A 230,686-nucleotide genomic window follows, 5' to 3' on the forward strand; every position below is an offset into this window, starting at 1 on the left:
AGTGGGGAATGTTGAGAATAAAAAGAGTAGAAAAAACAAAACTGTTAACAAAACAAAGGGAACAATTTCTGAAAAAAAACAGCTCTACAAAAAGAAGTGTCTTACATGATTTAAATGTTTCCTCTTATACATACTTTCAATTAACAGGTAAAGGCAGGCTCATTAATTTAAAAATATAAAAAAACGCCCAAAACGGGCATTTTTATAATGTTTTTTCCATGGTCTTATGCGGAATTCCAGCATCCAGAAATTCACCAGAAATAATTTCGTAGTTTAATTTTTCATAAAATGGAATGGCATGAGTTTGCGCATTTAATTTCAATTTTTTAAGGTTATTTTCAGAAGCGTACTGCTCGATCGCTTCCATGATGACTTTACCTGCACCTTTTCCTCTGTAGGAAGAGAGCACGCAAATTCTCTCGACCTTCCCTTTTTCATCCACGATTCGAAAACGACCAGCACCAATTGGTTTTCCTTCGTCATATAAAACAAAATGTGCAGCATCCTTTTCATACTGGTCAATTTCTTCCTCTTCAGGTACCTTTTGTTCTTCTACAAAAACAATTTTGCGAATTTGAAAAGCATCTTGTAGTTCATCCTCTGATGTAACTTTAACTATGTTCACTTGTGTTATTCCTTTCCTAAATGATATGTCTCATAAACAGTCCATGCCCCATTATCAAGCTGATATAATAGATGAAAACGATCAATAATCTCTTCATGGTTAATACCAAGCATTCTTAGTTGGCCAAACACATCAGAATGCTCATCATTAGATAGCTTTTGTCCAATCGTAATATGCGGGACAAATGCATACTCCTCGTTACCAGGCAGTTCTTCCTGTAAATTTTTATGCAGATTCATAAGTTCTGGTGAAGAATCCACTTTGAAATAGATGGTGTTGTTTACTGGTTGGAAGGAGCTAACCTTAGAAATCTGTACATGTAAGGGCTGGTGGTTTTTTGCAATCTGATTAAGCTTTTCAGAAACCTTGTCAATTTCTCCATCAGATAATTCAAATGAAGCTTTTAGAGTTAAGTGTGGAGGAATAAGTGCATAATGGGGGTCATATCGCATTCTGTATGAATTTGCAAGATCTTGAAGTTTTTTAGATGGGAACATTGCTATTCCATATTTCATAAATGTACCTCCTTGTCTAATTTTTTACCATATGACTATTATAACAAATATTCTAATAACTTCATATAGCCCAATAGAATGATTAAGTAATACTTTATTCATTGGGCTATATCAAAAAATAGGTATTAAAACATATATTTTAGAGCTCTTTTAAGATCAGGCTGCCAATATTTCCATGTATGATCGCCTTCAAATTCTTCATAAAAGGATGAGAACCCTTTTTGATCAAACAAGTCATGTAGCTTTCGATTTGGAGTAAGAAAATCTTGAACCTCGCCATTTGTCGTTTTTACTTCTGTTTCACCTTTTCCGATAATATGGTAAACCGAAAGAAGCGATGGATTTGGATGGTTTTCAACTGCGTTCAGCACTTTATCATCCACCATCGGAGATTGCAAAATGACCTTACCGAAGATATTCGGGTATTTTGCAGCAGTCATTAATGAAACAGTTGCTCCTAATGAGTCACCAATCAATGTTCTCCCCATTCCCATATGGAAAGTTGGATAATTTTGATCTAAATATGGTACCAGCTCATGTGCAAGAAACCGTATGTAGGCATTATTCTGCTCCCCATCCGGATGATATTTTATCCGCCGATCGTGTACATTTTTATATGGAATTCCCACGATAATTAGATTTTCTACCTCATTATTTTCTAAAAGCTCATCTGCAACCCTTGCAATTCTGCCAAGCTGAAAATAATCCTTTCCATCCTGAGCAATTAATAAATGATATTTATACAAAGGTGTAAAGATTGCAGGCAAATAGACTAGGATTGTTAATGTTTCCCCTAATTCCTGACTATCAAACGTAATTTCTGTAATGGTTCCTTTTGTTGCAGCCATTAGTGAAATCCTCCAATTTAAGGTTGTAAACTTAATGGCTATATTTTACCATAGTTCGATTGTAAATGTTTACAAAGTATATTTAGTTTCTTACCATTACCCATATGGGACTATATACTAAACCATTTGTCTGTAGTCATTACATTTGAAAAATTGGATTGTAGAATGTATGGCACAATTCTCATTTATAAAGTATAAATAAGGTTGCAACTATACCCATAATCTAGAATTTCATTGACATCTCAGCATTCCCATTATATATTATTAATACCAGTTAATATCGTGATTCTGTAGCTCAGCTGGGAGAGCACCACCTTGACAGGGTGGGGGTCGCTGGTTCGAGCCCAGTCAGAATCATACATGAAACCCTAGAGCCGCAATGGTTCTAGGGTTTTTCATTTTCGTAGATATTCGCCAAAAAGAGCATTTGTTGACGAATTGTTGACGAAATCTTTAAATGCTCTTGTTTTGAGGTGAAAAAAAATTATCCAATTTATTCGCTGCTTCCTTATCTGCAGTTTGTAGAGCATGCCCATAAGTGTCCATTGTAATGCGAATATCAGCATGACCAAGACGTTCCGAAATGATTTTTGCATGTACGCCCTGATTGATTAAAAGTGTTGCTGATGTATGGCGCAAATCATGTAATCGAATATACCTAACCTCCGAACGCTTAATAAAACGTCTCCACCACGTTGTAGGTGTGGAAGGAAAAAAATGTGTTCCATCTTCATTACAAAAAACCCATTCATGTTCTTTTTCTATCCGACGATCACCAGATCTTAGTTTTTCTTTTTTCCAATAGGTATAGAACTTTTTTAATTCTTCCACGATAGATGGAGGGATAGATACAAAACGTTTTGACTTTTTCGATTTCGGACCTTTGATTAAAGGTCTCCCATTTTCTCCTTTGACTATTACCTGTTTAATATTTATTGTTCCTTTTTCAAGATCAATATTAGGCCATTCAAGTCCTAGAAGCTCACCGCGTCTTAAACCAGCTGCCAAAGCTAATGTAACAAAGATTCTCCAATGGAAAAGTTCATATTGTACTAGAGTGAAAAGTTGCTGTACTTCTTTTTCACTATATACATTTGCTTCATGATCCTTATTATCTCTTGGTTTTTTCACTTCAGCTACTGGATTAGATTTAATAATTTTCCAGTCTACCGCGCGCTGAAAAACATTTCTTAAAGCACGATAAATATATTGCTTAGTACCTACAGAAATATCCCCATTTTTACCGTCTTTTCTTTCTATTTGGTTGAGGAAATTTATAACGTGTATTGGTTTCACTTGATCTAATCGTTTTTCCTCAAAAACCGGTAGTATGTGATTTTGCAGATTTAATTTATAATTATCCAACGTTCCTGGTGATAGTTCATTTTTTGCATATTTCACTTCCCATTCTTTTACGAATTCCCCAAATTTCATCTTTTCTGGGGCAATGTATTCACCTGCTTCTACTTCCATTTTAAATTTTAAAAGTTCTTCATTTAAAAAATCCTTTAGCTTTTTAGTAGTTTTCAAAAGTGCTGGATCTTCAACCCGTATAGTTTTGGTTCTCTTATTCCGTTTACCTTTTATATATCCAGCCTCAACAACTAATAGAAAAGAGTTTGGTCCACGTTTTTGAATACTAGCCACAATGTACACCTCATTTCATTAAACTTGTCCATTTATAACATAATTAGTAATTTTGTATTTTGATAGGTTGCCTTAGATACAATTTTAATAGTACATACGTTCGTTGCAATGGTAAAAAAATATAATCATGTTAGTTAGCTATTAAAAATTCCATTTTTCTCTCATTAGGTAAGAAGCTTAATACCTCGTTGAGATCCACCACTGGCAAAACAAATTGTTGAATCACACATGGATCTACGCCATGCTTCAAAATTCTATTTTTTACAGAGTTCAAGTGGACTCCAAGTTTATTCTGGTAGGATGGATTAATTAATAACTCTGATTGATAAATCGAAATACTTATCACCGAATCATCCATGTGATCCAATCCTATAAATTCAATTGGCTTTATTAAATCAAAATAGAAAACAGGCTTATCCCAGTTTAATTCAGACGAATTAAATGTAAGTACATACAAGTATGGAACTAATTTCTCATTAATGTATTCATGATAGAGTCTTTGTTGTGGCATTGACTGTGTAACCTCTTTTCTTTTCAAGTATGATGCTTAATTGTTTTAACACTTCATTTGTTTCATCGGAATAGGGTGGGGCTTTAGGATATAAAGCATCCATGTATCTACGATGTTCCTCGTCCATTTTCGCTTGTTGGATTCGCCTTTTGAATTGTCTGAGTCGCTCGATGGCGAATTCCTCTGTAACATTAAATGTCTTCATAACAAAAGGAACTCCATCCTTAATATTTACATAACTTGAAATTTCATAGTTTAATAGTATGAATGATGGAATGTAGAAATGATAACCAAAATTATCAGCTTCATTTTCCTGGAGCTGGCGGAATTGATTTGACATAGATGACTGACAGCCATCATGTCTAAATACATGTCCTAGTTCATGAGCAAAATCTTGCCACTGCTCTTGTGGTGATAATTCTTCATTTATGCAAATTAGGAATTTTCCTTTGTAGTAAGTAACCTGGCTTGTTTCATCCCAATATTCCAATTTAATATTTAATTTTCGAGCAATTTCCATTATGTTTATTTCATGTGGATAAACTATGGATAATTGTGAATAGAGATTTTTAATAAAATCTTCAAGGTGTGTAAACGTGTACAAGAAAATCTCCCTTTCAATAGAATGTATGTTCTGTTTTAGTTTGAAATAAAATGCCCCGATAAAAAAATCAAGAGCACTTTAGTATTACGATTTTTTAATCTTCCAACCGCCAAACATTTTTGGTGTAGCTACATCTTTATTGAAACTATCCACAAAATACACCATTACTGGATCTTTAGCTTTTCCAGAATTGATTACGATTTTTTGAACAGTTTCACCTACTTGTTCTGCAAATCGTTCTTTTTCATACTCCGCAGAGTAGTACCATGAGTCACTTACAACAACATTTACCATATCCCATTTGTTATCATATCTTGGCTGAATGCTAAGTATTACACCTGAACCTGTTTTAATTAATGCATCAATAGTTTTATTGAAATTCTTATTTTGTTGGTCTGCTACCGCAGTTTTATTTGGATAAGCTACAGTTTTTGTTTTTAAGATAGCAGAATTACCGGTTTTATTTTTATTTACTAATTTACCTGTAAGTTTTTCACCTTTATTACCATATATCTTTTTAATGGATTCAGGCTGTGGTTTTTTATCATAATTAAAACGGAACATTGCCGAAGTAGCTATATAGCCGACACCCCATTTTTTAGGTATGGTAAATTCTTTTCTGATCTTTCCATCTTTAGTTTTAATAAACTCATCAATAATATCAATCTTACCATTCATTAAAGTAACTTCAAATATTCCACCGTCAGGCACGTTTGAATCTATTGAAACTAGTACTTTACCATTTTTCACTTCGGCATTTAAGTTACCTTTAAAGTTTAATAGTTCCTGTTGTTTTTTACGGTCTTTTTTTTGTTCTTCCAATTTTTTTGCAGCCGCATTTACAGCATTAATTTTTTTATTAGAAGCATTTACTGAATCGTTAGCTTTTGGAGAAATGAAAACACCTAAAATAAAGAGAACGATACTAGCGGAAATAACAATTAGTGGTATCTTCTTTTTCCTTCTTCTAATTAGATTAATTAATAGGTAAACAATTCCACCCAAAAATGCTAGAAAACCTACAGAAATAAATACAATGACAAGAAATAAAAACCCCAATAAAATATCCCCCTTATTATTTATTGATATATGTATTTATTCGCTAAATCCCATGCAGTAAAGTAAAAAATAATACATACAAATAACTGTATGCATTTATTCATCCTTGTCGTTTTTAATAATTTCCCACATCTTACGTAGTTTCCGAAGATCCTCTTCATCGGATTGAGGGAGTTCTTTAAACCATCGTTTAAGTTCTGGATCCTTAATGAAAGTTTGAAATTTTTCATCATCATTACTATATGCAGGATCATCTGTTCTTCCTAATAAGTAATCACTAGATACTTCATAAAGATCAGATAATTTTCTTAATGTATCAGTATCGGGATCCCTATAATCTCTTTCATAATTAGAAAGGACAGTATTTGTTATCCCAACTTTATCAGCAACATATTTTTGGGACCAATTTCTCTTTTCTCTTTCATATTTTAAACGTTTACCTAAACTCATAAATGATCCCTACCAATCAGATATCTTATGAATATAATATAGCAATATTTCACGTTACGTTAAATAAAATCCACAAAAAGTTAAAAAATAGTTGACTTCCACTTTACGTGGAGTTAATATAATTACAAGAAGTTCACTTTACGTGGAAAAAGGGTGGTGAATAAATGGAAATTAATGAAATTGTTAAGTTTTTAAGAAATTCTAAAGGAATTTCTCAAACGTTCTTAGCCAAAAAGTTAAAGTTATCAGTATCTGGTTACAACATGAAAGAGCGCGGGAAACGTCCAATAACTATTAAGGAATTAGAAAAAATAGCAATCATCTTAGAAGTACCAGTATCAATTTTTTTTGATGAAAAGTTCCACGTAAAGTGTAAATCAATTAAATCAAAGGTGGTTAGCTAATGAACGAGCTACAGCACATTTTTAATTTCAAAGGTATAGATCTTCGCACAGTAATTTTTAATGATGAACCATGGTTTGTCGCAAAAGACGTTTGTGAAATTCTAGAGCTTACAAATCCTACAATGACTCTCCAAAGATTAGATGAAGATGAACGTGCTAAGTTCAACTTAGGGCGTCAAGGTGAAACAAATATCGTAAATGAATCTGGTTTGTACGAATTAATTTTTGCTAGTAGGAAGCCTGAAGCAAAGATGTTTAAAAAATGGCTTAAGCAAGAAGTTCTTCCTTCTATTAGAAATACTGGTTCTTATTCGACGGGAAAAGTCGTTCCCATGTCAAAGGATAAAGCGCTTGTAACAGTTTTAAGAACCACTGCTGATCTAGTAGAAAGCCACGAAGAAATAGTTAAAGAACAACATGAAATACGTAAGTTAGTTACTCAAATTGATTACAAAGTGGAAGAGCAAATCACACTAACCAGCGGTGAACAGCGTAGGCTCCAAAAAGGAATCGCTTCTAAGGTTTATGAAATTTGTAATGATCCACTTCAACGGTCATCACTATTCCGTGAGATACATCGTGAAATCAAAGAACGCTTCGGTGTTGCTTCATATAAAGATGTAAAGCGTAAGGAACTGCAATCAGCCATTCGTTATGTAGAGAATTGGATTCCAAAACGGGTTTCATAAACTTCTCAATAGGAGGCCAGCACCATGGATTTCGCCGAGAAAGCATTGTGGGCCGAATTAAAATATAAAGTCTATCTGGCAGCTTTAATGGTTAATGACGGATACACAAATGAAGATGTCATTGATCAACTTATGGAGATTGTTCAAATCCTTGAAAACTCAACACCTTGAAAGGCGGTGGTCATATGCAAAGAAACACTATGACAGTTAGAGAAGTTGCTGATTACTTAGGTGTTCATTCCGACACCGTGTACACAATGGTTCGTCTTAAACAAATACCTCACTTCCGTGTAAGAAGACGGATATTGTTTTCGTTAGAATCCATAAATGCCTGGATTAAAAACCAAGAAACAAATCTAGTAAAGGCTATCTGATTATAGATTAATAGACTTCAATGTATAGGAAAATATACCAAATCATACAAAAGGGAGATGTAATATGAAGGATTCATTTATCAAAAATTCAATTAATGCAGGTGAAGCTATTCAAACGCTTCTGCAAGAGGAGGAGATTGACGGAGTACAATTAGCGCTTGATTTAAATGTTTCTCCACAGCTGGTTAGTCACATGAAAACAGGCAGAAGGAATATGCAGCAAGATATTGCAAAACGTTCCTTGGAAGTTTACGACGATCCAGAATATGCGATGGAGTTAATTTATGAATTTAGTGGAGGATATACATCACCTGTCTTAACAGGAAAGGCAATAGAACATCACCGCTTGGCATTTGAAGAATTTGCTGTTAGAGAAATGGAGGACACTATCAAAATACTTCACGATGTTAGCTTAGTTAAACCTCCAAAGGAAACGAGTGAAGATGAGAAGGCTCGTATTTATCAGGTGATTGATGAAATTACCGATGCGGAAGTTGCTCTTTCTAATTTAAAAGCAATTCTTGCAAAGGAATATGGAATTTCTTTAAAAGATCAAATGAGAAAAAGAATTCCATATTGGAAAGCGAAGGGGTGGATTTAATGAAAACAACTAATGTGAAGTATTGCGGTGAGTGTTATAGAGACTTTTTACATCTTGAACTAGTATTTTATGCACCAATTGAAAACAACTGTTTTTGCAATAGATGTAAAAGAAAATTAGATATCAAAGATTGGGAATTACGAAAATTTAAGATGGAGGATGAAAACAATGAAGTTCATGTTCTCAGCTAGTAAATTGATGAAAGCCAGCGAAGTGAAAGTGCTTTGTAAGGTAATGAGAGAAAATAAACAGGTTTTAGCACAGCAAGAATTAATAGCAAAAACATCATTGTTTAATAGAAAAGAAAAAGCAGCAAGCTAAGCGGCAACTTAACTTACTGCAGAATCAACAACGATTGCTATACACGTTAAATTCATTATATCATTCACATTTTTATATGGCAACGATGGGCACTTAGTGCCTGTCATCATGGCTGGGAGCTGGACAACCCCCATCCCCCATAATCCCCTCCGGTTCCTGGTCATGATGATGGACATTAATCCATTAATAAATATGAAAGAGGGAGGTGAATAAATTGATAGAAACAAAATTTGGACCTATCTATGAGCCTGAAAATAGTGAAGTAAGACCACTATTTGAATGGCTAAAAAAGTACCAACCAACTTTGGATGGATCAAGAGCTTACTCGGATGTTGCTGACATTTATCTTTCTCTAGAATTTGACTTATCCAAACAAAACAAAAGACACGCCGGGTAAACGTGTCAGTAGTTCAAAAAACATATTATATGCCGATTATATCTTATTTTATGGTCGGCTTCAAGTGGAGGTTAATCATGAGAACAATACGATTATTAGAATTAAATCTGAAAAATTTCAAGGGTGTAAAAAATTTTTCTCTACAAGCTAATGGAGAAAATGTTAGTGCATATGGAGATAACGCTACTGGGAAAACAACATTATTCGATGCATTTATTTGGATTTTGTTCGATAAGGACAGCCAAAACAAAAAAGATTTTTCTATTAAAACGGTAGATTCACTTGGTAATGAACTTCATGGTTTAGAGCACGAAGTGGAGGCAAAATTTCTTATCGACGGTAAACCTTTATCATTACGAAAGGTTTATTCAGAAAAATGGACTAAAAAGCGCGGAGCTGCTCAATCTGAATTTACAGGACACACTACAGATTATTTTGTAGATGGAGTGCCATCGAATAAGACGGGTTATACAGAACGTGTTTCTTCCTTAATCGATGAAGATATTTTTAAACTTCTTACAAGTCCATCTTATTTTAATGAGCAATTAAAATGGCAGGATCGCCGAAAGACCTTACTTCAAATTGCTGGAGATGTAACGGATAAAGAAGTGATTAATTCCAATCAAATTTTAGCAGAATTAACGTCTATCCTAAACGGTCGTAGCATTGAAGATCATCGAAAAGTGATTGCTGCCAAACGTAGGGAAATAAATGAACAGTTAGAAAAAATTCCTGTTCGTATTGATGAAATAAATCATGGGCTTCCAGATATTAATGGCTTAAATAAGCAGGTATTAGAAGGTGCAATCAATCAATTAAATAAGGATATCGATGAAAAAACAGATTTAATCAGTAACATTCGAAACGGTAATGCCATTTCTCAAAAACAAAAGGAAATTCAGGAAATTGAGATTGAGCTCCTTCAGATTAAACAAGAGCATGAATCTGGGTCCAAGGATGAAATTTATAAATTAAAAGCGCGGATACAAGAGGAACAATCTAATATTTCCATTTTAAACTCTAAATTGGAAAGCCTGAAAAATCAAAAACGATATAACGCTGATAATATCAATCGAATTGATGAAAGTTTGATTCAACTACGAAATGAATGGCATGAAGTGAATGAAGAAGTATTTTCTCATACAGATGCATGCGAATGTCCTGCTTGTGGACAAGCTTTGCCAGAAGAAGAGGTAATGGCAGCAAGGGAAAAAGCTTTGTCTCAATTTAATCTATCAAAAGCCAAAAGGCTTGAAGATATTAGTGAAAAAGGCAAGCAAGGGAATGAACAGAAGCAGAAATTCATTGGTGAAAATGAAAACCTTGCTAAGGAATACGAAAAAGTAAACGTTCAAATTGCTGAGAAGCAACATTTCCTTTCTACATTAAGTGAACAACTTAAGACACTCGAGACCAGCATTATTGATATTACGGAAAATCCTCAGTATGTTGCGAAACTGCAAGAAAAAACCAATCTTGAAAGTGAAATAAAGGGTTTGAGTATTTCTTCTCAAGAGGCTATCACAGAAATCCAGCAAGATATAGCAAAACTTAAGTCAGAACGTGAAGAGTATCAACGGGAGCTAAACAAGTTTTCCATCGTCGAACTATCACAAAAACGAATTGATGAACTTACTCAACAAGAACGTGATCTAGCTGCCGAATATGAAAAGTTGGAAAAAGAGCTTTTCCTGACAGAAGAATTTATTCGTACAAAAGTGAATTTACTCGAGGAGAAAATCAATTCGAAATTCCAATATGCGCGCTTTAAATTGTTTGATACACAAATCAATGGTGGATTACAAGAAACATGTGTCACTACTCTTAACGGTGTTCCTTACGATAAAGGCCTTAACAATGCAGCACGTATTAATGTTGGATTAGATATCATTAATACACTTTCTGAGCACTATAAAATGCTAGCACCAATCTTTATCGATAACCGTGAGGCTGTAACTAAGCTGATTGATACTAAGTCGCAAACTATTAGCTTGGTAGTTTCGGAAAAAGATAAGGCTTTACGTGTAGAAAATAACAATTCATTAATGAAGGAGGCAATTTAATGCCGAAGTTCATCATTAATGAAGTTAAAGAAATCACTATTGAGGCAGAAATAATTGCGAAAAGTGCTCAAGAGGCAATGGGTTTATATAAAGGTACAAAAGGAAAGATTGGTTCAAAGGCTTCAGAAGAAACACATATTATTGTCAAAGAAATAGAGGAGGTAGATTCAGTTGAGTAATCAAAATCAATTAGCCATGGTTAAGAAAGATACAGTGGATGTCGTAGCTGCAAAAGTAGAGAATTTCAGGAGCGCGGAGAACTTCATTTCCCTGCGAACTATAGTCCAGACAATGCAATGAAAAGTGCTTGGTTGCTACTACAAAATGTTCAAGACCGGAATAAACAACCAGCTTTAAAGGTATGTACGAAAGATAGTATTGCAAATTCCCTTCTGGATATGGTTGTACAAGGTCTTAACCCAGCTAAGAAACAAGGCTATTTCATCGTATATGGGAACCAATTGATTTTCCAAAGATCCTATTTTGGTACTATGGCTGTAACCAAAAGGGTAACTGGAGCAAAAAGTATTGATGCAGCTGTCATCTACGACGGTGATGATGTTGAATATGAAATGGAAAATGGTCGTATTACCAACCTGAAACACAAACAAAAATTCGGAAATATAGATAAAGAAAAAATCATTGGCGCTTATTGCACGCTTGTTTTATCTGATGGAAGTGTTTATCACGAATTGATGACAATGGATGAAATCCGTAAAGCATGGAGTAAATCTCAAATGTGGGGTAAGGACCAGAGCGAAGAACGAAAAGGAAGCACTCACGATGAATTCAAGCAAGAAATGGCTAAGAAAACAGTAATAAATCGTGCGTGTAAAAAGTTTCTAAATTCATCAGATGACAGTAGTTTGATTATGAAACACATTAATCGAGCTGATGAAATTGCAGCAGAGGCGGAGGTAGAGGAAGAAATCCGGAACAATGCCAACGGTGAAATAATTGATGTTGAATATGAAGTGGCTCCAGAGGAATCAAATCAAATTGAAGATGTTGCTTTTCAACAAGAGGAAACACAATCTGAATACACTGGAACGAATGGACCAGGATTCTAATGATTGAAATCAAATCTTTTGGAAGCTCTAGTGCGGGGAATTGCTACTACATAACAGATGGTAGCACTCCCTTACTGTTAGAAGCAGGAATCAAGTTTAAAGAGATACAGAGGAAATTGAACTTTCAAACTTCCAATATTGCCGGGTGCCTTATCACTCATGAACATGGAGATCACTGCAAGGCAATAAAAGATGTTTTGAAGGCAGGGATTGATTGTTATATGTCTTCCGGAACAGCAGGAGCAATAAAAGTAAATCACCACAGAATTAAGCAAATTAAGACTAAAGAACAGTTTCAAATAGGAACGTGGACCATTTTACCTTTTGATGTTCAGCACGATGTCAGCGAACCATTTGGATATCTACTTGTTAATCAGGCAGGAGAGAAACTTTTATTTGCTATTGATACCTATTACATCAAATATCGATTCCAGGGCATTACACACATTATGGTTGAGTGTAATTACTCTATGAAAATTCTAAACGAAAATATTGCAAGCGGCCGTACTCCAAAGTTAATGAAAAAAAGGCTTATGCGGTCCCATATGAGCCTAGACAACTTCAAAGAATTTTTAAAAGCAAATGATTTAAAGAATGTACAAGAAATCTGGATGTTGCATTTAAGCGATTCTAACAGTAATGCTGATTTATTCAAACAAGAGATCATGGAGCTCACAGGAAAGATGGTGATTATTCCATGAATATTCTTTATCATGTTGGCGAAATTTGAGGAACGATTTTAGGAATATTGGAGGGATGATCATGGATGGCTAATGTACAAGTCGAAAATGGCTACATAAGGATTGCAACGGAACTGATGGATGAAATCATTAGGAGAGATTTTTCAAAGCGTCAATTAGCCATCCTTCACTTTATTATCCGGCTTTCCTATGGTTGCCAGAAAAAAGACTGTGTAATAGGAAAATTTAATGCTTTTGAACTAGCAGGGCTAAATAAATCGGATATCAAGAAAGAGTTAAAGTTTTTAAGGGAGTGCCGGGTAATTAATTGGGATGAAAACACCATGATTTTTTCCATAAATAAGGATTATGAAAAATGGCAAATAAATCCGAATAAAGGTTTTGAAAAAGAAAAGTTAGATCAATTAATCCATGAAAATATAAAAAAATTTGTTGGTAAAACACCAACTAATGAAGGTGAAAAGGTTGGTAAAATACCAACCATATCGAAAAGTGAAGTTGGTAAAATACCAACAAATTTAGATGAAAAAGTTGGTAAAACACCAACCAATGAGTTGGTAAAACACCAACTTCAAGAGACCGAAATCCCTTGGGAGGGTAATGTAGAAGAGGTGCCTAAAGATAGTATTAAAGATAGTTATTTAAAGATAAATACTACTACTACGGCAGCCGTGGAAAATCCCATTCAACTATTTGAAAAATTACTTTGCCGATTGTCGCCTATGCAAATGGAAAGCTTAATTAAATGGGAAAAAGCTTTTAAAGGGAAATCGGAAATCGTTAACGAGGCAATCACAATAGCGGATAACAAAAATAAACGTTATTTCGGCTTTGTCGAGTTCCTCTTAAAAGAATGGGCAAATAACAATTTGGATTCTCTTGATAGAGTAAGAGCTTTTGAACAAGAAAAGTTTAATAAAACAAAACCTAGATCCGGATATGGAAGAAAACCAATTAGAACAGAAAAGGTTCCAGATTGGTATGAGAAACAAAAACAGCAACAGACTGCTTCTAAACCGCCAAATCAAGAGCAAGAGGAATCGCCAGAAGAAAAACGCGCTCGTTTACTAGAAATACAGAAAAAATATCAAAATTCCGGATTCTGAAAGGAGTAAAAAGATGGGCATCCTTTTCAATGCAGTCCAGCAGGATATGAAGCGCAATTTCATAATCCAACAACTTCAAGATGCCAACATCACAGAATATCAAAATCAAAATATCTTAGATTTAGACTATCAAACTCTTAAGTATGTTTTAAGCATGCACAAAATACAAAATTCGTGAGGTGAACCAAATGAATTTAGAAAAAATGTTATCTGCTCAAGCCGAATTAGATAAACATATCATTGAGAAAAAAGGATTACATGGTTTTGATTTAGTACCGAATACATTCCTTGCCCTGCAAGTTGAATTAGCTGAATTTGCAAATGAGGGGCGCTGGTTTAAGCATTGGAGCGATGATCAGGAACCAAGGACAATTAAATGCATCAAAGAATCGAAACTAGAGACTGTTGACGGAATTAGGAAGGTTGTTGATGAAGGCGCTTATATAAATCCACTCCTTGAGAAATTCGCAGATGCCATCCATTTCTACCTTTCCATCGCTAATCAAAAGAGTTGGCAAGATTCTCTGTATATTTATGAGGAGCAACTTGATCCAGATGATTTTGACGGTGATTTAACAGCTTGGTATTTAGAAATGACTTATTTCATTAACAAATCTCATTTCGAAAAACCTAGCGAAGAAAAAAGCAAACAGTGGAAAGAGAAATTTGGTTTCCCGGAAAAACAGTATTGGTTCCGAATGGCATGGATTTTGTTCTTAAATATTGGGATAAATGGTTTTGGATTTACTCCAGAACAGATTGAGGAAGCTTACTTTGCTAAAAATACAGTAAATCATCAACGTCAGGAGAGTGGATATTGATGAATTGCCCAATTTGCAATCGACCATTAAAAAGCAAACGTAGCATCGAGCGCGGTATTGGTCCTGTATACGAGACCAAGATTGCTAAGTTGAAAGATAAAGAGAACGAAAATCAGATTTCTTTTGAAAAGGAATTAAGCGAGGAATAAAAATGCAACGTATGTCAGCATCAGATTTTCGCAAAATGAACACTAAGAAGCGACCGAAATACGGTAACCATAAAACCGTCATCGATGGTATTAATTTTGATTCAAAAGCAGAGGCGATTTACTACAACCAGCTCAAATGGCTTAAGCAGGCAAAACAAATCAAAAATTTTAAGCTACAGCCTAAATACATACTTCAAGAAGCTTTCACCAAGAATGGTAAGAGATTTCGCAAAATTGAATATGTTGCAGATTTTGAGGTTCATAAGCTAGATGGATCCGTGGAAGTAGTGGACATTAAGGGAGTCGAGACAAAGGAATTTGTTATTAAGCGTAAGTTGTTTGAACGGAAATATTTAAATACACTTTCAGTCTTAGTTTATGATCCTTCCTTCGGATTCGTCGAATTGGACAAGCTTAAAAAATTGAAAGGGAAGGTGAAACGTTGAAATTTCTAGCATTGCTATTTTATGTGAATCAATATTTATTACGGTTTGTTAAAGGGAGATATGGTTTAAACCGAGCAATGTCTGAAATTCATACTGAGCTTTTAGTCTATAGAAATAGCAAAAGTAGGTGTAAAAATGGTTGAAATAAAGATTTCTCCTAGAAAAATGGGGGCACCAAGATTTGTTTCATCTGCAGACGGTTGGAAGCCAAAACTAACTGAATTTAAACTCACACCCGAGCAGTTAGAAGGGTATAAAAAAGGTGAAAAAATTGAAAATATCTTGAAAGGAGATAAGCCTGTGGAATTAACAAGGGAACGGTATTTGAAACTTAAAAGCCAAGGTACTTCGGATATGAAGATTGTGAAGGAATTTGGATTTAAACATATAGGCGAGATTACCCAATGGAAAAAGGATAACTTTTCTCCGGAAGAGATTGAGCAATTGAGGATAAACACTTTACATGTAAAACGTACAGGTACTGTTAATAAATCGATTTTAAGCCCTTCGAATGTTTCTGAGACTAAAACTACAAAAAAATGAAGTTCCTCTTGAAATGGAGGAAATGAGCAAGGAAATAGACCTACTTAAACGGGAAGTAATCGATGCACACAAACTCGTCGCTGAAATGGATGAAAGATTAAGTGATTCATTACTAGAACATCTTAGAAAAGATGAGCTTATCGAAAAGCTTCAAAAACAGCTAGGTTCATCCGTAGAGCTTTATGAAACGGCCATGGTTGATAAAGAAGCGATTCAAAAGGAAAATGTAACTCTTGAAAATAATATACAGGATTTAATTAATCAGAGAGACCTTTTGAACAAACGATGTGATCGATATCAAACTGAATTATTGGATTTAGAAGAAGAGGTAAATGGGCTAAGACGTTTTGCCATGGTTAAACTTAAAAAGGATGTTTTCCCTGCATGACACGACGAGTGGTAGAGCATAAGTATCATGGTACGGATAATGAGCTGCTTTTAGTCGTTACAGTTTTCGAGGAAGGCATAAACAAGCAATCTATTAAAAAGATGAATCCATATACCAAGAAAATCAACACACTTATTTCTTCCGGTAATAGATACGATTGGAAACGGAGTGGTTGATGTGGGCAAGGCGGCAAGATTAAAAAAAGAGCGGGCAAAATTGCCTGCTCACCCTAAACCAATGGAACCGGTTTTGATTGAAGCATATAACCGCGGTAGGGCAATGGGATGCAAAGCTCAACGTGAAGCCGATATAGAGCAGCTGATGAAGATACTGGAAGGTATTGAGGATATAGTGGGTATTGGAGACAAAACTGCGTGGAAAGTCCGGGAGTTCTTCTTGCTGCAGTTTGGTCAAACAAAATCATAATTGTGTTTCCAAAAAACAAATCGAAATGGGGAAATATAATGAATTTAAATCAAATGGTAATGGATAGCTTAGCGAAAATGGATACTGAGGGGAAAGTACAGGAAATCGTTGAAAAACACGTTTCTTCAACAATCGAATCCATTGTAAAGGATGTCTTTGGTAGCTGGAGCGATTTTTCAAAAAATTTAAAAGATCAAGTACAGGACCAACTTCAAATTAATTTTAAAGAGCTTGATTTAGCATCATACAACACTTTGATTATGAAGGCTATCAATGAGAAGTTAAATGATACCATTGCTACAGAAGGTTTGGCCCGTATTAACGGTCAAATTGATGAACTTCTGAGTGACACAAAAGATGAATACAAACTTTCCGAATTAGTGAAAGAGTTAGTCAGTGAAATTGATGATTTAGATGACCTTGGATATGAAGATTACCATGAGATGTCAATGCACATTAGAACTCCTTACGGATTAACTTATATTCACCTGGATGCCGAAAATGGAAAAGATGAATATGAGTGCAAATATAAAATTTGTATTGATCCCCGAAAAAATAATGAGATTGTATCAATTGATATCCAAGAGGATCGTTACGGTAGAACGAAAGAATTAAAATCATTTGATGTTCGTGCAATTATGAGAGGTTTTAGGGGATTGGAAGAAACATTATTTAAGCTTTATGCACGCAAAGGAAGAATCATTCTTGATGAGGACCAAGTTGAGCTTGAAATATCTAATCCTGAATATGACTGAACCTAAATAAGCATTGTGTTGCTTAGATAAGGAATAACCCTACCTAAGCATTGACCATAACCAAACTATCACATAAAGAACAATGAGTACACAGAAAACCAATGTTAATCCGGCAGCGAATAAAAAACCACCAACAAACAGAATACCAGCGCCAATAAGAACAGGGAGATGTTTATAGAAATAATGTTCTTTTCTTAATTCCCACCATAAATAACTAGTTGGGATAGTCATAATTAAACATAGCAATCCAGCGACCGAATCAATTAGAAAATAACTTGGGTGTTCCCCGTAATTTAGGAATAATTTTAAGTCTTGGGATGCAGGGAATCCATGGTTATAAAAGAGGGAAAGACCTGAAAAAAGTAAACAAGGAATCAGAATAAAAAAATAATTTTTCCCTTGAAGATTAATAGCGATACTTCTTATAACATTTAATATTCTTGTTAGTCGTGACTCGTAGTACATTCTGGCACCTCCATAAATTTATTTATTTTTCATATTTTACCATGGAAGTGCTGACAGTTTAATAGTTTTTTCTACAAAGTTTTTACTTATGCAGATATTTCAGCAAATAAGTTTACTAGATAAGGAGGAAAGCCAGTGCAATTAGATTTGTTCAGAGAAATAATAGTAGATAATTTCGCAGGAGGCGGTGGTGCCTCCACTGGAATAGAAATGGCTACTGGTCTTTCTGTAGATATAGCAATTAATCATGATCCTGCTGCCATCGAAATGCACAAACTAAATCATCCAGACACAGAACATTATTGTGAGAATGTATGGGATGTGGATCCAAAAGAGGCTGTTAAAGGAAGAAAAGTTGGACTAGCATGGTTTTCTCCAGATTGTACTCACCATTCCAAAGCTAAAGGGGGAAAACCTGTAAAACAAGAAATTCGTGGACTTGCATGGATAGCAGTTAAATGGGCGATAGCAGTTAAACCGAGAGTGATAATGCTTGAAAATGTAGAGGAATTTCAAGATTGGTGTCCATTAGATGAAAATGGGAAACCAAGAAAAGATTTAAAAGGAATCACTTTTAAAAGTTTTGTTAGGGCCCTCGAATCTTTAGGTTATAATGTACAATTTCGTGAATTACAGGCTTGTGACTATGGAGCACCGACAATTCGCAGACGTTTTTTTATGGTTGCACGATGTGACGGAAATCCAATTGTTTGGCCAAAACCAACCCATGGCGATCCTCAAAGTCCTGCAGTTCAAAGAGGTAAATTAAAGCCTTGGAGAACATCAGCAGAAATTATTGATTGGACAATTGGAGCACCTTCCATATTTGACCGAAAAAAACCTCTTGTCGTTAATACATTGAAACGAATTCAAAAGGGTCTAGAGAGATTTGTAATCAATAATGAAAAACCATTTATGGTGCCGGATGAACATAAAGCAGCATTTTTAATAAGTTACTACACTGAACAATCCGAAAAAGAGGTGAGAGGTCTTTCACTTGATACTCCACTACACACCATAACTGCAGGGGGAAATCGATTTGGATTAGTTACTGCATTTCTAACTAAGTATTATGGACAAGGTGTTGGGCATGGATTGTTTGAACCACTTCATACCATTACTACAAAAGATAGATTTGCTTTAACTGCAGTAAAAACAAACGGATACCAAATTACAGATATCGGATTACGAATGCTCCAACCACATGAACTTTTTGCAGGACAAGGATTTCCTAGTAATTATATTCGTACTGGTACTAAATCTGATCAGATAAGGCGTGTTGGAAATAGTGTTCCTCCACCATTTGCAAATGCACTTGTTAGAGCCAATTTACCGGAAATGTGCGTGGAGCATAGCCGATACAATACAGCGATCGCAAATTAAGGAGACAAAATGATAGGAGAGTTCGATATGGGAAGAAAATTAAAAAAAATTAAATTTGAGATAATCGAACCTATTCATTGGGACAACTGGGGGAGAATAGTTGTCGCTTTCAGAAAAGGAGATATATGTACAGGCGAGGGAGAATTTGATGAGGAAGGAAATCTTATCTATGCTTCCGCAGAAAGTTCAATATATGACGGGATCTCTGATTCAATTCCGATTGAATCAATTCATGTAATTAATAGAACAGTTGATTAGGAGGAATAGAGGATGAAAGTAACTGCACAGGATATTAAATATGTCCTCAGTGTAAAACATAGAGAAGATTTCTTTCTCACTGAGGTTAAGAACGGATCTACATGGAGCAGTAGAGAATTAGCAATCATGGACGGATTAGCCATTAAGAAAAGCTGGGCTAAGCCTTGCTTAACTGGATACGAAATCAAGGTCTCCCGTTCTGATTTTATGAATGATGAAAAGTGGCCGGTTTATAAGGAATTATGTCATCGATTTTACTTTGCTTGTCCTACAGGTCTTATCCAAGCCGAAGAACTGCCGGATGATGTTGGACTCGTTTGGTTCAATCCTGAAAAGAAAACATTATATACCAGGAAGAAAGCTAAATTTCGCGATATTGAAATGTCTGCAGATCTTTTTTATTACATCATTTTAAGCCGGTTAGAGAATGAAAAACATCCTTTTTTCAGCAGTCAAAGAGAATTGTTGGAGCAGTATGTGATTGATAAAGCAAGTAGGTATGAACTAGGTCGCCGTGTCGGATCAAAGCTTATGAAAGACCTAGTTGATTTAGAAAAGCAAAACCAAGAGATGAAACGGAAATTAGAGAGGCTTGAACAAAATGAGATTGATTTTAAACGATTTCAAGGAGTAATGAGAAAGAATGGGCTGAACTCTTATAGATGGAATGCAGCCGAGGAATTGGATGAGGCATTATCAACTTCTGTTCCACCTAAGTTTATCGAAACTGTTCAATCCATACAGAATTCATGTAATAGATTATCAGAAATGGTTCAGAAATAGTTCTTATTAAGATTAAACAAGGATGGTGTTCATATGAACTTCGCTGAACAGTTAAATGCTAAGAAAAATTGGAAAGTAATCGATTTTGCTAATGAGCTTTTAGAAACAATTAAACCAAAATTAATCAATTCTGCCGAAAAAGGTTATACAGGTTATAAGTATACGATTGATACGAATAATCCTTATGAAAAAGAAAAGCTGCAATTGTACTCAGATCCATTGTTTGTCGAACACCTCAATAAAAATCTTGACGGTGTAAAGGTTCGTTATGAAAAAGAATTTGTAGAAAATTTGTTTTTTAAAGGTTATGGATGGTATAAACATTATTTAATTTTCAATTGGTGAAAAGTAGATTGAAGATTATCCTTCATGAAAAATATTAATGTTTAATCATCCATGAAAATATTGTGTTTCCATATTTTGCAACCAACCAAATAAATAAAAAGGCAACTAAAAGAGCAACTAGTGATCCAAGCAATTTCTTAAGTTCTTTGATTAACATACAAATCCCCTTTGAAAAAATCATATTAAAAAAAGCCAGGATTCCTCCTGACAACCTATTATTATTATATCATGGGAGGCTTCCTAATGAGACTAAAAGATATAGAAATTAATCCTAGTACTATGAAACTAGAAATTGATATAATGGAACAAAAGGGAAGTTTTGCCATAGTCGTTTGTGATGGAAAAGCTAGGATTGCTCCTCTTCCGGAACATGGTGAAACAAAGATTGTTACGCACCAGGGCAAGATTAAGCGTGTGAAGTGGGATGAGGGGGAAGAGTTTTGAGCAAAATCGATTTCATAACCAATTTAATTAGTGGAGCATTAGGTTCCTTTATCGGGGTATTAGGTGCTTTATGTATACAGTTGTTTGTATTTAAACATGAGAAATCGAAGGAAAGTAAAAACTTTAAAAAGTATATAAAATTATTAGAGAATGTCTATTTACAATTAAAGAAAGGATTCTATAGATCGGATCTAATTGAAAATTACTACAACGAAGCACATATAACAGGTAGAGTAATGGTGTTAGAAAAATTCATAATTAGGTTAAGAGAAGTACCTATGGAGTACATCCCAGATAAAAAAATAGAAACTTTTATTTTGCTTATCGAAGAAGTAGAAATTTCTAAAATTTATTATAGTAATTTATTGAAAGAAAATTATCATAAAGAATCTCTAATTAAACATATTCGGGAAAATTATGATACTATTTTTGATTTATATGAAAAATTAATAAAATAGTTCTACCAGCCATCTGGAGGACACTGAATGACAGCTTTTTATTGCTGTTGTTTGGTGTCCTTTTTTAATTGTGAAAAGGGGATGAGAGAATGAGGAAGCCATTAAAAGACCAGCTAAAACAATGGGAGAAAAAGCATAAAGAAATTATCAGGAATAACCGTGAGATGAATAAAAAACGTAAATCAGAGCATTTGTCTGAAGAAGATATTAAAGAACTTATGGGGATAAACAGAACGATATATAGGCGTTGCAAAGGTGGAGCTTGGAGGAATAGATGATGAACGATAAAGAAATGGACATGTTCACTAGCGAAATAGATGATAGAAATCGAAAAGTCCTGGAACTTGCCGAGAAATTAGCAAATGTATATCCAGTTTCAGTAGAAGAAGCAATGTACTATATTGAGAAAGCAATTATTGGGAATGGGAATTTGTATGAAGGAATAAAAAAGGTTTGGAATGAAATAGCACAAGCTTTTAAAGAGATTGCTAGATTTTTGTTAGACGATTGCAAATATGAAGATAAGAAAAAATGGTCGATTAATTGGGATACACGAAAGAAAAGCCAAGTGATTCTGAATAAACCTAAATTTTTTATGCGGAAGGTGATTCGATGAATAGGAAAGAGATCGAGAATATCCTAAAGGACTACCATTGGATGATAAACTCTATTCAAGAATTACGAAAATCGATGATGTCAGCCGGAGAAGGCTTAACTGCACAATACGGTATTGAAGCATCATTGCCAAAGCCAAAAGGTACTACAGGGGATCCTATTTATCGTGAAATTATTAGGCGTGAAAAAAGGCATGCTGTTATCAATAAATATAAAGCAAAAATATCTGTTATCCAGGATCGTTTACATTTGATAAAGGATGATCGTGAGCTTGAGGTATTACATTGGCTACTCGAGGGAAAGAGTTATCGCTGGATTGCTCTTCATATGGGGTTATCCCATTCACATATTAAAAGGCTAAGGGATAGTATCATAGGACAAATGTGTGAAACAGATGTTCCAAATGTTCCAAAAGAACCAGTTTTGTTATAACACCACCACCACTGTTATAATGGGAGGCAGGACGGTGCGGAAAAATATTCCTGGCCGGTAAATAGACTTTTGATGAAAAGCTCCACCTTTCGGTGGGGTTTTTAAATATCATTGATAAAAGTAAAAAATAATGATTTATCAATTATAAATTAAATTAATATAGATATAATAATATTGTAAGGTATTACAAAATGAAATGCCCCAGTAAACGCCAATAAACTAGAGCATTTCATAAATGTTAGGTCAACTCAAAAAAAGAATAATGATAAAAATCAATACTTCTTTATCGATTTTTATTATCATGATAGCTCCTCCTTTCTAAGGATATTATCCTTCTGAAGGTTAGGAGTTATTCATGATTGTTTTTATGTAAAGGTATTTTGCCTCCTTTTGTCGTATTCTGTAGATAGAGGGGGGGATTAAAAGTGGATATGAATAACGGAGAACTTATAGTTGATTATAGTGATTTGTTAGATGTTCAAGAAATGTTACACAGAGGGACTGATTTAAAAGGATGTATTGAGACCATTTTTATCATAAATGGGCAGGAACCAAAATACGTTCAAAATGTAAAAATTTCATCTGAACCAAATGAACATCAAAGACCTTTTGTTGAAATGGTTTTAAAGGAAATAAATGAATATATTAATAACAAACGAATACTTGCTGGAGGTGGGTGAGATGTAGATGCCTAATTGGGATGAGATAAGAAAAGAATTCGAATCAACAAAAATTACGCTGGCTACATTGGCAGAAAAATATGATGTGAAATTAGGCACATTAAAAAGTAGGAAAAGTCGTGAAGGTTGGTCTAGGGGATCTCCAAAAAAAGATGCAACCAAAAGCAAAAAGGTTGCAACCATTAACAAGAAGGATGCAACCGTGAAAAGAGAAATAAAACAAGAAAAAGAGCCTTTTGTTGAATCAGGTGAATTAACTGATAAACAGAGGCTTTTTTGTATTTACTACGTTAAATCTTTCAATGCCACACAGTCCGCAATTAAGGCTGGCTATGCGGTAGATAGTGCCCATGTTACTGGAAGCCAGTTACTAAGAAATCCTAAGGTTGCTGCAGAAATAAAGCGTATTAAAGGAAATATGATGAATGAGCTTTATATTGATGCAATGGATGTCCTTCAAAAGTGGGTTAAAATAGCCTTTGCTGACATTACCGATTTTGCTACTTTCGGGAAAAAGGAAGTTGAAGCAATGGGGCCGTTTGGTCCAATCCAAGATGAAGATGGCAACCCGGTAATGGTTGAAGTGAACTATGTTGATTTTAAAGAATCATCTGAGGTAGATGGAAGTATCATTACAGAAGTTAAAAAGGGCAAAGATGGTGTATCCATTAAACTTGCAGACAAAATGAAAGCACTGGATAAGCTCTCACTTTACTTCGACTTGTTCCCGGATAAATTTAAACGGCAGATCGAGGAGGAAAAACTCAAAATTGCTCATCACAAAGTATTTAGTGACGATGACAATGATGAGTATGAGGATGATGGTTTTGAAGAGGCATTAGATGCAACAACTTCGGAGGTGTGGGGAAATGTTGACGACACAACCGAAGAAGCCAGTTAAGCAGTTTTCCTTTTTAACCAGTGCACCAAAAAAGAAGAAACCAGCTCCTTTTAAATTTCAGCCTTTTTCCATAAAGCAAAAGCAAGTATTAACTTGGTGGAGAAAAGGATCGCCTGTCAAAGATAAAGATGGCATAATCTGTGATGGTTCTGTTCGTGCTGGCAAAACAGTAGTAATGTCCCTTTCCTATGTCATGTGGGGAATGGACACTTTCAATGAAGTGAATCTCGGTATGGCAGGTAAGACGATTGGTTCTTTTCGTCGTAACGTAATCACTCCATTAAAAAGGATGCTAAAGTCACGAGGATATAAGGTCAAGGATCACCGAGCTGATAACTTTCTAATCGTTACTTATAAAGGCAAAACAAACTATTTTTATATTTTCGGTGGTAAGGATGAAGGCTCACAGGATCTTATCCAAGGTATCACATTAGCTGGAATGTTTTTTGATGAAGTGGCATTAATGCCTCAGTCATTTGTTAACCAAGCAACAGCTCGTTGTTCTGTAGATGGTGCAAAGTTCTGGTTTAACTGCAACCCGGCTGGACCATATCATTGGTTCAAACTTGAATATTTGGACCAATTAAAAGAAAAGAATATGCTGCACATCCATTTTACGATGGATGATAATCTTTCTCTTTCCCATCAGACAAAAGAACGTTACAAGAGAATGTATAAAGGCATTTTCTTTAAACGTTATATCCTCGGGTTATGGGTACTTGCGGAAGGTGTAATCTATGACATGTTTGACAAAGATAAGCATGTCGTTACTACTGTGGAAAGGAAATATTCCAAGTACTATGTATCTATCGATTACGGAACTCAAAACCCAACGACATTTGGTCTTTGGGGTCTTAGTGATGGAGTCTGGTATAAAACCAAAGAATATCACTATGATGGTAGGCAGAAGAGCAAGCAAAAAACGGATCAGGAATATCTAGAGGATTTACAGGAGTTTGTTAATGGTGCTGATAATTTAAAAGGCATCATCGTGGATCCGTCAGCTGCATCTTTTATTGCACTTCTTAAGAAAAATAGATTCAAAGTTTTAAAGGCTAAAAACGATGTGCTGGACGGTATTCGGAATCTTGCCAGTGCATTAATCGATGGATTAATCAAATACAATGATTGTTGCAAGGAAACATTTCGTGAATTTTCCTCTTATATTTGGGATGAGAAGGCAGCTGAGCGCGGAGAGGATAAGCCGGTTAAGCAGAATGATCACCAAATGGATGGCGATAGGTATTTCGTTAATACAGTTATTTTCAATAAAAATAAACTAATGTCGATGGATAAAAAGGTACTTGGCTTGTAGGGGGTGACTATTATAGAAAAAATCAAAATAGCCAAAAATACAGAAATCACAGGTAAACTTATTTCTAACATAATTCAAAAATGGGGTAAAAATCCGATCGATCGTTTTGAAAAGCTCGAAGGATATTATCAAGGAGAACACGATATTCTCAATCGTACTGTGCCTGATGGTAAGCCAAACAATAAATTAGTTATCAATTATGCAAAACTGATAACAATTAATGCTACAAGTTATTTTTTGGGAATTCCTGTCACATACGAAAGTGATAAAAACGATTTTCTTCAAAAAGTTTTTGAAATATTGGATGACAATGTAGAAGAAGATGTTAATTTTGAGCATGGGAAATATATGAGTATCAGTGGAGTATCATATGAATTGATTTACGCGGACGAGAATGCAAATGTTCGCTTTAAAAAATTAGACTGTAAAACTATAATTCCTGTTTATTCAGATGATATAAATGAAGAGCTAATCCTTGTCATTCGACACTATGAAACTGAAGATATTGTTAATAATAAAAAAATTGATAAGGCTGATGTTTATACAGATACTGAAATTATTGAATTTGAATCATCAAATGGAGCTTATACTGAAACGTTTAGATCAGACCATTATTTTGGTGATGTTCCAGTAGTAGAGTATCTAAATAACGAAGAAAGACTAGGCGATTTTGAAATAGTGTTGTCTCTGATTGATGCTTATAATAAAGCGCAATCAGATACTGCTAACGATTTTGAGGAATTCACAGATGCATATCTTGCTTTGACTGGAATGGAAGGTACAGAGCCGGAAGACATTGATGAACTAAAAGAAAAGCGTGTTTTGTTGGTTCCTGAAAATGGGAAAGCCGATTGGTTAATTAAAACTATCAATGATACAGCAACTGAAAATTATAAAAGTAGGTTGCAGGACGATACGCACCGTATCAGCCAAGTTCCTGATTTAACAGATGAGAAATTTGCCGGGAATGTTTCCGGTGAGGCTATGAAGTATAAATTGTGGGGTCTCGAACAAATAACAGCTACTAAAGAAAGGAAGTTTAAAACAGCACTTATCAAGCGCATCCGTCTTATTACTAACTTTCTTAATATTAAAGGTTCTCAATATGACTATAACGATATCAATCTAAAATTCCATAGAAATATTCCGAAGAACCTTCTGGAGCTTGTTAGTACTGTAAAAGACTTAAGTGGAATTGTTAGTGAAAAAACACAACTAAGCCTACTTCCATTCATTGATGATGTTGATGCCGAAATGAAACGTAAAGAAAATGAAAAGAAAGAATTCCTATCAAAAGACCCTTATCAACAATTAGGCTCTAATAGCGGTGGTAATGAATGAAACCGGAAAAGTATTGGCAGAAGAGAGCAGAACAGGTTGCTGCAGCTCAACATGATAAAGCAGATAAATATGTCGAAGATTTATTTCGGGAATATAATAACGCCATAAATAGTATTCAAAGAGATATCGAGGTTTTTTATCATCGATTTGCTGTTAATAATGAAATCTCCTTTTCGGAAGCTCGTAAAATACTAACAAATAGTGAACTAGATGAATTTCGAATATCCTTAGAAGATTTCATTTCAAAAGCGAAGGATAATGTTGATGGACAGTGGACGAAAACCTTAAATAATGCCTATTACAAAAGCCGAATAAGTAGATTTGAAGCATTGCAAATTCAGATTAGACAGCAGATTGAAATGTTAACTTACAACCAGAATAGTAACATGGAGGATCTGTTATCGGATGTTTATTCCAATACTTATTATCAAACAATATTTGAAGTTCAAAACGGATTGGAATTTGCTATTACCTTCGCAAAAGTTGATGAAAAGGCTGTAAAAAGAATAATCAATAAGCCATGGATTGATTCGAATTTCAGCAGTCGCATTTGGAATAACAAGGAGAAGCTGCTGCGGGAATTAGAAACCAACTTGTCACAAGCTTTTATACGTGGTGATAGCATTGATAGAACAGCTCAAACAATATCTAATCGAATGTATGTTAGTTATAGCAATGCTGCACGACTTGTCAGGACGGAAACAGCCCATATTGTTGGAGAAGCTACATTTGATGGCTATCGTGGCAGTGGTGTTGTTAAGTCTTATCAGTTTCTAGCAACATTAGACAGTAGGACAAGTCATATTTGCCAGTCCATGGATGGCAAAGTTTTTAAACTAAGTGAAAAAGAAGAAGGTGTAAATTATCCACCTCTTCATGTTAATTGCCGATCTACTACAGTTGCATATTTTGGAGATGAGGAAATTTCGGCTAGGATTGCTAGAGATGATAAAGGAACATATGAAGTTCCATCCAACATGACTTATCAACAATGGAAAAGAAAGTATGTGGACAGTCGCTAATGCGGCTTTTTATTTTTGATAAAATCTGCAACTTTCAGGCTCGTACTGTAAGGGGCAAAAGGAGGAAATTAAATGTATAGAATGATTGCAGGCAGGCTTGTAGGGGTTCCGTTGATGAGCCCAGATGGAGGAACAGGTGGCGGTGCAACAGGGAGTACAGGCGAAGGAGCAGGAGCTAGCACTGGACAAAGTGGAGCAGCAGATGGTAGCGAATCTGGTTCCGGAACAGGTGGTACTGATTCTGAGATTCCAAAAACAAAAGAGGAATTACAGAAACTCTTACAGAGCGAAGCCGATAAACGTGTTACTAGTGCTTTAAAAACAGCTCAAGAAAAATGGGAACTCGAGTACAAGCAAAAGCTTGAAGCTGAAAAAGCCGAGGCAGAAAAGCTTGCTAAAATGTCAGCTGCAGAAAAGGAGCAGGCACTTCTTGAAAAACAAAAAAAGGATATTGCTGATAGAGAAAGGGCTATTCAACAGAAAGAACTTAAACTTGAAACAATTAAAATCCTAAATGACAAGAAATTGCCAATTGATTTTGCTGATTTATTACTGGCCGACGATGCTGATAAAACAAAAGGCAATGTCGATACGTTTGAAAAGGCATTTCGTGATGCAGTTGAAAAAGCTGTTGTAGAACGGCTAAAAGGTTCGACTCCAGGTTCAGGAGGAGCTACTGCTAAAGCAGGAGAGTATGGAAAGAAAGTCGCAGAAGCTTTTTCTCAAAAAAATGATGAGCTTGAGAAAGCAAGAAAATCCTATTTTGGATAAGGAGGAAGATGAAATATGAGTAAATTTGTTCAAACAAGCTACGGAAATAAAAAAGATATTTTAAAATTTCCAGATCACTATGTAAATGTAGCGGTCACAGTGGACGATACCGGCATTACAGCTAATGCAGAAGGTAAAAAGATTGTGCCTGCAGGTACGATACTTGGCGGTGGAGTTCTAGCTGATCCAACCAAAAAAGCTAAGAAAGATAATACCGCAACGGCAGAAGGTGTGCTATTTAATGATGTTGAAGTAACATATGGTCCAGCGCCGGGAGCTATGTTAATTCATGGTTTTGTGGACTTAAACAAGCTTCCGACTGCACCATCTACGGATGCAATTGCAGCATTAAAACAAATTACATTTTTAAAATAATTTCTTAAAGTAGAAAGGATTGATTATATGCCAACAATTTTTGAATTAGTAAATGCAGAGAATATTGCAACGTATTATCAGAATAACCCATCCAATTCTGCACCATATCTGGGTGCTACTCTTTTCCCAGCTAAAAAGCAACTTGGTTTAGACTTAAGCTGGATTAAAGGTTCAAAAGGGCTGCCAGTCGCTTTAATGCCTTCAGAATTTGATGCAAAAGCGACTGTCCGTGATCGTATTGGATTCGATAAAATTCAAACAGAAATGCCGTTTTTCAGAGAATCAATGCGAATTGGGGAAAAGGATCGTCAGGAATTAAATCGTCTCCTTGCCTCTAATCTCGACAGTATGGTTATGCCATTGATAAATAACATCTATGATGATGTTGCGAATCTAGTAAATGGGGCACAGGTGCAACCTGAAAGAATGATTATGCAGCTCTTATCAACAGGTAAAATTAGTATCACAGCCAATCGTTTAAATTACGATTACGATTACAAAATGTCTGATGAGCACAAAGAAACATTAACAGGAACCGCAGCTTGGGCTGATACGGATAACTCTGATCCAATAGGGGATATTTTGAAATGGCAGGATAAAGTAGAAGAAGATACTGGTGTTCGTCCAACAAATGCAATCTTAACTCGGAAAACCTTCAGTTATTTACTCAAAAATAAAAGCATTCGTTTGGATATGAATCCACTTGGCGGTCAAAACATTATTATGACAGATTCTATGCTAAAACAGTATTTACAAACAAAATTAGGTTTATCTGTCGCAGTGTATACTAAGAAATTTGCATTGCAGGATGGTTCTACAAGTTTATTTTATCCGGATGACTATTTTACCTTAATTCCAGATGGGACACTCGGTAATACTTATTATGGTACTACACCTGAAGAAAGTGATTTGATGACAGGTAACACATCAGCTGATGTCCGTATTGTGAATACAGGTGTCGCGATCACAACAGTTAAAGAGCCGCATCCAGTAAATGTTGAAACAATTGTTTCTGCAATTACTCTTCCAAGCTTCGAAACTATCGATAACATATTTATTGCAAAAGTAAACTAATGAGGGGAAATTCGCCCCTCTATTTTTATGAAAGGTGGATGAACTAATGTCCAAGAGTAAAGAAAAACAACTAAAAAATGAGAATGAAAGTACTCTTGAATTCGAAGAAATCACTGAAACCTCAAAACTATCTGAGACAAAGCAAGAGAATGAGGAAATCGAAAATGATGATGAAGAATTAGACGCTGAAAATGAAACATTTGAAATTGTATTTAAATCAAATGTTAATCATAACGGTACACGATATAGAAAAGGCGAATCATTAGAGGTATCGGAAGTAGAATACGCTGTTCTTTTAAAAGCCGGTGTAATTGATGCTGAATAAAGTTCTTGAAATCGTTAAGCGCCGTCTCAAAATAATTGATACATCTCTTGACGATTTGATCAATGACTACATTGAGCAAATTGAGTGGAAAATTAGGCTCTACTGTAATATAAGCGAAGTTCCAGAAGCATTAAAGTTTGTCTGGGCTTCCATGACCATTGATATCCTTCGTATTGAACACCCAAATGAGGAAGCCATTGCAAATACAGTTGCTGAATCGGTTAATAGCGTTAAATTAGGTGATACAAGTATTGCTTACGGAAATAAAGGAACTGATATTACCAATACTTCTAAGGCAAGTTTAGATGATATTGTCCTTAATTATAGTCATGAGCTTAATCGTTTCCGGAGGTTAAGGTGCATATGAACTATGTCCGTCAACGAAAAGCGATTGAAAAACTATATGAAGATAAGGCAACAATCAGTAGATTTCAAGATTTTGAAACTGATTGGGGCGAGACTCGGAATAATATAGTACCAATTTATACAGATCAAACTTGCAGATTATCGCAAAGAACACTCCCATCAAATGGACAAAGCGACACCATAAATAGCATTCTATATGAAACTAAAGTTTTCATAGCACCTGAACTTGAAATTAAGCAGGGTGATACTATTGAAGTTTTACACAACGGCTTAATAAAAACGTACACAGCTGGAGAACCATTTACTTATCCAACTCATCAAGAAATTAGCCTGCAAAGGAATGAAAAGGCATAATGGCTTCTGGTGGATTTGAATTTGAAGAGGTTGTAAGATTAGCCAAACGATTTCAAAAGGCAATTGATGAAAGAATTGTAGAACGATTCATAAGGGGATTTTTATTAGAAATGGCATACCGAGCTGAAGCGAAAATGAAACGTCGCACACCGGTGAATACAGGTGATCTAAGACGTAAATGGACAGTAGGTAATATAGAGAGACAAGGAAGTTCATATGTTGTTGAAATCTTTAACAATCTTGATTATGCAAGTTTTGTTGAATATGGTTTTCGTAGTCATTTTGTGCCAGGTAAGTGGGAAGGAAAACAGTTCCGTTATATTCAAGGATATAATCCTCCTAGCGGAGAGCCAGGCGGAATGTACGTTGGTCCTAAGAATGGATGGGTGGAAGGTAAGTTTATGATGACAATATCGATGAAGGAAATAGAACGAGAGCTACCCAGGTACCTCGAACAGAAACAAGCTCAATTAATCAATGAAATCATGAATGGCCGCCCTACAGGAGGTGGAAACAACACTTGATTACTATAAATGATATTAGTAAATCATTAATTTCCACTTTAAAAAAGAATTTTCCTCAAACAAGAGTATATGGTGAAGAAATTAAACAGGGATTTCAAGATCCTTGTTTTTTTGTGAAGTTTTTTCCTGTTTCTCAAGAAAGGGAATTTAGAGATAGATATAAAAGGTATCACTCTTTTGATATTCATTATTTTTCAGATTCGAAATTTCCGAATGATGATATGGGACAGGTTGCAGAAACTTTATACCAAGCAATGGAATATTTACCGGTTAAAAACGGAATTTGTAGAGGAACCAAAATGAAAAACGAAACAATTGATGGTGTACTCCATTTTTATGTTGATTATGATTTTCATGTTATTAAGGAAAGGGCACCAGGAATTATGATGAAATCAATAGAACAAGGAGGTTTTCTCCGTGAGTAATCAAAAAGCTGCAACTTATACAAAAGATCAATTTTTACTTTCTATCAAATTTGCAAAGCATAAAGATTTAATTAATGCGCTTTTAAATAAGGACGAAAAATATACGACTTCTCAAGTTGAAAAGCTTATCAATGATTTTCTAAAAAAGGTGGTTAAATAAATGGCTGGAGGTACATGGTTATATCAAAATAAGGTAAGACCAGGTGTGTATATTAATTTCGAAAGTGAGCCTCAAACTATTGGCGCATTAGGAGAACGTGGAATTGCCACTATGGCGCTTTTAATGAGTTGGGGCCCATCTAAAGAAGTAATTGAGATTGAAGCCGGAGAAAATGTGAAAGAAAAACTTGGCTTTAATTTAGCGGATAATGAATTATTACTTATTCGTGAATGTTTGAAAAGAGCTAAAAAGCTTTTGTTATACAGATTAAATATAGGAACAAAAGCAACAGCATCATTAGATACGATGATAGTCACAGCAAAGTACGGAGGTCAGAGAGGAAATAACCTTTCTGTTGTTGTACAAGCAAATATTGATGATCAAACCAAATATGATGTACGAACTTTTCTTGATGGAACAGAGGTAAGCTTGCAAACTGTTTCGGAAATAAGTGAATTAGAGAGTGATTGGGTTATTTTTTCTGGAACAGCATTAAAGGAAACAGCAGGATTAACTTTAACAGGTGGGACTGATGGGGTTGTAACGAATCAAGATCATACGGATTATCTAAATGCAATAGAAGTATATGAATTTAATGCTATTGGTCTTACTTCAACAGATGAAACATTAAAATCATTATATACTTCATTTACAAAGCGTCTTCGTGAGGAAGAAGGATACAAAATCCAATTAATCGTTACTAATTTTCCAACTGCTGATTCCGAAGCTGTAATTTCAGTGAAAAATGGTGTTGTCTTATCAGATGGGACAAAGTTATCTCCATCAGAAGCTGTTGCTTGGGTAACCGGTGCTACTGCAGGTGCAAATGTGAATGAATCATTAACATATCAAGCATATGATGATGCAGTTGATGTTGTACCGCGGTATACAAATTCTCAAATTATTGCTGCTCTAAAGAATGGTGAATTTGTTTTCACATTAAATAATGGGAAGGTAATAGTTGAACAAGATATCAATACATTGAAAAGCTTTACTCCAAAAAAGAGTAAACAGTTCTCAAAAAATCGTGTTGTTCGTGTATTAGATGAAATCGGAAATGGATTGAAACGGATTTTTGATGATTTTTATATAGGCAAAGTAGATAACAATGCTGACGGTCGAAATCTATTAAAAAATGAATGTAATTCTTTCATGGGAACTCTCCAGGGGATAAATGCTATTCAAAATTTTGATTCTCAGAATGATGTTTCCGTTATTAAGGGTAGCGATTCTGATAGTGTTTATGCTGAAGTCTATGCCCAACCTGTTGATTCTATTGAAAAAATATATATGAAAGTAATATCTGCCTAATTTAATGTAAGGGAGTGAAAACGATGGGCTTTTTAAAAGCTGGCGATACAATCAGCGGTCAAGAAGGTCGTGCCTATGCCACCATTAACGGACAAGTAGAAGAAATGTTTTACGTTAAAAAGCTGGAAGCAAAAGTTGAAAAAAATAAGACCGAGGTTAAAACACTTGGTAAACGAGGCATTCAGAATAAAACAAGTGGATGGAAAGGCTCCGGGAACATGACCATTTACTATGTTACATCTCGATTTAGAGAAATTATGCTTGAATATATTAAGAACGGAAAGGATACGTATTTCGATATTCAAATCGTGAATGAGGATCCTACTTCAACTATTGGAAAACAAACAGTAGTATTGAAAAATGTAAACTTGGATAGTGTCATCATTGCCAAAATTGATACAGATTCTGAGAGCATGGATGAAGATACAGATTTTACATTCGACGATGTAGATCTATTAGATAGCTTTACTCAACCGACTCTTGGCTAAACTATGAGCATCTTTTATGGTGCTCTTTTTATATTTTATATATTGGAGGTTTTTTAAGGATGAATGAATTACAAGCTTTTTTTGCTGAGAACGTAAGTGTAGGTGTAACAGAGGATTTCGTTATTTCGGAACGATTTAAGGACAAAGATGGAAATCCAATCAAGTGGAAACTGCGTGCACTTAATGAATCGGAAAACGAGGAAATACGAAAATCTGCAACCAAACGAACAAAAATGAAAAAGAACCTCTATTTGCCTGAGGTTGATAATAATGAATATATGGCTAAGTTAGCAGCAGCAAGCGTTGTTTTTCCCGATTTAAAAAATGCGGATCTACAAAAATCATATGGTGTTTTAGGGGCAGAAAATTTACTTAAGAAAATGCTTCTATCCGGGGAATATGGAGTACTTATCGAAAAAGTTCAAGAAATTAACGGTTTTGATAATGATATCAATGATCTTAAGGAAGACATAAAAAACTAATTGAGGAAGGTGATGGTGAATGGAACTATGCTTACTTCGCCTTCCATAAACGAAATATTTTGCCGCAAGATTTAGCAAAGATGAGTCTTAAAGAACGAGCAGCCATCTACGCTTTAATCGATGTGTATATCAAGAATATGCCTAAAGTGAAAAAGTAACAAGCAAAGACAGGAAAATATTTAATTTTAAACTATGATTCAAATGAAGAAATTAAAGTAATTGGATCTAATTTATTCGATTTTAAACAAGCAAGTTCAATTGCTAACCAGGTTAATAAAGTAAGTATTGCTCTATCTAAATCAGTTGATGGAACGATAGAAATATAACTCTTGTAGATTACTAAAACACTCAAATTACTTGGGTGTTTTTTTGGTGGTGAAATAATGGCGACAGTTACGTCCACATTAAAAATGTTTGATGCATTTTCTGGACCTTTAAAACAGGTAACTCAAGCAATGAATTTAACGATTTCAGCTATGAATCAACTAAACAATGCTACTACTTCCAATGAGCAAGTCACAAGAACTTTAGCAAACGCACAGAGGCAATTAGCAAGTGCAGAAGCAAGTTTAAGTCGAGCGACAAATGATATTTCTAATCAACAAACTCAATTAAACAATAGAGTTCGTGATGGAACAAGAAGCATGGGAGAATATGCAACATCCATCCTTTCTGCTGTAGGTGCGTATAAATTATTTAGTTCAGCGAAGAGTTTCCTTTCCGACATTTTTTCTAGAGGTATAGATTTTAATGCTTTTAGACAAAGTTCCACTGTGGCATTTACAACATTTTTAGGTGATGCAAAAAAGGCGAAAAAATATATGGATGATGTCCTTGCCTTTGCCAAAACAACACCTTTTGCCTATCCTGATTTATTAACAGCTGGAAGAAATATGATTGCATTTGGTATGGATGCTGAGAACACACTTCCTGTATTGAAAGCATTGGGTGATGCTACAGCAGGTATTGGAGGTAGCAATCAAGAGTTAATGCAAATTGCGGATGCTTTTGGTTCAATTCAGGTGGCAGGTTTTTTGTCGATGGAAGAAATTAATCGATTAAACGCTCACGGTATACCGGCATTAAAAATATTAGCAAATCAATTTGGAATTACTGCTGCCGAAATGAAAAAGAAAATAAGTTCTGGTACCATCGGTGCAGAAACAGCTATTTTCGGATTAGTAAAGGGTATTGAAAATGGAACTAACGGACTAGCAGGACAAACCGCAAAATTCGGTGGATTAATGGAGCAAAATAAAAAAACATGGAACGGTGCTATAGATTCTCTGAATTCGGCTCGACGGAATGCTGGTGCCGAATTAATGGCTGGTTTTATGAAACCACTAACTAATTCCATAGCTAATGTAACAAACTTTTTCAAGAAATTACCTACCTATATTGGCCCAGCTGTCCAAGCCTTTACTCCATTAATTAATAAAATTAATAAGGCATTTGAAGAAGGAAAATTTAAGTCATTCTTTCAAACATTAAGTATTGGATTCACAATCGTATCCAATGTAATAGCCGGTGTTTTAAGTAGTTTAGTAGATCTAGCTGCTTGGGTTTCTCAAAATAAACCGATATTAATTGCAAGTATGACAGCTATTAGTGGAGTTGCATTAACTGCTTTTGCAATGATGACAAGAGCACTTTGGGGAATGATTGCACCAATCTTAGCTCAAGCAGCTGCATGGGCAATAGCATATTGGCCAGTTACTCTTATCATCGGAATAATTTTTGCTTTGATTGGTGTGATGAAATATTTTGGTTTTTCAAATAAAGAAATTTTAGGATATGTTGGTGGCGCATTCTATTCCCTTTTTGCTCTTGTATATGATGGTATCGCAATCTTGTGGAATAATTTTGCAACATTTGCTGAATTTTTAATGAATGTTCTAAGAGATCCAGTCTATGCAGTAAAAAAATTATTTTATGACCTAGCGAAAAACTCTATAGATCAAATATCTGCCCTTGCAGGTTCTTTTCAAAATGCTGCGAATTTTCTTGGAGATGTATTTGTTAAAGGAGCAAATATTGCAATAGGAGCTATAAATAAAGTTATTTCTGCAATGAATCATATCCCTGGAGTCAAGCTTGGTACGGTTGGAAAACTGGATGGAAATGCTGGCCAAGGTATAACAGATGCTTTTAATGCTTTAGCACATAAATTAAAAAAACCAACCACTGATAAAGAAGTAGTTCAAATTAAAAGAATGCAACTGAAGAGTATTCCGGATGCATTTCAGACAGGTTATAGTGCCGGGAAAAAACTTACTTCGATCTTCGATGATTTTTCCAAAAAAGAAAAAAAGAAAGATAAAATTACAATCGAATTTGATGATAAATCCAAAAAGGATATACCTAATATCGGTAAAGTTGGTAAGGTTGGCAAAATTGAAGATACTGTTGATATTTCAAGTGAGGATATCAAGAGAATGCGCGAATTAGCTGAAATGAAATCAATTCAAAATTTTGTTACATTAAAACCTACTGTAAGTGTTCAAACAGGTGATGTTCGTCATGAAGCAGATATCAACACTATCATTCGCAAAATTGAGGAATCATTAGAACAAGAAATCGCTTCCTCTGCTAAGGGGGTGTATAGCAATTGAGCGAATATGGGATATGGCTAAGTTACAATAATGAAAAAGAAGGGTTTCAGTTTCCTGAGAACCCTCCTGAAATTGAATTTAAGGACAGTAGTAATAATACAATCCATAATATATCGAATATTGGAGAAATAAATGTAATAAAGGACCCGAAATTAACTGATATTACATTCAGTGGGAACTTTCCTGCATCCAACCATCCTTATGTTGTAACGGATAAGTTATTGTCTCCTAAAAAATATAAAGATTATATTAATAAATGGAAAGCTTCAAAAAAGCCAATTCGCTTTATTTATACCGGTTCTACTTTTGATATTAATATTTTAGTAAGTATTGAGGAATTCACATATAAGGAATCTGGTGGGTCTGTAGGTGATATAGAATATACTATTTCCTTGAAAAAATATGTATCCTATGCCGCCCAAAAGGTCAAAATTGCAAAGTCTTCATCCAAAAAATCATCATCCAAAAAAAATGTCGCAATTAAAAGTAGCAAAACAAGGTCAAATAATAAGCAGCAACCAAAAGTATATAAGCTAGTAAAAGGTGATTCACTTTGGAAAGTTGCACAAAAATTTCTCGGTTCTGGATCTAGATGGCCAGAAATTCAGAAGTTAAATAATATACCAACATCAAAGTTAAAAAAATTACCTATCGGAATGTCTATTAAAATTCCACCGAAATAGAGTGATGATCATGGAATTTGAAATATTAATCGACAATAAGAATGGGAATGTATGGAACATTCCATCTAAAGATATTGAATGGAAAACTAGTAGGATTGGACAAGCCGGCAAACTTACATTGACCATCATTAAGAATGCTCCTGATCAAGAAAAAGCATTTCAATATAATAATGGTGATGTTATTCGATTTCGTTATAAAGGAATAAATGTATTTTATGGGTATGTCTTTAGTATTAGTACCGGTAAAGATGAGTCTGTAAAAATAACTGCATATGATCAGTTGCGTTACCTAATGTCTAATGATACCTATGTTGGTAAAAATGTTACTGCCACACAAGTAATTAAAAAATTTGCTGATGATTACAAATTAAAAGTTGGGAGTTTAACTGATACTAGCTATAAGATTCCTAAATTGATAGAGGATAATCAAATGACAATGGATATCGTTTGTAAATCATTGGATTTAACGTTGATTGCAACCATTAAAAACTTTGTTCTTTATGATGACTTCGGTTCATTAGCTCTAAAAAATATCAATGATATGGCTGTTGATATTATAATAGGCGATAGTAGTTTAATGACTGATTTTACTTATGATCGATCTATTGATGATGACACATTTAATCGTGTTAAAGTTTATCAAGATAATAAAAAGACTGGAAAACGTGAAGTATATATTGCACAAGATAGTAGTAATATTGCTAAATGGGGACGACTTCAACTACTTCAAAAGGCAGATGACAAAATGAATTCTGCGCAGATAAATGAACTTCTGAATCAGTTAATTAAATTGAAAAATCGAGAGCGAAAAAAGTTAAAACTTACGGCAATAGGCGATTTGAAAATACGAGCAGGCTCCTTTATCCCTGTAGTTATTAAAGAATTGGGAATAAAGAAATATTATCTTGTGGATGAATGTACTCATAAATGGGATGGAGTTGATCATACTATGAGTCTTGATTTAAAGGTGATATAAAATATGAGTTTACTACATTTAATAAAACAAGCTGGAGCAGATGCTGTTGACGCTCAAAATCCTGTAGGCATTATGTTCGGTATAGTATCAAAAATAAATCCTCTGGAAGTATTCGTGGAACAACGATTTACTTTGACGGAGGATTTTTTGGTACTTACAGAAACCGTTACAAAATCAGGATTAAAAGATGGAGATAAGTTAATTTTAATCAGGGTTCAGGGTGGCCAAGAGTATATTGTTTTAGACAAGGTGGGTGGATAATGGTATTACCAGAAGGAGCGATAATAGACGAGGAACTAGAAGTTCAATTACTTCCAAGTTATACCTATCGAATCGACTTTAATCAAAAAAAGATTATTGGAATGGTTGATGAATTGGATGCGATAAAACAGGCTATTTTTAAATTATTGGAGACTGAGAGATTTGAGCATCTTATTTATTCAGACGATTATGCTTTTGAGAGCCAAGGAATAGGAAATTATCCACGTATTTTTATTAAATCGGAGATTACCAGAAGAATTACTGAGGCATTGACGCAAGATGATCGGATAATTGATGTACAAGATTTTGATTTTATTTTCGGCTCAGATGATGTATTTGTAAAATTCACTGCCATCACTGAATATGGCAATATCGATACATTGGAGGTGCCAATTAGTGTATGAACACATGACATTTGATTATATATTAGACAACCTTTTATCACGTGTATCAGATAAAGTAGACAAACGTGAAGGTTCCATAATATATGATGCGTTAGCACCTGCTGCAGCGGAACTTGCACAGCTATATATGGAACTAGATATTAATATTAATTTGTCATATGCCGATACTGCCGATGGTGAATTTTTGGATAGACGAGTGAATGAACATGGAATTTATAGATCACCAGCTACAAAGGCACAGCGAAAAGGCTTGTTCTATGGTGAAAACGGAACTTTTATCGATATCCCAATTGGAAGTAGATTTTCTATTAATGACCTTACGTATACAGTACTATCAAAATTAACAGCTGGCCAATATATCTTAGAGCCTGATGATTCTGGTGTAATTGGCAATCAACATTTCGGCACTCTTTTACCGATTGATTACATTGAAGGATTGGTAAGTGCTGAACTTTCTGATGTCCTTATTCCTGGAGAGGATGAAGAAGATGATGAAAGCCTAAGAGTTCGCTTTTTAACAGAAAAAAGAGAACCACCATTTGGTGGTAATATCGCTGATTATAAACGGAAAATAAATAACATAAATGGTATTGGTGGAGTAAAAGTATTCCCAACATGGCAAGGTGGAGGAACCGTAAAATGTACAATCATTTCAAGTGATTTTAGTAAACCTTCAGCAGAATTAATTAATGATGTACAAACAATTATGGATCCTGAGATAAATAAAGGACAAGGTCTAGGTATGGCACCGATAGGACATACGGTGACAATTGCTGGTGTGGAAAATAAAGTTGTTGATGTAGTAACAAAAATTACTTTAAGCGCAGATTATACTATCGGACAAATTGAACCACAAATTATTGAAATTCTAAAAGAATATTTTTTATCTCTGCGAAAATCATGGGCCAATGAAGATCAGCTAGTGGTTAGAATAGCTCAAATTGATGCCAAAATATTAACTATTCCTGGGATTATTGATGTCGAGAATACACAACTAAATGGCGTAAATTCTAACGTCATCATCCAATCAGAAGAAATACCAATAATGGGGCAGGTGTTAATTAATGGCTGATTCATTAATGAGCTATTTACCGGAATTTTATAATGAAATTATCGACTTCATTGAACTTACAAAGACCGAAGATATAGAAATTAAAAATTTAAATGATGCATTAGATTTATTTTTTAACAATCAATTTATCATTTCTGCTGATGAGGAAAGCATTAAAAGAAGGGAAGACATTCTTCTCATTCAAGCGGATCCAACAACAGAATCATTAGATTTTCGAAGAAAGAGAATCATTAATCGTTACTCTACAAGTCCACCATTTTCAATTCGCTATTTGCAAGAAAGGCTTGATTTTTTGATCGGTAAGGGAAGAGCAATAACAGCGGTTGATTTTGAAAATTACATTTTAACGGTTACTTTATCTATTGAAGACGCTCTTATTTTTAAGGAAGTACAGTACACCATTCAAAAAATAAAGCCAGCAAATATCGTATATATTCAAAGGACTAGTATTAAAGATGCCATTGAATTTAATGAAAACATTAAAACAAGACCAATGCTTCGTAATACTAGACTATCGACAACCTGGAAACTAGGTAAAACTCCTTTTGTTACTCTTGGCGAGGAGGTAGTAATTAAATGATTTCAACAAATTTTATTAACGATGTATCAACATATACAAGTGGGAAAATAGCCAAAGTCGTTATTAATGACACTTATGAAATTAATAATTTTAAGGTAAAAGAGGCATTCAATAACACTGTATCTCTTCAATATATTATTGAAAGTAAGTTTGTAGAGACGGTTACAAAAATTGATTTGAAGGATAATCAAAACAAACTAATCAGTACCAATGCTGTAAATATTCCTATCGCTTCAGACACCCTACTATTGCAAAACGTCAGTGTAAGGGAGGCTAAATGATGTCTTATAATGCAAAAACTGATTGGAAATATGATGATACTCCGACAGAAGATGATTTTAATAGAATTGAAAAAGGCATTAAAGATACCACGGATACAGTTGTGTCGCATTTGGCGGATGATGTTGTACACATTTCTCCTGATGAACGTACTAAGTGGAACGCAACAGAAATGAATCTTAATACATTAAGAAAAAGAAAAAGCGATAAAGACATATATGGGACCTATACCACCGTTGAATATATAAGACCAGATGGAACTTTATATGCCAAAAGTGTTTTAAGTGGTGGAACAAGTCCTCAATATACAACTAACACCATCACATATTATAAACTCGATGGAAAAACTGTACTATCCACAGACACCATACCATTAACCTATGATTCTGATGGGGACTTGCAAAGTGAGGTGTAGAACATGATAGATATTAGAGACCACGGAGGATCATTTGGTGGGAGCGGTTTAAAGCCAAAAGGCCTCGAAAAATTACTTATGGCAAAAAACGATATTAGTAAAGGCGATTTTATTGGTTTAGTAATGAGCGATGATGTACCAATGATTCAACCATCATTTACAACAGTACAGGCTCCATATAGTTTCACCGGTTCTGATAATACGTCTCAGGATTATTCAACTAAATACAGCTTAACGTCAGACAAGGGTAATATGATAATGATAAGAGGTTCTGGTCGTACCTATGTTGTTCTTAAACCATATCTTGATGATACTGGTAAACTTTCGGCTATAAAATCCGCATTTCCATTGTATGGTTATATTTATTCTGTTACAAAACTAAATGGAAACACATTCGCTATATTTCATGCTAATACAGCACTCGATTCAACTGGTGTGACATTGAAATTAATTAGAATTGATGACGTAACGGGGGAACCTGTATTAATTTCTAATACAGTCCTTGGGTCTGAGAAGTACTATAAGGCATTTTATTATATTCCAATGTCTGATGACAATTTAAAAGGAGTGATTCTCCACGGCCGAGGAAAGTACGACATTGGCTACTCAGATAACGCCAGTGTTTATTTTGGAACATTGGAATTAAATAACGATTTCTCTGTAAAATCGGTCAGTATGCCTACTGATGCTGCTCACACAATAAAGACGGGAACAAATCAAGCTTATGTTAGTTTTCAGGGTTTACGCTACAATGCGACGAACGATAGAATCTATGCAAGTTATCCATCAGTCATTGATTTTTATGTGGACTGGAATAACGGTAATCCAACTTTTACTATTGTAAGAGCAACTGGGTTAGCATCGAATTTAACACCTAATAATAAAGAAGTTGTTTTCCGTATTGATAAACAGAAATTAATAACTATTAATAACTATTTAGCCATTATCCAATGGGTATATGATGAGAATAACGCAGTTACAAGTACAGTCCTACAGTCTGGTAATTCATCAACCACCAATAGTACATTCAATCAGAGGATAGACACTATAGATAGACTTTATTTATCAGGTAGGGGTGGAATGATTGATAGTCAGGTCAAAAATATAATAAGACCTGCTGGAGGAAACGCATTTATATTAATAACTGGCGATGGTGGTAACTCCTCACCATCAATTGCAGCTTATGTAAATGCTATTTTCTTTAATGAAGATTTCTCTAAAGTCATTAACGTAGCTAGAACACCAACGAGAATAGCATCATTTAGTCAATATTTGGATAGTGGCTCCATGTATGTTGATATTGATGACAAGCTAAGGGCAAAAGTAATTTGGGCAACGTATACCTATTACGAGGGCTCAGGTTCTTATAGATATAAATACTCTGCTATATTTGACTTAATTCTGGCCATGAACGATAAAGTAAAAGTAACAAACAAAATGTCTGTTATTCATGGTGTTTCTACAGTCTATGCGAAAGAAGGACAAATGGTTAAATGTATAATTGGTGATACAGCTATAATAGATTTCCTATAAGGAGTTGGAGATATTGTTTAAAATTATTTTAACTGAAGACAGGATGGTAATTGGTTGTTCTGATAATCTACAGTTTCTAAGTGATGGCATTGTTGCAACATCACCAACACAACGATATGCGAAAAGTGCATATTCTAATATTGTGGAAGTTGATACTCTACCAGCAGACTACGAAGATTATAAATACAATTATGTAGAGGGTGTTGGTTTTGTTAAGAATGAGGAATGGGTAGACACTGATGCACCGATTATAGATATAAAAGCTTTAAAAAGAGAAAATGAGCTACTTAAGAACTCATTGCTTGAACTTACTTCTTACATTGCTCAACAAGATGTAAGATTGGAAACTCAGGAACAAGCGATATTAGAATTATCAACTTTAATCTCAGGAGGTATTGCTTAATGTTTAATGAAAACAGTGGATTAGTGGTTATTTGGGCGAGAAATGTGAGAGAAGGAAATTACAAAAGGGAGCAAGTTCCAAAACTATCAAACTTGCAAGAAATGGTTTATAAAGTGTTAGATTCTGAAACACCTGCAGCGTAAGGTGTATTTTTTATGTCGTGTGCTGGTTAAGGATGATTAAGTATTTTATATGTGTTAAAAGTCAACATTTATTCACATTTATTCACACATATATAGTTGTTATATATATAGATTAACAATATTATTAATGTGTAATTAATGCATTTTATATTTTGGAATTGTGAAAAAATGTGAAAGGGAGATGAAATGATTATGAAAAAATTATTTAGAGTAGCTTTACCTTTAATTGCAAGTTTATTTTTGTTTTCTGGTATTGCAAGTGCTCACGTAACTGTAAAACCAAATGTATCTGCTCCAGGAGCATGGGAAACTTATACAATTAAAATACCAGTTGAAAAAGAAATACCAACAACTAAAGTAACATTAAAAATTCCTAACGGTGTGGAATTAGAACAATATCAACCAGCAGTTGGATGGAAAGTAACAGCTAAAAAAGATTCTGCAGGGAAAGTCACAGATATTACATGGGAAGCAACAAGTGAGGGAATTTTGCCTGGCCAATTTCAACAGTTTAACTTCGTGGCTAAAAACCCAGATAAAGAAGGAAGCGCTGCATGGGATGCATACCAATACTATAAGGATGGATCTATTGTAGAGTGGACTGGAAATGAAAAATCACAAACCCCTCACTCCATTACACAAATAGCAAGTGTTCAAGGCAATATGCCAGCAGCTACAGATAACCATAGTCATGACCAAGCTACTACTGATAAAGCAACATCCGAGTCAGATGAAACAAATAACACACCATTGATTTTATCAATAGTTGCTGCTGTGTTATCAATCACTGCATTGATTATTGCAATAACAAAAAAGAAAAAATAAGAGTAAATAAAGTCAGCTTTTAAGAGCTGGCTTTTTGTTTTACAGTTGGAAGATTATGCGGCTCAAACACCACTAAAAAATAGGTGTATTTTTTATGTTTTAATTTATATTGTTTAAATATTTTTGGTTAATTTGGAGAATAATATCAATTAGATTACACGGAGGAAATCGTTCATGTGGATTTTAATTTATATTATTTTTATTATAGCCGATATAGCTGTTTTCTTAGTTCCGAAAAAATTAAGTAAAAGTGAATTTTATACTACATCAATTTTTGCAGTATTATTTGGAATTTCTGTTGATGAGGTTCTGGATTTACATTTGAATTTGTATGGATATTTTAAACACGGATTCCAATGGCAAGGGTTTATTGGATCTTTTTTATATTTTATACCTACTAGTTTTTTCTTTCTTAATTTCTTCCCTGAAAAAAAGAGTTGGAAATACAAAGTACTTTATTTTTTAGTATGGGTTATTTTTTCTTTATGTTTTGAATGGTGTTGTTTACAAACATCTTTTCTATATTACAATGGATGGAAATTATTATATTCCGCATTAGTGTATCCAATAATATTTCTATGTTTAATTGGTAATCTAAAATTATTTAGGAAATTAAATAAGAAGTAATACACCTTTTGTATAGTAAGCAAGGTGTATTTTTTATGTCTTCATGACTTAAGTTGCCACGTTCCGAGCGTGGCTATTTTTATGCAAAATGGGGTGTTGGGTTGAATGCTCAAGTTGTGACAATAGTGGGGCTTATATGCACAGTTATAGGCTTAATTATTGGTCTTTTTACGTTTAATAGAAACAGAGATAAAGATGTAAGAAGCGATGCATCAGAATCGGCAGTGATTCGTACGAAATTAGACAATATCAGTTCCGGGATAGATTCTATCAGGATTGATATTAAAGCAAATGAAAGGCGCGTATCTGAACTATCAGAACGGGTTATTCGTGTGGAAGAATCAGCAAAGTCTGCTCACAAAAGAATTGATTTTATTGAAAATAAGGGAGAGATGTAGAATGTTTGAAATTTATGATGTAGCTATTATTCCTTTGATTTTGGCAATTGTGGAGTTATTTAAAAGAGCAGGAATTCCAGACAGATTTTCACCGTTTATTGCAGTTATTTTCGGGATTACTATAGGTGTACTTTACCTGGATACAAACCTAAAACAATGCATTATTGTTGGTCTGATGATGGGGCTTTCAGCTACTGGACTTTATAGTGGAACAAAGAATGTTGCGCAAATCGTTATTAATAAGCCGCAGGCAATTCAAACAAGTCAAAATAATAAAGGAGATGAATAATCATGTCTTTCATATCTGAAATTGCTCCACATGCTCAACGTATTCATAAAGAATATGGTGTCTTAGCATCCTTGGTTATTGCTCAAGCAATATTAGAAAGCAACTGGGGGAAAAGTGGACTAGCTCAAAAAGGCAAGAATCTTTTCGGCATTAAAGGTTCTTATAATGGTCAATCAGTTACCATGCAAACCACTGAATATAAAAACGGCCAACCTTATAAAGTGAATGCAGCATTCCGTAAATATCCTTCCTGGTATGAATCATTATGTGATCTTGCTAATTTATTTAAAAACGGAGTTAGTTGGGACCGAAATAAATATAAAAATATAATTGGTGAGACTGATTACAAGAAAGCAGCTAAATACGTTCAATCCGATGGATATGCTACGGATCCCAAGTATGCTGAAAAACTTATATCAGCCATTGAATCAAATGATTTAACACAGTACGACAATGGATTCATAGTAGCTGCTTCAAAACCTTCAAGTCAGCAAAAAGGTAAAACGATTAATGGTATTAAAGTATTAGGGCAAATACAAATTGTAAATGTGAAAAACGCAGCCTATATTTGCGATAAACCATCAAGTACAAATTCCAAAAATCTTGATACAGCAAAGAAGGGTAGCATCTGGCCGATAGCTGGTAGTATTCCTGGATGGTATGAAATTATCTACAATGGCCGTCGTGCATATGTGAATCAAAAATATGCTAAGCGAGTATAATACAATTACACCTTAATAATCACATCAAAAGCCCTTCTCAATTGAGAAGGGCTTAAAATTAATCCAGTTTCAGTGTATCAGCATAATCATATATGATAATTTCTCTGTCTTCTGTATTTTTCCATCCATCTTCTTCATGAGAAAACTCGCTAATTGCAACAGAGCCATAATGTTTAAATTTCTCACTCACTAAATTAAGTATTTCAATCTCGTTATCATTAAATAAAGAATCATCAAACTCATGAAGTGCCTGAATATTTATCAATGTGTAATCATTAATAAATTCGTATTCAATATCTATTAGATCATTTTTTTCGATACTCGATAATAATAAATCATGATCCATAGGAACAGGTCCGTAAGGAAGTCTTGTATAAGGTATCCCACTTATTGAAAGTAAGTTCCTTTTATAGTTAAGAAAATCTGAATAGAAGAGCAGCTTCATTAGTTTTGTTTTTTGAACCCCATTTTTAGCGAAAAATAATATCATGTTTATTAATTTGTTAAGATTAAAGGAACTGAAACCCGATTCTAAAGACTTCTCATACAGTTTGTAGTTTATTTGTAGCGCCTCAAAAAGTCCTTTTTCTACTTTTGCTTGATCATTATTCTTAAGCTTTTCATTTATTTTTGTTTGTTCTTTATCAGTGAATTTATGCTTGTTTAAATTATAAAATTCATCTATTGATTCAGGATGTTCTTTAAGACGCTTAAGAACAAGCATATGAGAAGAATCAGGTATGTATTTTCCAGTTTCATACCTCGCTATAGTAGATTTACTCCACCCCAAGATACGAGAGAATAAGTCCATAGAAAGTCCATATTGATTACGAACTGATTTAATATCCTCTAGCGAGAGACCAGTCCGTTCTTGATATAATAAAGAGAGCGTTTTCATTGTCTCTGCATCCAACAATTCATCATAAAGATCTTCTCCACAGTCACACTGAAGAACACGTTCAACTATTTCAAACGTCTCACCTTTAAAAGTATAAGTTGCTTTTCGCTCGATAACATGGGCCTCAACATCTTTTTGGCATTGGTTACAATATTTTAGTTTTTGTTCTGCCATGATAATGCCCTCCATTGTTTATTTTCCCCCATTTTATTATTGATAATATATTTTTAATAAATATAAATTGATGAATCTTTTACCAATCACTGTGAAAGGATAAACATACACAACCGCGGTGATCGATTTTCAATTTTATATAAGTCAAAATATCATTAACTTCTTTTTTGAAAATCCAAATAACTTTTCCATCGCCTGGTCGATCAACATCAATACACGGTCCATCAACATAATGATGTGGAGTTAATGTTAGAGTTTCTTCCCACATTTGTTCAGGATTGATTAAACCGAGTTCTAACAATGCTTCAATCCATCTTACTTTCCTACCAGATGGATGATCGTATGTCCTTTTGATGAAATCCCTCTTCCCAGTAGAGATGAGTTGTTTAGCTTCACGGAGAAAGGCTTTAGCATGTATATTTGTCAAAAGTAAACTCCATTAAATGCAAATTTATCATCCCCGGTAAACATAGTATATACAAAAACAGTACCAATTGATACCGAAAAGTGTTCGATTCGACAAAACATGTTATATTTCGACAATTATTGACAAACCATTTATTAAGGGGTAACAAAGGAGGACATACTAAAATTATAAATATAAAATCGATTTTTTGTAACATATTTTTACAATATAAGCATTATTTTATATACTTCTCTTGTCTCCAATTAAACAAATCAAAAGTATCTTCAATTTCCTTCACTAACTCCGTTATATTGCAGTCTCCATTATAAATCACTTTTTCAATCTCTAGAGCGAGGCAGAGCATTTCCATACTCGCCTCATAGATACGTGCGTAAGCCCACTTAGCAGCTTCTCTGTCCGGGTCAATCCCTAAAATACTTCACATGTGGATTGGCAAACATCAATATGTCAGCTCCACTTTTCTCTTACATGAATTTCAGTATGAATTTGCATCATCTTTACTCCGTTCGTACTGTTCTTTACGATTATTAATCCTTGTATTGTATACATTCAAAATTAATACATATAAAATAATACTTCCAATTGATGTAATCCAAAGTCCATTGTCTTCTAAAGATAAATATCCATCATTAACTAAACCATGGATGAAAATCATAAAAAATGTTGGTACTAATGCCATAATACATAGAGCCCATACAAGAACTAATGCCTTAAACCAAAATGGATTTACCTTTTTATAATAACTTATTTCTGCTTCTTTTGTTGGTATGTAATAAATACCGAATATAAAGAAAATTAATCCTATGATGATCCATATCATTTATTCTCACTCTTTCTTCTTTTTAGTCGCATTCTATAAATTTCCAATATATATCCGTAACACTTTTGGATAGATTCGTCATAACGTGGTCCTTTAATTATTGTTATTTTCATCATTGCCACCTCTAGCATAAAGATTATCGACTTTTACACCTAATAATTCAGCTAAAGCAAATAGTTGAGGTCCATTTGGGTGTGACCTACCTGTACACCAATTAGAAACCGTTTGATAACTAATAGATAATTCTTTTGCTATAAATTTCAATTTTACATCCTTTTTTTTTACCCAATAACCTATTCTACTTTCATACATATTAAGCCTCCAGCCAAAACTTTATAAATGAATTTAATAAAAATATTAAAAATTTTTATAGGACAATTTCTAATATAGTGTTCCAGTTCGTATGCTTTATCAAATACCAAAAGGGAATTTCAAAAGTAATATTCTCATTTGCTTTATAACAATTGTTCGACTTTGTCCTGGAATATTCCTTTTTGGAGAAACTATTTACTTCGTAAATAACAAGGAGGTGGGAAATTGATATTCACGATATTAAGTACAGCAGCACTTGGAGGAATAGCAGGATACGGGTATCTGAAATCAAATTCTTCAACCAATAATGAGTCTGAAAAAATCATCAAAATTTTAAACAATTCCGGATTGCGAATAAAGGACGCTGCCACGAAAAGGACAGAGACTATTAGAATTTTAAAGAAATGTGATATTAAGGATGGAACTGAATATGTTTTTCAACTCCCTTTAGGAATAGGGCAAAAGGATGTTCTAGAACGAAAACATTTATTAGAAGATGGGCTGAATACCAAATCAAAAACAATGGATTTTCATTTAAAAGATGTTTTAGATATTAAATGGAATAGAAAACCATGGAAACAAATTATGGAGTTGTTTAAGAAGAAAAAGGCTCACAAGAAAGAAATCGAAATAAGTTATGACGGCACATTGAAAATCAGAGTTTATAATGAGCAGTTAACCAAAGAACTAATTTGGGATGAATCTATGCTCACATCAGGCACATGGAAAATCTGTTTGGGTGGTGATCGCCATGAAAGAATTTATCATGATTTTGATGAAAGAAAGCATTTAATCATTGCTGGTGTGCCAGGCTCTGGTAAGAGTGTGATTATGAAATTAATCATCACCAGCCTAATGCTTCAGAATCCTAATGACGTTTCCTTTTCACTGATTGATTTAAAAGGTGGTCCTGCTTTTGCAAGATTCAAAGATTGCATGCAAGTCAGAGTGGGGCATCTAGGTATTAACATGGAAGAATCATTGAGAATTTTAAAAGAAGTTCAAGAAGACATGGAAAATGTGTATCAAAAGATTTTAGTACCTAACGATTATGAGGATGTAACCGAAGCAGGGATTAAGAAGAGACACTTCATTGTCATTGATGAAGCTGCAGATATTGTGGATTTTCCGGAAGCAGTTGATATTTTAACAGATATTGTTCGAAAGGGAAGAGGTAGTGGACACTATGTCATCTACAGTACCCAATATCCTTCTGCCCAGGCCATACCAATGCAAATCAAGAGAAATATTCCATCACGAATTTCTTACGTATTAGATAGTGCAACGGCTTCAACAACAGTCTTGGATCAAAGTGGAGCAGAGAATTTGCCAGAAATACCAGGGAGAGGGATCTATAAAGGAAGTGTTAAACAAAGTATTTTTCAAACTGCTTTTATAGATAACCAAACCATTAAAGAGAAAATAACGCCTTTCGTGATTATTCAACCAAGGAAGGATGATCAAAGTGATAAAGTCAGCAGTGAAACAACAGAGAATCGAAGATATTCTCTTATCGTTGAAGAAAATGGATTATCTGACCAGGGCACAGATTCAAGCTATCCACAATCTAAAAGGAGACAGAAACGCAAATAGAATATTAGCAGATATGAGTGAATATCTAGGAAGCTTTAGGCATGAAATTCAAAAGGTTTATCACCTAAACAAAGCCGGAAGAGAAAGAGTAAAATGTGAGGTTGAAAGAACAAAAACCCAAAATATACAGCATTATCTTATTAGAAATCAACTATGGATTTATTTGAGAAAACCACATAGCTGGAAAAATGAAATGAAAATAAAAGTTAAGGAAGTATGCGTGGTGGCTGATGCAATGTTTTATGTTACGAAGGAAGTGATGGCGTTTGTGGAAGTTGATGTGAGTCAATCGATGAAAGTTAATAGGGTAAAAATGGATAAATATCGCAAGATTAAAGAAATGACTGGTAATGAATTCCATGTCGTTTGGATTACAGAGATAGAAAGCAGAAGATTAAAGTTAAAGGAATTAATGCAAGGGATGCCAGGAAGAGTGTATACATTTAATGAAATTAAATGAGGTGAGTACCATGAAAAGACAAAAAGTCATTAAATTTTATGATTTTATGGATGGATCCTATAAGCATAAAGAAAAAACAAGCAAAAGAAAAATCGTAAAGGATACTTTAAGCATTGCAGGTTCCGCAGCAATTCCACTTTTGCTAACAGGGGGAGTGGGTGCTGTTAGCATAGCAATGGCAGGTGCAAGAACATTTGCTGCTACCACTAATATTCAATTAGATATAGCTATACCAGCTGTAGCTCAAGCGGTGCCAACTGGTGCAAAAGAATGGATGAGTGAACAAACACTCTCTGCATTAGCACATGTTTTAGATCCACTGGTCGATATTATGGTGTCACTAAGTTTTCCTATTGCCTCAGTTATAATAGTTGGATCATGTTTCTTCTTTATGTTTAATAAATCGGAAAAAGCATGGGAAATGATGATGAAAGCCGGATTAGGATACGTATTAATTCAAGTATCTCCACTTATTTTAAATGTATTGAAGCAAGTAGGTAACGCGGTTTAATTTAAATCGTTGACGAGTTGTTGACGTAATTAGTCAACAACGTTCATTTTTGTTCCGAATTAATCATATAAGGAAAAATAAAAAGCCTATATAATAATGATTAGAACTAGTTCTTCATAAACAAACCAAAAACGTTTATCACCTTGACAGGGTGGGGGTCGCTGGTTCGAGCCCAGTCAGAATCATACTGCGCTAGGAACGTTGTTATAACGGATTTCCTGGCGTTTTTTATTTCGTTCACATGACTGTGAAAAATAGGGGATATTTGTATAAATGAAAACTAATAGATTCTTATTATTTTCTTTTATAATTGCATTTTTAGGCGTTTTTTTAATATATGAATATTTTAAGTATGATTTCCAACAAACAGTTTTGCAGCATCTTCAACACGAAGGGTTGAAAGAAAAAGATATTAAGAGTATTAAAACAAGGTTTAATAAATTTGGATACTGGACTGGGTTGTATTCAATGATGAAAGGGATGTAGTTTATATTTATGAAATAAATAAGAAAAACAAAAAAATAGTGCAAACAACTTATGATTCAGGAAAAAGAGAAAGTGAACTTTTACATCTTGAAAATAAATAACATTTAAATTAGCTTTTCCTATTTGAGAGGGGCTAATTTAATTTTTATACATAGATTACCACTTATAAAATCAGGCACATAATTTATTACAGTACTATTTTGATTTCGATCTTATTATTTTATAAATAAGGAGTGCCTTATGAAACTTCGGTTGGAAATATTATTTTAAAATAACCGAATTTTGTGTTCAGAAAAATAACCGAGTTAATAACTCGGTTAATGAATCGATTAGTATGCCGAAAAAATGACTTACTAACCAAAATCTTATCGTTCTTTTAGTATAGCGAAGTATTTTAATATAGTATATCGGTTCAAATTCTCAATTAATTGGAGAAGTGTGGTAAGCCCTAATAAATATGTGGGTGTACATATTTATTAGGAATAAGACAAAAATTGTAATCGGAATACAGAGATAATCTTATTAGAGTTGCCTAGTCCTTTTTTTTTTAAAGTACTCAGGTCTTAGTGACACTCCAAAGAATCACATGAAGAAAACTAAAGCCCCCCGTGATTTTTCCCCTCATATGCACTTGAAATTATCTGCAAGTAAACCTTCTTTATTTTTGTTGCTTACCTGTTCGAGCTACTTCCGTATTTGGAACAGACTGTGGAGAATGGTGGTTTGCGCTCCCTCCATTCGGCGGCCCATACGTATGGGCATCATCAGTGACTTTGGCCCCTTTTAAAAAATCATCCTTTGTTTTCAATTCCTTCACCTCCATTTTTATTATGTGAATTTCTTTTAATAGTATTAATGGGACTTATATTCTGCATGATAGGAATTCGATCCTGCATGAACAGATAAGAGGGTATCAGCATAGCCAACCAGTCTATTTACTATTTCATCTGCTATTGCATATACAAGCTGGTGAAGTTCATGGTTAAAGAGTCTTTCGTCGTCGAAGATAATCGTGGTATTAATGAATATCTCCTTATTTCCATATAAGTTATAATGAATGATCGCTTTCCCCGCTGCCCCGCCGGTTTTAGGATCAACATAATTTTTTAAAAAAATGTACCATTCTTCAGCAGTTGCGGAACGGAAATTTTTTGTGAACTTCAGGGCTTTAATTTCATCCTCAATTTCCTTTTTTACCTGTAAATCGACAATTGTTTTTTCCTCTTTCATTTGTTATCACCTTTGCACTAAGGATATAGCCTTTTTCCACAAATCCACTAAAATGGCGCGTACTTCTGCAGTTATTTTTTCCTATTTCGTTATGCAAAATCCACAAATCTTCTTACTTCATTAAAAAACCTCAATTTTATCATCCCATCCTCGAAAAGTATTTGAAATCTAAAGGATCCAAAGCTTGGAAATTACTTTTAAGGATAAACCGAGTGGAGTTGCCTAAAATATAAGAGGTAAACCAACGTATTCTAATAAAGAAAAATGGAGGAAATAGGATGTCAGATAATAAACAAGACTACCAAAATCTAGATGGCGGAAAAATTGCGGATAAAACATATGATCCAAGCGACTATAAGGGTAACTCAGAACTCTCAAAAGGATTAGCGACGACTCATGAACAGGTAAGTGATGTGTATGTAGAGGGTACTGTTGATGGTGTTATGGAAGACGTAGCTGGAGATGATATTCCTCTAAAGCGATAGTAATGTGAATAGGTTCAGTACAAATGACTCCTTGTTTGGGGTCATTTTCATTTGGTTCGCTTAATAATGCTTTCCATGAAGATTTGGAGTATGTAGGCATTTTGCCCACTTTTATTAAGAGAATATAAGGCACTTAGTAATCATTATATTTAATAATCAACATGTAGGGAATACGAGGATAAATACATTAAACATATGAACAAATTCCCAAGTTTATGCTATTGATGAGCTGAGTTATTCATATTAAAACTATCAAAAGAAAAAAAGGTTTTAACCTCAAGGGCCTGCACATAAAATGTACAAGTTCCCTGTAACGAGGAGTGGTTTTGTGAGTATCAGTTTACTATTTAGCTACATATTTTTAGGTCTAACTTTGGCGGCACCAATAGGCCCAGTTAATTCTGCACGTATCGATAAGGGGATAAAAAATGGTTTTTGGCACGCGTGGATAGTTGGGATAGGGGCTATGCTTGCTGATACAATTTTTATGATTTTAGTTTATGTAGGCTTTGTTGAATTTTTAGAAATACCGATTATACAAGTTTTTCTCTGGTTATTTGGAGCATTTGTCCTTATTTATACAGGGGTTGAAAGTATAGTCAGCAGTAAAAAGATACCATTGGATTTCGAACGCAAAAAGGACTCCTTATATAAATGTTTTCTTACAGGATTTATTATGTCCATTTCAAGCCCGCTTTCGATTTTATTTTGGATCGGTATATATGGGTCTGTCCTTGCAAAAACAGTAGCTAACAATGGGAAGCAATCACTAATTATTTATAGTAGTATGATTTTTATTGGTTTAGCTATTTGGGATATTTGGATCGCTGGCCTTACAAGTGGATTTAGAAGATTTTTAAATAACCATACATTGTTGGTTATTTCTATGGTTTCTGGGGTATCATTAATAGCTTTTGGTCTTTATTTTGGAATACATGGAATTATGGTTTTATCGTCATGGACTAAAAATTAATTCCCCCTAATAAAGGGGGATAAATTTACATTTCAATTAACAATCATGTTTACCCTTAAGGTGTAATGGCGGTGGAATAAGCCATCCTTTTTCTTTATTCATGCGAAGTACTTTTGCTCCTAATGCAGCTTTCTGAGTATGGAATTGCCCAAACAACATTATAACATCTTCTCTGATAGATTTTCCCATAGCTGCACTGCAAGCTACTAATCCCCCAGCAATGTCGACAGAAAGAGTGGCTGCAATACCAGGATCCGGAATTCTGGCACCAACTGGAATGTCCTCAAGACACGCATCTGGCGGGGCAGGAGGTGCTGGTGGCAAAGCAATCCCATTTTCCTTCAAAAGCTCTTCGAGTTGTGTTTTTTGCTGCTGACAAGTGTCAATTGCCTCATCCAATAGCTTTTTTAAATCTTCATCTCCTGCGTGATGTACCATCGTTTGATAATACGCAATCATACTATTTCCGGCCATTAGAGTCGACCAAAGATCAAAAACTTCACCGTAGTGTAAAGGCTCGTCCTTAGGGTTACCGCTAAGAATTCCCATTGCTAACCTCCTTAAATGATAAGAAATATTCATTTAATGTGCATCTCCTTTTTATTGCACAAAGGTAGTTTATCCTTCTTTTTTATTTTAAGATTTATAAATTTTTACCTATTTAAGTTAACTTAGAGCCTGATTAAGATCTGCGATTAGTGCGGAAGCAGGTTCCATCCCTATTGAGAGTCTAATCAATCCCGGACTAATATGTTTCCTTTTTAATTCATCAACGTTATTTCCATAGTTGGGAGATATGACAAGACTCTCGAATGAACCCCAGGATACACCGATTTTAAAGATTCTCAAACGGTTTATTACTCTCTTTATTGCCTCATAATTTGCGTTTTTTATTTCAAATGTCAGTAGTCCGGAGAAACCGGAAAAATGTTTTTTCGATAATTGGGACTCCTCTGCTTGTAGACCTGGGTAATTTACCTTAGCAACGGCAGGATGTGAAGCGAGAAAAGAAGCCACTTGTTTTGCGTTTTCTTGATGACATTTCATGCGTAAGGGCAGCGTTTGAAGACCTTTCAACAATAGGGATGCTTCACGTGGCCCCATTATGCCGCCAAACAATAAATACTCGTTATTAAAAAGCTGATTCATGATGTCAATACTTGTAATAACTGCCCCCCCCACTAAATCACTATGTCCACCTAAATATTTGGACAAGGAATGCACAACAATATCAATTCCAAAAGTTATAGGTTTTTGAAATAGCGGAGTTGCCCACGTATTATCAATAATAGTGCGAATTCCTCGTGGTTTAGCTATACGAGAGATCAGTTGCAAATCGATTAGCTGGAGATTCATATCAGTTGGGTTTTCTAAAAAAAATAAAGTGGTATTTGCTTGAATTGCCTTTTCAATGGATTTTTTATCAGTAGAATAAACAACGGTGTGGCTAACCTCGAATTTATCTAAATATTTCAAAAGCTCAAGAGTTGATTTATAAATGTTACTAATACATAGAACATGATCTCCAGCACGAACGCTATTGAATACTGCAGCCGTAATGGCAGCCATACCAGATGCAAAACACTTACATATTTCTCCCCGCTCGAATGCCGCAAGTTTTCTTTCCACAATTTCTACAGTTGGATTTTGCCCTCTCCAATAAACATAATGATGAAGCTGATCGTTTTCTGCGTGGACAAGTTCTTCAAATGTAGGGAACACGAATAGAGAATTTCCAAACTCTGGCGGGATGATTGCACCATAAAAAGGGTCGGAATCAGTATTGAAATGCATACAAACTTCTTGATCGAAATGGTCAAAATTCTCCATTGTCTCCTCCTTGTTTGTCCCCAAAATTTCACGATGTAAAATTTCAACTTAATATGAATAAAGTATAGGAGAATTTATCAAATATATGCGAAGAATTTCCTTTGATAAATTTTTTTTGAGACGAGCAGAAGAAAATCTTAAGTAGGAGCGGTGATGTAAAGTTGTAATTAAGAATGGAATAGCGTTGTTTTTGTTGATAATACTATTATTGTTAAAAATGAAAAAAGAAAGGAGGTTTAATATGTATTTTTATAAAGAGGATTTAATTAATATGATTGTTCCTGACAAACCTGATCCCTCCGCCGCAAAGGTACTTCAAGAAACTTTAGGCGGTCGTTTTGGAGAAATGAGAACGATGATGCAATTCTTTTTTCAAAGTTCAAACTTTCGTGGTACTCAGAAAAAATATAGGGATTTGATTAGAGGAGTGTTTCTGGAAGAAATTAGTCATGTAGAGTTAGTTCAGACAACCATCAACCAATTATTAAATGGTTCTGGGGAAGAGGCTGTTGGTTCTGGTGGCCAAAAAGATGCACCTTTAGAAGAAGCAATAAAACACGCTAATCCTCACCATTATATAATGGGGGCACAAAGTTCACTTCCAGTTGATGCAGCCGGAAACCCTTGGAATGGGAACTATGTATATAGTCACGGTAACTTAATAAGTGATTTATTAGATAATGTGGTTTTAGAATCAACAGGAGTCCTTCAAAAAACTAGAATATATGAAATGAGTTCAAATAAGACTTTTAGAGAAACACTAGCTTTCTTAATTGTCCGTGATAATGCACATCAAAATGCATTTGCAAAAGCATTAGAATCATTAGGAGTAGAATGGGCTAAGATTTTTCCAGTACCAAATTATGATATAAACAAATATCCTGAATGTCGTAAGTATGTTGAGAAGGGTTTCCATAATGCTCAATTTAATTTCAGATTAGATAACACATTGATAGGGGAGATATTTAACGGAGAATCTCCTAGTAGAAATAGTGGCGAATTAAGTGTCACTCCTCCTCCTGATGGTTATCCAATCCCGGAACTCCCAGATATGCCGAACGAACATAGCCCTGGCTTATCGGATTTAAATTCATAATAGGGGTTTTATGTGCTCTTATTAGATTCGCTATGGGTTTACTTTACGTAAGTAAGCCTAGACTAATTATTCTGATTAGGAGGGCATTAAATTGCCATTAAACATTACTCAAAAACTAATTAAAAGTCACCTTCTATCAGGTGAAATGAGTGCCGGAGAAGAAATTGGCCTTAAAATTGATCAAACTCTTACACAAGATGCAACAGGTACAATGGTCATGCTAGAACTGGAAGCAATGGGATTGGAAAGGGCAAAAACGGAAGCCTCTGCACAGTATGTTGATCACAATCTTATCCAGGTGGACAACAAAAATCCAGATGACCATCTTTTTCTACAGAGCGCAACACGCAGATTTGGTATTTACTATAGTCGTCCTGGAAATGGTGTCAGCCACCCTGTACATATGCAGCGATTAGCCAAGCCGGGAAAAACATTGCTTGGCTCTGACAGCCATACTTGTGCAAATGGGTGTATGGGAATGCTCGCCATGGGTGCAGGTGGCATTGATGTAGCTATGGCTATTGCTGGGGAACCCTTTTATGTGAAAATGCCAAAGGTTTGGGGAGTTAAGTTAATAGGAAAACTTCCTGAATGGGTAAGTGCGAAAGATGTCATTTTGGAAATGCTTCGCAGACATGGTGTAAAAGGTGGAGTTGGCAAGGTGATTGAATACTATGGACCAGGTGTTCAAACACTTAGTGCTATGGATCGTCATGTTATAGCTAATATGGGGGCAGAACTAGGTGCCACTGGTACGGTTTTTCCTTCTGATGATGAAATAAAACGTTTTTTAATAGAACAAGGAAGGGAAGAGGATTGGATCGAACTCAAAGCGGATGACGAGGCAACTTATGATATAGATGAAGAATTAAATTTATCGGAGATTGTCCCCCTTATTGCAAAGCCATCCAGTCCCGGGAATGTCGTACCTGTTTCAGAGATTGCAGGTACTCCTATTTATCAATCTTATATTGGTTCATCTGCCAACCCTGGTTTTCGTGATTTTGCCATTGCAGCTGAAATCGTAAAAGGAAAACATGTAGCACAAGGGATATCTTTTGATATTAATCCAACGTCAAGGCAGATGTTGACTGACTTGGTGAAAGAGAGCCATATTGCTAGCCTGCTTCAAGCTGGGGCTCGATTGCACCAAGCGGGGTGTAATGGATGTATTGGAATGGGACAAGCACCTGCAACTGGAAGAAATAGTTTACGAACAACACCGCGTAATTTCCCAGGTCGTTCCGGGACAAGGGAAGATAGCGTGTACTTATGTAGCCCGGAAACGGCTGCAGCCTCCGCGCTAATGGGTGAAATTACGGATCCTAGAACGCTTGGAATGAAGTACCCTAAGGTGGAAGAACCAAGAAACCCAGTGATTGATCAACATCTATTAGATGAACCATTACCATATGAAGAAGCGAAGAAAGTCCAACTTCATAAAGGTCCTAATATAGCCTCCATTCCTAAAATGGATGAACTGCCTGATGAATTGGAGCTTCCAATTTTATTGAAAATGGGTGACAATATTTCAACCGATGAAATTCTTGCAGGTGGGGCAAGAGTGCTTCCATATCGAAGCAATTTACCTGAAATCAGTAAGTTTACATTTGAAATCATAGACCGATCCTATTACACGCGCGCAAAGGAAACAGGTGAGCATGCGATTATAGGTGGATCGAACTACGGTCAAGGTTCTAGCCGTGAACATGCTGCTTTGGCACCAAGATATTTAGGCTTACGAGTGGCGTTAGTAAAGGATTTTGCTCGGATTCATTGGCAGAATCTTGTTAACTTTGGAGTATTGCCAATTACATTCGTCCATGAAGAAGATTACAACCTTCTACAGCAAGGTGACGTGCTCCAATTAAAAGATATTAAAAATAAAATTAAATCAGGAAATGAGTTTGAAATTACATTGAAAGAAAAGAATAAGCAAATAGCAGTGAGACATTTACTTTCAGGGCGCCAGATTGAAATGATGCTGGCAGGTGGATTAATCAATTGGGTAAAAAACCGTCAAAAACAACAAAGTCATATATGATGTTTTGTGATTGTAGGAGGGATAATGATGATTGACAGAGAGATTACATGTAAGGCATGTGAAGGTACTGGAATGCTTTCTGATGATGAAGGATGGCAATATACCTGTAATGTTTGTCATGGGGTTGGCGAATTAAATTCAGATGGAAGCAGAAAACCTGCTAAAGTTATGTCTGTAGATGAAAATAACCGTTTGCTTGATTAAAATTGTGTCCTAATAACTAACAAAAAACGAGGGAAGCCTCGTTTTTTGTTAGATAATCGGGATAATTACGTCTTAATAACAACAAGAAATTTTATGAGTTCCATCAATAGCGTGTTATATTTTGGAGTATCTTCGTTATATTTTCCTTAAGTTTTCATATCTTTAATGGCTTTTGTAGGAAACACCATCTTACCAATGCAAATATAATGTTAAGGAATTGTCACTTTGGAACTGATTTAGAGAGACTCCTAGTAATAAGCGAATCATCCACTTGCTATCCAATTTATTCTCGCTACTTCACTTTAATGTTTTTTATGCTCAAAAGGCCGAACCAACTGAATTATTTCCATACTTCCCTTAAGTGCCATAAGTACAGTCATTATCTTCAGCCAGAAGATAACGTCCGGCTGATAAATGGTTGCAATATGCCATACCGGTATAACTTGAGTCATACTTAACAGCAGGACAATAAACAGACCTGCAAAATTCAGGACAATTCTTGTTAAAACTTTTATAGATATTTCAGATGGGCCAGTATCAGGGCTCCACGGTAGAAGGCATTGCTTTATTGTTCGAACGGTCGTATATAATAACCATGCGCTAAGAATGAATATTAAAACATTAACAAGCAAGTATCTCTGCGAAATGCTTAGTCCTGATTTTCCAATTGGTTGTTTATTCAGCAAGTTTATGACTCCGGAAGCGATGTGGGTAGTCGTGATAATATGTGTGTTGGGCCAATCGGCATCGATCGCGTCAAGCGCGTTAGCGAACACGATAACTCCCAGTTGTTGTTCCGGAACAATATAGGATTGGGTTTGGAAGCCTATCGAGCCACCCGGTTGGCTAATAACAGGTAAATCGTTAATTTGATCTGTCATCCAACCCATGGCGTACGTTCCCGGAACAGGTTCGGTCTGCATAAGACGAATGCCTTCCGAAGACAGCACGGAATGATCTTTAAATCGGCCGCCGTTCATTTGGGCTATTAAGTAATGACTCATGTCCTTCGCACTGGTATAAAGATAGCCCGCCGGAGCATCGCCTGGAATATAAACATATGGGCCATCGTAGGCAACGTTGAACCCGAATATCCGACGGTAGGGCGTAGCCAAACCATGTTCACTTGCTTCATCGAGCGTAACGAAACTGTTATGCATAGACAGAGGGATGAAAATATGTTCTTTCACATAGTCGCCATAAGACTGGCCGGATACTTGTTGCACAATATAGCCGAGCAATACATAATTTGCGTTCGAATACCTATAGGGATGTTCAATTTGCTTAGTGTCCTTTAAAAACTTTTTGGCATAAGTCATGGCGTTTTTCTCCAGAGCATCTTGATTCGGTGTATTGATACTTGAAAGCGAGTTGCTAAAAGTGGAGATTTGTGAGAACCCGCTTGTTTGGTTAAGTAATTGACGTATAGTAATGAACTCTGCACCCTTATACTTGGGAAAATAGCTCTTTATAGGCGCATCTAAGTCAATTTTTCCCTTTTCGGCAAGTTGCAGAACTGCCATTGCGGTAATCGACTTGCCTATTGAGCCTAATCCGAAAGGTGTTTCAGGTGTTACAGGACGACCCAAGGAATCGGCTTGACCATATCCCTTAAGGTAAAGAATGCGATCACCCTGTATAATCGCAAGAGCTAGCCCCGGAAGAAGTTGTCGTTTCATTTCATGAGCAATGTAGGTATCCACTTCCGAGAAGACTGCAGTTTCAAATCGCTTTTCTTGCATGCCTTCATCACTCCGGGCTGAGCCGAATAAGGGGAAGATGAACAGACAGCATAGGATTATTGCTATATTTCTTACACTCATTTTCTTTCCAACCTGTCACTAATTATTTTGCTGAAAAACTTTCCAAAGAATGTTCCTACCTAACTACCAAACTCATACCTACATAGTTATTTCTCTATTCAACTATCAGCCGATTGCCATCATCCATGTGTGGTACTCATCCTTAGAACCTGCAATTTAGCAATCCAGACTGATGCCACCTGGTAACACACTCCCCTCATCCTTTCTCCAGCTCTTATGTGTTCAATTAAACTTATTACTTAAAGATTTTCTAGAAGATGTGTAGTAATAATGAGTTTAGGAAATGGTTTAAGTTCAAACCACTTAGGATTTTCATAACTTGTTAGGTTGATCAGAAGAGAGAAGACAAATGATTCGCGTTAATGGAAACGATAATGATGTTCAAAGCGGCGAATACAAGTGCCGGTGCTATTTTGCTGAAAGAATCTCGAACTTTAAGATGTATGAGGATAGCGACCAGCATCGTGACGCCAAGCCATACCCCTGCCCAAGCGGTTGCCCCGTTATACCAGTAGCCAGCGCTAAGCGCGACAGCCCCGATTAATTGGATAATGCCTGTAACGACACGAAGCCTCTGGGAGAGCCCAAGATGAGCAAAGATATCGGCCCAGTACTTTGCTCCGATGACTTTGGCCGTGCCGGAAAAGAGATAGTAAGCCAAGAGTAAGCTCTGAATTATGATAGAAAATATGAACATTTTAATTCCTCCTCTTAAATAAAGATGTTATCAAGCTTGCTTTTCATTCAACATTACCAAGTTCAGCTTTTTTATACGTGCTGGATCGGAAATTACGTCAACCCTTACGATCTTTCCGTCCGCATAAGAAAAAGATAAGACGAGAAGCAATTTTCCCCCAGGTGAAACGACAACCCCAACTTCTCCATTGATTAGTGCTGGTCGTGCGGCTTTGGCGCGTCCCCACATCAGTTGTTCAGCCACGTCATGGGTACCATGGACTTCGTTCGGAGTGTTCTTGCGATCGCTTTGCAGCACTACTCCCGGGTCGAGCAATTTAAGTAATGCGTCGAGGTCACCGCTCCGTGCAGCAGCAAGGAAAGAATCTACCAATTTCTTTTGCATGAAGAGATCAGTCTGGGAAGTTATCTTTGCTCCTTGTATACGTCGTCGTGCACGGCTTGCCATCTGCCTCGCCGCAGCCTCGGAACGACCTACTATAGGAGCAATCTCCGAATATGGTACGGCGAAAATGTCATGTAGCACGAAAGCGACCCGCTCATATGGACTCAAGTTATCGAGCACCACTAGTAATGCCAAACCAATGGAATCAGCTAGTAATACCTCATACTCAGGATCCCCTTTTGCTTCACGATGTATGACCCTCTCGATTTCAGTAGTTTCAAGCGATTCTTCCCGTCGCATCTTTCGAGAACGTAGCATATCGAGACACACCCGTGAAACAACCGTCGTGAGCCAGCCACCAATATTTTCAATTTCGTCCATTTCAGAGCGGTTTAATCTAAACCATGATTCCTGGACGGCATCTTCCGCCTCGCTCCAGTTTCCGAGCATACGATAAGCTACCGACCGTAAATGGGTCCGATGGGCTTCGAATTGTTCTGTATGCCAGTTTGAGTTGATCATCGAGATACTCCTTTCTGATAAGCCTTCATTAGATTGACGTATGGAAACGTACCGATGTGACAGTTTGCAAAAAAAATTTCATTATACCTACTTATTAAATCAAATACTTTCTTAATCCATCGGCCATTCTGGCAAATTTTGGGCTGCTATTTCCTTTCATTAAAAATACTGCAATCGTTCAAAGTGCAATGCTCCTTTTTTAACAGCATTAAAGCCATTTTGCTAACTATGAGGTAAACGTCCAGTATATGTTATTACTAAAACTTAGTTATGGAGATTTACGGGGGTTTTCCTTAGTTCTCTTGTAGCATGATCCAATTCTTTGTTCGCTTTCATTAAAACCGGGACACGACAGGAGGACACCACGGTTGGTCAGCCATCCCGACGGTAGCGGACTAGAGTTAGGCCAGCTAGTACCATGCCGGTCAGACCTATTACTATCGCAACGATGGCCCCGGCACGCCCATTACCCGTGCCGAAACCACCAGTGGAGTTGACTAAATGCAGTCCAGCAAGGACAATACCGATCAGTCCCACGATCAAGGCAACAATGGCCCCGGCACGCCTGTTGCACGAGTTGAAACGATTGGCGAATCGGGTAAGAGACAACCCGCCGATGACCACGCTGATCAACCCGACTACCGCGGCGACGATAGTTTTGATGCGCCCCGGTGTTAACCCGTATTCAATATTACCGTCGGCCACTTCAGCAAAGGCAATAGTTGGTACTAGCAGAAATGTATAAAATATTAAGAATGAAACAAACTTCATTTTCATTTGTTTATTACTCCTTTTTTATTTTGCAAATCCACAGATATTAGAATGGTTGTTTTGCATTCTTATAGAAGGGATCAATGCAGCCTTTTCTTTGTTAATTTGCTATTTTGGCGTACACGTTTTAAATATTCGAACACAGGTCCGTGATGTGTCCATTTCGGCTAATTTAAAGGTTCTTTGCTGTCTATAATTATTGCCTTGGAATAAAAATAAATATAACAAGGATACCGGACATTCCGTATAGAACCATAACAACCAATCGAAACCAATGAAATCTAATCGCATAATCATGCGTAACCAGATTCAGCGATATCCCAGACGTGATAAGAAATAGAAAGAGTAATAGATAATAGGATAGATTAGGGTAGCATCTTATCCTCTCCATCCATTTTGAGATTGTGATCAAGCTTCAATTCAGACGCCTTGCTCCTTAGATTCTTGCTTTTTTGCTTTAAGGATCGCATCTGTCTTCCGTGAGAGGGATACAGTTCCAAAAAACAACATCAGAGCTAGTACCGGATGAAGAGCAGATATATATCTAATCCCAGACGGTAATTTGGCGATGACCGCCATTAAAATGATGATACCGATTAACGCCGCACTACGTAGACGTAGTGAATGCGGTAGTCGAGCGATGAAAGATATCACGAATATCAGGATTGAAACAATGATTAGTAATTTGGCAAAGCCTGTATGGCTGACCCATTGGCTCGAATCCCAAAACAGTGCGAGACCGGCAAGAAACACCTGGATCAAAATGCAAATTGCAAATATCCTTACCATTGCTTTAAAAACGATACGTGCTCCAATCACGAGCCGTGAAAGCTTGTTTTTTTCCTCTGAGCGATCCCCAACTTCAGGTTCACTGCCGTTTACTGAGAAGTTACTCATCTTAATTCCTCGCTTTCGTAAAAATAAGATTAGTCAGATTTCCATATGAGATCGTCCATTTGCCTGCACTACTTCAGAATCTTGGTTGTTAATTAGCCTCTGAAACTCCTTAAGTCGTTTTGCATTACAAAACGATCTCTCCGTTACACAATCAGTTTAAACAATAAATGTCGAGAACTTATGCAAATCTTCTTCTTTTTCTGTGAATTCATTCAAGAACATGTTAAATTACGTTATAATTTTCGGTAAGTGTTGTAATCCCGCACTGGGAGTAGACTAAACTTGTAAGAGGTGATTGGAATGGAACCAAAATTGTTGCTTGTGGAGGACGAACCGGGCATGCTTGAGGAAATGTACACCTATCTGCATCGTGAAGGGTTTAATGTTTTGACTGCCTGTACTGGCAAGGAAGCCCTTACGATTGCCCAGTCTGAAAGGCCTGATCTCGTCGTGCTTGATTGGATGCTCCCCGAGAAAAGTGGCATTGACGTATGCCGGGAATTACGGCAAACCTCGCATTGCGGTATTATTATGGTCACTGCCCGATCGGATGAATCGGATAAAATCGTTGGTCTGGAAATCGGTGCGGACGATTATTTGACGAAGCCGTTCAGCTTACGCGAGCTCGCTTCGCGCATCCGAGCTTTATTACGCCGCATATACGGACCTGAAGACAGGACGATGTTTTTGCAAAGAGATAACCTGACCATTTCCGAGGCGAAATGTCAGGTATTCAAGGATGGCCAAGAGGTCCAACTGACACCGACTGAATTCAAAATTTTATACACGTTAGCTTCGCGTCCCGGAATGGTTTTCAGCCGACTTCAACTAATAAAAGCCGCTCTTGAGGACGAATATATGGGATATGAAAGAACGATGGATTCCCATATTCGGAATCTTCGCCGCAAGCTGGGAGACGATCCGGTTAACCCTCGTTATATTCAGACGGTATACGGTTTCGGTTACCGATTTGGTGAACAATCATGACGTTGACGGTACGCAAAAAAATATTTATCTCCATGGGACTGCTCGTACTTATTATCGGTGGCGCTCATGCTGTAACCAAACAGGCTTACATGGATTCTTTGTTCGATCAATTTCGTAAGGAAGAAATCGATGCATCTTATTTAAATGCACTGCCCAGGGAACAAATCGAAATCTTGAAGACTTACGTTTCAAGTAAGATGAAGAATTTTTTGCTTGGAAATTGGGTGTTTTTCATAGCAACCGGGTTGTTGTTTAGTTTATGGATTTCGGGGTTGCTAACGATCCCTCTTAGAAAGCTCGTTACCGCTATCGAACGCGTTGCACAGGGGGATCTGGAAGTTAACGTTCCTGTCCAATCAAAAGACGAATACGGTAAAGTAATCCAGACATTCAACGATATGACGCTTCGCCTAAGGGAAGCGGAAGAAGCTCGCAGGCGGCTAGTAGCTGATGTCGCACATGAGCTCCGAACTCCACTTTCAATTATGTAGCTGAAATTAGAAAATGCTCAACAGACAGGTCAATACGTCCCTCCAGAAATGCTGCTTAGACTCCATGACGAAGTGATACGCTTAGGACTGCTTGTGGAAGATCTTCATGTCTTGTCGTTGGCGGAAGCGGGCCGGTTGGCATTGGACTGCAAACCGCTCGATTTGTCGGCAAGACTTGAACAAATCGTTGATGATGTAAAAATGGAGGCTGAGGAAAATGAGCTAGAATTGTGCTTCTTTGTGATCAAGCAGCCGGTAACTGTGATGGCCGATGCGAGACGGATTACGCAAGTGTTTATCAATTTGTTGACTAATGCAATCCGTTACACTCCTGCAGGAGGAAAGATTTCGGTTGTAATGGAAGACAAGGTCAAGGATCAAAATACAGTCTATACATGTGTCTCAGTGAAAGACACCGGCATCGGTATTCCCGCCGAAGAACTGGACCACCTATTCGATCGTTTTTATCGCGTGGAAAAGGCCCGTTCGCGGCATACAGGCGGAACGGGACTAGGATTATCGATCGCTCATCATTTTGTTAGAGCCCACGGTGGTTTTATTCGTGTAGTGAGTGAACATGATCACGGTACGACATTTACAGTTTATTTGCCTTTGGGTAATGATACTTAACAAAGGCTCTTTTCTAAGGGATTTTTACTTTTAATATTATTGAAAACGATGAGTGTAGTTGGAGCGGAAGGTACGGAGAATGTTCAGCCCCAAAACAACAACCCTTACAAAAAGAGCCTATTTTTTTATAATAGAAAAAAGGTGACCAGTCAGTTAATTTATGATATATAGAAGAGGGAATTTTCTTTTAATTCAATATCAAAAGGGGGATACGGATGAACGGAAGAAAAATCAATGTAGATGGAGTAGAGATACAAGTTTATGAAACTGGTAATAAGAAAGATGAGGCTATTCTTTTTTTACACCCGCAAGGAAGTTCATCGCAAATTTGGATGAAATCAGTCCCATTATTTGAAAAAGATTATTACATCATATTAATGGATCTGAGGGGGCATGGTGAATCGGACAAAAGTACATACGGTTATGACATTCAAACCCAATGTTACGATATCAAGTTTGTGTTGGAGAGTTTAGATATTGAAAAGGCACATTTAATTGGAAATTCATTAGGTGGAGATATTGCGACCGCTTTTGCAGCTATTTATTCGGAATATGTCCTTTCCCTCACAAATATAGACTCTGGCATGATCAATTATATAGGTCCTGAGGGAGAAAGGGACTTAACTATAGAAGAAATATTAGAGGAATTTACAAATAGACAAATAAATAGCTTCACTTCTAAATCGGAACTTTTAGAATATGTGGAAGGTGTTTTCCCAAAATCAATTTGGGATCATTATTTCGAAGAATGGTTTAAGTTTGTTTCTATCTATGAAGTCGAAGAAGGACGTATATCCTACCAAATTCCGACTTCCATTAACGTGCAGATTATGGAAATGGTATGTAAGCTAAATTACAAAGAGCTATACGAAGATATAACCTGTCCAATTCTATTTTTGCCTGCCGAAAAGGAAGACAATTTAGCGATAAAATTAAAATATATTGATGTTGCTAAAAAACATACCAAAGCTATGTGTTGCATTATTCCAGAGTCTAAACATTTGATGGCTCTTGATAAGTATATGGAAATCGGTCGTGAAATATTGCAATTTTATTCAGAAATAAGAGAGTAGCCTAGTGAATTTTCTAAAAAGTTTGCATTTACAAAACCGACCGTTTGGTTTATATTAGAGATAACTTTCAAATCCGCTTACTTAAACAACTTTATTTCACTTTTACCTGATATGGATGGAAACCGAAATTTGATGGAGGGATGGATAATTATGACGAAGAACGTGCAAACCTTTTTACAAGAGTTTAATGATCAAATGCAATTATTGATGCGAGATGTAACAGAAGCAAGTTGGATGGCGCAAACTACCGGTGACCCTGAGTGGGCAGATAAGCTAAGTGAAGCAGAAACTAAATTGAATTTATTATTTTCTCGTAAAGATATTTACGAAGAAATAAAGCACTATTTAGAAAATGAAAATGTAACTGAAATCGAGAAACGCCAACTACTTCTTTTCCTAAATGGGATGAAAGAAAGCCTATTACCGGAAGAAGTTCTTTCGGACTTGTCTAAGCGTTCTTCTGACTTAAATCTTTTGTTCAATACCTTTACACCGGAAGTAGATGGAAAAAAATATTCTGCAAACGAAATTAGAGATGTCTTAATTAACAGTACTGATCAAGAACTTCGTCAAAAGGTCTGGTATGCAAGTAAAGAGGTTGGAAAGGTTGTCGAAAAGGATCTTCTTGAACTTGTTAAAAAGCGAAATGAGGCTGCTAGATTACTGGGATACGATAATCATTACCAAATGAGTTTTGCTCTTCAGGAATTAAATCAACAAGAAGTCTTCTCTATGTTTAGGGATTTAATCAGTCAATCCGATAATGCTTATCGATCCATGAAAAAAGAGTTAGATGAAAGATTAGCAATGAAATTTGGAATCCAGACTTCTGATATTCGACCATGGCATTATGTAGACCCATTCTTTCAAGAAGCTCCGACTTCAGAGAAAACAAACTTGGATCCCTTCTTTACTGGGAAAGATATCCTACAGATTACAACGGATACATTCAAAGCAATGGGAATCGAAGTTTCAGATCTGTATGAAAAGAGTGATTTATTTCCACGAGATAAGAAAAACCCAACTGCTTTCTGTTTAGATATGGATCGTGAAGGGGATGTTAGAGTTCTATGTAATCTTGAGGAAGATTCCTATTGGATGGAAACCAATTTACATGAATTTGGTCATGCTGCGTATTTTAAATACGTTGATTCCGAGCTTCCGTTTATCCTACGAACCAGCAGTCATACCTTAACAACAGAAGCCATTGCTATGTTGTTTGGTAAAATGGGGAAAGATCCAAGATGGTTACGTCAATTTCTAAAAATGGATGAAGAGATGCTTCAAGAGCTTACACCTGAACTAGCAAAATTGCAACAGCTTTCTATGTTAATTGCTGCCAGATGGATCATTACCTTTGTCTTTTTTGAAAAGGAATTATATGAGAATCCTGATCAAGATTTAAATTCTTTATGGTGGAATATTGTGAGAGAGGTTCAATTAGTAACCCCTCCTGACCGGACTGACCAACCTGACTGGGCTGCAAAGATCCATTTTACATTAGCACCGGTTTATTACCAAAATTACTTACTTGGCGAACTAATGGCTGCCCAATTAATACGTTATATAGAAAATTTCATCTCACCTGAAATTTTCACAAAGGCAACTGGGGATATGCTTTTAAATCAATATTTTAAACCAGGGGCCCTATATAATTGGAACGAAAAGATTCACAGAATTACTGGTGAAAAGTTAAATCCTACTCATTTTTGTAAACTGTATTGCCAGACAGATATTAAAGTTAAACAAAAATAAGAAGAATAATTTAGGATACTTTAATGGTTTTGAACTAGTCTATGCTAATAACGGTTGACGGGGGATGTAATGATGAAAAATATTGAAATTAAGCCAATTACACAAAAAAACATAAGGGAATGCGCAAAATTAGAAGTTTCAGAGGATCAAAAACAATTTGTCGCCAGAAATTTGGCTACGATTGCGTGGGCTTATGTCGATCCACAATTTACTCCATACGCTATTTGTGATGGGGAAACGGTAGTAGGTGTTGCGGCAGTTGAATATATCCCGGATAATGAGGACTATGATCGACATTGGGTCCCAAGATTTATGATAGGGGAGCAATTCCAGGGAAAAGGATATGGAAAGCAAGGAATGTTAAAAGTTATTGAAATGATTACTAAACAACATTCAAGTTGTCAAAGAGTTCGACTTTCCGTTGTCCCGGAAAATCAAGGGGCCATTAACTTCTATAAAAATATCGGTTTTATGGAAACGGATGAAACACTGGAAGATGAAAATGTGATGGATTTCTTTATTAAAAATGACATTGTCAACGTTTAAAAAAAGTAAGGGTTCAAAACATTATGGAGGGATATAGTTGGCTCCAATCGTATCAGAAAATCACAAAGAAAAGAAAAAGAAAGAAATATTAGAAAGTGCTCTTGCATGTTTTGCGAAAAAAGGATTTCAGGCAGCTACTATGAATGATATCGTTGAACATTCCGGAAAAAGCAAAGGAGCAATTTATCATTATTTCAGCAGTAAGGATGAAATTTACTTAGAATTAATGGAAGAAAGTACAGAACATACTTATGAGTACTTAAAAAAGTCGATATTAAATTATAAAACAGCTTTAGAAAAAATCAATTTCTTGTTTGACTTGTACTTTAAAAGTGAGAAAGAAGTTATAGAGGATAGGGACAGAATCCTTGTTCATTATGATTTTAAATCTTATTCCTCTCGACATGCAGATTTAAATGACAAGTTGAATCAACGAAGACAAAAATACTTTGTACAATTTCTTGCAGACATAATTAAAGTGGGACAAAATTCAGGGGAATTTAAAGATAATCTAATTCCTGAACTAATGTCGGATCTATTTTGGACAATGATTGATGGGGTTATTTCTCAAATTGTAAATAAAGATGATTTTCCGCATAATGATATCTTGAATGAAATGAAGGTAATGTTTATTAATCGAATTAAGGTGTAGTTGATAGGTGAGCTAAAGGGCTTGCCTTTTTGTTTAATTTTCAGCATTTTATATTGTAAGAAAGACAATGCTTTGTTAAAATAAAAATAACCGTCTGGTCGGTTTTTATTTAATCTATAAGTCTTATTATTCATTATAAAATCTAAAAATTAATAAAGGAGCTATGAAATGAAAAGTATGCTAAGAAAACTAACAAAAGAGGACATGCCTTTATATGTTGATATTGTTATAAATGCTTATCCTGGAGTAATGGAAAATACTTTAGAAGCTAAAAATGGATTAATAAATAAGTTGACAGAAATACAGGAAAAGGATGATTCCATTAACTTCTATGGTCTATTTAGAGATAATACCCTATTAGGTGGGATGAGGATACATTATTATAGGATGAATTTCTATTCATCCTTTATAGAAGTAGGTGGTCTGGGATTAGTTGCAGTTGATCTATTGCATAAAAAAGAGAAGGTAGCAAAGGAACTAGTTGAATTCTATATACAGCATATAAAACAACGCGGTTCCTCCCTAGCTTTACTTTACCCTTTTCGGCCACAATTTTATAAAAAAATGGGTTTTGGATACGGAACAAAAATGAATGAATATATAATAAAGCCACATAGCTTTCCGGCTGGTACTGATAAAAAAGGTCTATTTTTTGCCGATTTGTCTCATAAAAGACTAATTAAGGATTGTTATGAAAGAAAAGTAAGATCTCAACACGGTATGATTTCTAAAACCGAGAGTGAATTAGATTTAATGTTTAGAAACCCTAATCATAGGCTAATTGGATTTATGCATAACAAAAAGGTTGAAGGATATTTATTGTTCACAGTAAAAAGAGACCCTTCCAACTTTTTGAAAAATGATTTAGTTGTGAAAGAGCTTGTTTATGAAAATCCATTGGCACTATCTAAACTAAGCTCCTTTATAAACAGTCAAGCTGATCAATTTAATAATGTCATATTACAAACACAGGATAATTACCTGGAGTATTTTGTTTGTGATCCAACAAATGGAACTGGTAATCTTATTCCAAGTGTTTATCACGAAACCAATAAATCAGGAACAGGCTTAATGTATAGAATAATAGATATTGAAAATGTTATAAAACATTACTTTATGAATAACACTCAAAAATTAAGCATCACAGTTAAAATAAATATCGTTGATACCTTCCTAATGGAGCAGAATCGCTCCATTATCTTGACTCTGAATGAAGGTGAATTAGTAACATGCGTTGATAATGAAAGAATAGATGTAGAAATAGAATTAGATATTTCCGATTTTTCATCTTTATTGGTAGGAGCTTGTCAATTTAAAAAGCTTTACGAATTCGGGAAGTTAAAAATCAGTAACATTGAATATATGGATACTTTAGAATCGTTGTTTTTCCAACAGGGGGCCCCTATTTGTATAACAGCTTTTTAAATTACTGAGTCAGAATGATCCAATGGAGAAGATGAAGTTAGATTTTTGAATCGATTGTTAGAATAAATAAATAAATAAATAAATAAAACCTACTATTTTTGGAGGAAGAAAATGAAACAGATAAAATACTTGGAAGGTAATCGTATTTATTTAAGAAGGGTTGAAAATGAGGATATAGATCATTATTTAGCGGCTGTTTCGAATCCTACTATAAGAAAGTTAACAGGAACAACAGACTTTTTGACAAGACAAACCTTTGAAAATGTTTTTAACAAATGGAGTACAGATGATAGTAGAATGGATCTTATGATTTGTTTACAAGAAAATGATCAAGTTATTGGCGACTTAGCGATCTTAGATATTGAGCATCAAGGAAGAAAGGGAAGCTTCCGAATTGCTATTACCGATGAAGAATACACTAGTAAAGGTTATGGTACGGAAGCTTTACGATTAATTATTGAATACATGTTTAATACATTAAATTTAAGAAGAATCAGTATTAATGTATATGCCTATAACCAAAGAGCTATAGCTACATATGAGAAATTAGGATTCAAAATGGAGGGAACGTTGAGAGAGGACCTTTATTTTGATGGGAAATATTATGATAATTACCTGATGGGACTAATGAAAAATGAATATGTGAAATAACATTCAGCAAAGGATTGTTATATAATAATTTTTACATGATATTACGAGAATAAGAATAAAACAAGACTGCCAATTTGTTGGCAGTCTTAATTAAACATTAAGTATAAAATCTCAATCTATTTAACCTAATAACAAGTGTAGACAATATATTTTATTAGTGATTCGTTTCATATTTCAACGGTCATAAACATCAGTGAATTATAGCTTATGTTCTCAATGTGTCCCAAAAAATTTTTGTGTAATATCAATGAATACCTCCGGCTTTTCTACAACTGTCCAATGTCCACATTGTTCAATGACTACCAACTCTGCATGAGGAATATGATCTAAAAGTAGGTTTTGAATTAAACCAGGATGAAGAATATCATGACTACCCTGTGCAACTAAAATAGGAATATCTTTTAATTTGGTAACATGGTTAGATAGATTATAATTTGCTTGGATATCTTTTCCCATTTCAGCATTCACAGTGGAATTTGATTGTGTTTTTGATTTGCGTTTCAGTGTTTCCTCTGAATATACATAATACTTATCAATGATTTTAAATATTTCTACTAAGGCGGATTCATCATTTTCTAGTATTTGTGCCCAATAACTAAGTTGAGCCTTATCCTTTTCTGTCAATTTTTTGTCTAATTCCTTTGCGAATATGTTAAATCCTTCGGCCGTTATTCCGATTGCTGCAGTTAATAGAATTTTATTTACTCTGTCTGGATAGGTCGCAGCATAAAGTAGAGCTAGCATAGATCCCCATGATTCGCCTACCAAATTGATTTTTTCCAATTGTAATTCTACACGTAGCATTTCTAAAGCCTTAACTTCCTCTTGTATGGTGTATTGGTTATTTTCAGAAGGCTTAGATTTGCCACAGCCCCTTTGATCATAAAAGACCAATTTGAATTGTTTCGCGAGGGGCAGTAGATGGGGAAGAAAGAAGCGATGCTCACCGCCCGGTCCCCCGTGCAAGAAAATAATCGGCTCACCTTCACCAATAATGGATACATGTAATCCATGAAAATAATAGGTACTAAAATAATCTTTTTCATTGTTTATCATTGACATGATTATTCCCCCAAACCCATTTCACATTCATAATAAAAACCGACTGTACAGTTTGTATTTTATAGGAATGTCCTTTAATTTGTCAATTATTTTTTCTGAAAATTCCTTGTTTTATATTATGGTACTGGGAAGGCAAGCTTTAAATTGTTATTCTAAATTTAAGGAATATGATAACGAAAGGTTATCAATTGAATATGACGTCAAAATATTGGAGAGAGAGCAAATGACTACTAACTTTAAGAAACTGTCAAATCCTGATTCAAGACTTATAGAAGTATGGAATCGATGGGAAAATGATTCGAATTTAATTCCGTTGATTCGGCCAAACAAAAACAAAGCAGCATTGGAACACCGTGAAAATGTCACCTTGGATGGAATATCGAAACGATTGGAGAACGAACATATTTTCCTTATATATTTAGATGATCAATTAATTGGGAAAATGAGCTATATGGTCGATCCTGGCCATCTTTACAAGAAGGAGCATGGAACCGCTTGGATAGCCATTACAATTGGGGAATCCATAGGACGTGGAAAAGGTGTTGGATACGAAGCCATTCAATATTTGGAGGAACAGATAAAAAAGGAGGGAATTAATCGTATTGAATTAGGTGTATTTGAATTTAATCATCATGCACAAAAGCTTTATCAGAAGATTGGATATAAGGAAATCGGTCGTATTGAAAATTTTACATTTTGGCAAGGAAAAATGTGGGCAGATATAAGGATGGAAAAGTATTTGTGAAATGGTCCTTAGAAAAACATAGAAGTTTCGCTAAGGTGGACACCAGATCCCTTATGTGTGACAAAATAAGTGAATTCTTAATATTAGCGGACTTACGTTCCACTATTCTATGAAATAGCAACGATTTCCTTTGGTTTTTTCGTGAATAACGGAACAGGGGTCCGCAATACCTTTAATTTAGGGACATTTAATTACAACAGCAGATTCACTGTCCGAGAAAAATATTTCAAATAAGTTGATCTTTCTTATTTTTTAATAATAACAGGGTGATAGTAGATAATACACATAGAAAGTACACTCATGAGAACATGAATGTACTCCTAAATTAAGCCTTTAAGTCAATGGTGTTACCTAAATTCGGATGTGGTGCTTCAAGCATTTTAATCATTTGAACACTGTTTTGTTGGGCTGTATCCATTGCTTTTTTTGTTAAGGCAATTTCAACACTTTGACCTAATGATGCTTGACTCAATCCGATTGATAAGGCTGCAATATCCATATTCTCACCTCAATTATTATATCGGATAAGCGTTTGAATTTTATAGGTTGAATGTATAGAAGTAATATAATGTAACTCCAATTTCCCCAGCAAAATACTACTTCTATATTTGAGAAACAATTTGTATTCTCAAGCACAATGCATCATTATCTCTACTCTATTAAAATAGACCATTCCTGCTTGATAGGAAAACTGAAAAAATATCAAGTATTACTATTTTTTTATCAGAACAGTATAATCAGGGATGGGAGATGAGATAAATGAATAAAAAAGACATCGCAAATATCCGGAATCAATTTAAATTAAACAGTCGATATATGAAAATCCGAGAAATATTCAACGTATATGTAAAGAAAGAGTCAGGCGAGATTTATCATCAAGTTAGCCAACCGTTTGAAATGTTAGAGCAGGAAGCGCAAGAATTGTTTTTAACCAACTTTAAGAAGGTATTGACAGGAGGTCTTGACGCAAAGCTGTTTGAATTGAAATTTCGACGTGATGTAGATCAGAGTACACAGATGATACTATTCAATGGATTACATGCAGAATTAACGGAAGATTGGAAAGAACACATGTTGCATATCGTTTCAAAAATGTTTGCACATGCAAAATATGAATTTGATACGGTAGTAACTTTTATCCGCGGAGAATATCAAAAGGCAACAAGAAAAAGGGATTTGGAATCCGAAGAAGGCGGAGATGATGAGGTATACTCTAGCCAGTTTGTCCTTTGCAGTCTTAATAAAACGGATCAGCCGAAAAAAGCCTTACTGTTTGATTATATTGAGAAAGAATTTAAATCCAATAATGCTGTGGACCCTATTATAAATTTAGCAGCTCCATTAACCGGTTTTCTGTTTCCGGCCTTTAATGATAATGCAGCAGATGTGAATCATATTCTTTATAATGGCGGGAAAGCAAATCAACCAAGTGAAACTTTTATAGTGGATGTACTCCAATGTGAAGAGATCATTACAGCAGTAGAAGAAAAGGACAGCTTTGAACAAATTGTAAAAATGGTAGTCGGCGACGAAGTGGATTCCAAGGTCATTTCGAATGTATATGAGGAAATTGATAAGATTGTTCAGGAGAATGCAGAAAATGAAGAAAGTGAAACTCCAAAGTTGGATTCTAAGGATATCGAACGGATCTTAGAGGCAAGCGGAGTTGAAAATGTAAACTCAGACAAAGTGGAACATGCCTTCAAAAGTGTTGTCTATGATGAAAAACATGAAATCAAAGCAAGCAGTGTCATTCCGAAAACGATTAAAATCGAAACAAAGATTGCCAATGTAACCATTAGCCCGAAAGAACTCAAAAATATAAAGTATATTACTTTTAATGGAAAGAGATGCTTATTATTAGAGGTAGATGAAGAAGTGGTAGTCGAAGGGTTTCGATTAGAGACGGAATCGCTATAGATGGATTATAAACACCCGAAAATGTTGAACGCCAATATTTTTGGGTGTTTTTAAATATATCCAGTAACTCTTTTCATAAAGGATGTTGGAAAGTTACATCTGTAAAAGATAAAAGGAACAATGAACCAAGGGATTTGCCCCTTGGTTCATCTATTTTTTACAGGTAAAGAGAGATGGACACTTTTTAGCTAAAATGATATGCCTGAATTAATCCGAGTTATGATTGAAAAAAGAAGAGAAATGCCTGAATTATTTTAAAAAGTGCCTGAATGATCCAATTTACTAAGTGTTCATTATCCCTTAAATTATGATAATTTATTAAATATAAATGTTTTTACTGGGTTTACGATTTCTTTACTGTTTTGCTATCCATTAGAGGGGAGCGAAGTATATAAAAATGGAATTAAAAGAAACACTTGCAAAAAAGATCCTTACCGAAGCCAAAGGATATTTAGATGTAGGCTTTACACATTCATTGAATCCCTACAGTGGTTGTGCATTTTCATGTAAGTACTGTTATGTAAGAGAAATGCCGATTCAGAGATTTAAAGAAATCCCTTGGGGAGAATGGTTGGACATAAAAACAAATGCTGCGGAAAATTACCGGATGGAAATAAAAAAGCTTCGTGAAAAGAATAAGACGGTAAATATATTTATGTCCTCTGCAACAGATCCTTACCAACCAATAGAACGTAAGGCAGCCATAACACGTGGAATATTAGAAGAAATGATCAATAATCCTCCTGATTTTCTTCAATTACAAACAAGAAGTCCCCTCATCACAAGGGATATTGATTTATTACTAGAATTAAAAGATAAATGTGAAGTTTTGGTTTCCATGACAGTTGAAACAGATAGAGAAGATATGAAGCAATTATTTGCTCCATATGCACCAGGGATTAAAATCCGGCTAAAAGCCTTAAAAGAAATTCATGATGCTGGTATATCAACACAGGCATCGATATCCCCGGTTTTGCCATTTACTCCTGAATTCCCGAAAGTATTAAAAGGCATCGTAAACCATATTTGGATCGATACCTTAAGTATTGGAGATGGCCAGAATGGGAAACGTTCGGAGAGATTAGGGATGCCAAAACTATTTGCAGAACATGGTTTATCGGATTGGTATCGGAAAGATATTCATGTAGCAGTGGAAAAATATTTTCAAAAACATTTTCCAAGTGAGATGATTAGAGTTTCTAAACAAGAAGCTTTTCCCAATTGAGTAAGATCTAGTGTTCTAACTCCATTTATCTTGGTGGAGAGGGAAAGGGGAAAAAATAAAGGGGGAATAAATAGTGATGAAAAAAATAGATGAGTATCAAATATATGAAAACCACTATGAGCAAATTTTTCAGCAAGTAAGGAACGATCCTTATGCCCAATCGTTAGGCATTCAGTTAACAAAATTTGAGGCGGGATATGCAGAAGCTATCTTAGAAGTACAAGAATATATGGTAAATACATTTGGAACTGTTCATGGAGCAGTAATTTATGCTTTAGCTGATCATGTATTTTCGGTAGCCTGTAATGCATATGGAAAGACTTCTGTTGGACTCTCGACAACTATTCAGTTTATCGAAGCAGCTAAACCAGGTGACAAAATAATAGCCCGTGCAACAGAATTGAAACGAAATTTTCGCACAGGATTTTATCGAATCGACATTTATCATGGGGGAAATATGATAGCAACAATGGACGCAGTTTCTTATCGAAAGGATCAATACTTTATTGAACTTGATGATTAAGTTTAAGGGTACTTACCTTCATTGAAAGGGTTAATTTTGATTTTCATCAAAATCACCAATAATGATCTAATCATACTTCACTTCAGAAAGTGCCAGTTGTGCGAATCAAGAAAAGGAGCTTCTAATATTATTATTGAATTCTTTTACCATGAACAGGGGGAAAAAAGTGAAAATAGAAGAACTCAATCAACAGTCATTAGGAAAGGCACTTATCCAAGCATCCATGACTGCACTTCATCAAAAAAAGCAAACACTTCAAGAAACAATGGTAAGTTTAAATTCTTATCCTGAAAATGAGTTGGAATGGAATTTTATAAAAGATTTATGTACATTGACTTCTGAGGAAATAGCTGAAAAATGGTATGGTGCCAATAGAGAGGATATTGGGTTTTATTTTAAAGAATAATCTGATTGAACTCGTAGATCAACAAAAATAATTGTTAATATAAACAGCATATCTTTAAGGAGCAAGGCTTCTTTTTTTGAACATAAATTTGTGACAGGGGTGTTAGTTCCTTTAACATCCTTTTTTGTATTTAATTGGTATTTTCCTTTTATTATTCAAAAATAAATAAAAATGATATATTGTTCTTTAGACCGTGATTAATCAAAGAAGGTTTAGTAAAACCATTTTGTCGTTTTACTTTACTATGATGAAAATATAAAAATGAAATTCTAGAAATGGGAGATTAATAATGATTCAAGCTATTTTTTTTGACATTGATGGTACTATCATTTCAAGCACGAAAAAGATATGTCCTGATTCTACTAAGTTAGCATTGGAAAAACTCCGTGAAAAGGGTATATACCTTTTTATCGCAACTGGAAGACACGTGTTAGAAATTGAGAAAGAGCATTTGTTGGAAGGTCTTGATCATTATTTTGATGGGTATATTACGTTAAATGGACAGTATTGTTTTAACAAAAGAGAAGTAATCTACCAAAACGAAATTAACAAGGAAGATGTAAAAAATATTATCCATCAAATTGAATCCAATCCTTATCCATGTATGTTTGTAGAAAAGGATAGGATGTATATTAATATGATCAACCAGGAAGTAATAGAGGCACAAAATGCGATTCATTCATCCTTACCTACTGTTACGGACATTCAACGTGCTCTGGAAAATTCAATTTATCAAATAATTCCTTATGTTGATAGCGAAAAAGCGAAAACTTATCCTCTTAGTGTCCTTAAACATTCAAAGGCAACACGTTGGAACGACTATGCAATTGATATTATTCCTGAAACGGGAAGTAAAATGGAAGGAATAAAAAGAGTTTTGGACTATTATCAAATTCCCCTGGAGCATACAATGGCATTTGGAGATGGGGAAAACGATATAGAAATGCTGGAATTTGTGAGTCTTGGAGTTGCCATGGGCAACGCGGAGGAGATGGTGAAAAAAGCTGCGGACTACATCACAGATGATGTAGATAATGATGGAATACTACATGCGTTAGAACATTATAACTTGATTTAGTCTGAACGGGTTAGTGTAATAGTGCCAAGAGATCGTTTTCATCGTAAAGTAGTATCGGCCTTGAAAAAAATTACTCATTCTTAAGGTGATAGTTTTTATTTATTATTATTTTATCATGCCTCCTTTACGGTAATGGAATTTTCTATAGAGTAAGAGTGTAAAAAACTCTTATCTCTATTTTTTTTGTATAAAAAGTATCAACTTGAGGTTATTACTCTGCTGTGCAGGAGTATTAAAGAGAGAAACGAACTCTATTAAATAAGATTTTACTTTCTGATGAAAAGGAGTATTGTGATGGAAGTTAGTATACGGGCTGTACAGATAAAGGATGCTGAGGTAATTCATCGCATTTGTACACAGGAAGCAGTTCTAGAGTATATGGTTTTTCTCCCCAGCATGAGACTGGAGGCTATGGAAAATAGAATACGTAGCTTGAACCATAACCAATATGAATATGTTGCGGAACTTGATGGAAACGTCGTTGGATTTGTTGGGTTAACTCAGGGACAAGGCAGAAGGTCTCATTCAGGGGATATATTTATTGGTGTCGACAGTCAATATCATAAAAAAGGCATTGGGAAGGCATTACTAACTAAAATACTAGATCTAGCAGATAATTGGCTAATGCTTGAAAGGGTAGAACTTGGAGTTTTAGTAACAAATCCTGGAGCACAGGCACTGTATGAAAAGTTTGGGTTTTCAGTCGAAGGAAAAAAGAAAGGCAGTTTAAAAGCTCACGGTACATTTGTCGATGAGATAATAATGAGTCGAATAAGTCCTAACGGTCTTCTGTCTAATTCTGATTATAATGGAACTGTAAGAATAGAATAGCTCGATAGGTATATTATTTACAAACGATTCTAATGATGAAGTTGATTTGGTTATTCAAAAAATTGTTCATATTGCTGAAAATTATTAAACTAATAGATTGATGGCTGTTTAGTCATAGATTAATTGTATTTTTGTAGAGACCGCAGGTTAGTAAAGAATTTATTATTAAAATGATAATCCATTTAACTCATTTATAAAAAAAGAGGAAATTCTCTCTCCAAGTGAAATATCTTGAAGAAAGAAACTCCTCTTCTACTAATTAATTACAGATAAATTTATAATAACAATCATGACTTGTTATTTTGTTATTTGTTTCTTTATCCTTCCTGCAAGAGGTACTACAATGATACCTGCAAGCACGACCTGCATAACATTTCCTGGGATAGAGCCGAATGGCTGTATCCAGTTACCATATAGGATCACTTCTGTAAAATAGTAGCCAACAATTTTTATTATAAGCGCAATTGCAACGGCAAGCGTGTTAACAAGATATCTATTTCCGGGAACTTTTTCGGATATTAGTCCAACTACGAAGCCCATTGTACCAACGATGATAAATGTAAATGGTGACCATATTGCCCAGCCTGAAATGATATCGAAGAGACCCATTCCGAAGGCACCGGCGATTGCTCCTGTTTTTTTACCATAAACTAAGGCAGCTATAAAAAGAGGCACGTTCCCCAAATGGATTAGCCCTCCGTTACCCATTATAGGTAGCCTTATGTCGATGAACATTGTGGCAACTAAGGTTAATGCTATGAAAAGTGCATTGATAACTATAGTTTTTGTTTTAGTTGGTAGTGCTGTTGATTTCATATGATGACCTCTTCTTTTTTTAAAAATAATATCATATTATCGGAAACTGATAAATAGATCGCATAGAACCATAGATATAAACAAGATCTACAGTATAAGCTCTTGTGTTTTTAGGATTTGATTTCTTTATAAATTTAAGATGTACAGGGATTATAAAATAAAAATAATATTTGTGATATATTTATATCGTTATGGTAGGATGTGAAACGAGCAAAGTGGTATCGGGAGGATAAATAATTTGAAAGTAATTGATTTTACTGATTTGGAAAAGAAGCTTAAAAGTGTCAAAATTGAGGGCTTTATTATAAATAAGGGGAATGAACGGCTTTTTGAATACCTTAAGAATAAGAAAATTAAAGAAAAGCCAACTAAGATTTACTCCGTTACTAAGAGTATTGTATCTTTATTAATCGGGATATCGGTGGATAAAGGTTTAATTCAAGATATTCATCAGCCAATTCATTGCTTTTTCCCAGAATTAAAAAATTCCAATGAAACATCGAAACGTGAAATTACTATATTTCATTTGCTTACTATGACGTCAGGCTTCCAAGCGACTTCATTTCAAGGAGCAAAAAATTGGGTTAAGGTTATTCTGGAACAACCGATATTACATAAACCTGGTTCAACCTTTCAATATAATTCAGGGGATTCTCATTTACTGAGTGCTATTATTCATAAAGTTTCTGGAGAGCCAGCAGCAACATTTGCAGAAAAATATTTATTTGGACCATTGGGTATAAAGAAATATTTGTGGGTGAAGGACCCCCAAGGAATTTATGGTGGTGGATTTAGTATCTCACTTAGTATAGAAGATATGATGAAGGTTGGACAGATGCTTTTAAATGATGGGAAATTTTCTTCCAAACAAATAATTTCATCGAAATGGTTGGAGCAGTCACAGCGACCGTATAAACAAGTTGAAATATCTGAGTTTGGTACATATGGGTATGGCTTTCAACTATGGACATATGAAAGTAATGATTCAAAAAATTACACTGATTATTATTATGCTAATGGATTGTTTGGACAATATATTTTTATTGTTCCAAAGCTAGAAATAGTAGCCGTCGTAAAAAGTCAACTTCAGAATAATGACCAATCATTACCTAAGCAATTTTTCCAAAAGTTTTTAAGAAGCCTGTAATAGTCTACTGATTTAAAATTGAAGCGAGGTGTTCCTATTGACAAGTCAACTGAATCCTAAGGTGGATGAATTTATAAGTAAATCGAAAAAGTGGAAGAAAGAGTATGAAAAGTTGAGAAGTATTGTTCTGGACTGTGAGTTGGCAGAAGAATTTAAGTGGATGCATCCTTGTTACACTTTTGAGAATAAAAACATCGTTTTAATTCATGGATTTAAAGAATATTGTGCACTTTTATTTAACAAAGGTGTCTTACTGAAGGATCCCCGCGGTATTCTAATCCAACAAACGGAGAATGTACAGGCGGCTCGCCAAATTCGATTTACCAGTGTGCATGAAATAATCGAATTAGAAACTATTTTGAAAGAATATATTTATGAAGCCATTGAAGTGGAAAAATCCGGTTTGGAAGTGAATTTTAAGAAGACGGAAGAATACATAATTCCCGAAGAATTTCAAATTAAGCTAAATGAAATCCCAGCCTTAAAAGCTGCTTTTGAAGCATTGACACCAGGACGGCAAAGGGCATATCTTCATTATTTTACTCAGGCTAAACAATCTAAGACTCGAGAGTCAAGGGTAGAAAAATACATGCAGCATATCCTAGAGGGAAAGGGATTAAATGATTAGGACATTATATGAAGTTTAAGATGCTTTTTTAATTTGCAATCATTTGAACTCCTTTTTTGATGGCAGGATACTCAAGAATAATTTTGAAGTGGAATCAAACAATAAACAATCTCTAAAGTATAAAAACAGTTTCTAAAATTTATTATCAGTAGCCATAAATAAAAAACGGCCATATAAGTGTATCCTTTAATTTTATGTTAAAGGGTACATTTTTTTGTCTTTAAAAGTGAGAGTGATAAAGCTTACTTGCACGTTTATGGTAGAACATTAATGATAAAGTTCAGGCTTGTTGATAAAGGATATCCGTATTTTTTATCGAATAATTTAATTACTATATGAAAAGGGTGATAGTAATAGATAAAAAGATACGTTTCTTTTTGGATAACCATACGGAAAATACAATAGTCAACAAGCTTCGCAATGCCGGTTGTGTTTTCGCAGAGGATGAAGCTCAATTACTAATTTCAGAGGCATATTCTTTAGAGGACCTTATAAGAAAAGTCGAGAAGCGGGTAGGTGGTCTGCCGCTGGAATATGTAATTGGATGGGCACATTTTTGTGGACTTCGAATTGCAGTAGAACGAGGGGTTTTTGTTCCTAGACAGCGCACCGAATTTCTTGTTCGCCATGCAAAAGAGCTAGCTGGTTCAGGTGATGTCGTCGTTGACCTTTGTTGTGGTTCAGGGGCTATAGGGGCAGCACTTGCAGCAGCTCTAGATGATCTTTCTCTGTATTGTTCTGACATTGACCCAATTGCAATACGATGTGCAAGACGAAACATGGCGAGATTTGGGGGACAGGTTTTTGAAGGTGACTTATATAAGGCTTTGCCACAACCGATTAAAGGCTATATAAATATTTTAGTTGCAAATGTACCCTATGTTCCTACTAAAGCAATAGACCTGCTTCCAACAGAGGCACGTCTTTATGAACCGAATTTAGCCTTGGACGGCGGGGATGATGGGCTGAATATACTAAGTAAGGTAGTAGAAGAAGCACCATTTTGGCTCGCACCGGGAGGACACTTATTGATTGAGACGAGTGAAATGCAGGCAACACAAACTTTTGAAATCTTTGTTCATGCTGGCTTTGCCACTGAAGTAGTTAGAGACGCTGAACTGGATGCTACTGTAGTTATTGGAACTAATCCGCATTTTTATAGTATGATTCGAGGGCAAAGCTGAGTATTAGAGAGCAGAGGCTCTTTTTTTATCCAAATCGATTAAGTCCTAAAAAAAGGTGTATTTTTAAAAATAGCGGCTCCTCTGTCCTCCATAATTTCTCCGGCTAAAAAATGATTTAGTACCATCAAAAGGTGTAAAGAAAAAACCACTCAATGTGGTTTTTTAATCGCGCATTGCCCCTGCCTCACGGGAAGTCATCGCACCTTGTCCTTCATTTACATCCTTTTGAATCTCTTGTTTTACCTTCTGTGCATCAGTTCCTGAAAGTTCTGGCTTCATCATAGACCCTACATTCTGATTAGCTTGATTTTCCTGTTGCATCCAAGTTCTCCTCCAGTTTTTGTTTTACTCAGTTTTCTGGCATTTCTGAAGGAAAGAACTTAATATCTCGCCTTCTAAGAGTTATTATTTCACAAACATCGTCAAGGTATTTATAGTAAACCTAATTCTTTTTTTATTACTTCTATATTTTTCTTGTGATATCCGCGGATACCATCAACAAATTCATATCGATGAATATATTGATCTAGTTTAATGTTTTCTTCAATGCCCAAAACTACATTTCGAATTGTCCGTATATATTCCAAATCTCCCTTTTGTCTTCTAATGATTTCATCCATCTTTTTAGTCGGAGAACCATGACCAGGAATCAATAATTGAACAGGGTGATGCTGTAAAATCCATTCTGCTTTTTCTAATGTCCTTTCATATTCCTTACTATCCTCAATAAAAGGAAATTCCACATCTGATAGATGATCCCCAGCAATAAATACGCCTAAGCTATCGATTAAAGTAAAAAATCCGTCTGATGAATGTCCTTGTGCTTGATAGAAGGTAAGTTTTGTTTTGCCAATAGAAAGTGTTTGCCCATCCTCTTCTATCGCATAATCAATATTGGGATAATGGATACCATAATTTCGATGAAGATATAACTCATCATCAAACATTTTGATTTTGTTCAAAATGTTCGCCTTTTCAGGATGCTTTTTTGTTCCGACACTTCCAATTGTTTTAGCTTCAGGAAAAGCTCCATAGCCAAGCACATGATCGAAATGAGAATGAGTAAATAGCAAATATACAGGTCTGCCTTTTTGTCTTCTATCTACTTCTTGCTTTATCTGTTCTACCTCATTTGGAAGCCAAGCAGGATCTATCACTAGCACTAAATCATCTGTTTCTATTACAGTGGAGTTCGTTAAAACCAGGGCACTCTGAAATACGGTAGTATGGGAATCTTCATAAATAATCAAGGTTCTTCTCCTTTTGTATTACATATTTTTTTATTGTCCCTTTTCATTTTCTCTAGACTTAAATGATAATGCAAAATCAAGGATTGGAGAAGCTGGAGCTATCAATGAACTACTTCCAATGGTAATAGATCTTAACGAAACAGCTTTAGCAAGAAACAGGAAAACAGTAACCATATTCATGATGATGAAATTGCATTTTTAACTAAACAAGAATTCACCAGCTGAAGATGTAAGGAAACGGTTCTTTAGAAAATTTTCATCCTCAATAAAAAGGTTAAGAAATGAGATGAATTTGTAATTTTAATCATTTCTAATCTGGGGGCAATTTAAGACATAGAAGCACAGCCAAGATACCAAGTGGCTGTGCAGCTTTTGCGAAAACCTTTTTAATTAGCATTGAGCAGATTTAGTTATCCTTTATTCTTGCCAGTTTCTTTCTTGTTTTCGTATATATACAATCTGACCAATATGGTAGGCGTTATGTGTGCATAAATTTGAAACAGCCCCCCACCATGGACATTCTCCAGGGTAATTTGCAATTACCTCATCTAATTTACTTTCGGGTGATTCCTTTAGTGCCTTTAGCCAATCCGTGTAAACTGAATCCAGTTTACTTACGACATTATTCCATTGTTTTTCAGTAATTGTTTGATTGGGACCCTCAAATGTTAAAGAATTATTTGCAGTACTTTCGAATGATTCTTTATCCATAAATCGTTTTAACCATTTTTCGTTCCAAAATGTGAGATGTGTAACTATTTTCCATATTGAATGACTTGATTCATGCTTTTGCCAGGTTGCTTCGTACGCTGTAAGTCCTTCAATTGAATCTTGAAATGTTGGAAACCAGCTTAAGTCATTTTTGCATGCGGCTAATTGATCCATTAACAAATCTTTCTTAGTAGCGCCCATTAAATTCCTCCATTTTTAACAAGATTTATGACGGTTTTGGAATGTCCCGCTTTGAAAAACTTCTTCTTGTATTATTTTTTATCATAGTTATCATCCCCCTTTAGTTTATTGAGAAGAGAATAGATTCCCACTTTTATTTTACTATAAAATTCTGATAAATGAATAAAATTACAGAATAGGAACTTATGTTTATGTAATGGAAAAAACACTTACATGTTTAAACTCATAAGTGTTTTATTGTTTATTATCATTATTTTTCATTTTATTACCTACATAGAAGCCATATTTATTTTTAAAGGTTATTTAAATCATTCACTAATTCTAATGCTGCCTCATTTCTATATTTGTATATAAAACTGTCTAGATCTTTTTTAAAAGAGATTTCAAGCAGCCCTGCTGAACGAAGTATAAGTAGATGATGGTGAATATTCCCTTTCGTCATATTCATGTAATCAACGATTTGCGGAAACGACTTGCTCGTATCTTTAAGATAGTCGAGTATTCTTAGTCTCGTTTCATCGGATAAGGCTTTTGTTTTAATGATAATATCCTCATATTTATTGTCCGGTGAACAAGGAAATGTAATAACAATGCGTTTGTTAAATATATCTATTAAAGATATTGGTCTCATATGCCATGAAGGAAATAACAGAACCTCTTCCCTTATAATTTCTTCTATCTGAAAGCCTCGGCTTATTTTACATATTTCACGAATAGGGTTGGTCTGCAAACTGTGCTGATTCAGCTTCTCTACATTTTGTTTTAAAATGGGGTCAATTTCTCTTTCCAAATTCTTATAATATTCCTCATACCACATACTCAATAATTCGGTATATTCTTCCTTCCTCGCATTTAAATCATGTGGTAGGTCATGGTTATTTTTAGCGTATGGGATTAACATTTCATATAGCTCGCCAGCTGATAAATTGGACACCCACTGAATATAATCCGAGAAAGCTCCTTTATTTGAAAATTTATCAATTAAATGAACCGAAAAATCCTCGAATGATAAATCATTTAAAGACATGATTCTGGAATGCAGTTTTTCAGATATAGTGTATCTTGTTTCTTTATACCAATTTTTTGTTATTCCAAGATATTTAAGATGAGTTTGCCGTTTATAGAGTGAAAAACTCAATAGTATTTCGTATATAGGTGAAGCAATAGTTCGAATTTTTGTCATATTTAATGAACTCCTTTCAAATTTTATTATAACAAATATTGAATTCGATTCTTTGTTCAACTACTATTGAACTAAATAAAATATTGGAAAATTTCTTTACATAATAGGTTTTAAAAAGAGGGGAGCGGCAAAAATGGAAATGAAAATGGAGATGAAGTATGCTAGGCCAAATATGGAAGATTTTAAACAAAAGTTTGATCGATTATTAAAGCGATTCCATCAAGCGAGCACATTTGAAGAGCAAAATAATCTGTTTTTAATGCTAAATCAACTGCGAAATGAGTTTGAAGCGATGGAGCAGTTAGCGTATTTGCGACATATGATTAATTTAAATGATGAAGAATATAAAGAAGAACAAGCCTTTTTTGACCAAATAACCCCTATCTACCAAGCTTTTGTGACCAAGTATTATCATGCTATCCTTAACGCCTCTTTTAGAGAACAATTAGAAAATCGCTGGGGTACACAAATCTTTAAGCTGGCAGAATTAAAGGTTAAAATTTACACTGACGAAGTATCGAAAGAACTTCAACTAGAAAAACAACTTATTGGCAGCTATTTTTCTTTGTTAGCAAAAGCAGAAGCGGAATTTAACAGTGAGAAAATGACTCCTGTTCAATTAAGTCGCTTTACTATTTCAGAAGATAGAGGCGTGCGAAAAAAAGCTTATGAATCTATTTTTTCGTATTATGCTGATCATGAAGAGGAATTTGATGACATTCTTGACGAGCTTATTAAAGTCAGAACAAAGATTGCAAGAAAACTAGGGTATAAGTCGTTTACTCAACTTGGTTATGACAGATTGGGACGTTCTAATTATTCTCCTGAAGATGTCAAGGTCTACCGAAACCAAGTGAAACAATACGGGGTTCCTTTCATTTCGAAGCTTCGTGAAAAACAAAGGGTAAGAATCGGAGTGGAAAAACTGAAGTTTTATGATGAACGAGTGTATTTCAAAACAGGTGCTCCTAAGCTATTAGGGGATACGGATCAAGTGATAAAGAAGGCATTACAAATGTTTTCGGAGCTATCTTCGGAAACAAAGGAATTCTTTGACTACATGGTTTCCAGCGGGAATATGGATCTTATCAGCAAAAAGGGTAAAAGGGGTGGTGCATTTGCCACTTTTATAGGGACGGAAAAAGCACCATTTATTTTTGCAAACTTAGTTGGAACAGCAAATGATGCGAGAGTTCTAGCACATGAAGCTGGTCATGCATTTCAATTTTACATGAGTAGGAATACACCAATTCCTGAATACATTTCTCCAACCTATGATGCAGCAGAAATTCATTCATTTACGATGGAGCGCCTGGTTTGGCCATGGATGGAATTGTTTTTTGGTGAGGACGCAGAAAAGTATAGATTTAGTCATTTAATAGAAGCATTTATCCTTATGCCTTGGGCGAATGCGATTGATGAATTTCAGCATTATCTTTACGATAATCCTTCTGCAACGAAAGAGGAAAGGAAAGTAAAATGGAGAGAAATGGAACGAATCTATATGCCTGAAAAGGATTACGATGGAAATGAATTTTTAGAGGGTGGAGGAAGCTTCTATCAAATTAGCCATTTGTTCGAAACACCGTTTTATTTCATTGATTATGATTTGGCACATAATTGTGCGGTACAGTTATGGATTCGATACAATGAAAACCGTGTAGAAGGTTGGAATGATTTTTTAAAGATTTGTCAGGTGGGAGGCAGTGAATCACTTGTCGAGATTGTTAACCGAGCTCGGCTGCTGTCTCCATTTGAAGAAGGAAGCTTACATTATATTATCGATTATGTGGATCGATGGGTAACACAGTTTGATGACCAAAAGTTTTAATTGATTTGTTAAACTACCAGGTTAGAAGGTATTGAGATAAGTTTGGTTGGTAAAGTTACATTTGATTCATTTAGAAAAGCTTGATTCATTCAGGCTTTTTTTCTTTTGGGTGAAAAAGAGGAATTTAATCGCTAGGAAACTAATATTAGTATAGGATTCTAAAAAAATTGGGAGACTTTATCATGAGAGAATTCTTTGAGTATAATTGGCAGATAAGAGACGAATGGTTTGACTGGTGCAAGCAGCTAACAGCAGAGGAGTTAAATAAAAAACGAATTGGCGGTGTAGAAAGTATTTTATACACCCTTTTTCACATTACCGAAGTAGAATATAGCTGGGTTCGAGGGATACAAGGAAAAGAAGATATAGTATTTCATTTCTGTGATTATGATACTCTCGAGAGGGTAAAAATGCTATCAGATGAACTAAGAAAGGAAACTATTGATTTTTTTAAAACAAGCTTCAATCTTTTAAACGATGAATTGGTGAGTGTGGCTTGGGATAAAGAAAAGTACACTGCGGATGAGATTTTGCATCATATCATTGCACATGAAATCCATCATATTGGACAACTTTCTATTTGGTCAAGGGAATTAAAATTGGAGCCTGTTCCATCCAATTTTATTGGAAGAAGGCTTCAATAGCTTGAAAGTATGTGAGTAGAATGTAAATAATAAAATAGGTATTTTGTCATAAATGCTTGATAGAAGACAGGCATTCAATATATTATTATGTTATTGAAAGAATTTTTTGCTAATTTTGAGATTAATAGGTTTGATTTACACAAGTTGTATTTGCAGCCCCTAACTTGATTGAAAGGATGATTCCAATGAGAAAAAGTATATTAGTTTTCCTCTCTATATTTATTATTCTGAGTATGATAGGTTGTTCTAAACATGAGAGTGTCGAAAAGAAAACCTCAAGTTCTGAAAAAGTAGAAAATGATACTGCTCAAAATAAACCAAAGAAAAAGAGCAAGTACCCTTTTCCTGCGGATATTAAACAAAAAGGTACTGTAGATTTAGAAGTTATTAATACTGTTGATGGGGCTGTAATTGGAAAGGTTCCAATCTTTAATATTTTAAAAACTACTAAGGAAAAGCCAATTACCTTAGATTACTACGATTTCGACGCTACGAATCTAACCTTTATTTATGTGGATGGAGTGTTTGTTTCAACAGAGTCTTTTGGAAAAGAGGGAAAAACCCCGATTACTATTAAAGATGATGATTTAACACCGGGAACTCATACGGTTACTGCCGTCCAGTTTGCAGGCTTGGATCCGAATGGCGAAGTAGAGGCTTTGGCACAAGCAAAGTATAAAATAAAGGTAGGCAACTAAACAATATTTCTCTATTTTTCAGTCATGTAATTTTCTTCGATTATTGAAGAATACATATTCTGAACCAGGCTTGAAAATAAAATATTGCCAAAATTCATATCTCAATGGTATTCTTATAACGAATGAAATGTGGAGGAGGGTATCGTTATGAAAAAAAGATCAATGAAATCTTTATCTAAAGGCGTAGGATACTCAACTTCTGTTTTTTTTGCAAATGCTAATCACGGGAGAGGTCTGTCTAATTTAAGATAAAAATGACTGAACACCTTTGATTAGAAATTCTAATTAGGTAGTGGGATAAACAAAACCACAGGTCGTTTCCTGTGGGGCGTTATAATATTGAATTACTTAAGCCACAGGAATGAGTTCCTGTGGCTTTTTACATTTTTAAAGGAGGATGACAAATGGAGAAAAAACGAGGTATTTATATTAAGTTATTAGAGGTTTCAGATGCAGAGGAAATGGTTAAATTAGAAAATCAAAATCGAGATTTCTTTCAGCTGTATACTCCCTTAAGGGATGAACGTTTCTACACAATTGAAGGGCAGGTGGAGAGAATACAAAAATACATTTCACAGGCAAATCAGGATAGTTGTTTTTCCTTTGGAATCTTCTTATCGGAAAATAATCATTTAATTGGAAATGTGACGCTTTCTGAAATAGCAAGAGGGAACTACCAGAGCTGTTGGATTGGTTACTATTTGGACAAAAAGCATAACGGTAAAGGATATATGACAGAGTCTGTTAAGCTCGCCGTACAATTTGGATTTAATGAATTGAAGTTACATAGAATTGAAGCAGGGGTGATGCCACATAATAAAGGATCTATTAAGGTTTTGGAAAAGGCAGGCTTCCATAGGGAGGGAATTGCAAAGGAAAATGTTAAAATTAACGGCAAATGGGAGGACCACCTAACCCTTGCCATTGTAAATAATAGAAATTAAATACCAATCATCTTTGTATGGAGAATTAGACTGTAGAAAAAAGTGGGAATGCTATCTCCATTTTAATCAAGAAGTAAATGGTTAAAAGGTTTAGATGTATGTACAAAAATGAAGCATCATTTGGTTATATCCCAAACGATGCTTTATTTGTATTACATTTCACATAAACATCGAAGTATTCTTTTGATGAAGGTCCAAGGGCAATTAATGGATCCTCAAAATGAATAATAGGATCCATCCTTTCATCCTTTCTTTTTGAATAAAAGCTTAATAACGTCATTATACATATCCGCTAAGGAGGGAAAAGGTTGTAGTCCAAAACTTAGAGGCAGTTTTTTCTTCTTTGTTTAGTAGTAATTTAGAGAATAATATTGTCTTTTTTGAATTAATAGAGTAGTTTTATATTACTCTATAGTGTGAATATTGGAAAGGTGATAGAGGAATATGAACAAGACTTCATTAAAAAGACAATATGATTTAGATTGGATTCGTGTACTTGCAACAATAGGGGTATTTTTTTACCATTGCTCGATGTTTTTTAATCCGTTTCCTTGGCATGTGAAAAATAATGTGTTGGATTCCAATAGCATATTAGTATTCTCTTTATTCGTTGGCGCATGGATGATGCCCATTTTTTTTGCCGTGTCAGGAATAGGTGTAGCTTATGCTTTGAGGAAAAGAAAAAACACTGAATTTCTTAAAGAACGAATGATTCGATTATTTGTGCCGCTTGTATTCGGCGTATTTATTTTAACACCACCACAGGTTTATATGGAACGTGTATCCCATCATCAATTCCAGGGGTCATTTTTAGCATTTATTCCACACTACTTTGACGGAGTGTACTTAGATATTGGTGGGACGGGGAATTTTGCCTTTTTTGGATTACATCTATGGTACCTACTAGTACTAATTGTATTTTCTTTGTTTACATTGCCTATATTTAGAAGGGTTACTGTGAGGAGTAAATTTGGAAATCTGCACCTGTTTTTACTTCCTTGTATTCTTATTTTATCAGGGATAATCAAAACGCAAAGTTTAGGTGGATGGGATATTGTATTTTATCTCTTAATCTTTATTTATGGTTATTACTTTTTTTACAGCGAAGCATTTCAAATAACTATTAAATCTACCATTAAAGCACACCTTATAATGGCGATTTTAACATCTATTGTCTTCATTGTTTGGGCTTTACACGGGATGCCACAGCAAGGCACTGTTCAAGATTATTTATTTTTTGCTCTTCGTGTCTTTAATTGCTGGAGCTGGGTACTTTGTATCTTCTTTTTGGCGAATAAGTATTTATCGATGAAAAATCGTTTTTTGAAATATGGTAGTGAAGCATCCATGCCATTTTACGTCTTGCATCAACCTATTATTGTAGTACTAGGTTTTTTTATTCGAGATGTTTCTTGGTCCATACCGGTAAAGATAATGTTCCTTGCTTTCGTTTCTTTTATTATCATCATGGTTTGTTATCATTTCATCATCAGGAGAGTTAATCTATTAAGAATTTTATTTGGAATGAAAAAGATAGATATTTCCAAAATGCAAACAGCAAATAAAGGAGAATCTTATAATTGAAGAAATTTGATAGATTAATAGATTGGTTAGAGGATATTAGAGTGAAAAATCATAGCAGCGCATCTTCATTATATATTTTAAAAGATAATGAAGTCGTTTTAGAATATTATAATGGCTATCATTCGAATGCAGCTGGGGCCATGCCGATTAGTGAATCATCTCAATTTAACGTGGCATCTGCCAGAAAGAGCTACTTAGGTCTTGTCGTGGCGTATGCACTATTCGAAGGTAAAATTAATAGCTTGGATGATTACGCAGCTCGCTATTTTGATGATATGGATCAGCATTTACTTGGAAAAACGACCATAAGGCATTTAGTAACGCATTCACATGGATTACATGAATCAGAGGATGGTACTATATTCAGAGAGTTTGAACCTGGTCAAGGATGGGCATACCGAGGAGTAAATGTTTTAATGATGACGCAATTGGTAAATAGACTTTTTAATAAAACCTTTCCCGAGCTATTAAAGGAAAAGGTATTTGTACCAATGGGATTCACAGAAACATCATGGCAAACGGAGGAAAATAGAAATTTAGTAACTGAAATTGTTGACCCCAATTCTTATGGCAGCTACAAGTTGGGAAAAACCAATGATGGAAAAGAATCCAATCTATATACATCAACTCGTGAGTTCGCACAATGGGGAAATCTTCATTTGTATAAAGGTAAGATAAATGGAAAGCAAATTGTTCCAAGAGAAGTAATTAATATGGCGACCCAAATGCAAAGTCCGATTTACCATAATCACAATCTTCCGCAAAACGGTTTGTTTTGGTACGTTCAAGGCACTCCCGCTGCCAATAGCGAGATTGGTGAAAGAGTTCCGCGCGGTTCCTATCAAATTTTAGGAATCACTGGCCCCACTCTTCTTGTCATTCCGGAATACAATGTCGTTGTCGCCAAAATGTATAATAAACGATATAACTATGGGGGGGATAACTACCTCTATTATTTAAGGGAATTTAGTAATTTAGTTGCAGATACTTTCAAGCAGTAAATCTAATATGGCCAGGAATTTTTTTATGATCCCAAAAATACATATAGTTTCATCGCAGCCTCGCATATAAATGTATGGGGAAAGTATATTAGGGGCTGCCTCCCTTCAGAAAATCCTAAGTTATTATTTATATTCAACATGAAATTCAAAAAAAGTATTGACAAAATATTATTTTTGTGTTATTATTAAATATTTTGTTGTTGACTATATATAATGGACATGATAATAATAAAAAGTAGATTTCAAGATTTAATCTGGAAGGAGAGGAAGTATGGAACAATTACCATGTGCTGGATGCAGAGGATTATGCTGTGGGCCAGTTGCAATAACCGAGCAGGAATTTAGGAGAATTAAAAAAAAGATAAAAAGTATGCCTCGAAAAACACGTGATGAGTTACAAAATCAAATGAGATTTCATGGAACATGCATTTTTTATGATTTAGATCATGATCGCTGTGGAATTTATTCCGTACGACCTAAAGCCTGCAATATGTTTGGGTATTATAAAGGAATGGCTTGCTTTCGAAAACCCGAATTAGCTACAAAAGTTCCTGTTTTTAACGAAAAAACAATAGGAATTCTCTCCATAGATTTTACATGGTCCGATTTTATAAAATAAAAACTCCTTAGATTTTTTACCTACCTACATTTTTTTCGTCTGATTGTTATGAAAGTGATGTCCTATTTTATATAGTTTAATACTAGAATGCATGATTGCTAGATTGGTAATCCTTCCATGGTTCATGGGCGGAAAAGCAAAATTCCTTTTAATATGGAAAAGATAGTTTTTTTAAGATTGGACTTAAAGGAGGAATAGAAATAACTCTTTATGCAAAAAATGTAAAAAAAAGTAATAAGGGGTTATGATGATACTTCTCTATACATCAGCATTCATTTTCAATTTAGTTGCATTTAAAGCCTCTCATAAAATGTCGGCTAACAAAGTTGTTCATATATGGTGCTTTACAACTGCATTTCAATTAATTTGGGATGTATTTGTTTCTTTAAAATACCATGGGTATTGGTATTTTACTCAAGGCATTGATTTTTCTGCACTTCCGGCCTATTTCTTATTAGTTCAACCGGTAAATGTTATATTTTTAGCATGGTATCCTTTTAAAAAGCCTATAAAAAAAAGGCTTTATTATATCTTTATTTGGCTAATTTTTTTGCTATTATATGAAGAACTAACTACATTACCGAAGCCATGGGGGTTCTTCCGATACGGATGGTGGAATATTTGGTATTCAGGCTTACTTGATATAATATTGCTGAGCATATTAATACAGTTCTATAAGTGGATAAGTAAATTAGAGGATAAAATACGTAATTAGGCATTAAGAAACGATTTTTTATTCAACGCAGTAAATAGCCCTTTCTATCTTAATAAGGGCTATTGTTTTGTTATAATTTGTTTTGATAAGTAATTTTTTGAGTTTGGACCACAATTCAGTAGTAAATCAATGATCGATAAATTCGGTATGAACTTTCCCCATCGTTGTGGATAGACAGGATGCTCAAATTCTTGATAAACAATTGTAATATTATTATTTTGAAAATCATTCTCATCTATATATGATTTGGCGCCATTACCTGATAAATACATATCCGCACCGAGCGATTTGCATATATTAATGAGTTTCGTATTCTTTTTACCTTTAATACCGCTTAATTCAGAAGAACGTACTATTGGTGTTTTCATTCCTAGATAATCGCGAATAAAGTGGATGATTTCTAAATTGATATCGATTAGTTTTGAACCTGAATGTTGATAAATTTTAAGTAAGGATGGTGAGATTTGTTCCCAATACTCCGTTTTAGCATAGCATCCTTGCAAGGAATTAAAGTGTCTGTGCTTCCAATTTAATTCATTCTTTATTTGAATATCTTTAATTAAAGCTTTCTTATTTATAACGGGCACAGATAAAGATACGATCCCGTTCGATCCTTTAATCACGTTTCTTCGCTCGGCTTTATTAGAACACAGAACATCGTCTAAAAGCACAAATACATCACAAGAAAGCATTTTATGAAAATATCCAATCCAAGGTAAATAATTTGGTTGATGAATCCCAACAATCATGAAAAATGAACACACCAATCTATAGTATTTTAAAAATCCCAGTCCTTATTTTTACTCAATAATCGAACCATCTCAATATTCATTTTATGTCCACTCCTAAATCCAATAAATTGCCCCTGTACTTGTTGTCCTAGTAACATTAAATCACCTGTTAGATCCAGCAGCTTATGTCTAGCAATTTCATTACTCCAACGAAGCTTTGCATTACCGCTTGGAATTTTTAAGCAATTCTCTATGTTTTCGCCAAAAAGTGCTACCATTGCATTATATTCATGGTCCAAAATAAATGAACGCGCCTTTACCAGTTCTGATAAAAAGTTAGAATCGTTCATAGTGGAAATATGGGCAATTTGGGTAGGGATTATATGATCGGGATAGTCTAGAAGATATGTGATAGAAAAATGCCTAGCTGGGAGTCCTAAAAGGAGGGAATCATGACGAGTCCCATCTGGTGATTCGAAATAGTCCATTACCCAAAGTGGTTCCTTCACAATCTTGTATTTCTTTGGATTTGATTGAGTAATTGGAACGGCTTTTGAAAGTGCTTGAACAAATTCCAAACTACTGAAATCTGAAACAACAGGTACATATGGACCGTTCAAATGTATACGGAGATTGGTAATATCTAAGCCTCGTATAGCGGCAAGTATATGTTCAGTATGCTCAATAGTAACTCCATGTTTTGTGAGGGAAGACCATCGTTTGTTAAAATATGCATATTCAGGTTTGCATTCAATTTCAGGCTTTTCTGGTAAGTCGTTACGAATGAAAATAATACCAGTATTTGGTTCGGCAGGTTCAAATATAACCTGCGAAGAATATTGCCCATTTATAGCAATTCCTGAAACCTCAGTTGTATATGTAATTGTCTTTTGCACCTCAGAATCACCTCATATACATGTTTAGACTTTTAATGAAATAGAGGAGGAGTCATTACTTCATCAATATTATTCATTGTTTATATTATATGTTTCATCTTCTTATATTAGGATTGCCGGTATTGTACTTTAGATTAAGACAGTTAATCGAAATTGATTGATTAACACATGAACAAGCATTTTCCTTTCTTCATAAAATATGTACAAGAGTAAAAAGCAATAGGAAAGGATGAAACACCTTGGACATGAAGAAGCCAATTATGAATACATCGGATCGGCCCCAATACACAAAAACGTTAAATAAAACTCCTAAGGGAAAATTAGTAAAAAAGAGTGGCTGCGGCTGTGGAAAGCGAAAAGTAAAGTAAACAGGCAAATGGTAAAATGCCTGTTTTTTTTTTTTTGCCAAGTAAGAAGAAAAACGTACTGCATTGCAAAGTGACAGCAGCAAATTTGCTTAACTATTTGTGGATAAATAAAGTCCTATACTTTCCGTTTTATCGATTGCATAAAAAACAAGTGTATTCATTAATAAAAGTATTGCCTTCAAGATATTATTCTTGTTCTATATGAAAATTGAACATCTGTCCGTATCAAAAGCATAACTCATTGAATTATATAAAGAAGGAATAAAGATAAGAAAAAGGAGTTTATTATATGACATTAATAGGAATGCTTCATCATCGTAAAGACCCGAAAACTGTCATTAAATCATATGCGTATGCGGCGGTGGCTAAGGCGGAAGGGGCACGTTTTTTTTATTTTTCACCAAAAACCGTGAACTTTACCAATAATTCTATAAGAGGACAAGTATATGAGAATGGAAAATGGGTGGAACGCATAATGCCATTTCCAGATGTCATCTATAATGCTGGAAGTCCCGAGAAATTAGCGCAGTACAAGGGCATTATCCAAAAATTAAAAGAAAAGATTCCTTTTACTACCCACTCTATAGGGAATAAATGGAATATTAGCGAAAGGTTAAGAGAGGCTGGAGAATTCTCCAATTATTTAATCCCCTCAGAGATTGTAAAGAATACCGAAGAATTTTTTAAATTTATGGATGCATTTAATACTGTCGTATTTAAACCAATCGATGGCAGAAAGGGAAAAGGAATATATTTTATATCTAAAGAGAACGATTATTACCTTGTAAAAAAAGATACAAATACTGATCGTTATTCTAGGCAAAAATTGAATGAATTTATTCAATCGAAGCTTTCAGCGGGTACCTTTATTATTCAACCATATATTCGTTCCATTACTAAATCAGGGCAAGTATACGATTTTAGGCTCCATGTCCAAAAAAACGGTGAAGGAAAATGGGTTATTACTACGATTTATCCACGTGTTGCACCTATGGGATCTATTATTCCAAATATTAATAACGGTGGATTTACCAATTACTTAGATCCGTTTTTACAACAAGAATTTAAAGATGACGCCTATAATATTAGAAGAACACTGGAGCATTTTTCGTTATCCTTAGCCAATCATTTAGATGAGCTTCAAATGATAAAATATGGGGAAGTCATTGATGAAATTGGAGTGGATGTAGGCTTAGATGAGAATTTAAAATTATGGATATATGAAGTTAATTGGAGACCGGGTTGTCCTCCTGCCTTTTATTTAGAGATGGATGTTGTCATTAATGGAATCAGATATGCAATGTATTTAGCAAAAAATAATAAGCAAATAAAGGAAAGAATTAAAGAATTGAAGTTACAAAGTATTAGAGACAAAAACAAGAAAAGAGATCTACCGATTATCGCTGTTACCGGTAGTGCTGGAAAGACGACAACAAAAGCCTTTCTTTCCTCCATCCTTTCAAAAAAGTGGAACACATTCTCATCCAAAGACTATTGGAATACAACGGAGCATACCAAAAAACATGCTTTAGAAATTAATGACTCACATGAAGCGGTTGTTTTAGAATATGGAATGGCATATCCTGGGGTTATTACAGAACATTGCAGTATAATAAAGCCAAATATAAGTATTGTGACAAATGTTGGCCTTGCCCATGTTGGGAATTTCGATGGTGACGTAAGGAAAGTGGCTAAGGCAAAATCTGAATTAATTCATGGCATGGATCAAAAAGGAGTTCTATTTATTAACTTGGACGATCCAAACTCCAAATATTTAGAAACGGATCGTTTTAAAGGCAGAATCATTACAACTGGTATAAAGTCGTCTCCTGCAGATTATCGTGCTTACGATGTTAAATATACCGATAATGGTATGGAATTTAAGATGAAGTTACAAGGTCAAGAAATTGATTTGTTTATCCCTATATTTGGAGAACATCATGTCTATAATGCAATTAATGCCATTGCAGTTGCTGATTATTTAGGGCTTTCACCAATGGAAATAAAATTAGGTTTACTCTTTAGAAAACCGCCGAGAAGATTAACAATTTATCGTTGTAAAGATAATATTACCGTCATAGATGATACTGTTCACTCCCATCCCCAAGGAGTAAAAGCGGCTATTGATGTTCTATGCAATATTGGAAACAAACGTAAAGTAGCCATTATCGGACAGATGAGGGAGTTGGGAGACCTTAGAGATGATGAATATCGTAAACTAGGAAATTACATTTGTGAAAAGGATATTGATATATTAATCACCTATGGGTATAAGACGGAGGAAATCGGTAAGCAGGCGGAGAGAAAAGGGTTTCCAAAGCAAAATATCTATCATTTTACCGACAAAGAAGCGCTTCATGAACTTTTATTAAAGATTATTAAAAGGGGAGACACCATTTTAGTCAAAGGAGCAAGTAAAACCAATATGTTTGATACTGTAAAATTTTTAGATCAGACATTTGGCTAATTCAATAAGATTTTTGATTCAAAAATAATACAGAAAATAAAAAAACAACGTCAGCATATTAATCTGGCGTTGTTTTAGTTTTCGAAGAATTTAAATGAAAGGTTATTTTATTCGCAGCACTTTTGGCAAGCTTTTTTGCTTCCGCCATGCTTTCCGCGGCTGCAATCACATAAGCATAACGGTGTCCCATCGATAAAGGCGGGGTTAATACAGTTCCTTTTTTCGGTTTTACATACACTTCTACAACACCGGGAGATTTTAGTGCTTTATTTTTTCCAGTAATTTTTTCTAAAGTGCCTTTATTAGAAACAATTACATATTGAGTAAATACATAATTTGAACATTTTTTTACTAAAGAAGGAGTTTTTCCTAAGTAAAGTTTAAGTGTTTCTTCTACTAAATTAAAACCAAAAGCTGCTTGAAGCATACTATTCATTGCTCCACCTGAAATTCTTGGGTTGATTTCAATCAGTTTCCAGCCGTTGTTGGTGCGTCTTAATTCTAAATGTAAGGCACCGTCTTTTATATCTAATTGTAAAACTACAGATTTTAATACATCTTCGATTTCTTTTTTTATTTCTGTTGGAGCTTTTGCCAATACCCCATATCCTGTAATGATAAATCTTTCACCCTTTGTAATTTCTTGTTCCATAATACCTGCAATGTGTATTTTGCTTTTGTACACTAATGCTTCTACTAAATACTGATCTCCTTCTATATATTCTTCTATAATAATCATTTCATCTGGATTCTTTTCCTGAAGATCTGCTAATTGTTTTTCTAATTGTCTACTATCACTTGCAAACAGTACATCTTTTGATCCTGTTGATTTTGGAAATTTAACCATAACAGGAAAAGCGAAGTCCATTGTTTCTAAAGAAAATGGTTCATTAGGGTTAATGATTAGAAATTTTGGTGTGTAAGGCTGATCTTTTAGAAATAAACGAGTTTCTAACTTGTCTTCCATTATCTTATTGGCCGTAGGAGAGGAGTAATTATGGCAATATTCCTCGCAAAGAATGGATGCTATATAGACATATGAATCAATGAAACTAACAATGGTTTTAATATCTTTTCCTCTCAAAAGTAGTTTATTTATTTCTTCCTTCATTTTTGTAAGGTCATTCATATCGACATAAATCATTTCATGGACTTCCGTGTATTCTTTTCTTTGTTTTATTTGCTTTTTGTTTTGTGTAAAAACTACCGTAAAATAACCTAAACGTTCTGCCGTTTTCAGTGCTTCTCTACTCGAACCAGACTTATTTGTACCTATAAAGATAATTGTTTTCACATACTCCACTCCTCAAATTACGCTTCTTGTAAACAACCAGCTATATATATTTATGAAAATAACCTCTTTTTGCTTGGTTATTTATCCTATATAGGTACTGTTTATAGAAATATAAAAAGTGCTTAGTTACCATTTGCGATTTCAAATAATGAATATGTCTTTAGGGTTTTCGTACAAGCAAAAGGAATTAGGATACATATTTTTAACTATAGAAAGGAGTGAAGATGAATTAATGAGACCCCTCTCCGTTCGGAATATTAGGACTATTATAGATGGAATATTAGTCCATGGTTCTGACGATATCATTGTTGAAAATGGTGCTTACTATTTAAAACAAATAAAGAAGCCAAATACCTTATTTTTTTCTAAGTCAACCATTGCAAATTGGGATGAATTAATTAAATATTCTCCTCTTGTTCTTGTAACATGTAATCAGCTTAATCTAAATGTAAAGTTAGAAGATGTTACGATTATTAAAGTAAAAGATACGTATGAAGCATATTGGAAATTCGTGGATGAATATCGCAGTATGTTTAAGATTCCAGTTGTTGCTATTACTGGGACATCAGGAAAGACGACCACAAAAGAAATGGTTAGTCACATTCTATCTTCAGAGAAAACTATCACATCTACAGATAGAAGTAATAATTCTCGTACTGCTCATTTACAATACCTCCTTAATATTGATGATGATACAGAAGCAGCAGTATTTGAAGCTGCTGTTGGTGCTCCCGGAGATGTGTTGAGGGCTGGAACATATTTCAAACCAACAATAGGAATCATTACGAACATTGGATCCCATCATTTGAATTATTGCAGAACACAAGAAGCATATATTAATGCAAAAGGAGAAATGGCAAAAATACTTGATGAATCCGGTGTATTGATTTTGAATTCAGATGATAAAAATAGTAAAAAAATTAATTTACAACATTTTCGTGGAAGGGTTATAACATTCGGAAAAAGACAATCTAGTAATTTTAGAGCTACCAATATTAAATACTGTAATGACGGTATGCGATTTAATGTCCGATATAACAACGAAATTTATCCAGTATATATACCAGTTCTTGGAGAACATCAAGTATATAATGCATTAGCTGCACTTGCAGCTGTTAATGAAATGGGCTACGATCTTTCCCGTGCTGCCGGACGATTAAAAACATTTCAAAATTTAAACAAACATATTCAGCTATTGAAAGGGCTGAATGGAAGTATCCTTCTTGATGACACATGGAGTATTACTACCACTTCGCTGGAAGCAGCTTTAAAAGTGTTAAATGAAGTAGGAAAAAATAAAAAGAGAGTGGCAATACTAGGGACAATCACTGATTTGGGGTCCTGGGGATATGTTATACATGAGCAAGCAGGAGAGATTATTAGCAAACAAGGGGTAGATGTTCTTATTACAGTTGGAATGCATGCACGTATTATGGCTGACCGCGCAGTGAAAAGTGGCTTGATATCTGAAGTGTATTCCTTTAACAATAACATTCTTGTTTATGATCTTTTAAAAAAAATAGTGGATGAAAATACAGTTGTCCTAATTAAAGGTGATATGTATAGTAAACCAATTTTCGAATTAGCTGCTAAATTGCGGATGAAGGACTAGGATGCATTACTATTCTTTATTCCAAGCTTTATAAAAATGTAATTTAGCATAAGACAAACATCGTGTCGATTTTTTGAACTATCAATATATTAAAGTATCTTAAAAGAAAGGGGGGATTATGAATGGGTGTAATTTGTCCTTGTGGAGTCGAAGTAAATGCAGTATCAATGAATAATAATGTGAAATTTGTAGGACAAACTGGTACTGTAAGAGGTGACTTGACATATCTTGCGGATGTTTGTGTCACTTCGCTTGCTACTTCTACACTTTCTTTAACTTTCGTTGACACGGAAACTCCAGGCGCTAACAACTTCACCTTTACTGCCAATGCTATTACTTCTGTAACGTGTAAACAGGAGGGGCAGAACTGTGTCGTTACGGTAACAGGTACTGGACTAGTTAACGGTGTACAATTCCCGTTTACGGCAGTATTTAGAGATCAGGTTGCTACCGCAGCAAATGATAATGTTCAAAGCTTTGTCATTACAGGCTTCTTTAATCAAAATGGTGCTGCACCTGTACCTCAGGGCTCTATTGTTGCATTAGGCTGTCAGGAATTGTAGTAGGTTTTAACTCTCGGCATAAGTTGCCGGGAGCTTTTTTTATAAATACTGAGTAAGATAAAGGATTAAAGATATCAGGTAAAGGAGGACGAGATAATTGAACATAAGCAGGGGGCGAATTGGACAATTTAAAATTTTACAAACGGAGTCATCATTATCTAAGCATTTAGTGGATACAGAACTTTTTACGGAAGCTTCATTATTTTCCTTTCTAGAAAAATATAAATCTATCATAATTAAACCTGCTTTTGGCCCAGGTGATATTAAAGTTTTCTTAGAGAATAACAAATATAAGGTAGTATCTAATAACAAAGAAAAAATACTGGAGGATAAAAAAATTCTTTATCGATATCTCGTTGAAAACGAGATAAAACAGAAATATCATATTATCACCCAGGGAAAGCAGACCTCCCCTTTTTTTCAGAATGCTTTTCAATATTATGTTACGGTCCATAGAGATACATCTACGAAAAAGTGGTTTATTACTTCAAAAACAGAAAAAATTCGTTCTGTATTTGGGAAGTTTTTCTACATGTGTTTTTTAAAAAAGATAGAAGCCTTGTCCCTCCTGGCCGCATCAAAACTGGGAGAATACTTTCCAAGATGCAATACGCTTGTAATAGATATTATGTATGATCTTAAAGGGGCTATTTGGATACAAGATACTTATCTTCATTTACCAAATAGTAAATGGAGTCAACACCATACATTAACGAATAATCCTTTTCTCCATTCCTATGTCCCCGACACAGATTTACTTACAAAATTCACCTTCCAGCATTTTCTCCATAAATATAATGACATAATTATCAAACCATGCATTGGACAAAACGGAATTGGAATTGTCCAAATTTCCACAAACGATTTTATTTATGAAATTCATTCCGGAAACAGAAAAATTATAAAATCGACACTTGAAGAAACATTTCAGTATATTGAAGAAAAATTTCTTTATAAAAAGAACTATATTGTTCAACAAAAATTATCATTAGCATCTATAAATGGGTGTCCCATAGATGTAAGAGTCATTGCACAAAAAGTTGATTCGAATTGGACAATAACTGGAAAAGTCACTAAAGTAGCAGGGAAGGATTTCTTTGTTACAAATGCAGCTCAAAAACTATTGCCACTGGAGGATGCAATTTGTAACTCCAATATTCCATCTATTAATATGAATACACTTCAAGAAAGAATAGACGATGTATGTTTGATTGCAGCCAAACAACTGGAACAAAATAACACAAATATTAAGATTATTGGGTTTGACATCGGTATTACACAGCAAGGAAATCTGTCGATTATTGAAGGAAATTATACTCCAGACCTCTCTATGTTTTATCAACTTCATAATAAGGATATTTATTGGAGAATTTTAAATAACATTAGAAAAGGGAGATAATTCCTTATTAATAACAATGAATGCAAATAAAAGTAGAAAAACCACAAACTTTGTTCATTTTTGTAACAAAGCTTGTGGTTTTGCATTTTATTGCAAGTAAATAGTTCATAGTATTTCCTCGTATTTCCACCATTATTTTGATTGTTCATTACGATTCACTTTAGGGAAGCCAGCTAAATATTTGGCATAAAATATACTCGCATCCCTAATTTTTGTAACCGTATCATCATCGCCAATTAAAGAAAACATATTATTGTTTGGGGAAATATGATTAACTTCAATCAACCAAATATGATGATTTTTATCTAACGCGATATCGATTCCAAAATTACATATTGTTTCATATTTATCAATTTCCTTTGCAACGCTAATGGCAACCTCTGACATTTTTTTACGGGTGTTTACTACTTCAGGTTCGGATAGTTGAAAAGCAGTTGAAAGCAATGAAATTGCAGGTTCTACCTTTCCGCCGCTGGAAAGGTTACTAACAACACTCTCTTCAACCCCTTTTTTGCCCACCATGCCCACATCCTGCCATTGTCCACTCTGATCTTTTATAAGAACAATTCGGAAATCAATGAGATGATTTTTTTCTATTTCTATATTTAACCCTTCTTGTATGATGTACTTTTTACTTATAAACTTAGTTTCTACATAATTAAGTAAATCCTTTTCAGAAAAGAATTCTATGGCTAAGTTTTCGGTATTTTTACGAAATTTAACGCAAAACTTATTAGGTTCTACGATGAATTTTTCAACCCCTCTTCCTTTTAAACCTGATAAAGGTTTTACATATACTGTCTGAAATTTTTTAAGATATTTTAAAATATCAAGAGGCTCTTCATAAAGAAAGGTCTTGGGTAGATGTGGAAGTATATCCTCGTTTAAACTAAGCAGATTATGCATTTTCCATTTATTAATGTAGGCTGAGTTAAAAAAACGGGACCCGTAAAGACTTTTTAAATATCTTTGTCTTTTTGTAGACAAAATCATTTGTTTTTTTACTACTACTGCCGGAAATGGGATTATGCCATTTTCCCATTTTTGCGAAGTTGGATTGTATATATAGCCAGTAATCATGTTGGTTTTTTGATCTATCCCTTCCCACGCAAACAGTACAATAACCCCTTTGACAAACGGATATTGTTTTATTATGCGAGTATGATAAATTATTTTCTCTTTAAGTTCAGCCTGAGTTTCGGCAACTAACAAACCTATAAACGGTCCTATAATCATACCGTCATTTTGAACAGATATTTCATAATCAACACCTAAAGGGAGTTGAAGCTTATCCATAATAGTTGTTGATAAACCTATTTCATTCTCTTTTAACGTGTTTAATATTTTACATGTAGCCTCCATTTTTTGAAGTCCAAAGTGAATTATGGTTGTTTGATTGGTTTGGTCATTTAATTTATTTTGGTTAGGATGAAAAAATAAACATTGATTCAAATTATATATTGGTACTGCCTTAAAAATTTTGCCCAAGTGATAGTCCTCCCACCATAATTGTAATCATATATAAATGCATTGTATGTTTATCTAGATGGAATGGCCTGATTGATTTACTCCCCTAATCTAAATTCTTTTTAAAGGAAAACTCACGGTATTTTAATATGCTGCAAATATACTAAATTTGAAATCATGACTTTTTCTATTATACATACCCTCCTCTTACCCACAATATAGATTGATCTCTTGCATAAAATACATAAATCTATGCTAAAGAGGTGTTTTTTTTGTGGCCAATCAACTAGGGAAATGGGAGCAGATGGAATTATTGAAAATGAACGAATTAACGATGAAACATATTCCTGAAACGAATATTTATAGTCTGGAAAACTTATTGGAATTTACCAATCGCTATAAGTATGTTTATGTCAAACACAACAGCTCTGGACAAGGAAGAGGCATTTTTAAAGTCTTCAAACAAGATGGGCTCATTTGTTATAATGGCTTTTCTATACAGGCTGAACCTATCAATAACTGTGTGACGGAAAAAAGAATTAAGGAATTTCATCAAACCCTCCATCCATTTGAGAAATTAGGTAGATTAGGAAATTATATCGTTCAAGAGGGTATTCAAAGCTTTTCTTCAAGTGGGCTGCCCTTTTGTCTTCGTGTTCATGTTCAGAAACTAGAAGGAAAATGGATTATTGGTGGAATGAATGCAAAGATTGGAACCCCGGCAACAATAGATAGCGGAATTCTTAATTACCATCGGGGTTCTCAAGTAATAACCGTTGAAGAATTGTTGACGTTGCATTTGAAAATGGATCAAGCCAAGAAAAAAGAAGTAATGGATTGTTTAGCTAAAGTTGCTTTATCCGCTGCAGAGGTTATTTCCTCCCATTTTCCTTGCAGGGAATACGGCATTGATTTTGGGTTAGATCCTAATGGCAAACCCGTATTATTTGAAATAAATACTACTCCAGGTATTAACGGATTTGCTCAGATTGAGAATAAAGCAATATGGAAGAGAATTATTGAAATTAGAAAGTTACAAAATAAGGAATTCAACATTAGAAATGATTAATTATATTTCTAGAAATTTTATAAGACTACCTATAGGTTAGCGCATATTCGTTTCATCACCTATACCATTAGAACTTGCTTTTCATAATATATCTAGAAGAAAGGAGGAACTTTATTGCAGCCTATACCGGTTAATGAAATTAGAAGGTTACTTCATGGTGACTTAATTAGGGGTTCAGAACATTGGAAGGTCAGAAACGCTATTTATTATAATCGGCAAGATCTCACAATGCAAAATACATTAATGTTTGTCAGCAGAAGTAATGTGGTAAACTGGAATGAAATTGATAAAATGGGTCCGTCCCTTGTTGTTACTGATTTACCCCATGAAGAACTAAAAAAAGCACTTTCTAATACTACTGTCATTAAAGTTAGAAGCTTAGTTCAAGCATATTGGAAATTTATAGATTACTACCGTGGTCTTTTTAATATACCCGTCGTGACTATTACAGGTACATGTGGAAAAACTACAACAAAAGACATGATCAAACATGTCCTTAATAGGGATTATAATGTACATGCTTCGGAAAGCAGTAAAAATGAACCGAGAAGGTCCTTTCCATATTTAATGGGAATTGATAAAAATACAGATGCAGCAGTATTTGAACATGGATTGGGGAATTCGGGTAATATTAAACATCAGTGTATGATTTATCAACCGACAATAGGTATTATAACCAATATTGGTGTTCATCATTTAGATGGTTGTGGAAATCTAGAAGGTTACATTAAGGCGAAATCAGAGATCGTTGAAGGAATTAAAAAAGGTGGCACATTAATATTAAATGCCGATGATGAAAATACGAAAAAAGTGAAGTTAGATTCGTTTCAAGGAAAAATTCTCTATTTTGGCAAGGATAAAAAGTCAGACTTTAGAGCTTCCAATATTACTTATGCAAAAGGTGGTATGGATTTTACTCTCCATTATTCGAATAAAACTTATCAAGTTTTTGTACCTGGTTATGGAGAACACCAAGTGTCTAATGCACTTGCTGCACTTGCAGCAGTAACGGAAATAGGCATGACGATGGAGGATGCAATTTCTCGTTTAGCAACTTATCATAATATGATGCGACATTTGGAATTTTCTATTGGAAAAGGTGGAAGTACTATTATTGACGATACTTGGACAAATAATCCGACTAGTGTGGAGGCAGCATTAAAAGTTATTGATTCCATCGGAAAAGATAAGAAAGTCATTCTTGTTTTGGGTGATATTAATAGATTGGGAAATTTCGAAAAGAAGTATCATCGTGAAATTGGAAGCATGGTTGCCAAGAGAAATATTCATACTCTAATTACCATTGGAAAAAAGGCGGAGGAAATCGCAAACCAAGCGATAGAAGATGGTACAAAGGCGAAAGTTTATAAATTTTATAATGTCAATGGAGTTAGAGAAGTTGTAGATCCTATTCTCGATTCTGGTTCTCTTTTGCTGATCAAAGGTCCTATGTCCAGTCGTTCCATGATTGATTTTGCTAACGAATTAAAGAAGAATGAATAACAATCTTAATGAATAAATAAAAGAACAAGGTAGAACCTAATGGTCCCACCTTGTTCTTTCATTAATATAGTAATGGAATACATGGAATACATTCTTACATTAAAGTAATATTACTTTGTTTTTAAGGGAAGTTTTAAAATACACGTTTTGCTGTTAAATAATGCTGAGTGTAAAAATCAACAAACATGACTCTTGATGTAACACCTGTTGAGCTTGGAATTATGAGTCTAGAGTCACCTGCGTAAATGGCAAATGTGGATGGTGTAGATGAACCTGATACACTGTTAAAAAAGACTAAGTCCCCTTTTTTTAAGCTTGATTTTGAAACAGTAGTTCCATTTTTCATTAAGTCTTTTACAGAAGTAGTTTTTAGGGTAACACCATATTTTTTATAAATATAATTGACTAATCCTAAACTCGTGAATTTTAAAGATTTTTCATCATTGATATTTCCCATAGTAACTTTATCTTTTAAATTGTATGCAAGTTGAACAATGTTGTCGCCTTTAGTAGCAGGATTCGATGGCAGCAAGGTTGGTAAGACTCTTCTTGCTGAATAATAGCTGTCCGTATAGTAAGGTTTGCTGCTCATGTCTGATATAACGATATTTTGTTGGGGATCGGCCATATGGATAATTTTATTATTACCAATATACATTCCTACGTGATCTGGATCTGTACCAGTTTTTTTACTCTTAAAGAAGACTAAGTCGCCTTTTTGTAATTGACTTCTTGGTACATACGTTCCTTGTTTAACCATATAGTCTTCGTTATAAGTAGCCAAATCAACGCCGTTTTTTTCAAAAATATACATCATGAAAGATGCACATGAGAATTTATAAGGGTAAGTTGGTTTATATACTGTGTTACTGTAAGTCGCTTTTCCAATCAAACCTTTAGCAGTCTGTATTAATTGATCTGCTTTTGCTTGGACAGCTTGATTATTATTTTGTGTACTAACTGTAGCAGCTGAAACCTTCGTTTCTTTTTGAACAGGAACAGCTATTGAACCTAGACCTAGTGTAACCGCTAGAGCTGTAATTGCGAGATGTTTTTTCATTAGCGTAACCTCCAAAAGTCTGATTGATGAGTCGACTTGATTTTAACATAGCGAAGTTTGGAGTTTTAACTGGCAATTATTTCTGCGATCTTTATGGATTCCTGCACGCCTTGTCCCATATGGTGTAACAGCTACATTTACAGATTAATTACATTACTACAAAACCATAACAAGAAAAAAAGAGATGGCTTTTCGCCATCTCTTTCTACTATGAACGGAAATATTAATCTAGCTAATTTTCCCTCCATCACCAAGCCTAATTATTTTATTGTTTCTATATTGATTTGTGACATTTCTTGTATCAAATATTAATGATGCATTTTCGATAATCTTATTCAATGGGATGGAAGTATGGTCTGTCAAGATTAGGACGATGTCCGAATCTTTTAAATTGTTTGCTGTCAATGGTTTGCTTGTATATACCTCTTCGCCAATTTTTATGGAAGGAACAAATGGGTCATGATACTGTACATTTGCCCCTTTTATTCGGAGTTTTTCGATTATCAGGAGGGAAGGAGAGTCTCGGGTATCCGCTACATCTTTTTTGTATGTTATACCATACACTAGGATATTGGGTGATTTAGTTGGACTATAAGTTTTTAATAGTTCTTCTGTGCGTGTAACAATATAGTCTATCATTTTTCTGTTTGTAGAATCTGAAAGGGTAATGAACTCACTGCTTGTTTTTATTTGCTCTAATTTCCATTGAAGATAAAGCGGATCTACTGGAATACAATGGCCGCCTATTCCAGGACCTGGATAATATGGAGTAAATCCATATGGCTTTGTAGCTGCTGCTTCAATTACTTCCCAAATATTCGTATTTAAATGATCACTAAGAATGGCCATTTCATTAATAAAAGAAATATTAATAAAGCGGAATGTATTTTCTAACAATTTAGTGAGTTCTGCGGCTTCAGTCGAAGAAACAGGAACTACCGTATGATAAATATTTTGATAAAGTGAGATAACCTTATTTTTACAATAATCTGTTATTCCACCAACTACTTTGGGTATATCATCTATTTCATATTTATCATTGCCCGGATCTATTCTTTCTGGTGAGTTTGCCAAGAAGAAATCCGCTCCCACTTTTAATCCGCTTTTTTCAAGAATTGGCAGCAATACTTCCTTTGTCGTACCCGGAAATGTCGAACTTTCTAAGATAACTAATTGCCCTTTTTGGAGTCTCTTTTGAATTTCCTCTCCAGCACTTATAACATAACGTAAATCCGGTTCATGCTGTTCCGTCAGTGGAGTCGGTACACAAATAATAATGGTATCAACCCCTGTCATCACGTCAAAATCAGAAGTTGCCTTGTAACGATGGCTCCTATTTGCTTTTTTTAGTCTATTGTCGTCTATATCCCCGATATAGCTCTTCGAATTATTTAAGCTTGCAATTTTCTCCCTATCTAAATCAATCCCTATAACATGGAAGCCTTTTTCTACAAGCATGATAGATAATGGAAGCCCTACAAATCCTTGACCAATTACAGCGATTTTATTATTCATTTTCATCTATCACCTCTTCTCTAACTTAATTCTATTTAACCTATTCCATAGATGATGGATTGGGATAGACAGACAACATCTGAGTTAGAAAAAAGGCAAATGTATTGATACAAGTATCCTAGTAATCTACACATTCTTTACTTAAGAACAGGCTTTTTAATTAGAAGAATCTAATTTAAAAAACTTAACCACTCCTAACCCAATTTTGTTTGATAAGGGAAAAAGCTTAAAAACGTGGTTATTGCCGTGTCTTGTTTTAAAGAAAACTCATAAATTATGTAGACATATAAACTTTTAGCGGAATGAAATATTTATTCGGACATAATCGGATTTTAAGGATGAAATTTAGGAGAAATAGGGAGATGTATTATGATTAACCTTGTAGATTTACAGCGTCAATTTCACTTTATGAAGGATGAAATCTTATTGGAGTTAGAAAAGGTCATTGACAGTGGGAATTATATATTAGGATCAAAGGTTGAGGAATTGGAGAAAAAAATTTCTGAAAAATTAAATGTATCTGATGCGATTACGGTTGCCAATGGTACTGATGCACTAGTCCTTACTTTAGAAGGACTTGGGATTGAAAAAGGGGACGAAGTAATTACTACACCTTTTTCTTTTTTTGCAACTGCAGAAGCAGTATCCAGAGTTGGAGCTACCCCCGTATTCGCTGATGTAGATCCGGTCACCTTCAATATTAATCCAATGGAAATTGAAAAAAGAATTACTCCGGCGACGAAGGCAATTATTCCTGTTCATTTATTTGGACAGCCGGCAGATATGGAAGAAATTAATGGAATTGCAAAAAAACACAATCTTGTCGTTATTGAAGATGCTTGTCAAGCTTTTGGCTCCACTTATCAAGGAAAACCTATTGGAAGTCTCGGAGATGCCGCTTGTTTTTCATTCTTTCCAACTAAAAATCTTGGTACATTGGGGGATGGTGGGGCTATAACAACATCCAATAGGAAACTTGCTGAGACGTTAAGAAAACTCCGCACCCATGGAACTACAAAGAAATATCATCATGACAAAATTGGATACAATAGTAGACTCGATGAAATACATGCAGCAATCCTACTAGTGAACTTGAATGAAATTGATGGCTGGAATTCAAAACGTAGGGAATGGGCAGAAAGATATAGGAAATATCTTTCTAATGTTAGTCATTTGGATTTACCTATGGAAGCAAATGATCGGACCCATATTTATCACTTGTTTTGTATTGGATCTGATAAGAGAGAGAAGATGATGGACGCTCTTAAAGCAGCAGATATTCAATCAGGTATATATTATCCACTTTGTCTTCATCTTCAGGAAGTATATAAGCACCTCAATTACAGCGTAGGAGATTTTCCAGTTGCAGAATCCCTACAAAATCGACTATTTGCCATACCAATGCATCCTTTTTTAACAGAAGCTGAGCAGGATTATATCATTTCCATACTTCTTCAGAGCGGAGGGAATTAATTGTCTATCCGATTTGGTTTAATTGGTTGCGGTTATATTTCAAGAAGTCATTTGGATGCACTTGTAAGGTGTAAACGAGCGGAATTAGCTGCTGTTAGCGATATTCAAACAATCAGAATGGAGGAAGCAGTTCATTATTATCATTCACAATTAGGGGCAGAAAGACAGGTTAAGCATTATGGAAATTATGAGGAAATGTTGGGGGATTCTGAGATAGATACCATCATCATAGCCACAATATCAAGTCTTCATTATGATATTTGCAAAAAGGCATTGCTTGCCGACAAGCATGTCATATTGGAAAAACCGATGGCGTTATCAGTTGGGGAAGCCGATCATTTAATACAGCTTTCCAAACAGCAAAATAAGAAATTGATGATATGTCACCAGCTTCGATTTCGCCCATTAATGCAAAAAATGAAAGACATCATCGCAGAAGGGAAAATCGGCAAGCCCTATTTAGGAGTAGCTTCGATTCGAATTAACCGTACACCGGATTACTATAAAACTGCTGCATGGAGGGGGAGTTGGGAGACAGATGGCGGCATGTTGGTTAACCAAGGGATTCATTTGGTGGATCTTCTGCAATGGTTTTTAGGTGATGCTAAGACTGTATATGGGGAGTTAAGTTGTCAAAGGGAAGAGAAGGAAACAGAAGATGTAGCATTAGGGATTATACATTTTCATAATCAAGCAAAAGGAATAATAGAAGCAAATATTGTCACCAAGCCAAATAATTTAGGGTATTCATTAGCAATTTTTGGGGATAAGGGAACCATTTCTGTGGAAGGTTCTTCCTTAAATAAAATTTCACGTTGGTTTATAGAAAGTGAAGAAACTGATTTTAATGAAGTTAATACTCTTTTAAAAGATAATAACGAGGAAGTTTATATGTATGATAATTTTATAGATGCTTTAAGTGATCATAATAAGAATATCTTAGTTGATGGAATAGAGGGAAAAAAAGCTTTGGAAATCATTTTTGGTATTTACCAATCCTCTTTATCCCAAAGTCCTGTTAAGCTACCTATTAAATCTTTTGCCACTGTTGAAATGAAAAATAAGGAGGGAAGAAGAAAATGAAATTTGGAAATGTATTAGTAACGGGCGGTGCAGGGTTTTTAGGTTCACAACTGGTAAAAAGGCTATTACCGATTAGCAAACACATTTATATAATTGATAATCTTTCTACAGGAAATAAAAAAGCGATACCATCGTCTGATAAGATAACTTTGTATGAAGATAGTATAACGAATGGAGATATTCTAGAAGAAGTTCTACCAAAAGTTGAATATATTTTTCATTTTGCATGTAAAAACCTAGTACTATCCGTAGAAAGCATGGATGATGATTTTAATACGAATTTGTATGGAGGATATTTGCTTCTTCAAAAGGCGCAACAATATTGTCCTAAACTAAAGAAATTTATCTACGCTTCTACTACATCTATCTATAGTCAAGCCTCTACTTTACCTACACCAGAATCCTATTACAATATTAAGCTTCCATATGCAGCAAGTAAATTTTCGATGGAGCACTATTGCCATGTGTATTCCGAAATGTATCAAATGCCAATTACCATTCTGCGATTTTCCAATGTATATGGACCTGGCCAGCTTTCCTCCAATCCATATTGCGGTGTAGTAGCGAAGTTCTTTGAAGCAATCGATCGGAATGAACCTATGATTATTTATGGGAATGGAAAACAAACAAGAGATTTTACCTTTGTGGAAGATGCGATGGATGCCGTTATCATTGCAGCTAGTTCTGCAAAATCTATTAATCAAATATATAATGTCGGAACAGGATCAGAAACGAGTGTATTAGACCTTGCTAAAGCAATTCAAAATGTTACCAATCAAGAAAATGCTGCATTACAATTTGAACCAAAACGAAAAGTGGATGTAGTCGAGCGTCGTTGTATACAAGCAGACAAAATTAAAAAAGAGTTGAATTGGCACTGCAGGCATTCTTTAATGGAAGGTCTTGCAAAAACATATACTTGGCTTCATGGTGGGGATTAAAATGAAAATATTTCATGGCACAGTTGAAATTGCTGGACAAATGGGCATTTTAAGCAGTGCATTAAATAAAAAAGGTCATTATTCCATTGGTTATAATACTTTTCATTCTTATCTTGGATATGAAGACTGTTTAATTAATACGGATCAGCCAGGTTTAGAAGAAAGTTTTGAAGAAATTTGTGATACCTTTGATTTGTTCCATTTTCATTATGGCAGCTCTATCTTCAGAGATTTATCTGATTTACCGGAATTAAAAAGACTTGGTAAGAAAATGGTCATGCATCACTGGGGGAACGATGTCAGGTTCCATGACAAAGCTCGGAATCATAATCCATTTGTATATACAGGGGATTCGCCTCCAAACGAAGTAATTCATGAAAAACTGAAGACGATTACCACATTCATTAAAGAAGCTATTGTTCAGGATTATGAGGTATACGATTATGTAAAAGATTATTATGAAAAAGTTCACGTTGTGCCGATTGCTATAGATCTAGTACATTTTCATCCGCATTTTCCAGCCTTCGATAAAAAACGTCCGCTATTATTGCATGCCCCGACTAATCGGGATTTCAAAGGTACGCAACATGTAGAAAAGGCAATAGAAGTCTTAAAAGAGGAATTTGACTTTGAATTTGTGATGATTGAGAAAATGAATCACGAGGAAGCAATCAAGCTTTATAGAGAGGCCGATATTATTGTCGATCAATTTTTATGTGGTTCCTATGGACTCTTAAGTGTTGAAGCAATGGCGCTCGGAAAACCTGTCTTAACGTATATTCGCCCGGATTTAATCAACACCTTTCCTGAAGATTTGCCGATTGTAAATACTAATCCGGACACATTGTACGATAATATAAAACTGCTGCTTCACCATCCTGAGCTGCGGATAGAGCTTGGAAAAAAGGGCAGAAAATATGTTGAAAATGTTCATTCACATGATGTGGTTGTGGAAAAACTACTTAATATATACTCACAATTAAATGATTAGACTTTCATAAAAAAACAGTGCATTAGAAGAATTTCTATGCACTGTTTATTTGTTATTTTACGCAGGAAAAGCTGCTGTTGGATATACTGGTTTGTATGTCTTTTTAATAAAAGAATATAAGGCAATATATTGGTCAGGATGATTTTGATAAATCTCAGCCATTGTTTGATTAGGAAATTGATAAACGAGTAAACTGCTACGCATATAGTCATTGTATATTCCATAGTTTAAATGATCGTATAAATGTCTGTCTTTAAATAATTCCCCTTTGCCAAATACAATTTGCATCCCTAATCGGTAATGATTTGCGAAGACAGTTGAATTGGCTATCCAGGAAAAATCGTGGTCTGTATTTCCATAGAAATTTGGATGGGTGCAAGATGCATCGAACCCAAATTCCTTCCAGTCTGGACAACCACATGAGCCGTATTGCTGTAGCCATAACGATAGATAACCATTACTGTGAATATAAGCATTCACTTTTTTTACCAGCTCTATGTCATTATTACTAATAGAGGTACGCTGCCAAACGAAGCCCCTAAATATAAGTGATTCATGGAGAATCGCGGCCTGATTCCACATTTTTTGAAAACGGGATACCCACCATTTTATTGCTTCTTCCCTGTCATTTTCATTTTTAAAATTAAGATTTCTCCCATTTACGGAACCGAAATGTTCTTGTAAAGAATTCGGATAGGGGAGAGTAATCCAAACATCTGTCTTAAATCCGGATTTTGTATTTCTGGCGAGTGCATCTAAATTATATTTATTTTCAAATAGTCTTAACAAGGCGATTTTCCAGTCCTCTTTGTCTGCCAATTCTCCGAAATTAGCAAACGTAGGATAAATATAATGATCCTCTCTTCCGTTGATTGGGTTAAATATAAATCCTTGAAAAAGTCTATCATAGGTTCTTCCATCAATTAAATATGATTGATAGGGTTTTAAATCTGTTGTGGACCAAAGAGCTTTTCTATTTTTTGTATTTTCACCATAGGGTAGAACACATATATGATTTTGTATGCCCAGCTCCTCAGCGGTTATATATCCGCTTTCCAATTTAATCCCTCCATTTTGTTTAATTCCATATAGTATATGACCATGAACATTTATCTGTATCCGCACACTACTATATTAGTGAAATCAACCAATCCAAATTTTGTGATGTGAATACAATATAGAGGAAGGAGAGATGAATATGAAAATTGCTCACGCTCCAACTGAAATAGCTGGGCAAATGGGAATTTTAACAAAGCAATTAAGAAAAAAAGGCCACAAAGTCGCAGGGTTTAATGGATTTCACACCTTTCTAAATTACAAGAATGATATTCTTAACACAGATGCATTTGAAATATTAAAGGATTTTCAATTTTTAATTGATAATGTGGAAATTTTCCATTTTTATAATACTAATACTTTTTTAACGGATTTTGCAGATATTCCTCTGCTAAAAGCAAAAGGCAAAAAATTAATAATGCACCATTGGGGGAGCGATGTACGTAAACATGAATTGGTAAAGAAACTAAATCCTTATCCTTTACCACCTACTTATTATTCGGATGAAGAAATAGATAGGCAGTTATCTTTCCTTTCCCAATTTATTGATGTAGCCATCGTACAGGATTATGAAGCATATCAATATGTTAAAGACTATTACAAAAAAGTATATATACTCCCGTTAGCATGTAATTTGGAAGATATTGAACCTGCTTATCCATCCGTGACGAATAATGATCCATTGATCATTCACGCTCCTACTAATCGAGCGTTTAAAGGTTCGGAATATGTGGAGAAAGCTATAGAAAAAATAAAAGGGAAAAGTACATTTTCGTTTCGGCTCCTTGAAAAGGTTTCTCATGAACAAGCAATGCAAACATATATGAAATCAGATATTATTATCGATCAGCTTTTATGCGGTTCGTATGGAATGCTTAGTGTTGAGGCGATGGCAATGGGTAAGCCTGTTATTGCCTATATCAGAGAGGATGTAAGGAATCATTTTCCTGTTGACTTACCAATTGTTCAAGCAACTCCAGAAAACATTGATAAAGTTTTACTGGAATTAGTTCAAAACCCTTCTCTACGTAACCAAATCGGTATGGCAAGCAGACAGTATGTGGAGAAATACCATTCTGTTGAAAAGGTTGTAATGGAGCTTATAAAGGTATATGAAGCTTTATAAGGAAGACATTTGACTTCCAGTGATAGGGCTAGATACTTTTATATCGTAGTAAAAGGAGAATGTTTATGGTAATGAAGCCAGTGAAGCTTGGAGATAAAGTGAAAATAGGCGAAAATGTAGTAATAGAAAATAACGTAATAATCGGAGACAATGTTGTAATCGGACACAATGTTGTGATTAAGAAGGATACTATAATCGGTAATCATGTTCATATTGGAGATTTAACTGTGTTAGGTAAAACAACCTCTACAAATAAGAAAATGGCGCGGAAACCTGAACAAAACCTCGAACCCTTAATTATAGAGGATAATGTGACCATTGGTTGTAATAGTGTGATATACCGAAACGTCCAATTAAGAAAAGGTGTTTTTGTTGGTGATTTAACAAGTATCCGTGAGAAGGTTTCAGTGGGGGAAGATAGTATTGTAGGTCGAAATGTTATGGTGGAAACCGATACAAAAATTGGAGAAAGAGTAACCATTCAGACAGGCTGCTATATTACCGCTGACATGTTAATCGAGGATGATGTATTTATAGGTCCATGCTGCTCGAGTTCAAACGATAAATATATGGGAATGGGTAATTTTATACATCAAGGACCCATCATTAAAAAAGGAGCAAAAATAGGTAACAACGCAACTTTGCTACCGGCGGTTACGATTGGTGAGAATGCAGTCGTTGGTGCCGGGGCTGTCATTACAAAGGATGTTCCTGGAGGTAAAACAGTAGTGGGAAATCCGGGGAGAGTAATTAAGTAGAAAAACGGCATCTAATGAAAAGTTGCTTATCAGATGCGAAAAGTTGATGGACAAAAGGGCAGAGGTTGCTGCCTTTTTTGTTTTTTTTTTGAAGATTTTCGAAACAAAAACCTATTTTGATACGTTGTATTAACATGGGGGTGGGTTAGATATAAGGTTTTGAAAAAGAAGAATATTCTATATATAATCTAAGCATTGATATTATTAGTAAAGGGGTATATTAATTTGTTATTAGAAGAGCGTCTCAGTAAATGGGCAGATGTATATGAAAAAAATGGATATTTGAATGGTTCTATATTAATAGCTTCACAAGGAAATATTTTATTAAATAGAGGGTTTGGGATCGCAAACATAGAGCACAGCATAGCTAACAAGCCTACAACTAAATTCCGTATTGGTTCCCTTACAAAAGCATTTACATCCCTGGGAATTTTTCTGCTACATGAAAAGGGTAGTCTAAATATACAAGATAGCATAAGCAAGTATTTACCGGATCTTCCGCATCATAATGAAATTACGATTTATCATTGTTTAACCAATACATCGGGTTTACCCAATTTTACTAGTTTTCCTGATTTTTGGTTTACAACGATGCGGCTTCCTTCGACATTACAAGAGATAATCGATTCTTTTAAAAATCTTGAATTAAACTTCCAACCAGGCAATAGTTTTGAATACTCCAATTCAGGATATGCCATTTTAACGGCTATTATAGAAAAGGTTTCAGGGATGCCTTACGGAGAATACATAAAGGAAGAGATTTGCCTCCCGTTAGGGATGTATAATACTGGGTGTGATGATGGAATTAAGATCATACCCAATTTGGCTTCCGGCTATTCATTCTGGGAAAACCCCATTCATGCAGCCTATGCAGATTTGTCATTCCCTTTAGGAATTCACGGATTATATTCTACAACGGAGGATTTGTTGATTTGGGACCAAGCATTAAACTCCTCTAAGCTACTTAACCGAGAATTAATGAAAAAATTGTTTACGCCTAATCGTGATTCTTATGCTTGCGGCTGGGTAGTATCTGAAATACTAGGGAGACCATGCACCCACCACTTTGGGGATATTAGCGGATACTGTAGTCAATTTATTCGATTTGTTGATGATCAAGTAACGATAATCTTTTTAAGCAATATGAATGTAACTCCTGTATCTCATATAGCGGAGGAAATAGCTAAGGTTATATTTGAGGAAGAAGTATCACTGCCTATACCAGCAGTTCCAATCAGTATTCCAAATCCTGGTGTATTGGCAGGGGAATATTTTATTGAAAAGGAACAAAATAGAATTTTAGACATCACTTTAAAAAATGGTGAACTATACTTAACAATAGCTAAAATGTATGGAGTATTGTACAAATTTAAGCTGGTCCCTGTTCGTCATGAATTAACAAAAACCACCTTTATAACTGAAATGATTAATGAACAGTTAGTATTTAATTATTCCTTGTCTGGTGAAATAGAGTATGTCGAATATATCAATTATTATGGAGAAAAATTTATGGCTTATAAACAAAACTCGTAATATGTGATGGCTAAGGAAAAGGGAAGAAAATGGTTAATAATAAATTATGATTGTCAGTATTTATAATCTTATGATAGCTATAAACCATTCCACTTATTCCAGAATGGATAGGTGAGAATAAAGCACCTAAGAGGATTTATATTATAGTATATTTATATTTTCACATTCTCCCGCCTAACAGGTCTTAATGGATCTACAAGGCGGGATATTTTACATAGACTTGGATTATTGTGCATTAGTTTGACTGCCTGATACCAGGCATTTATGATAGTTGATAAGTTTATATTTGCTGCCTTGTCAATATAAGTCTCCATATTTATATATATATATTTGATTAACTTTCCCGCATAAACCATTCCGCCACAAAATCATAAAATACCTTCCCTACTAAAGGGAGATTCCGTCTTTCATCATAACAAATCACAATATTTCTTGATACAGGAGGATCAAGCTTTATTGTTTTTACATTATAATGAAGGTTTGAAACGGACATTTCAGGTAGAATGGTAATCCCCAACTCTTCATGAATGAGGGATAATATGATATTTAAATCAGATATCGCAAAGTCAATATTTGGAGAGTTATTCAAATATAATTCCTTTAAATAGCGTTCACAGCCCAAATCTTTTATGAATCTTTCATTTGAAATTTCCTCCAATGCAAGATGATCTTTTTCTGCTAAACGGTGATTCCAAGGTAATACAACCATCATTTTGTCTTCAATTAAAGGTATGAACTTCAAGTAATTGGGTACTGGTGAAACCGTAAAGCCTATATCAATTATTCCTTTTTCCAGCATTTCCACTACTTTTTCATACGATCCTTCATAAAGTGAGAATCGAATATTGGGATATTTCCTTTGAAAAGAGGCGATCAAAGAGGGAACATATTTTGCCATAATGCTTGGAAATCCGCCTAACTTAACGGTCCCTTTCTTCAATCCTAAAAATTCTGCACTAGTTTGTTTCATTTTTTCAATCTGCTGCAGTGCTTCTCTAGCAAATGGCAGCAATGCTTCTCCAGCGTCAGTTAATTCTATCCCTTTTTTATTTCGATTAAATAAGGTAACTCCTAATTCATTTTCAAGGGAAGATATCGTATGACTAATACCTGGTTGAGTAAGATGGAGTGCTTCGGCAGCTCGTGTAAAGCTCTTATCTTCTACAATTTTGACAAAGGCCTCTAATTGTCCTAAAGAAACCATAGTGTATCTCCTAACATTAATTTTTCTTATGTATTGCATTTGTAATATTCATTTTACTTATATGTTTCCTGATTTTATTATAAAGAAGAAAATTCCATTTTCAAGGGAGGAAAAATAATGAATAAAATTGGAGTTGGTATTATTGGTGTGGGAGGCGTCGGACAAAAGGTATTGGAAGCTTTCAATGAACTTCCTAATTCATATATTGTAGGAATTTGCGATACAAACGAAAAAATATTATATCAGGTCTCCAAAAGGTATACCTCCATTCCTATATGTACAAATTATCTTGAAGTTTTACAGAATGAAAACGTAGATTTAGTCTATATTGCAGTGCCACCAAAATATCATTATCCAATCGTGATGGATGCATTAAAAAATAATAAGCATGTGTTGTGTGAAAAACCATTGGCGAACTCCCTTAAAGAGGCGAAGGAAATGTGGAAAACTGCAGAAGAAAAAGCGGTGGTTCATGCTATGAATTTCCCTACATATTACCGGAATGCATACAAAACATTGAATAAAATCGTTACTTCAAATTGTTTAGGATCCATACAACGGATTCAAGTTAAGTCATATTTCCCAGAATGGCCAAGGGGTTGGCAAAAAAACAATTGGATTAATACGAGAGAGCAAGGTGGATTCATAAGGGAAATCATGCCGCATTACATTCAATTAATTCATCATTTATTTGGATATATGAAGGATCTTCGTTCACTTGTTACATATCCCGAGGATAGTAAAGTATCGGAAACTGGATTACTGGCAACGAGTCGTCTAGATAATGGTATCCCAATAATATTTGATGGACTATGCGGAACAGCTGAAAAGGAAGAAATGGAGTTCACTGTTTATGGTTCACAGGCGGTTGTGTCATTAAAAGATTGGAACAATATTTATTTTGGAGAAAAGAACCAAGCTTTAACTAAAATAGGAGATGAGAATCCTATCAATCATCTTCTTGATTTAGTAGGAAATGTACTGAATGCGATTAAAGGTCAACCAGCAACCCTAGTGACTTTTAAAGAAGGATATGAAATTCAAAAGGTACTGGAAAATCTTTTACATAATTATTACGGAGATGAGTTGTGATGCTTTATGATGTGGAATTAAAACAGATAACAAGAATGGGAGAATATCTATATGAATTGTCAGATCTTCTGAAACTTGTTGTGGATGATGGTGCATCCATTGGATTCTTACCACCATTAGATTTTTCAGAGGCAAAGAAATACTGGTTATGCGTATTAGCCCAAAATGTTATCCTGATTGCAGCAAAAATTAATCAAAGAATCGTAGGAAGTGTACAGTTACATTTATGTACAAAGGAGAATGGTAATCATAGAGCTGAAATAGCAAAGTTAATGACGCATCCTGACTATCGAAGTAAAGGTATTGGCAAATCGCTTGTGCAGATGGCAGAGAATAGAGCCATACACGAGGGAAGATCGTTAATTGTTCTTGATACAAGGGAGGGCGACCCTTCCAATAACCTTTATACCTCACTGGGATACATTCGAGTCGGTCGAATTCCCGATTATGCAAAATCCGAAAATGGAAACTTAGATGCTACTGTTTTGTATTATAAAAAGCTAAGTTAATTGAAACGCTGGAACTAGTTTTCGGGGATAATGTAAAATTTATTTTTTCGTATGATAAATAACAAAAGCTCAGAGTAACTCTGAGCTTTTGGGGTGCTAAATACTATGTGAACAAAGAAGTGATTTCAAATGTTATTAGGCTGTTATGTAAGGTTTTTCTCCACAATGATAGAATTATTTACGAAGAAACTTTGGCCATTTAAAAATACTTAGAGTTTACTAGAAATAGTATCAACTGTTTTTTCCTGAACAAGAATGAACTTTCTTCTTAAAACTATCAAGACAATAAATGAATAAAGACTTAACAGTAAACCTGCACCAATGAAAACAACACTTGTTCCAAAGAGTGTGGCAAGAAGGCCTCCAACAATAGGACCTATTAGCATGGAGCTATTGATCATGGAGTTGGATACACCGGATACGCGCCCCATTAAGTTGGCCGGTGTTTCTCTCTGCAGTGTATAGCCAAATGGAATATATGCACCTGAAGCAGTAACTCCAATGATAAAGAATACGAGTACCCAAGCCATTTTCGGAAGCAATAATATCCCTATATCACCTAGCCCAAATAGAGCCATAAATATTCCACTAGCGATTCCCGAATAAATCATCAAACGTAAGGGGTTACTTTTCCAAAATGTCCACTTCCCTACAGATAAAGAACCGATTACTAATCCAATTCCATTTGCCGTCATAATATACCCTAATTGTGACTCCGTAAATCCGATATTCCTCGCCCAGGGTGTCGTTAAAGCTTCCTGCAGAAAAACAATAAGCATTCCGACACTTAAGAAAATCATACTGTATCCGAGCAACCAATTGGAACGAATATAGACAATCCCTGCTTTTAATTCTGAAAAGAAAGAGTTTTCCTTTTTACTAGTTTCTTTCTTTTCTTCGTTTATTTTAGGAATTCCTAGTATAAATACAGCAGATATGAAAAATCCTACCGATTCAATAATAAATAATGAGGAAGGTTTTGTAACTAACATCAAGGCACTGCCGATTGCTGGACTTATGATTTTTACTAGATTAGCTAATATTTGGCTTAATGTACTTGCTTGAAGTAATAACTCTTCTGGAACCGTTCGCCTAATGGTCGATTGTCGTGCAGGGTCAAACATTGCTCCAAACATGGTTTTAAGGAAGACAAGAGCATACAGTGCAAATACATTTGTTGTCCAAACAAGTGAAAGGGCAATCGCTACGCGCAAAATATCGCATGTAAACATAATCACTTTCTTTGGAAGTCTATCAACCCAAACTGCTGTAAACGGCCCAATTACAACCATTGGGATGGCAAATATGACCAATAAAGCGGACGTATAGGCTGGGCCAAGCTTCCAAACATAAATGATCAAGATGTTTAGAGCGATGATATCGAGAAATGCCCCGAAATCTGAGAAAAATTGTCCCAAAAATAAATGGCGGTAGCTTTTAATTTTTAACGGTGCCATCATCATCGTTCATTTTCGTCCCCTCATCCCATAATTGTAAAGCTATTTTCCTTCTTTCTTGTTGGATGATCGATAGGTTCCATTTATCGACACCCGGTTTTAGAGATTCATTAGCCAGTGTTTCGATTGTTTTTTGAATCCAATCTAGTTCTGCTCTATACCTGTGCTCCCCATAATCAAAAGCTAGAACTCCATACTCATCTGCCCATGTATAGGTTTCACGCCAAGTTTCACAAGCTTTAAGTAATTCCCTGGTTTTTACTTCTCTTGAACGCAAATGTTCTATTAATGTTTTGGAATCATTTGGACGGCTAATCCCCCAGAAAATCATTTTTAAAATAAGTTCATCTTTAACCATAGGATATTCAGGAGTTACTCCTAACCACTTCTCAAGTTGTAGCCACCCTTCGCGCGTTAAATCATATACTTTTTTATTTCTCTCCCCATTCTCATCTAACACATATATCCAAGCTTTTTGCTCCATATCCTTGAGCTTTGGATATAAATTTCCATATGAAATAGTGCCCCACACGGCAGCGCCAAGTGTTTGTTCAAATTCAGATTTAATCTCATACCCTGTTGCGGGACGCATACTTAGGAATCCTAAAATTAAATAATCTAATGACATCTTTATCCTCCATACATCAATATGATATATCATATTGATATATTAATTTTATATTTGAATATTGTCAATTTTATTTTTTAAAAATTTGAAAATCTTTAGTGTTTGATACGTAATATGTAAGCAATTATTTGAAACAAGTAAAAAGAGGATTTATATAGAATTATATTTCCCAAAGTTCTAACCCAGATTAGACAAGATAAGACGTGGTGTATAGCAATGAAAACATAAAGAATATACAATTCGAAATTAAAGTAATAGTTTATATTAATCAGAGCTTAGATTCAGATTTATCCTTACAAGCTTTAGCAAGCATTGCAACTTTTTCGCCATCCCATTTTCATCAGATATTTAAGGGATCGTCGCCGAATCATTGCATAATTTTATTAATCGCTTCCGTATTGAAAGGGCAGCGAAATTATTAAGATATCAAAAGAGTCAAACTATCACCGAAATTGCTCTTCAATGTGGATTTTCCTCTATTTCAATAAAATTTATTTTTATGATTGAAAACTGAGAGTATTCTCGTTAAAATAAAAATGAGAACATTCTCGTTTTAGGAGGTGAGAAACTTTTGTCACCAAAAGTTTCAGCGGAATATAAAGAGAAGAAAAGACTACAAATTTTACATTCAGCGACCGAAGTGTTTTGCAAAAAAGGATTCGAACCTACAACCATGAAAGACATTAAAGAAGCTGCAAGCATAAGCTTCGGAAGCCTATATTTTTATTTTTCTAGTACAGAAGAAATTTTTCTGGGAATTTTAGAGTTGTCTCATTCTAGAAGAGATTTCCAAGAAAAAATAGCTTTTAGTACCGCATGGGAAAAAATAGAGTATTTTTTGGACTCGCAGACAGAAAATTCCGAAAACATTGATAGTAGTATCGTACCAGTAGCCTATGAATATTTTATGACTAGCTGGAGAGAGAAAAAACGTCTTGCCATATTAGAAAACAGATATGAACAGGCTACCAAGGAACTTTTATCCCTTATACAAAATGGAATTACAACAGGTGAATTCTTACCAATTATTTCAGCAGAGGTAATCGCAAAAACAATTATTTCAACACTGGAAGGCCTTAATATCAGCTCCTTATTTTTAAAGAAGGACTTGGTTGAGGCTCGCAATCAAATTAATACTTTAAAGCTTATTATCAAGCATTTATTACAAATACAGGAGGAATAAAAATGTCTTATCTTCATATTTTGGCAATTGTGTTACCCCTAGTATTTCTTGGGTACCAAATGGTAATTGATTTTGTTAATTTATTTCCCTTTAATGATATTCATTCTAGGGATAAGCGACTGCGTAAATACGAAGTATTAGGAAATTATCCGCCACTTGTCGTTATCTCCGCATGTTTTTTCTTTAATAGCGGTCTTTGGCATTGGGTAGGCTTTATCATGACCAGTATTATTATGGTTATGCATTTATTTGCATGGTGGATTCCTTATTTAACGGGATATCCGAACCAAGTACGATCGGATTATGATAAATACTTCCGAAATACATATAAGTTTTTACCAGCCATAAAGAATCATATTATTCCAGATGCAGAACATTTTGGAGTAGGGGTGCTTTTATCGTTAACTATGATTATTCAAGGCATTTATTTATTTATCTAATCATGGATTTTAATTGATTAAGAGGTAAAGGACTATAAATCCAGCAGTTTATAATGATATGATAAGGACCACAATGGGAAATTAAAAAATGGCTCGGATTAAAATCCAAGCCCATTTTTTTTTAGATTCTCTTTTTAAAAGCATCAAAATCAAGAAAACAGCCTATTTTAATATATTACTGATTAAACAAATAGGTTGTAGAATTCCAATGTTTAGAGCTTGGTTTCTTCCTTCCATTCCAACCTATTTTTCTGAGTTCTTTTCCAATCAGCATATTAAAAAATCCATGACCAACCAAAACTACATTATTATGCACTTTTGCACATTCAACTAAAAGCTTTGTAGCCTTTGCAGCCCTTATTTGAGCATCTTTGAAAGATTCGCCCCCACTTGAATAACCTATCAGCCATAAGCATCTCAAAATGACTGCCCAAATTCTTGGATTTAATTTCAATCCCCACAATTTTGCTAAAGGGATGGGTAATTCTGTTTCACGAAATAAGGGGTCTGAAATAACTGGTAAGTTAGGATTTAAAAATTTTGTAGAGTCAATAGCCCTTTTCAAATCACTAGTAAGGACCATTTTTGCTTTATTTATTTTTCCAAGAGTTTCCGTAGGATAAATTTTCTCTTCAAACACTCCATTACAATCATATTTTTCAACCCAACTTTTAAGCTCAGGACAGGTTATAGGCTTATTTTCAGACCACAAAGATTTACCATGCCTTATCAATGTAATTTCCATATGACACTCCTTACATCTTGATCATGTAATCGGGTTTTGCAATCTTTTTTCGCTTCTTTTTCAAGTATCTTTCAGCTAAGGAGAGATTAATGATAATCGAAACGATAACAGAAAGTGGAAAGCCGATTGCAAATCCAAGATGGATTAATAGCACAATAGGCAGTACCAGCCGGAAAGTTACAAATACTAGTGTGACAGCATAGCTTCGGATCATCCATCTTTGATGGCTTTGGATATTCCTTTCGCGAATTCGTTTCAGACCGATAAATGTTGTTGTGAACCAAAAAATATCAAGAATTAGAAATCCAATCGTACTGCCAATACCGCCAGTTGCATAAAAAGCAAGGTATATTCCAGCGGGAACACTGAGGAAAATCGATGTAACATAAATTTTGCCAATCCACCGATGTATGTGAATTTTTTTGCGACTCTTTTTTAAAAACTGAAAAGGTCCAAGGATTAAAGAAATAGCACCTGTAACAATATGTAAGTAAAAAAATATCTTCCAAGTATTAAATGAAAAGTTAGGATTTTTAAATTTTCCGGATACAATGCCTGCTTTTCGTGGATCGTTAAAGCCGTATGCAAGTAAAATATACCCCAAAAAGATCAGAATTCCTAAATAACAGAGCAAAATAGACAAACTTATTTTACGTTTGTTCATATTAAATCCCCCCTCTAGCATGAGACATTTATCATTTTTGCTAAATCCCTCTTTAATCTTAAATATTATTTATAAGAATACATCTGCCCTTAATCAAATGTTTGAGCTTTTATTACAATCTGTATAAAATTGCAGGTTTTTTTGTTTGTTATAGTAAAAAATCATTTACTAATTCATTTACAATATCTTTTTGCTCGGCAGGCAAACAATGAGAACAATTTGGAATTAATTTCGTTTTAACTTTAGGAAAATTGGATGCATACTGAGTGGCCTTTTTTGTAGAAGAATAGACCACTTCTCCATCGCCGATTAATAAAAGCGTCTCTGGTAGTAGTTGTTCCAATTCGGTTCTGTTAAAAACTTTTGGCACAACCCTTAATTGAATCTTTCCATATTTGTATCCGCAAAGAAATTGTTGATACAATATTTCATCTGGTTCATTTCCTTTGGCAAACATCCAATTATATAAAGCTCTTATAAAGAAAGAGTTTCGAAACCATAATGATGGGAACAATTTAATAGGGAACCTCCAATTTAGACTTGCAAAACTCATAACTGGGGCAAGTAAAACTAATTTTTTTACACGATTAGAATGTAAACTAAATTGTAAGGAAATCCAGCCACCCATCGAGTGACCCACTAGGAAAATATCATTTAGTTTTAAAGCATCGAGTACTTCATTTAACCAAACATTAATATGTTCTGTGGAAGAGATCGGTTTCGTGCACTCACTTTTTCCAAAGTCCCCTGTTATATCGATAGCAAATACCCTAAAATTTTGACTCCAAATAGGTGCATTCGCAAACCACATCGTAGAGCTAACCGTCATGCCGTGAAGTAACACAAGGGGAGGAGCATCTTTTGGTCCACAGGCAAGGACATGCGTTTTTCCAAAAGAAGTACCAATATAAAAACTTTCGGTTTTAACCTTCCAACGTTCAAGAGACCTATCATAGCTCTTATAATACCTTCGCTTCTTTTCTTCATTTTTAAATACAGAATAGGTCATTTCACACCCGCTTTATCATATTATTTTCCATTATTACAAATAACTTACCATTGATATTGGAAACTTGCAATAAGTGCCATTTTCTAAAGCATAGCATGTTAAGAATGATGATGCTCTTCAGAAATTGCACATTTCAAAAAGCAATAATTATAGTGAAAAAAAATATAAAATTTGATAATTTAAAAGTATGTTCTATCATTTATATCATTTCAGTAATTTCTTTCCAAGCATTAAAAAATAATAGAGGGATCATATGTCTAAAAAGGAAATACGCTCGAAAATCATTTTTCTGGAGGGTTTACCATCTACTGGAAAATCAACCAATTCAAGAATACTATTATCACAATTTGAAGGCAATGGATATCCCGCGAAATGGATTCATGAAATGGCGAAACCGCATCCAACCCATTTCTTTTATGAATCATGTTTAACCTATAGTGAGTACCAATCACTAGTTCAGAGATATCCAAATAGCTCGAATATATTAAATCAAGTAAAGAGAACCAGAAATAAATATATAGCATTTGATTTATTAGAAATAGAATGGAATAGATTGCTTGATGAAGAAGTGTTTCACGAGCTAAAGCATTTTGATGTCTGGAATTTTCCATTAGAAAAGTACATAGATGTTGCATTGGATAAATGGGAGCATTTTGCGGTCAAATGAGAAATCATGATCAAATTATTTTGTTAGATAGCAGTATTTTTCAATTTCAGATATATACCTTTTTATTGGAAAATGCACCATACTCGCTTCTTAAATCATTTCTATACCAAATTTATCAGTTATTAGTAGAATTTGACCCAGTTCTTATTTATTTTTATAGGGATAACGTTAATGACACCATTGCCTATTTAGAAAAGAACCGTGGAATACCGTTTTTTTTGAATATATGGGAAAGGGATCAACATCTTCCTTATTATCAAACTCGTCCAAAAGGCGCAAATGGATACAAGGAATTTTTACGAGATTATCAGAAAACAGCGGAAAAATTATTTGAATTCTTTCCATTTAAGAAGCTTCCATTAGAAATATCTGAGGGCAGTTGGAGCAAATATGTAGAAATGATGCTAAGTGAACTTGAAATCATATCTACGCAAATTTCAGCTTCTTCGCTGCCAGTGGGAAAATATGTGAATGAAGAACATGAGTTTGAAATTATGTTAGAAGGATCATTTATGATTGACCCAACTGGAACACGTAAGAGCCTCTATAAAAAAACGGAAAAGGAGTATTACGTAGAAAATCTCCCTGTTATTCTTTATCTGGATACACCAGATAAACTAGTGATAAAGGGAGAACAATTATGTGACCGTTGGACAACACTTGGTTTGGAATATAAAAAAATTGGGATCGGTTGACATGAACATAATTCCTTCTAGAGGAATGCTCTTCGTACGACATCCAAATGTTACGGGCTAAGTTCTGAACTTTTATACTAAAATGTAACCATACTCAAAGCCCCTGTTTTTGAAGTGATAACAGGGGTTTTTGATTATTTTCATAATAGGCTGTAATCTTGAATTTTATTTTTAATCATGGACCACTCTGAATCGATTATACTGTAATAAACAGTATCCCTTATGTAACCATCTGGAAGAATCATATGGTTTCTTAAAATACCTTCTTTTACACCACCGATTCTTTCTATTGCCAACTGTGAGCGAATATTACGTAGATCAGCTTTAAACTGTACACGAATGGTTTTCAATTCTTCAAAGCAATATTTTAAAAGCAGATACTTACATTCCGTATTAACATGTGTCCTCCATACCATTGGAGAAAGCCACGTAGCTCCTATTTCGAGAGAGCGGTTACTTTCAGAAATATTGTATAGTCTAGTACTGCCAACAATTTTCTTAGATATTTTATCATAAATGACAAAAGGAATGGTATTTTCTGCCGCTAGTGCATGGTGAATATAGCTTTTTGCATCCTCTATTGAGGCTATATATCCTTGTGTATACTTCCAAATACGTGGATTATTTCCAGCTGAATATAATTCCTCGGCATGAATCTCTTCCATTGGCAGTAAGCACACCCTATTGCCTGATAATCTAGTAATATTTGTTAGGTCCATCACATATTTATCCTCCAATTATTTATTTCAAGATATATATTAAGGCTCTTTTCTTAGACTTTGTTACTTTTTCAGACGAAAACCGATAGTATCGACCTAACTTTTGGTAATGAAAGAATAACCTTCTTTAGAAAAATGCCCCAAGCTAAGACGATATTTGGATGAATAATAATACGAAAAACAATAGTTGAATGGATTAATATTAGAATCGAGATATATTCCACCTTTTTATCATTTTTCGTTCAGAAGATTCAAAAGCTTGCTTGTTAACTATTGCTCTTTTTTTCAAATGGGAATCAATGATTATTTTGATTAATAAAAGAGCAACAAGAATGAAAGATAAAGAGAATGATTGTATATGAAGTTGCTTTGTTATAAAGTATGAAATGATTTGTAATAGCAGGAAGAGACACATTGCTATTAAGGAAAACGGTTATAGGTATTCCAAACACTAATATGCAGGGACTCTAATTCATGATCCGCATTCGAGTACGCCATTGTCTGAGTGAACAAAGGGCGAATAGCTCCACCAAAAGCAGCTCCTTCTCCAATAATAAAAGTCAAACGCAATAATTGAATACAAAGTAAAAAGTGATTCATTTTTTACACTACCAGTAGATTAAATTTCTCTTCTTTAATACTTCCGCAGAAGGATGATCCTGGAAAACTTTAATCAAAGCATCATGAAGAGCATTCAATTTACTGGGATCAAAAGTGGATGACATGATATTGTACATTTTCTCCTCCGAATTCTTCATTTGTGATACTTTTCCTTTTCTATGTTTTGTTAAATGCAATGTCACATATCTCCGTTCTTTTTCATTTTCTTTTCGAACAACTTAGCCATTGTTCTCCATGGTATTAACAAGCCTAGAGGGACTACCTGATTCACAAATAAGTAAAGAACCAAGCTCCTTTAGACAAAGGGGTTCGAATCGATCTAAGATATGTAATACTTCAGATTGAGCTGGGGTAAGACCAATTGATTTAGTCGCGTCTTGGAGGATGCGTTCTCCTTCTCGCTGAGCGGCATGAATCAAGAAACGTATAGACTCCATTTTTTTAGAGGTAAAGCTCATTGTTTCAACTCCTTAAAAATAGGGGACATGTCATTTATGCAAAAAAAATACATGAACACGTCATCTATTGTAAAGCCATTAATTAAAAAATATGATTCCCTTTGAATGAGTCAATATATCAAGCTAATCTAGTATTCCAAGTCATTACCATCCATTAATTCCTTTTTGGGTAGCCTAACATTTTTAAACGTAAGATGCTTTTCAGAAATTGCACATTAAATAAAGCAATAATTAAAGGGAGAAGTATTATAAATATTGATAATTTATCATTATAATCTAAATAAAAATATAGGTGGGAATAATGTATAAAATTATCTTTCTAATTCAAACAAAAGCCCAAGCTTTTCAACCTTTAGTGTGGGCATTGTTAGTTGGTACATTCATTTCAAGAGCAGGATTTTTTATGAGTATCCCTTTTTTGGGAATCTATCTCCATGAAATAAAAGGCTATGAAAACGCAATTACAGGAGCGATACTAGGTGTAAGTTTTTTTATTAGTACTTTTGCTAGTTTTTTAGGCGGTGCATGGTCAGATCGTTTTGGCAGATTTCCAGTTATGATTTTCTCCATGTTTGTGTGGGCTATGGTATTTATAGGAATGGGTTTAGCAAATCAGATATGGCATTTCTTTTTACTTAATGCACTTAATGGTTTTTGCAGAAGTTTATTTGAACCTACTGCACGGGCTTTGTTAGTGGATGTTACTCCTCAAGACAAGAGAATAGATGTTTTTAACATACGATATTTTGCAATTAATATTGGCGGTGCAATTGGTCCTTTAGTAGGTCTTTCTTTAGGAACCTCCACAAATTCACTGATGTTTCTCCTCACAGCCATCATATACTTTATTTGTGGGATTTTGCTTATGAATTGTAGAACAAAATACACAATCTCGGAGAATAACATTTCACCGTCTGAAATAGTCACTATGAAAAGTAGCATGAGAATAATTGCATCAGATAAAATATTTAGGTTCTTTCTTATTGGAAATATTTTCACAACTGGTGCTTATGCACAATTAGATACGACACTGTCTCAATATTTAGGCACCGAAAATATAAGTATATATTCCTTGCTTTTTGCTATTAATGCAATAGCGATCTTGATTTTGCAATTTCCTATTGTAAAAATAATGAAAAAATACCTACCTCTAACAGCGTTAAAGTTAGGCAGTTTTCTTTTTGCATTAGGAATTTGGGGATTTGGATTTTCAAGCTCTATGATTTTATTAGTTTTATCTATCATCCTTTTTACAGTAGGAGAAATATTATGTTTTATTATTGGAGATGTTTTAATTAGTGACATTGCTCCGGGACATTTAAGGGGAGCTTATTTTGGAGCCGCGGGACTTCAATTTATTGGTCAAAGTACAGGTGCCTGGATCGGGGGAGTGTTACTAAGTGTTTTAGGGACAAATAACGGAATCTTGATATTTGGAATCCTTGCATTATTAACATTAAGTGCATATCCCTTCTTCCAGCTTGGTCAAACATTTCTAAAAAAAGATGTACGGTTAAGACAAAATACTGAAATTTTCTAAAATGTATTTACTAAAATAATTGATAAAAGGGAATATGATTATATCTTATAGGATTGTAAACTAACCAAAGAATAAATATAATTTTTGGGAATTTTCACATACGTTATGTATGGTACCAACCAATTATTAAGTATCAAAATTACATTACTGGACAATGTAACGAAGCCAAACGTTTTAATAGAAGGAACCCATTTATTCAACAATAAGCAATTATTGGGTTATTTGCAAATCAAAGTATTTGACACGAAACCATTTCAAACCCTGGAACGATAACGGTCAGTCCATAATAAAATTTTTATTATATAAATTTTAAAAATCTATATGGAGAATAAAGATGATGAAGCTAATTAAAGTGTTAAAAGAACAAAAACCGGTCCTACATAACCTTATGCAATTTTATATCTATGAGTTTAGTAAATATATTCCTGAAATTAAATTGGAGGCAAATGGCGCGTATAAACCGTTTGATCTAGATCCATATTGGGAGAACTCAGACTTACATCCTTTTTTCATAATGCTCGAAAATGAATATATTGGTTTTTCTTTAATTGAAAGTAAAAAAGATGGAAATCCAAATACCATAAAGGAATTTTTTATTATTCAAAAATACAGCGGAAAGGGATTAGGCAAACGAGCCGCCATTCAATTATTTCAGATGTTCCCTGGTAGTTGGAAGGTAACACAAATTGCTAAGAATTATCCTGCTCAGGCGTTTTGGCGAAGTGTCATATCTGATATCTCGAAGGGGAATTACACAGAGTATTATGATGAAAATCGAAGATCCGTTCAAAAATTCATTATTTAAATTAGCAGGGTGTAAAAGTCCAGCTTTTTTACAAAATACTACAAGTCGATTCATATCTTTCAAATTATTAGGGGTTTGACATTTGATTTTGAAAAGAATATTTTTTATATCTACAATTTAATGAAGGTGATTAGATGGATCGGTTAGTAAGACTTAATGAAACTAGATGGAAGTTAGTAGATATAGAACCTATTATAGGATTACATTCTGGAAATATTAATAGAATAACGATATTGGATGATAGAAATCAAAGAAAGAGGTTAATCTATAAAGAGGTTGCTGGTGATTGGAAGAATGAGATAGAAATATACAACAAACTATTTCCTGATATAGAATCTTTTTTCCCTGTTGTTAAGGTTTGGGCTACTGAACCAGAAGCAATACTTATGGAGGACCTTGGTACCCCATTGAAAAAAGTATTTACTGAGTTACCTATTAATCAAAAAAAGTTTTATTAACGAAAATTTTTTGAGGTTAACAGAGTTACATACAACTAATAATCAACTTTACCTGTACTTAGCTTACCATTACTTGATTCTAACACAGAATGGTACAGTTGGTGCTGTTAGCAACTATATAAATTAAAATCATTAACATTAGGGGTGAATAAATCTTCTTGGATGGAGATAGTGAAAAGGTCCTTGCAATTTATTGGGCCAAATGATTATGAAGCTAAAGGGCCAATAGTCCTAACACATGGTGATCCTCATCTAGATAATATTTTTCGAAAAATAAATGGGTCTATCTTGTACATTGATTGGGAGTGGGCGGCATTAGCTTCACCATTAAGAGATATTACAATTTTGGTGCAAGATTTACGACAGTGTATACAAATGGAAATATTGCTGCCTTCAAACAATATATAAAACACCTCATGCTAGGACTTGTTTGTTTTGCAATAGTCGTGAAATTAAATACCGTAATCTAAACAAGATATTATGTATATATTAGAATCCCAATGTCAAAAGAAAAGAGTCGATTTCTTGCTGCCAAAATCTGTATCACCGTTAACTTCGATTATCATTGCACCAATTCTTTGGTCTGGAGTAACATAAACATTTAATAAACCTTCAGAAGTTGTATGTCCCATTTTTTTGTTCGTTGTAGTGAGGCCTAGTTTTCTATGAACCTCAATAGTCCCGTCTAGATTTCCGTTTGATTCAATCAAGGCAAAGAATTTTATTTATTAAACAAATTTCATCTCTGTTTAAGAGTTTTCAAATAGATAATTGATAGTTCGATATTTATTTAGACATATTTTATGAAATGCTCTGTTATTATTCATTCTTGACCTTCTAGTGTAGTATGAGAATTCATAGGCGGAGAATTTCCTGCTAATGTATATTGATGAAGCTTAAGAAACAGATATAAGCGGAGATATTCCGATAAATAGCTCTAAATAAGACAAAAACCAAAGATTTGAATAATATAAACGGAAAAACTCCCTTTATTTTTAAGGAAATATGGGTATTTTCCAATTTAAACGGAGTCGTTTATTTTTCAAATACAGTAAAATCAACATTTAGTTATAACAGACCTAAAGTAGCAAAATATGAAAACCACACTTCCCAATTAGTGATTTTTATTAACAACAATTTTTAAAGAGAAGGCCCTTAGATAAAAGTGTAAATATATTATCAGCATCTCCTAATAAGGAAAGGAGTTACGGAACGATGATAAATAATGAGCAGCTAAAAGAATATATAAAGGAATTGATGGAATTCACAAGTATTCCGAACAATGTTTATGATCCAAATCAAATAAGAAATAATGCAGAATACTTAAAGTCCATAATGGAAAGTAAAGGAATAACAACGGAACTGCTGGATACACATACAAATCGACCATTAGTATTCGGGGAGCTAAGTACTCCAGGTGCAGTGCAAACCATTTTAATTTATAGCCATTTTGATGGTGTTCCAGTGGAAGAGGAGGAATGGTACTCTCCTCCTTACATGCCAGTTCTCAGAAAAAGCTTAGATGGTGAATCAATGAACCTTGACGATATTTCTATAAATGAATTTGAAGATTATAGAATTTTTGCAAGATCTATAGCTGATTCCAAAAATTCAATTATTGCATCGTTAGTGGCACTTGATATTCTTCGTGAGGAGAACCTTTTTCCTAAGGTTAATATTAAATTCCTCTTTGATAGTGAAGAAGAGGTGGAGTCTCCAAGTCTTAAAGAACTTCTATCATTACATTGGGATAAAATGAAGGCGGATTTAGTCATTTCTGCTTCTGGAGAAACTCATCAAAGTGGATTGCCAACTATAGAGTTAGGGTTTCGAGGCATCTTACAATTTAATGTAAGTGTATATACCGGGGGAGTGGATTTACACAGTGGTCATTTTGGTAACTACCTTCCTAATGCAGCTTTCCAGCTTTGCACCCTTATCTCCACAATGAAGGATGAAAAAGGGATGGTAGCTATTAACAATTTTTATGATGATCTGATTCCAATGACCAAAACAGAGAAAGAAATAATAAATGAGATACCAAAGGTTGAAAATGACATAAACGCAAAGTTTGGTATCCAAAAGCCAGAAATCAATGAGTTATCTCTCCAGGAATTAATTAATCTTCCAACTTTAAATGTAAGGGGTTTATCTGGTGGTTATGTAGGGGAAAACGGTAGAAATATTATCCCATCTCATTCCACAGCTGAATTCGATGTCAGGCTTGTGAAGGGAATGGACCCTGAGAAAACCCTGCATTTGATTAAAGCTCATATCCATGAGCAAGGATGGACTCTTATGGAAGAAGAACCTAGATTAGAAGATTTGCTAGCTTTTGGTAAGATTGCTGTGGTTAAACAAAAAGCCGGATTCCCTGCAACTAAAGCGAGCTACGGGTCAAAAGAAGCGCAATATGTAATAAATTCACTTAAAGAGGTTTTTGGAGATGAAATTGTCATTATGCCAACAGAGGGAGGAAGTCTCCCATTGTACATTTTTGAAAATTTTAATGTACCAGTGATAGGAATACCAACTTCTAATTTTGATTGTAACCAGCATACACATAATGAAAACCTGCGGATGGACTTTTTTAAAAGAGCTATTAAAACGTTCCGAAGTCTTTATACTTACGAATTATAAAGGATGTGAAAAGAATGATTAAGAACCGATCTGCTTTGTTATTAATGGATTTACAATTTGGGCCATTGTGGGGCACTATTAATAAGGAAGAGGTCATATGTACTATAAAAAAATTAATAGAGAAAGCCAAATTAGAAAATGTTCCAATTATATATACCCAGCATGAAGAATTAACTGGGGGTATATTAATACGAAATTCTCCATTTTGGCAATTGGAGGAGAGCTTAGTCCCAGGACATGATATTATAATTCCTAAGTTGGCAACGGATGCATTTTATCAAACAAAACTTAATGAAATCCTAGCAGATTTAGGTGTAACGCATTTAGTTATAGCTGGAGCAAGAACAGAATATTGTGTAGATACGACATGTAGGGTGGCTATATCATTAGGCTATGATGTTATACTAGTAGAAGATGGGCATACAACTGTCGATGGAATACTACCAGCGAAGAGAATAATTGATCATCATAATTATCATTTAAGTACTGTTGGAACACCTGAACGTAAGATAAAAGTGATGAAAGAAAGTGATATTGGATTTTATAAGGAGTAGGTAAATGCTAATAACAATGAGTAGAGATCATTTTAATTCTCTAAAAGATGAAGAATTACCTCGTGCTTGTTTCGAGCACATAATTCCCTTAATACGAGGGAAAAACACCTCGGTAAAAGAAGAAATCTATAAAAAGCTTTCGAAGAAGCAAAAAGCGTTATTTATGTTTAATGCGTATTATAATCACGCAATTAATTCTCTAGTTGAGTTTTATTGGTGGAGTTCTTATTATCTTGCACAGCCTAATGCTTGGTCAGAAATCAAAAAGGCATTACAATATTTCAATGCTGAGCTAATGCTTCATATTATTCTTGAGATTGAAGAGGCACTTAAAGATAAAATAGAAGTAGAGTACATGGAAAGCTTTGAAGTTCCTTATAAGGAACTTCAGAGAAATCCTGAGTTATACAACACAATAAATCGGATATTCACTAACTTAAATGAAATTTCTTTATCCACATTAACTATAATTGGAAAGAATATTAGAAATAACCCATATGAATTCATATACTTTGGAGAGTAAATTGGGTAAAACTTGCGCAATTATATTCAACTTATTAATGTCAATAAAAATGGAGTGGGATGGATGGGAAAGAGAACCATTTATAAAAGCGCTGAGGGAAAAACATATATTACCCAACACTATGAAAATTATATACAGTCATTAATATTCGATGTCGAAAGGGTATATGTTGACACAAGTTATGGGAAAACTCATGTTCTTGTATCAGGTCCACAAGAAGGAAAGCCTATATTTATTTTCCAAGGTGGGAATTGTATAAATCCCATGACATTATCTTGGTTTACATCCCTTACAGACATGTATAGAATATACGCGCCAGATACCATTGGTCATCCCGGCTATAGTGAAGAAAATAGGATTTCTGCGAAAGATCATAGTTTTGCCCAGTGGATTCTAGAATTAATGAATCATTTTAATATTGATCGATGTGCATTTATCGGTCCATCATATGGGGCAGGGATCATTTTAAGATTAGCGGCATTTATGCCAAATAAAATAAAATGTGCCGTATTAGTTTCGCCTGCGGGAATAGGATTAGGATCTAAACTAAAAATGATGAAAGATGTTTTAGTACCCCTAACCTTATTTTATATAACATCCTCGGAAAAATATCTTAATAAAATTGCAGGAGCATTATCAAATAATAGTATGAAAGAAATAGATAAAAAGATTATTGGAGATGTATTTACATACACCAAGCTTGAACAAGAGATGCCCAAATTAACAGAAAAAAAGGAGCTTGTTCATTACCATGCACCTACATTAGTCATTGCGGGAGAAAAGGATATTTTTTTCCCCGAGAAGAAAGTCTATAAAATTTCTAATAATATAATCCGAAATCTTGTAGATTTCAAATCTTATGATATAGGTCATTTCCCCTCGGAAGAATACTTAGTAAAAATAAATAATGATATAAAGAAGTTTTTGAAAGAAAATTATTAAGTAATTATCAAAAATTTTAGTTAAAAGTTTATTTTTATCTTCCTAATATCTTTACAAAAAAAGTGAAGAAGGTGTTTAAAATAAAGGGTGAACTTATAGAAAAACTTACAAATGATCAAATAATAGATTTGCATCATTTATTCCAACTGGAATGGTGGACTAAGGGGAGAAAACTAGAAGATATCCAGAGTATGATTGAAAACTCCGATGTAATAGTTGCCTATTGCGATCTAGAAACGAAAGAGCTAGTTGCATTTGCAAGGGTCTTGACTGATTTCGTCTATAAAGCCCTGATTCTTGATGTAATTGTAAAAGAATCATATAGAGGGAAAGATTTAGGCCGTGGGCTGCTAGATAAAATAATGGAACATCCTTTATTAAAAGATGTAAAGCATTTTGAGTTATATTGCAAATCAGAAATGTTGCCATATTATCGGAAATGGGGATTCACTGAGGATATTAGAGATATATTTTTCATGAGAAAAGAAGCTAATTAATCAGTGAGTGTTTTAAATTGTGGAGTGTAAAGTGTTTATTTTTACCTCTTTTTATATTTACACTATGTGGTTCATTCTTATATGTTACGGTGTTTTTTACGGAACACCTAAGTTACTTAGGAAAGGCATATTGGATCGTTTTTACTTTAATAACATGACAGCAACGGTTTGGTATTTGGTTGTTGGGGCTAGGGTTTTTACCATTATTTTTGACCAGCTCCTTGAACCTTTAGGAAAGTTTTTCGCTAAGCAGCGCTTATTAAAACCTCTAGGTTATCTTCCTGCTCCATTTAATCCTTTGAAAAAAAGAATAGATTTACTTCCTTCAGAATTTTTTGGAGTTCGTTTATATGGTAAACGGAGATTGATACCGTGCTTTATTCCTCTCCATTTAATTGCAATGCTTAGTGAAAAAAGATGCGGAAAGGCTTTATTCTTCCTCTAAAGATAGAAATGTTTGGAAGCTATCCGTGGATAATAAATGGTTTGCTTTGAGCATGGGTAGTACATGCTTGTCTCAAGTGGCATTTTATCAATATGCTTTTTAGCATGCTTATTGCTCCAGGGATTGTCCAATTCACAGGTTCCACTTGGGCCTCATTTGCTGCACACTCCATTGGGAATAGTTTATTGTGGGTTTTTTAATTTGGGGCATCCTTCTTAAGACTCCTAAACAACAGCCGAATTAGGATAAACTTCATAAATCCGGATAAAAGAAGTAAGGGCGTACTGAATAATATGTCCTTACTTTTTTATGGGGATAAGATAATTACACATTTTGTATGAAATGCTATGAACTAGTCTACTGTAGAAAATTTATCGTTGAAAATGTATAATGAATTTGTAATATTAGGAAAAACAAGTGGGGGAATGCGTCCTGAGGTATGTGAATTTGAAATTACCCAACACAAAGCTTATGTTGTCCCGTTTTGATTCCTTTTCATCGGACCCGGTTGAACATGAACATGGGGATGATTATCAAATAACCATTCCTTTAGAAGGAAGTACTTTTTTAGATCAGAATAAAGTAGTAAATAAAGTAGAATCAAGTAAGCATTTTCTAACATTTCCCGGAGAAAAGCATTTTCATTTTACAGAAGAAAATAAAAGTCGGATATTGTTAGTAAATATAAATAAGCATTTTCTTGATCACGTTATTTCAACAAAATTAAATAACCATGTAAATGAATTAGAATTCTTTAACCATATTGATTACTCCTCCGAAAAACTAATTAAAACGGCAGACGAAATGATTAAGCTTAATCTCTTTGATAATGAAAATGAAATTCGAACAGAAGAGTTGGAATGGGAACTAGTCGAATTATTTTTATCCCTCCAAAAAGGTACTCACTCCGAATGGTGGGAAAAAGAGTATAAAGTAAATAGCAATCCAATTATAAAAAATGTTATTGGTTATATGGAAGAAAATTATTCTAATGATTTATCATTAGATATATTAGCTGACCATTGCCGATTGAGTAAATTTTATTTAATTAAGCTCTTCAAGGAAGCTTTAGGATGTACGCCAAGTCAGTTTTTATTAAGGATTCGATTAGAGCACGCTAAAGATCTATTATTAAAGACAAATTTTGATATTACAAGAATTTGCTTTGAAGTAGGATTTGGAAGTCTTAGTACTTTTGAACGTGTATTTAAAAAAAGATGGGGAATGACTATTTCTGAATTTAGGAAAAAACACAAAGCTTAATATTTACCTTTTTCGAAGCGCGATAATCATCGTGCTTTTTACTTTTTCAATGGCTAAATCAGAATTTTTTCATCGTATAATCTTTCGATGTTTCGGAACAAAAGAACAAGCGAATTGAATTTAGCCTTAATATGCTAATTAAAATTAGCAATTAGGAAGGAGTGGGGTTAAATGATTTGTCAATGTTCATCTGGCTGTAAATGCAGTCCTTGGCGTAAATGTTCTGCTTCCTGTACTTGTAATTCTATAAATAAAACCAAAAGTAAAAGTTGTTGTGGATCTAAAGATAATAAAAAGTAATTAATTGAAACATATTATCCGTGAGAATTATAAGCTGGTTCAAGAATAAACGGAGGAAAATCTTAAATTAAGATACGTAAGTTATCAGTACTCGTCAGTTATTTCATATGTAAAGGCAGTGTAACCAACTATACACTGCCTAAAACCTTAAATTTCTAGTAATCGTAAGTCGATTCTTTATTTGATTTAAGCTGTTTTCGTATTACTTGTTGTTTTTCGTATATTGTTATAAACCCTAATATAGACTTAGCCCGGGGCATCATTTCTTAGGAAGGATATGATTCTATTAGCAAAAGTCAGGTCGTTACTAGGATATTTGTCTAAAAAAGCAACAATGTTTAAGAAAAGAGCCTTGATTTATAAAGCCCACGTTCAAAAACACGGATTAACTTTTTCCTATATTGAATAATTAATTTCTCCTCAATCCCTAATAAATCATATTAACTTCGTTATCCCCATAATATTCAGCTATCCGAGAGTAGGGACAAAATATACTACTTAATTAGGAAGCAAGTACCTTTATCCTATATATCGAATATCCACAATTAAGCGTTACCAACCGTTGGCTGTTCAATGACACTTGTTTCAAGTGCATTATTCACGCTTATTACGTTATTGTGTACGTTAAATGCTGCGGTAGCGCCGCCACTACCACCGACCGCTTCCTTTAATGTAGATTTAGGAGAAAGCCATGCCAAATCCCCAAATTGTACATTGGCAGCACCAGCAATATCTAAAATCTGTAGAGTTCCTAAGAATGCAGGCATATGAATCAATTCCTTTCAACTATTGTTATCCTAATCAAATTTGATAAATAATGTAAAATCTAACCTTTACATAATGCTTTATTTAAGCATTAGCAGCTATTGTTTGATCTACTACGCTCGTATTTAATGCATTGTTCACACTAATTATATTATTGCTAATGTTAAATGCTGCGGTAGCTCCACCACTACCACCGATTGCTTCCTTTGTTGCTGATTTAGGGGAAAGCCATGCTAGATCCCCGAAATGAACATTAGCGGTGCCACCGATATTCATTATTTGTGTTGCGCCTAAGAATGCTGGCAATTAAATCAGTCCTTTTTTTACTTTTTTATATGCTATTCAAACTATTTTTATTTGAATATGCGGATATCTTGTATATTTTAAAGGGGCGAAAGCAGGATGATAAGCAAGGTAAATATGAGAGATTGGTGCTTGTTATCAAACAATTATTAGAAAGGTTTAACTGCTGTTGAATATTATTTATTTTCCTTTATTTCTTGATCAACTACACTTTTATTTAGTGCATTGTTTAAATTATATAGATTATTTTCTAAGTTAATGGCAGCAACATTTCCACCGCTTACACCATTGGAACTCTTTAAAACCGATTTTGGAGAAAGCCAAGCAGCATCCCCAAAAATTACATCGGCTGTCCCCCCAATATTTAATATTTGAGTTGAAGTTAAGAAAGCGGGCATATTATTCCATCCTTTTTGTTTTATTTTTAAATATCCTATTCAAAATAGGCAAAATTGGGTGGGCGAAAAAAGAAGAAATGAAAAAGAATATCGCTTGGAGGATAAGTTGCCGTTCCTAAATGATATTGAAAATAACATTCAAGGTTTTTTTTTACTTTTTAGGAAAAGATATTATCATTACTATGTCTTTTTCTAGGGTGTGTTGAAGGGAGATATTGGAATGTCGATTGTTGTGATCAGCACGCTGACGTGGTTATTAATAATCGTGTTTGCTGTAGCTCCAAAAAGGTTTACTATTATAGAACTGATCTTCCAGTATTTCGTAAGTGTGATACTAACCGTAACCATTTTCAGTATTTTGGACATTAAATTTCACTGGGTTATTGCCACTAGGGAAGTAGAAAGGGGAATAGCATTAAACATTAGCCGTTTTATGGAGATTCCCATGCTCATGATAATAACGACAAATATTATGTATGCTCCAATTCGCGTGCGATTTCGTTGTGTGATTGCAGTGGTGGCAAGCTTCCTTTTGACAATAAATGATTGGATTTTGACATCATTACATATTATCCATTATACAAATTGGAAATATTATTATGCGTTCATCATGTATATGTTATTTATGGTTGCGTTTATGTGGATAACAATTTGGTTTTCCCGTTTGCGTAGAGGAGGCATCGAAAACATTTGAAAGAGATTGTATATGATAATCATTTTAATAAGAATGAATGGTTTATCCTTGTATCGCTTTGTATAGGGGTTATAATGATTTATCTCTTTCCTAAACGATTTTGCAAGCAAATTGCCATTATCTTTTTTATGTGTGGTGTTTTTTTCGGATTCTTTTCAGATCATACCTTAAGTGTTGTCCCTATAAGCTTTTATGATATTGGTGACACATCTGATTTTGAATTTATGGATTTATTATCCCAAATAAATTATGGACCATATAGTTATTTGTTCTTTTATATATATGATCGCTACCGCATTAAGCTAAAATTCTCTCCAATCTATATTTTATGTTGTTCGTGGATAAGTGTTGGTTTGGAGCTTTTGTCCGATGTATTTGGTGTTTATCATTACCAGCATGGGTATAATATTTATTATTCATATGCCATATACCTTATTGTCTTTAGCATTTGGACTGGTCTTTATCATATTGTTAAGATGCATGGAATAAAGCAGGTAGGTTTAAATACGGATATGAGATAAGGAGACTCTTATTGAAAGTCTCCTTATTTATTGCAATATTCAATTCCTTCTTATCCTTCTTTTAAAAACTTTTTAATGGACTCGTAAATTTCTAACGGCTTTTCCTCTGGTATCGCATGGCCGGTTTCTTCAAGAACCACGAGTTCAGAATGAGCGAGGTCATTTTTAAGCCGTTCTCCTACATGAAGCGGCTGTGACAGGTCATGCTCTCCCCAAATTAATAGACACTTTGATTTAATTTGATTTAAAACATGGGAAGGTAAATCACCTTCCCAATCCCGAATCATTCTTGTTAGGGCATTGAATATTTTATTTTGTAAGAAAGGCTGTAAATACCCCTCAATCATTTCGTTATTAATTAAGGAATGATTATAAAGTGTTTCTTCTAAATTTTTGACAATTCCGGTTTTCGCAAGCCATCGTTTCACAAATAGATGGGAAAAAGGAAAATAGCTAAACATCCTTAATGTCCATTTTTGACGTTTGAGATAAGATGAGCTGGATAGGAGAACTACCTTCTCAGCAAATTCAGGCATAAGATGTAGGATATTCAACACCACCTGTCCGCCCATTGAATGCCCAATTAATACAGGCTCTTTTATACCGAAATAATCAATTATTTGAATAACAGTCCGTGCTAAATTTTGATAAGAATAAATAAATCGCTTTGATTTGTCGCTCCTCCCAAATGGAGGCAAATCAATAGAAAGAACCTGGAAGTCCCTATTTAGTAATGGGATTAAATGACGAAAGGTAAAGGTCGAAGACAAAAAACCATGTAATAGAACAACGGTTTTCTCATTTTCGTTTGGGTAAAATTCATAATAAACATTGATTCCATTTACAAAATGATGTCCGGTTAAAACGGATTCCTTCATTACTCTTCCTCCGATTCATATCCATAAATCAACATTAACTTTCCCGAAATAGATAATTTTTACACCACATTTGAAAAGTAAAAAATGCAATGATATTAATTGACAATTAGGAATTTTTCTATCGTGATAGGAATTACTGTTTGTAGTTGTTTGAGGATCAACTATTTAGTGAATTAGAATCAGAAGGGTATTTCTTGCTCTAACTACCTTTCACCAAAAAAAGAATTAAATTCAAGTGAAATCACCAAGCGTTGCTTGGTGATTTCTTCATTAATGAAAATGAGGTATTAGAAAAATATTTCCGGAATGATAAAGGTATACTATTTACATATTAACTGAATAAGGAGAATGATTAATGGACCAAGATATGAATTATGGGAGTGACTATAAGTTTATTCCTGCAACTTCCATAGGAAGCGGGGTAAGTATAGAAGTATTGCCTGATTTAGTATGTCACACTATTCAAATTGTTAATATTGCATTCGTAGGTAATCCGGAAACAAATGAATTTGTATTGGTTGATGCGGGTATGCCTGGTTCTGCCAATCAAATTATTTCCGCTGCCGAGGATCGGTTTGGGGAAAAATGCCGCCCAAAAGCTATTATTTTAACACATGGTCATTTTGATCATGTTGGAGCAATTATTGAACTAATTGAACATTGGGATGTTTTAGTATATGCACATGAATTGGAGTTTCCGTATTTGACAGGAGACAAGAGTTATCCGGAACCAGATTCTACGGTAGAAGGCGGATTAGTGGCAAAAATGTCACCATTATTTCCTAATGAGCCTATTGATCTGGGCAAACATATAGAAAAATTGCCTCCTGATGGAAATGTTCCTCATATGCCAGGTTTTCGCTGGATACATACACCAGGTCATTCACCTGGGCATGTTTCACTTTTCAGAGAGAATGATCGAGCTTTAATTGCAGGAGATGCATTTATTACAGTCAAACAAGAGTCTCTATATAGTGTATTAACTCAGGATTTAGAAATTAGTGGTCCGCCGCGTTATCTCACACCCGATTGGAAAGCAGCTAAAAAATCGGTCATGAAATTAGCAGATTTGAAGCCTTCTGTAGCGGTTACTGGTCATGGAATACCGATTTCAGGCGAATTATTAACCAATAGTTTAGAAAGGCTAGTGCAAGACTTTGATAGTATAGCTATTCCTGATTATGGGAAATTTGTTGATAAGAATTTGCATTAATGATTAATCATATCCACACTTTCCCCCAAGGGCTCTAACAGTCCCGGAGGAACATAGTTATTAATATTTTTTTATTTTAAAATTAGCTTCAAGCACCGGCCAATTTTGTGGGAATGTGGTACCAAGTACCCAATAGCTTAACCCACGTAAATTATAATCTTTTACTGTATCATATTTTATTTGCATACTGCGGGCATCTTCAAACCATACTTCATGCTGCTGTCTGGATTCATCTGTGTATCGGAAAAATGGTGATTGAAAGGATTCATCATATCGGATAGCAGCCCCATATTTACCGGCAATATTCACAGCTTCTCTCGGAGAGACAATTTTTGCAAGAGTTCCTTGTTTCCAAGGAATTTTCCAATCATAACCATATAAAGGTACACCCATAACAATTTTATTTCTTGGAATAACCGTAATGGCGTAATCTAGAACTTTTCTTACTTGACTAATTGGGGCAACTGCCATTGGACTGCCTCCAATCCAACCCCATTCATAGGTCATTATCACAACAAAATCAACAATTTCACCATGTGCTGCGTAATCATGTGCTTCATATAATAGCCCTTTTTGATCAGCCCGGAGCTTTGGAGCAAGGGCAGTAGAAACGGAATAACCTTCTGGTCTTAAGCGTTCCACAACTTTTCGAAGGAAATTATTGTAATTTTCTTTGTCCTCAGGATAGACATACTCAAAATCAATATTTAAACCTCGATAACCTTTATCTTTTAACATGGTTAATATATTAGTAATAACGGTATTCTGAAGATCTGAATTTCTTAAGATAAGAGCGGCTCTATCAGAATCAAAGCTACTATCCACAAAATTTGTTAAGACAAGCAGTGGAGACACCCCTCTGTTTAATGCTTCCCTTATGATAAGCTCGTCATTTAAAGGAGAAATACTGCCATCTCCATTAACCCTATGGCTAAAAGGACTTACATAAGTAAAATAGGCGGAAAGTGGAGCAACTAAATTTGCGCCTGTCTGTCCCATATTTGTTACATATGCATTCACTTCGACCGTTTTTTTAGTCATTTCAGGGATTCTTAGTTTTTGCCCAACATAAATCAAGCCGGGATTTGAAATTTGATTTACTTGAGTTATTGCGGAAACCGTCGTTCCATAATGGTTTGCGATTGCCCATAATGATTCTCCAGATTGAACAATGTGATAAAGAATCGGAATAGTAAGCACTTGGCCGATATGAAGAATCGTAGAATCGGTTAAATTGTTTGCATTAATTATTTCCTGTATCGATACTCCGTATCGATGGGAGATTTGCCAAAGAGATTCACCACGCTGAACGACATGTTGCTGAAATGGTGTTGGTATGACCAATGCTTCTCCTACAACAAGCTTGGTCGGATCTTCTAATCCATTCACCGCAGCAATTTGATTGACCGATATACCATATGTTTGGCTGATTTTCCAAAGAGTATCGCCACTTTGGACAACATATATTTTCATAAAGGCTCCCCCCGAAAACTTGGATATATCCTTTACAATATTCAAATAGTTATTTATGTGTTAATGTCCGGATACACTACAGATAATTTGACTTGTAATTAAAAGAAGGTATACACAAACTACATAATTTCTAATTTTTTGCAAAGGATAAGATTGGAAGTAATTAGATATCAATGATGTTTTATAAATTACTGAAAGGGATTTGGTAATGAAGGAAAACAATATTAAATTAACGACTTCTGAACTAGGGATTCTTTGGACAATATATACTGAAAACACGGCATTAAGATGTTTTTACATGCATTTTCTTCATCATTTAGAAGACAATGAGATTAAAGGGATTATTGAAGAAGCTCTAGCAATGATTGAAACTCATATTGAGAGGGTCAAAAGTATTTTTGAAGGAGAAAACATACCAATACCTGTGGGATTCTCCGACAAGGACGTGGATTTAACCGCTCCGGCATTATACACGGATTTATTTGCACTAAGCTTTTTATATCGCGGTGGACAAGTAATTGTTCCATTTTATGCAACGGCTCTTACAAAAGTATCAAGGGTAGATATCGTTCAATTTATAATCGAGTGTTTAGGGAATGAATCAAAGTTATATGATAAATCATTAAGTTTAATGCTCTCAAAAGGACTTTACGATAGACCTCCAAAAATGGAATATCCAAATAGTGTAGAGTTTGTAAAACATAATCCTTCCTTAATAGAAACCTGGATAGGAGAAAGAAGGCCCCTCAATTCATTAGAAATAGGCGAAATTTTTTCTGTTGTGGAAAGAAATGCAATTGGCTTAATACTCATAATGGGTTTGATTCAGGTTACCAAAGATAAAGAAATAAAGGAATATTTATTGAAAGGGAAAAGAATCGCAGAAAAACAAATTGATACATTTACCAAATTATTAAATGAAAACGATAATTTTTCCGGTACTCCTACAACGATGGAAGTGACAAACTCGACAATTTCTCCATTTTCGGAGAGGTTAATCCTGTTTTTTATAGGTTCAACAAATCAAGTTGGTATTTCTACACTTGGCTATGCTTTATCCATCACAATGAGAAAAGATATATCTGCACATTATGCACTTTTTATGACAGATATAATGAAATATGGTCATGATGGGTTGAAACTTTTAATTGATCGTGGATGGATGGAGCGTCCTCCACAACCTATTGATAGAAATGAATTTTATAAAAACTAATTTACAAAAAAGTACTTACTTTTTACTTTCGAGTAAAGCTTCCCTAATTGGACAAAATACATATAGGGCTGTGCGAATAACTATGGCGCTACCCATTAAGGGGGTGAATGAAATGGCGGATAACAAACGAAATCGAGATGACATCGATGCCAGTGAAACAATAGGAACTGGTGCTGGAGCCGTAGCTGGTGCTGCAGTTGGCTCTGTTTTTGGTCCTCTTGGCACGATTGCTGGTGCGGTTGCCGGCGGGGCATTAGGCAACAAAGCGGGAGATAGAGCGGATGAAGCCGCTGATCGTGCAACTGACCTAATGGAAGATTAAAATGAATTTATGACAAAATAAAGAGGAGACGCCCAATTTGGGCGTCTCCAGAAGCAAATAATTTTTACTTTTCTTCTTTTTCGTTTATTTCATCCTTTAAGCCATTGAGGCTTTTTTTAAACTCCCGTAATGATTCTCCGGCTGCACGCCCTATATCAGGAAGTTTTTTTGGTCCGAAAATAAGTAGACCTAATAAGCAAATTAGGAGAATTTTCCCGATGCTTAATTCCATTATTACTCCTCCTCGGAGAATTCAATTTTAATAAAAATAGGTTAAAAATATTTTAGCAAAGATAGAAAAAGATATACATATCCTGGGCAATTAATTTTGTGTTGATTTTGTGACTATTTTTAAATGCATTGTAGACTCTAATGATATCACAAATACTCAATATTTCTCAAATCTTGTCTAATAATACTGATTCACGTGAAACTGTATTGGAATAAACCAATGCTATAAATAAAGTTCTTGCCTTGCACCAGTGAATAGTATTGTTTAACGTCCACATAATAAAAAGAAACAGATAAGGATGTGATAAGAATATGAAGGGCAGAAAGAAATATACCGACAAAGAGGAAATTTCTTATACAGATGTTTCGACAGTAGAAACGAGGAAAAATTTTATTCATCCAGAAGATTTACCAGAAGGCTCGTATGGCGCTCCTCGTGGTGCGGATACACCTGTCGAAGGTAAATCCACACATTGGAGAGAAGGGCAAAGACCATACAGTAACTTCAACTATGAATTTAAATCCTTTCATCAGGACCTTCCAAGGGAATACCCAGGTGCCCACCCAACACACGATGATCCTAATGAAAATCAAGAGCCTCCTTATGATGAAAGCAATTAGAAAATAACAGAAAGGGGATACATATGTCAAAAGAAGGTCAATTTCAGAGCGATATGAAGCAATATCAAATGCCCAATGCACTCAAACAGAAAAAAGACACACATTATCGTAATTCCAGCACAGGTATTGACACAGAAGAAGGCATAGAGACCTTGAACAAATCAAAAGAGTAAAATAGAGCTGGAGCTTTAGCTAAATAATTTAAAATAGGTGCATTTAAATTAGGATAAAAAATAACCATTTTATTACGCTCAGAGAATTATTCTTTGAGCGTTCTTCATAAGCGGACAGTATTTTTATAAAATGACCAATTCAAAATACTTAGAGGACAAAGTATCTGATATTCATAAAAAACATAAGGAAATCAGTAACGGAACTACAACCGGCATACATATGAAAAATGACTCTCTACAATGCCCAATGAAACTAGTGTCCTATGGCCAAATTAACTTAACATCATCATATATTGAACTATTTTCATAAAAGGTGGGATCATATGAAAAATCGTACCTTTATTGGTGCTTTTATTTTTGGTATGGGAATTATCGGAATGCTTGACGGAATATTACTCCATCAAATATTTCAATTTCATAGCGTTTATATGTACACAAACAGATTTAATCAAATCGTCAGTGATGGAATATTTCACCTTTTTGTAACGATTATCGTGTTTGTTGGCGGTTATCTGTTATGGTCCAGTGAAAGGGAAAAATTAACTAACCCAAACCTTACATTTTGGTCAGGATTTCTATTTGGTTCCGGGATATTTAATTTAGTAGAAGGGATTGTTGACCATCATGTATTAGGGATTCATCATGTCTATTATTATACTGACAGAGTGCTTTTCTATGATTTATTATATGATGGATTTTCCCTAATATTAATTGTAGTAGGATTGTTTATGTATTTGAAAATTAAACACAGTAACAAGTACCATTTAATATAAAGACCCATTCATTATTAATACACGGCAGTAAGCATTATTGCTCCTATTCGAGGTGTTTTTAAAATATATATTTTCATATTTGGAAAAACTATTTCATACAGAAATATTCTCATTCGTTTATATGAGTTTTCTGAAAGGAAGGACAAAAATTGATAAATGAAATTTTTTCTCATATTCACCCAATTGTCGTTCATTTTCCGATCGTAATCATTACTCTGACCGCCGTCTATGATTTGCTATACGCCATTTTTAGACGTAAAGCCTCTCCAAGAGGGCATTGGTTTTGGCTACTGGCATTTTTAAGTGCTTGGTTAGCTATTGGAACGGGGCCAGGTGAGGATGCAAGGGGCAACACGAATATTTTTCATTATCATGACACTTGGGCCACTATCACGACATGGTTAGCCTTGATAGTCACAATTTTTCGTTTCTTTTTCGTCATGAAAAGAAAAGAACTGATTCAACTGTGGTTAGTTATTAGTTGTATTCTTTCAATTGTGTGTGCTGTAGGAATTCTTACTGTTGGTTACATTGGAGGAAAAATGGTATATGACCAGGGAATTGGTGTTAAAATGGACGGGAAATATGTGAATCCACCAAAGCATGATTCTAGGCAATAAAAATCCCATATGGTGCATGGCACCATATGGGGTAGTTTACACTATAACACTTTTGGACTGTATTGGTTATTAATGCAGGGGATTATTTTACCTTATCTTTGACTGTATCTAGAAAATTTTGCATCAAAGATTTCTCCTCATTAGAACCCTTCACTGCAACATAAATGGGGATTAATGTTAAGGGAATATACATTCCATAAGTGACCCATTTAAAGATCCATTCCATATTTATGCATCTCCTGACAAGTACTTTTCTATATCATTTGTATTTTTTAAAAATTTCATTCCTATTAGAGCAAATGAAAAAGGGTTGCACGGAAAAAACATTTTCCGAATAACCCCTTTTACCTTTGTGATTTTCGATAGCCTGCCTTGATGGCATCTGATTCTGTACAAAACCAAACAATATTATCTCGGGTGCGGTCATAGAATGCACCGCCTGGTACATGATAAATTTTACTGTTAGCATTACCCTTAATTTTTCCCTTACAGCTAGTATTACTTTCTTTATCATCTGCAGGATTATTTTTGAATGATTGATTGGAAGAATTCTGGGTACTTGTATTTGGTGAACTTGATACAGTATGTGCAGCTCCTTTGGCGTCCATATTATAACCACGATCGGTAACATACCCAGGAATGGACCAAATACCCAATTTATGCTTTCGTGCATAGCTTTCATCATTTTTTAATTCCTTTAAATGCTTTGTGTTCGGTTCATAAATATAGGCAACACGGGCAAGGCCTTTTTTTACAACTTCCTCATTATACATTTTTCCGTTCGGCAGGTAGATATAAGCTAGTAATCTTCCATATTTATCACGTTCATGGCCTTTTACACCTTCTTCAAGCTTAACCTTTGTGCCCACAGCAAGTTCCTGTTCAGCATAAGCACTCGCTTCCGGTCCATATGGTTGAACAGGTGTGCCTGGTTTATGGGTTTCAGGTGTATCAATAAGAAGCAGGCGTATATCTTCATCTTTCCCTTTGATGCTAACATGTACGGTATCGCCGTCTACATTTCTAATAATGGTTGCAGTAATCAACCCTTTCGGAAGTGAGACAATTTGATTTTTTTTATTGCTTTGGTTTGTGGATTGTTGTTTTGCATTTACATTAGCTTCTTTATCGCTTTTAAATTGTTTTTCTTCAGTGGTATTTGTAGTATTCGTGCTCTTTGTTGTACTGGTTGTTTGAGAACATGCCCCTAATAATACAGAAATAATTAAAAGCAGCATCCCTATTTTTCTTTGTAAGCATTTCTTTGTTGCCAAATTATTCATACTCCTTATCAAAAACATTTCCTTTTTACTGTATTAAACATCTTCCAATTTATCAAGTTAGCATATTTCATCATATGATTAAAAGGTTGTAACGGTAAAATTTGTTTGTTAATATATTCATATAAATGAATACATCGGATGTACAAAGGAGGAGTCTGTCAAAACAGGCTTCCTTTTTTTATTTACTTCCATTATTTTCAATATCTATTGGCAATAATACATAGAATACGAACTAAAAAGGGATGATATTTGTGACAAATCATGCAATTATAGCAATTGCTATTTTCCTACTTACGTACGGACTTATTATTTCTGAAAAAATTCATCGAACCATTATTGCGATGCTGGGTGGAACTTTGATGATCGTTTTCGGCATCGTTACCCAGGAATCTGCTCTCCAACATATTGATTTTAATACAATCGGCTTGCTGATTGGTATGATGATAATGGTTTCGATTACAGGTGAAACTGGAGTATTCAAGTATGTCGCGATTTGGTCAGCGAAGCAGGTAAAGGGAAGACCGATAGCTATCTTACTAGTATTATCCTTAATTACTGGGATTGGCTCCGCCTTTTTGGATAATGTGACAACAGTTTTACTCATGGTGCCTGTCACCTTTAGCATTACCCGTCAATTAAATATTTCGCCGATTCCGTTTTTAATCTCCGAAATATTGATGTCTAATATTGGCGGAACGGCTACGATGATTGGAGATCCTCCAAATATTATGATCGGAAGTGCCGTGCCTTCCTTAACATTTATGAAATTTATTACCAATTTAACTCCGGTTATATTGATTATTATGGTTGTAACCATTTGTTTACTTATGCTTATCTATAAAAAGAACTTTAAAACCTCTGAGGAAACCAGAAAAAGAATTATGAGCCTGAATGAAAAGGATGAAATTACCGATAAGGTGCTTATGATTAAATCATTAACTATCATGGGGTTAACGATTCTGGCATTCTTTTTACATGAGCTTATTCAAATAGATACGGCAACGGTCGCATTAGCAGGAGCATTCATCCTATTGCTGTTATCAGGAGAGAGTTATTTAGAAAGCTCACTTGGGAAAGTAGAATGGACAACCATTTTCTTTTTTATTGGTTTGTTTGTGCTTGTATCCGGATTAGTGGAAACAGGAGTGATTTCAAAAATTGCTTCCTATACGATTGAATTAACCGGCGGAAATGATATTTCTAGCTCCTTCCTTATCCTATGGCTCAGTGCTATAGCATCTGCATTTATTGATAATATTCCGTTTGTCGCTACCATGATTCCTTTAATAGAAAAAATGGGGGAATTAGGTGTTCACAATCTAGAACCTTTGTGGTGGTCTTTGTCATTAGGAGCTTGCTTAGGTGGAAATGGGACCTTAATTGGAGCAAGCGCCAATCTAGTTGTTGCGGGTTTAGCCAGTAAAGAAGGATACAAGATTACGTTTATCAAATATTTATTAATTGGATTTCCCTTAATGCTGATCTCTGTATTGATTTCAATGGGGTATATCTATTTAAGATATTTATTATAAGGAGGGATAATTAAAATGATTGGGAAGATTAAATATGAAATGAACGAGAATGTTGTGTTCATGAGTGAAAAAGAGCGAGAAGATGGAATAGATATCATGTTAAAACCGAAAAACGAGGAAGCGGTAAAAAAGCTTCACGAGGTTCGAAATTTCTTTGAAAGGGATAAAGTATATACAGATGTATTGTTTTACACGTATGAGGACAAACAAGTACAAGTGATTGTCCGAGATGATTCTTATGTAGTGCTTTTAGCAGCCATGTTTCGCTGGCAGCTAATAAAAAAGCTGGAATGGAACGAATAGGAATAGGACTCTTTTCTTAAACTTTTATAAAAGACCTATTTTTGGATAATGAGTGAATAGCATCTTTGAGAATATATGGTCAAGCAAGGACTAAATTGTGCATTATAACAAAATACATATAACATAAATCAATACGAAAACAGGCATAAATAAAAAGACTCGGGAATCCGAGTCTTTTTTAGTCATGTGTTCTAATCCATTTCTTGAAATACCCCTGTGAATACAGTTCCTTCAGCAATATAGTTAAGATTGGTGTAAGAAGCATTCCCCAAAATCCAAACAATCCTAAGAAAATTACCATTAAGGATAGCATTAGAAAGGCAGAGACTCCTAAGGATTCTCCTACAATTTTTGGTTCTAGAAGCTGTCGAACCAAAAACACAATACCATACACAATTAATAGCTTAATGGCAAGTGCAGTGTTGCCTACTATGAATAAATAAATTATCCACGGAATAAATATTGTTGCTACTCCTAAAAGTGGTAGTATGTCAAATAGCGCTGACAAAATGGAAATAATAAAGGCATTATTTACCTGGAAAATTAATAAGGAAACGAAAATAAGTACAAATGTAATCGTCATTAATTTTAATTGGGCGGTAATATATTTAGTAATTCCGCTGATTACGTTTACCCTTAAAAAATCCCATCCCTCTTTCATCCAATTTGGTGCTTTATCATTAAATTTTGCTCTTACTTTTTCCGCATCTTTCCCTAAGAAATAAGCAAGAATGATTCCTAACAGTAAATTTCCAATAAATACGATACTTGTATTTACCGTTCCGACAACTGTCCATAAAAATTTTGAAAAATAGATCATGAACTTTTGACCGATAGATCCTAGCTTTTCATTAATCTTTTCCGGTATGCCATACGGCAAATCTGTATATTGCCGCTGAAGCTGATGAACTTCGCCTCCAAAATTACTTTTTAATGTGTCAATATAATGCGGCATTTTCGTAATGAGATTATGTACTTGATTGACGGCAACCATACCCCCAACAAAAATTAATGCAAGGGCTACAATTAAGTAAAAGACAAGTGATATGGCAATGGCTGCACCCCGTTTTATTTTTATAGCAACAAGAAGCTTGACCATAGGCTTAATAAGCATATAAATTATGCCTCCGAATACTATCGGAGTGGCAATACTGAAAATCCAATTGGCAAATTTTAATGAAAGCCAGATAACAGCAATTAAAATGACTATATCTACAATGGTTTTATAATTTCTTTTTATAAAAGACCATACTATCTCACCCATAGAATGTCCCCTTTCTCCTTATTTCTAGTATACCAGTATGTAACCTATATTCCACAACTCGTTTCTTATACGAGATTTGGTAGGGAAAAGGTTTCATTTGATTTGTTATAGTATATCAAATCACCAAGACAGTATTTTTTCTGGTATTTTTAGGAAGAAAGTATGGATTTCTAATTAAAGTAAGGGAATAAAAAAGCATGCAGAATTGAACTAAGTAATTCAGATAACGTGGAGAAAATCTAAAATCGCAACCCAAATAACATACGATTTCGTAACATAGATAACAATACAAATAACATACAAAAAGCTTGAGAGAATTTTTACAACCCTCAAGCTCTTTTTCCTTTAATTTAATGCACTTATTAAACTAAAGCACCCTTTAGCTTAATAAGAGTTGAGTTATCTTTTAAGTCCATGCACCATTTTTATCTTCAAGTAAAGTATTCCGCCCCAACTTTCCTGACTTTATTATAATGCGGATATGTGTAATGGTCATACAATATATTTACTGTAAGCACAAAAAATAATGGATTTGGAACTAACGGAAAACAATAGTTAAATAAAAGACAAGTTTCATCAATAATCATAATCTTTCTATTAACTTTAAATTTATTTAAATAAATCTTTTTAAATATTTGCCAAATATTTTGTTCATAACTTTGGGTGTGTTTTCTAAATAAATATTAATTTGTTCAATGTTCGATTCGAATTTATCAGAGTTTCTTTCATCTGTTGGAAAATCAGATATTCCTTTAATAATAATACATTCAACATCATTTTTCTTACAGATATAAGCAATTGCACCCGCTTCTGTATCGGCAATTGTTATTTCGTTTTCTTTAAGTTCTAAATAGTCCTTCCACATAACTACTGCTTTATCAGAGGTGCCAATTGTTCCTGTATAAAAATCATTTCCATATTTTGATAAATCAATATCGACTATGAAGGATTGTTTAATAAGAGGCTCAATTTCTTTTACTGTACAATCATATTGAACGGCTTTATCGGGAACAAAAATATCCAAATTACTGAACTTCTCATCTATTCCTGCACATGTTCCAGCAACGATTACTTTAGTTAAATTAAATTTAGAGATCATATACTGATTACCACCAACACCATTAACTTTTCTTACACCTGTACTATAAAAAACAAGTTCAGTATCATTAATTGTTCTTATGAAATACTCGCCATATGGATAACTGAAACGTTCGTTAATTTTTATGCTAAAGTATTCCAATGTCGCTTCATATTCCCACTTCGTTGCAATACTAATTCCTATCATCGACTTATCACCCCACAAATAAAATTTGCCACCATTGAATGTCTATACACGGTTTGAATTCATTTTTTTTTCACTTAACTATCCTTCATTACTCTGTTCATTAACAATTAGTTATTAATATGCAAATATCCTTTTTTTCCTAAACTGCTGTATTAGTTGAAGAACTGAAATTCTACAATCTTTAACCATATTTTACCATGAAGTCTCGTATAAAATCCTTAAAGTTTCTGGAACAGGATAAATATGACATACCAAATAACAAGTGAAATAGCACCCTCATTAACACGATGACAATATCTATTGTCAAGATGTTATTTGGGGTGCTATTTACTATGCTTTTATGGGTTTATTTTCTTGCAAAACACTGATATATCAACAAAAAAAGGTCTGCTAGTTGCTATGCTAAAAGGGTTGCGAATTCATATGATATTTGCAGTGTTTCTCCACGAAAACAGAACTACTTAGAATTGAACTGCATGCTTTTTTATTCCTCTGACTTATAACGTAAATAATTAAAATTCGAAGTAGGAACCACTTTTTGAATCGTACCATCATCTTCTTTATATACTTCAAACTCCTGATAGGTTTCTACTGTGTAACCGTCTATTTCCTCTGTATTTACCAAACGTTCCTCTAATGCAGGAGCAATTGATTTGGTCGGTTTAGTTGCCGAAAAAGCCGGAACATTTGTAGTTATTTGCTCAAGGTCACGATTGGAAATCGTATTTAAATAAGCGAATAAAATTAAACAAAAAAGAATAACAAAAAATGCACTCTTTTTTGATTTTAAAATAGTTAACATTCACTTTCACCCCTTCTTAGGCAATGCATTCCTTATCTTTTTTTTATGCTTGTCTTAAAAGGAATATTCCATTTTACTTCATTGCTCACGTTTCACTCTTCAGAAAAAACTATTATCTTAAACATTAAATATTTCTCTACTATAATAAACTAAAGCATTTTAGAGAATAAGAGGGGAATAATAATGCGTAATATTTTCACGATTATTATTGGATCGTTAATCGTAGGGTTTGCATATAATTTTTTTCTGATTCCACATCATATTTTAAGCAGTGGTTTAAGCGGGATTGCGATAATGCTTAGTTTTATCACACCTATTAACACTGGTATCTTTAATTTTCTATTAAATTTTCCGCTTTTAGCGCTCGGTTTTTTCAAGCTTGGAAAACGTTTTGTATTCTATACTATTTTATCAGTTGTTATGCTTTCGGTAGGCTTGTATGTCATTCCGATAGTCAAAATTACAACAGAACCCTTATTATCTTCCTTAGCTGGAGGTGTATTAACAGGAATAGGGATTGGGTTAATTTTTCGAGCATCCGGTTCATCCGGCGGATTCGATATTATTGCTATGCTGTTAACAAAGAAAAAGGATTTTCCGCTTGGGTCCGTAATATCTGCTATGAATGCGTTAATCGTGATTATTTCAGGGTTTATTTTTACCTGGGATGCCGCACTTAACACAATGGTGGCAATTTATGCAACCGGCAAAGTTATTGATACCATCCATACGAAGCATATTAAATTAACCTTAACCATTGTGACGAAAAAAGGTGAGGAAATGAAGGACAAACTGCTGGAAAATTTATATCGCGGAGTAACGTTAATGAATGGTGAAGGCGCTTATTCAGGTGAAGAACGCAAAATCTTAATGACAGTGATTACGCGCTACCAATTATCCGATGTGAAAAAAATAATTATGGAAACCGACCAAGAAGCCTTTGTAAACATTACGGAAACTCAAGAGGTAATGGGGCTGTTCCATAGAGGGTAAATTCAGTAATATTCCTGGACAATTTAGATAAAAATATTGACTATGTGATAAAATAGAAACTATAAGTAACGTCCACATGTCTAATGTGGACGTTATAACTGAAAACCTACATATATTAAAAGGAGTAAGAGCAATGGAAAAGATTTTTATTTTCGGACACAAAAATCCAGATACGGATACTATTTGTTCTGCAATTGCGTATGCAGAATTAAAAACAAAGCTAGGTATGGATGTGGAACCGGTAAGATTAGGAGAAATCAATGGCGAGACAAAATATGCCTTAGATTATTTCAAGGCAGAGGCACCTCGTTACGTCGAAAAGGTAGCAAGCGAAGTGAAAAATGTCATTTTAGTGGACCATAACGAGCGTCAGCAAAGTGCAGATGACATCGATGAAGTTCGAGTACTGGAAGTAATCGATCACCACCGTATTGCGAACTTTGAAACAAGTGATCCTTTATACTATCGTGCAGAGCCTGTAGGATGTACGGCAACTATTTTAAATAAATTATATAAGGAAAACGGAATTGAAATCCGCAAAGAAATAGCAGGATTAATGCTTTCAGCGATCATTTCTGATTCCTTATTATTCAAATCACCGACCTGTACAAATGAAGATGTAGAGGCTGCAAAAGAATTAGCTGCTATCGCAGAAGTAGATGCAGAAAAATATGGTTTAGAGATGTTAAAAGCCGGAGCAGATTTAAGTGATAAGTCGGTGGAACAGCTTGTATCGTTGGATGCAAAGGAATTCCAAATGGGCGATTATAAAGTAGAAGTTGCTCAAGTTAATGCTGTTGATATTAATGATGTATTTTCTCGTCAAGCGGATGTGGAAAAAGTATTAACGGGCATTATTGCAGATAAGGGATTAGATTTATTTTTATTTGTAGTAACAGATATTTTAAATAATGATTCCACTGCTATTGCTCTCGGCCGAGGTGCAAAAGTAGTAGAAAAAGCATATAATGTAGAGCTTCAAAACAACACAGCCGTATTAAAAGGTGTTGTCTCTCGTAAAAAACAAATTGTTCCAATTTTAACAGATGCATTTAAAACAATTGAATTATAAAAAATAATTATACATTCTGGAGCAGTACTACTATTGTAGTATTGCTTTTTTATTTTTGGGATTCTTTTTTAATAAATAATTACTAAATATTAGGTTTAATGAAACTTTTTAATCGGGGCATCTTTTCTTAAAATGAGAAGTCTCTATGAATGAATATATTTAATATTTACATCTTAAAAAGCATCAAAGTGGAGAAAAGAGACATTGTAGAAAAAATAGATAGATTTTCGTTAAGTTGTGATTGTTTTTGAATGTTAATGATTGTTTTTGATTGTTTTTATTTTTTTTAGGATGTACAATAAAAAAGTACTCACAAATTGTATGCGTTACCAATAGAAATGGCAGGTGAAACGGATTGCTAACTGCTGAAAGACATCGCATCATATTAGAATTGTTAAAACAGAAGGAAATTGTAAGCTTGCAAGAGCTTGTAAATGAAACAAATACATCAGAATCAACCATTAGAAGAGATCTCATCGAGCTTGAGAAGAAAAATGCCCTTAAGAGAGTTCACGGCGGTGCTGCTCGATTACAAGGTAAACTGGAAGAGCCTGGTATTATTGAAAAAACAGCCAAAAACCTGACGGCAAAGGATTTGATTGCAAAATATGCTGCTTCACTTGTAGAACAGGCAGATTGTATCTATTTGGATGCGGGTTCTACCACACTGCAAATGATTCCTTATCTTCCAAATGAAAGCGATATTGTCGTTGTAACAAATGGGCTTACGAATATCCAGCCGCTTCTAAATAAAGGAATTAAGACGTATTTAATTGGTGGAGCTATTAAGCCGAAGACAGGTGCAATGATAGGCCGAGGTGCTTTATATGCGATTGAAAACTACCGTTTTGACAAATGCTTTCTCGGAGTTAATGGAATTCATCCATCTTTTGGCTATACCACTCCAGATCCGGAAGAAGCTTTTATAAAGCAAAAAGCACTGCAGCTCTCTAGAGAATCATATGTCTTGGCAGATGATACTAAGTTTGGAGAGATAGCTTTTTCTGAGATTGCTCCTCTTTCAGAAGCTAGCATTATTACTAATTTGCTAAACAATGATACAGCAGAACTTTATAAGCATAAAACTACCATAAAGGTTGTGACATCATGATATACACAATTACATTAAATCCATCGTTGGATTACCATGTAGAGGTGGATAACTTTGAGTCGGGTATACTGAACCGTACTAAATCGGATTATAAGGTACCTGGGGGAAAAGGAATTAATGTTTCCCGAGTTTTAAAAAGATTGGGAGCAGAATCCATTGCTCTTGGTTTTATTGGAGGATTCACCGGAGCTTATATAAAGGATTTTTTAAGTGAAGAACAGATCGCATTGGATTTTGTAGAGGTGGATGAAGATACAAGAATTAATATTAAGCTAAGGTCCGTAGAAGAAACGGAAATTAACGGGGCAGGTCCCGCTATTACGCCACAACAGCTGGAACAATTATTTTCGAAGTTTCAAAGCATAAAGCCAAATGATATGGTTATATTTTCTGGAAGCATTCCCGTTTCACTCCCTTCTTCCATTTACGCTGATTTAATAAAAATATGCAAACATATTGGAGCGTGCTTTGTTGCGGATGTATCTGGGCAAGCACTTAAACAAGTTATACTGGAAAAGCCATTTCTAATCAAACCGAATCATCATGAATTAGGAGAATTATTCCAGACGAAGATTGAATCGGTACAAGATGCCTATATTTATGGGAAAAAGCTAGTGGATGAAGGAGTAGAAAATATCATAATTTCTATGGCGGAAAAAGGTGCTCTTTTTATCAATAAGAATTTAGCAATACATGCAACAGCACCGAAAGGGGAATTGAAAAATTCCATAGGGGCTGGTGATTCATTAGTTGGTGGTTTTTTAAGTGCTTATTCATCCGGAAAATCATTAGAAGAAGCATTTAAAATCGGGGTTGCTTCCGGAAGTGCCACCGCATTTTCACAAGGACTTTGTACAAAGGATAAAGTAATGAATCTTTTAAATGAAGTAAAAATTAAGACTCTAAAATGAGGTGAACCTTCAACATGAGAATTACAGACTTACTGACACCATCCACAATAAAAATGGATGTACAAGCCCAAACGAAGCAGGAACTTATTCGTGAGCTTGTTAATGTATTAAATGATGCAGGAAAATTGAATGATAAAGAGGAATACGAAAAAGCAGTTTTAGCACGGGAAGAGCAGAGCACTACTGGAGTGGGGGATGGAATTGCGATACCTCATGCGAAAACAGCTGCTGTTAAAACACCTGCTATTGCTTTCGGAAGGTCTAAAACAGGTCTTGATTACGAATCCTTTGATGGACAAGACAGCCATCTATTTTTCATGATTGCTGCAAGTGAAGGAGCAAATAATACACATTTGGAAGCGTTGTCCAAGCTTTCTTCCTTATTAATGAGAAAGGAAATTCGAGAGCAGCTTTTGATTGCGGATACCGTCGAGGGAGTTTTAAATGTTTTTATCGAAAGTGAAGAGGAAGTAACAGAAGATTCAAGTGTTTCAATAGATGAAAAAGAATTAATATTAGCGGTTACTGCTTGTCCAACTGGCATAGCACACACTTATATGGCAGCGGATTCCTTAAAGGAAAAGGCTAAAGAGTTAGGCATTCCTTTTAAAGTAGAGACTAATGGTTCCGGCGGTGCCAAAAATGTATTAACACCAGAGGAAATTGAAAAAGCAACAGCTATCATAGTTGCTGCAGATAAACAAGTGGAGATGGAACGCTTCAATGGCAAATATGTTATAGAAGTTCCAGTTGCGGATGGAATTCGCAGACCAAAGGAACTTTTGAAACAAGCCATCAATCAAGATGCACCTATTTATAAAATCACTGGCGAAAGGAACAAAAGTGAGCAATCCCAAAAAAGCGGGAAAGGTCGCAATGGTTTCTACAAGCATTTAATGAATGGCGTATCTAATATGCTCCCGTTTGTCGTGGGGGGAGGTATATTAATTGCAATTTCATTCATGTTTGGAATTCATTCTGCAGATCCGCATGACCCAAGCTACAATAAATTTGCAGAAGCCTTAAATACGATTGGCGGAGGTAATGCTTTTGGATTAATGATACCAGTTCTGGCTGGATTTATCGCCATGAGTATTGCAGATAGACCCGGGCTTGCACCTGGGATGGTAGGCGGCTTTATGGCTGCACAAGGAGGAGCAGGATTTCTTGGCGGCTTAATTGCGGGATTTTTGGCAGGTTATGTAGTTGTCTTATTAAAGAAAGCATTTGCGGCACTACCGCAATCGCTTGAGGGAATTAAGCCTGTATTGCTTTATCCGTTATTCGGAATATTTATTACTGGAATGATTATGTTCTTTGTCATTAATAAGCCGTGCAGTTTATTTAATCATTATTTATCCGATGTGTTAAATCATTTAGGAACAGGAAATTTAATGCTTTTAGGAATAATTCTTGGTGGTATGATGGCAGTTGACATGGGTGGACCGATTAATAAGGCAGCCTTTACATTTGGAATAGCAATGATAGATGCTGGGCAGTATGCTCCACATGCAGCTGTTATGGCAGGAGGAATGGTTCCTCCGCTTGGAATGGCTATTGCTACAACACTTTTTAGAAGCAAGTTTACAAAGAGTGAAAAGGATGCAGGTATAACTTGTTATATTATGGGGGCGACTTTTATTACAGAAGGTGCAATTCCTTTCGCTGCTGCTGACCCCGTACGTGTCATTCCATCTGCAGTAGTCGGATCTGCAATCGCCGGTGCATTAACGATGCTATTTCATATTGGTTTACGTGCCCCACACGGAGGTATCTTTGTTATTCCTTTAGTAGATGGCAATCCGTTATTGTACGCTTTAGCAATTATCATTGGTGCTTTTATTACCGCCATATTGGTAGGTTTGTTAAAAAAGAGAGTGGCGAATTAGATTGGAGAAGGGCTGGCAAACTTGTCAGCCCTTCTTTTTTTGAAACGACATATTCTATTATCCTTTTCAAATGTTAAATTTATTTGAAAAATCATTATTTCTTTTGTAAAGATTTCGTAAATTTTTGTCGATATATATTCCCAAATGGCAAAAATCATTTAAAATGGTGTAGGAATGTTTTTTTTAAAAGGCTCTTTTCTTAAACTTTGTTATTTCTGAGACAAAAGATATATACATAACAATTCATTTTAAGGACTAATCTTTTAAGAAAAGATGCCCTGAAACTAGTTTGAAAATAGGAAAATAACTATTTCTGAAGAGCAGCAATTAAAATTAGATTTTGGATTTTAAAAATCAATACGAAAACAGCCTTTTAAAAACAATTTTGGAGGAATCAGAATGCCTATTATCGAAAAAAAAGATAAATTTTCACTAATGCTAAGCAATATTACTGCAAATTTGGAGGATAGTTCAAAATTTTTAACGGAAACGACGATTCAAAATGAAAATGATTTAAAGACGCTTTCTACTAAAATGAAAGAGTATGAGACAAAAGGAGATACTCTCATTCATGAAATAATTGTAGAGCTTCATAAAGCTTTCATTACTCCAATTGATCGTGAGGATATTCTTCAGCTTGCCATGCGTTTGGATGATGTATTGGACGGGCTTGATCACACTGCATCCTTGATGGAATTATATAATATTACAAAGCCTACGGTATTTATGAGAGATTTTGTCGTTGAATTATATGGCAGCTGCCAAGAAATTTCTAAATGTATTGGATTATTAGCTAAGAAAAAATTGCTCGACATTCGTGCACATACGATTAAAATCAAAGACTATGAATCAAAATGTGATGATATTTTACGATCTTCTGTAAAAGATCTTTTTGCAACGGAAAAAAATCCTATTACGATTATTCAATATAAAGAGGTCTATGAAAACCTTGAACTAATATCTGATTACTGTCAGGATGTTGCCAATATATTTGAAACTATTATTATGAAGAATGCATAAGGGGATAGCGAATGACTACTATTTTCATATTAACTATACTTATCGTTATAGGCGCACTTGTATTTGATTTTATTAATGGATTCCATGATACAGCAAATACCATTGCAACATCTGTTTCAACGAAAGCGTTAAAGCCAAGACAGGCGATTATTCTTGCAGCTGTGATGAATTTTGTCGGGGCCTTAACTTTTACCGGAGTAGCAAAAACGATTACCAGTGATATTGTGGATCCTTTCCAGCTTCAAAATGGCGGTGCGGTAATCCTGGCAGCATTGCTTTCAGCTATCATTTGGAATTTAATCACCTGGTATTATGGTATCCCAAGCAGTTCATCTCATGCGATTATTGGTTCCATTGCCGGAGCCTCGATAGCGGCTGCAGGGTTTGGGGCAATTAAATATCAAGGATTTTTAAAAATCCTTGAGGCTCTAATTATTTCCCCAATTATTGCATTTGTAGTCGGTTATATTATATATACCATTTTTAAATGGACATTAAAGAATCGAAATTTAGCTAAAACAAATAATCAATTCCGATGGATACAAATTGCTACTGCAGCTATTCAATCCTATTCTCATGGAACGAATGATGCACAGAAATCTATGGGGATTATCACGATGGCACTTATGGCTAATCATTATGTAACATCTAATGACATTCCATTTTGGGTTCAATTTTCGTGTGCTGTCGCAATGGGATTAGGGACATCGGTTGGTGGGTGGAAAATTATCAAAACAGTCGGCGGAAAGATTATGAAGATTAAACCGGTTAATGGTGTAGCAGCCGATTTATCATCAGCAATGATTATTTTTGGGGCAACCTTTATTCACCTTCCTGTGAGTTCAACACATGTAATCTCGTCTTCTATTCTAGGTGTTGGTTCTGCCCACCGTATTAAAGGTGTGAAGTGGGGGACTGCACAAAGAATTCTTATTACATGGGTGATTACTCTTCCTATTTCCGCAGTTCTTGCAGCATGCTTCTACGGAATTGTGCAGCTATTTTTTAAATAAATTGGTCCAAGAAAAACGGGATTTGATCATGTATCAAATCCTTTTTTTCTTTTTCCATAAACCTCTATTGTATTTTGTAAGGTCTCTAACCATCTTCTGAGTATTAAGCGGTAATGTTAAAGAAAATATGATCCAAAAGAGATTTATGTAGAAATTTATTAATATTGAAGAGAAAGGATCTAAACGGAAACAGCCGTTTTATTTTATAATTATAGTATAATAGATTTAATTATTAGTCCGTTTTGTGAGGCGTTTTATATGAAATTAATTATTGCCGAAAAGCCTGATCAAGGCTTGAAAATAGCAGCACCTTTTTCCTTTTCCAAAAAAGATGGTTATGTTGTAATTGCTCCTAACCAATGGTTTCCTGAAGGAGCTTTTTTGACTTGGGCAGTCGGTCATCTTTGCGAGCTAATTCCGCCTGAAGAATATGATGTTAAATGGAAAAAATGGTCGCTTGATATGCTCCCAATTATTCCACCTCAATTTCAGCATCGGGTAACGAAATCCAAATGGAAGCAGTTTAATATTATTAAGGGTTTAGTTGAGCGAAAGGATGTAGAGGAAATTATTATTGCAGGCGATGCGGAGCGGGAGGGGGAAGCAATTGTCCGAGTCATTTTACATAAATGCAATAACCGTAAGAGAATGAAAAGGTTATGGATATCATCCTTGACTCCCAAATCGGTTATTCATGGATTCGAAAACCTATTAGATGAATCGGAAACAAGAAGTATTTACTTTGAAGCGTTAAGTAGAGCATGTGCTGACTGGTTGATAGGTATGAATGCATCAAGAGCCTATACTCTTCTTCTCCAAAAAAAGGGAATATCAGATGTGTTTTCTACTGGTAGAGTGCAAACGCCAACACTAGCACTTATTGTCAAAAGGGAAAAGGAAATAGCGAATTTTAAATCAGAGCCTTTTTGGGAAATATTTGCGGACTTTTTCATGGATGGAAAAGTATATGAGGGTAAATGGCATAAGGATGGAGAATCGCGGCTGCATGATGAAGCAATGGCCAAAAGAATTGCCGAATTTTGCAAAGGGAAGGAAGCGGTTATTTCCAATATAGAGAAGGAAAGAAAAGAGTTCTTGCCGCCATTTCTTTTTAACTTATCTGCTTTGCAAGCAACAGCTAATAAGCTGTATAAATACTCTCCCAAAAAAACCCTTGATATTGCACAAAAATTATACGTCAAAGGAATTATTTCTTATCCGCGGAGTGATTCAAGCTACGTGACAAAAGAAGAAGCAGCCGGCTTTCCGGAAATACTGCAAAAGCTTAGCAGGCTTGAGGCATTTAAAGAGTACTTTCCATTGCCAACATCGTCCATTTTGAATAACTCTCGTTATGTAAATGAGAAAAAGGTTACGGATCATTATGCCATTATTCCAACTGAACAAGTGGTAGACCCATCCAAAATGTCTGCTGAAGAGGAAAAAATTTATACATTGATTGCGGAAAGGTTAATTGCTGCCCATTATGAAAAAGCAATTTTTGACTATACTACTATTCATACTTTGGTAGAACAGAGAGCAACCTTTATTTCGAAAGGAAAAGAACAAATTCAAGAAGGCTGGAGAAGGGTTATTTATAAAAATAAAATTGAGCAGCAAAATAAGGAGAAAACAGAGCAAGAAGAACAGGACTTACCTTCTTTGGAAGAAGGAGAGAAGGGAATAGTTCATGCAATCAAAGTTAAGAATGGAAAAACACAGCCTCCAAAGAGATATACAGAAGGACAGCTTATTACCTTGATGAAGACGGCTGGGAAACATCTGGAGGATAATGAGCTTATGAAGGTTCTTAACAAAACAGAAGGTCTTGGGACAGAAGCTACCAGGGCGGGAATTATTGGTGTATTAAAAGACAGAAATTATATTGAGGTTAAACGAAATCAAGTATTTGCAACCAACAAGGGTATACTTTTGATAGATTCCATTGGAAATAGTATTTTGGCATCTCCTGAAATGACTGCTAAATGGGAGCAAAGGCTACATGAAATTGGGGAAGGTAATGCTTCTCCAAAGAATTTTATGGAACAGGCAAAAAAACTGGCAATAAAATTAATTAATGATGCAAGAGAAAGCAGTGAAAGCTGGGATTTCAAGCATTTAGATGTAGATGAATTTCAAAATAAAGATTCCTCCAAAAAGGGGAGGAGTACAGAAGCACCATTAGGGAAATGTAAGAAATGTGATGGAGATGTTATAGATAAAGGGAAATTTTTTGGATGCTCCAAATACAGCGCAACGAAATGTGACTTTACTATTTCTAAAAAAATATTAGGAAGATCCATTTCCAAAACAAATATAAAAAGGCTGCTAGCGGAGGGAAGGACTGATTTTATTAAAGGTTTTAAAAAGGATGGGAAGGAATTTTCGGCAAAGCTGGAATGGAAAGATAATAAGATCACCTTACTATTTAAATAAGGCTATAAAAGTACTTAACTTGAATTACTATTATTTTTGTTTCCTTTTAATTTCTTAATGATAGAAAGCAATGAAAAAATGCAGAAAATAGCAGTAGATGTTCCGAAGCCAATGTAAGAAATAATAATTTTGTTCTGCAAAAAAAATTGATTAACGGTATCTGCAAGTTCGAATAAATAATGCCTCAAATAAATTCATCCTTTTTTAATAGGCTGTTTTAGTATAGGTTGTTATTTTTCGTATATTGATTATAAATCATAATATAGTCTGCTCGGGGTTTCTTTTCTTAAGGAAGTAATGCATTCTTAACCAAATATCAAGTTGTTATTAAGACGTCTGAAAAAGCAAAAAAGTTAAAGAAAAGAGCCTTTAAATAAGTATGTGTAAAAATAGGAATATTATTCTAGTTGCGGACAAATGAAAGAAGAAGCATCCGCGGATGCTTCTTCTTATAATTAGATGAGGAGTAAAAAATTAAGGGTAAAAACGTTAGTACATTCCGCCACCGACATAACTAGTTCCAACAATAATTAAGAGGATGAATAGTACTACGATTAAGGCAAAGCCAGCCCCCATTCCATGGCCGCGATATTCTGACATTCCCTTCACCTCCTTACATCATTGATATAAGTTATGTACAATTTCATTTTCGGTGTGGACAAATACTCAATTAAGAAAAAAATGATATAAATTACATAGGGAAATAGAGGAGAGGAAATTTCAAGGGACAATTATACGTTTTAATGTATAATTTATGATTTTTTTGTATTATTTGTAATTGGAGAAATTGTTTCAGAAACAGTACAATTGGTCCCTAATATAAAATTGTTGATGAAAATACCGCAATTTTCTATTGCCGAATATCAACTTCAAGATTAAAATGAATAAAGTTGAAATGATTAGCGTAGACATCTATCATAATATTATTGTCGAAAAACCAAACATTTTCTTTTGCGTAATTATCTGTATATGAATTGAAAAATACATGCAACATGTTTATAGTATTTATATGCCATAATTAATACTGTTATTTTTTGCAGTTGGCAGAATACAAGATCTGGTTAACACTACGAGTTTGTTTTCGATTAGTGTATTTAGCTTAGTTTTGTAATAAAAGAGGTGCAAAAATGAAAAACTTTTTATTGAAATGCCAAAGTGTATTGAATAAACATCTTGGTTTTTTCTTTTTAGCTGTTATATTATTTTGGTTAAAAACGTATTTTGGGTATGTGAATGAATTTCACTTAGGAATCAGCAATTCCCTGCAAAAATTCTTGTTATTTATTAACCCGCTAAGCTCTGCGATTTTCTTCTTCGGACTTGCATTATTTGCAAAAGGAAGAAGAGCGCATATTTGGTTAATAATCATTAATTTTTTAATGTCCTTTTTATTGTATGCAAATATTGTATATTATAGATTTTTTAGCGACTTTATTACGATTCCAACTCTTACACAAACAAAAAACTTTGGAGATCTAGGTGGAAGTGTCCTTGCTTTACTAAGGCCGCATGACCCTCTTTATTTCCTGGATACAATTATTTTACTAGTTCTTGTCGTATTTAAACTGGTAAAGCCAGAACCAATTCGATTAGGTCGCAAGCAGGTGTTTTCTGTTTTTGGTATTGCGATTTTAGCTTTTTGTGTTAATTTAGGCCTTGCTGAAAAGGATCGTCCAGAATTATTATCCAGAACATTTGACCGAAACTATCTAGTTAAATATTTAGGTACGTATAACTTTACCATTTATGATGCAATTCAGAACACGAAGACATCTGCGCAAAAAGCTTTTGCAGACAGTAGTGATATGACAGAGGTACGCAACTATGTAAAGGCTGAATATGCAGAACCAAACAAAAAATATTTTGGAAAAGCTAAGGGTATGAATGTAATATATATTCATCTTGAGTCATTCCAAAACTTCCTAATTAACTATAAATTAAATGGTGAAGAGGTAACTCCTTTTCTAAATTCATTTACAAAAGATAAAAACACATTATATTTTGATAACTTCTTCCATCAGACAGGACAAGGTAAAACTTCTGATGCGGAATTTATGTTAGAAAACTCTTTATTCGGATTGCCTCAAGGTTCTGTATTAACTACGAAAGCGTTAAATACATTCCAGGCTGCACCGGCTATATTTGATCAAAGAGGATATACTTCTGCAGTATTTCATGGTAATTACAAGACATTTTGGAACCGTGATGAGGCATACAAATCATTTGGTTTCGATAAATTCTTTGATGCAAGCTACTACGATATGAATGATAATGATGTATTAAATTATGGATTAAAGGATAAGCCATTCTTTAAAGAGTCCATACCAATGCTTGAATCATTGCAACAACCATTTTATGTGAAGTTTATTACGCTATCAAATCATTTCCCATATCCAATAGCAAGTGATGAAGCTAGCATTGGACCTGCTAATACAGGAGATCCTTCTGTTGATAGGTATTTCCAAACAGCTCGCTATTTGGATGAATCAGTAAAAGAATTTGTGGATTATTTAAAGCAATCCGGTTTGTATGATAAGTCTGTTATCATCATGTATGGCGATCATTATGGAATTTCTGAAAACCATAATAAAGCTATGTCACAAGTAATGGGCAAGAATGTTAATGCATTTGAAAATGCACAGTTACAGCGTGTACCATTAATTATCCACGTTCCAGGAGTCAAAGGCGGTGTAATGCACCAATACGGCGGTGAAATTGATGTATTGCCAACTCTTGAACACTTAATGGGAATTGATACAAAGGATTATATTCAATTCGGTACAGACTTACTATCCAAGGATCATTCCCAAGTGGTGCCTTTCCGCAACGGAAGCTTTGTAACCCCGACAGTCACTTCCATTAATGGAAAGTACTACGATACAAACACAGGAGAACGAATAGAGAAGAATGATGAGATTCGCAAGGATGAACAAATGGTTCAAACGAAGCTGCAGCTATCAGACAAAGTGGTTTATGGAGATCTGTTAAGATTCTATACTCCAAAAGGCTTTACACCTGTAGATCGTTCAAAATATAATTACAACAATCATTAAAATAAGAAAAAGGCTGACTTTAACGTCAGCCTTTTTTACTTAATCTCATCATTAGAAGTGTTTTTCTTAAGTTCAGGATGCAGTTCTTCTGAGGATTCCATTTGGAAACGTGTTCGGGAAGGACTGTAAAAATAGGTTTGTTTTTCATGTATAAACGCTTTTAATAAATATATATGAAAAAAGTATTCAAACACGGTTATTGCAAGAGCCCCGATTAAAGAGCTGAAATATAGTAGAGTGTTATGATAATTCAAGCTATATGCATTAAGACCCCATATAACAGAGAACGCTATGCCTAAATCAACGGCAGTTGCAACTACATTATTGGATTTGGGTAATACAATCAAGTCTCCAATAATATAGGATATCGCGCCGAGTACAATGGTTATTAATAATACTCTGCCGAAAGACATATTGTAGACAAGTCCCAGGATCACATATAATATTGCAAAACTGGCGAGCCCCTTTATACCAACGGATACTAAACGTTTCATTTCAAGTAACCCCTTTATAGTAAAGATGTAATCCAAGCTTACTAATAAGTTTTACTTTTCGTTTTAACAATATACATTTTGAATCGGAAATTATCTCTTCCGCAAAACGAATGGGGTTGTCTCAGTAGGTGCCAGGCACCATTTGAGACAACCCCATTATTTTTATTTTTCCGCTGCAAACAAAATGTTATTTTGCTTGCGGGCTTCTTCTGTAATTTCAAGTACTATGTAGCTTAAATTTTTAAGCCTTTCATATTCTATCGTATTGTTTAAATGAATAATATCCACGAAATGATCTAATTCGTATACCATATCATTTTCTTCCTGCTGTACCGAAAAAACAACGGATGATTTATCTTTATTTTCCCTCCATACCATATGGTTAAAGGTTGAAGCTTTATCCAAAATAATGGTACCTTCTTCCCCATGAATTTCACTTGCTAAATAAGAGTCTGAGATTTTCGAGCATATAATTGTACATATAAAATCTCCATATTTCAGAATTAGCGTTCCATTTCCATCGATTCCATTTCTCAATTTGACAGGATAATAATGAATTTCAAAAGGTTTTCCAAATAATGCAACTGCGATAAAAAGCGGATACACCCCTAGATCTACTAATGCTCCACCTGAGAAGTTAGGAGAAAATACATTTGGTTCATCTCCACTTAAAAAGGCATCATATTTGGAGGAATATTGTAAATAATTTAACGAGACACTCCTAATCTGACCGACTTTGTGTAATTGTTTAACAAGTAAGTGAAAATTCGGTGTGTGGATATTTCTAATAGCTTCGAATAAAAATACATTGTTTTTTTGCGCACAACTATATGCGGTATTAAGCTCCTTGATATTAGAGAAAATAGGCTTTTCACAAATAACATGCTTTTTGGCTTGGAGGCATTTCATGGTTTGTTCAAAATGCAAGGAGTTGGGGGAGCTTACATATACAATATCGATTTCTTTGTTCTTAAGCATTTCATCAAGATTGTTATATGTATGCACAGCATCATGCATACGTCCAAATTCTTGTGCCTTTTCCTCTGAGCGAGAATAAACAGAATGCAGAGTTAATTTCCCAGAATGAAAAGCCGCATCGATTAAGCGGGAAGTAATCCAACTTGTACCTATAGTTGCTAAGTTCATTAAAAAGTACAGCTCCTATCTATTAATAATGATAAGGGAATATTATATATATTACCTTAAATTTATATAGACGTCATTTTTAAAAAAAGGATCCTTATCTCGCTCTAACATTGACCCTCGGAGCTTGTACAATTGTGCTATCTTTTGATTCCTGTGCAGAGGAGCTTTCTTGCTTATTTTCCAAATTCCCTTCCTTCTGTAAATGCTCATAAAAGCTGCCTTCTCCATAAGTGGCGCCTATGTTTAATCTTCCCTTTAATTCTTTAATTCCTAATTGGCCAAAGTTGTTATTCAACTCCACCTTATCGACGAAAATCCTTTCCACATTTAACCTTTCTACAACAATCGGAGGGTGAAGAAAATCATCCTTTTTCTGATCTTTGAGCTCCTTCACTAAATCTTCCATTTCTTGGAATTTTTCTAATTTCTTTTCTAAAAGGGTGATTTTTTTCTTTAATTGCTTAAGTGTCGAATCATTTTTGATAAAAAAGTGGAATATTCGTTTTAAAGACATATTATCCCAACACCTTAATCTTTAGTTACGGAACGACCTTTATGCCCGCTTATTCAATATTAATGGGTTCTGCATTTCTTATCGTCCGTTCAAGGGTAATAATTAATAAACCGTTAAAATATTTCGCTTTAATTTTTGTGGAATCAATTGGTTCCATGAGCTTTATTGCTCTTTCAAACGGGCCGTATTTTCGTTCTAAAGAAATTGTTTCTGCATTTTGTATGATAGACTTTACTGTTCCTTTCAGAATAACGGTGTCATTCGTAACAGCTAGATGTAAATCTTCTTTAGCAACTCCCGGTAACGCAGCGATAATATAAAGGAAATGTTCGTCCGAGAGAATATCAACAAGTGGAAAGGAAGTTTTAGGTGCTACAGGTTGTTCCATAGTAAACGAGGGTGCCTGCTTATTTGCAGCAGTTTGCTGTCCAATCGGATTTGTAATATCTTTATCAAAAATAGATCCCCAAAAATCATTGCTTCCTTGTACCTGTTGAGCGAATTGTAACCATTGTCTGAGCTTTTCTACATCCACTACCGGACACCTCCGTTTCTAACAATTTCACCCGTTCCTTTACCATAATATATGCCTTGGAGGTATTCAGAGCGCACAATTTTCATAAATAACCTCAGTATTTCATATACTTAGACAGAAGATGAGGAGGGATACAAATTGGCTACACCTTCTATTAACATTAATATTTTTATTTTGAAAATTAATTCCTTTGAAAATTGCTCAGCTGTAAATATCGGACAAAACTTGTTAGCTGATTGGCATAATTCAGATAAAAAAAATCAGGGATTCGGTCAATTAATGGGGGATGATTCACCGATAGTGGGAACAAGAAGCTTGGTCGATGACAGGGATCAAATCGATGCACCTTCGTCTTTTGAATCCGTACCATTTAAATTAGATTAAGGATTCTCATGCCAAATATGAATACTTTTTGAATATTATTTATAAAAGAAGATAGTGTAAGAAAAGAGGACTGACAATGGTCAGTCCTCACTTGGATCCACTTCATCCCAGGAAAGCGTGGTTACACTAGTATACTCACCTTCTTCGATTTCTTCATTCGAAGCATCACGGTTAAGTTCCTCCGCATCATTCATTCCTGGGGCAATGGATGGTTCTTCTTCGTATTTTTTCTTAAGCATAATGAATAAACGCACCTCCTATTATTATAGTGGTAGTTTACCCATCATTTATAATTTAATAAGACCAAATAAAGCCTTACTTTTCTATTTCAATGATTGGTTCCAAGCCAATTTCTACATTACCTTCGATCGCTCTTGAAATCATACAGCTTTTTTCCGCTCTTTCCGCTAATTTTTCCACATTTTGTGCCTGTTCAGCATTTTCTATTTTTAAAATAACATGTGGACGATGAATTATCTTTTTATATGTAATAACGCCTTTTTCTACCTCAACAATACCTTCTGATTCCATTGTAAGACTACTTACCTCAATGGACCTTCTTTCCAACATAGCTGCCAACGTAATAATATAGCATGTGGCTGCAGCTCCAAGAAGCATTTCATCCGGATTTGTTCCGACACCAGGGCCATCCATTTCTGGAGGAATAGAAATCTTGGTTTTTAAATTTCCGCATTCCAATTCTCCAACACTATTCCTGCCACCCGGCCAATCTGCTTTTAAATGGAAATGATGTTCTGCCATAATCCTTCACTCCTTTTCTTTCCATTATATAATAGTATTAAAAATAGCAGTATATATAAGCTTTTAACTGTATTATTTCGGAATTTTCTAATATAATAATGTCATACGGTTATCCTCATTAAAAATGGGGAAACTGACTGTTTTTTATGCAGTAAAAGGAGAGATATATGATGATTACATACGGTAATGCAAGAGAGACAATGCAGTTAATAAAAGAGCTTGTTTCTATTCCAAGTCCATCAGGGAATACGAAGCGTGTCATTGATTTTTGCGAGAACTATTTAAAGGAATCGAAGGTTGAAATGACAAGAAATCGGAAAGGCGGTCTTTTGATTACGATTCCGGGAAAAGATAATCAGAAGCATAGAATGCTTACAGCGCATGTTGACACTCTTGGTGCAATGGTAAAAGAGGTAAAAGCGAATGGAAGATTAAAGCTTACAATGATTGGCGGCTTTCGCTGGAATTCCGTGGAAGGCGAATATTGTGAAATAGAAACCTCAGCAGGGGATATATATACAGGAACTATTCTAATGCACCAGCAATCCGTACATGTCTATAAGGATGCGGGAAAAGCGGAAAGAAATGAAGAAAATATAGAAGTGCGTATTGATGAGAAAGTAATGAATGAACAAGAGGTACGTGCTCTGGGTATTGAAGAAGGAGATTTTGTATCTTTTAATCCACGAGTGGAAATTACGGATAGTGGATATATAAAGTCAAGACATTTAGACGATAAGGCGAGTACTGCCATCTTACTTCGTTTAATCCAATATATTCAAGAAAATAAATTGGAACTCCCTTACACAACTCACTTCCTTATTTCAAATAATGAGGAAATTGGGTATGGAGGAAACTCTAATATTACGCCCGAGACATTAGAATATCTAGCAGTAGATATGGGTGCTCTTGGAGACGGACAGACCTCCGATGAATATACAGTTTCAATTTGTGCAAAGGATTCAAGTGGCCCTTATCACTATGGTTTAAGAAAGCATTTGGTGAATCTGGCAAAAGCAAATGATATTGAATACAAGGTGGATATTTATCCTTTCTATGGTTCTGATGCTTCAGCAGCCATTCGTGCTGGTCATGATATTGTTCATGGATTAGTTGGACCGGGAATCGAGTCATCTCATGCATTTGAAAGAACACATGAGACCTCTATCGCAAATACGGAAAAATTATTATTTGCTTATGTGAATTCAGAAATGGTATCCATATAATCTTAAAAATCTTTAGAAGGTGTCCCTAATTTACAACTCTAGGGACACCTCTTTCAATTGGGGATGAGAAAGTGATAGGGATATCCGATTTTTTAGAAAAATGCAATGCTACTCTGGAACATTATAAGGAATCAAATTTAATAGAATTATTAACTCTCAAACTCTTGTCGGACCAATTTGAAAAGGAAAGAGTAGAAATACGCAATGATTTTTTAGTAAGGGGAATTTGTGTAAAAGAAGTTGATGAATTAATTGAAGAGCCATCTTATTATAAGATGGCATATATTCCAAACACGGCAAGATGGAATACTCTAATAATGGAGAAGGGCCAACTATCCCACCGGTTTCATCAAGCATTCCAAACGCTGGTTCCTTCTTATATAGAATGGGACATGGATGATTTTTCGCTTGCTAAAATCATAAACATTCTGGATTTTTATCCTTGGACAGATAAAACTCAAATGGAAAAAGAATCAGAAATACAACAATTAGAATATTGGATAAAAGAAAAAGACATCAGCATTCAGGAATTACCGATTTTCCATTATTATTCAAAATTTCTACTTTAAATATTACCAGCATTTTAGGTATGAATTAATATGGAGGGAGCAAAATGAAGGCTAGAGAAGCAGGGATTAAAATTGGTACATTACAAACAGGAACAAAGAATTGTATAACTGATGTGGAAGGGGTTCGCGTTGGACACATAACATTAAGGGAAGATATAAGCTTTGAAGAATGCATACGCACTGGTGTAACAGTAATCTTACCACATAGCGGGAATTTGTTTAAAGAAAAGGTTTCGGCTGCTTGCTATGTTGCGAATGGATTTGGAAAGACAACCGGTCTCGTCCAAGTGGAGGAACTGGGACTGATTGAATCCCCCATCGTATTAACAAATACATTTTGTGTGGGTAATGCTTGGAATGGTTCCCTGCAATATATGCTACATGAGAATCCAGAAATCGGTGATTCAACTAGCTCCATTAATATTGTAGTTGGGGAATGTAATGATAGTTATTTGAATTCCGCACGTATGCTCGCTGTGACCCCCAATCAAGTGATGGAAGCAATTAAAACTGCTTCAAACCACCAAGTCGCGGAAGGTGCAGTAGGTGCCGGGGCAGGAACCATGTGTTTTGGTTACAAAGGTGGTATTGGCTGCGCATCCCGACTCATTCCATTTTCTGATCAGAAGTCTTATACAGTAGGTGTTCTTGTCCAAAGTAATTTTGGTAAGAAAGATGAATTTTATTTTGATATAATCAAACAGGATGACAATATGGAACGTCCGGATGGATCCATCATGATGATTCTTGCGACAGATGCCCCCCTCTCAGATCGACAATTAAAACGTTTGTCCAAAAGATGTACAATTGGATTAGGAAGAATCGGCAGCTATATGCATCATGGCAGTGGTGATATTGTAATAGCATTTTCCAATGCCAATAAATATCCACATAATAACGTTGAGGAGAAAGAGCACTCCTCTGTATTAAGAGATGATCATTCCGTGATGAATATACTTTTTCAAGCAGCGGCAGAAGCTACAGAAGAAGCCATCTTAAATTCATTGCTGCAGGCTGAAACGACAACAGGAAGAAAGGGAAGGGTTGCAGAAAAACTGCCTTCTGTAATAATAGACGCGTTAAAAAAATAGACGGGTCATGGAGGTGAATAGGATGAAAATTAGAAAAACAGCTATTGTAAATCAGCAGGATAATATTTTTATATATGAAAATAAGAAAGATGATTATTTTGTCGTAGCCGTTCCGAGTATTGAGTGGTCAACGTATTTTACATATGATGATGAAAGACATATGCTTTTATCACGATGGGAAAATAGCTTGAAAGAGAAAATAAATGAAGTGCAGGCAAAAGAACTTTCATTAAAAATATTTGGGTGGACAAGGGAAATGTAATAAAAGATAATGGTAGTTATGGACAATTGTATTTTTTTCGAATCAAGGTATGAAAGGAACTTACACCATGAATTTAAAAGATGAGGTTTTATCACGTAGAACCTTCGCTATAATTTCGCATCCGGATGCGGGGAAAACAACATTAACAGAGCAATTACTATTGTTTGGTGGTGCAATCCGCGCGGCTGGAACAGTAAAAGGGAAGAAATCAGGGAAGTTTGCTACATCCGACTGGATGGAAATCGAAAAACAAAGAGGGATTTCAGTTACATCCTCGGTTATGCAATTTGAGTACGACGGATATCGCGTCAATATCTTGGATACACCTGGACATCAGGATTTTAGTGAGGATACTTATAGAACATTAATGGCTGTAGATAGTGCTGTAATGATTATAGATTCTGCAAAGGGAATTGAGGATCAAACGATTAAATTGTTTAAAGTATGCCGTATGAGGGGTATACCAATATTCACTTTTATTAATAAGCTTGACCGGCAAGGGAAGAGTCCATTAGAGCTTCTGGCTGAGCTAGAAGAGGTATTGGAAATCGAGTCGTACCCAATGAATTGGCCAATTGGGATGGGGAAGGAGTTCCTCGGAATTTATGATCGTCACTATAATCGAATCGAACAATTTCGTGTAGAAGATAGTGAAAGATTTATTCCGCTTAACGAAGACGGAGAAATAAGCGATGATTCCGTAAAGATGAAACAGTCAGGTCTGTATGAACAAGCACTGGAGGAGATCCTGCTATTAAATGAAGCAGGGAATGAATTTTCCCATGAGAGAATTGCAGATGGAACATTAACACCAGTCTTCTTTGGTAGTGCTTTAACCAACTTTGGGGTTCAAACCTTTTTAGAAACCTATTTGCAGTTTGCACCACCACCGCAACCTCGTAATTCAAACGAAGGACTTATTGATCCTACATCGAAAGAATTTTCAGGGTTTATCTTTAAAATCCAAGCAAATATGAACCCTGCACATCGTGATCGAATTGCCTTTTTACGTATATGCTCTGGGGAATTTGAACGGGGAATGAATGTTACTTTATCGAGAACTGGAAAACCTATTAAGCTTTCTCAATCCACTCAATTTTTAGCGGATGACAGAAGTACAGTAAACAATGCTGTAAGTGGAGATATAATTGGTATTTATGATACAGGAACCTATCAGATAGGAGATACCTTATCAGCTGGAAAGGGTAAGCTCCAATATGAGAAGCTGCCGCAATTTACTCCTGAATTATTCGTTAAGGTTTCAGCGAAAAATGTGATGAAGCAGAAGCATTTTCATAAAGGTGTGCTACAGCTAGTCCAAGAGGGAGCTATTCAATTGTATAAGACATACCGAATGGAAGATTATATTTTGGGAGCGGTTGGTCAATTGCAATTCGAGGTATTTGAGCATCGCATGAAAAATGAATATAATTCTGATGTTATTATGGAGTCCATCGGTTCCAAAATACCGCGTTGGATCGATGAAGCTCAAGTAGACGAATCGCTCTCCAGTTCACGAAGCATGCTTGTTAAAGACCGATTTGATAAACCACTATTTTTATTTGAAAATGATTTTGCTTTAAGATGGTTTCAGGATAAGCATCCTGAGATTAAGCTAAGTAATCCAATGGAATAATAACTTCGATAAACAGGTAAATACATTGCCTGTTTATTTTTTTTAAATGGAGAAAGAAGCATAAACTCCTGTTGGTATGGGCAAATTATGGATGATTAGTTCAATGTTGCGGAGGAAAAATATATGAGCTCAAAAGATGGAATTCCATTTGATTTTGCGGATTTTTGGATTTCTTATTTAAATGGACCAGAGGACCTTTATGATGATCTTAATGAAATGGACGAATATCCTATATCAAATGATAATGAACAAACAACTACATATAAAGGTTAAGAAATGAAGAAGGTTGAGCCTTTAGAGGCAATTTTATGGAGTATCGCACTGCCAGGCTTTGCACAGTTATTATCTGGGTCACTTGTTAAAGGAATTTTGTTCATTTTATTAGAGTTTCTTATTAACGTTAAAAGTAATTTTAATGAAGGGATTATGCTGAGTTTTTTAGGTGAAACTGTATTAGCCAGTGAAAAAATCAACTATCAATGGCTGATGTTCTATCCTTGTCTATATATGTATGCCATGTGGGATGCCTATAAAACGGCACAGGGAAAAGTAAAAAAATACAGTTACCTTCCTTTCGCATTTGGTGCCTATTTTGTAACAATTGGACTCATGTATTCGCCGCTAATCAAAATTCATCATTTTTTAATAGGACCTATTTTTCTTCCTATACTCTTTCTAATACCTGGCATAATAATTGGAAATATTATCGCAAGTATTCTGAAAAGGAATTCAAAATCTTCCACATGAAATATAGGGAAATTTATTTATTGCCAATCCATTTATTATTCGATACAATAATAAAAAATAATACTTTGACAATGTCAAAGGGGAGTAGCTTTGGATGTGAAAGCATCTAAACGAAGTCGTCATTACATGGAGCATTCCATCGGCTTTGTTGACATTACATATGTCTAGCAAGACCTTTGCCTATAAAGGGCAGAGGTCTTTTTTGCGTCCTTTATAGGGTTATTGTTGCAAGTAATAGGGAGGAAAAAATGTCAATGGATGCTTCATTATTGTTAGAGTATGGATGGGTGTTATTAGTGTTAGTAGGATTGGAAGGGATATTAGCTGCAGATAATGCAATAGTTATGGCTGTAATGGTGAAACACCTGCCTCAGGAAAAACAAAAGAAGGCACTCTTATATGGGCTTGCTGGAGCATTTCTGTTTCGATTTTCTGCATTATTTTTAATAACCTTCTTAGTAGATGTATGGCAAATACAAGCTATTGGTGCACTTTATTTATTGTATATTTCCATTCATCATTTAATAAAAAGGAAAAAAGATTTAAACAAAGAGCGTATTGAAGCAAAAGACAAAAAATCCTCGTTTTGGATGACTGTTTTAAAAGTAGAAATTGCCGATATAGCTTTTGCTATTGATTCGATGCTTGCATCCGTAGCTCTTGCGATAACATTGAAACCTGCCGGCTGGTTTCGTATTGGCGGAATAGATGGGGGACAATTTTTGGTCATGCTGCTTGGGGGGATAATTGGATTGATCATCATTCGTTTTGCAGCAAATGCTTTTGTAAAACTTCTGAAAAAATATCCAAGCTTGGAAACAGCTGCATTCCTTATAGTAGGCTGGGTTGGTATAAAGCTTGCTATTCTAACACTTTCACATGAAAAATTAGGATTATTGGATGCACATTTTCCTGAGTCATTTACATGGAAAATTATTTTTTGGCTAGTTTTAATCATGATTATGTTTACCGGATATGTATCCGCCAGAAAAAACAACCCTGGAATGAATCAAGGTATGTAATAATTTGTCTAAAAAAAGTTTTTTATATTACCCACAAAAAACAGAAAAGATTGTCGTACATTTATATTGATTGAAATATTTTTGTAATTTCATAGATAAAGAATCTATTTCTCCATCCATGGTATAATAGTAGGATGGGGTGAAAACAATGCTAAATTTGCTGTTAAAGGAAAAAAATAAATCACTTGAAGAAACAGTCGTTTCCATACAAAAAGGTGATGAAGCAGCATTGCAAGATCTGCTTTTAAAATATAAGCCTTTTATTAAGAAAACGGTTTCTTCTGTATGCAAGCAATATATAGATGATAGTGATGATGAGTTTAGCATTGGTCTAATTGCATTTCATGAAGCAATAATGAAGTACGATCACGATAGAGGTGCTTCTTTACTGGCATTTGCAGAAGTAATTATCAAAAGAAAAGTAATTGATTATATAAGAAGTAATTCTAAATATAAAGAGATAAGTATGCAGCTAGGCACCAATGATAACGATACAAATGGCACAGTACAATTAATAGAGGATAATATATCCATTGAAGAATTTAATATAAAAAGGGATGAGGAAAAAAGAAGAGAGGAAATTTTACGTTTTCAAGAATTATTGAAAATGTATAAGCTCTCCTTTAATGATTTAATTAAGCATTCCCCGAAGCATGAAGATGCAAGAATCAATGCTTTCATTGCCGCAAAAGTAATAGTGGAAGACCAAGAACTCTTACAACAATTACAAGAAAATAAGAAACTGCCAATGAAATTGTTGGAAAAAAAAGTAATTGTAAGTCGAAAAACATTAGAACGGAACCGTAAATATATAATAGCCGTTGCTTTAATTTTAGCAGGAGATTTCCTGTATTTGCAGGAGTATCTAAAAGGAAGGGTAGAAGGATGATAAAAGGAGTCATACTTGATATTAAGAAGAAATACTTGGTCATGCTAACTCCTGATGGAGATTTTGTAAAAGGCATGAAACCTCACGATAATTATGAGATAGGTGATGAAATAGCCTTTGATCCTTATCAAAAAAAATTCCCTTTCCCACAAATTTCAGTTCCTGCTAAAATAAGTAGCTTAGCTATAGTTAGTTTGTTTATTATCAGTGCATTACTCTTGAATTTATTTCACCAAGATAAAGCGTATGCTTATGTTTCCATTGATGATGCAAATCAGAGTGTGGAGCTGGTTCTAAATAAAAATTTGCAGGTAATTGGCACAAAAGCATTAAATCAAGATGGCCAAAAGGTATTATCAAAGGTAAAAGTGGAAGGAAAACAAAACTTTGAGGATATTGCCAAAAAAGTTATACTTCAAAGTAAATCGCTGGGATATATAGATAAAAATGCAAATGTCGTTATTACATCTGTAATAAAAAGTGAAAATAAAGAAAATGTACAGCTAAAGAAAAAAGTCCAAGGCCTAGCTCCGGTGGCCAAAAGTATACATGCTGGCTTTAAAGTGGTACATGCTTCGATGAACGAAAGAGAGAGTGCATTAAAAAGCGGTAAATCCACTGGTAAATATTTGATTGATAAAGAATTAAAAAAGGATAAAAGGGCAAAACAATCGAATCAAGATCGGGAGCATGTCCAATCGGAACTAACCAACTTAGAAAAAGAAAAAATGCACCCTTCTGAAAAACATGGAATCCATACCCAAAAAAGCAATAAGAGACTGGATAAAGCCAAACCAATCAAAAAATTTCATAAGCAAAAGCATATCGAGAAGAAAAAAGAGCATGCGGTGAAGGTTTTTCAAAGGAAGGAATGGAATCAACAAAAGTGGCTCCAATTTCACGACAAAGACAAATTAAAAAATTGGCATCAAAATAGAAAACTCCTTAAAATGCAAGAGCATCATCATGATCATCATCGTAAAAATAATAAAGAAAACAAAAGGAAAGGAAAATAAAATGATATTTTCCTTTCCTTTTTTTATTATTTATGAAACCCAGATAATTCGGATTGTGCTTGTTTTACTAAGCGTTTTGTGATTTCTCCACCAACAGAACCGTTCGCTCTTGAAACGGTATCTGATCCAAGATTAACACCAAATTCCTGCGCAATTTCGAATTTTATTTGATCTAAATATTGTTCCACACCAGGAACCAATAGCTTATTACTGCTTCTAGTCATGAATCTTTCTCCCTTCAAATGTATAAATATTGTTGCTGTGTAGTAATAGTATGAATTAAAAATGAAGAAACATAAGTGGTAAAATGTTGAACATCAAACAACAATTATATAGAGATTATTTGATAAAATTCATGACCTATGGAAAACATATCAATGAAATATCTATATTGGCGAAAAGGGGAATTAAGAAATGGTAAAAAGAAAAGCTGAACGAGATGCAGCGTTAAAAAATAATAAAACACCAATAAAGAATCTTGCTGAATCAGAATTTGCTACTGAATATTCGAGTGGAGAAGAAGCAGCCAAACATGCAAATCGGAATTCAAAAAAAGGAAGGCAAGGCAAGGAGAATGAGTGAGCGGGAACAAAATACTACTTTTAGTGAAGAGCTTGGCTCAGAATTAGGTGATATTAATGCGACTAAATTTTTGGAGTTAAGCCAAGCTGCGAAAAAGGATGATAAAAAGCAGGATAATAAAAAAAGAAACAATAATGCCAAATAGGCATTATTGTTTCTGAACTGGAAAAATGGAGGACTTTCCTGTATTAGGATCGAAATATGCGAGCAAATAAGATGATTTTTCCTTTATCTGTTTTGACTGTAAATAGTCCGTACTTTCAAATGGAACCTCTTCTAATATTGTATGCTTTATTAAATCTTTCTCAGAAAGCGATAACTTTAGAAATGTAAGACCTAAATGTTCCGGATTTTCCTTTATAAATTCAAAGACCGCTGTATTTTCTTCTTTGCTAATATTTTTCTCCCACCACGATTTTCTAGGCTTATAACGGTGCTGCTTCAAATAATCATATTTCATAAGCCCTTCTACCATTTTTATATGCTTAGAATGCTTGCTTCGAAGAAATTGACTTAGTCTTTTAAATAAATCCTCCAGTTGATGTCCAATTCGACTCCAGCCTTGTTCATCCCAATATGTGCCGAACTCTTGGAAAAAGTCAAAAGGTGTATCGAATACATGTGTAACCAAATATTCGATCGTTTCGTCCATTCGGTGATCATTCCAGTATTTTTCCAAAACATCCTCAACCTGTTTGATTTTGACAACATCATGAAAGGACAGGACATTATTACCAAGAACTTCATATGGAGCATTATCCATATAAATGTAATCATGCTCTTTTGCCCGTAATCTGACCCCGGTACCTCTTAGCATTTTTAAAAATCCTAGTTGTAATTCTTCTGGACGAAGGGCAAAAACATCATTAAATGTCTTTCTGAAGGAGTGATAATCCTCTTCAGGTAAACCGGCAATAAGATCAAGATGCTGATCAATTTTAGCACCTTCTTTTACCATCGTCACGGTTCTTGATAGTTTTTCGAAATTCTGTCTTCTCTTTACAAGCTCGTTTGTTAGATCATTTGTTGATTGGACTCCAATTTCGAATCGAAACAAACCTTTCGGAGCATTTTCATTTAAAAAGTTAATTACCTCAGGTCTCATAATATCGCCAGTAATTTCAAATTGAAAAACAGTTCCTGGTCTATGTTCATCTATTAAAAATTGAAACATTTCCATGGCATAGCTGCGACTTATATTAAAGGTACGATCTACAAATTTTATCGTCCTTGCTCCATGGTCCATTAAAAAACGAATATCTTCTTTTATTCTTTCACGGTTAAAGTAACGAACTCCTACTTCAATAGAGGATAGGCAAAATTGACAGTTGAATGGACAGCCCCTGCTTGTTTCTATATATATAACTCTCTTGGATAGATGCTGCACATCCTCTTCAAAATGAAAAGGGGAAGGGAGTTGCTTTAAATCAATCTTATTACGTGCAGGTGTAATAACTGGTTTTCCATCCTTCATGAAAGAAATACCTTGTACATTTTCAAAGTTCCTTGAGCCTTCTAGCTCCTGAAGCAGATGTTTAAAGGTTTCTTCTCCTTCACCAACTACAATGTAATCAACCTCCGGTAATTGTTTCAGCCAATAGGTAAAATCATACGTTACTTCAGGACCACCAAGCACAATAACTAATTCCGGCATAATTTTTTTGATAACTTTTATTACTTGAATAGTTTCTTCTATATTCCAAATATAACAGCTAAATCCCAATACATCCGGTCTTTTGGAGAATAAATCTGATACAATATTCATTACCGGATCCTTAATTGTATATTCTGCTAATTTTAAGTTAAATTCAGGAGCTGCATATGCTTTTAAATAGCGAATCGCTAAATTAGTATGAATATATTTGGCGTTTAATGTACTGACAACAACATTCATTATGTTTAACTCTCTTTCTTTCAAAATCGGTGCAATACTACTTTAATCAATTTATTTTAACCCAACTATAGATAAACCTCAATGTCTGTCCATTTTTTATCAATGGAGTCTTGCTTATCGAAACTTATTATTAATTCTAATATAATTAAATTTTGGGGTATTTTAATAAAAATAAGGATGTAAATCGGGATTTAAATGAAAATAATTGCAAAGTTAAAGAAAAGTGCCCTTAAAAATAATAAAATACGCAGGAATTTTTGCGAAGGCACCGAAAATAAAGAATATGTCCAAAAATTTTGTAAAAATTTATAAATTTATATAGAAATTTTATATCGGATGTAAGAATAAATAGGAGAGAGTGTGAATGGAAATTAGCGATGAAAAAATGACAAGTGGTGAGGGGACGTACGCGAAGCAAAAACACTTTCATTTCGAGCAAAGTGACGCGCTATATAGAAGCCTTTTTGAAGAAGCGATAGATGGGATGATTCTTTGGAACCGCGAATATGAAATAGTCGATGTAAATCCTGTTGCCGCGATGATTTTAAACTCTTATAGAGAGGATATTATCGGGAAAAATATTCGGGCTCTTTTCGATGGAAGGATAAAGGATGAGGTAGAAAGTCATTTAGAGGAGTTAGAAAAAATGGGGACAACAGATTCCATGGTTTCTATTCCTGCTGTAAATGGAAATAAGTATTTCGAAATTAGTTCAAAAGGGAATGTGACCTCTAATTTAAGTTTAACCGTTATTCGGAATGTAACTGAAAAAATTGCCCTGCAGGAGCAGCTGCAAAAATCCGATACTCTTAGTGTAGTGGGGGAACTTGCTGCAGGGATTGCCCACGAAATTCGAAATCCAATGACCGCATTAAAAGGATTCATTCAATTATTGGAAATGAGTATGAAAGAAGATCATTCCATGTATTTTAAGGTAATTATGTCTGAATTAAAAAGAATAGAATCAACCATTACAGAGTTTTTGATCCTTGCTAAGCCTCAGGCAATTCAATTTAAAAATTCAGATATGAGGACGGTAATGAATGAAACGCTGGAGCTTCTGAATGGCCAAGCATTAATGAATAATATCCAGTTTAAAATCGAATATGATGAACAGCTTCCACAAAGCTTTTGTGAGCCAAATCAAATGAAGCAGGTCTTCATTAATATTATTAAAAATGCCATGGAAGTAATGCCTACCGGCGGATTTATAACGGTAAAAATTAATAATATCCCAAGTGAATTTATACATATTGTAATCGAAGACGAGGGTGAAGGGATTCCCGAAAACAAAATAAAGCGGCTTGGAGAACCATTTTATACTACGAAGGAACGCGGAACAGGACTCGGACTAATGGTAAGCTATAAAATTATTAAAGAACATAAAGGCAAAATAGAAGTAGAAAGCAAGGTTGGAGTAGGAACAAAATTTCATCTATATATTCCTGTTAAAAAGAAATAGCAGACCGCTAAGTGTTTATCCCAATTGTGCAAACATTTTCTTCAAATTGTAAAGGGGATGCTCGATGGTGTCAGTCACCATTTTGAGCATCCCTCTTGTTTTATTCAATATTCTTGATTTCTTTCCACTCCAAATATTGAAACAGATCCTTATCTATTTGCGAAAAGATAAACGCAATCACGGCTGCGTCATCAAAATAGCCAACTCCAAAAAAAATCGGGAATGTATATCAATAGATGAAACAAAATATATTAAACCGACAATTAGCATAATGATTATTTTATATGGAACATTCCGATATTCTCCTGTAACCCATGATTTCAACCATTGTATCAGCAATGATAACTTTCTCCATACATTCCCTAATGTCAGTTTGTGGTTCAGGGCTTTTCTTTCAGAGCGTGAGAGTAGGAATTTTGTTTTATTTGGTTCATTCATATATTTTTTCGCTTCTTTGAAAAATAGCTTGTATGCAATTCTTCCAAATAGTTTTTTAAATAGCATTCTTTTACCAACTGATAATAATTTCTTTTATTGATTAGAATAGAGAATGTCGAATTACTCTGTTTTTGTCGAAAGCACAGGTGAACAATGTTGAAATTAGCAACTATTTTAGAAGTTTTGTCTAATATTGCGAATCTATTTACTTTTTCGTCAATACCTGCGATAATTCTCAAGGTAATAAATATTTCGGATATTGAACAATATTGGAATTGAAGGAGATAGTAATTGTGTATAGTGATACGGTAATTGAAAACAGCTATTTATATCAGATTCAAAAAAAGCGCGAGGAAATGATTGATCTTGGAAAATGCTATGGTTTGACGGACAAAAAAACAGTCGCCTGCAGCCAGCAATTGGATGAGCTTCTAAATAAATATCAATACCTCATGCAAGAAGGAAATAATCAAGGCTCTAACGGTATTGTAAAAGAAATGTCTTTTATTTTGTATTGCAAGTCAGGTCAATCCATTTCACGCAGGCAATTAAAAAGAATGCTCTAATATATAAATATAAAATGATGGTTTATGTATTCTCATCTATTGAAAATCCTCAAATGGTAAAGTATTCATATAGAATAGTGCCTCTCTTGTAATAGCTTCCATACCGCCATCAATTTTTTCCAAATACATTAAAAAGGTTAGCTTTATTAAAAATAGAGTTAACCTTTCATTATTTTTTTAGTAGAAAATTCTTAGCCCTTGCCTCAAATTATCGTTTTAAAATTTAATACTCCATATAAAAGAATATAATCTACCCTAAATTTTGTGTCTAATAAGTATTTAATTGACAATTATTGCTAAAGTCCTTATAATATCAATAATTTTATGTATTGATGAAAAGGAAATGATTATTATGGAGAAAGATGAACAAGAAGCCTTAAAATTATTTATTGTATTATCCCGAGCTTTCCGCATTATAAATGAATATTCTAATCAATTTATTCAAAATTGCGGCCTACACCCAACAGAATTTGCAGTTTTAGAGCTGTTATATCATAAAGGAGAACAGCCATTACAACAAATTGGGGAGAAGATCCTTTTGGCGAGTGGAAGTATCACTTATGTAGTTGACAAATTAGAGAAAAGAGGACTTCTATATCGGGTGTCCTGTCCTGAAGATCGGCGCGTGACTTTTGCACATATTTCGGAGAAAGGAAAAGAACTAATAGATGCTATTTTTCCGGAACATCAGCGTCGTATTGTAAACATAATGTCCGTCTTAACCCCTGAGGAAAAGGAAACTGCCATCAAGTTGTTAAAGAATATTGGTTATCATACAAAAACACTAATCTAGACAGCATCTTTTTCAAAGGTGCTTTTTAATTTTGCAATTAATAGAGGACTTTTTTTTCATAATGTCGAATAGTATGAGAGTATTCTATTATCAAGGGGTGTTATGACATGAGATTCGAAGATTATAAATATGAAAGACCGAATATTGAAGAAGTGGAAGCGGCTTTTAAAGCGGAGCTTGAAAAGTTTGAAAATGCCGCAAGCAGCGAAGAGCAAAGTGAATCGATGAACCGTATTAATAAAATTAGAAACAGCCTTGGCACAATGTTTAATCTTTGTTCCATCCGTCATACAGTCGATACAAACGATGAATTTTATAAGACAGAAAATGATTATATGGATGAAATTGCTCCTGTTGTAGAGGGATTTATTTCAAAATATTATCAAGCATTAGTATCGTCTAAATTCCGTCCAGAGCTCGAGGAAAAATGGGGAACTCAGCTATTTGCATTAGCGGAAGCACAATTGAAAACATTTTCTCCAGAAATCATTCCACTATTGCAAAAAGAAAACAAGCTTTCTTCCGAATATACAAAGCTTGTAGCTTCCGCAAAAATTATGTTCGAAGGAGAAGAAAGAACACTAGCACAATTGCAGCCTTTTACGGAATCAAAAGACCGTGACATGCGTCGTAAAGCAAATGATGCAAGATTTGGCTTCTTCGCAGAGCATGAGGAAGAGTTTGATAATATATACGATCAATTAGTAAAGGTCCGAGATGAAATTGCCAAGAAACTAGGTTATAAAAACTTTGTTGAACTTGGTTATTATCGTATGGCGCGTACGGATTATAATGCGGAAATGGTTGCTAAGTTCCGTGAACAAGTGAAAGACTATATCGTTCCGCTAGCAACTAAGCTAAGAAAGCGTCAACAAGAACGAATTGGAGTTGATGCGCTTAAATTCTATGATGAAGGCTTTGAGTATACATCCGGAAACGCTACACCGAAGGGATCTCCTGAATGGATTATTGAAAATGGCAAGAAAATGTATGCAGAGCTATCTCCTGAAACAGATGAATTTTTTTCTTTTATGAATGAAAAGAATCTGATGGATCTTGTTGCGAAAAAAGGAAAAGCTGGTGGTGGATATTGTACATATATCGAAAATTATCAATCGCCGTTTATTTTCTCTAACTTTAACGGAACATCCGGAGATATCGATGTATTAACTCATGAAGCGGGACATGCGTTCCAAGTATATTCTAGCCGTTCGTATGAAATTCCTGAGTATAATTGGCCAACCTATGAAGCGTGTGAAATTCATTCCATGAGTATGGAATTCTTTACATGGCCATGGATGGAACTTTTCTTTAAAGAAGACACAGAGAAGTATAAATTCTCTCATTTAAGCAGCGCACTTCAATTTTTACCGTACGGTGTTGCAGTGGATGAATTCCAGCATTTCGTATATGAAAATCCAAGTGCGACACCAGCAGAAAGAAAACAAGCATGGAAGGAAATTGAAGAGAAATATTTGCCGCATCGTGATTACGATGACAATGATTATTTAAATCGTGGTGGCTTCTGGCAAAGACAAGGTCATATTTACAATTCTCCATTCTACTATATAGATTATACTTTGGCACAAATCTGTGCATTCCAATTCTGGAAAAAGTCACAGGAAAATCATGAAGAAGCATGGAAGGATTATCTACATTTATGTAAACAAGGTGGAAGCAAATCCTTTACTGGTCTTGTGGCAGAGGCAAATCTTATTTCTCCATTCGAAGATGGATGTGTAGAGTCCGTAGTGGATACGATTCAAAGCTGGCTTGATAAAGTGGATGATAAAAAATTATAAAAAGCAAACCCACCCGTTCGTACGGGTGGGTTTTTAGACATTTTATAGTGGATGGTGATAGTGCTAAACCTCTGATTTTGTGCCGTTTTACAAGGTTTTCGTGCCGTTCATCACCTTTTTCATGCTCTATAAAGAAGAGTTCGTGCTGTTCATTTCAATCACATGGAATCCTACTTAGCCATTACTGAAATTGTATCTTCCTTCACGACAGCCATTAATGCTTTTTGATCTGGATGATCCAGGATGAAATCAGTAATACCATCTTCAAGCTGTTCTTGGATAACTCTGCGTAATGGTCTTGCACCGAACGCAGGATGATAGCCCAATTCCGCTAGCTTTTCTTTTACCTCATTGGTAACTTCAAATGTAATTTGTTGTTCTGCTAAAGTTTCTTGAAGCTCCGCTAGCATTAAATCAACTATTTTTAATAGATGTTCGTTTTGTAAAGACTTAAATTCAATAATACTGTCGAATCGGTTAAGGAACTCCGGTTTAAAGAAGCTTCCTAATGATTCGAGGATACTTGCTTCCTTCACGGCATTATTATTGCCAAATCCTACATGAATTGGTTTTACACCTACACCAGCATTGCTTGTCATAATGATTACAGTATCTTTAAAGCTTACAGTTCTACCTTGGCTGTCTGTTAAACGGCCGTCTTCTAAAATCTGCAAGAACATATGCTGTACATCTGGATGCGCTTTTTCAATCTCATCTAGTAGGATGATGCTATATGGGTTGCGGCGTACTTTTTCCGTTAATTGACCCGCTTCCTCATGGCCAACATATCCTGGAGGTGAACCAATTAATTTTGAAACGCTGTGTTTCTCCATATATTCACTCATATCCAGACGAATCATCGCTTCCTTAGTACCAAACAATTCCTGCGCAAGAGTTTTGGTTAATTCTGTTTTACCAACACCTGTTGGACCGACAAAAAGGAAGGAACCGATAGGGCGGTTTTTAGATTTAAGTCCTGCACGGCTGCGGCGAATTGCTTTTGCAACCTTTTTAACGGCTTCCTCTTGTCCTATTACCTTACCTGCAAGCTGTTCTTCAAGATTTTTCATTTTTTCTTGTTCATTTACTTGTAGTTTCCCTACAGGGATTCCTGTTTTCTTTTCGATAATATCTTGGATATGTGAGGCTTCCACAACAGGTTTTTCCACCGTTGTGTTAGATGTTAATTGTGCATCTAATTTTGCTTCTTCATCTCGTAATCTGGCAGCTTCCTCATAGTTTTCATTTTCTAGAGCCTTTTGCTTTTGATGTTGAATTTCATTTAAACGTGCATGAATATCTTCTTTATTCATTGTTTCAATGGTTAAGTTTAATTTTGAACCAGCTTCATCCATTAAATCAATCGCCTTGTCAGGCAAATGACGGTCTTGAATATAACGGCTGGATAACTGAACACATGCATGAATTGCATCATCGGTAAAAGTAACTTGATGATATTGTTCATATTTTGTTTTCAATCCATTCAATATATGAATCGTTTCTTCTAAAGTTGGCTCGTTTACTTGAACAGGCTGGAATCTTCTCTCTAATGCTGCATCCTTTTCAATTTGACGGTATTCTTTTAAAGTAGTAGCTCCAATAACTTGAAGCTCACCCCGGGCAAGAGCTGGTTTCAGGATGTTTCCAGCATCCATAGAGCCTTCGGCAGAGCCTGCTCCTACTAATAGATGAATTTCATCTATAAAGAGCAAGATATTCTTTCTTCTTTGAAGCTCGCCAATAAGCTGCTTCATTCTTTCCTCAAATTGACCGCGAATTCCGGTGTTCGCAACTAAAGATGCCACATCTAATAAATAAACCTTTTTATTTTTCAATTTTGCAGGTACATTATTTTCTGCAATTTTTAATGCTAATCCTTCCGCAATGGCGGTTTTACCTACACCAGGTTCACCAATGAGGACAGGATTGTTTTTGTTTCGGCGATTTAGAATTTCAATGACCCTTTTTATCTCTTTATCACGACCAATTACCGGATCAATTAATCCTGCATTCGCCATATCGGTGAGATTACGGCCAAATTGATCTAAAAAGCCACCACCATTTTGCTGTGCAGTCTTTGGTTGGCTATCCAATTGCTTCCCATCTTGCGCAAATCCCTTAAATAAATCATCTATAGATCCTAATCCGCCAAGTCCATTCATCATAGGTGAACCTCCAAATGAACTGCCGATTTTCGTTTTTTCTTGTTGATAACATGATGCACATAGGTACATATTTTGTTCTTTACCATTAATATTTACATGAAGCTGAATATTAGATTGGTTTTGATTACATTTTTGACATAACATTTAAATCATTCCTCCTCAAAGCAAGAAATGCATGTATTTTGATGTTGACTAACTTTGACCAATCGAATTTAAAGAAAAAGGATTTTTTATTATAAACCCTTTCTTGAATGAAAACATATATTACAAGGTATTTTTGACTAATTTTGACCTTGTGTGATTAGTATACATCCATAAAATTAGTTTGTAAACTATTTTTGACTATTTCTGACTAAAAGTTTTTTCCAAAGTGCAACTCATACTTTTTTACTTTTTCAGTCTTATTTTGATTGCTTGTACATATTGTTTAATAATGCTGTTCTGTTGAAAGGAGATGCAATGTGAAAAAGTGGGTAGGTGCTTTTCAAGTTGCAGCAGTCTATGTAGGGACTGTTATTGGAGCAGGGTTTGCAACCGGGAAGGAAATTGTAGAATTTTTTACGAAGTACGGCTTTGTTGGTTTTTTAGCTATTTTATTGGCGGGCTATTTGTTTATTCTGTTAGGATCGAAGGTTATGGTTAAGGCAATAGATTTAAAAGCTAACTCTTATGAAGAGTTAAATGAATATTTATTTGGAAGCATTTTAGCAAAGATTATGAACATCTTTATGATGATTATGTTAATAGGTGTTTGTGCTGTCATGTTGTCAGGAGCAGGGGCAGTTTTTCAGCAGGAACTAGGTATAGCAAAATGGATTGGAGTATATTTTACCATTGGCTTGACTATTTTGGTGATGGCGGTTGGATCCAAAGGGATATTCGCAGTTAATACATTTGTTGTCCCTATCATGATCTTATTTAATTTTTTATTAATGACAACGTCTGTTACCCATTGGCAGTTTTTTGACCGACTAATTGAAATACCATCCAATCTAAATATTTGGAAGGTAGTAGTTTCACCTTTTTCTTATGCAGCCTTTAATTTGGCGCTTGCTCAAGCAGTCCTTGTTCCAATTGCCGGGGAGGTTAAAGATAAAAAAGTAGTTAAACTGGGAGGAATTATAGGAGGAATTCTTTTAACATTAATTTTAATATCTAGCCATTTTACACTTATAACACTTCCTAATGTGCAATTTTATGAAATTCCTATGGCTGCAATTGTGAAGAATTCCTTTATTGGAATCTATTTCATTTATGTATTAATTATTTTTGGAGAAATTTTCACATCATTGATTGGAAATATATACGGATTAGAAAAGCAATTCAGCAAATACTTTTCCATTCATAGAGTTTGGATTTTTACTATTATATTAATCATTATTTACTGCTTAAGTTATTTTCATTATGGGACCTTATTATCATATCTATATCCATTGTTTGGATATTTTAGTTTATTATTCATATTTTTACTTTGGATAAAGCCTTATAAAAAAGCGATAAAATAAGAGGAACCAAGGAAATGGCGTTGCCATTTCTTTGGTTCCTGCTTACGTTATCGTTTAGTAGTTGTTGCGATAATTTTGTAGTTTTTATGATTTACAACTGTCTTTTCTTCCAGTTCAAGATCGCGATAATTTTCCATATATGTTAAATCAACAATTACGGAATTTTCATTTACCTTTTCCACAATCCCCTGTAATCCATCTCTAAATTCAATGAGATTACCAACATCGGCTTTTTTCAACGCCATCTCCCCTATCTTAAAAGGTGATTTTATAATTTTCAATTTACTTAGTTAACAGTTTGCACCATATTTTAGAAAATTTCAAGATATTTTATTACAAAAGTATTACCTGCTAATATAAGAAAATTCGAAAACATGACAATTTTTGTTTTATTTGTTACATTTTATATAAAGTGAAATTTGACAGAAGGGGGAATTTATTTGAAGGAATACATAGAGAAATTAAAAGGAGAAATAGCGAAGGTTATTATCGGAAGAGATAAAGAGATTGATTTGATGATTGTCGCTTTATTACAAGGCGGCCATATTTTATTAGAAAGTGTTCCTGGAACAGGAAAAACAATGCTGGCAAAAGCTTTTGCCAATTGTTTAAATGTTGAATTTAAACGGATTCAATTTACACCGGATGTTTTACCAAGCGATGTAACAGGAATCCATTTTTTTAACCCGAAAACACAGGAATTTGAATTAAAAGCAGGTCCAATTATGACTAATATTTTACTCGCTGATGAAATTAACCGTGCCACTCCTAGAACTCAATCAAGCCTTTTGGAGGCCATGGAAGAAAGGCAAGTAACCATCGATGGGGAAACCTTATCGATTTTGGAGCCATTTATGGTAATTGCTACTCAGAATCCAGTAGAATCTCAACAAGGAACTTTCCCGCTTCCTGCAGCTCAGCTTGACCGCTTCTTCATGAAGATTTCCATTCACTTTCCATCATTTGAGGAAGAACGTGAAATACTTAGAAAACATATAGTGGGAAATCGGCTTGATCGGCTGACTTCGGTATTGGCCCCTGAACAATTGAAAGAATTGCATATGGAAGTGAAAGAGGTTCAAGTTCACGAAGATATTGAGAAATACATCCTATTAATTGCAAAAGAAACTCGGGAGCATCCGGACATTGAATTTGGTATGAGTCCGAGGGCAAGTTTGGCACTCCTCCGCGCCAGCCAGGGATATGCTTTTATCAATGGTAGGAATTTTGTTACGCCGGATGATGTGAAAGCAGTCGCGCCAAATATTATCCAACACAGGCTCCATGTCACAATAGAAGCGTCTTTAACAAAGACAGCGGAGGAAATATTGGCGGATATCCTTCAAAATGTTTCCACACCTGTGGAAATGGAGTATACAAAATGATTTGGGATAAAGAGATTATCCAAGAAAAAAGTGCTGTATTTCTTGGGCAATTAATGATCGTTTTAGCAGTCTTATCCTTTCTTTTCGGATCTGCCATGTTATTGTCTTTATTTATTTTTGGTTCTCTTATTACATTAGCTGATTATTTCTACTTAAAGTTTGTAGGAAATGGGTTAATTTTGCAAAATGACCGATCAACAGTCAGGTTAAATGTTCATGATATCGATGAATGGAAATTGTCTTTTGTGAATAAGGGGCTTCCTATTATAAAAGGGACAATTCGCATAGGTTTTACTAATAAGGTGGAACCGACCCAACATCCATTTATAGATCTCAGTTCCAAAGTGGAGGTAAGCATTCCTTTTAAAGCTTGGCGCAATGAACAAGTGGATATTAACATCCCTGTGAAAGCAATTAAAAGAGGAGTTTCTAGAATTCAAAGTATAGAGATTAAAATACCTCATTTGTTTGGAACGGGTGAGGTTATTTTGCAAAATAATAAAATGCTTGGAGGAAAAAAACTTATCTTTCCAGAGAGAAAATCGGTTAAAACCACTAATAAGGACTATTACTTCTTACAAGGAACTCAATATAATCAGACCTCTATTTATTTTGACCCATTACAGCCTATTGGAACGAGGGAGTATCAGTCGGGTGATCCTTTTCAATACATTCATTGGAAAGCTAGTGCCAGAACACAACAGCTGCAAACAAAGGTATTTTCAGCAATAGGTGCAAAAACGTGGCTGATGCTGATGAATGTGGAAGGAAATAATGCAGATTTGGAAACAAATATTAGTCACTGTGCATATCTCGTTGATTATGCAGTTAAAGAAAACATTCCATTTGCACTGGCAATAAATGTTACAACTTTTGGGGAATCGATGTATTACTTTTTAAATGAAGGTGAAGGAAGACAGCATCGACAAAGAGCATTTGACTTATTGACTTATTTATCCGTTGCTTCCTTTACAATTCCATATAAACTAATGCTAAAGAATATTTTTCAAAATGGCATATCTTATCCATATATCATTCATATTGGAAAAGTGGATTCATTCACTCATGCAACACTTTTAAGCTTTTCGAAAAAAGGATCTATGGTTTTTTCCGTCAAATCGTTTGAAGACCAAGGGGCAATGGAATTATGGAATTAAAATCAAAGCTAACCGGAAAAGTTAATTCTCTGAAAATTTTTGAAGTACAAAGGAAGTTTTTAAGTGAAGCAATTATCTTTTCTCTCCTTCAATACGCCATTTCCTTTCCTAATGGAAAATCAATAAGCTGGACACTACTAGCGATTTTGTTTTTGGTGTCGTTTGCTACATTACTCTTTTCCAATGGCCACATTGAACGATTCACTAGTGCATATTATTGTAGTGCGATTCCTATAATCATTGTTGGTACTTGGTTAAGTCATTTGGTATTCTTCGAGGGTATCTTACTATTTCTCTTTTCTTTCTGGAGACTTAAAGTTTTGTATACGGAAGATGGTTATGAAGACGCGGATGAATTTTTAAGCAGAAGGTTATTAGCAACTATTCTTATATTTGTTTCCATGTATTTTATTGGATATATTACAGGTGGAAAAACAAGATACTTACTTATACTATTTCCGCTACTCCAATTGTTACTATATTCATATGGAACATTTTTTAAAAGATATGTGGAAAGTACACATCCACCGAAAAAAGCATTTTTTAGTTTTGGTGTTTTACTATTCATCATACCCATTATCATTACTACAGTAGTTTCATCTATAGCCAGTCTCATTAAAGGTGGATTATCCTTTGTTATCAATAAAATATTCTTGCTTCTTGTTAATCTTTTAAGCCCTGTAATCAATTTACTTATTTCATACTTTGATAAAGGTAATGCAAAATGGGAAAAGCGCTTACAGGATGTATCGGAGAAACTAGCAGAGCGAGGGGTACCGGAAGATAAACAAGGAGAGATTTTGCAAAAAGTACAAACTGACCACTACAATATGTATATCGTGTTAGGGATAATCATTGTTGCTTCTATCATTATTTGGATTATTTTACACAGGTATAAAATAAAGCTCAATAGTGTGGAAGAGAGAAATGAGCAGCCTCGGAGAATTTCCTCTAAGATTTTAGAAGAGGTAGGTAGGAAAGAGGAAAATTACACCAACTACTATTCAAAATCCAGGCAGCAAATTCGTAAATATGTTCTTGATTTAGAGCGTCTTTCCAAAAAACTACATGTTGAAAGACATGGATCCGAATCTGTTAGAAATTGGCTCAATCGCTTAGATATCCAAGCGACTGAAAAATGGATTTCCATATATGAACATGTACGCTATGGTTCCATCAATGCTTCACATCAAGATGTACAGTATTTTGGAGCAGAATGGAACGAAATAAAAAACCAAATCATAAAGATCCATCAAAAGTAATATTTTTTGCCAAATGTATTTCATAACATATAGGGAGCAGGAAATATTAACCTCAGATGATATATTTGAATTTTCACCTTGTAGAATGATATCATTTTAAACGTGTTCAATATATTTCAATTAGTGAAACAAAGCTGAGAGAAAATTAGATGAATACAGAATCTTCCTTTTAAGTGCTGTTCAAAGTTAAATGATTGACGAATCGTACTTTGTGGATTATTTTTATAAGAAGTAGACACTTTAATTTATTAATGTAAAGGAGAAATTTAAATGGTAGAAAAACAATTTAAAGTAATTGCAGATACAGGAATTCATGCTCGTCCAGCAACATTACTGGTACAAACAGCAAGTAAGTTTGATTCAGATATCCAACTTGGATACAACGGTAAACAAGTAAATCTTAAATCCATTATGGGTGTAATGTCTTTAGGTATCGGTAAAGATGCTCAAATAAGCATCAGTGCGAATGGAAGCGATGAACAAGATGCATTGAATGCCCTTGAAGATTTAATGAAAAAAGAAGGTTTAGGCGAATAATGTCAACCATTTTAAAAGGAATTGCGGCTTCAAATGGTATTGCGATTGCAAAAGCATATCGACTAGTAGAGCCTGATTTGTCCTTTTCAAAGAAAACAATTGAAGAGGCAGATCAGGAAGTTGCCCGCTTCCAAGCAGCCATGGCCGCTGCAAAATCGGAATTAGAAGTAATTCGCGAGCGTGCCGGTGCTGAACTAGGAGCGGATAAAGCCGCTATATTTGATGCACACCTTCTAGTATTAAGTGATCCTGAGCTTATAACACCGATTGAAGACAATATTAAAACGAATAAAATTAATGCTGAAAGCTCATTAAAAGAAACAACTGATATGTTCATTACGATGTTTGAACAAATGGATAATGAATATATGAGAGAACGCGCAGCAGATATTCGTGACGTAACGAAGCGTGTTCTTTCCCATTTATTAGGGGTGAAAATTCCTAATCCAAGCATGATTTCAGAGGAAGTTATTGTAGTTGCGGAGGATTTAACACCTTCTGATACCGCTCAATTAAATCGTAATTTTGTAAAGGGATTTACAACAAACATTGGCGGACGCACTTCTCACTCTGCAATTATGGCAAGATCCCTGGAAATTCCAGCGGTAGTTGGTACAAAATCTGCTACAGAGGAAATTCAAAATGGGGACTTCCTTATTGTAGATGGTCTTAATGGAGAAGTACATATTAATCCAACCCCAGAAATTATAAATCAGTACAAGGAAGAACAAGAAAACTTCGAAAAGCAAAAGGCCGAATGGGCCAAGCTAATGAACGAAAAAACAGTTTCAATGGATGGACATCATGTAGAATTAGCTGCAAATATCGGTACTCCAAATGATTTGAAAGGTGTACTAGATAATGGCGGAGAGGCAATCGGACTTTATCGTACGGAATTCCTATATATGGGTAGAGATCAGCTTCCTACTGAAGAGGAACAGTTTGAAGCTTATAAAGCTGTTTTAGAGGGAATGAATGGAAAAACTGTTGTTGTACGTACTCTAGACATTGGTGGAGATAAAAAACTGCCATATTTAAATCTTCCTGAAGAGATGAACCCGTTTCTAGGTTTCCGGGCGATAAGACTTTGCCTTGAGGAGCAAGACATATTCCGTACACAGCTGCGTGCACTGCTACGTGCCAGTGTATATGGAAACTTAAAAATCATGTTCCCAATGATTTCAACGTTAAATGAGTTCCGTCAAGCCAAGCAGATATTATTAGAAGAAAAAGACAACTTAAACAATAGCGGTATTGCTATTGCTGATAATATTGAGCTTGGAATTATGGTGGAAATTCCATCAACAGCTGTTATGGCAGATCAATTTGCGAAGGAAGTTGATTTCTTCAGTATTGGAACAAATGATTTGATTCAATACACAATGGCTGCTGACCGTATGAATGAACGTGTTTCTTATTTATATCAACCATACAATCCTGCCATTTTGCGTTTAGTGAAAATGGTGATTGATGCGTCTCATAAAGAAGGAAAATGGACAGGCATGTGTGGAGAAATGGCTGGAGATGAATTGGCAATTCCAATCTTGCTTGGTTTAGGTCTTGATGAATTTTCAATGAGTGCTTCTTCTATTTTAAAAGCAAGAGCCCAAATCAAAAAACTAAACAAGGCAGAGATGGAAAAGCTTGCAGAGCAAGTACTTCATCTGCAAACAACAGAAGAAGTTATAGAAGCTGTAAAAAAAGCAACGATTTAGTCACAAACTTGTAATATGGAATGAAGTTTATCGGGGGATAAATGGTGGAATAGATAAGTATTCTCAAGTAATTGTGTGCAGCTATGGTATACTGATGCAAACTTGGGTTAGCCATTTCTTTCCTAATTTTTCCCCCTTTATTTGCCGGATGAATTGCATCCGGTTTTTTTTATGGATAAAATAGGGGGCATTAACTGGAAATAGCCTTTCTAAAACATAATTAATGAAACAATCAGAAATGTTCCTTATAATAAAATAAAGGAATATTTAGACTAAGGAGGCTTCAATATGAAATTAGGTTTGAATGGCAAAACGGCGCTTGTCGTAGCTTCAAGTCAAGGATTAGGGAAAGCAATTGCTTCTGCATTAGTACAGGAAGGCGTAAATGTAATGCTTGCGAGTCGTAATGAAGAGGCATTGCATAAGGTGGAAAAGGAATTGGCATCCCTTGGAAAAGGAAAAGTGAGCTATATTGGCTGTGATATTACCAATCCGCATGATATTCGAAAAATGGTTGAGAAAACAAAAACGGAATTTGGAAGCCTACATATTCTTATTAATAATGCTGGTGGACCTCCTGCTGGCACCTTTGAAGAGATCACAGATGAGCATTGGCAAAATGCATTTGAACTGAACCTGCTATCTTACATACGAATTATCCGTGAAGCATTGCCGCTATTAAAGATAAATGGTGGAAAAATTATAAATATAGCATCTTCTTCTATAAAGGAACCGATTCCAGGGTTAATCTTATCAAATACATTTAGAACGGGTATTGTTGGTTTATCCAAAACATTAGCAACAGAACTTGCCCCATATAATATTTTAATCAACACGGTTGGTCCTGGTAGAATTGCAACGGACCGTGTTAAGCATCTTGATGATGTAAATGCACAGAAAACGGGCTTATCTCGTGATGAAATAGAAAATCTTGAAAAACAAACGATTCCACTACAACGTTACGGTAAACCGGAGGAATTCGCTAATGTAGTTACTTTCCTCGTTTCGGATGCTAATTCCTATATGACTGGTAGCAGTTTTTTAGTGGATGGTGGAAAAATTAAAGCGATTTAAAAAGGAGCGGTATTGTGGAAAAGTCAATTGGATTTATTGGAACTGGCGTTATGGGGAAGAGTATGGTCAAGCATTTACTTACCAAGGGCTATCCCGTATTTATATATAATCGTTCAAGGGAAAAGGCAGTTGAATTGGTAGAACAAGGTGCTATTTGGTGTAAGAGTCCAATGGAAGTAGCAAAAAATGCAGAAATCATTTTTACGATTGTAGGATACCCATATGATGTAGAAGAAGTTTATTTTGGCAGTAATGGATTATTAGAAAATGGAAAAGCAGACAGTATTTTCATTGATATGACTACTTCTACCCCAACTCTTGCGAAGAAAATATATGAAAAGGCAAAAGAGAAAGAGATTCATGCTATTGATGCCCCAGTTTCCGGGGGAGATATCGGAGCAAAAAACGGAACATTAACAATTATGGTTGGTGGGGAAGAAGAGGTGTTTCATCAGATTCTTCCAGTCCTATCTTGCTTTGGTCAAAATATTATATACCAAGGACCAGCAGGAAGCGGCCAGCATACCAAAATGTGTAATCAAATTGCAATAGCAACCAATATGATTGGAGTTTGTGAAGCATTGGTGTACGCGAAAAAGGCAGGTTTAAACCCTGAAACGGTTCTAAAATCCATCAGCTCAGGTGCAGCTGGAAGCTGGTCATTAAGTAATTATGTTCCTAGAATCTTAGCTGGTGACTTTGCGCCGGGGTTTTTTATTAAGCATTTTATTAAAGATATGAAAATCGCTTTGGAGGAAGCTGAAAAAATGAATCTTCCTCTTCCTGGACTTGCCCTTGCCAAAAAAATGTATGAAGAATTGGCAGAACTAGGAGAGGAAAACAGTGGGACACAGGCATTAATAAAATATTGGAGTGAATTTGAATAATATTCAACCTTCTCCTAAAACTAGTTATGAATATCTAATTTTAGGAGGAAAATTAATGGCTAAGCGCACAAAGAAAAACGATGCAGATCAAAAGAATAAAAAAGGCTTTGATTCTGCAGTATTAAATGAGGAATTTGCACACGAAATGGGAAGTGCTGCCGCAAACAAAATTCATAAAGAGAAAGCAAAGAAAGAAAAGGCTGGGAAGAATATCGGAAAGTATAAGGGTCAATAAAAAAAAGTGTCCTATGTTGGACACTTTTTTATCGACCATTTTTTATATATAATTCTAATCTGTTTAAGCCTTCCTGCAGTTTTTCCATAGAACAAGCATAGGATAGTCTAAAATAACCTTCTCCATATACAGAAAAAGCATCTCCTGGAACAACTGCTAGCCTGTATTTCTTCGCTAAATCAATGGCAAAATCAAATGAAGACATTTCTAGATCAGTAGGGATTTTCACAAAAAAGTAAAAGGCACCGTCCGGATTCGTGAATTGCAATCCCATTTCTGCAAGCCTTGAACTAACATAATCCCTTCTTTTTTTGTATTCTATCCGCATTGGCACTGCATCATCCATACCTTTCGTTAATGCTTCAATTGCAGCCATCTGCGAAATCGAAGATACACAGGAAACATTATATTGATGAACTTTTAATATATGTTTTGTAATATTTTCAGGAGCAAATAAAAATCCAACTCTCCACCCTGTCATAGAATGTGATTTCGATAATCCGTTGATTACTATGGTCTGGTCTCTTAATAAATTGGCTATAGAATAATGCTCCTCTTCATAAACCAATTCACTGTATATCTCATCGGCAATGATAAATATATCCCTGCCTTTAAGGAGCTTAGCGATATCCCTTAGTTCCGATTCTGATAAACTCACACCTGTTGGGTTGGAGGGGTATGGCAAAATGATACATCTAGTATTCGAATTTATAAATGGCTCTATCTTTTCTGCAGTTAATTTGAAATCGGAGTCCCTAGTATCTATATGTACTGGTATTCCACCTGCCATTCGAATGATGGGCTCGTACCCAGGATAAATAGGCCCTGGTAAAATAACCTCACTGCCGTCGGTCAGTATGGTTCTTAGTGAGACATCAATAGCTTCACTGGCCCCAACAGTAACGATGATTTCATTCTCAGGATTGTACTGAAGTTTATATTTTTGCTTAACAAAGTCACTGGCTGCCTTCCTTAATTCCAAATAGCCTGCATTATGGGTATATGTAGTCAAGTCGTTTTCGATAGCGGATATCCCTGCTTCCTTCACATGTAATGGAGTGGGGAAATCCGGTTGACCAATTGTAAAGGAAATCATATCCTCTAATCCACTAACCATATTAGAGAATTTTCGAATTCCGGAGATTTCTATATCCAAAACCTTTTTATTTAGTAAGTGCTCCACATAAAGTCATCCTTCCATTCTTCTTTCTTCTATAGTAACACTTAATCCATGTCTTTCAGAAGAATTTATACAAGGTTTTTGCGTAACTTAGAAATTTGAAAAAATAAGGACACAACTTACATAATTCGTGTTATATTTACAGTAGGACTTTTAGTACATATTAATAGTTTTTGTATTTTCTTATAAATTCTGATGTTGGCTTTGTATAGGGGCAGCGTTTGTTAAAAGCTTATTCATTTTATCTTCAAATAAGGAAAACAATTAGTTTTCTATTTCATAAGCAAAGTAGTTTTACGAAATGAGCGATACATATATGTTCGAAATGGAAGGGAAGTAGCTATATGACTATAAAAAGTGAAATTTTGCTGGAGAGCGGCACGAATGAGTTAGAAATAATTGAATTTCAATTGCAGAACAATACATTTGGAATCAATGTTATTAAGGTAAAAGAAATTATTCAGCCTGTTCCTGTTACCTTTATCCCACATGCACATCCATATATGGAGGGAATTATTCAATTACGAGGCGAGGTTTTGCCTGTTATTGATTTAGCAAAAGTATTAAATATTGGTGGAAGTGATGACTCATCAAAAGAAAAATTTATCGTATCAGAGTTCAATCAGTTAAAGGTAATTTTTCATGTTCATAATGTTAGTCAAATTCACCGAATATCTTGGGACCAAATTGAGAAACCATCCGATATGTATACAGGCGGAGGACAGCAAATAATCGGTGTAATCAAAAGAGAAAATGACATGATCCTCATGCTCGATTTTGAAAGTATCATTACAGAGATGAATCCTGGCACTGGCATTAGTGTGGATAAAGTGAAAAAACTAGGGAAGCGCGAACGATCCAACAAGCATATTGTCGCTGCAGAAGATTCACCACTGCTTCGAAAACTTCTTCATGATACATTGTTGGAAGCAGGGTATGAAAATGTAGAATTCTTTGAAAATGGTCAGGATGCCTTAGAATATTTGGCAGGTAAAGTGCAAGGAAGTAAAAGCATTGAAAATGATGTGCATCTTGTTATAACAGATATTGAAATGCCCAAAATGGATGGACATCATTTAACGAAAAAAATTAAAGAAGATCCAAAATTATCGCAGCTACCTGTTATTATTTTTTCGTCATTGATCACGGATAGTCTTATGCATAAAGGTGAACTTGTTGGTGCAGATGCACAAGTGAGCAAGCCAGAAATTAATGAACTAATCCTTACTATTGATAAGCATATTAAATAAGTAAAAAGAGCTCTTTAATGAAAGTGCACCCTAAATTCTAGATTGTGTCTAAAATTTAAGGTGCACTTCAAATTAGGAGCTCTTTTTCATTTAATTGCAGTTTTCTAAGAGGAATACGTTATTTAAAACGTTCAAGTATTAATAAAAACTATCACCTAATCTTTTAAAAACAGGTTTTTGCGGTTGAGGCTTACGGCGTATAGTTTCGGTTTTATTTAATTCCTTTAATCCCGTATAGGCCTGCAATAATTGTTTAGCTTGGTTTAATGACATTTGACATTTTGGATTTCGAATATATTGATTTAGCTTGCCTAAGTGTGGGAGCATTTCAAAATCCTGTTTAGATGGGGGGATATGAAAGGAATAGTCTCCGCACTGAACAAGAACATCGGACTGTTGCTGACTGTATTTAGGATTGTCAGAAAAATGCAGCCCTATTTTTTTTGCTTTTCCTTCTCGAATCATTTTCTCAATGGCTGCTTTCTTCAATTTATATAAAAACTTAGGGTTTGTGGCTGTTTTAGCATGCCGGTTTACAGTGAAGATAGCATGTGAGAGGTTTAATATTGAAGGTGATAAGGGAGCGGAAGAGTGTGAATTCAAACAAATGAACTCCTTTCCATTTTTAAATAATTTAGAAATTAGTTGATTTTATTATACTACTTTTTTATAGACTTGGAAAGGCTATGTTAAAATCATGAAGGCTGTGTGATTTAATAATGAAATAATTGACAGGACAAATAGCTATTTCTTATAGTTAATGGTATTAACAGTTCAGGGGGTGAACTAATGGAAAGGGAGAAAATAAAGCTTTTAATCAAGAGGTATGAGGATGTATATCTATTTGCGACGAAACGCATTTCCTCCCTTATTTCAGAGAACGTGTTAGATGACTTGTCACTAGAACAATTTTCAATGTTAAGAAAAGTACATTTTGAAGGTCCTATTCGTGCTTCTGAATTAACAGAAATATTGAATGTAAACAAAAGTGCAATAGCCGTGAAGGTAGATAAATTAGAAAGTAAAGGACTTATTTCTAGAGAGAGAGATCAAAACGATCGTAGAAATGTATACATAACCGCCACGGAACAAGGAAAACAAGTCTGTGAGGAAGTGGAATTTAAAATTGAAAAATTCGTAAGTCATTATTTAAAAGAGTTAGATCCTGAGGATTTGGAACAATTTATAAATCTTTACGAGAAAATAACTTATATTATTCAAAATTCAAAGGAGGAAAGTACTGAATGAGATCGATAGTCAAATTTCGCTGGCTAATGCTTGCCCTGTGGATTGTTATAGCTGTAGTGCTGGCTTGGAAGGCGCCGAATATGGAAAATCTTGTCCGCGAAAAGGGGCAAATCACTGTTCCAGATGGCTATTCATCCACGTTAGCTTCTAAAATAAAGCAGCGTCATTCGAATGAAAAGGAAGGCTCTCAATCCTTTATAGTAGTCTTTCATAACAATCACAGGCTTGATTCTGTCCAAATAGATAATATAGAAAAAACGGTTCATCATATTATAGATCATGAAAAAAAACTAAGTGTAAATGGGGTTACAACACACTTCAATCAGAAAGAATTGGAAAATCAATTAGTTTCTAAAGATGGAAAAACAATTCTAGTTATTTTAGATGTCGATCTAAAAAACAAAGAAATAAGGACTATAAGAGAAAAGTTGGAAAAGGCAATTAAAACTCCTCATGTGGATACAATGATGACGGGGAATGGTCTAATTAATGAGGATGTTGTCATTAGCTCGCAAAAAGGGCTTAAAAAAACGGAGTTCATTACGGTTGCTTTTATACTAATCGTTTTAATATTGGTATTTAGATCAGTAGTTGCTCCAATTATCCCGTTGTTTACGGTAGGATTAACCTATTTAGTTAGTCAATCTGTAGTTGCCTTTTTAGTAGATAAACTTAATTTTCCTTTATCTAATTTCACGCAAATTTTTTTAGTTGCCGTTCTATTCGGAATTGGTACCGATTATTGTATATTGCTTTTAAGCCGGTTTAAAGAGGAGCTATCGAAAGGGAATGAAGTGATTCCTTCCATTATTACAACCTACAAAACAGCTGGAAAAACGGTGCTGTTTAGCGGTATTGCCGTAATGATTGGATTTGCATCCATCGGTTTTGCCAGCTTTAAGCTCTATCAATCAGCTTCTGCTGTAGCAGTCGGTGTCGTATTCCTTTTACTTGCCTTGCTTACTATCGTTCCATTCTTTATGGCATCTTTGAAAAAGGTTATTTTTTGGCCGCAAAAGGGTAATATTTCTCATTCAGAAAGCAAGCTCTGGGGATGGGCAGGTAATCTTGCCATTACTCGTCCATTCATTGCATTAGGAATTGTAGCTATTTTTATCGTGCCACTCTTAATCAGCTACAATGGAAAACTATCATTTAATTCCTTAGATGAACTTGGGAATAACTATGAATCTGTAAAAGCCTTTAATATTGTTTCGAACAGTTTCGGATCCGGAGAAATTATGCCGGTAACGGTTGTTCTCGAAAATGATGAATCAATGAAATCAAAGGATTATTTGGGATTAATTGAGAATATTAGTCATGATCTTTCTAAGGTCGACCATGTAGAAAAAATTCGCAGTGCTACACGCCCAGTTGGCGATGTGATGAAAGAGCTTTACGTGAAAAATCAGGCAGGAACAATCAGTAAAGGTATTGGACAAGGAAACAAAGGAATTGGTGATATCAAGAATGGTTTGGATAATGCCGCAAAATCACTTAGCAAAAATGCACCTAAGCTTAAAACAGCAACAGCAGGGATTGATGACCTGGAGTCTGGCACCAAGTCATTGCAAGCCGGCATAATAGATTTGCAATCAGCACTTGAACAAATCGAAGGAGGAATTCGGAGCGGCTCAAAAGGTGCCGATGATTTGAAAAGGGGTATTGTCGCAGCTAGAAAGCAAGCAATTGCATTAAAAGACGGTGTAAATGAACTGTTGATAAATTATCGTAAAATGCAAAATGGGCTTGGAAAAATAAATGGAAATTATGGTAACATAGCAAATGGACTTTTAGAGCTCCAAACAAACTTAAACAATTTGAACAATCATTTTGCAAAGCTCGAAGCTAATTATAAAGGTATCAATGAGGATACAGATTATCTGGTAATAAAGCAAACGGTACAAGGGGCAGCACAGAATCTTGGGGCTAGCAGTGGGGCTATGTCAAAATTAAATGAAAATTTATCCATTATTAACGATGGATTTGGCAAAGCAAACATAGTCTTAGGAAATATATATTCCGGACTTACTCAATTTTCAAATGGATTCGATCCAATTATTGATGGGTTAGATCAATTAGAATTGGGAATGTCGAAGGCGGCAGATGGACAGTCTCAAATAATCGAAAAGCTTCCTGATGTTTCAAATGGTTTAGGGAAAATCGCAGATGGGCAGATGCAGTTAAAGCGAGGCTTTGGATCATTGGATGGGCAATTATCACAGCTTACAGATGGTTTAAATCAAAGTACAGAAGGGTTAGGGAAAATACAAGTTGGTCTAAATCAAACAAGCGATTTTTTAAATAAGATGTCTAATGATGTTAATTTGCAAAAATCAGGTGTTTATATACCTGATGAATTAATAGATAGTCCAGATTATCAAAAAGCATTAGACACATATATATCGAAAGACGGCAAAATGACAACCATAGACTTAATCCTAAATCAAAATCCATATTCAAATAACGCTATGACAACCATTGACCATATTAAGCAAGCGTTAACTGCATCACTTAAAGGTACTAAGCTCGAAAATGCTCATATTGGAATTTCTGGAGCTACAAGCATGAATCATGATTTGAATAAGATGTCAGATGCTGATTATAGTAGAACCGTGTTATATATGCTGGTAGGAATAGGGATCATTTTGATTATCCTTTTAAGATCTCTCATAATGCCTGTGTATCTCATTATTTCGTTATTGTTAACCTATTATTCTTCTATTGCCATGACGGAATTAGTGTTTGTTCATATACTCGGTTATTCTGGAATCAGTTGGGCCGTACCATTCTTCGGATTTGTCATATTGATGGCTCTAGGAATTGATTATTCTATTTTCCTAATGGATAGATTCATAGAGTACCGTCATTTACAAATAAAAGAGGGAATATTATTGGCTATGAAAAATATGGGGACGGTTATTATTTCAGCAGCAATTATTCTAGCCGGCACATTCGCGGCAATGCTTCCTTCAGGAGTAATGTCCTTACTACAAATTGCCACACTAGTATTATCCGGACTCTTATTTTATGCATTTATCGTATTGCCTTTGTTTGTTCCTGTTTTAGTTAAGACTCTTGGAAAAACAAATTGGTGGCCGTTTATGTCTAACAAATAGAAAAATAGAAAATGAACCGATAAATATGTCAGATTCCATTTTATTAGGGAGTCTGACTCTTTTTTTATTCCTAAGCTTCAGAATTCGACAAAATTCGCACATATTTTTATTTGTAAATAGGAAAAATTGATTATTTTCTCTTTCATTCTATTCATTTATACTGATAATTAGTAAAATAGACATAAGTAGATAAAAAATGACAAAATTTTCTTTAAGCATTATGGGCCTGGGGTATATAAAAGGGATGGTTATATGAAGCAGACAAAAGATACACTAAAAAAGAAGAATCCGAAACATCCTAAAAATGTACACGAAGAAAAAATGCTTCGTGATATTTTCTTGCATCAAATTTCTGACATGGTTTTTATCATGAAGGTAGAACCCGGTCCCAAATTCCGTTACACTTTTGTTAACCAAAAAGGACTGGACCTAGCTAATTTAAAGGAAGAACACATTGGTTCACTAATAGAAGAGGTATTGCCAAAAGATACAGCGGACTACCTAATTAATCAATATAAAAAAGTATTAGAAACAAAGGAAACCGTAACTTTTACAGATTATGTTCAAGTGAATGAAAATAAAATTAGAATGTTTGAAAGCTGTTTAACAGGAATAACCGATGAAAATTCTATTCCTTACATTATCGGAATTACACGGGATGTTACAGATTATAGTGAAACAAGACAGAAATATCAGTCCATTATTGATCATAATTTGGATGCCATTTTTTCCGTAAATGAGAACGGTAGAATTATAAGCACCAATCCTGCAAGCTTGAAAATGATTGGTTATTCTGAATTGGAGCTAATGAATCATTCTATCTTTGAGTTGGTTGATAAGGATGGAGTGAAAGAAATATATAGAGTAATGTCAAATACTCTGTTAGGTGAGCCGCAAGAAACAAAAAATTGCACATTTATAAAGAAGGACGGAGTAAAACTACATGCTCAGTTAAAAACTGTTCCAATAATGATTAATCGGGAAGTTACTGGAATCTATGTCATCATACGTGATACTACTGAGCAATGGCGGACAAATGAAAAGATGAACTATATGGCAATGCACGATCACTTAACAGGGTTGTGGAATCGTCCTGCTTTATTAGAACATCTGCAAACGGAAATTACAAAGTCTATGATCAAAGAACAAGAATTTGCTCTTATATATTTCGATATTGATCGTTTTAAGTATTTTAATGATACATTAGGACATCAAGCAGGTGATGAATTATTAAAACAAACATCCGATCGTTTGCTTACATTAAATGTTTCCCATTATCATGTCTATCGTCTAGGCGGCGATGAGTTTGTTATCATTTTGCCTAACATGACAAAAAAGGTTGTAGAACGTGTTGTAGGGAATATCATTTCATTATTCCATACGCCATTTAACATTCATGATCAGGACTATTATCTAACACCATCGATTGGCATCAGTCTTTTCCCAACAGATGGAAAAGATGCAGAAACCTTGATCAAGAATGCTGATAGTGCACTAATTCAGGTGAAGGAAAAGGGGAAAGGACATTACCGTTTTTATCGTTCAGAAATGAACGAAGCGTTTCCAAATTATATTTTAATGGAGGCGCATTTGCGAAAAGCGATTCAGAAAAATGAATTTGTTATGCATTATCAGCCACAAGTAAATTTAGTCGATGGTAAGATTAAAAGCTTTGAGGCATTAATTCGGTGGAACAATCGCAAGTTTGGATTTGTTTCCCCTGCGCAATTTATTCCTTTAGCTGAAGAAACTGGTCTTATTATTTCCATTGGTGAATGGGTCATTAATACCGTTTGTGAGCAGCTATCTATTTGGAGAAAAAAAGGCTTTGAAGATATTCGTGTTGCTATAAATATTTCACCTAAACAATTACTTGATCCAAACTTACCGACCATTATTAAAAAGGCATTATTATTCTATCAGTTACCTCCTTCATCCATTGAAATAGAAGTCACCGAGGGTGCCATGGAGGATACAGGGAATGCATTATTTATGCTCCGTCGATTGAAGGATATGGGACTAATTATTTCAGTTGATGATTTTGGAACAGGATACTCATCATTAAATTATTTGAAGAGATTTCCGATTGATATTATAAAAATCGATCAATCTTTCGTACGGGAAATTCAAGTAAATGAAAAGGATGCCGCTATTACGAAAACGATTATTAATTTGGCTCATAATTTAGGCATGGAGGTTATAGCGGAAGGAGTAGAGGAAAGGGATCAAGTTCAATTCCTTATATCTGCACAATGCCTAAAGGCACAAGGCTTTTATTTTAGTCGTCCTGTAAGTGCGGAGGAAATCGAAAAGAATGTATTGTATATATAATAAAAATGCCGCTTCATTAGATTCTGATCTATTAAAGAAGCGGCATATTTTTTTGACAAGCAAGTTTAGCATTTAGGAATTCATTTTTTTTGATTCATCACATATGATATGTTCTAAGCTTTTTCATTTGAATGGAGGAGGTGAAAATAAAAATTCAGTACATCATGGTTCTGTAGGAAAAAACTCCTAACGATTATGACAGCACACCAAATATTATCTATTGAAATCTCCATATATTAAGGGTATAGTCTAGTTATATTATAATGTTAAATGATTAAGGCTCATTTCTTAAGCCTTGTTGCTTTTTTAAACGAAAATTTTACCTAAGACTATTTTCGGGTTTATAACAAAAATACGAAAAACAATAATCTATACGAAAACAGCTATAATTAATAATTTGTTAGAGATAACATATTGATATAGAAATATCGTGAATAGATAAGGGAAAGGGGTTATTTTCATGCACAAACATGAGCAAATGGACATTTTCTTCCTGCCGACTAAATCGGGAGTAATAAAAATCTATTCATACGGTTTTTCATCTGGAGATGCATGGGGACAGGTGTTCACAGAATTTAATGATATTACGGTGACTGTTAAGGGATATAGTCAAAAGAAAGCTATAATTAAATCTATTACAAGATTAAATGATTCATTGCTTAATAAGAATAGAGATATTTAAGGAAAAAGGGTAGCCTACCCTTTTTTTTTATCCACTTTTAAAAAAATTGAATATTTGTAAAAAAGCTATTCCATGATAAAATATTCAAAAGACTATATTTTAAAAACATAATGAATGATTACTCATTCATTGAGAGGGGTTGGAATAATGCAAGACAAGGTAGTCATTATTACAGGTGGTTCAAGCGGAATGGGAAAATATATGGCACAGAAGTTCGCTCAGGATGGAGCGAGTGTTGTAATTACGGGAAGAAATATAGAAAGACTCCAAACGGTAAAACAAGAATTAGAAAAAATAAATCCTAACATATTAACCGTTCAAATGGATGTTAGAAACCATGAGGATGTAGTGAGAATGGTAGAGGAAGCAAATGCTCGATTTGGCAAGATTGATTATCTTGTCAACAATGCAGCCGGAAATTTTATCTGCCCTGCCGAAAAGCTCTCTATTAATGGCTGGAATTCTGTCATTAATATCGTGTTAAACGGAACATTTTATTGTTCCCACGCTGTTGGGAACTATTGGATAGAAAAAGGTATAAAAGGCAGCATGATTAATATGGTTGCGACATATGCATGGAATGCAGGTCCAGGAGTGATTCACTCAGCTGCTGCAAAGGCCGGTGTTCTTTCTTTAACGAGGACGTTAGCGGTAGAATGGGGCAGAAAATTCGGAATCAGGGTTAATGCTATTGCACCAGGACCAATAGATAAGACTGGGGGAGCAGAGAAATTATGGGAATCAGAAGAGGCGGCGAATCGAACACTTAATAGTGTTCCGTTAGGAAGATTAGGTACTCCAGAGGAAATTGCTGATTTAGCTTCCTTTTTATTTTCTGAAAAAGCTGCTTATATTAACGGTGAATGTATTACAATGGACGGGGGACAGTGGCTGAATCAATATCCATTTTAACAATGGGGGATTACAAATGAAATTTTTTGAAAAAAAACATTATATTACAAGTTTTACAGCGGAGAATAAACCCAAGTATTATGCTGATTTAGGAGAAGCTTTTCAAGTAGAAACACATGATTGCTATGGGGGAGCATTCACAAGTGAGAGTCAATTGCGAACAAGTGTCGACCTTGAATACATTAATCCTGCAACAGGACCAATTTACATCAATGGTGTAAAAAAGGGGGATATACTTTGTGTTGATATTTTGAATATAGAATTGGACTCCCAAGGCGTTATGGTTCTGTATCCTGGCATGGGTACCTTAGGAGAAAAAGTAAAGGTGGAGGATACAAAAATTATTCCGGTAAACAATGGTATCTTCTCCTTTAATCAAGATCTTCAATTTAGCATTATGCCGATGATTGGTGTAATAGGTGTAGCCCCATTAGAAGGAAAAATATCTTGTGAATCCCCTGGTGATCATGGTGGTAATATGGACACGAAATATATCACAACGGGAAATAAAGTATATCTACCTGTTTTCCATGATGGTGGATTGTTAGCACTGGGAGATTTACACGCTTCCATGGGGGACGGAGAATTAGACGGATCAGGAATTGAAATTGGAGGGAAAGTAACCATCAAAGTTACGAAACTGGATGACAAAAAGCTTTCTTTACCAATTGTAGAAACGAAACAATCTATAATGTTCATAGCCTCGGAAAAAACAGTAGAAAAGGCTTCTAAAAAAGGAATGCTTGCAGCTATTGAAGCCATTATGTTGAAACATTCATTAACTTTTAATGATGCATATCGATTATTAAGTGCGATGTGTGATATTCAAATAAGTCAGTTAGTAAATCCGCTTGTGACAGTTAGAATTAATGTTCCAAAACAATTGCTGATTTAAAAGGAAATCCTTGCTCCTCTGAGTAAGGATTTTTATTTTTTGTCGAAGGGGAGGCTTAATTATGACATTATTTTCATAATAATTATGTAAGGAGAACATGTTGAAATAAAGATAAATTATATCAACAAATTTATTGAAATGAATCCAATTACCTATACCGTTTATAGTATTATCATTGTCTACATTTCCTAGTGTTTGTCTATTTCTGTGTTAATTTTTCGAACGATTAAAAGCATATCGACAATTTTCCATTGTTACAATTAATACCATAGACAAGCATGGAAGGAGTTATAGCAAGATGAAAAAAGTAATATTAGCAGTTATTATATTTAATTTTATTTTCTTTGGCTTTAATTCTTTAGTAATTGCGAAGGAGAAAAGTATTCCGTTCAAACAATTTGTTCAGGCTGCTTTTCATACACAGGTTGTCCTAAGTGAGAAAGAACGGTCATTAAAAAATGTGGAGGAAATGTTAAGCAATTATTTTACGAAAGAATTTATTTCCCAGTTTAATATGGAAAATCTTGTGAAAACGAAGAACGGATATCAAACATTTGGATCGGATTTTCCCTTATATTACATTCCGTTTTTTTCTTATGATGAGAGGACAAAAGTGAAAAAAATCGGACGTAAGGTATATGTTTATGAGAATATGGCTAAAAAAGACGCCGGTCCGGTAGTGTATAAAAACGATTATCAGGGGGTCCGTATCACGAATATAAACGGAAAGTGGAAGATTGATGAAATCCTTTATTCTGTACCTGATAGTATCCTTCAACCATCCTCAGTCCCAAAGAAGAAAACATCCAACACGATTAAGTCAAACAGTTTGAATACTAAAAATAATAGCAATGCCTCCTTTTTTCTCCAGCCACTAACTGCCTTAATCATGTCTGGAAACATCGGGCCATTTTTATCCGTAATGTTAAGATAGTGCAGGTTACTGAAGTAGTGCCAGGCACCTTTTTAGGTGCCTGGCACTATTTTGTTCAAATATTTAAAAGAGTTCAACGGATATGAATTTGGTATTGCTACATCTTTTTTCATTGCAATCGTTACAAGAATTCTCTTATAATGTTTTTATTGCTCTTAAAAAAATGTAACATGGTCAAGAAATATTCTTTATTTGATGGTTAGAAATGAACATTCGGGAATGATATAGTTAGAAAGAATTTGTAAAACCTCTTATATTGGAAATTTCAAGAGTAAGCGAATAAAAGCTGATTGTTGAAAGGAGTTTACATATGTCCCAATTGTTAGGAATAATTCAAAGGTTAAAAGCAATGCAAGAAGGAAACGAAACTGGTGAGGTTGGTCAAAGACGTTTTGAAGTAAACGGAAAAACACTTTGTCAGGTGAAATATTTTCCTGCAACGGAAACATTTGAATTAGAAGTGTATGGTGATGATAAAAAAACGAATAAATATCAATTTGATGATCTCGATATTACTGCCATTGAAATTTTCGATCTTGTTCAAGAAGAAAAAAACCCATCGTAGGAGCCTTATTTTTAAGGCTCTTTTTATATAAAAATAATAATTATTTTATGTTAACGATGCAAGAAGTACAGAGACGGTCGAAGTACTGTGACGTGAAAAATGTGATGAAAAATCCATACTTGCCATCATATTTTCTGGTTCTTATTTCAATAATCTATGATAGAATATGTAAGGAATATAAATATAAATGAGGGAGTTTTACAATGATTTCCTTACAAAGTAATGAATTTTTAGAACCGAAAATTAGTGATTTCATGATCCCTTCGGAAAAAGTAGCTCATGTTCAAGTAGGGAATAGTCTCGAGCATGCATTATTAGTCTTAACAAAAAGTGGATATTCTGCTATCCCTGTACTGGATGCACAATTTAGATTACACGGGTTAATCAGCTCTTCGCTAATTACTGAATCAATATTAGGACTTGAAAGAATCGAATTTGAAAAATTAAGTGATTATAAAGTGGAAAATGTCATGACGACTAAAATTCCTCGTGTTAAGCTTGCGGACCAGTTCGAAAAAGCGCTAGCTTTACTAATTGATCATCCGTTTTTATGTGTGGAGGATGATGAAGGTTTCTTTGCTGGAATCTTTACTCGAAGAACATTGCTGAAAGAGCTTAATCATCATATACACAAGCTAAATCATTTTTAGAAAAGCTCCCATATCGGGAGTTTTTTTTTGAAATAATCAAAATTACCATAATGACATGGGAAAATAAGAAACCTATATAATGAAAACAGTATATATTTAAGATATAATATAAGAAAAACTTATATGAGGAAAAATAGATGTCAACAACCGAATTCCACCTATTGTCAGTTTTGGCCGAAGAAATGAATATGAGAAAAGCAGCCGAACGGCTTTTTGTTTCTCAGCCAGCATTATCTCAACGTTTGCAAAATATAGAGAAACAGTGGGGAACAAAATTATTTATCAGAACTCAAAAAGGACTTACATTAACTCCCTCTGGGGAGCTTGTCATTCGTTTTGCGAATGAAGTACTGGAGAAAGAAGAAAAGGTACGGGAAGAATTGCAATCTTTAGATTCGAAGGTGCATGGAACATTAAAAATTGCCTGCGCTTCGATTGTCGGCCAAAATTGGCTACCACAGGTACTGAAGTGTTTCGTTGATAAATATCCTTTAGCGAAAATTTCTCTTATTACCGGATGGAGCAGTGAGATTTTAAAGTCCTTATATGAGGATGAGGTGCATATAGGAATTTTGCGAGGCTCAACTGACTGGAAAGGTCCTAAAATTCATTTGTTTGAAGATACTTTGTATCTTGTTGATAAAGAAATTAACAAAATAGAAGATGTGTTAAAAACGGATCGGCCGTTTATCCAATTCAAAAGTGATTCTAATTATTACCAGGAAATACAGGATTGGTGGCATCGCGAATTCCAAACAACTCCCAAGAACACAATTGTAGTAGATCAAATTGAAACATGTAAGCAAATGACATTTAATGGTATCGGATATGCTATCTTGCCTGCCATTACCTTAAATGGATCAGTCAAAGGGATCAACAAAATTCCGCTTAAGGGAGGTCATGATCAAAGACTGAAACGTGACACATGGTTGCTTGGTTATGAATCCGCATTTGAATTAAGACAGGTACAAGCTTTCATTGATGTGGTCAATGATTTCTTAGCTACTCAGCCACATACCTTCTAAAATGAAATATACTTGTATAGAATGATTTACTCTGTTAAAGTAATGTGAGAAATAATTAATAAGAAATGCATGAAAGGGGAAACAAACATGAAAATGATGGATGCAAACGAAATTATCTCATTTATTTCAAATAGTAAAAAGTCTACACCTGTAAAGGTATACATAAAAGGGAATTTGAACGAAATAAATTTTGGAGAAGGCGTTCAAACATTTCTTAATGGCAATACAGGTGTTGTATTTGGAGAGTGGTCCGTAATTTCGGAAGCCATTAATACATATAAAAATCAAATTGAGGATTATGTAGTGGAAAATGACCGCCGTAATTCTGCTATTCCTCTCCTTGATTTGAAGGGTATCAATGCCCGTATTGAGCCTGGTGCAGTTATTCGTGATCAAGTTGAAATTGGTAACAATGCTGTCATTATGATGGGGGCCGTAATTAATATTGGTGCGGTCATTGGGGAAGGTACCATGATCGACTTAAATGCGGTTTTAGGTGGGAGAGCCACGGTAGGTAAGAACTGCCATATTGGAGCTGGTGCGGTATTAGCTGGAGTAATTGAGCCTCCTTCTGCAAAACCGGTAATCATTGAAGATGATGTATTAGTTGGTGCAAATGCCGTTATTTTAGAAGGTGTTACAGTAGGTAGAGGATCTGTAGTTGCTGCAGGTGCAATAGTAGTTAATGATGTACCGCCAAACACCGTTGTAGCGGGTGTACCGGCAAAGGTTATTAAAGAAATTGATGAAAAAACAAAATCGAAAATTGAAATTAAACAAGAATTAAGAAAGTTGTAATTAGTAACTGCCTGGCAATGATTATGCCAGGCTTTTTATAAAGGGGATATAGCATTATGGAAAACATAAGTCCATTTATACAAATTAGACGCGACTTACACCAAATCCCTGAACTAGGGTTTCAGGAATTTCAAACACAGACCTATTTATTGCACTATTTGGAATCATTGCCACAACAACGTCTACAAATCAAAGAATGGAAAACAGGATTATTCGTTATGGTGGCTGGAACCAATCCTAATAAAATTATTGGGTACCGGACGGATATTGATGGGCTGCCAATTACCGAACAAACGAATCTTCCTTTTCAATCCAAGCATGAAGGTAAGATGCATGCATGTGGACATGACTTTCATATGAGCATTGCACTTGGCATCTTAACTCATCTAGTCCACCATCCGGTAAAAGATGATGTATTATTTATCTTTCAGCCGGCGGAGGAAGGACCAGGCGGTGCCTTGCCAATGCTTCAAAGTCCAATTATGCAGGAATGGAAGCCGGACATGATTATGGCCCTTCATATCGCTCCGGAATATCCTGTCGGTACTATCGCGATTAAAGAGGGTCTGCTATTTGCTAACACATCTGAATTATTTATCGATTTAAAGGGTAAGGGAGGGCATGCTGCATATCCACATCAAACAAAGGATATGGTAGTTGCAGCGTCCTACTTGGTAACTCAACTCCAATCCATCATTTCAAGAAATGTTGATCCATTGGACAGTGCTGTTATTACAATTGGAAAAATAACAGGCGGAACCGTCCAGAATATAATTGCTGAAACCTCTAGAGTTGAAGGTACAATACGGACGCTATCAGTAGAAGCAATGCAAAAGGTTAAGCACCGGATAGAGGCAGTTGTTTCTGGGATCGGTGCAAGCTTTGAATGTGAAACGAGCATTGATTATGGCTCGATGTATCATCAAGTATATAATCACGAAGAACCCACGCGAGATTTCATTAAATTCTTAAAAAACAGGGAAGATGTTCACGTTTTTATTTGTAAGGAAGCAATGACTGGTGAGGATTTTGGCTATATGCTCAAGGAAATCCCTGGTTTTATGTTTTGGCTGGGTGTAGATTCTCCATACGGACTTCATCATGCTATGCTTACACCTGATGAAAAAGCCATTGACCTTGCAATTAAGACTGTTTCTGAATATTTATCCATACTTTAAAAAAGGTACACCTTGTGGAAGGGTGTACTTTTTTTGCGAGGATAAGAGAGTATAAATTGTTACGCTATCCAGATTATTTAACAAAATTAAACCTGGCTAAGATCCAAGTGAAATTGTCACTTTCACTTTCAATTTCACCAAGTGAAATTGTCGCTTTCATTTTCAATTTCACCAAGTGAAATTGTCGCTTTCATTTTCAATTTCACCAAGTGAAATTGTCACTTTCACTTTCAATTTCACCAAGTGAAATTGTCACTTTCACTTTCAATTTCACCAAGTGAAATTGTCACTTTCACTTTCAATTTCACCAAGTGAAATTGTCGCTTTCATTTTCAATTTCACCAAGTGAAATTGTCGCTTTCATTTTCAATTTCACTTTCACTTTCAATTTCACCAGCGCCTATCGGCTAACATTTTTCTACGTCTTCTCCCTTCGATAAGTCAACATCATGTGAAATTAAACTAAGAATTTCACTCAACCATACGCCGATGTGCAAGGCGCTTCCGCTTTTCTTAATGAAAAATATTTTATTTTTGGTAATCTATTGTAAAATAGTAAAGGAAACTATTTTTTTGAAAATTTTGTAGGGTTTCAATGAAAATATTCGTTAAACCATTAGGAGGTTTTCATTTAGAAAAGGAGGACTATGCTAGAAAAAGAAGAAATCTTCAATAAATAGAAATTTAATGATAAAAATGGGGGCCAATATGAAGAAAATAATGAAGTGGACTATTCTTCCGTTAATAATTATCCTATCCTTCCTATTCTTAACCTCACCAGCATCAGCCAAGGGTGAAATTCAAGTTAAGGCGGATATTGGATATGATGGTACAGTAAAAACCGGAAGAGGAGTCCCAGTACATATAAAGCTGATAAACAAAGGGGAAGATTTCAACGGAGATCTTCTTATCAATTTTGCTCCAACGTATAATTCAGGTGGTGCGAAGGTATTACATGTCCAAATACCGGCACATTCCCAAAAAAGCTATACCATCTCAATACCTGGATTTTCAGAAGATATGGGCTTTTCCAATGATAAGCAGCCATTTATACATTTATTTGAGGGGAAATGGCAGAATGGGCATGAAGCAGCCATTTCTGGGGCATTAACCGATCTACCTAAAGTATTATCTTCGGATTCTGCAGCTATAGGTTTTTTGAGTGAAAATTATGATAGATTAAAAGAATTAAAGGTTCTACAGTTGGCAAATAGCAGTTCAAGCACCTTCTCCCTATCTAAGGATAATTTTCCGACGGATTCAACGGGGTTAGAATTTTTTGACTTCATCGTAGTCGATGAATTTGCCTTAACCACCTTAGATAGCAAACAACAGGATGCACTTCTTAACTGGGTTAAAAAAGGTGGAGTATTAATAGCCGGCGGAACTCCAAACGGTATTCAATCATTTGGAAAATTGCAATCTAGTATGCCTTTGGATTTAAACACGGAAACAACATTACATAATATATCTTTCTTAAAAAGCGATCCAAAGCCATCATTCAAAAGTCTTCCGATTTTTACGGGAAAGGTAGCTGATGACGCAAAGATCATTGTCTCTACAGAATCACACCCGGTTATTGTACAAAAATCAGTGGGGAGTGGAAAAATTGTACAGATGGCATTTTCCATTGGAGATGCCCCGCTTTCTTCGTGGCGAGGTTACAGTGGATGGTTCAGTAACCTTCTAGATAATTCGGAAAATACCAACTTAAAAGGAATGCTTAAGGATGACAACCTTTTTAATAATATGATGTATCAAATAGGGGATGTAAATGATTTATTTCCTTCTTCCTATTTTTCATTAGGTATTTTAATAGTCGTTTTAGTTGGCTATATCATTATAGTAGTTCCTGTAATGTATTTGTTTTTGCGTAAATTGGACAAAAGAGAACATGCATGGTGGCTAATCCCTGTCCTTTCCATTCTTTTTTCAGGGGGTATCTTTGCTACAGGAGCGAAGGATCGAATCGCTTCTCCACATGAAAATCAAATGGGAGTATATAAGGTTAATGAGGATGGAAGTTTATTCGGTTTTTATACGTCAACCCTCATGTCTAATACTAGTGGCGACTATAAGGTCGAATACCCAATAAACGAATTAAACGCCATCCCATTTTTTCGCGTGAGTAATATGAATAATGGTCAGATATACAAACAGGCAACGCTTGAGGATAACCACAACCAGCAAGAATTAACATTTCCTAATGTGGAGTTTTGGTCGACCCGATCTTTTTATAGTTTTGCTCATAAGGATCACGTTGGTCAATTTATGGCTGATTTATCTTTACAGGATGGAAAATTAACAGGCAACATAAAAAATGAGTTTCCTTATAATTTTAAAACGCTGTATATATGGTCAGGTTCTAATACTTATGAGCTTGGTGCTGTAAAGAAAGGAGAGTCCGTAACGGTTAATAAGGACATCAATGAACCATTTTTGTCTTCTTTACAGTATACAGATAATATAGCGTATCAAATAAATATGAATAGAATGAATGCATCTGATATTGAGCCGATGAAAGAGGAAGTCTTAAAATTGGTGGCAGCACGAATCAACAATAGCGATTTAAATGATCCGGTAATAGTAGGGATTACAGAGGATGATGTAGTGAAGACAAATTTCGTGGGTAAGAAAATGAAGAGTGAAAAGCTTTCTTTCATTTACCAGCCCTTTCAAGTGAAAAACGATTTCAAAGGACCTTTCACTTTAGATTCTGAACAGATCTCCTTGAAAATAAAAGCTTTAAACGGCAATATCATCGATGAAAATACGGGACAAAAAGGTGTAGTGATGCTGGATGGCGGCGAATACGAATTAAATTATCAACTACCTCAACAGGTGATACCATCTAAAACAATATTGGAGGAAATAAGAATTGTATTAGAGGATAATGCACTTACCAAGTCGGAGGCTAATACGAATTATAGAATTTTCGACTACTCTACGAATGAATATATAAAATTAAATTCAAAAAATAGAGTTGTTATATTACACGACCATCCGGAAAGGTTTGTTCTTAATAACAAATTAAAGTTAAAGCTGATAAAAAGCGGGAATGAGCATCCAGAAGTGAAAATCCCGCAAATCACCTTGAAAGGGGATATTCGTCCATGATTGAAATCATAGATCTTACCAAACGATATGGAACGTTTACTGCTCTAGATTCTCTTAATCTAAAAATCGAAAAAGGAACGGTTTTTGGTTTCGTTGGACAAAACGGAGCGGGGAAATCTACCACCTTTTCGATTTTGGCGACCCTTTTGTCCCCAACATCCGGAACTGCTTATGTAAATGGCTTTAATATTGCAAAGGACCCGAAACTAGTAAGAAAGCAAATCGGATATATGCCCGATTTTTTTGGAGTATATGATCACTTAAGAGCGGATGAGTATCTTGATTTTTATGGTGCAAGCTACGGTATTCAGTCTGAGGAAAGGAAAAAATTGATTCCTCAGCTTCTCGAACTGGTGAATTTATCCCATAAGAAAGATTCTTATGTAGATGTTCTTTCACGAGGGATGAAGCAGAGGCTTTGCTTAGCGCGTTCCTTAATCCATGATCCGGAAGTACTGATTTTGGATGAACCTGCATCAGGATTAGACCCACGGGCAAGAGTGGAGATGAGGGAGATTTTGAAAGAATTAAAGACAATGGGGAAAACCATTTTAATTTCTTCTCATATCCTACCCGAACTTGCGGAAATGTGTGATGAGATTGGGGTTATAGACGGCGGAAAACTTGTTGCCCATGGTACAGTGGCGGATATTCATAAACAATTACAAGCGGAGAAATTAATCATTGTAAAGGTGCATCAAGATCGGGATAAGGCAATGCAATTTTTTGAGGATCAAGAAAAAGTATTGCATGTAGAAAGTCTCGAGGACGAAAATAGCTTCCAATTTGTATACAAGGGTGAAGATTTATCACAAGTAAATCTATTGAAGCAAGCAATTACACATAATATTCCAATTGTTAGCTTCAAGGAATTAGAGACGAACCTAGAAGATGTCTTTATGGAAATAACGAAGGGAGTCGAACTTACATGAAACAATTATTCATTAATCCCGTATTAAATAAGGAATTTAAACTGAGGTTTCGCTCCTTAAAAACCTTCTTGGGACTCTTGGCATATTTAGTGGCAATTGGGATTATTGTCGTCGGATTTATCTACTTAATGACCAATTTCAGCGGTTCCGGCTTCTTTCGACCGGAAGAGAGCAAGCAAATGTTCATTATGCTTTCCTTCATCCAATTAGCATTAATTTTGTTCATTACACCAGGGCTTTCGGCAGGAATTATCAGCGGAGAGAGAGAGAGGCAAACATTAAACATCTTGCTTACAACTACGCAAAGCTCAGCAAGCATTATTTTAAGTAAATTGTTTTCCTCTGTCTCCTACTTGCTACTTTTAATAATTGCAAGCTTGCCAGTTTATAGTATCGTTTTTCTTTTTGGGGGAGTTTCACCAGGAACACTATTATCCATTATGGGGTTTTATATTTTTACCATTTTGGCATATGCAAGTCTTGGAGCTTTTTTCTCTACTATAATTAGACGCACCATCATTTCGATTATTACCACTTATGGAGTGACGCTATTTTTAGCAGGTGGAACAGCCTTTTTATTTTTAATCTCATTGAATTTTTCACGTGCACAGCAGTTAACGGAAAATATTTCTTGCTATTTGTTGGCAATGTTAAATCCACCAATTGTGCTGGGAAGTATTCTCATACCGGATATCAAGGATGAGATTATTCGATTATCCGGTATTCAATTTCCGATTTGGGGTGCTTATATTATCAGTTATTTAGTAATTATTGCTGTTGTTTTGTTTGTAAGTATTGTTAAGCTTCGGCCAAACATGAATCCGAAAAATAGGTGATAGAATGGATCCAAAAAATCAATTTAAAAATCTATTGATATCGGTAATGAGACAACTATGGCTATTACATGTGACAAAGCAAATACAGCTCCTGTTCTTGCTAACAGGAGCATACTCTTTCCTACTATTTTTAATATCTAGGATATTGGTGATTCCATATATTTACAAATATTGGTTAATAGGTTTCTTTATCATTATTCTTTTTGGCACCTTAAGGATATTTCGGCAGAGGCCAACTTTCAAGCAGTCTGTTCAGTTGTATGATGATTTTCTTGGGGAAAACAGAGCAGGAACCGCCTTTGCTTTTATAGAACGAGAGGAAGAAATCTATCAATTACAGAGAAATGATGCAGTTAAGCAAATGAAAGAAACAAAGAACCAGGTTTTACAACGTAAGAAAAAGTGGATCTATTCTATGTGGATAATATGTGGCATCCTCCTATGGTCCGGTGCAGCTGCATCCCACTTCATACCGAATGCAACCATGCATGCCGCAAAGCAAAAGGAAAAGGAACTGGAATTAATAAAGAAAGTGGAAAAGAAGCTTGGAAAACAAGCAAAAGTACAAACAAATAAGGAATTGGAAAAAACGCTTGAAAAAGTAAAAAAAGACTTGAAATCCTCAAAGGATGCAAGGGAAGCATTAAATAAGTTAATAAAGCAAAATAATCAGCTTGAATTAAAGCAATATAAGGCAAATGTGCAAAAAGCGAAGCTGCAAAACCTTCAAAACGATTTAAAAAGTGCGGGATTGAATTCATTGGCAAAGGCACTTTCTCAAAATGATATTAAGAGTCTTGGAAAGGAGTTTGACCGTTTAAAACAAAACTGGAATCAATTATCGGAAAAGCAGAAGCAAGCTTTACAGCAATTATCGAATTCTACAAAACCTCTTACAAAGGAGGAACTTTCTAAGCTTAAGAAGCAATTAAAGGATGCCATAATATTAGCTGGACAACAAAAGGATCTGCAGCTTGCCCAAGATGCAATCCAGAAATCTGCTTTAGATCTGCAGCAAGCTATGATTACTGAAGGAATGCTGGATTCAAACGAAGTTGCTTACTCTCCAAATAAGGAATCATCTCCTCAATCGAGTAAAGGGAATACTGGTACAGGCAATAAAGCGACTAATCAAAACAACGGGCAAGGAACAGCAAATGGACAAGGAGCAGGTCAAGGTCAGGGACAAGGGCAAACTGGTGCTACGGGAAATGGCAACGGAAGTGGTAATGGTAATGGTAATGGACAAGGTGGAAATGGTGGTAGCAAAGGACGAGGTGCTGGCCGAGGTCAGGGGGATCGGAAGTTTTTAACAATACCGGATAAAGTCAATGGTGGAACAAATATAGAAAAGGATTTAGGTAAGCTTGGGCCTGGTGGAAATCAGCAGCAAACCTCAGGGAATGGTCCTGTCCTAAGGGGAAGCATCCGCCCCTATGAAGAAGTATATGGACAGTATGAGCGAGCATTTCGTGACAATGCAGAGCGGATTCAACTGCCTTCTCAACTAGAGGAACTAGTAAAGCAATATTTTACGAATTTAAATCCAGATTAAGGAGTGTGATGAAATATGCTACAGGCAAAAGAAGAACTGTTTCAATATACAATCAGGCTTTTGCAGCAAACAAAGGAGGAAATTCAAACATTTATTGTTGGGCAAGAGGAAACGGTGGATCAAGTTTTATGGACAATATTTTCTGGCGGTCATGCACTTTTAGAAGGATTGCCGGGACTTGGGAAAACAATGCTCATTAGAACGATTGCGGATGTTTTGGATTTATCCTTTTCTCGTATCCAATTCACTCCAGATTTGATGCCTTCTGATATAACGGGAACGATGATCATTCAACCGGTTGAGTCAGGTAAACAGCATTTTGAATTTCACAAGGGACCGATTTTTTCAAATATTGTCTTGGCAGATGAAATAAACCGTGCTACCCCGAAAACACAAAGTGCCTTGTTAGAAGCAATGGCGGAGAAGACGATTACCGTATTAGGGGATACAAAGATGCTGGAGGCGCCTTTTTTTGTTCTTGCTACTCAAAATCCAATTGATATGGAAGGTACCTATCCACTTCCTGAAGCTCAGATGGACCGTTTTATTAGTAAAATTAATGTAAAATATCCAAATAAAGAAGAATTGAAAGAAATAATTAGAAGAACGACTGGAATGGAATCTAAGCCATTGAACAAGGTCATGACAAAGGATGATGTATTAAAAATCCAGTTATTAGCTCGAGAAATGATTGTTTCAGATGAAATTCTTGAATTTGCTGTTACGCTTATTTCCGCTACACATCCTGATTCTGCTGATTCGCCGGAATCTATCCGGAAATATGTTCAATTCGGCAGTGGCCCAAGAGGTGTGCAAAGTTTAATTCAAATGGCAAAAACTCGCGGCTTGTTCCAAGGTAGGTATCATGTATCCATTGGAGATATTAAGCATGTTGCTTTCCCGGTGCTTAGACACCGCATTCTCTTAAATTATGAAGGGGAAGCAAGCGGGACAAGTCCTGATAACCTTATTGAGGATTGTATAGCGGCAGTGCAAAAAACGGTGATAAGTAAATGACAATGCTCTCTTCGGAATTATTGGCTAGACTCAGGAAGGTAACGATAATGGTTCGAACGCGTAAACGCGGAATGCACAAAGGGGTAAGAAAATCTCCAAAGTTTGGTTCATCCCTCGAATTTTCCGATTTTCGTACGTATCAACCTGGGGATGATCTTCGGCAAATTGATTGGAATATATATGGAAGAACAAAAAAACATTACATTAAACGTTTTCTGGATGAGCAGGAAATTAAAACAGCAGTTTATTTGGACTCTACATCCTCTGTTACAGCCATCGAAAGTAAATGGGAGAGAGCGAAACAACTAGCAGCTGCTCTATCCTATATTACCTTAACAAGTGAAGATAAGCTTTCTTTCGTACCTATTGCTTCAAACGAAGATAGGATACTGACTAGAAAAGGAGCAGTGCACGCAAAATCATGCCTTTATGAAATAATTCAATGGAGAGGGGACTCGAAAGCAGAATCCTTTACAGAATGTATACAAGGACAACTTTTGCGAGATCGCCAGTTAAATATCATCATAACCGATGGGCTGGAGCCAATTGAGAAGTATGAGATGGTTTTCAATAAGCTAGGCTCTGTTAGAGGGGATGTATGGTTTATCCAGATTTTAAGTCAATTAGAGGAACAGCCTCCATATGTAGGAGATTTAAAATTAATAGATAGTGAGACTGCAAAGGAAGTAAATATTAGCATAACGCCAAAACTAGTTGAAGAGTATAAGAAAAAACAAAATGAGCATAATGCAAAGCTTCAGGGTTTATGCAAGAGACTGGGATTTCAATACTTTTATTTGAATGATGCTAAATCGATTGATGAAATCCTAATGAAAGATTGGCTGTCCAGAGGTTGGATTAAATGAGGTGAGAATAATGGGGATTATGAATCCAATCTATTTAATTTTAAGCCTATTTATTATAGCTGTAATTGTATTTTATTTATTTCGTAAGCAA

At 34.8% G+C, this 230,686-nt stretch carries 274 protein-coding genes, 1 tRNA gene and 1 riboswitch (2 of these 276 cut by a window edge); of the genes, 199 read left to right on the forward strand and 76 right to left on the reverse strand.

The features are described from left to right. A protein-coding gene (locus KHA87_RS02170; RefSeq protein WP_213092468.1) for a hypothetical protein crosses the window boundary here: on the forward strand, positions 1-179 show its 3' portion. Its footprint begins 49 nt before the window's first position; only the last 179 of its 228 coding nucleotides appear in the window; its start codon lies off the left edge, out of view; it ends in the stop codon at positions 177-179. A gap of 23 nt (positions 180-202) precedes the next feature. On the opposite strand, the gene KHA87_RS02175 is transcribed toward KHA87_RS02170, so the two are convergent. The 3 genes from KHA87_RS02175 to KHA87_RS02185 form a co-directional block, all read right to left on the reverse strand. Further along, positions 203-625 (reverse strand): GNAT family N-acetyltransferase, encoded by a 423-nt coding sequence (locus tag KHA87_RS02175; RefSeq protein WP_213092469.1) that lies wholly within the window; start codon positions 623-625, stop codon positions 203-205. A gap of 5 nt (positions 626-630) precedes the next feature. Then, positions 631-1,140 carry a YjcG family protein gene (locus KHA87_RS02180; RefSeq protein ID WP_213092470.1) on the reverse strand — a complete coding sequence of 170 codons (510 nt, stop codon included), beginning with the start codon at positions 1,138-1,140 and terminating at the stop codon, positions 631-633. A 125-nt stretch (positions 1,141-1,265) separates the two neighbouring features. Beyond that, positions 1,266-1,988, reverse strand: a complete 723-nt coding sequence (locus KHA87_RS02185) for an alpha/beta hydrolase (RefSeq protein ID WP_213092471.1) — start codon at positions 1,986-1,988, stop codon at positions 1,266-1,268. Between the two features lie 284 nt (positions 1,989-2,272). Here KHA87_RS02185 and KHA87_RS02190 point away from each other — a divergent pair. Continuing rightward, positions 2,273-2,345: transfer RNA gene (locus KHA87_RS02190), tRNA-Val, on the forward strand. A 96-nt stretch (positions 2,346-2,441) separates the two neighbouring features. Here KHA87_RS02190 and KHA87_RS02195 read toward each other — a convergent pair. The 5 genes from KHA87_RS02195 to KHA87_RS02215 form a co-directional block, all read right to left on the reverse strand. Further along, entirely contained in the window at positions 2,442-3,635 is a 1,194-nt protein-coding gene (locus KHA87_RS02195) for a tyrosine-type recombinase/integrase (RefSeq protein WP_213092472.1), read from the reverse strand. A 130-nt stretch (positions 3,636-3,765) separates the two neighbouring features. Further along, positions 3,766-4,146 carry a hypothetical protein gene (locus KHA87_RS02200; RefSeq protein ID WP_213092473.1) on the reverse strand — a complete coding sequence of 127 codons (381 nt, stop codon included), beginning with the start codon at positions 4,144-4,146 and terminating at the stop codon, positions 3,766-3,768. Then, complete coding sequence (locus tag KHA87_RS02205; protein ID WP_213092474.1) at positions 4,121-4,750, reverse strand: ImmA/IrrE family metallo-endopeptidase; 630 nt, start codon at positions 4,748-4,750, stop codon at positions 4,121-4,123. The genes KHA87_RS02200 and KHA87_RS02205 overlap by 26 nt, the downstream gene beginning before the upstream one ends. An 84-nt stretch (positions 4,751-4,834) precedes the next feature. Continuing rightward, on the reverse strand, positions 4,835-5,809 hold the full coding sequence (locus tag KHA87_RS02210; RefSeq protein WP_213092475.1) for an O-antigen ligase family protein: 975 nt from the start codon (positions 5,807-5,809) through the stop codon (positions 4,835-4,837). 96 nt (positions 5,810-5,905) lie between these two features. After that, positions 5,906-6,259 (reverse strand): helix-turn-helix domain-containing protein, encoded by a 354-nt coding sequence (locus KHA87_RS02215; RefSeq protein WP_213092476.1) that lies wholly within the window; start codon positions 6,257-6,259, stop codon positions 5,906-5,908. Between the two features lie 164 nt (positions 6,260-6,423). Between KHA87_RS02215 and KHA87_RS02220 the strand changes: the two genes are divergently transcribed. From KHA87_RS02220 to KHA87_RS02245, 6 genes are all read left to right on the forward strand, one after another. Then, positions 6,424-6,663, forward strand: a complete 240-nt coding sequence (locus tag KHA87_RS02220) for a helix-turn-helix domain-containing protein (RefSeq protein WP_213092477.1) — start codon at positions 6,424-6,426, stop codon at positions 6,661-6,663. Continuing rightward, positions 6,663-7,352 carry a BRO family protein gene (locus tag KHA87_RS22100; protein ID WP_249310068.1) on the forward strand — a complete coding sequence of 230 codons (690 nt, stop codon included), beginning with the start codon at positions 6,663-6,665 and terminating at the stop codon, positions 7,350-7,352. The genes KHA87_RS02220 and KHA87_RS22100 overlap by 1 nt, the downstream gene beginning before the upstream one ends. 24 nt (positions 7,353-7,376) lie before the next feature. Next, complete coding sequence (locus KHA87_RS02230; protein WP_213092478.1) at positions 7,377-7,523, forward strand: hypothetical protein; 147 nt, start codon at positions 7,377-7,379, stop codon at positions 7,521-7,523. Between the two features lie 14 nt (positions 7,524-7,537). After that, on the forward strand, positions 7,538-7,726 hold the full coding sequence (locus KHA87_RS02235) for a helix-turn-helix domain-containing protein (protein WP_213092479.1): 189 nt from the start codon (positions 7,538-7,540) through the stop codon (positions 7,724-7,726). Positions 7,727-7,790: 64 nt separating this feature from the next. Continuing rightward, positions 7,791-8,327 carry an XRE family transcriptional regulator gene (locus KHA87_RS02240; protein ID WP_213092480.1) on the forward strand — a complete coding sequence of 179 codons (537 nt, stop codon included), beginning with the start codon at positions 7,791-7,793 and terminating at the stop codon, positions 8,325-8,327. Between the two features lie 168 nt (positions 8,328-8,495). Further along, positions 8,496-8,648, forward strand: coding sequence for a hypothetical protein (locus tag KHA87_RS02245; RefSeq protein ID WP_213092481.1), 153 nt, complete (start codon positions 8,496-8,498; stop codon positions 8,646-8,648). An 8-nt stretch (positions 8,649-8,656) separates the two neighbouring features. On the opposite strand, the gene KHA87_RS22330 is transcribed toward KHA87_RS02245, so the two are convergent. Continuing rightward, complete coding sequence (locus KHA87_RS22330) at positions 8,657-8,782, reverse strand: hypothetical protein (protein ID WP_283249405.1); 126 nt, start codon at positions 8,780-8,782, stop codon at positions 8,657-8,659. 80 nt (positions 8,783-8,862) lie between these two features. On the opposite strand from KHA87_RS22330, the gene KHA87_RS02250 reads away from it, so the two are divergent. The 16 genes from KHA87_RS02250 (at position 8,863) to KHA87_RS02320 (ending at position 17,513) form a co-directional block, all read left to right on the forward strand. After that, the gene (locus KHA87_RS02250; protein ID WP_213092482.1) at positions 8,863-9,045 is read left to right on the forward strand and encodes a hypothetical protein; all 183 of its coding nucleotides are present in this window, start codon (positions 8,863-8,865) and stop codon (positions 9,043-9,045) included. 77 nt (positions 9,046-9,122) lie between these two features. Then, positions 9,123-11,108 carry an AAA family ATPase gene (locus KHA87_RS02255; protein ID WP_213092483.1) on the forward strand — a complete coding sequence of 662 codons (1,986 nt, stop codon included), beginning with the start codon at positions 9,123-9,125 and terminating at the stop codon, positions 11,106-11,108. Next, positions 11,108-11,287, forward strand: coding sequence for a hypothetical protein (locus tag KHA87_RS02260; RefSeq protein ID WP_213092484.1), 180 nt, complete (start codon positions 11,108-11,110; stop codon positions 11,285-11,287). The genes KHA87_RS02255 and KHA87_RS02260 overlap by 1 nt, the downstream gene beginning before the upstream one ends. Next, a complete protein-coding gene (locus KHA87_RS22335) occupies positions 11,280-11,408 on the forward strand; it encodes a hypothetical protein (RefSeq protein ID WP_283249406.1) in 129 nt (42 codons plus the stop codon). Before KHA87_RS02260 ends, KHA87_RS22335 begins: the two co-directional genes overlap by 8 nt. After that, positions 11,405-12,178 carry a recombinase RecT gene (locus tag KHA87_RS02265; protein WP_249310069.1) on the forward strand — a complete coding sequence of 258 codons (774 nt, stop codon included), beginning with the start codon at positions 11,405-11,407 and terminating at the stop codon, positions 12,176-12,178. Before KHA87_RS22335 ends, KHA87_RS02265 begins: the two co-directional genes overlap by 4 nt. Further along, positions 12,178-12,879, forward strand: a complete 702-nt coding sequence (locus KHA87_RS02270; RefSeq protein ID WP_213092485.1) for an MBL fold metallo-hydrolase — start codon at positions 12,178-12,180, stop codon at positions 12,877-12,879. Before KHA87_RS02265 ends, KHA87_RS02270 begins: the two co-directional genes overlap by 1 nt. Positions 12,880-12,944: 65 nt before the next feature. Then, complete coding sequence (locus KHA87_RS02275; RefSeq protein WP_213092486.1) at positions 12,945-13,985, forward strand: replication protein; 1,041 nt, start codon at positions 12,945-12,947, stop codon at positions 13,983-13,985. A gap of 13 nt (positions 13,986-13,998) precedes the next feature. Beyond that, the gene (locus KHA87_RS02280) at positions 13,999-14,163 is read left to right on the forward strand and encodes a hypothetical protein (protein WP_213092487.1); all 165 of its coding nucleotides are present in this window, start codon (positions 13,999-14,001) and stop codon (positions 14,161-14,163) included. Positions 14,164-14,173: 10 nt separating this feature from the next. Then, entirely contained in the window at positions 14,174-14,806 is a 633-nt protein-coding gene (locus KHA87_RS02285) for a dUTP diphosphatase (protein ID WP_213092488.1), read from the forward strand. After that, positions 14,806-14,955, forward strand: a complete 150-nt coding sequence (locus KHA87_RS02290; protein ID WP_249310283.1) for a DUF6011 domain-containing protein — start codon at positions 14,806-14,808, stop codon at positions 14,953-14,955. The genes KHA87_RS02285 and KHA87_RS02290 overlap by 1 nt, the downstream gene beginning before the upstream one ends. An 11-nt stretch (positions 14,956-14,966) precedes the next feature. After that, the gene (locus KHA87_RS02295; protein WP_249310284.1) at positions 14,967-15,401 is read left to right on the forward strand and encodes a DUF1064 domain-containing protein; all 435 of its coding nucleotides are present in this window, start codon (positions 14,967-14,969) and stop codon (positions 15,399-15,401) included. 135 nt (positions 15,402-15,536) lie between these two features. Next, complete coding sequence (locus KHA87_RS02300) at positions 15,537-15,944, forward strand: hypothetical protein (RefSeq protein ID WP_213092490.1); 408 nt, start codon at positions 15,537-15,539, stop codon at positions 15,942-15,944. Between the two features lie 22 nt (positions 15,945-15,966). After that, positions 15,967-16,332 (forward strand): hypothetical protein, encoded by a 366-nt coding sequence (locus tag KHA87_RS02305; RefSeq protein ID WP_213092491.1) that lies wholly within the window; start codon positions 15,967-15,969, stop codon positions 16,330-16,332. Further along, positions 16,329-16,508 (forward strand): hypothetical protein, encoded by a 180-nt coding sequence (locus KHA87_RS02310; protein WP_213092492.1) that lies wholly within the window; start codon positions 16,329-16,331, stop codon positions 16,506-16,508. The genes KHA87_RS02305 and KHA87_RS02310 overlap by 4 nt, the downstream gene beginning before the upstream one ends. A 1-nt stretch (position 16,509) precedes the next feature. Then, positions 16,510-16,758: a hypothetical protein gene (locus KHA87_RS02315; protein WP_213092493.1), complete on the forward strand. Its 249-nt coding sequence runs from the start codon at positions 16,510-16,512 to the stop codon at positions 16,756-16,758. Between the two features lie 38 nt (positions 16,759-16,796). Beyond that, positions 16,797-17,513, forward strand: a complete 717-nt coding sequence (locus KHA87_RS02320; RefSeq protein ID WP_213092494.1) for a hypothetical protein — start codon at positions 16,797-16,799, stop codon at positions 17,511-17,513. 39 nt (positions 17,514-17,552) lie between these two features. Here the strand turns inward: KHA87_RS02320 and KHA87_RS02325 are convergent, their stop codons facing one another. Continuing rightward, the gene (locus KHA87_RS02325; RefSeq protein ID WP_213092495.1) at positions 17,553-17,978 is read right to left on the reverse strand and encodes a hypothetical protein; all 426 of its coding nucleotides are present in this window, start codon (positions 17,976-17,978) and stop codon (positions 17,553-17,555) included. Positions 17,979-18,113: 135 nt separating this feature from the next. On the opposite strand from KHA87_RS02325, the gene KHA87_RS02330 reads away from it, so the two are divergent. From KHA87_RS02330 to KHA87_RS02345, 4 genes are read left to right on the forward strand one after another with little or no spacing between them, the layout of a single operon-like run. Continuing rightward, a complete protein-coding gene (locus KHA87_RS02330) occupies positions 18,114-19,361 on the forward strand; it encodes a DNA cytosine methyltransferase (protein WP_213092496.1) in 1,248 nt (415 codons plus the stop codon). Positions 19,362-19,388: 27 nt separating this feature from the next. Next, the gene (locus tag KHA87_RS02335) at positions 19,389-19,619 is read left to right on the forward strand and encodes a hypothetical protein (protein WP_213092497.1); all 231 of its coding nucleotides are present in this window, start codon (positions 19,389-19,391) and stop codon (positions 19,617-19,619) included. A 12-nt stretch (positions 19,620-19,631) separates the two neighbouring features. Then, the gene (locus KHA87_RS02340; RefSeq protein ID WP_213092498.1) at positions 19,632-20,402 is read left to right on the forward strand and encodes an MmcB family DNA repair protein; all 771 of its coding nucleotides are present in this window, start codon (positions 19,632-19,634) and stop codon (positions 20,400-20,402) included. A 33-nt stretch (positions 20,403-20,435) separates the two neighbouring features. Beyond that, positions 20,436-20,747 (forward strand): hypothetical protein, encoded by a 312-nt coding sequence (locus tag KHA87_RS02345; protein WP_213092499.1) that lies wholly within the window; start codon positions 20,436-20,438, stop codon positions 20,745-20,747. Positions 20,748-20,781: 34 nt separating this feature from the next. On the opposite strand, the gene KHA87_RS22340 is transcribed toward KHA87_RS02345, so the two are convergent. Beyond that, a complete protein-coding gene (locus KHA87_RS22340) occupies positions 20,782-20,904 on the reverse strand; it encodes a hypothetical protein (RefSeq protein ID WP_283249407.1) in 123 nt (40 codons plus the stop codon). A gap of 86 nt (positions 20,905-20,990) precedes the next feature. On the opposite strand from KHA87_RS22340, the gene KHA87_RS02350 reads away from it, so the two are divergent. The 39 genes from KHA87_RS02350 to KHA87_RS02540 all read left to right on the forward strand — a co-directional run bounded on the left by KHA87_RS02350 (position 20,991) and on the right by KHA87_RS02540 (position 46,832). After that, the gene (locus tag KHA87_RS02350; RefSeq protein WP_213092500.1) at positions 20,991-21,191 is read left to right on the forward strand and encodes an XtrA/YqaO family protein; all 201 of its coding nucleotides are present in this window, start codon (positions 20,991-20,993) and stop codon (positions 21,189-21,191) included. Continuing rightward, positions 21,188-21,649, forward strand: coding sequence for a hypothetical protein (locus KHA87_RS02355; RefSeq protein WP_213092501.1), 462 nt, complete (start codon positions 21,188-21,190; stop codon positions 21,647-21,649). Before KHA87_RS02350 ends, KHA87_RS02355 begins: the two co-directional genes overlap by 4 nt. Before the next feature lie 89 nt (positions 21,650-21,738). Continuing rightward, positions 21,739-21,927, forward strand: a complete 189-nt coding sequence (locus KHA87_RS02360; RefSeq protein ID WP_213092502.1) for a hypothetical protein — start codon at positions 21,739-21,741, stop codon at positions 21,925-21,927. Then, positions 21,924-22,265 carry a hypothetical protein gene (locus KHA87_RS02365; protein WP_213092503.1) on the forward strand — a complete coding sequence of 114 codons (342 nt, stop codon included), beginning with the start codon at positions 21,924-21,926 and terminating at the stop codon, positions 22,263-22,265. Before KHA87_RS02360 ends, KHA87_RS02365 begins: the two co-directional genes overlap by 4 nt. Next, the gene (locus tag KHA87_RS02370; RefSeq protein WP_213092504.1) at positions 22,262-22,696 is read left to right on the forward strand and encodes a helix-turn-helix transcriptional regulator; all 435 of its coding nucleotides are present in this window, start codon (positions 22,262-22,264) and stop codon (positions 22,694-22,696) included. Before KHA87_RS02365 ends, KHA87_RS02370 begins: the two co-directional genes overlap by 4 nt. 425 nt (positions 22,697-23,121) lie before the next feature. Beyond that, positions 23,122-23,376: a hypothetical protein gene (locus tag KHA87_RS02375; RefSeq protein WP_213092505.1), complete on the forward strand. Its 255-nt coding sequence runs from the start codon at positions 23,122-23,124 to the stop codon at positions 23,374-23,376. Positions 23,377-23,383: 7 nt separating this feature from the next. Beyond that, on the forward strand, positions 23,384-24,277 hold the full coding sequence (locus KHA87_RS22345; protein ID WP_213092506.1) for a terminase small subunit: 894 nt from the start codon (positions 23,384-23,386) through the stop codon (positions 24,275-24,277). Then, entirely contained in the window at positions 24,246-25,592 is a 1,347-nt protein-coding gene (locus KHA87_RS02385) for a PBSX family phage terminase large subunit (protein WP_213092507.1), read from the forward strand. The genes KHA87_RS22345 and KHA87_RS02385 overlap by 32 nt, the downstream gene beginning before the upstream one ends. Before the next feature lie 3 nt (positions 25,593-25,595). Beyond that, a complete protein-coding gene (locus KHA87_RS02390; protein ID WP_213092508.1) occupies positions 25,596-26,933 on the forward strand; it encodes a phage portal protein in 1,338 nt (445 codons plus the stop codon). Then, positions 26,930-27,955, forward strand: coding sequence for a minor capsid protein (locus KHA87_RS02395; RefSeq protein WP_213092509.1), 1,026 nt, complete (start codon positions 26,930-26,932; stop codon positions 27,953-27,955). Before KHA87_RS02390 ends, KHA87_RS02395 begins: the two co-directional genes overlap by 4 nt. 72 nt (positions 27,956-28,027) lie before the next feature. Further along, positions 28,028-28,726: a DUF4355 domain-containing protein gene (locus KHA87_RS02400; RefSeq protein WP_213092510.1), complete on the forward strand. Its 699-nt coding sequence runs from the start codon at positions 28,028-28,030 to the stop codon at positions 28,724-28,726. A 15-nt stretch (positions 28,727-28,741) separates the two neighbouring features. After that, a complete protein-coding gene (locus tag KHA87_RS02405; RefSeq protein WP_213092511.1) occupies positions 28,742-29,101 on the forward strand; it encodes a hypothetical protein in 360 nt (119 codons plus the stop codon). A 27-nt stretch (positions 29,102-29,128) separates the two neighbouring features. Next, on the forward strand, positions 29,129-30,175 hold the full coding sequence (locus KHA87_RS02410) for a major capsid protein (RefSeq protein ID WP_213092512.1): 1,047 nt from the start codon (positions 29,129-29,131) through the stop codon (positions 30,173-30,175). A gap of 46 nt (positions 30,176-30,221) precedes the next feature. Further along, positions 30,222-30,500: a DUF7210 family protein gene (locus KHA87_RS02415; protein ID WP_213092513.1), complete on the forward strand. Its 279-nt coding sequence runs from the start codon at positions 30,222-30,224 to the stop codon at positions 30,498-30,500. After that, positions 30,490-30,867 (forward strand): phage head-tail connector protein, encoded by a 378-nt coding sequence (locus KHA87_RS02420; RefSeq protein WP_213092514.1) that lies wholly within the window; start codon positions 30,490-30,492, stop codon positions 30,865-30,867. The genes KHA87_RS02415 and KHA87_RS02420 overlap by 11 nt, the downstream gene beginning before the upstream one ends. Beyond that, entirely contained in the window at positions 30,864-31,220 is a 357-nt protein-coding gene (locus tag KHA87_RS02425) for an ABC transporter ATP-binding protein (RefSeq protein WP_213092515.1), read from the forward strand. Before KHA87_RS02420 ends, KHA87_RS02425 begins: the two co-directional genes overlap by 4 nt. Further along, entirely contained in the window at positions 31,220-31,744 is a 525-nt protein-coding gene (locus KHA87_RS02430; protein ID WP_213092516.1) for an HK97 gp10 family phage protein, read from the forward strand. The genes KHA87_RS02425 and KHA87_RS02430 overlap by 1 nt, the downstream gene beginning before the upstream one ends. After that, positions 31,741-32,169: a phage tail terminator family protein gene (locus KHA87_RS02435; protein ID WP_213092517.1), complete on the forward strand. Its 429-nt coding sequence runs from the start codon at positions 31,741-31,743 to the stop codon at positions 32,167-32,169. The genes KHA87_RS02430 and KHA87_RS02435 overlap by 4 nt, the downstream gene beginning before the upstream one ends. After that, positions 32,162-32,329 (forward strand): hypothetical protein, encoded by a 168-nt coding sequence (locus KHA87_RS02440; protein WP_213092518.1) that lies wholly within the window; start codon positions 32,162-32,164, stop codon positions 32,327-32,329. The genes KHA87_RS02435 and KHA87_RS02440 overlap by 8 nt, the downstream gene beginning before the upstream one ends. Continuing rightward, positions 32,330-33,640, forward strand: a complete 1,311-nt coding sequence (locus KHA87_RS02445; protein ID WP_213092519.1) for a phage tail sheath family protein — start codon at positions 32,330-32,332, stop codon at positions 33,638-33,640. Positions 33,641-33,663: 23 nt separating this feature from the next. After that, complete coding sequence (locus tag KHA87_RS02450) at positions 33,664-34,128, forward strand: phage tail tube protein (protein ID WP_213092520.1); 465 nt, start codon at positions 33,664-33,666, stop codon at positions 34,126-34,128. A gap of 59 nt (positions 34,129-34,187) precedes the next feature. Then, a complete protein-coding gene (locus KHA87_RS02455) occupies positions 34,188-34,610 on the forward strand; it encodes a phage tail assembly chaperone (RefSeq protein ID WP_213092521.1) in 423 nt (140 codons plus the stop codon). Positions 34,611-34,993: 383 nt separating this feature from the next. After that, entirely contained in the window at positions 34,994-37,222 is a 2,229-nt protein-coding gene (locus tag KHA87_RS02460; protein ID WP_213092522.1) for a tape measure protein, read from the forward strand. Beyond that, a complete protein-coding gene (locus KHA87_RS02465) occupies positions 37,219-37,905 on the forward strand; it encodes a LysM peptidoglycan-binding domain-containing protein (protein ID WP_213092523.1) in 687 nt (228 codons plus the stop codon). Before KHA87_RS02460 ends, KHA87_RS02465 begins: the two co-directional genes overlap by 4 nt. 10 nt (positions 37,906-37,915) lie before the next feature. Then, positions 37,916-38,881, forward strand: coding sequence for an XkdQ/YqbQ family protein (locus KHA87_RS02470; protein ID WP_213092524.1), 966 nt, complete (start codon positions 37,916-37,918; stop codon positions 38,879-38,881). A 3-nt stretch (positions 38,882-38,884) separates the two neighbouring features. After that, positions 38,885-39,142, forward strand: a complete 258-nt coding sequence (locus KHA87_RS02475; protein ID WP_213092525.1) for a DUF2577 domain-containing protein — start codon at positions 38,885-38,887, stop codon at positions 39,140-39,142. After that, positions 39,142-39,546, forward strand: coding sequence for a DUF2634 domain-containing protein (locus KHA87_RS02480; protein ID WP_213092526.1), 405 nt, complete (start codon positions 39,142-39,144; stop codon positions 39,544-39,546). The genes KHA87_RS02475 and KHA87_RS02480 overlap by 1 nt, the downstream gene beginning before the upstream one ends. Continuing rightward, on the forward strand, positions 39,539-40,618 hold the full coding sequence (locus KHA87_RS02485; RefSeq protein ID WP_213092527.1) for a baseplate J/gp47 family protein: 1,080 nt from the start codon (positions 39,539-39,541) through the stop codon (positions 40,616-40,618). Before KHA87_RS02480 ends, KHA87_RS02485 begins: the two co-directional genes overlap by 8 nt. Then, positions 40,611-41,198, forward strand: a complete 588-nt coding sequence (locus KHA87_RS02490) for a putative phage tail protein (protein WP_213092528.1) — start codon at positions 40,611-40,613, stop codon at positions 41,196-41,198. Before KHA87_RS02485 ends, KHA87_RS02490 begins: the two co-directional genes overlap by 8 nt. After that, positions 41,195-41,479: a ketopantoate hydroxymethyltransferase gene (locus KHA87_RS02495; RefSeq protein WP_213092529.1), complete on the forward strand. Its 285-nt coding sequence runs from the start codon at positions 41,195-41,197 to the stop codon at positions 41,477-41,479. The genes KHA87_RS02490 and KHA87_RS02495 overlap by 4 nt, the downstream gene beginning before the upstream one ends. Beyond that, a complete protein-coding gene (locus KHA87_RS02500; protein WP_213092530.1) occupies positions 41,479-41,892 on the forward strand; it encodes a hypothetical protein in 414 nt (137 codons plus the stop codon). The genes KHA87_RS02495 and KHA87_RS02500 overlap by 1 nt, the downstream gene beginning before the upstream one ends. 3 nt (positions 41,893-41,895) lie before the next feature. Further along, positions 41,896-43,425, forward strand: coding sequence for a hypothetical protein (locus KHA87_RS02505; RefSeq protein ID WP_213092531.1), 1,530 nt, complete (start codon positions 41,896-41,898; stop codon positions 43,423-43,425). Positions 43,426-43,438: 13 nt separating this feature from the next. Beyond that, a complete protein-coding gene (locus KHA87_RS02510; RefSeq protein WP_213092532.1) occupies positions 43,439-43,828 on the forward strand; it encodes a hypothetical protein in 390 nt (129 codons plus the stop codon). Further along, positions 43,828-43,971: a hypothetical protein gene (locus KHA87_RS02515; protein WP_213092533.1), complete on the forward strand. Its 144-nt coding sequence runs from the start codon at positions 43,828-43,830 to the stop codon at positions 43,969-43,971. The genes KHA87_RS02510 and KHA87_RS02515 overlap by 1 nt, the downstream gene beginning before the upstream one ends. A gap of 192 nt (positions 43,972-44,163) precedes the next feature. Further along, positions 44,164-44,796, forward strand: coding sequence for a YcnI family copper-binding membrane protein (locus KHA87_RS02520; RefSeq protein WP_213092534.1), 633 nt, complete (start codon positions 44,164-44,166; stop codon positions 44,794-44,796). Between the two features lie 174 nt (positions 44,797-44,970). After that, positions 44,971-45,423 (forward strand): hypothetical protein, encoded by a 453-nt coding sequence (locus KHA87_RS02525; RefSeq protein WP_213092535.1) that lies wholly within the window; start codon positions 44,971-44,973, stop codon positions 45,421-45,423. A 125-nt stretch (positions 45,424-45,548) separates the two neighbouring features. Further along, entirely contained in the window at positions 45,549-45,821 is a 273-nt protein-coding gene (locus KHA87_RS02530; RefSeq protein WP_213092536.1) for a hypothetical protein, read from the forward strand. Between the two features lies 1 nt (position 45,822). After that, positions 45,823-46,110, forward strand: coding sequence for a hypothetical protein (locus KHA87_RS02535; RefSeq protein ID WP_213092537.1), 288 nt, complete (start codon positions 45,823-45,825; stop codon positions 46,108-46,110). 2 nt (positions 46,111-46,112) lie between these two features. Beyond that, positions 46,113-46,832, forward strand: a complete 720-nt coding sequence (locus tag KHA87_RS02540; protein WP_213092538.1) for a glycoside hydrolase family 73 protein — start codon at positions 46,113-46,115, stop codon at positions 46,830-46,832. Between the two features lie 58 nt (positions 46,833-46,890). On the opposite strand, the gene KHA87_RS02545 is transcribed toward KHA87_RS02540, so the two are convergent. The 5 genes from KHA87_RS02545 to KHA87_RS02560 form a co-directional block, all read right to left on the reverse strand. Then, complete coding sequence (locus tag KHA87_RS02545; protein WP_213092539.1) at positions 46,891-47,904, reverse strand: type II TA system antitoxin MqsA family protein; 1,014 nt, start codon at positions 47,902-47,904, stop codon at positions 46,891-46,893. Between the two features lie 79 nt (positions 47,905-47,983). Next, on the reverse strand, positions 47,984-48,331 hold the full coding sequence (locus tag KHA87_RS02550; protein WP_213092540.1) for a hypothetical protein: 348 nt from the start codon (positions 48,329-48,331) through the stop codon (positions 47,984-47,986). A gap of 214 nt (positions 48,332-48,545) precedes the next feature. Next, positions 48,546-48,680 (reverse strand): hypothetical protein, encoded by a 135-nt coding sequence (locus tag KHA87_RS22350; RefSeq protein ID WP_283249408.1) that lies wholly within the window; start codon positions 48,678-48,680, stop codon positions 48,546-48,548. 126 nt (positions 48,681-48,806) lie between these two features. Next, a complete protein-coding gene (locus tag KHA87_RS02555) occupies positions 48,807-49,151 on the reverse strand; it encodes a hypothetical protein (protein ID WP_213092541.1) in 345 nt (114 codons plus the stop codon). A 93-nt stretch (positions 49,152-49,244) separates the two neighbouring features. After that, positions 49,245-49,463 carry a helix-turn-helix transcriptional regulator gene (locus KHA87_RS02560; protein WP_213092542.1) on the reverse strand — a complete coding sequence of 73 codons (219 nt, stop codon included), beginning with the start codon at positions 49,461-49,463 and terminating at the stop codon, positions 49,245-49,247. A gap of 225 nt (positions 49,464-49,688) precedes the next feature. Here KHA87_RS02560 and KHA87_RS02565 point away from each other — a divergent pair, with 225 nt between their 5' ends. The 4 genes from KHA87_RS02565 (at position 49,689) to KHA87_RS02580 (ending at position 52,513) form a co-directional block, all read left to right on the forward strand. After that, the gene (locus KHA87_RS02565) at positions 49,689-51,056 is read left to right on the forward strand and encodes an FtsK/SpoIIIE domain-containing protein (RefSeq protein ID WP_213092543.1); all 1,368 of its coding nucleotides are present in this window, start codon (positions 49,689-49,691) and stop codon (positions 51,054-51,056) included. Next, positions 50,989-51,516: a replication-relaxation family protein gene (locus KHA87_RS02570; RefSeq protein ID WP_213092544.1), complete on the forward strand. Its 528-nt coding sequence runs from the start codon at positions 50,989-50,991 to the stop codon at positions 51,514-51,516. Before KHA87_RS02565 ends, KHA87_RS02570 begins: the two co-directional genes overlap by 68 nt. 10 nt (positions 51,517-51,526) lie before the next feature. After that, positions 51,527-52,027, forward strand: a complete 501-nt coding sequence (locus tag KHA87_RS02575) for a hypothetical protein (RefSeq protein ID WP_213092545.1) — start codon at positions 51,527-51,529, stop codon at positions 52,025-52,027. Between the two features lie 273 nt (positions 52,028-52,300). Continuing rightward, complete coding sequence (locus KHA87_RS02580; protein WP_213092546.1) at positions 52,301-52,513, forward strand: hypothetical protein; 213 nt, start codon at positions 52,301-52,303, stop codon at positions 52,511-52,513. 658 nt (positions 52,514-53,171) lie between these two features. On the opposite strand, the gene KHA87_RS02585 is transcribed toward KHA87_RS02580, so the two are convergent. Both KHA87_RS02585 and KHA87_RS02590 read right to left on the reverse strand, forming a co-directional pair. Next, positions 53,172-53,321 (reverse strand): hypothetical protein, encoded by a 150-nt coding sequence (locus KHA87_RS02585; RefSeq protein WP_213092547.1) that lies wholly within the window; start codon positions 53,319-53,321, stop codon positions 53,172-53,174. 44 nt (positions 53,322-53,365) lie between these two features. Then, entirely contained in the window at positions 53,366-53,743 is a 378-nt protein-coding gene (locus KHA87_RS02590; protein ID WP_213092548.1) for a hypothetical protein, read from the reverse strand. A 278-nt stretch (positions 53,744-54,021) separates the two neighbouring features. Here KHA87_RS02590 and KHA87_RS02595 point away from each other — a divergent pair, with 278 nt between their 5' ends. After that, on the forward strand, positions 54,022-54,228 hold the full coding sequence (locus tag KHA87_RS02595; protein ID WP_213092549.1) for a YozQ family protein: 207 nt from the start codon (positions 54,022-54,024) through the stop codon (positions 54,226-54,228). A gap of 328 nt (positions 54,229-54,556) precedes the next feature. Then, entirely contained in the window at positions 54,557-55,201 is a 645-nt protein-coding gene (locus KHA87_RS02600; protein WP_349305548.1) for a LysE family transporter, read from the forward strand. Between the two features lie 36 nt (positions 55,202-55,237). Here the strand turns inward: KHA87_RS02600 and KHA87_RS02605 are convergent, their stop codons facing one another. Beyond that, positions 55,238-55,750, reverse strand: a complete 513-nt coding sequence (locus KHA87_RS02605; protein ID WP_213092551.1) for a DUF3231 family protein — start codon at positions 55,748-55,750, stop codon at positions 55,238-55,240. Positions 55,751-55,867: 117 nt separating this feature from the next. Then, positions 55,868-57,031 (reverse strand): trans-sulfuration enzyme family protein, encoded by a 1,164-nt coding sequence (locus tag KHA87_RS02610; protein ID WP_213092552.1) that lies wholly within the window; start codon positions 57,029-57,031, stop codon positions 55,868-55,870. A gap of 241 nt (positions 57,032-57,272) precedes the next feature. Here KHA87_RS02610 and KHA87_RS02615 point away from each other — a divergent pair, with 241 nt between their 5' ends. The 3 genes from KHA87_RS02615 (at position 57,273) to KHA87_RS02625 (ending at position 60,375) form a co-directional block, all read left to right on the forward strand. Then, positions 57,273-58,127, forward strand: coding sequence for a manganese catalase family protein (locus KHA87_RS02615; RefSeq protein ID WP_213092553.1), 855 nt, complete (start codon positions 57,273-57,275; stop codon positions 58,125-58,127). A gap of 91 nt (positions 58,128-58,218) precedes the next feature. Further along, positions 58,219-60,171, forward strand: coding sequence for an aconitate hydratase (locus tag KHA87_RS02620; protein ID WP_213092554.1), 1,953 nt, complete (start codon positions 58,219-58,221; stop codon positions 60,169-60,171). Between the two features lie 27 nt (positions 60,172-60,198). Then, positions 60,199-60,375: a hypothetical protein gene (locus tag KHA87_RS02625; protein ID WP_213092555.1), complete on the forward strand. Its 177-nt coding sequence runs from the start codon at positions 60,199-60,201 to the stop codon at positions 60,373-60,375. Between the two features lie 302 nt (positions 60,376-60,677). On the opposite strand, the gene KHA87_RS02630 is transcribed toward KHA87_RS02625, so the two are convergent. From KHA87_RS02630 to KHA87_RS02650, 5 genes are all read right to left on the reverse strand, one after another. After that, positions 60,678-62,117 carry a serine hydrolase domain-containing protein gene (locus KHA87_RS02630; RefSeq protein ID WP_213092556.1) on the reverse strand — a complete coding sequence of 480 codons (1,440 nt, stop codon included), beginning with the start codon at positions 62,115-62,117 and terminating at the stop codon, positions 60,678-60,680. 412 nt (positions 62,118-62,529) lie between these two features. After that, complete coding sequence (locus tag KHA87_RS02635; protein ID WP_213092557.1) at positions 62,530-62,895, reverse strand: DoxX family protein; 366 nt, start codon at positions 62,893-62,895, stop codon at positions 62,530-62,532. A 30-nt stretch (positions 62,896-62,925) separates the two neighbouring features. Next, positions 62,926-63,801, reverse strand: coding sequence for a sigma-70 family RNA polymerase sigma factor (locus tag KHA87_RS02640; protein WP_213092558.1), 876 nt, complete (start codon positions 63,799-63,801; stop codon positions 62,926-62,928). Positions 63,802-64,173: 372 nt separating this feature from the next. Beyond that, on the reverse strand, positions 64,174-64,578 hold the full coding sequence (locus KHA87_RS02645) for a DUF6223 family protein (RefSeq protein WP_213092559.1): 405 nt from the start codon (positions 64,576-64,578) through the stop codon (positions 64,174-64,176). Positions 64,579-64,992: 414 nt separating this feature from the next. Next, positions 64,993-65,469, reverse strand: a complete 477-nt coding sequence (locus KHA87_RS02650; RefSeq protein WP_213092560.1) for a DUF6220 domain-containing protein — start codon at positions 65,467-65,469, stop codon at positions 64,993-64,995. Between the two features lie 300 nt (positions 65,470-65,769). Between KHA87_RS02650 and KHA87_RS02655 the strand changes: the two genes are divergently transcribed. From KHA87_RS02655 to KHA87_RS02690, 9 genes are all read left to right on the forward strand, one after another. Then, a complete protein-coding gene (locus tag KHA87_RS02655; RefSeq protein WP_213092561.1) occupies positions 65,770-66,456 on the forward strand; it encodes a response regulator transcription factor in 687 nt (228 codons plus the stop codon). After that, complete coding sequence (locus KHA87_RS22110; protein WP_249310072.1) at positions 66,453-66,947, forward strand: HAMP domain-containing protein; 495 nt, start codon at positions 66,453-66,455, stop codon at positions 66,945-66,947. Before KHA87_RS02655 ends, KHA87_RS22110 begins: the two co-directional genes overlap by 4 nt. 93 nt (positions 66,948-67,040) lie before the next feature. Continuing rightward, a complete protein-coding gene (locus KHA87_RS22115; protein ID WP_349305549.1) occupies positions 67,041-67,577 on the forward strand; it encodes a sensor histidine kinase in 537 nt (178 codons plus the stop codon). A gap of 215 nt (positions 67,578-67,792) precedes the next feature. Continuing rightward, the gene (locus tag KHA87_RS02665; protein ID WP_213092562.1) at positions 67,793-68,650 is read left to right on the forward strand and encodes an alpha/beta hydrolase; all 858 of its coding nucleotides are present in this window, start codon (positions 67,793-67,795) and stop codon (positions 68,648-68,650) included. Positions 68,651-68,800: 150 nt separating this feature from the next. Next, positions 68,801-70,405, forward strand: a complete 1,605-nt coding sequence (locus KHA87_RS02670) for a M2 family metallopeptidase (RefSeq protein ID WP_213092563.1) — start codon at positions 68,801-68,803, stop codon at positions 70,403-70,405. A 69-nt stretch (positions 70,406-70,474) separates the two neighbouring features. Next, complete coding sequence (locus KHA87_RS02675; protein ID WP_213092564.1) at positions 70,475-70,951, forward strand: GNAT family N-acetyltransferase; 477 nt, start codon at positions 70,475-70,477, stop codon at positions 70,949-70,951. 37 nt (positions 70,952-70,988) lie between these two features. Next, positions 70,989-71,603, forward strand: coding sequence for a TetR/AcrR family transcriptional regulator (locus KHA87_RS02680; protein WP_213092565.1), 615 nt, complete (start codon positions 70,989-70,991; stop codon positions 71,601-71,603). A gap of 168 nt (positions 71,604-71,771) precedes the next feature. Further along, positions 71,772-73,028: a GNAT family N-acetyltransferase gene (locus KHA87_RS02685; protein WP_213092566.1), complete on the forward strand. Its 1,257-nt coding sequence runs from the start codon at positions 71,772-71,774 to the stop codon at positions 73,026-73,028. A 111-nt stretch (positions 73,029-73,139) separates the two neighbouring features. Further along, positions 73,140-73,679 carry a GNAT family N-acetyltransferase gene (locus tag KHA87_RS02690; RefSeq protein WP_213092567.1) on the forward strand — a complete coding sequence of 180 codons (540 nt, stop codon included), beginning with the start codon at positions 73,140-73,142 and terminating at the stop codon, positions 73,677-73,679. A gap of 213 nt (positions 73,680-73,892) precedes the next feature. Here KHA87_RS02690 and KHA87_RS02695 read toward each other — a convergent pair whose 3' ends face one another. Next, positions 73,893-74,741 carry an alpha/beta fold hydrolase gene (locus tag KHA87_RS02695; RefSeq protein ID WP_249310074.1) on the reverse strand — a complete coding sequence of 283 codons (849 nt, stop codon included), beginning with the start codon at positions 74,739-74,741 and terminating at the stop codon, positions 73,893-73,895. A 223-nt stretch (positions 74,742-74,964) separates the two neighbouring features. On the opposite strand from KHA87_RS02695, the gene KHA87_RS02700 reads away from it, so the two are divergent. Then, positions 74,965-75,486, forward strand: coding sequence for a GNAT family N-acetyltransferase (locus KHA87_RS02700; RefSeq protein WP_213092568.1), 522 nt, complete (start codon positions 74,965-74,967; stop codon positions 75,484-75,486). A 325-nt stretch (positions 75,487-75,811) separates the two neighbouring features. Here the strand turns inward: KHA87_RS02700 and KHA87_RS02705 are convergent, their stop codons facing one another. Then, positions 75,812-75,985 carry a YjfB family protein gene (locus tag KHA87_RS02705; protein ID WP_213092569.1) on the reverse strand — a complete coding sequence of 58 codons (174 nt, stop codon included), beginning with the start codon at positions 75,983-75,985 and terminating at the stop codon, positions 75,812-75,814. A 260-nt stretch (positions 75,986-76,245) separates the two neighbouring features. On the opposite strand from KHA87_RS02705, the gene KHA87_RS02710 reads away from it, so the two are divergent. The 6 genes from KHA87_RS02710 (at position 76,246) to KHA87_RS02735 (ending at position 81,469) form a co-directional block, all read left to right on the forward strand. Next, complete coding sequence (locus tag KHA87_RS02710) at positions 76,246-77,406, forward strand: DUF4317 domain-containing protein (RefSeq protein WP_213092570.1); 1,161 nt, start codon at positions 76,246-76,248, stop codon at positions 77,404-77,406. 397 nt (positions 77,407-77,803) lie between these two features. Beyond that, positions 77,804-78,631 (forward strand): SPL family radical SAM protein, encoded by an 828-nt coding sequence (locus tag KHA87_RS02715; protein ID WP_213092571.1) that lies wholly within the window; start codon positions 77,804-77,806, stop codon positions 78,629-78,631. Positions 78,632-78,707: 76 nt separating this feature from the next. After that, positions 78,708-79,154: a PaaI family thioesterase gene (locus KHA87_RS02720; RefSeq protein WP_249310289.1), complete on the forward strand. Its 447-nt coding sequence runs from the start codon at positions 78,708-78,710 to the stop codon at positions 79,152-79,154. A 166-nt stretch (positions 79,155-79,320) separates the two neighbouring features. Next, entirely contained in the window at positions 79,321-79,560 is a 240-nt protein-coding gene (locus KHA87_RS02725) for a hypothetical protein (RefSeq protein ID WP_213092573.1), read from the forward strand. Between the two features lie 289 nt (positions 79,561-79,849). Further along, on the forward strand, positions 79,850-80,638 hold the full coding sequence (locus tag KHA87_RS02730) for a Cof-type HAD-IIB family hydrolase (RefSeq protein WP_213092574.1): 789 nt from the start codon (positions 79,850-79,852) through the stop codon (positions 80,636-80,638). Positions 80,639-80,932: 294 nt separating this feature from the next. After that, positions 80,933-81,469, forward strand: coding sequence for a GNAT family N-acetyltransferase (locus tag KHA87_RS02735; protein ID WP_213092575.1), 537 nt, complete (start codon positions 80,933-80,935; stop codon positions 81,467-81,469). Between the two features lie 297 nt (positions 81,470-81,766). Here KHA87_RS02735 and KHA87_RS02740 read toward each other — a convergent pair whose 3' ends face one another. Beyond that, a complete protein-coding gene (locus KHA87_RS02740) occupies positions 81,767-82,285 on the reverse strand; it encodes an ECF transporter S component (protein WP_213092576.1) in 519 nt (172 codons plus the stop codon). A 238-nt stretch (positions 82,286-82,523) separates the two neighbouring features. On the opposite strand from KHA87_RS02740, the gene KHA87_RS02745 reads away from it, so the two are divergent. From KHA87_RS02745 to KHA87_RS02755, 3 genes are all read left to right on the forward strand, one after another. Next, positions 82,524-83,432 (forward strand): serine hydrolase domain-containing protein, encoded by a 909-nt coding sequence (locus KHA87_RS02745; RefSeq protein ID WP_213092577.1) that lies wholly within the window; start codon positions 82,524-82,526, stop codon positions 83,430-83,432. Positions 83,433-83,469: 37 nt separating this feature from the next. Further along, positions 83,470-84,060, forward strand: coding sequence for a YdeI/OmpD-associated family protein (locus KHA87_RS02750; protein WP_249310076.1), 591 nt, complete (start codon positions 83,470-83,472; stop codon positions 84,058-84,060). Between the two features lie 377 nt (positions 84,061-84,437). After that, positions 84,438-85,244 (forward strand): putative protein N(5)-glutamine methyltransferase, encoded by an 807-nt coding sequence (locus KHA87_RS02755; protein ID WP_249310078.1) that lies wholly within the window; start codon positions 84,438-84,440, stop codon positions 85,242-85,244. A 162-nt stretch (positions 85,245-85,406) separates the two neighbouring features. On the opposite strand, the gene KHA87_RS02760 is transcribed toward KHA87_RS02755, so the two are convergent. The 4 genes from KHA87_RS02760 to KHA87_RS02775 form a co-directional block, all read right to left on the reverse strand. After that, positions 85,407-85,565, reverse strand: coding sequence for a hypothetical protein (locus tag KHA87_RS02760; protein WP_213092580.1), 159 nt, complete (start codon positions 85,563-85,565; stop codon positions 85,407-85,409). 110 nt (positions 85,566-85,675) lie between these two features. After that, positions 85,676-86,494: an MBL fold metallo-hydrolase gene (locus tag KHA87_RS02765; RefSeq protein ID WP_249310080.1), complete on the reverse strand. Its 819-nt coding sequence runs from the start codon at positions 86,492-86,494 to the stop codon at positions 85,676-85,678. Positions 86,495-86,911: 417 nt separating this feature from the next. Beyond that, a complete protein-coding gene (locus tag KHA87_RS02770) occupies positions 86,912-87,406 on the reverse strand; it encodes a DinB family protein (protein ID WP_213092581.1) in 495 nt (164 codons plus the stop codon). Between the two features lie 292 nt (positions 87,407-87,698). Then, complete coding sequence (locus tag KHA87_RS02775) at positions 87,699-88,589, reverse strand: ArsR family transcriptional regulator (protein ID WP_213092582.1); 891 nt, start codon at positions 88,587-88,589, stop codon at positions 87,699-87,701. Positions 88,590-88,722: 133 nt separating this feature from the next. On the opposite strand from KHA87_RS02775, the gene KHA87_RS02780 reads away from it, so the two are divergent. The 4 genes from KHA87_RS02780 to KHA87_RS02795 all read left to right on the forward strand — a co-directional run bounded on the left by KHA87_RS02780 (position 88,723) and on the right by KHA87_RS02795 (position 92,706). Further along, positions 88,723-90,420: a M3 family oligoendopeptidase gene (locus KHA87_RS02780; protein WP_249310082.1), complete on the forward strand. Its 1,698-nt coding sequence runs from the start codon at positions 88,723-88,725 to the stop codon at positions 90,418-90,420. 182 nt (positions 90,421-90,602) lie between these two features. Continuing rightward, positions 90,603-91,064 (forward strand): DinB family protein, encoded by a 462-nt coding sequence (locus KHA87_RS02785; RefSeq protein ID WP_213092583.1) that lies wholly within the window; start codon positions 90,603-90,605, stop codon positions 91,062-91,064. 185 nt (positions 91,065-91,249) lie between these two features. After that, positions 91,250-91,762: a hypothetical protein gene (locus tag KHA87_RS02790; protein ID WP_213092584.1), complete on the forward strand. Its 513-nt coding sequence runs from the start codon at positions 91,250-91,252 to the stop codon at positions 91,760-91,762. Positions 91,763-92,166: 404 nt separating this feature from the next. Continuing rightward, positions 92,167-92,706, forward strand: a complete 540-nt coding sequence (locus KHA87_RS02795; RefSeq protein ID WP_213092585.1) for a GNAT family N-acetyltransferase — start codon at positions 92,167-92,169, stop codon at positions 92,704-92,706. Between the two features lie 124 nt (positions 92,707-92,830). Here KHA87_RS02795 and KHA87_RS02800 read toward each other — a convergent pair whose 3' ends face one another. Beyond that, entirely contained in the window at positions 92,831-92,986 is a 156-nt protein-coding gene (locus KHA87_RS02800; protein WP_213092586.1) for a hypothetical protein, read from the reverse strand. 164 nt (positions 92,987-93,150) lie between these two features. Here KHA87_RS02800 and KHA87_RS02805 point away from each other — a divergent pair, with 164 nt between their 5' ends. From KHA87_RS02805 to KHA87_RS02820, 4 genes are all read left to right on the forward strand, one after another. Next, entirely contained in the window at positions 93,151-94,290 is a 1,140-nt protein-coding gene (locus KHA87_RS02805; protein ID WP_213092587.1) for an acyltransferase family protein, read from the forward strand. Further along, on the forward strand, positions 94,287-95,291 hold the full coding sequence (locus KHA87_RS02810; RefSeq protein ID WP_213092588.1) for a serine hydrolase domain-containing protein: 1,005 nt from the start codon (positions 94,287-94,289) through the stop codon (positions 95,289-95,291). Before KHA87_RS02805 ends, KHA87_RS02810 begins: the two co-directional genes overlap by 4 nt. 271 nt (positions 95,292-95,562) lie before the next feature. Next, positions 95,563-95,910: a YkgJ family cysteine cluster protein gene (locus tag KHA87_RS02815; protein WP_213092589.1), complete on the forward strand. Its 348-nt coding sequence runs from the start codon at positions 95,563-95,565 to the stop codon at positions 95,908-95,910. 244 nt (positions 95,911-96,154) lie between these two features. Next, complete coding sequence (locus tag KHA87_RS02820; RefSeq protein ID WP_249310086.1) at positions 96,155-96,625, forward strand: hypothetical protein; 471 nt, start codon at positions 96,155-96,157, stop codon at positions 96,623-96,625. Between the two features lie 59 nt (positions 96,626-96,684). Here KHA87_RS02820 and KHA87_RS02825 read toward each other — a convergent pair whose 3' ends face one another. Both KHA87_RS02825 and KHA87_RS02830 read right to left on the reverse strand, forming a co-directional pair. After that, the gene (locus KHA87_RS02825; RefSeq protein ID WP_213092590.1) at positions 96,685-97,374 is read right to left on the reverse strand and encodes a WbqC family protein; all 690 of its coding nucleotides are present in this window, start codon (positions 97,372-97,374) and stop codon (positions 96,685-96,687) included. 29 nt (positions 97,375-97,403) lie between these two features. Next, positions 97,404-98,252, reverse strand: coding sequence for a UDP-3-O-acyl-N-acetylglucosamine deacetylase (locus tag KHA87_RS02830; RefSeq protein ID WP_213092591.1), 849 nt, complete (start codon positions 98,250-98,252; stop codon positions 97,404-97,406). Between the two features lie 657 nt (positions 98,253-98,909). On the opposite strand from KHA87_RS02830, the gene KHA87_RS02835 reads away from it, so the two are divergent. After that, positions 98,910-101,087, forward strand: coding sequence for a YheC/YheD family protein (locus KHA87_RS02835; RefSeq protein WP_213092592.1), 2,178 nt, complete (start codon positions 98,910-98,912; stop codon positions 101,085-101,087). Between the two features lie 58 nt (positions 101,088-101,145). Here KHA87_RS02835 and KHA87_RS02840 read toward each other — a convergent pair whose 3' ends face one another. Then, positions 101,146-102,381: an ATP-grasp domain-containing protein gene (locus KHA87_RS02840; RefSeq protein WP_213092593.1), complete on the reverse strand. Its 1,236-nt coding sequence runs from the start codon at positions 102,379-102,381 to the stop codon at positions 101,146-101,148. Positions 102,382-102,529: 148 nt separating this feature from the next. On the opposite strand from KHA87_RS02840, the gene KHA87_RS02845 reads away from it, so the two are divergent. The 3 genes from KHA87_RS02845 (at position 102,530) to KHA87_RS02855 (ending at position 105,955) form a co-directional block, all read left to right on the forward strand. Continuing rightward, the gene (locus KHA87_RS02845) at positions 102,530-103,993 is read left to right on the forward strand and encodes a Mur ligase family protein (RefSeq protein WP_249310088.1); all 1,464 of its coding nucleotides are present in this window, start codon (positions 102,530-102,532) and stop codon (positions 103,991-103,993) included. Between the two features lie 122 nt (positions 103,994-104,115). Beyond that, positions 104,116-104,556, forward strand: a complete 441-nt coding sequence (locus KHA87_RS02850) for a hypothetical protein (RefSeq protein ID WP_213092594.1) — start codon at positions 104,116-104,118, stop codon at positions 104,554-104,556. A 97-nt stretch (positions 104,557-104,653) separates the two neighbouring features. Continuing rightward, the gene (locus KHA87_RS02855; protein ID WP_213092595.1) at positions 104,654-105,955 is read left to right on the forward strand and encodes a YheC/YheD family protein; all 1,302 of its coding nucleotides are present in this window, start codon (positions 104,654-104,656) and stop codon (positions 105,953-105,955) included. Between the two features lie 132 nt (positions 105,956-106,087). Here the strand turns inward: KHA87_RS02855 and KHA87_RS02860 are convergent, their stop codons facing one another. Next, positions 106,088-107,443, reverse strand: a complete 1,356-nt coding sequence (locus KHA87_RS02860; RefSeq protein ID WP_213092596.1) for a YheC/YheD family endospore coat-associated protein — start codon at positions 107,441-107,443, stop codon at positions 106,088-106,090. 253 nt (positions 107,444-107,696) lie between these two features. Here KHA87_RS02860 and KHA87_RS02865 point away from each other — a divergent pair, with 253 nt between their 5' ends. Next, complete coding sequence (locus KHA87_RS02865) at positions 107,697-108,491, forward strand: YheC/YheD family protein (RefSeq protein WP_213092597.1); 795 nt, start codon at positions 107,697-107,699, stop codon at positions 108,489-108,491. A gap of 114 nt (positions 108,492-108,605) precedes the next feature. Next, positions 108,606-109,994, forward strand: a complete 1,389-nt coding sequence (locus tag KHA87_RS02870; protein WP_213092598.1) for a UDP-N-acetylmuramoyl-tripeptide--D-alanyl-D-alanine ligase — start codon at positions 108,606-108,608, stop codon at positions 109,992-109,994. Between the two features lie 133 nt (positions 109,995-110,127). Here KHA87_RS02870 and KHA87_RS02875 read toward each other — a convergent pair whose 3' ends face one another. Next, positions 110,128-111,054, reverse strand: coding sequence for a C40 family peptidase (locus KHA87_RS02875; RefSeq protein WP_213092599.1), 927 nt, complete (start codon positions 111,052-111,054; stop codon positions 110,128-110,130). 228 nt (positions 111,055-111,282) lie between these two features. Beyond that, complete coding sequence (locus tag KHA87_RS02880) at positions 111,283-112,569, reverse strand: nucleotide sugar dehydrogenase (RefSeq protein WP_213092600.1); 1,287 nt, start codon at positions 112,567-112,569, stop codon at positions 111,283-111,285. Between the two features lie 369 nt (positions 112,570-112,938). Between KHA87_RS02880 and KHA87_RS02885 the strand changes: the two genes are divergently transcribed. The 4 genes from KHA87_RS02885 to KHA87_RS02900 are packed head-to-tail and all read left to right on the forward strand — an operon-like array spanning position 112,939 to position 117,057. Beyond that, positions 112,939-114,042 carry a DegT/DnrJ/EryC1/StrS family aminotransferase gene (locus tag KHA87_RS02885; RefSeq protein ID WP_213092601.1) on the forward strand — a complete coding sequence of 368 codons (1,104 nt, stop codon included), beginning with the start codon at positions 112,939-112,941 and terminating at the stop codon, positions 114,040-114,042. Next, positions 114,043-115,125 (forward strand): Gfo/Idh/MocA family protein, encoded by a 1,083-nt coding sequence (locus tag KHA87_RS02890; protein WP_213092602.1) that lies wholly within the window; start codon positions 114,043-114,045, stop codon positions 115,123-115,125. After that, entirely contained in the window at positions 115,122-116,066 is a 945-nt protein-coding gene (locus KHA87_RS02895; RefSeq protein WP_213092603.1) for an NAD-dependent epimerase/dehydratase family protein, read from the forward strand. Before KHA87_RS02890 ends, KHA87_RS02895 begins: the two co-directional genes overlap by 4 nt. A gap of 1 nt (position 116,067) precedes the next feature. Then, positions 116,068-117,057 carry a glycosyltransferase family 4 protein gene (locus KHA87_RS02900; RefSeq protein WP_213092604.1) on the forward strand — a complete coding sequence of 330 codons (990 nt, stop codon included), beginning with the start codon at positions 116,068-116,070 and terminating at the stop codon, positions 117,055-117,057. A gap of 57 nt (positions 117,058-117,114) precedes the next feature. Here the strand turns inward: KHA87_RS02900 and KHA87_RS02905 are convergent, their stop codons facing one another. Beyond that, positions 117,115-118,116: a DUF4855 domain-containing protein gene (locus tag KHA87_RS02905; protein WP_213092605.1), complete on the reverse strand. Its 1,002-nt coding sequence runs from the start codon at positions 118,114-118,116 to the stop codon at positions 117,115-117,117. Between the two features lie 139 nt (positions 118,117-118,255). Between KHA87_RS02905 and KHA87_RS02910 the strand changes: the two genes are divergently transcribed. The 3 genes from KHA87_RS02910 (at position 118,256) to KHA87_RS02920 (ending at position 121,530) form a co-directional block, all read left to right on the forward strand. Beyond that, complete coding sequence (locus tag KHA87_RS02910) at positions 118,256-119,239, forward strand: glycosyltransferase family protein (protein WP_213092606.1); 984 nt, start codon at positions 118,256-118,258, stop codon at positions 119,237-119,239. Positions 119,240-119,304: 65 nt separating this feature from the next. Then, the gene (locus KHA87_RS02915) at positions 119,305-119,997 is read left to right on the forward strand and encodes an acyltransferase (RefSeq protein WP_213092607.1); all 693 of its coding nucleotides are present in this window, start codon (positions 119,305-119,307) and stop codon (positions 119,995-119,997) included. Positions 119,998-120,222: 225 nt separating this feature from the next. Further along, entirely contained in the window at positions 120,223-121,530 is a 1,308-nt protein-coding gene (locus KHA87_RS02920) for a serine hydrolase domain-containing protein (RefSeq protein ID WP_249310090.1), read from the forward strand. 334 nt (positions 121,531-121,864) lie between these two features. On the opposite strand, the gene KHA87_RS02925 is transcribed toward KHA87_RS02920, so the two are convergent. After that, a complete protein-coding gene (locus KHA87_RS02925) occupies positions 121,865-122,734 on the reverse strand; it encodes a LysR family transcriptional regulator (RefSeq protein ID WP_213092608.1) in 870 nt (289 codons plus the stop codon). Positions 122,735-122,851: 117 nt separating this feature from the next. Between KHA87_RS02925 and KHA87_RS02930 the strand changes: the two genes are divergently transcribed. Then, positions 122,852-123,826: a Gfo/Idh/MocA family protein gene (locus KHA87_RS02930; RefSeq protein ID WP_213092609.1), complete on the forward strand. Its 975-nt coding sequence runs from the start codon at positions 122,852-122,854 to the stop codon at positions 123,824-123,826. Then, complete coding sequence (locus tag KHA87_RS02935) at positions 123,826-124,335, forward strand: GNAT family N-acetyltransferase (RefSeq protein ID WP_213094225.1); 510 nt, start codon at positions 123,826-123,828, stop codon at positions 124,333-124,335. The genes KHA87_RS02930 and KHA87_RS02935 overlap by 1 nt, the downstream gene beginning before the upstream one ends. Positions 124,336-124,544: 209 nt before the next feature. On the opposite strand, the gene KHA87_RS02940 is transcribed toward KHA87_RS02935, so the two are convergent. After that, entirely contained in the window at positions 124,545-125,798 is a 1,254-nt protein-coding gene (locus KHA87_RS02940) for an MFS transporter (RefSeq protein ID WP_213092610.1), read from the reverse strand. Further along, positions 125,773-126,420, reverse strand: a complete 648-nt coding sequence (locus KHA87_RS02945; RefSeq protein WP_213092611.1) for a PadR family transcriptional regulator — start codon at positions 126,418-126,420, stop codon at positions 125,773-125,775. Before KHA87_RS02945 ends, KHA87_RS02940 begins: the two co-directional genes overlap by 26 nt. Positions 126,421-126,991: 571 nt before the next feature. Between KHA87_RS02945 and KHA87_RS02955 the strand changes: the two genes are divergently transcribed. Both KHA87_RS02955 and KHA87_RS02960 read left to right on the forward strand, forming a co-directional pair. Further along, the gene (locus KHA87_RS02955; RefSeq protein WP_213092613.1) at positions 126,992-127,603 is read left to right on the forward strand and encodes a TetR family transcriptional regulator; all 612 of its coding nucleotides are present in this window, start codon (positions 126,992-126,994) and stop codon (positions 127,601-127,603) included. Positions 127,604-127,605: 2 nt separating this feature from the next. Then, complete coding sequence (locus KHA87_RS02960; protein ID WP_213092614.1) at positions 127,606-128,043, forward strand: hypothetical protein; 438 nt, start codon at positions 127,606-127,608, stop codon at positions 128,041-128,043. Positions 128,044-128,218: 175 nt separating this feature from the next. Here KHA87_RS02960 and KHA87_RS02965 read toward each other — a convergent pair whose 3' ends face one another. From KHA87_RS02965 to KHA87_RS02975, 3 genes are all read right to left on the reverse strand, one after another. Further along, entirely contained in the window at positions 128,219-128,788 is a 570-nt protein-coding gene (locus KHA87_RS02965; RefSeq protein ID WP_213092615.1) for a histidine phosphatase family protein, read from the reverse strand. Between the two features lie 10 nt (positions 128,789-128,798). Then, complete coding sequence (locus tag KHA87_RS02970; RefSeq protein WP_213092616.1) at positions 128,799-129,452, reverse strand: DUF2306 domain-containing protein; 654 nt, start codon at positions 129,450-129,452, stop codon at positions 128,799-128,801. Between the two features lie 148 nt (positions 129,453-129,600). Continuing rightward, entirely contained in the window at positions 129,601-130,461 is an 861-nt protein-coding gene (locus KHA87_RS02975) for an alpha/beta fold hydrolase (protein ID WP_213092617.1), read from the reverse strand. Positions 130,462-130,714: 253 nt separating this feature from the next. Here KHA87_RS02975 and KHA87_RS02980 point away from each other — a divergent pair, with 253 nt between their 5' ends. Together KHA87_RS02980 and KHA87_RS02985 are read left to right on the forward strand one after the other, a co-directional pair. Then, positions 130,715-131,128 carry a P-loop NTPase family protein gene (locus KHA87_RS02980; RefSeq protein ID WP_213092618.1) on the forward strand — a complete coding sequence of 138 codons (414 nt, stop codon included), beginning with the start codon at positions 130,715-130,717 and terminating at the stop codon, positions 131,126-131,128. Next, a complete protein-coding gene (locus KHA87_RS02985) occupies positions 131,125-131,823 on the forward strand; it encodes a hypothetical protein (protein WP_213092619.1) in 699 nt (232 codons plus the stop codon). The genes KHA87_RS02980 and KHA87_RS02985 overlap by 4 nt, the downstream gene beginning before the upstream one ends. 140 nt (positions 131,824-131,963) lie before the next feature. Here the strand turns inward: KHA87_RS02985 and KHA87_RS02990 are convergent, their stop codons facing one another. From KHA87_RS02990 to KHA87_RS22355, 3 genes are all read right to left on the reverse strand, one after another. Continuing rightward, positions 131,964-132,542 (reverse strand): GNAT family N-acetyltransferase, encoded by a 579-nt coding sequence (locus KHA87_RS02990; RefSeq protein ID WP_213094226.1) that lies wholly within the window; start codon positions 132,540-132,542, stop codon positions 131,964-131,966. Positions 132,543-132,962: 420 nt separating this feature from the next. After that, on the reverse strand, positions 132,963-133,142 hold the full coding sequence (locus KHA87_RS02995) for a hypothetical protein (RefSeq protein ID WP_213092620.1): 180 nt from the start codon (positions 133,140-133,142) through the stop codon (positions 132,963-132,965). Between the two features lie 8 nt (positions 133,143-133,150). Next, positions 133,151-133,279 (reverse strand): hypothetical protein, encoded by a 129-nt coding sequence (locus KHA87_RS22355; RefSeq protein ID WP_283249409.1) that lies wholly within the window; start codon positions 133,277-133,279, stop codon positions 133,151-133,153. Between the two features lie 643 nt (positions 133,280-133,922). On the opposite strand from KHA87_RS22355, the gene KHA87_RS03000 reads away from it, so the two are divergent. The 4 genes from KHA87_RS03000 (at position 133,923) to KHA87_RS03015 (ending at position 136,832) form a co-directional block, all read left to right on the forward strand. Further along, positions 133,923-135,161, forward strand: coding sequence for an MDR family MFS transporter (locus KHA87_RS03000; RefSeq protein ID WP_213092621.1), 1,239 nt, complete (start codon positions 133,923-133,925; stop codon positions 135,159-135,161). Positions 135,162-135,495: 334 nt separating this feature from the next. Continuing rightward, on the forward strand, positions 135,496-135,966 hold the full coding sequence (locus KHA87_RS03005) for a GNAT family N-acetyltransferase (protein WP_213092622.1): 471 nt from the start codon (positions 135,496-135,498) through the stop codon (positions 135,964-135,966). A 134-nt stretch (positions 135,967-136,100) separates the two neighbouring features. Next, entirely contained in the window at positions 136,101-136,424 is a 324-nt protein-coding gene (locus tag KHA87_RS03010) for a hypothetical protein (RefSeq protein WP_213092623.1), read from the forward strand. 171 nt (positions 136,425-136,595) lie between these two features. Then, positions 136,596-136,832, forward strand: a complete 237-nt coding sequence (locus tag KHA87_RS03015) for a phosphotransferase family protein (RefSeq protein ID WP_213092624.1) — start codon at positions 136,596-136,598, stop codon at positions 136,830-136,832. Positions 136,833-136,927: 95 nt separating this feature from the next. Here KHA87_RS03015 and KHA87_RS03020 read toward each other — a convergent pair whose 3' ends face one another. Further along, entirely contained in the window at positions 136,928-137,134 is a 207-nt protein-coding gene (locus tag KHA87_RS03020; protein WP_213092625.1) for a translation elongation factor Ts, read from the reverse strand. Between the two features lie 505 nt (positions 137,135-137,639). Between KHA87_RS03020 and KHA87_RS03025 the strand changes: the two genes are divergently transcribed. The 7 genes from KHA87_RS03025 (at position 137,640) to KHA87_RS03055 (ending at position 143,288) form a co-directional block, all read left to right on the forward strand. Next, positions 137,640-139,064: a M20/M25/M40 family metallo-hydrolase gene (locus KHA87_RS03025; protein WP_213092626.1), complete on the forward strand. Its 1,425-nt coding sequence runs from the start codon at positions 137,640-137,642 to the stop codon at positions 139,062-139,064. 14 nt (positions 139,065-139,078) lie between these two features. Beyond that, entirely contained in the window at positions 139,079-139,618 is a 540-nt protein-coding gene (locus tag KHA87_RS03030; protein WP_213092627.1) for a cysteine hydrolase family protein, read from the forward strand. Between the two features lie 4 nt (positions 139,619-139,622). Next, positions 139,623-140,141 carry a hypothetical protein gene (locus tag KHA87_RS03035; RefSeq protein ID WP_213092628.1) on the forward strand — a complete coding sequence of 173 codons (519 nt, stop codon included), beginning with the start codon at positions 139,623-139,625 and terminating at the stop codon, positions 140,139-140,141. A gap of 63 nt (positions 140,142-140,204) precedes the next feature. Beyond that, on the forward strand, positions 140,205-141,083 hold the full coding sequence (locus tag KHA87_RS03040) for an alpha/beta fold hydrolase (RefSeq protein WP_213092629.1): 879 nt from the start codon (positions 140,205-140,207) through the stop codon (positions 141,081-141,083). 71 nt (positions 141,084-141,154) lie between these two features. After that, positions 141,155-141,580 (forward strand): GNAT family N-acetyltransferase, encoded by a 426-nt coding sequence (locus KHA87_RS03045; protein WP_213092630.1) that lies wholly within the window; start codon positions 141,155-141,157, stop codon positions 141,578-141,580. 130 nt (positions 141,581-141,710) lie between these two features. Then, complete coding sequence (locus tag KHA87_RS03050; protein ID WP_213092631.1) at positions 141,711-142,025, forward strand: hypothetical protein; 315 nt, start codon at positions 141,711-141,713, stop codon at positions 142,023-142,025. 447 nt (positions 142,026-142,472) lie between these two features. Then, a complete protein-coding gene (locus tag KHA87_RS03055) occupies positions 142,473-143,288 on the forward strand; it encodes an AraC family transcriptional regulator (protein ID WP_213092632.1) in 816 nt (271 codons plus the stop codon). Between the two features lie 845 nt (positions 143,289-144,133). Here the strand turns inward: KHA87_RS03055 and KHA87_RS03060 are convergent. The 3 genes from KHA87_RS03060 to KHA87_RS03070 form a co-directional block, all read right to left on the reverse strand. Further along, entirely contained in the window at positions 144,134-144,355 is a 222-nt protein-coding gene (locus KHA87_RS03060; RefSeq protein WP_213092633.1) for a spore germination protein, read from the reverse strand. 82 nt (positions 144,356-144,437) lie between these two features. Beyond that, positions 144,438-144,659, reverse strand: coding sequence for a spore germination protein (locus tag KHA87_RS03065; RefSeq protein WP_213092634.1), 222 nt, complete (start codon positions 144,657-144,659; stop codon positions 144,438-144,440). Between the two features lie 173 nt (positions 144,660-144,832). Continuing rightward, the gene (locus KHA87_RS03070; protein ID WP_213092635.1) at positions 144,833-145,054 is read right to left on the reverse strand and encodes a spore germination protein; all 222 of its coding nucleotides are present in this window, start codon (positions 145,052-145,054) and stop codon (positions 144,833-144,835) included. Between the two features lie 220 nt (positions 145,055-145,274). Here KHA87_RS03070 and KHA87_RS03075 point away from each other — a divergent pair, with 220 nt between their 5' ends. Together KHA87_RS03075 and KHA87_RS03080 are read left to right on the forward strand one after the other, a co-directional pair. Continuing rightward, positions 145,275-145,748, forward strand: coding sequence for a hypothetical protein (locus tag KHA87_RS03075; protein ID WP_213092636.1), 474 nt, complete (start codon positions 145,275-145,277; stop codon positions 145,746-145,748). After that, positions 145,745-146,269, forward strand: a complete 525-nt coding sequence (locus KHA87_RS03080) for a hypothetical protein (RefSeq protein WP_213092637.1) — start codon at positions 145,745-145,747, stop codon at positions 146,267-146,269. The genes KHA87_RS03075 and KHA87_RS03080 overlap by 4 nt, the downstream gene beginning before the upstream one ends. 50 nt (positions 146,270-146,319) lie before the next feature. On the opposite strand, the gene KHA87_RS03085 is transcribed toward KHA87_RS03080, so the two are convergent. After that, positions 146,320-147,147, reverse strand: a complete 828-nt coding sequence (locus tag KHA87_RS03085; RefSeq protein WP_213092638.1) for an alpha/beta fold hydrolase — start codon at positions 147,145-147,147, stop codon at positions 146,320-146,322. 355 nt (positions 147,148-147,502) lie between these two features. Between KHA87_RS03085 and KHA87_RS03090 the strand changes: the two genes are divergently transcribed. Then, positions 147,503-148,360 carry an MBL fold metallo-hydrolase gene (locus KHA87_RS03090; protein WP_213092639.1) on the forward strand — a complete coding sequence of 286 codons (858 nt, stop codon included), beginning with the start codon at positions 147,503-147,505 and terminating at the stop codon, positions 148,358-148,360. Between the two features lie 60 nt (positions 148,361-148,420). Here KHA87_RS03090 and KHA87_RS03095 read toward each other — a convergent pair whose 3' ends face one another. After that, a complete protein-coding gene (locus KHA87_RS03095; protein ID WP_213092640.1) occupies positions 148,421-149,833 on the reverse strand; it encodes a LysM peptidoglycan-binding domain-containing protein in 1,413 nt (470 codons plus the stop codon). 208 nt (positions 149,834-150,041) lie between these two features. Here KHA87_RS03095 and KHA87_RS03100 point away from each other — a divergent pair, with 208 nt between their 5' ends. Both KHA87_RS03100 and KHA87_RS03105 read left to right on the forward strand, forming a co-directional pair. Continuing rightward, positions 150,042-151,046 carry a DUF3231 family protein gene (locus KHA87_RS03100; RefSeq protein ID WP_213092641.1) on the forward strand — a complete coding sequence of 335 codons (1,005 nt, stop codon included), beginning with the start codon at positions 150,042-150,044 and terminating at the stop codon, positions 151,044-151,046. Positions 151,047-151,158: 112 nt separating this feature from the next. After that, positions 151,159-151,368: a glycine zipper domain-containing protein gene (locus KHA87_RS03105; protein ID WP_213092642.1), complete on the forward strand. Its 210-nt coding sequence runs from the start codon at positions 151,159-151,161 to the stop codon at positions 151,366-151,368. 64 nt (positions 151,369-151,432) lie between these two features. Here the strand turns inward: KHA87_RS03105 and tatA are convergent, their stop codons facing one another. Further along, complete coding sequence (gene tatA, locus KHA87_RS03110; RefSeq protein WP_213092643.1) at positions 151,433-151,600, reverse strand: twin-arginine translocase TatA/TatE family subunit; 168 nt, start codon at positions 151,598-151,600, stop codon at positions 151,433-151,435. Between the two features lie 311 nt (positions 151,601-151,911). Between tatA and KHA87_RS03115 the strand changes: the two genes are divergently transcribed. The 4 genes from KHA87_RS03115 (at position 151,912) to KHA87_RS03130 (ending at position 153,786) form a co-directional block, all read left to right on the forward strand. Continuing rightward, positions 151,912-152,220 carry a cytosolic protein gene (locus KHA87_RS03115; RefSeq protein WP_213092644.1) on the forward strand — a complete coding sequence of 103 codons (309 nt, stop codon included), beginning with the start codon at positions 151,912-151,914 and terminating at the stop codon, positions 152,218-152,220. A gap of 23 nt (positions 152,221-152,243) precedes the next feature. Next, positions 152,244-152,393: a hypothetical protein gene (locus KHA87_RS03120; protein WP_213092645.1), complete on the forward strand. Its 150-nt coding sequence runs from the start codon at positions 152,244-152,246 to the stop codon at positions 152,391-152,393. Positions 152,394-152,716: 323 nt separating this feature from the next. Further along, on the forward strand, positions 152,717-153,166 hold the full coding sequence (locus KHA87_RS03125) for a DUF2243 domain-containing protein (protein WP_213092646.1): 450 nt from the start codon (positions 152,717-152,719) through the stop codon (positions 153,164-153,166). 149 nt (positions 153,167-153,315) lie between these two features. Further along, on the forward strand, positions 153,316-153,786 hold the full coding sequence (locus KHA87_RS03130; protein ID WP_213092647.1) for a DUF2231 domain-containing protein: 471 nt from the start codon (positions 153,316-153,318) through the stop codon (positions 153,784-153,786). Positions 153,787-153,868: 82 nt separating this feature from the next. On the opposite strand, the gene KHA87_RS03135 is transcribed toward KHA87_RS03130, so the two are convergent. Beyond that, positions 153,869-154,012 (reverse strand): hypothetical protein, encoded by a 144-nt coding sequence (locus KHA87_RS03135; protein WP_213092648.1) that lies wholly within the window; start codon positions 154,010-154,012, stop codon positions 153,869-153,871. 118 nt (positions 154,013-154,130) lie between these two features. Further along, positions 154,131-155,060: a thermonuclease family protein gene (locus KHA87_RS03140; protein WP_213092649.1), complete on the reverse strand. Its 930-nt coding sequence runs from the start codon at positions 155,058-155,060 to the stop codon at positions 154,131-154,133. 260 nt (positions 155,061-155,320) lie between these two features. Between KHA87_RS03140 and KHA87_RS03145 the strand changes: the two genes are divergently transcribed. Both KHA87_RS03145 and KHA87_RS03150 read left to right on the forward strand, forming a co-directional pair. Then, a complete protein-coding gene (locus KHA87_RS03145) occupies positions 155,321-156,601 on the forward strand; it encodes an ArsB/NhaD family transporter (RefSeq protein WP_213092650.1) in 1,281 nt (426 codons plus the stop codon). A 15-nt stretch (positions 156,602-156,616) separates the two neighbouring features. After that, positions 156,617-156,904, forward strand: a complete 288-nt coding sequence (locus KHA87_RS03150; RefSeq protein ID WP_213092651.1) for a hypothetical protein — start codon at positions 156,617-156,619, stop codon at positions 156,902-156,904. 178 nt (positions 156,905-157,082) lie between these two features. On the opposite strand, the gene ytvI is transcribed toward KHA87_RS03150, so the two are convergent. The 3 genes from ytvI to KHA87_RS03165 all read right to left on the reverse strand — a co-directional run bounded on the left by ytvI (position 157,083) and on the right by KHA87_RS03165 (position 160,255). After that, positions 157,083-158,168: a sporulation integral membrane protein YtvI gene (gene ytvI, locus KHA87_RS03155; RefSeq protein WP_213092652.1), complete on the reverse strand. Its 1,086-nt coding sequence runs from the start codon at positions 158,166-158,168 to the stop codon at positions 157,083-157,085. A gap of 613 nt (positions 158,169-158,781) precedes the next feature. Then, positions 158,782-159,453 (reverse strand): 5'-methylthioadenosine/S-adenosylhomocysteine nucleosidase family protein, encoded by a 672-nt coding sequence (locus KHA87_RS03160; protein ID WP_213094227.1) that lies wholly within the window; start codon positions 159,451-159,453, stop codon positions 158,782-158,784. A gap of 484 nt (positions 159,454-159,937) precedes the next feature. Then, entirely contained in the window at positions 159,938-160,255 is a 318-nt protein-coding gene (locus tag KHA87_RS03165) for a hypothetical protein (RefSeq protein WP_213092653.1), read from the reverse strand. A gap of 183 nt (positions 160,256-160,438) precedes the next feature. On the opposite strand from KHA87_RS03165, the gene KHA87_RS03170 reads away from it, so the two are divergent. The 8 genes from KHA87_RS03170 (at position 160,439) to KHA87_RS03205 (ending at position 170,700) form a co-directional block, all read left to right on the forward strand. Further along, positions 160,439-161,248, forward strand: a complete 810-nt coding sequence (locus tag KHA87_RS03170) for a YitT family protein (protein WP_213092654.1) — start codon at positions 160,439-160,441, stop codon at positions 161,246-161,248. A 133-nt stretch (positions 161,249-161,381) separates the two neighbouring features. Continuing rightward, a complete protein-coding gene (locus KHA87_RS03175) occupies positions 161,382-162,320 on the forward strand; it encodes a manganese-dependent inorganic pyrophosphatase (protein WP_213092655.1) in 939 nt (312 codons plus the stop codon). Positions 162,321-162,675: 355 nt separating this feature from the next. Then, positions 162,676-163,431, forward strand: coding sequence for a DeoR/GlpR family DNA-binding transcription regulator (locus KHA87_RS03180; RefSeq protein ID WP_213092656.1), 756 nt, complete (start codon positions 162,676-162,678; stop codon positions 163,429-163,431). Continuing rightward, positions 163,428-164,342, forward strand: coding sequence for a 1-phosphofructokinase (pfkB, locus tag KHA87_RS03185; RefSeq protein ID WP_213092657.1), 915 nt, complete (start codon positions 163,428-163,430; stop codon positions 164,340-164,342). The genes KHA87_RS03180 and pfkB overlap by 4 nt, the downstream gene beginning before the upstream one ends. Positions 164,343-164,356: 14 nt before the next feature. After that, a complete protein-coding gene (locus tag KHA87_RS03190; protein WP_213092658.1) occupies positions 164,357-166,231 on the forward strand; it encodes a PTS fructose transporter subunit IIABC in 1,875 nt (624 codons plus the stop codon). A 399-nt stretch (positions 166,232-166,630) separates the two neighbouring features. Then, on the forward strand, positions 166,631-167,251 hold the full coding sequence (locus KHA87_RS03195; protein WP_213092659.1) for a DUF47 domain-containing protein: 621 nt from the start codon (positions 166,631-166,633) through the stop codon (positions 167,249-167,251). 11 nt (positions 167,252-167,262) lie between these two features. Beyond that, positions 167,263-168,264 (forward strand): inorganic phosphate transporter, encoded by a 1,002-nt coding sequence (locus KHA87_RS03200; protein ID WP_213092660.1) that lies wholly within the window; start codon positions 167,263-167,265, stop codon positions 168,262-168,264. Between the two features lie 258 nt (positions 168,265-168,522). After that, positions 168,523-170,700, forward strand: a complete 2,178-nt coding sequence (locus KHA87_RS03205) for a DNA topoisomerase III (protein WP_213092661.1) — start codon at positions 168,523-168,525, stop codon at positions 170,698-170,700. Between the two features lie 14 nt (positions 170,701-170,714). Here KHA87_RS03205 and KHA87_RS03210 read toward each other — a convergent pair whose 3' ends face one another. Then, a complete protein-coding gene (locus KHA87_RS03210) occupies positions 170,715-170,888 on the reverse strand; it encodes a hypothetical protein (RefSeq protein ID WP_213092662.1) in 174 nt (57 codons plus the stop codon). A gap of 301 nt (positions 170,889-171,189) precedes the next feature. After that, on the reverse strand, positions 171,190-171,276 hold the full coding sequence (locus tag KHA87_RS03215; protein WP_161809286.1) for a YjcZ family sporulation protein: 87 nt from the start codon (positions 171,274-171,276) through the stop codon (positions 171,190-171,192). Between the two features lie 551 nt (positions 171,277-171,827). Between KHA87_RS03215 and ltaS the strand changes: the two genes are divergently transcribed. Then, the gene (gene ltaS / locus KHA87_RS03220) at positions 171,828-173,753 is read left to right on the forward strand and encodes a lipoteichoic acid synthase (RefSeq protein ID WP_213092664.1); all 1,926 of its coding nucleotides are present in this window, start codon (positions 171,828-171,830) and stop codon (positions 173,751-173,753) included. A 35-nt stretch (positions 173,754-173,788) separates the two neighbouring features. On the opposite strand, the gene KHA87_RS03225 is transcribed toward ltaS, so the two are convergent. The 4 genes from KHA87_RS03225 to KHA87_RS03240 all read right to left on the reverse strand — a co-directional run bounded on the left by KHA87_RS03225 (position 173,789) and on the right by KHA87_RS03240 (position 176,442). Further along, positions 173,789-174,247 (reverse strand): YndM family protein, encoded by a 459-nt coding sequence (locus tag KHA87_RS03225; protein WP_213092665.1) that lies wholly within the window; start codon positions 174,245-174,247, stop codon positions 173,789-173,791. A gap of 162 nt (positions 174,248-174,409) precedes the next feature. Further along, positions 174,410-175,393 carry a Gfo/Idh/MocA family protein gene (locus tag KHA87_RS03230; protein ID WP_213092666.1) on the reverse strand — a complete coding sequence of 328 codons (984 nt, stop codon included), beginning with the start codon at positions 175,391-175,393 and terminating at the stop codon, positions 174,410-174,412. Between the two features lie 94 nt (positions 175,394-175,487). Beyond that, positions 175,488-175,907: a hypothetical protein gene (locus KHA87_RS03235; RefSeq protein ID WP_213092667.1), complete on the reverse strand. Its 420-nt coding sequence runs from the start codon at positions 175,905-175,907 to the stop codon at positions 175,488-175,490. A gap of 49 nt (positions 175,908-175,956) precedes the next feature. Beyond that, on the reverse strand, positions 175,957-176,442 hold the full coding sequence (locus tag KHA87_RS03240; RefSeq protein WP_213092668.1) for an Hsp20/alpha crystallin family protein: 486 nt from the start codon (positions 176,440-176,442) through the stop codon (positions 175,957-175,959). Positions 176,443-176,580: 138 nt separating this feature from the next. On the opposite strand from KHA87_RS03240, the gene KHA87_RS03245 reads away from it, so the two are divergent. Continuing rightward, complete coding sequence (locus KHA87_RS03245) at positions 176,581-176,826, forward strand: hypothetical protein (protein WP_213092669.1); 246 nt, start codon at positions 176,581-176,583, stop codon at positions 176,824-176,826. Positions 176,827-176,906: 80 nt separating this feature from the next. On the opposite strand, the gene KHA87_RS03250 is transcribed toward KHA87_RS03245, so the two are convergent. Together KHA87_RS03250 and KHA87_RS03255 are read right to left on the reverse strand one after the other, a co-directional pair. Further along, complete coding sequence (locus tag KHA87_RS03250; RefSeq protein WP_213092670.1) at positions 176,907-177,065, reverse strand: hypothetical protein; 159 nt, start codon at positions 177,063-177,065, stop codon at positions 176,907-176,909. A gap of 76 nt (positions 177,066-177,141) precedes the next feature. Next, positions 177,142-177,588, reverse strand: coding sequence for an OsmC family protein (locus KHA87_RS03255; RefSeq protein WP_213092671.1), 447 nt, complete (start codon positions 177,586-177,588; stop codon positions 177,142-177,144). A 170-nt stretch (positions 177,589-177,758) separates the two neighbouring features. Between KHA87_RS03255 and KHA87_RS03260 the strand changes: the two genes are divergently transcribed. The 10 genes from KHA87_RS03260 (at position 177,759) to KHA87_RS03305 (ending at position 186,046) form a co-directional block, all read left to right on the forward strand. After that, entirely contained in the window at positions 177,759-178,814 is a 1,056-nt protein-coding gene (locus tag KHA87_RS03260; RefSeq protein WP_213094228.1) for a M42 family metallopeptidase, read from the forward strand. 71 nt (positions 178,815-178,885) lie between these two features. Then, on the forward strand, positions 178,886-179,383 hold the full coding sequence (locus KHA87_RS03265) for a type I restriction-modification system subunit M N-terminal domain-containing protein (protein WP_213092672.1): 498 nt from the start codon (positions 178,886-178,888) through the stop codon (positions 179,381-179,383). Between the two features lie 44 nt (positions 179,384-179,427). After that, the gene (locus KHA87_RS03270; RefSeq protein WP_213092673.1) at positions 179,428-180,474 is read left to right on the forward strand and encodes a DmpA family aminopeptidase; all 1,047 of its coding nucleotides are present in this window, start codon (positions 179,428-179,430) and stop codon (positions 180,472-180,474) included. 22 nt (positions 180,475-180,496) lie between these two features. Continuing rightward, positions 180,497-180,736: a YueH family protein gene (locus KHA87_RS03275; protein ID WP_213092674.1), complete on the forward strand. Its 240-nt coding sequence runs from the start codon at positions 180,497-180,499 to the stop codon at positions 180,734-180,736. 67 nt (positions 180,737-180,803) lie between these two features. Then, positions 180,804-182,372, forward strand: coding sequence for a peptide chain release factor 3 (locus KHA87_RS03280; protein WP_213092675.1), 1,569 nt, complete (start codon positions 180,804-180,806; stop codon positions 182,370-182,372). A gap of 123 nt (positions 182,373-182,495) precedes the next feature. Further along, positions 182,496-182,645 carry a hypothetical protein gene (locus KHA87_RS03285; RefSeq protein ID WP_213092676.1) on the forward strand — a complete coding sequence of 50 codons (150 nt, stop codon included), beginning with the start codon at positions 182,496-182,498 and terminating at the stop codon, positions 182,643-182,645. Between the two features lie 3 nt (positions 182,646-182,648). Then, complete coding sequence (locus KHA87_RS03290) at positions 182,649-183,119, forward strand: hypothetical protein (protein ID WP_213092677.1); 471 nt, start codon at positions 182,649-182,651, stop codon at positions 183,117-183,119. A gap of 67 nt (positions 183,120-183,186) precedes the next feature. Continuing rightward, positions 183,187-183,346: riboswitch (yybP-ykoY riboswitch) on the forward strand. Positions 183,347-183,373: 27 nt separating this feature from the next. Continuing rightward, entirely contained in the window at positions 183,374-184,141 is a 768-nt protein-coding gene (locus KHA87_RS03295) for a TerC family protein (RefSeq protein WP_213094229.1), read from the forward strand. A 139-nt stretch (positions 184,142-184,280) separates the two neighbouring features. After that, positions 184,281-185,030, forward strand: coding sequence for an RNA polymerase sigma-I factor (gene sigI, locus KHA87_RS03300; protein WP_349305550.1), 750 nt, complete (start codon positions 184,281-184,283; stop codon positions 185,028-185,030). After that, positions 185,027-186,046, forward strand: a complete 1,020-nt coding sequence (locus tag KHA87_RS03305; RefSeq protein WP_213092679.1) for an anti-sigma-I factor RsgI family protein — start codon at positions 185,027-185,029, stop codon at positions 186,044-186,046. Before sigI ends, KHA87_RS03305 begins: the two co-directional genes overlap by 4 nt. Before the next feature lie 26 nt (positions 186,047-186,072). Here KHA87_RS03305 and KHA87_RS03310 read toward each other — a convergent pair whose 3' ends face one another. Next, positions 186,073-186,270: an alpha/beta-type small acid-soluble spore protein gene (locus KHA87_RS03310; RefSeq protein WP_213092680.1), complete on the reverse strand. Its 198-nt coding sequence runs from the start codon at positions 186,268-186,270 to the stop codon at positions 186,073-186,075. Between the two features lie 190 nt (positions 186,271-186,460). Between KHA87_RS03310 and KHA87_RS03315 the strand changes: the two genes are divergently transcribed. Both KHA87_RS03315 and KHA87_RS03320 read left to right on the forward strand, forming a co-directional pair. Then, complete coding sequence (locus tag KHA87_RS03315) at positions 186,461-186,628, forward strand: hypothetical protein (protein ID WP_213092681.1); 168 nt, start codon at positions 186,461-186,463, stop codon at positions 186,626-186,628. Beyond that, complete coding sequence (locus tag KHA87_RS03320) at positions 186,621-186,773, forward strand: hypothetical protein (RefSeq protein WP_213092682.1); 153 nt, start codon at positions 186,621-186,623, stop codon at positions 186,771-186,773. The genes KHA87_RS03315 and KHA87_RS03320 overlap by 8 nt, the downstream gene beginning before the upstream one ends. 3 nt (positions 186,774-186,776) lie before the next feature. Here KHA87_RS03320 and KHA87_RS03325 read toward each other — a convergent pair whose 3' ends face one another. Further along, the gene (locus KHA87_RS03325) at positions 186,777-188,522 is read right to left on the reverse strand and encodes a B12-binding domain-containing radical SAM protein (protein ID WP_213092683.1); all 1,746 of its coding nucleotides are present in this window, start codon (positions 188,520-188,522) and stop codon (positions 186,777-186,779) included. Between the two features lie 364 nt (positions 188,523-188,886). On the opposite strand from KHA87_RS03325, the gene KHA87_RS03330 reads away from it, so the two are divergent. Further along, complete coding sequence (locus tag KHA87_RS03330; protein WP_213092684.1) at positions 188,887-189,984, forward strand: ATP-binding protein; 1,098 nt, start codon at positions 188,887-188,889, stop codon at positions 189,982-189,984. A gap of 177 nt (positions 189,985-190,161) precedes the next feature. Here the strand turns inward: KHA87_RS03330 and KHA87_RS03335 are convergent, their stop codons facing one another. Beyond that, positions 190,162-190,488, reverse strand: a complete 327-nt coding sequence (locus tag KHA87_RS03335; protein ID WP_213092685.1) for a YkvA family protein — start codon at positions 190,486-190,488, stop codon at positions 190,162-190,164. Positions 190,489-190,715: 227 nt separating this feature from the next. Here KHA87_RS03335 and KHA87_RS03340 point away from each other — a divergent pair, with 227 nt between their 5' ends. The 3 genes from KHA87_RS03340 to KHA87_RS03350 all read left to right on the forward strand — a co-directional run bounded on the left by KHA87_RS03340 (position 190,716) and on the right by KHA87_RS03350 (position 193,583). Continuing rightward, positions 190,716-190,988 carry an aspartyl-phosphate phosphatase Spo0E family protein gene (locus KHA87_RS03340; RefSeq protein WP_349305551.1) on the forward strand — a complete coding sequence of 91 codons (273 nt, stop codon included), beginning with the start codon at positions 190,716-190,718 and terminating at the stop codon, positions 190,986-190,988. A 343-nt stretch (positions 190,989-191,331) separates the two neighbouring features. Further along, positions 191,332-191,781 carry a MarR family winged helix-turn-helix transcriptional regulator gene (locus KHA87_RS03345; RefSeq protein ID WP_213092686.1) on the forward strand — a complete coding sequence of 150 codons (450 nt, stop codon included), beginning with the start codon at positions 191,332-191,334 and terminating at the stop codon, positions 191,779-191,781. A 107-nt stretch (positions 191,782-191,888) separates the two neighbouring features. Then, complete coding sequence (locus KHA87_RS03350; RefSeq protein ID WP_213092687.1) at positions 191,889-193,583, forward strand: M3 family oligoendopeptidase; 1,695 nt, start codon at positions 191,889-191,891, stop codon at positions 193,581-193,583. Positions 193,584-193,753: 170 nt separating this feature from the next. Here the strand turns inward: KHA87_RS03350 and KHA87_RS03355 are convergent, their stop codons facing one another. Further along, complete coding sequence (locus tag KHA87_RS03355; protein ID WP_213092688.1) at positions 193,754-195,892, reverse strand: ATP-dependent Clp protease ATP-binding subunit; 2,139 nt, start codon at positions 195,890-195,892, stop codon at positions 193,754-193,756. A gap of 317 nt (positions 195,893-196,209) precedes the next feature. On the opposite strand from KHA87_RS03355, the gene KHA87_RS03360 reads away from it, so the two are divergent. Next, a complete protein-coding gene (locus KHA87_RS03360; protein WP_213092689.1) occupies positions 196,210-197,253 on the forward strand; it encodes a YkvI family membrane protein in 1,044 nt (347 codons plus the stop codon). A 47-nt stretch (positions 197,254-197,300) separates the two neighbouring features. Here the strand turns inward: KHA87_RS03360 and KHA87_RS03365 are convergent, their stop codons facing one another. Further along, a complete protein-coding gene (locus tag KHA87_RS03365) occupies positions 197,301-197,492 on the reverse strand; it encodes a YkvS family protein (RefSeq protein WP_213094231.1) in 192 nt (63 codons plus the stop codon). Between the two features lie 195 nt (positions 197,493-197,687). Here KHA87_RS03365 and KHA87_RS03370 point away from each other — a divergent pair, with 195 nt between their 5' ends. From KHA87_RS03370 to KHA87_RS03405, 8 genes are all read left to right on the forward strand, one after another. Continuing rightward, positions 197,688-198,638 (forward strand): AAA family ATPase, encoded by a 951-nt coding sequence (locus KHA87_RS03370; RefSeq protein WP_349305576.1) that lies wholly within the window; start codon positions 197,688-197,690, stop codon positions 198,636-198,638. Further along, positions 198,635-199,795 (forward strand): DUF58 domain-containing protein, encoded by a 1,161-nt coding sequence (locus KHA87_RS03375; protein ID WP_213092690.1) that lies wholly within the window; start codon positions 198,635-198,637, stop codon positions 199,793-199,795. Before KHA87_RS03370 ends, KHA87_RS03375 begins: the two co-directional genes overlap by 4 nt. After that, positions 199,786-201,057: a hypothetical protein gene (locus tag KHA87_RS03380; RefSeq protein ID WP_213092691.1), complete on the forward strand. Its 1,272-nt coding sequence runs from the start codon at positions 199,786-199,788 to the stop codon at positions 201,055-201,057. Before KHA87_RS03375 ends, KHA87_RS03380 begins: the two co-directional genes overlap by 10 nt. A 270-nt stretch (positions 201,058-201,327) precedes the next feature. Further along, positions 201,328-201,594, forward strand: a complete 267-nt coding sequence (locus tag KHA87_RS03385) for a phosphocarrier protein HPr (protein WP_213092692.1) — start codon at positions 201,328-201,330, stop codon at positions 201,592-201,594. Continuing rightward, complete coding sequence (gene ptsP / locus KHA87_RS03390) at positions 201,594-203,309, forward strand: phosphoenolpyruvate--protein phosphotransferase (protein ID WP_213092693.1); 1,716 nt, start codon at positions 201,594-201,596, stop codon at positions 203,307-203,309. Before KHA87_RS03385 ends, ptsP begins: the two co-directional genes overlap by 1 nt. A gap of 288 nt (positions 203,310-203,597) precedes the next feature. Beyond that, on the forward strand, positions 203,598-204,383 hold the full coding sequence (locus KHA87_RS03395) for an SDR family oxidoreductase (protein ID WP_213092694.1): 786 nt from the start codon (positions 203,598-203,600) through the stop codon (positions 204,381-204,383). A 14-nt stretch (positions 204,384-204,397) separates the two neighbouring features. Continuing rightward, positions 204,398-205,270 (forward strand): NAD(P)-dependent oxidoreductase, encoded by an 873-nt coding sequence (locus tag KHA87_RS03400; RefSeq protein ID WP_213092695.1) that lies wholly within the window; start codon positions 204,398-204,400, stop codon positions 205,268-205,270. A gap of 55 nt (positions 205,271-205,325) precedes the next feature. Then, positions 205,326-205,505: a hypothetical protein gene (locus KHA87_RS03405; RefSeq protein ID WP_213092696.1), complete on the forward strand. Its 180-nt coding sequence runs from the start codon at positions 205,326-205,328 to the stop codon at positions 205,503-205,505. A gap of 28 nt (positions 205,506-205,533) precedes the next feature. Here KHA87_RS03405 and KHA87_RS03410 read toward each other — a convergent pair whose 3' ends face one another. Further along, positions 205,534-206,688: an aminotransferase A gene (locus KHA87_RS03410; protein ID WP_213092697.1), complete on the reverse strand. Its 1,155-nt coding sequence runs from the start codon at positions 206,686-206,688 to the stop codon at positions 205,534-205,536. Positions 206,689-207,029: 341 nt separating this feature from the next. On the opposite strand from KHA87_RS03410, the gene KHA87_RS03415 reads away from it, so the two are divergent. After that, positions 207,030-207,935: a chemotaxis protein gene (locus KHA87_RS03415; RefSeq protein ID WP_213092698.1), complete on the forward strand. Its 906-nt coding sequence runs from the start codon at positions 207,030-207,032 to the stop codon at positions 207,933-207,935. Between the two features lie 138 nt (positions 207,936-208,073). Here KHA87_RS03415 and KHA87_RS03420 read toward each other — a convergent pair whose 3' ends face one another. Beyond that, positions 208,074-208,538 (reverse strand): YkyB family protein, encoded by a 465-nt coding sequence (locus KHA87_RS03420; RefSeq protein WP_213092699.1) that lies wholly within the window; start codon positions 208,536-208,538, stop codon positions 208,074-208,076. Between the two features lie 186 nt (positions 208,539-208,724). Here KHA87_RS03420 and KHA87_RS03425 point away from each other — a divergent pair, with 186 nt between their 5' ends. From KHA87_RS03425 to KHA87_RS03515, 19 genes are all read left to right on the forward strand, one after another. Next, positions 208,725-209,183, forward strand: coding sequence for a MarR family winged helix-turn-helix transcriptional regulator (locus KHA87_RS03425; RefSeq protein ID WP_213092700.1), 459 nt, complete (start codon positions 208,725-208,727; stop codon positions 209,181-209,183). Then, positions 209,180-212,302 (forward strand): MMPL family transporter, encoded by a 3,123-nt coding sequence (locus tag KHA87_RS03430; protein ID WP_213092701.1) that lies wholly within the window; start codon positions 209,180-209,182, stop codon positions 212,300-212,302. Before KHA87_RS03425 ends, KHA87_RS03430 begins: the two co-directional genes overlap by 4 nt. A gap of 252 nt (positions 212,303-212,554) precedes the next feature. Continuing rightward, the gene (locus KHA87_RS03435) at positions 212,555-214,633 is read left to right on the forward strand and encodes an EAL domain-containing protein (protein WP_213092702.1); all 2,079 of its coding nucleotides are present in this window, start codon (positions 212,555-212,557) and stop codon (positions 214,631-214,633) included. Positions 214,634-215,093: 460 nt separating this feature from the next. Next, positions 215,094-215,315, forward strand: a complete 222-nt coding sequence (locus KHA87_RS03440; protein WP_213092703.1) for a hypothetical protein — start codon at positions 215,094-215,096, stop codon at positions 215,313-215,315. Between the two features lie 147 nt (positions 215,316-215,462). Continuing rightward, positions 215,463-216,227: a 2,4-dienoyl-CoA reductase gene (gene fadH / locus KHA87_RS03445; RefSeq protein WP_213092704.1), complete on the forward strand. Its 765-nt coding sequence runs from the start codon at positions 215,463-215,465 to the stop codon at positions 216,225-216,227. 16 nt (positions 216,228-216,243) lie between these two features. Further along, positions 216,244-217,122 carry an acetamidase/formamidase family protein gene (locus tag KHA87_RS03450; RefSeq protein ID WP_213092705.1) on the forward strand — a complete coding sequence of 293 codons (879 nt, stop codon included), beginning with the start codon at positions 216,244-216,246 and terminating at the stop codon, positions 217,120-217,122. Between the two features lie 298 nt (positions 217,123-217,420). Further along, positions 217,421-218,056 carry a DUF3993 domain-containing protein gene (locus tag KHA87_RS03455; RefSeq protein WP_213092706.1) on the forward strand — a complete coding sequence of 212 codons (636 nt, stop codon included), beginning with the start codon at positions 217,421-217,423 and terminating at the stop codon, positions 218,054-218,056. Positions 218,057-218,366: 310 nt separating this feature from the next. Next, a complete protein-coding gene (locus KHA87_RS03460; RefSeq protein WP_213092707.1) occupies positions 218,367-218,621 on the forward strand; it encodes a YkuJ family protein in 255 nt (84 codons plus the stop codon). A gap of 203 nt (positions 218,622-218,824) precedes the next feature. Further along, a complete protein-coding gene (gene cbpB / locus KHA87_RS03465) occupies positions 218,825-219,271 on the forward strand; it encodes a cyclic-di-AMP-binding protein CbpB (protein ID WP_213092708.1) in 447 nt (148 codons plus the stop codon). 137 nt (positions 219,272-219,408) lie between these two features. Beyond that, complete coding sequence (locus tag KHA87_RS03470; RefSeq protein ID WP_213092709.1) at positions 219,409-220,296, forward strand: LysR family transcriptional regulator; 888 nt, start codon at positions 219,409-219,411, stop codon at positions 220,294-220,296. Between the two features lie 87 nt (positions 220,297-220,383). After that, a complete protein-coding gene (dapD, locus tag KHA87_RS03475; RefSeq protein ID WP_213092710.1) occupies positions 220,384-221,094 on the forward strand; it encodes a 2,3,4,5-tetrahydropyridine-2,6-dicarboxylate N-acetyltransferase in 711 nt (236 codons plus the stop codon). Between the two features lie 56 nt (positions 221,095-221,150). Next, positions 221,151-222,272 carry an N-acetyldiaminopimelate deacetylase gene (locus tag KHA87_RS03480; RefSeq protein ID WP_213092711.1) on the forward strand — a complete coding sequence of 374 codons (1,122 nt, stop codon included), beginning with the start codon at positions 221,151-221,153 and terminating at the stop codon, positions 222,270-222,272. Between the two features lie 708 nt (positions 222,273-222,980). Further along, positions 222,981-225,389 carry a hypothetical protein gene (locus tag KHA87_RS03485; protein WP_213092712.1) on the forward strand — a complete coding sequence of 803 codons (2,409 nt, stop codon included), beginning with the start codon at positions 222,981-222,983 and terminating at the stop codon, positions 225,387-225,389. After that, positions 225,386-226,321 (forward strand): ABC transporter ATP-binding protein, encoded by a 936-nt coding sequence (locus KHA87_RS03490; RefSeq protein WP_213092713.1) that lies wholly within the window; start codon positions 225,386-225,388, stop codon positions 226,319-226,321. Before KHA87_RS03485 ends, KHA87_RS03490 begins: the two co-directional genes overlap by 4 nt. Then, entirely contained in the window at positions 226,318-227,157 is an 840-nt protein-coding gene (locus tag KHA87_RS03495; protein WP_213092714.1) for an ABC transporter permease, read from the forward strand. The genes KHA87_RS03490 and KHA87_RS03495 overlap by 4 nt, the downstream gene beginning before the upstream one ends. 4 nt (positions 227,158-227,161) lie before the next feature. Then, a complete protein-coding gene (locus tag KHA87_RS03500) occupies positions 227,162-228,712 on the forward strand; it encodes a hypothetical protein (protein WP_213092715.1) in 1,551 nt (516 codons plus the stop codon). Positions 228,713-228,727: 15 nt separating this feature from the next. Then, positions 228,728-229,729 (forward strand): AAA family ATPase, encoded by a 1,002-nt coding sequence (locus KHA87_RS03505; protein WP_213092716.1) that lies wholly within the window; start codon positions 228,728-228,730, stop codon positions 229,727-229,729. A 47-nt stretch (positions 229,730-229,776) separates the two neighbouring features. After that, on the forward strand, positions 229,777-230,595 hold the full coding sequence (locus tag KHA87_RS03510; protein ID WP_213092717.1) for a DUF58 domain-containing protein: 819 nt from the start codon (positions 229,777-229,779) through the stop codon (positions 230,593-230,595). Between the two features lie 10 nt (positions 230,596-230,605). Continuing rightward, on the forward strand, positions 230,606-230,686 hold the beginning of the coding sequence (locus tag KHA87_RS03515) for a vWA domain-containing protein (protein WP_213092718.1). Its footprint extends 1,701 nt past the window's final position; the window shows 81 of its 1,782 coding nt (coding positions 1-81); the start codon lies at positions 230,606-230,608; its stop codon lies beyond the right edge, outside the window.

Origin of the sequence: Bacillus sp. FJAT-49736, assembly GCF_018343615.1 — a bacterium.
Lineage (GTDB): Bacteria > Bacillota > Bacilli > Bacillales > Bacillaceae_C > Margalitia.

Bases quoted from the DNA above. Each gene is read 5' to 3' on its own strand.
- KHA87_RS03160 (WP_213094227.1), bottom strand. From the start codon at position 159,453: ATGATAGGAATTAGTATTGCAACGAAGTGGGAATATGAAGCGACATTG.
- KHA87_RS02690 (WP_213092567.1), top strand. From the start codon at position 73,140: ATGAAACAGATAAAATACTTGGAAGGTAATCGTATTTATTTAAGAAGG.
- KHA87_RS02785 (WP_213092583.1), top strand. From the start codon at position 90,603: ATGAGAGAATTCTTTGAGTATAATTGGCAGATAAGAGACGAATGGTTT.
- KHA87_RS02215 (WP_213092476.1), bottom strand. From the start codon at position 6,259: ATGAGTTTAGGTAAACGTTTAAAATATGAAAGAGAAAAGAGAAATTGG.
- KHA87_RS22355 (WP_283249409.1), bottom strand. From the start codon at position 133,279: ATGTACAATATCATGTCATCCACTTTTGATCCCAGTAAATTGAATGCT.
- KHA87_RS03310 (WP_213092680.1), bottom strand. From the start codon at position 186,270: ATGACTAGAAGCAGTAATAAGCTATTGGTTCCTGGTGTGGAACAATAT.
- KHA87_RS02960 (WP_213092614.1), top strand. From the start codon at position 127,606: ATGTCTTATCTTCATATTTTGGCAATTGTGTTACCCCTAGTATTTCTT.
- KHA87_RS02370 (WP_213092504.1), top strand. From the start codon at position 22,262: ATGAATAGGAAAGAGATCGAGAATATCCTAAAGGACTACCATTGGATG.
- KHA87_RS02515 (WP_213092533.1), top strand. From the start codon at position 43,828: ATGTTTAATGAAAACAGTGGATTAGTGGTTATTTGGGCGAGAAATGTG.
- KHA87_RS02740 (WP_213092576.1), bottom strand. From the start codon at position 82,285: ATGAAATCAACAGCACTACCAACTAAAACAAAAACTATAGTTATCAAT.
- KHA87_RS02835 (WP_213092592.1), top strand. From the start codon at position 98,910: ATGACATTAATAGGAATGCTTCATCATCGTAAAGACCCGAAAACTGTC.
- KHA87_RS22110 (WP_249310072.1), top strand. From the start codon at position 66,453: ATGACGTTGACGGTACGCAAAAAAATATTTATCTCCATGGGACTGCTC.
- KHA87_RS02300 (WP_213092490.1), top strand. From the start codon at position 15,537: ATGGTTGAAATAAAGATTTCTCCTAGAAAAATGGGGGCACCAAGATTT.
- KHA87_RS22350 (WP_283249408.1), bottom strand. From the start codon at position 48,680: ATGGAAATGCTCTGCCTCGCTCTAGAGATTGAAAAAGTGATTTATAAT.
- KHA87_RS02610 (WP_213092552.1), bottom strand. From the start codon at position 57,031: ATGGAGAATTTTGACCATTTCGATCAAGAAGTTTGTATGCATTTCAAT.
- KHA87_RS03405 (WP_213092696.1), top strand. From the start codon at position 205,326: ATGGCTAAGCGCACAAAGAAAAACGATGCAGATCAAAAGAATAAAAAA.
- KHA87_RS03285 (WP_213092676.1), top strand. From the start codon at position 182,496: ATGAGCTCAAAAGATGGAATTCCATTTGATTTTGCGGATTTTTGGATT.
- KHA87_RS02885 (WP_213092601.1), top strand. From the start codon at position 112,939: ATGATTAACCTTGTAGATTTACAGCGTCAATTTCACTTTATGAAGGAT.
- KHA87_RS02490 (WP_213092528.1), top strand. From the start codon at position 40,611: ATGGCTGATTCATTAATGAGCTATTTACCGGAATTTTATAATGAAATT.
- KHA87_RS02255 (WP_213092483.1), top strand. From the start codon at position 9,123: ATGAGAACAATACGATTATTAGAATTAAATCTGAAAAATTTCAAGGGT.
- KHA87_RS02480 (WP_213092526.1), top strand. From the start codon at position 39,142: ATGGTATTACCAGAAGGAGCGATAATAGACGAGGAACTAGAAGTTCAA.
- KHA87_RS03035 (WP_213092628.1), top strand. From the start codon at position 139,623: ATGCTAATAACAATGAGTAGAGATCATTTTAATTCTCTAAAAGATGAA.
- KHA87_RS03330 (WP_213092684.1), top strand. From the start codon at position 188,887: ATGGAAATTAGCGATGAAAAAATGACAAGTGGTGAGGGGACGTACGCG.
- KHA87_RS03440 (WP_213092703.1), top strand. From the start codon at position 215,094: ATGCACAAACATGAGCAAATGGACATTTTCTTCCTGCCGACTAAATCG.
- KHA87_RS02220 (WP_213092477.1), top strand. From the start codon at position 6,424: ATGGAAATTAATGAAATTGTTAAGTTTTTAAGAAATTCTAAAGGAATT.
- KHA87_RS02625 (WP_213092555.1), top strand. From the start codon at position 60,199: ATGATTGACAGAGAGATTACATGTAAGGCATGTGAAGGTACTGGAATG.
- KHA87_RS03480 (WP_213092711.1), top strand. From the start codon at position 221,151: ATGGAAAACATAAGTCCATTTATACAAATTAGACGCGACTTACACCAA.
- KHA87_RS03460 (WP_213092707.1), top strand. From the start codon at position 218,367: ATGTCCCAATTGTTAGGAATAATTCAAAGGTTAAAAGCAATGCAAGAA.
- KHA87_RS02715 (WP_213092571.1), top strand. From the start codon at position 77,804: ATGGAATTAAAAGAAACACTTGCAAAAAAGATCCTTACCGAAGCCAAA.
- KHA87_RS02405 (WP_213092511.1), top strand. From the start codon at position 28,742: ATGAGTAAATTTGTTCAAACAAGCTACGGAAATAAAAAAGATATTTTA.
- KHA87_RS02595 (WP_213092549.1), top strand. From the start codon at position 54,022: ATGTCAGATAATAAACAAGACTACCAAAATCTAGATGGCGGAAAAATT.
- KHA87_RS03485 (WP_213092712.1), top strand. From the start codon at position 222,981: ATGAAGAAAATAATGAAGTGGACTATTCTTCCGTTAATAATTATCCTA.
- KHA87_RS03495 (WP_213092714.1), top strand. From the start codon at position 226,318: ATGAAACAATTATTCATTAATCCCGTATTAAATAAGGAATTTAAACTG.
- KHA87_RS02940 (WP_213092610.1), bottom strand. From the start codon at position 125,798: ATGATGATGGCACCGTTAAAAATTAAAAGCTACCGCCATTTATTTTTG.
- KHA87_RS03150 (WP_213092651.1), top strand. From the start codon at position 156,617: ATGATTGGGAAGATTAAATATGAAATGAACGAGAATGTTGTGTTCATG.
- KHA87_RS03175 (WP_213092655.1), top strand. From the start codon at position 161,382: ATGGAAAAGATTTTTATTTTCGGACACAAAAATCCAGATACGGATACT.
- KHA87_RS02760 (WP_213092580.1), bottom strand. From the start codon at position 85,565: ATGCAACAGGAAAATCAAGCTAATCAGAATGTAGGGTCTATGATGAAG.
- KHA87_RS02815 (WP_213092589.1), top strand. From the start codon at position 95,563: ATGGAACAATTACCATGTGCTGGATGCAGAGGATTATGCTGTGGGCCA.
- KHA87_RS02910 (WP_213092606.1), top strand. From the start codon at position 118,256: ATGAAAATTGCTCACGCTCCAACTGAAATAGCTGGGCAAATGGGAATT.
- KHA87_RS03005 (WP_213092622.1), top strand. From the start codon at position 135,496: ATGATGAAGCTAATTAAAGTGTTAAAAGAACAAAAACCGGTCCTACAT.
- KHA87_RS02985 (WP_213092619.1), top strand. From the start codon at position 131,125: ATGAGAAATCATGATCAAATTATTTTGTTAGATAGCAGTATTTTTCAA.
- KHA87_RS02310 (WP_213092492.1), top strand. From the start codon at position 16,329: ATGACACGACGAGTGGTAGAGCATAAGTATCATGGTACGGATAATGAG.
- KHA87_RS02995 (WP_213092620.1), bottom strand. From the start codon at position 133,142: ATGAATCACTTTTTACTTTGTATTCAATTATTGCGTTTGACTTTTATT.
- KHA87_RS02260 (WP_213092484.1), top strand. From the start codon at position 11,108: ATGCCGAAGTTCATCATTAATGAAGTTAAAGAAATCACTATTGAGGCA.
- dapD (WP_213092710.1), top strand. From the start codon at position 220,384: ATGAAAATGATGGATGCAAACGAAATTATCTCATTTATTTCAAATAGT.
- KHA87_RS02710 (WP_213092570.1), top strand. From the start codon at position 76,246: ATGAATAAAAAAGACATCGCAAATATCCGGAATCAATTTAAATTAAAC.
- KHA87_RS02975 (WP_213092617.1), bottom strand. From the start codon at position 130,461: ATGACCTATTCTGTATTTAAAAATGAAGAAAAGAAGCGAAGGTATTAT.
- KHA87_RS02520 (WP_213092534.1), top strand. From the start codon at position 44,164: ATGAAAAAATTATTTAGAGTAGCTTTACCTTTAATTGCAAGTTTATTT.
- KHA87_RS03100 (WP_213092641.1), top strand. From the start codon at position 150,042: ATGAAGGAAAACAATATTAAATTAACGACTTCTGAACTAGGGATTCTT.
- pfkB (WP_213092657.1), top strand. From the start codon at position 163,428: ATGATATACACAATTACATTAAATCCATCGTTGGATTACCATGTAGAG.
- KHA87_RS02720 (WP_249310289.1), top strand. From the start codon at position 78,708: ATGAAAAAAATAGATGAGTATCAAATATATGAAAACCACTATGAGCAA.
- KHA87_RS02295 (WP_249310284.1), top strand. From the start codon at position 14,967: ATGTCAGCATCAGATTTTCGCAAAATGAACACTAAGAAGCGACCGAAA.
- KHA87_RS02350 (WP_213092500.1), top strand. From the start codon at position 20,991: ATGAGACTAAAAGATATAGAAATTAATCCTAGTACTATGAAACTAGAA.
- KHA87_RS02425 (WP_213092515.1), top strand. From the start codon at position 30,864: ATGAACTATGTCCGTCAACGAAAAGCGATTGAAAAACTATATGAAGAT.
- KHA87_RS02555 (WP_213092541.1), bottom strand. From the start codon at position 49,151: ATGATATGGATCATCATAGGATTAATTTTCTTTATATTCGGTATTTAT.
- KHA87_RS03200 (WP_213092660.1), top strand. From the start codon at position 167,263: ATGACTACTATTTTCATATTAACTATACTTATCGTTATAGGCGCACTT.
- KHA87_RS03230 (WP_213092666.1), bottom strand. From the start codon at position 175,393: ATGAACTTAGCAACTATAGGTACAAGTTGGATTACTTCCCGCTTAATC.
- KHA87_RS03190 (WP_213092658.1), top strand. From the start codon at position 164,357: ATGAGAATTACAGACTTACTGACACCATCCACAATAAAAATGGATGTA.
- KHA87_RS02265 (WP_249310069.1), top strand. From the start codon at position 11,405: ATGAAAAGTGCTTGGTTGCTACTACAAAATGTTCAAGACCGGAATAAA.
- KHA87_RS02630 (WP_213092556.1), bottom strand. From the start codon at position 62,117: ATGCAAGAAAAGCGATTTGAAACTGCAGTCTTCTCGGAAGTGGATACC.
- KHA87_RS03295 (WP_213094229.1), top strand. From the start codon at position 183,374: ATGGATGCTTCATTATTGTTAGAGTATGGATGGGTGTTATTAGTGTTA.
- KHA87_RS02395 (WP_213092509.1), top strand. From the start codon at position 26,930: ATGAAACCGGAAAAGTATTGGCAGAAGAGAGCAGAACAGGTTGCTGCA.
- KHA87_RS03500 (WP_213092715.1), top strand. From the start codon at position 227,162: ATGGATCCAAAAAATCAATTTAAAAATCTATTGATATCGGTAATGAGA.
- KHA87_RS03040 (WP_213092629.1), top strand. From the start codon at position 140,205: ATGGGAAAGAGAACCATTTATAAAAGCGCTGAGGGAAAAACATATATT.
- KHA87_RS02535 (WP_213092537.1), top strand. From the start codon at position 45,823: ATGTTTGAAATTTATGATGTAGCTATTATTCCTTTGATTTTGGCAATT.
- KHA87_RS03225 (WP_213092665.1), bottom strand. From the start codon at position 174,247: ATGAAACGTTTAGTATCCGTTGGTATAAAGGGGCTCGCCAGTTTTGCA.
- KHA87_RS02670 (WP_213092563.1), top strand. From the start codon at position 68,801: ATGACGAAGAACGTGCAAACCTTTTTACAAGAGTTTAATGATCAAATG.
- KHA87_RS02430 (WP_213092516.1), top strand. From the start codon at position 31,220: ATGGCTTCTGGTGGATTTGAATTTGAAGAGGTTGTAAGATTAGCCAAA.
- KHA87_RS02735 (WP_213092575.1), top strand. From the start codon at position 80,933: ATGGAAGTTAGTATACGGGCTGTACAGATAAAGGATGCTGAGGTAATT.
- KHA87_RS02845 (WP_249310088.1), top strand. From the start codon at position 102,530: ATGAATATGTCTTTAGGGTTTTCGTACAAGCAAAAGGAATTAGGATAC.
- KHA87_RS02505 (WP_213092531.1), top strand. From the start codon at position 41,896: ATGATAGATATTAGAGACCACGGAGGATCATTTGGTGGGAGCGGTTTA.
- KHA87_RS03470 (WP_213092709.1), top strand. From the start codon at position 219,409: ATGTCAACAACCGAATTCCACCTATTGTCAGTTTTGGCCGAAGAAATG.
- KHA87_RS02360 (WP_213092502.1), top strand. From the start codon at position 21,739: ATGAGGAAGCCATTAAAAGACCAGCTAAAACAATGGGAGAAAAAGCAT.
- KHA87_RS02825 (WP_213092590.1), bottom strand. From the start codon at position 97,374: ATGATTGTTGGGATTCATCAACCAAATTATTTACCTTGGATTGGATAT.
- KHA87_RS02875 (WP_213092599.1), bottom strand. From the start codon at position 111,054: ATGAAAAAACATCTCGCAATTACAGCTCTAGCGGTTACACTAGGTCTA.
- KHA87_RS02230 (WP_213092478.1), top strand. From the start codon at position 7,377: ATGGATTTCGCCGAGAAAGCATTGTGGGCCGAATTAAAATATAAAGTC.
- KHA87_RS02695 (WP_249310074.1), bottom strand. From the start codon at position 74,741: ATGTCAATGATAAACAATGAAAAAGATTATTTTAGTACCTATTATTTT.
- KHA87_RS02365 (WP_213092503.1), top strand. From the start codon at position 21,924: ATGATGAACGATAAAGAAATGGACATGTTCACTAGCGAAATAGATGAT.
- ptsP (WP_213092693.1), top strand. From the start codon at position 201,594: ATGTCAACCATTTTAAAAGGAATTGCGGCTTCAAATGGTATTGCGATT.
- KHA87_RS02930 (WP_213092609.1), top strand. From the start codon at position 122,852: ATGAATAAAATTGGAGTTGGTATTATTGGTGTGGGAGGCGTCGGACAA.
- KHA87_RS03075 (WP_213092636.1), top strand. From the start codon at position 145,275: ATGTCGATTGTTGTGATCAGCACGCTGACGTGGTTATTAATAATCGTG.
- KHA87_RS03260 (WP_213094228.1), top strand. From the start codon at position 177,759: ATGATTACATACGGTAATGCAAGAGAGACAATGCAGTTAATAAAAGAG.
- KHA87_RS02500 (WP_213092530.1), top strand. From the start codon at position 41,479: ATGTCTTATAATGCAAAAACTGATTGGAAATATGATGATACTCCGACA.
- KHA87_RS03435 (WP_213092702.1), top strand. From the start codon at position 212,555: ATGAAGCAGACAAAAGATACACTAAAAAAGAAGAATCCGAAACATCCT.
- KHA87_RS03125 (WP_213092646.1), top strand. From the start codon at position 152,717: ATGAAAAATCGTACCTTTATTGGTGCTTTTATTTTTGGTATGGGAATT.
- KHA87_RS03270 (WP_213092673.1), top strand. From the start codon at position 179,428: ATGAAGGCTAGAGAAGCAGGGATTAAAATTGGTACATTACAAACAGGA.
- KHA87_RS02770 (WP_213092581.1), bottom strand. From the start codon at position 87,406: ATGGGCGCTACTAAGAAAGATTTGTTAATGGATCAATTAGCCGCATGC.
- KHA87_RS02270 (WP_213092485.1), top strand. From the start codon at position 12,178: ATGATTGAAATCAAATCTTTTGGAAGCTCTAGTGCGGGGAATTGCTAC.
- KHA87_RS03510 (WP_213092717.1), top strand. From the start codon at position 229,777: ATGGTTCGAACGCGTAAACGCGGAATGCACAAAGGGGTAAGAAAATCT.
- KHA87_RS22345 (WP_213092506.1), top strand. From the start codon at position 23,384: ATGCCTAATTGGGATGAGATAAGAAAAGAATTCGAATCAACAAAAATT.
- KHA87_RS02980 (WP_213092618.1), top strand. From the start codon at position 130,715: ATGTCTAAAAAGGAAATACGCTCGAAAATCATTTTTCTGGAGGGTTTA.
- KHA87_RS03450 (WP_213092705.1), top strand. From the start codon at position 216,244: ATGAAATTTTTTGAAAAAAAACATTATATTACAAGTTTTACAGCGGAG.
- KHA87_RS02675 (WP_213092564.1), top strand. From the start codon at position 70,475: ATGATGAAAAATATTGAAATTAAGCCAATTACACAAAAAAACATAAGG.
- KHA87_RS02580 (WP_213092546.1), top strand. From the start codon at position 52,301: ATGAAAACTAATAGATTCTTATTATTTTCTTTTATAATTGCATTTTTA.
- KHA87_RS03235 (WP_213092667.1), bottom strand. From the start codon at position 175,907: ATGTCTTTAAAACGAATATTCCACTTTTTTATCAAAAATGATTCGACA.
- KHA87_RS03305 (WP_213092679.1), top strand. From the start codon at position 185,027: ATGATAAAAGGAGTCATACTTGATATTAAGAAGAAATACTTGGTCATG.
- KHA87_RS03010 (WP_213092623.1), top strand. From the start codon at position 136,101: ATGGATCGGTTAGTAAGACTTAATGAAACTAGATGGAAGTTAGTAGAT.
- KHA87_RS03350 (WP_213092687.1), top strand. From the start codon at position 191,889: ATGAGATTCGAAGATTATAAATATGAAAGACCGAATATTGAAGAAGTG.
- KHA87_RS03070 (WP_213092635.1), bottom strand. From the start codon at position 145,054: ATGCCCGCTTTCTTAACTTCAACTCAAATATTAAATATTGGGGGGACA.
- KHA87_RS03195 (WP_213092659.1), top strand. From the start codon at position 166,631: ATGCCTATTATCGAAAAAAAAGATAAATTTTCACTAATGCTAAGCAAT.
- KHA87_RS02645 (WP_213092559.1), bottom strand. From the start codon at position 64,578: ATGAAAATGAAGTTTGTTTCATTCTTAATATTTTATACATTTCTGCTA.
- KHA87_RS03255 (WP_213092671.1), bottom strand. From the start codon at position 177,588: ATGGCAGAACATCATTTCCATTTAAAAGCAGATTGGCCGGGTGGCAGG.
- KHA87_RS03385 (WP_213092692.1), top strand. From the start codon at position 201,328: ATGGTAGAAAAACAATTTAAAGTAATTGCAGATACAGGAATTCATGCT.
- KHA87_RS02560 (WP_213092542.1), bottom strand. From the start codon at position 49,463: ATGTATGAAAGTAGAATAGGTTATTGGGTAAAAAAAAAGGATGTAAAA.
- KHA87_RS02925 (WP_213092608.1), bottom strand. From the start codon at position 122,734: ATGGTTTCTTTAGGACAATTAGAGGCCTTTGTCAAAATTGTAGAAGAT.
- KHA87_RS02640 (WP_213092558.1), bottom strand. From the start codon at position 63,801: ATGATCAACTCAAACTGGCATACAGAACAATTCGAAGCCCATCGGACC.
- KHA87_RS02305 (WP_213092491.1), top strand. From the start codon at position 15,967: ATGAGCAAGGAAATAGACCTACTTAAACGGGAAGTAATCGATGCACAC.
- KHA87_RS02705 (WP_213092569.1), bottom strand. From the start codon at position 75,985: ATGGATATTGCAGCCTTATCAATCGGATTGAGTCAAGCATCATTAGGT.
- KHA87_RS03105 (WP_213092642.1), top strand. From the start codon at position 151,159: ATGGCGGATAACAAACGAAATCGAGATGACATCGATGCCAGTGAAACA.
- KHA87_RS02280 (WP_213092487.1), top strand. From the start codon at position 13,999: ATGGGCATCCTTTTCAATGCAGTCCAGCAGGATATGAAGCGCAATTTC.
- KHA87_RS03490 (WP_213092713.1), top strand. From the start codon at position 225,386: ATGATTGAAATCATAGATCTTACCAAACGATATGGAACGTTTACTGCT.
- KHA87_RS02385 (WP_213092507.1), top strand. From the start codon at position 24,246: ATGTTGACGACACAACCGAAGAAGCCAGTTAAGCAGTTTTCCTTTTTA.
- KHA87_RS02935 (WP_213094225.1), top strand. From the start codon at position 123,826: ATGCTTTATGATGTGGAATTAAAACAGATAACAAGAATGGGAGAATAT.
- KHA87_RS02965 (WP_213092615.1), bottom strand. From the start codon at position 128,788: ATGGAAATTACATTGATAAGGCATGGTAAATCTTTGTGGTCTGAAAAT.
- ytvI (WP_213092652.1), bottom strand. From the start codon at position 158,168: ATGGGTGAGATAGTATGGTCTTTTATAAAAAGAAATTATAAAACCATT.
- KHA87_RS03335 (WP_213092685.1), bottom strand. From the start codon at position 190,488: ATGCTATTTAAAAAACTATTTGGAAGAATTGCATACAAGCTATTTTTC.
- KHA87_RS03290 (WP_213092677.1), top strand. From the start codon at position 182,649: ATGAAGAAGGTTGAGCCTTTAGAGGCAATTTTATGGAGTATCGCACTG.
- KHA87_RS03115 (WP_213092644.1), top strand. From the start codon at position 151,912: ATGAAGGGCAGAAAGAAATATACCGACAAAGAGGAAATTTCTTATACA.
- KHA87_RS02290 (WP_249310283.1), top strand. From the start codon at position 14,806: ATGAATTGCCCAATTTGCAATCGACCATTAAAAAGCAAACGTAGCATC.
- KHA87_RS02780 (WP_249310082.1), top strand. From the start codon at position 88,723: ATGGAAATGAAAATGGAGATGAAGTATGCTAGGCCAAATATGGAAGAT.
- KHA87_RS03090 (WP_213092639.1), top strand. From the start codon at position 147,503: ATGGACCAAGATATGAATTATGGGAGTGACTATAAGTTTATTCCTGCA.
- KHA87_RS02400 (WP_213092510.1), top strand. From the start codon at position 28,028: ATGTATAGAATGATTGCAGGCAGGCTTGTAGGGGTTCCGTTGATGAGC.
- KHA87_RS02615 (WP_213092553.1), top strand. From the start codon at position 57,273: ATGTATTTTTATAAAGAGGATTTAATTAATATGATTGTTCCTGACAAA.
- KHA87_RS03135 (WP_213092648.1), bottom strand. From the start codon at position 154,012: ATGGAATGGATCTTTAAATGGGTCACTTATGGAATGTATATTCCCTTA.
- KHA87_RS02775 (WP_213092582.1), bottom strand. From the start codon at position 88,589: ATGACAAAAATTCGAACTATTGCTTCACCTATATACGAAATACTATTG.
- KHA87_RS03320 (WP_213092682.1), top strand. From the start codon at position 186,621: ATGAGTGAGCGGGAACAAAATACTACTTTTAGTGAAGAGCTTGGCTCA.
- KHA87_RS02325 (WP_213092495.1), bottom strand. From the start codon at position 17,978: ATGTACTACGAGTCACGACTAACAAGAATATTAAATGTTATAAGAAGT.
- KHA87_RS03095 (WP_213092640.1), bottom strand. From the start codon at position 149,833: ATGAAAATATATGTTGTCCAAAGTGGCGATACTCTTTGGAAAATCAGC.
- KHA87_RS02540 (WP_213092538.1), top strand. From the start codon at position 46,113: ATGTCTTTCATATCTGAAATTGCTCCACATGCTCAACGTATTCATAAA.
- KHA87_RS03280 (WP_213092675.1), top strand. From the start codon at position 180,804: ATGAATTTAAAAGATGAGGTTTTATCACGTAGAACCTTCGCTATAATT.
- KHA87_RS02795 (WP_213092585.1), top strand. From the start codon at position 92,167: ATGGAGAAAAAACGAGGTATTTATATTAAGTTATTAGAGGTTTCAGAT.
- KHA87_RS02240 (WP_213092480.1), top strand. From the start codon at position 7,791: ATGAAGGATTCATTTATCAAAAATTCAATTAATGCAGGTGAAGCTATT.
- KHA87_RS02900 (WP_213092604.1), top strand. From the start codon at position 116,068: ATGAAAATATTTCATGGCACAGTTGAAATTGCTGGACAAATGGGCATT.
- KHA87_RS02895 (WP_213092603.1), top strand. From the start codon at position 115,122: ATGAAATTTGGAAATGTATTAGTAACGGGCGGTGCAGGGTTTTTAGGT.
- KHA87_RS22340 (WP_283249407.1), bottom strand. From the start codon at position 20,904: ATGTTAATCAAAGAACTTAAGAAATTGCTTGGATCACTAGTTGCTCTT.
- KHA87_RS02545 (WP_213092539.1), bottom strand. From the start codon at position 47,904: ATGGCAGAACAAAAACTAAAATATTGTAACCAATGCCAAAAAGATGTT.
- KHA87_RS02605 (WP_213092551.1), bottom strand. From the start codon at position 55,750: ATGGGAATTCTTAGCGGTAACCCTAAGGACGAGCCTTTACACTACGGT.
- KHA87_RS02655 (WP_213092561.1), top strand. From the start codon at position 65,770: ATGGAACCAAAATTGTTGCTTGTGGAGGACGAACCGGGCATGCTTGAG.
- ltaS (WP_213092664.1), top strand. From the start codon at position 171,828: ATGAAAAACTTTTTATTGAAATGCCAAAGTGTATTGAATAAACATCTT.
- cbpB (WP_213092708.1), top strand. From the start codon at position 218,825: ATGATTTCCTTACAAAGTAATGAATTTTTAGAACCGAAAATTAGTGAT.
- KHA87_RS02945 (WP_213092611.1), bottom strand. From the start codon at position 126,420: ATGTCATTAGATTATTTAATTTTAGGATTCCTAAGTATGCGTCCCGCA.
- KHA87_RS02495 (WP_213092529.1), top strand. From the start codon at position 41,195: ATGATTTCAACAAATTTTATTAACGATGTATCAACATATACAAGTGGG.
- KHA87_RS02635 (WP_213092557.1), bottom strand. From the start codon at position 62,895: ATGTTCATATTTTCTATCATAATTCAGAGCTTACTCTTGGCTTACTAT.
- KHA87_RS03395 (WP_213092694.1), top strand. From the start codon at position 203,598: ATGAAATTAGGTTTGAATGGCAAAACGGCGCTTGTCGTAGCTTCAAGT.
- KHA87_RS03085 (WP_213092638.1), bottom strand. From the start codon at position 147,147: ATGAAGGAATCCGTTTTAACCGGACATCATTTTGTAAATGGAATCAAT.
- KHA87_RS02800 (WP_213092586.1), bottom strand. From the start codon at position 92,986: ATGACGTTATTAAGCTTTTATTCAAAAAGAAAGGATGAAAGGATGGAT.
- KHA87_RS02410 (WP_213092512.1), top strand. From the start codon at position 29,129: ATGCCAACAATTTTTGAATTAGTAAATGCAGAGAATATTGCAACGTAT.
- KHA87_RS02445 (WP_213092519.1), top strand. From the start codon at position 32,330: ATGGCTGGAGGTACATGGTTATATCAAAATAAGGTAAGACCAGGTGTG.
- KHA87_RS02790 (WP_213092584.1), top strand. From the start codon at position 91,250: ATGAGAAAAAGTATATTAGTTTTCCTCTCTATATTTATTATTCTGAGT.
- KHA87_RS02990 (WP_213094226.1), bottom strand. From the start codon at position 132,542: ATGGACCTAACAAATATTACTAGATTATCAGGCAATAGGGTGTGCTTA.
- KHA87_RS22330 (WP_283249405.1), bottom strand. From the start codon at position 8,782: ATGGGGGTTGTCCAGCTCCCAGCCATGATGACAGGCACTAAGTGCCCA.
- KHA87_RS02805 (WP_213092587.1), top strand. From the start codon at position 93,151: ATGAACAAGACTTCATTAAAAAGACAATATGATTTAGATTGGATTCGT.
- KHA87_RS03355 (WP_213092688.1), bottom strand. From the start codon at position 195,892: ATGTTATGTCAAAAATGTAATCAAAACCAATCTAATATTCAGCTTCAT.
- KHA87_RS02345 (WP_213092499.1), top strand. From the start codon at position 20,436: ATGAACTTCGCTGAACAGTTAAATGCTAAGAAAAATTGGAAAGTAATC.
- KHA87_RS03165 (WP_213092653.1), bottom strand. From the start codon at position 160,255: ATGTTAACTATTTTAAAATCAAAAAAGAGTGCATTTTTTGTTATTCTT.
- KHA87_RS02415 (WP_213092513.1), top strand. From the start codon at position 30,222: ATGTCCAAGAGTAAAGAAAAACAACTAAAAAATGAGAATGAAAGTACT.
- KHA87_RS02320 (WP_213092494.1), top strand. From the start codon at position 16,797: ATGAATTTAAATCAAATGGTAATGGATAGCTTAGCGAAAATGGATACT.
- KHA87_RS02700 (WP_213092568.1), top strand. From the start codon at position 74,965: ATGACTACTAACTTTAAGAAACTGTCAAATCCTGATTCAAGACTTATA.
- KHA87_RS03025 (WP_213092626.1), top strand. From the start codon at position 137,640: ATGATAAATAATGAGCAGCTAAAAGAATATATAAAGGAATTGATGGAA.
- KHA87_RS03315 (WP_213092681.1), top strand. From the start codon at position 186,461: ATGGTAAAAAGAAAAGCTGAACGAGATGCAGCGTTAAAAAATAATAAA.
- KHA87_RS03060 (WP_213092633.1), bottom strand. From the start codon at position 144,355: ATGCCTGCATTCTTAGGAACTCTACAGATTTTAGATATTGCTGGTGCT.
- KHA87_RS02850 (WP_213092594.1), top strand. From the start codon at position 104,116: ATGGGTGTAATTTGTCCTTGTGGAGTCGAAGTAAATGCAGTATCAATG.
- KHA87_RS02820 (WP_249310086.1), top strand. From the start codon at position 96,155: ATGATGATACTTCTCTATACATCAGCATTCATTTTCAATTTAGTTGCA.
- KHA87_RS03415 (WP_213092698.1), top strand. From the start codon at position 207,030: ATGACTATAAAAAGTGAAATTTTGCTGGAGAGCGGCACGAATGAGTTA.
- KHA87_RS02275 (WP_213092486.1), top strand. From the start codon at position 12,945: ATGGCTAATGTACAAGTCGAAAATGGCTACATAAGGATTGCAACGGAA.
- KHA87_RS02685 (WP_213092566.1), top strand. From the start codon at position 71,772: ATGAAAAGTATGCTAAGAAAACTAACAAAAGAGGACATGCCTTTATAT.
- KHA87_RS03000 (WP_213092621.1), top strand. From the start codon at position 133,923: ATGTATAAAATTATCTTTCTAATTCAAACAAAAGCCCAAGCTTTTCAA.
- KHA87_RS02460 (WP_213092522.1), top strand. From the start codon at position 34,994: ATGGCGACAGTTACGTCCACATTAAAAATGTTTGATGCATTTTCTGGA.
- KHA87_RS02340 (WP_213092498.1), top strand. From the start codon at position 19,632: ATGAAAGTAACTGCACAGGATATTAAATATGTCCTCAGTGTAAAACAT.
- KHA87_RS02335 (WP_213092497.1), top strand. From the start codon at position 19,389: ATGGGAAGAAAATTAAAAAAAATTAAATTTGAGATAATCGAACCTATT.
- KHA87_RS03425 (WP_213092700.1), top strand. From the start codon at position 208,725: ATGGAAAGGGAGAAAATAAAGCTTTTAATCAAGAGGTATGAGGATGTA.
- KHA87_RS02880 (WP_213092600.1), bottom strand. From the start codon at position 112,569: ATGAATAATAAAATCGCTGTAATTGGTCAAGGATTTGTAGGGCTTCCA.
- KHA87_RS02420 (WP_213092514.1), top strand. From the start codon at position 30,490: ATGCTGAATAAAGTTCTTGAAATCGTTAAGCGCCGTCTCAAAATAATT.
- KHA87_RS02455 (WP_213092521.1), top strand. From the start codon at position 34,188: ATGAATGAATTACAAGCTTTTTTTGCTGAGAACGTAAGTGTAGGTGTA.
- KHA87_RS02570 (WP_213092544.1), top strand. From the start codon at position 50,989: ATGGATTATCTGACCAGGGCACAGATTCAAGCTATCCACAATCTAAAA.
- KHA87_RS03250 (WP_213092670.1), bottom strand. From the start codon at position 177,065: ATGCTTAAGAAAAAATACGAAGAAGAACCATCCATTGCCCCAGGAATG.
- KHA87_RS03430 (WP_213092701.1), top strand. From the start codon at position 209,180: ATGAGATCGATAGTCAAATTTCGCTGGCTAATGCTTGCCCTGTGGATT.
- KHA87_RS03205 (WP_213092661.1), top strand. From the start codon at position 168,523: ATGAAATTAATTATTGCCGAAAAGCCTGATCAAGGCTTGAAAATAGCA.
- KHA87_RS02650 (WP_213092560.1), bottom strand. From the start codon at position 65,469: ATGAGTAACTTCTCAGTAAACGGCAGTGAACCTGAAGTTGGGGATCGC.
- KHA87_RS02235 (WP_213092479.1), top strand. From the start codon at position 7,538: ATGCAAAGAAACACTATGACAGTTAGAGAAGTTGCTGATTACTTAGGT.
- KHA87_RS03215 (WP_161809286.1), bottom strand. From the start codon at position 171,276: ATGGGGGCTGGCTTTGCCTTAATCGTAGTACTATTCATCCTCTTAATT.
- KHA87_RS02475 (WP_213092525.1), top strand. From the start codon at position 38,885: ATGAGTTTACTACATTTAATAAAACAAGCTGGAGCAGATGCTGTTGAC.
- KHA87_RS03505 (WP_213092716.1), top strand. From the start codon at position 228,728: ATGCTACAGGCAAAAGAAGAACTGTTTCAATATACAATCAGGCTTTTG.
- fadH (WP_213092704.1), top strand. From the start codon at position 215,463: ATGCAAGACAAGGTAGTCATTATTACAGGTGGTTCAAGCGGAATGGGA.
- KHA87_RS02285 (WP_213092488.1), top strand. From the start codon at position 14,174: ATGAATTTAGAAAAAATGTTATCTGCTCAAGCCGAATTAGATAAACAT.
- KHA87_RS02180 (WP_213092470.1), bottom strand. From the start codon at position 1,140: ATGAAATATGGAATAGCAATGTTCCCATCTAAAAAACTTCAAGATCTT.
- KHA87_RS03380 (WP_213092691.1), top strand. From the start codon at position 199,786: ATGGAATTAAAATCAAAGCTAACCGGAAAAGTTAATTCTCTGAAAATT.
- KHA87_RS02590 (WP_213092548.1), bottom strand. From the start codon at position 53,743: ATGAAAGAGGAAAAAACAATTGTCGATTTACAGGTAAAAAAGGAAATT.
- KHA87_RS02450 (WP_213092520.1), top strand. From the start codon at position 33,664: ATGGGCTTTTTAAAAGCTGGCGATACAATCAGCGGTCAAGAAGGTCGT.
- KHA87_RS03170 (WP_213092654.1), top strand. From the start codon at position 160,439: ATGCGTAATATTTTCACGATTATTATTGGATCGTTAATCGTAGGGTTT.
- KHA87_RS02245 (WP_213092481.1), top strand. From the start codon at position 8,496: ATGAAGTTCATGTTCTCAGCTAGTAAATTGATGAAAGCCAGCGAAGTG.
- KHA87_RS03120 (WP_213092645.1), top strand. From the start codon at position 152,244: ATGTCAAAAGAAGGTCAATTTCAGAGCGATATGAAGCAATATCAAATG.
- KHA87_RS02730 (WP_213092574.1), top strand. From the start codon at position 79,850: ATGATTCAAGCTATTTTTTTTGACATTGATGGTACTATCATTTCAAGC.
- KHA87_RS03455 (WP_213092706.1), top strand. From the start codon at position 217,421: ATGAAAAAAGTAATATTAGCAGTTATTATATTTAATTTTATTTTCTTT.
- KHA87_RS03345 (WP_213092686.1), top strand. From the start codon at position 191,332: ATGATTATTATGGAGAAAGATGAACAAGAAGCCTTAAAATTATTTATT.
- KHA87_RS03275 (WP_213092674.1), top strand. From the start codon at position 180,497: ATGAAAATTAGAAAAACAGCTATTGTAAATCAGCAGGATAATATTTTT.
- tatA (WP_213092643.1), bottom strand. From the start codon at position 151,600: ATGGAATTAAGCATCGGGAAAATTCTCCTAATTTGCTTATTAGGTCTA.
- KHA87_RS03325 (WP_213092683.1), bottom strand. From the start codon at position 188,522: ATGAATGTTGTTGTCAGTACATTAAACGCCAAATATATTCATACTAAT.
- KHA87_RS03375 (WP_213092690.1), top strand. From the start codon at position 198,635: ATGATTTGGGATAAAGAGATTATCCAAGAAAAAAGTGCTGTATTTCTT.
- KHA87_RS22100 (WP_249310068.1), top strand. From the start codon at position 6,663: ATGAACGAGCTACAGCACATTTTTAATTTCAAAGGTATAGATCTTCGC.
- KHA87_RS02200 (WP_213092473.1), bottom strand. From the start codon at position 4,146: ATGCCACAACAAAGACTCTATCATGAATACATTAATGAGAAATTAGTT.
- KHA87_RS02470 (WP_213092524.1), top strand. From the start codon at position 37,916: ATGGAATTTGAAATATTAATCGACAATAAGAATGGGAATGTATGGAAC.
- KHA87_RS02970 (WP_213092616.1), bottom strand. From the start codon at position 129,452: ATGAACAAACGTAAAATAAGTTTGTCTATTTTGCTCTGTTATTTAGGA.
- KHA87_RS02185 (WP_213092471.1), bottom strand. From the start codon at position 1,988: ATGGCTGCAACAAAAGGAACCATTACAGAAATTACGTTTGATAGTCAG.
- KHA87_RS03030 (WP_213092627.1), top strand. From the start codon at position 139,079: ATGATTAAGAACCGATCTGCTTTGTTATTAATGGATTTACAATTTGGG.
- KHA87_RS02665 (WP_213092562.1), top strand. From the start codon at position 67,793: ATGAACGGAAGAAAAATCAATGTAGATGGAGTAGAGATACAAGTTTAT.
- KHA87_RS02575 (WP_213092545.1), top strand. From the start codon at position 51,527: ATGAAAAGACAAAAAGTCATTAAATTTTATGATTTTATGGATGGATCC.
- KHA87_RS02915 (WP_213092607.1), top strand. From the start codon at position 119,305: ATGGTAATGAAGCCAGTGAAGCTTGGAGATAAAGTGAAAATAGGCGAA.
- KHA87_RS02525 (WP_213092535.1), top strand. From the start codon at position 44,971: ATGTGGATTTTAATTTATATTATTTTTATTATAGCCGATATAGCTGTT.